This is a genomic window from Pseudobacteriovorax antillogorgiicola, from assembly GCF_900177345.1.
Classification (GTDB): domain Bacteria; phylum Bdellovibrionota_B; class Oligoflexia; order Oligoflexales; family Oligoflexaceae; genus Pseudobacteriovorax; species Pseudobacteriovorax antillogorgiicola.
The window spans coordinates 115,344-346,029 of the sequence record NZ_FWZT01000003.1 but is presented as its reverse complement, the minus strand read 5'-3'; the positions used below and the strand labels follow the sequence as shown (position 1 = coordinate 346,029).

Sequence of the window (230,686 nt, the reverse complement as noted above, 5' to 3'; positions counted from 1 at the left end):
GACCGTAGGTTTTTGATCTCATGGATACCATTAGGAAGAAATTATAGAGTCCTACGATGGTAATGGAGCCATAGAGAAAGCCGAGTAGCAGAAATTCATAGAGTCGATGACGGTCGAAAGAGTCCTCATCCCAAAGAAATAACGGAAACTGTACACCGCTGGTGGTCACAATCTTTGAGTAGAAAACGTTGATTCCTGGCTGAAGTGTTACAGGAAAAACGGCGGAACGATTTTCAACGTTTCGATCTCGATAGTAGGTGTGATCGCCCTGTTGATCGTGGTAAAGAACCTGGCCATCTGCAGAGACATGCCATAAGTCATGGTAGTCTGTCGCAGAGTAACTGCTCGCGATATAGTAGGGTAGACGTTCCTCAGTTTGGTTGTCGATAGTGAAGCGTACCCAGTGGGGGTAGGTTTTAGCGAACCCAAAAGAGGGTACGGTGCCTTTCTTATATTCCTTAAACGCCCCATCCATACGACCGGTAATGATGTCGTTGTCTTCAAATATCGCCTTTGGGTCTGTGAGAACCAGCATCTCGGCACCGAGAGGAATACGGTTGGCATTTGCACTTTGGATTGCAACGGGGGCTGCGACTCCGTTGACCTGCCACATCAGGGAGATGAATGTTAGAAATTTAGCTAGGCTTGTCACGTCCTGTCTCCTTTTCAAGCTGTACCGCCACATTCGGATACACTGGCACCTCGATTTACATTGCAGGATATTTGAGAAAAAAACTTTCGATATCAATCTTCTATCCATGCTCATTAATCACAATTTCGTGACAAAAAGTGGGTTGGGAGTCTAAAAACAGGAGGTTTAGCACAGATAGGTTATATGGCGTGTGACGGCGAATGATAAGGAGCGAGGGCGACCCCCTGGTAGGGAAACTTATACCAGGGGTAACAGTAAAGACTACGGAACGATGTATGTCGCGCTTAGATTGAGATCGAGGTTGGTGTGCATGCAATCCTTACCTTCATCGTTATCACCAGTAGCGATCAAGTCGAGTGCGAGTTGAGTCTTGCCTTTCAAGGCTACTGAGATCGGGGCAATATTGTTTGCTTCAAATTCAAGAGCTATGGGGCCGACCATATCATGGCCAGGAAGAATGCACTTGGAGCCGAGGCAATATTCGCCATCGTCAAAGTTATTGATTTCTGTACCGCGAATCTTTAGGAAATCCCACTGATAAACGTTATCAACGGCATCTAGCCTGCTAGTGATCATTTTGTTAGTGCCAAAGATCACGTGTTTTTCAAGGGTGAAGAACAGAAAGTCATCGTAATGAATCTTTGCGTCTGCCATTGAATTGATCTTTAGATCACATAGCATCGCACCTTCTGGAATTTCGATCATTCTGGTGGTGAATTCCCGTGCTTGGACGAAAGAGTCTTTCGGCTCAAGGTTTGGAGCTACATTCCACTGGCAATCCAAACGCTCTGGGTAGTTTAGTTCCACCATCATGGTTTCTTTAACGACATCTTTGTCTTGGCACTGGTCGATAAGGGCCTTGGTATCATCGATTACAACAACACTATCGTTGGATTCAGTGTCTTTTGTCACTTCAGTAACAACATCGCTATTATCAGGTTGACTTAAAACAGGGGGTGTTTGAACTTCGGGTTCATTTGAGGCACTGGCCTGGTTACCAGCAAAGTTATTATCGTTACAGGAAATTAAACATAGAACTAAAGCGGAGGTCGAGAGTAACTTCATCATTTTGCGCATCCATCAGAGAAAATCAGTACAGCAGCAACGAGCCGGGGCCCTTATCGGCATTTTTCGAAAAATACTTAGCCTTATTGGTAAGTTTTTCTTTAATGTACTGATTTCACTAATGATAATATGAAGAGAAGTCTTACCTGTGGGGTAAGATTTCTCCGACTTAACTACCAGCTGCCAAGCTGCAAGGTAAACGACCCGCTGGCTTGCTTGACGAAGACCTCTAGCTGGCATGCAGCGCTGAGGCCAGCGACCCGTGTGAAGTCACCAGGGGTTTGTCTGATCTCAGCAAGTTGGCCGTCACAGTCTGTGATTGCATAGGTGATGGGATTACCCGAATCCCAAGTTCCCAAGTAGAGTTCACCGCGATCATGTTGATACCGGAAGCAGGAGCCTTGGGTTAACTGGATGGTTGCGCCGTTGGCGAGGACTCTGGAATCCCCAGAGCAGTTCGGATTTGGGGATTCCCCTTGATCATTACCATCCCCTTGACCTGGCTCCCCAATGGGGTCTCCCCCTTGTCCATTCCAATTGAGAACAATATCACGAACAAATGAACCAGATTCGGTTAGCTGCCAATTTTTTAGGGTGTTGGATGTAGGAACCAGTGCCGATGCACCTTCTCGCTTGTCATTGATTGCCCAATTAGCATGGGAAATATGGTTTCTTGCTAGGAAGTCCATCCAGGCTTCGGTTTCTGCATAAGCGACCGCCCCATCGCCATTGGCGTTGACAGTCCCCCACTCAGTGGCAAATAAGGCGATGCCATTTGCAAGAGCTGCCGCAGCTTTATCCCTTAGAGATTGGCCATGGGTTCCAGCGTAGAAGTGAAGAGCATACGCTATGTTTGGGAAGCCTGTAATAGGAGAACGCGATGCGATGTCCACGTCTTGAGACCACGTAGGTGTGCCCACAATAATCAAATTATCGGGATCGATAGCCCTTATAGCTGCTATTACCCTTTCTGCATAAGGTTTTATGACGTTTGTCCATGATACTTTGAGTGGCTCATTATATATCTCATAGATCACATTAGGGTAAGAACCATAACGTCGAGCCATATCCTGGAAGAAAGCGACCGCTTCTTCAGGGTGAGCCTCCGCATGATGCGAGTGCCAATCAATAATCACGTACATATTGTTGGCAATCGCAGCATCAACAACTCGGATGACCTTGTCCTTATTACTTTTTGGAGACTGCAAATAACCACCGTCTAGCTCAACTCCCATAGCTGCGCGAACGAGTTTTGTCTGCCACTGGCTCTTGAGGTAGGACACTGTTTCAGAGTTATAGAATTTTTCCCCCTCCCAACCATCGTTACTCCAAAAAAGGCTGGCCCCTGCATAGCTCTTTATCTGGCCACCAGATAGGATATGCCTACCCTGGACTGTGAGGGGCTCCACAGCCAGTACCGGGAGTGCGTAGCTGCTCGTAATGAGCCCACCCAACAGTAATGTCTTGAATAGATTCGAAATCTTTTTTTTCATGTTTAAATCCCTTTAAATAAAATCTGCGCGGTGCCATTCGTTGGCATTGTCCAGAGCGAGGCTTAGTGCTCTGAACAATCTCGAAGCTAGCAAAGGCTTGGTTTGGCGAGAAGATTAGCAATCTAAGTTTTCTAAAAATTACCATCGAGAATGGCACCAGCTGAAGACTCTTCTTTCCAGTAGGATTAGATTTTGTGCCAATCAGTTTCTAGTCTTGACATCTTTTTTTGTGGTCAATTAAAAAAACTTTACTTCCAGAGGGGCCTTCATCAAGGGGAAGAGTCTAAATGTTGCATTTAAAAAGTAAATGCTGCGTTGAGCCTTGAGATCGCGATAAAAATTTAAATTACGTTAGCTTAAAGAGTTTTGTCAGGAAGTCGTTAAGAATGTCTTTGTAAGACAAATGGGCGGTAACAATTTTTTATCATACAATTATGTGTCAAGTCACTATATTTGAATATGCCTTTATTTAGGCTTAACACTTTCTTCAAAAGCCTTCTGCTGCTGGAGACTTGCCGCCATCGAGCTGAACTTCAAAATGTTTAACCGGAAGGTGAATACGAAACTTAAATGGGACGAAGCCCTGCCGCTCTGAACCAGTAATGATAGCGTCTATACTACCGTCGATGCTTTCTAGCTCCGCTCGAACGGCAGCCATCCCAACACCACGGCCTGATAGCTCTGTAGCTTCTTTCTTCGTTGAAATTCCATCGAGAAAAATAGCTTCTGTGATGGGTGCCCCGGGCTTAAGGGTAATATCACCGGATTCCAGCTTACTCTTTAGAGCTCTTAGGTTGAGGCCTTGACCGTCATCACTTATCTCCAAGCTGATATGTTGCTCATTCAAATCTAGTGCGAGTTCGATGCGACCTGCTTCAGGTTTGCCAGCTTTGATGCGTTCTGAGGGAGGCTCGATCCCGTGGTCGATGGCATTGCGAAATAGGTGGGTCAGACACTTTTTTAGAACGACTCTCACATCTGGATTTTGGACGAAAACGATATCGTTTTTGACTTCGATTTTTGGCGCTGGTTTATTGAGTTTGGATTGTGCGACTTTCCCGATGTTTATGGCGATAGGTTCCACTATCTTGCGGAACGATTTTTTATAGAGTTTTTGTAGGGCGAAGATGAACGACTCTGGAATTTCTTGGGTACCATATTCTTTGATAAAGTTTTCGATAGTTGGAACTTCGATAAACTCCATCTCTAAGCTACGGCCCAAAGTTTCCTCGTTGACCGAAGTATATATTAAAAGCTCCGCTTCTATTGTTCTAATCACAGAGTCAAGTCGTCCGTGTAGTAATCCAAGCTCTTGGGTGTGTCCGCGCAGCTCAGAAAGCTCTTTCTCGCCATGATGGAGAACTTCACTAAAACCAGCAAGATGATAGGTGACTGTTAGTCCCTTGATTGTATGAATATTGCGATAAATAATGGCTAAGGCTAAGCCTGGGTCATTGTCTTCTCGATCAAGTTTATGAACTTCTTTCTTCGCATCATCTATGAGCTGATGCGCGACATAGAGAACCTCTACACTCTCCTCAGCTTTGATACCAAGAAGTTCGATGACAATGCTATTGCGCTTCTCAGCATCCAGACTATGGGCGCGAAGATTAAGGATTTCTGTAACATCCCGAATAACAACAACACAAGCCGTCACGGTGTCTACATCATTTGTAATCGGGCGCCATGTCATTTCACAGGTACGATGGTTTTGATCACTTCCGAAAGGCGAAAGGTTTAGTTTCTGAGGAAGTACGTGGGCATTAACTTGAAACTGGATCACATCTTCATCCAGTGATAGGGAGAGGGTGTTTCTAAGGGTATCCTTTTGGTGGGCGTTGAGGTCGGACCGCCCAAAGAATACCGCCATCGGGTCCTGCTTATAGAGTCTCTCGTCCTTGCCAGAAATAGTCTGAGCGAAGCTAGAATATTCTTTACCAATCGTGAGCTGGCCTTGATGACTTTCAATGGTGAAGATTGCATCTGGAATACTTGAAAGGATGGAGTGGGATCGCCTGGCATTTTCTTGGACCTTCATGGTCAAAATAAAGCCCTTTTTGGTAGTGAAATCTTTATAAATAAAGATAAAAACTCCAACAGCACAAAATGTGAGATACAGGAAACCTCCATGCTTGAAGATGATGTCGAGGAACGGGAGAGGGGACATGATCACGTTGAAGGCCACTACAAGTTGACCAATCCCAAACCATCGGATGTAATAACGAGTTCCCTGATTTTCGAAAAGACCATGACCCACTGGCATTGTGGTAATAGCGAGAAGGTAGAACAAGATTTCGTTTCCAGAAAGGAGTGGAAAGAGAAAGCCAAGGCCTGCGTATCCTGAGATGGATGCCACTCCTCCAGAGTTCTCATTGAGTCGACCTAATCTATATAGACTGTAAACCACAACATTCCAAAGGAATACTCCTATTCTCATCACTAGGAATTTGTCGAGAGTTGCATGGTCTTGCACCACGAATAGATCTACTAAAAACCAAAGGGGAAAAATGATAGCCATGCAGATGAAAACGATAGGGGCGCTGGCTGCCGTCAATTCGTCTTTATGTTTTTTCCATTCTGCATGATACTTATCAATAGTCTCGTTCAGATGACGATAGCTGGATAAGAACTCGATATTTTTGAATCTAGACAAATTTGTCTCGTAAAAAATTTTGACGCCTCTATGAACCCCATCGGTACTTATTCCTAGGACAATCATTTTATATTGGTAAGTTTTACTGAGGATTTCAGCTATTAAGCTTGGAAACAATATGCCTGTTGTTGAGATACGACTGAGTTGTAACACCTCGATGGACTAGCTAAACTAGGACCTTTTGCGAGACAGTTTTCTTGGTTCTGAGGTCCACAAGATTTTTATGGTAGCGAAGCTCTAAGGCTGTATAATCGGGGTTTTATTAAGTGAAGATAGAAATAACTAAGCTTAGGGGAGGATCCTGTGGATCGTAGAACTTTCGTGGCGGGTGCTGGTGCACTAGCTGGCACTGTAGCATCGTCGACGCTCATGGCAAAGAATGATCACCACCATCATCATGGCAAATCTCGGGTATGGACCAAGGCTGAAAAGAACTTAGTCTCAGTGGGTGAATCCTGTGTTTCATCGGGTAAAATATGTACTTCTCACTGTATTGATCAGCTGATGTCTGGTAATACTAAGATGGCAGAATGCCATCAATCTGTCTTAAACATGACGGAAGTGGTGCAGACTATGGTCAATACCATCATTCATGGTGGCGGTTCTAAGAAGAGTCAGAAAGCACTTGCTGAAACCTGCATTCTCTATTGTGAAGACTGTAAAAAGTCCTGTGAAGTTCATGTCAAACATCATAAGGAATGCAAGGACTGCGCTGAGTCCTGCGATGAGTGTATCAAAGCCTGCCAGATGTATTTGAAAGCATGAGAGTTGTAAGTTAGGGGTATCGTCGCTGCTCTGGCTGGAAATTTGCTGAGACTTGATGATCAAGCCTGGTTCTGAGTATATCTGCTAGAATGAATGGAAAGGCTAGAAAACCTTTCCATGGACTTATAGGATACTCAAATCATGCCAATTTACGAGTTTACTTGTAGTGATTGTGGTCACCAAGAGGCGATCCTTAAGAAATTAGGCGATCGAACGGCAACCTGCCCGCAATGTCATAGTCTAAACTTTAAGAAGGTTATAAGTCCCTGTCATGGTCGGGTTGCAGGGATTGGGGCGCCGCGCACCGCGAGCCAAGCTCCAGAAAGGGAGCAAAAAACCGCCCCATCCCAGGGATTTTCTTGTGCGCATGGCCGGGCCTCGAAGCTTATCAAGTCTTACGAGAAGCAATATCGTGTTCCCGAAGTGCACGGCAAGTAGACATTGTTTGCCTTTCCGTGGAGTCCAGGGACTTTAGGAGGCTTCAGGTTCTGCCACCGGATGAGCTTTTCGCTTGAGCACCCAGTAAGCGCTGAGAGGTTCATCTTTACCTTTGACTTCTACCATCCCACGTAATTCACAGTCGAAGGAATTTTGAATTCTGTCGAAGACTGGTTTGGTAACCTGAATCTGTCCTGGTAAGCAGGTCGATTGCATTCGTGAGGCCGTATTAACCGTGTCTCCCCAAAGATCGTAAATAAATTTCTTCTTGCCAATGACTCCGGCAACCACAGGACCTGAATGAATCCCAACCCGTAGCTGAATTTTGATGGGTGAGGTGGTGTTGAAATTTTCGACCGACTCAAGAAGGTCCAAAGCGAAACTAGCGAGTGTTTCAGCGTGGTGAGGGCAGGGTTGAGGTAGTCCGGAAACTACCATATAGGCATCCCCGAGCGTTTTTATTTTTTCTATGGGATAGCCTTCACATAAGTCATCAAAACTAGAGAATAGTTGATTTAGGATTGTTACGAGTTCTTTGGCAGAAAGGGCGGAAGCCAGTCGGGTGAAGCCGACGATGTCCGCAAATAGCACACTGGTATGCTCGTAGTCATCGGCAATGATTTTGGGCTGGCCTTTGAGTCGCTGAGCGACAGGAGCCGGTAAAATGTTTCGCAGTAACTGATCGGAGCGGCTCCGCTCCGATTCTGCTTCTTTCATCGCACGGCCAGCGACAGAGTTGAAGTAGTGGGTCCAGGTAACCACGTTAATGGCGACACCGATGATATTCAGCAAGGCCAGCCATGTCATGACCTGAGAGCTTAGCTGGATTTGTGGTGCTGTTTCTCTCATGAAAAAGAATAGGCTAAGAAGAGCGATCAGGCTGGCGAGTGATAGGATGCTTTTTAAGAGCACTTCGGTATGCAAGGCTAGATAGGGGGCCATCAAGCCAAGAATTAGGAAGTACTGAAAATTGCTCTCTAGCCCGAGTAGGTAAACGGCGTAGACTTGATGTGAAATCAACTCAATACTAGCAAGGCTTATCGTTAGTGAGCGGTAGCCACGCTCATTGACCCACATCAAAAGGAAGAAAAAGCTGGAACTAAAGATGTTAAATAGCGAAAGCTGCCAGATATCAAGAAACCAGAAGAGAAAGATCCACGACCCGTGTATGCTTCCACCGAGAAAGTACGCAACCTTGCAAACCATATAGGAACGATCGTAGTTGCTACGTCGGAAATAGTCGATAAGATCGGACCAAAGATGGTGGGGTTCCGCCTTAGCCTGGTTCATGGTTCCTCAGCTGCTGATAGGGAGATCACCACTCTATTGTAGTTTCTTAATAAGGCTGAGGGCAGGGAAGAACTTGCCTTTACCCGCAAGGAGTAAAGGCAATGCAGCTAGAACATGTAACTCAAATGAGTTCTAACACTACGAGGCTCTACAGGGTGGAAGTGGCGATCGTCTTGAGGTTCTACTTCGCCAGGAAGACGAGATGCATAGTAGTATTCAATATCGTTATCCTTACTATCAAAGATATTAAAAACATCAAGAGTGATACGAAACTGCCCCCATTGATAGCCAGTACGCAAATTTACAAGGCTAGTGGCTGAAGATCGCTGAGAACCGTCTGCTGTAAGCGGGCGTTCTCCGAGGTAGCGCAATCTTAGGCCTGCAAGTAGGCCGTTGCTCATGTTCCCATAAACGCCTCCGCTTACAACCAAGGGAATGTGCCCTTCGACCTCCCGGCCTTCGTTGTCAGGGTCACTGCTGTAGCGAGCATCGGATTGAGCAATTTCTAGATCGTAGGTCCAGTTTGTATTGGGGCGGTAGTATGTGGTCCATTCAATGCCTCGTCGGACGCTTGCTCGGGAAGCCTCAGTGCTACCCTCGTCGCCCACATAGATTAGTTCAGAGTCTGATTCCAACTGCCAAATCCCAACCGATAGATTGATTCGTGACGATGGGCTCCAGGCAAGACCTGTTTCATAACCAAGTGATCGGACAATAGGGTCAGCATCTTCAGCCTCTGGATCGTCCGATATTTCAGTGGCTAAGACTCCTTTGAAATCGTTGCTATGAAAGCCTTGGCCAATAGCCAGGTAGCTTTCAAGGCCTTCGCCAACCCGATAGGCGAAGCTCCCCTTGAGGCTACCCATAGTGACTCGATCCGAGGCGCTTTTCTGATTAACTAGATTGCGCACTTGGTAGTCATAGGAATCGACTCGGTACGATATATTGCTTCGCAGATCAGTGCTCAAGCCTAACTCTGTGGAGGAATAAAGGCTGAGATTCGATATCTGAGCTTCATGTTCTGACTGTGTTTCTATAATGTCTTGTTCTTGTGTTCTGTAAAGGCCAGTCTCCAAGTCTGTATCTACTTGTCCTTCGATTCCGAAACGTTGTTGGATCGGAACTCCGGCAATTTGTAGGTTTTGTTGCCACTCCCCGTTAGCCCCGAATACGCGGCGGCTATCGACTTGGGAAAACTGATCGCCATTTGCCTCATCGATGAAGTAGGTGAAATTATTGATGAGCTTTAGGTCGTAGTCGATAGCGTAGGCATTGAAGCTGATCCTAGCTTGATCCAGCTGTCTTTGCCACTGCATGGCGAGCGAGTTTCGTTTGGTTTCTCCGCCGACCTTGTCATCGATGACTGCCAATCGATTGATAAGACCTGCTTCAACAGCTCGGCTAGGAACCTGTTCGGCTGAGTTCCACCGATTATCATAGGCCATTAGGCTAATGGAGAGGTGATCCCGACCCCACGAAAAGTTCTGCTTGGCAAAGCCATTTAGCTTCTCAACATTCTCATCAATACCTTGCCAAGGCCCATCATATTGCTGGGCTTCAAATGCATAGGTGAAGCTGCGTTGATGATCGCCAATGCTATCCATAATAAGCGTGCGGCCGTAGCCATAGCTACCACCGCCAATAAGGGCTTCGCCATGGCCTAGTCGATCGAATGTTGAGAGCTTTGCATAACCGGCGCTAGAAAAGTCTCCTGAATCTGCGTAGTAAGGACCCTTGCGATACTCAAGGCTTTCAATGACTTCGGGAATAATGAAGTTCGCATCGCTGTAGCCTTGGCCATGGCCATGGGACCTCATATTGATGGGCATTCCATCGATGGACATTCTGAAGTCTGTGCCATGGTCAAGGTTAAAACCTCGGCCAAAATACTGATTCGCCTTACCTGAGCCACTATGCTGGGTGGCAATGAAGCCAGGAACGAATTCGATGATCTCCCCTGTTCGGCTTAAGGGCCGTTGGCTGATCTCCGCCTGGCCCACCTCTCCTTCACCGGCAGTGATCGACTCCCCAATGCGATTGGTGCGACTACCTTTGATTTCCATGGTTTCGAGACGTTCTTCTCCGGTGGGTGGTGGCTCGATTTCGGAAGATTGTCCGTAGCTAAGAGTACTAGCTGAAAGGGGCACAGAAAGAATAAGCAATAGACGTTGCTGGTACATGAAACCTCCTCGGGTCGTACGCTTATAGAGATGGGATCTGGCTTGCTCGTTAGAACTTACAGTTGCGGGACAGCACAGGATTCCCACCTGTTTCACCATCGTTTATAAAATTTCAAGTCGTGTGATATCATCAGTTTACAAAGCACGCAAGGTTATCTTGGAAAGAATGCTAGAAGAGTGCAGGCTTAAGCGAATCAGTCGTCGTCGCGAATCGGGGACGATGGCAATTGAATGTGATCTTCGTCAGCCATCATCTGCCTGAGTTTGCGGCGAATGGTGATTCTATTTTTTGCCTGTTCGAACCGCTGCTTTTCCAATTCGGTCTGCGGCTCCAAGGGAGGGATGGTGCTCGGCCTATGATCGCTTCCCATGGCCACCATGGTTAGATAGGCGCTGGCTGTATGAAACACTTCTCCAGTATTACCATTCTCAGCATCAATGCGGACACCCACTTCACAGCTAGTTTTACCAGCATAGTTAACCATCGCCTTTAGGGTTACGATCCAGCCTAGCCTAACAGGGGAAAGAAAGTGAAGGGTGTCAACGGATGCTGTTACAACGTCTCTACGGCAGTGGCGGGTGGCACAAATTCCAGCTGCAATGTCGACCCAAGACATTATCACTCCTCCAAAAACACTACCGTGAGGATTGGTATGCTGTGGCATAACAACTTCAGTCATCGTTACTGCCGTTTGCTGAGGATAGATAGCCCGCATGGTCCGATTCCTGATCTCCGTTAAAACATAGGAACTTTATCGGTTGTTGATTTCGTTAGTTGAGGTTGGTAGTGTTTGAAGAAACTTGGGTAATGTTAACTATTAAAGAATTGCTTGTGATTTTATTATGTCTTTTTATGGGCGGTATTGAATTGCCAAGTAGGTACAATCATCTTCAATTTTCTGATCGCCCCAAACGCGAACAGTAAGTCCAGTGATAGCATCAATCATACTGCGTGCGTCGGCGGCATCTTCAAGGGTCTTCAGGAGCATCCTGGGGCTGATGGTACTTCCAGCCTGGCTAGCGTTCTCTAGTAATCCATCGGTATACAGAAATAGAGTATCATGGACATTCAATGGAAACTCACAGTAGCCAAAATTAGGTTGCTCAAAAAGTCCTAAAGGAGAACCACCTTTTATAATGGTTCGAACCCCTGATTTATTCTTGAGTGCAATCCCCGTGTGTCCGGCATTGAGATAGTGGCAGCGATGTCTGAGTGTGTCGATACATAAGATGGTCATCGTCATGAGATGGCCAGCACATTTCCCCGTATCGATGACTACCTGATTGAATTTATCAGCAATTTGGTGAAGAAGATTCTTATGATCGTTCTCGTGATCACTGATTACTTCGAGGCCCGCGCGGGAGGCGCCCGCGACGGCACCGGTTACTAATGCAGACGACATGTCGTGACCAGTAACATCGCCGATCATTACCACCAATCGGTTTTTCGTGGTGTCTTCAAAATAGCTGTACCAATCACCACCCATGAAACCAGCAGTCCGATAGCAACTTGTGATGGTGACTCGTGAACGAATCTCGGGATGACGGAGCAATGCTTCTTGAACAGCTTTTGCGGCATCGCGTTCCTTTTTTTGGAGTCGGTGAATCTCCTCGGATCGTTCATCCAACTTTCGGTTGAGATCGGTTTTAGAGTTGCGAACAGCCTCGCCGAGATCACCAAGTAGATCAACCAATCGACTGAATTCAACAAACTTCATTTTTGGCAAACGATAGCTATAGTTGGCATCCTTGTAAGCACTGACTAAATCTCCAATTCTTGCCAATGGTTTGGCGATCAATCGACCTAGGTGGAATGCTAGGGCCAAAGTTAGAAGTGAGATCAATGTGACAAGCACGACGATATCTTGAACGTCCTCAAAAATCTCTCCATACCGGGAAGACTTTGTTTCAGCTGTGATCAGTCGAATATTGATAGGCTGATCTGGTGCAATATCAGCAAGAGCTAGTTGAGTTATGGATTTGATCCAGGTGTCATCTGTGATTCGAGGGGGAGTGTCTAGCAAGGAATTGTACCAAGTTTGTTCCTCTTTTTGTATGTCTAGCACACGATCCTGATTGAAAGCAGGCGTATGCTTCTGAAGCAGAACTTCAATGGGAATCACTAAGACTAAAAACCCCACTCGCCGGCTTTTATCACCGATCACCGGTTTGCCAACCAATATATGAGATGAAGAGCTTAAACTTTTCCTGTCCACGCGATTCAAGCTGGATAGCTCTCTAAGGATTTCAGAAAAGTCGGAGTTAGACATAAGATCGACGAAGATTTCCCTGGACCCTTCAGGGAGACTTGCGAGTGCATTTGTGATGTATTCAGAATCCTCGATGGAAAGAATTTCTGGAATGGTTTCTACTACGTTGGCACTCTCATCGAAAAGATAGATGCCGGTGACCATGGGGTAGCGCTCTTGGTAGCGCTCTAGCACTCGTCGGGCTGCTCCCGAGAATACTAGGCTGCTGACACCAAGCCTTATTTCCTGAGTTATAGCTAGAAACTCAAGGCTATGGGTAATGAGTCGCAAGTCGTGCAAGATCGCATCCGAGATTTTCTGGCCTCGAAGTGAGAGTTCTTCTTCAGCATGATCCCAAACCAAATCGTAGACCACCTTGCCGGTTGGCAGGGATACGATTAGAATCGGCAATAGCGCTGATATTAGAATTGCCGAAAGTATGAGTAGCCGGAAGCTTTTCAACGTTTACCCCAAAATCTGATTAGATGCACCAAATTCTCTGAAGTATTCAAAGGGACAATTATTTTTTTAAACTCCAGATCTAATGTGTCAATCGTTCCTGCTCCATTGCTTCGATAGCAAGTTTCTGCATAAACTCGCTTGCGGTTTTTTCGGGCATGGGTTTTTCTCGGGTCCGCAATGCTTCGTAGCGCAGCCAGCCCTTTCTTAGGGCTTCCCATATATAAACCATGCTAGGAAGGTTCGGCATAGGCTTACTCACTTCAAGTTGCTTCAAGACCATCTTCTTTTGCTGGCTAGCGCTTCGTTTTAGTTTATTGAAGGAGCTACCGACTGCGGGAATCAGGCCATGCTTTATCCAACTTTCTTGGGTACGAGGAGCGCGAAAATATCGAGCAAGCTGGATCAGGGTATTACTCTTCGGCCCACTGAGTGCTTGTTTTGGAAAAAAGAGGCTAATTGTAGAATACATGGCATTTAAACTTTTGCCGTTGAATGTGGGTAAAGGTGAGACTCCGAAGTTTGGACCGAACTTTTTTTGGAACTCGGCAAATGCCCAAACACCATTCACTGAATAAGCAAACTTGCCATCGATGAAATCCTTATGTCCACACTGGTATGTGCAGTCCCGAGCGATGACACTTCCCAATTCGTAGTAAGCGCGCAATGCTTCTTCCATCCTTGGTCCCGATAGATTGGGTTTGCCTTGTTCGGTAACTGGCCACACACCATAAGCTGAAAGAAACGAAAGCAACCAAAATGGCTCTCGGTATTGCCAGCCAATAGTTCCAATGCCTCGGGCACGAAAAGCCTCCTTTTGAGACGCAATTTCGTTGAAGTCTGAGATGGGGGTCTTTACAAACTCCTTGTTATAGTAGAGCACAAGATGGTTCCCGCCCAAGAAGGGAGCGCCGTAGTAGTTAGCACCAATTTTTATTGTTTCATCAAAGGGTTCGATGGTTTTTAGGGGGATAGGTGACAAGTCTAGTGTTTGGTACAAGCCAGCAAAGTCTCCTGCGGCAATAAAAACATCTGGTAACTTGTCTTCCTGTGCAGCGCTAATCAGAGAGGGCTTGATATCAGAGTTTTGAAATTCTCTGGCTTCTACAGTGATTCGATGATCTTCTCCAAATTTTGTCAGCAGGATTTCCAAGTGTCTCGCAACCGTTTGTTCCTGGAATGAATGCCAAAGGACTAAACGGTCTTTAGCCTGGGTGGAGCCAGTAACAAGGCCTACCGCTAGTATAGCAAATAGGGTGTTGCATTTATTTTTCAACATGATCCAATCCCTAGAGATTCCTATTGTATCGTTTATTCGGATTTTGACGATGAATTGTGATAACGGTCGCTAGGCAAAAAGTTCCACACAAAATGAAAGTGCGAGAGCGGGAGAGCTTCTTGATCAGCAAAAATCTGTTTGCTTATCAATAGCCTGCCTGCAATAATTACCCATGTTCAATAGAATCAATTGACGAAACTTTATCTCGCTTGAGGAATGGTTATGCTACAAGCCAACACCTATGGCGCTTTGCTTTCATGCTACCTGATCATTCTGGGAGCTGCTGCTTGCGGCTTTCAGGACTTCGATGACATCGAGGATTTTATCGAAGTGTCAGGTTCCATAGATAAGGATACCACTTGGTCATCAAGTAAAGAGTACCTTCTTATTGGCCAGGCCTTCGTTCAATCTGGAGTCACCTTAACAATCGAGCCGGGAACAACGATTCGCTCGATTGCTTCAGACGTCCAAGGTTTAGCTCCAGCACTGATCATTAAACCTGGGGCAACTATTATAGCCAATGGAACTGCTGAACAACCCATTACGTTTACGTCGTCCACAGATGATGCGAATCTACCAGCACGGGGGTTATGGGGTGGCTTGATCATCTTGGGGCAAGCGCCGGTTAATGCCAGCCTTGAGAAGAGAGTTGTAGAAGGGGTCGCTGGAGTAAGCTACGGTGGAGACGATGCCGAGGATAGCAGTGGTATTCTTCGCTACGTGAGGATTTGGTATGGTGGGCGAAACATCGGTGAAAATAACGAGATCAATGGTCTGACTCTGGCAGGGGTGGGGCGTGGAACGACCATTGAGCATATTGAAGTTGCCTGGAACCAAGATGATGGTGTGGAGTTTTTTGGTGGTACGGTCGATGCCAAGTATGTATCGGTCTTGTTTGTTCGTGATGATGCTATTGATACTGATCTTGGCTATCAAGGACGACTGCAACATATCTTTACCCTTGCTGGCCGTGATTTGGCTGGTAGGGCCTTTGAAATGGACAATGACGGCAGCAACTATGATGCCTCACCCCGATCATTTCCTATTGTTTGCAATGCTACCCTACTAGGCCCTACAAGTTCGATTCCCGAAGCAGATCTTGATGAGGATGGAGACAATGTAACCGATCAGGGGGATCAAATGATCCGTTTGAGAGAAGGTACGGGTGGCGACTTTCGTAACATCGCTATACAGGATGGCAATGGGGTCTGTATGCGCGTGAGCGATTCTAGAACACAAGAAATTTTAAGTCAGGTAGAACCAACTGAAGCTGGTAATACTGACCTACTATATGTGTCATCAAATATTTTTGGCTCAAATTGCGGTGGAAGCACGGTTCATTCAAGTAATGCTGGCGCTCTCACTTTACAGGAACTTGATCCTCTACTAACGACTGTGAATATTGATGCCAATAACCAGGGCAGTCTTGATCCTCGCCCGCAATCTTCCAGTCCCCTTCTAGGTAGTCAGATCGATAGCTGTAGGTCTGATGGCTGGTTTGATGCGACAGAGTATTCAGGAGCTTTTAGTGGCACAGACAACTGGCTATCTGGTTGGTCTTGGCTTTCAGAACATGGCTTTCTTGACTAGATAATAACTGTGATAGGAACTGTTATGGAATTGAGCAAACATACTCTCACTTCTGGGGCTAAGCTCAAGTTGTCCGTCAGGCTGATTGTGCTATTCCTGATGGTTTTGGGAGCCGGGAATGCCTCATCACAGGACGACGATTACCTCGATCTTGATCTGGAAGATCTCCTTGATATAGAAATCATCGAGCTAGTGACGAAAAAGGTGGAACCTTTGATGGATTCATCGTTGCCTGTATCAGTGCTTCAAAGAAAGGATATCATCGCATCGGGTGCTACATCAATCCCAGAGGCATTACGCTTGATGCCAGGGGTGATTGTTAGAGAACAAAGCTCTGGAGTCTATGATGTCCATATCCACGGCTATGATGATGTTTCTACCAATAAGCTCCTACCTTTTCCCAATAGCACGATCATGCTGGTGATGATCGATTATAGAGTGGTTTATAACTACTTTTCCGGAGGGGTGTTTTGGGAAACCTTACCAATTGAGATTCATGATGTGGAGCGGATTGAGCTAATTCGGGGGCCTTCGTCAGCGCTCTACGGCCCCAATGCAGTGACAGGGGTTTTAAATATTGTCACGAGATCCGTCACTCATGGATCGATGACACAATCTGCCTATGTTAATGGCAATGGGGCGGAAAATTACGTGGGTGGAGCGGCTCTGAGCTATCCCATTTCTAAAAACACCAGCCTGCGTCTATCAGTCAACCACAGCCAACGTGAGAGGCCTGATGCAAAGTACTATGATTGGACAGCTGGTGAGTATCGAGACTTCGATCGATTGACCTCAACTTTGAGTCAACCTGATATAGAAAACCTTGATGATCCGGCTTATCGAATTTCAAATCCAGATGAACGTTACCCTGACCCAGAAACGTCGTTAAAAAAAGGCGGAGTAAATTTAGAGCTTCATCACAAATTCTCTAGTCAGTCCTATCTTAAGGTGACAGGTAGTTCTCAAAAATCACTTAGTCAGAAAGTTGCGGTCAATAGCTTCTCAACGCCACTCACTAGCTTTGAATCGGATACCAGCCATCTCGATCTTCGGTTAAAGCTTGAAGACCTTTCTGTCCAGATATCCACAATTCAAGGGGAGCAAGAAAGCCTTGGCTTTTCCGAGTGGAGTTACAAGATGCAGGTTTTAGATGCACTTGTGGATTATACAAGTCAAGTGGCCGGGATCTTGATCCGTCCTGAACTGAGTATTCGGCAGGCCAGCTATGATGGTGACTTTATCGATGGAAAACAGACACTATCTACTACTGCTCTTGCCGTATTCGCCGAGAAGCCGCTCTTCAAAGATCGGCTACGGCTATTGGGGGCAGCTCGCATTGATCAGTACGATAAGCCAAATACCCAATACGGTTCCTATCAGCTCTCAGCACGATATAAGGTGAATCTTGATCATATTTTTCATACATCTGTTTCGAGAGCGAATCGAGCTCCGTTTATGGTTGATAACTTTTTGAGCTATAAAATTTCAACAGATGCAGCCGATATTTTCTATCTAGGGAATGATGAGTTAGAACTCATGACAACCGATTCATTCAGTCTTGGTTATCGCGGACGTTTTTCACGCAGCTTACTATTAGATCTCAACCTATTTTCATCGTCTATCTATAAATTGAGTGATCTTGAATACCTCTCTAGTGAAACAGTAGACGACAAGGCTCAAATAACCTGGAAATATGACAACATCAACCGTAATGCTAAACAGATTGGGACAACCTTAAGCCTCAAAACATCGCCTTTGGATATTCTACAGTTCAATCCCTATTTGACCTTCCAGCAGACTAGTTACTACGATAAGGAAGATGAGGACGAGTCCTTCACTGAATCGACACCTGAGTTGTATGGCGGTTTTACCTTAGAACTGCGACCTGTAGAAAAAGTCGCTATTAACCTGCACGGGTATCATTTAGGGGAACAAACATTTCGTAACTACAATGAAACAGAAACTGATGTGATTAGTGCTGTAACGATTCTTAATGCCAAGGTCTCTTATCAAGTAACCTCGTTAGTTGATATTTTTCTCAATGGCCGGAATTTAACTGCGAGTGATGAAAGCCAATACGGCTATGCGGATAGCTTATCAGCCACCTACTTTATTGGAATCAATAGCCCTGCGCTCTAGTGGAGATTAGAACTTGTTCACAAATACAACTGCGGTTATGAGGTCAGAATGAAATATTTCATGAGATATATCTGGATTCTCCTCATTGGGGTACTCTTTAGAGAACGATTATGGGCAGCCGATGTTCCACCTAAGTTTCAAGGTGTGCTAACAGCTAAGGTGCTGAAGTATGATCGGAATCTAGAAGATCGTGTCAAACAAACTATTGTGATTGGTTTTGTCTTTAGTTCGAAAAATGAGGAGTCGAGATCTCACGAAAATAACTTCTTCGAGCCATTTAGCACGATTCTAGAGAAACAAAAGATTAAGAATATGGAGGTTGAGGTAAAGAAAATCGATCTTGCATCACAAGATCTTGCCAAGGTATTGGAAGATAAGAAGATCTCGAATGTATATATCAGCAAGGGGATTGAGGAGCAGGTCTTAGCTAGCCTGGAAAAGCTGCCAAATAAGAGGGTTTTGTCCTTCGCTGGAATTCGTAGCATGGGGATTTGTGTGTCTTATGAGTTGATACAAGGTAAGCCCAAGATTTTTGTCAATATGGATGCCAGTAAAAAGGCAGGTGCTGAGTTTGATGCCCGATTTCTCCGGGCTGCGGAAAAGATCTGACCCACCACGATCACTTGGGCAATCCTTGCCCGGTTAGCTATGGCGATTCCAAACAGTACCTCGTCTGATACCGAGTAAAAATTGCCCTTAAGGTAATAATCGAACTCCCCGACGAAATCTTTGTAACAAGGATTTCAATGTAGGAGGGGATAAAATGAAACGGTTGTTAAACGTAGCTCTTAGTATAGGTACCGCAAGTCTTTCGCTAGCCTGTGATGAAGGTGTGTTAAAGAATCCTGAATCAGAGCAAAGTCAAGAGTCTACGTCGAATTCCGATTCCAGTGTCTTTGAGGGCGGTGGAGTAGGGGACGCCGATGGAACCGGAGGAGGTACGACAGAAACACAGCCTGAATTGCAAGCTGTCCAGGCTAAGTTAATGGCGTCGCAATGGACTGGGCGCTGTTTTGGGCAAGGCGATGCGATGATCTATCTTTTCGATAGCCAAAGCTTTGCGGAAGGTCGGGTGGCTTTTCAAGATGCCAATTGTCAGACTGAGCCATTATTTATGGTGCAATATGGTGGAATCTACGATTTAGAATCCATCGACGATGCGGGGCTTGTGGCTTGGCAAGGGGAATTGCTGAAGGCTACTGTGACCTTGTATTACGAACCATTGATTGATGATGCAAATAGTACCCAGCTGTACGGCTTTGACGATTGGGTGGCTGGAGAGAGTAAAGATGTCACTGGGCAGGCTGGGCCCGCAGGAGATGTTTTCGAGCCCCGTGAATTCTATTCGACCCTACAGATCACTCAAAGCGGTGAGTTGGCCTTTGGCAGCTTCGGGCTCAGCCCAGATGAACGCTCCAGCGGAGTTGCTTGGAGCGCGAACGGTGGTCCGTATCGGCAACAACCATAATGAGATCGGCTCTGGTGTGGAGCATCTCGCTCCACCCTTCTGTGCTCAATCAAATCGCCTCCACTTGTTAAAGATCACGAATGTTTGATTGACGTTCTTGAACAATATTGCTCAGCATAGCTGACTTGTTTAGGGTCAATATGACGTTTGTAGGAGACTCAAGTATATCTTTTCGAAAGTCACATTTTTTTATCACTCCATATGGTTTCTCTATCCCACCTCAAGAGCCAGCAAACTCACTGATTTTCCCAAAAAAACTTTTAATTGGAGCCACCCTACATAAATTTTTGAAAAAGGGTTCCAGGAATTCTGTGGCGACTCAGTTTGGAAAATTTTCTACATAGTACTGAATTATCGAGGTTTTTGTGCTACATAGGGGGCATATAATACATCTAGGACACCTTAGGGTTTTCTATTGAGGGCAGATGACTATGACAACCGCAAATGATATCGTGAACTCCAATTTCATTTTACAGATTGGTGTGAACAAGAAAGTTTTCCATAGTAGCGAAATTCTCTTTTTCGTGAGTGAGAATCACAAAACCTACCTTGTCACCGATAAGGATCGCTGGGCCTATGATAAGCCACTTCGAGAGATTGAAAAGACGCTACCTAACCTTAACTTCGTGAGGATTCACAGAAATGCGATCGTGAATCTTGATTATGTCAAGCGCTTCTCTAAACGTTCTCCTCTAGTGATCACCATGACCAACGATCAAAATCTAACCGTTTCTCGTAGTCGTCGTCAGGAGGCGTTGAAACGGTATGAGAATTTTATTACTGCGAAGCATTCGCCAGCTCGGATGATTTTTTCCAAAGTTGTGCGCTCCAAAGACTTCGCTTCTGAAAAAATTTGGACGCGCAGAGACAGCAAGGTGCGCTCTGCGATTGAAACGATTCCTAGTCTCGACCTGACGGAAAGACAGAAGCTTCTCTTTCTCGCTCAGCAGCCACAAGCGGTTTGGCTAGGGGAGTGGAATCGCGATATTTATGCAGACTTAAGCCGTTTGATGCGGCAAGCTAATCATTCAGACAGTGTCCCGATATTTGTGATTTACCGACTATTCCTGAGAGAAGAGACTTATGGTAAGGCGATTGAGCTATCGTTTGTGGAAGACTATCTCAATTGGATTCGTACCATTGCTAACGTAGTAGGCTCTTCAAAGGCGATTATCATCCTCGAACCGAATGCATTATGCGGTCTGGCGAACAACGAGGATCAAGATCAAGTCAACCTGCTCATATCGCTGTTAAGAAGTTCTATTGAGATTCTGAAACAATGCCCAAAAATAAAGCTATATATTGATGCAGGCAATCCTAACTGGCTCGATGCTGCTCATATCTCAATATTCCTAGCCCGTGCGGGTGTGGATATAGCCGATGGCTTTGCCTTAAACGTTTCAAACTACATTGAGAATGATCGGAATATTGGCTACGGAGAAGAGATATCACGATATCTAGGAGGCAAGCATTTTGTGATCGACACAGGTCGCAATGGTCGTGGAATTCAAAATCCCGACGAATGGTGCAACCCCGATGGAGTCGGCCTAGGCAGTATTCCAACTTTGGATGTGAAGCATCCTTTAATCGATGGCTATCTTTGGATCAAGCCACCTGGAGAATCCGATGGTGTGGGGCCAGAAGGAGTGGCTCCCCAAGATGGGATGTTTTGGCCTCAGAAAGCGATTGAGCTCATAGATAATTGGCGAAGTTCAAGCAACTAAACTCTAGGCGCAATTGAAGGTTTTTAAATTCGCCAATTTGTATCTTAGTTCAGACAAGTGAGACTTCAGTTAAAGACTATTTCCTGGTTGCTTTTTAAAGGTTACGACTAATCCAAACTTCAGGAGGATTGGTTGTGCTTATGAATGAAAAGCTTAGATCTTTTATCACGTCTTGTATCTTCTTTATGTCAGGTAGCATGTCCATTGCTACCCAGCTCCCAGCAAAAGTAGTCGATGAAGATGCTAGCAAAGAAACCCTAGCCTTGTTTCAAAATCTTAGAGCGATTGCTGCTAGTGATCAGTTTATATTTGGGCAGGAGTTTCCCACCGACTTTAGTCGTGTGGGTGGTCTTAACTCAGATGTCAATGGTTCTGATGTGAAGTCCGTGGTGGGGGATCATCCAGGTTTGCATGGTTCGGATTTTCATTACTTTCTGGATAAAAGTGATGAGGAGAGGGAGATTCACCTTCAAGCTGTTCAGGCAGCGTATAGCCGCGGTGCCGTTGTAACTTTCGATTGGCATATGACTGGGCCCGATGGTACTTCGTTTTACGTGAGTGAAAAAACAAAAGACTTGGTGCCAAGAATACTTGGAAAAGACCCAAAGGCTCTTCCCTGGTTTCTAAGTAAACTCGACGAGATGATCTCCATTGTCAACGAGCTTGGCTTTCCAATTGTGCTCCGCCCATTTCATGAAATGAATGGCGATTGGTTTTGGTGGGGAAATCACATAGGGAATGAGAATTATATTCAGTTCTACAGGCTTTTTGTTGACTACGTGAAACCGCGGGTCAATAACGTTTTGTTTGCTTGGTCGCCAAACATTGATCCAGACTTCACCTACTATCCCGGTGATAACTACGTAGATATTTTAGGCATCGATGGCTATGAACCGGGAAGTGTCTCTTACTTTAGTATTGAGAGGATGCTGGAAAGTTTGGCAATCATAACTGAATATGCGGAGCAAAAGGGCAAACTTGCGGCTTTCACAGAGACAGGACATAGAAATGGGTACCCCCAAGTGGATAGCCGATTCTGGACGGAACATATTTTAAAGCCAATTGTAAGTCACCCCAAGGCGAGGGGAATCGCCTGGGTGTTAACCTGGATCAATAGTACATGGAGTGGGCCTTATGTTCCTCACAAAGGTCTAACAGGAACCACTGCATATCAGGATTTTCAAGAGTTCTTTATGCATCCAGCTACGATCTTTGAAAGGGACTTACCACCCATGTATCAAATAAGATGACCACCCACTATCACCGCTCCAAAATCAATTGATACTCCTGCTGTCAAATGGGCTTTCGCTTATTTTGACAGCAGCCTAGCAACTAGCCTTTATAGATTATCTCATTTCGCAAAAAACTAGACATTTAAACTGAAGTTCTTTATGACTAAATAGACGTGTAATGCAGCGAAAGTTGGCACTTGAGATGGAGGTCTTGAGGGAGAGGACCTTCTAAGTGTAACCTATGCCCTACTGTCAAACAGAGATAGAGCTGAACGCATATTTTCCCGTGTGTTTCGGTTCGCAACGACTTGCATGTTTTTATTAGGGGGGGTAGGTTTGGCATCCTATAAGATTCTTGTTGCCGAAGATTGTGAAGACGTATCGAAAATGCTTCGGCGAGTCATTGAAATTATGGGCGCTGAAGAGCACATGACTTGGCAGTTCTGCTCGAACTTGAAAGATCTGGAAGAACTTCACTTAAGTTTAGAGCCGGATTTGATTTTGAGTGATATTTCATTTCCAGATGGCGATAGTCTAAGTCTTTTGAATCGCTTGTCTCAAGATGGAAAGCTAGATGGCAAGTTGTTGGTAGCCTATACTTCCTACGACTATCGACATATCCCTGAGGCAAAAATTTTTGACAGTTATATCTCGAAGGACACCGATCCGCTACAGGTGATCAATACTTGTATGTCATTGGTGAGAAATCTCTAGTCACGTAGGTATCATATGAGTCGCTCACAGGAAGAGTATATCGTTAGTTTAGACAATTGTGAAGATGAGCCCATTCATAGGCCGGAAGCAATTCAAGACTTTGGGTTGTTGATTGGCTTTCAGGTGCAAACTGGAGATATTTGCTACTACAGTGGAAATATTGATCGACTCTTTAAAGTAAAGCCGGAACTGGGCACAAGTTTTTACCAGTTCCTCGATGGTGGTGATTAGGCGCGTGAGCAGATTGAAACTTTATATGCCAAGTGCTTGCAGAGCCAAAGCCGCCAATTTTTTAGGTTTTGTCTAGATCAATCATATCTTGTGGACCATGCTGCTCGAAAGCTGGCTGGGGTAGCCTATATAAGCAATGATCAAATGGTGATTGAGTTTGATATTGGAACCAAGGGATCTGGACTCAAATCATGGGACCGCAGCGGCGAGAGCTTTGTGATTCCAAAGCTGAATCGTAGCAGTCTTATGGAGCAGGCCCAAGAGGTTGCAACATGGGTGAAGGGTTATACTGGTTACGATCGCGTGATGGTTTATCGCTTCGATCAGGAAAATAATGGCGAAGTTATTGCGGAAGCTAAGGAGCAAATTCTAGAACCATTCTTAGGGCTCAACTATCCAGCAAGCGATATACCAGCACAGGCTAGAGCGCTCTATAAGCTCAATTGGATTCGTATTATTGCTGATGTTGATGGTGAGCAAGCCGGAATTTATCCTGATATCAGGACGGGTCGAAAACATATTGATATGACACATAGTATGAGCCGCAGCGTGTCTCCGATTCACCTGCAATACCTTAGGAACATGGAGGTCAAGGCGTCACTATCGGTTTCCATAGTTATCAATGATAGATTGTGGGGTCTCATTGCTTGCCATCATTATGCGCCCCTCTACCTAAGTATGCAGAAAAGGCTTAATCTTGAGGTTCTCGGGCAAAGCTTCAGCCATCAGCTGGGGTCAAAAGAGGCCGAAGAACGAGCGTCGCGAACCTTTGAAAGGAACGAGGCCCTCCACGAACTGATCCTACGGCTATCAAAGAAGAAAACTCTCCAAGCAGCTCTAGATAAAATGGGCAAAGACTTGCTGAAGCTGCAAGATGCCTGCGGTTTTGTATATTTTTCTCGCGGTAAGTTCATCAAGGTCGGCGATACTCCGACTAATGATCAGATTTCTCGGTTGATCCAAGAGTCAAAACAGGGGGATCTGCAAGCGACCAAGTATAGCCATCGTCAGAAGGACCTTCCGTTTCCATCACAAGATATCGCAGGTTATCTCTTATCTTGGCTAAGCCTTGATAAAGCGGATGTAGGAACTCTTTGGTTTCGAAAGGAAAAGATCCACCAGATAAATTGGGGAGGAAAGCCAAAGGCTCCCAACTTGCCCAAGGCAGAGCGCTTGTCACCCAGGGGGTCTTTTGAGCTTTGGCAAGAAACTGTGAAAGGTGAGTCACAGCGCTGGTCCGAGGCTGATGTCTTGGTATCAGAGAAGTTTAATACCTACTTTGCCTTTCACGTTGTCAATAAACTGCTTGAAGCCGAAGTCACAGTTAAGAAGCTACAAGAGGCTGATAAGGCTAAGGATCAATTTCTTGCTAATATATCCCATGAATTACGAACCCCGCTGAATTCTATTCTGGGCTGGTCGCAAATTGCTTTGAATCGCTCGGCTACCTCGCAGGATAAGGAAGATGCTCTAAGGGTCATCCAGAACAACGCCCAAACCCAGAGCCAGCTGATCAAAGATCTCCTAGACTACTCGCAGATTATTACAGGTAACTTAAAGCTTGATGTGCAGCAGGTATATCTTCCTGATATTGTCAATAGTGTTTGCGAAGGGTTTGCGGCTGCCGCTATCGCTAAGAATATCAAGCTCTGTCGCAGTTCCGAAGGTCATTCCCTATCGGTTATTGGAGATCCCATAAGAGTCAAACAGATTATCTGGAATCTGGTAAGTAACGCCATTAAGTTTTCTCCCCACGATAGCTCTGTTGAAGTCAGGCTCGCTAAAACTGATCGGGCAGTGTCCATTTCCGTGCAAGACTATGGGCGCGGGCTCGATCGTGATGAAATGGATCTAGTATTTGAGCGTTTCAAACAGCTGGATAAGGACCACAAAAAGAAGGGCCTTGGCCTTGGCTTGGCAATTGTAAAGCAGCTCATTGAGCTACATGGTGGAGAGGTTAGCGCCAGTAGTGAAGGGCGAGGGAGGGGCACAATATTTCAGGTGGAGTTCCCTACCGTTCCCGTTGCTTTTGTCGATTCGGAAAGCCCTAAAGTCAGTATCTATGACGAAGATGAGCTGGGTTCGGGAGGAGAGTTTGAAAACTTAAATGTCTTAATTGTTGAGGATGAAACAGACGCGGCAAGTTTCTTGCAGAAAGTTTTAAGTTTGCAAGGTGCGAATGTAAAAACTGCCGGCAACGGCATTGAAGCGCTGAACCTGCTCTCCAGCGATCCGAAACAAAACCTTGTTATCTCTGATATTGGCATGCCCGAGATGGATGGTTATGAGCTGATCAAGTCATTGCGAAGCTCGCCGAGGTCGGAGGTTAGCTCTATCAAAGCTATTGCGCTAACGGCATACTCGTATCCGAAGGATAGGATCAGAGCCTTGGAACATGGATTCAATTCCTATATCTCGAAACCGGTATCCACAGAGGAGCTTTTTGCTGTGATCAAATCAGTGATGCCGAATCAATAGCCATGAGGAGTTGCCTCTGTAGCGGCTGATTTTAAAAGGAATACTTGTGGGACTTATTGACGAGCAGTTGGATAAAAGTACCTTGACATTGCTACGGGAAAAAACGCGATACGACCATGATAAGGTTGATCGCCACCCATTCATCGTTAAGTTGATGAAAGGTGAAGCCAACGAAGCTGAATTGATTGGATTCTCCAATCGGCAAGCCTCTTGGCTTAAGAGCAATTATGAATTCTTGAATCAATACTGCCAGGCTTTTTTGAAGGGATCGAGCTACGATATTGCTGCTAGGGTGGATTGGCTTTTGGAACATGAAGCAGCGCCAAGCCATTTGGTGCTCCAGCCCCATGTGAGCAGGCCGGGAATCGTGGCCTTAGTTTATGTTAGTGAAGGTAGTTTAAAAGGCCTTCAGATGACCACAAGGCTTTTCAAAAGACTGTATCCAGGCTTTGTACCACCCTTGACCCAATCCCCAGCGAGACTGAGTGGCTGGTGGCAAGAGGCTTCTGTTTTCATCAATGGATGGCAGTTGACTCCCTCAGAGATAGAGCTGGCTATCTATCATGCAAAGCAGTGTTTTAGTTCCGCGAAAGAATATCTGGTGGAGGACGGGTGAACGGACTTTTACACAAGTTCGAGCTCTTTGATGATGCATAGTATAAGGTCGTTTGGTTCAATGGGTTTGGCAATGTGATTGTTGAAACCGGCAGCTAGAGCCTCCTGCCGATCTTGAACACTGGCATAAGCGGTTAGCGCGATGGCTGGAATGTCACTGCCTTTTGACTTCGGTAGATTACGAATATCCTTGATGAGATCATAGCCGGTCGCCCCAGGCATGGCAATATCACTGATGAGAATATCGAATTTGCCATGGGAAAAGGCTTCGAAAGCCTCCTTCACTGACGACACTGAGATCACATCTGCACCGCGTTTTTTTAAAATCGCAGCGATCATGTTTCTTGCGCTCTCCTCATCTGTTCGTTAGATAAACGTCGTTATTCTTTCAGCAACATTTGTACCAAGATAATGTTCTAGTTTTGTATTGATTTCGCCCTACGCTGACTGATCTAGCCTACACTCCCTGTAGGGATCAATGAGGGCTGCTCTAATGGCTTATTGTCTTTGGATTTAAGGGGATCATGTGGAGAATCTGCCCCTTGGTATCAGCCAAGTAAATCATCACCTGCTTTAAAGTAAGGCCCTTTATGGCCTCGGTAGGTATCTCAATCATATCTTTCTTAAAGCGTCGAATCTTAAAACTTAATCCTTTCGCGGGGTGCTTGGGTAGCAGGCTGTTTCCTTCGTGATGGATGTCGATTTGGGGAGGATATGATAAATACTGCGATACTCCTTCAGCATTGACCCAACTTGAGACCATCCCAACGAAGCCTCGCTGCACTTTGGGGGGCGATTGGTTGATCACCCGATAGCTGACTTTTAGAGAGTCGGTGCTTGACAGATTTGCTTGTAATTTTACTAGTGACTCTCGTGCAGGTTTTTTTTGCAACTTAGCTTGGTTTGAAGCTACTGCTGGTTCACTTGCCTTTTGGCCTGCAGGTTTCATTGGGTTGCTGGGCTCTATCAAGTCGGTATTTGGGTCAGCGTTATCCTGGGGACCATGGTTCGTGCGAGGGCCCGTATCGGGAATCGCACTTAATAGGCCTTCTAGGGTAGCAGGTAACTCTGGTTCAGTTTTATCGATGGATTGCCGCTGGTATGAACGATCGAATACGTGCTCGTAGCGGGCTTGTAGGTTGAATAGTGTTTCTCGGCTATACTGTAAATCGTCTTGGAGTTCTCCAACTTTGCTATGCAAAGACGTGATAATAAGGCTGCTGCTTAATAGCCAAAGAATGGACAAAACTAAGGCTATGACTGATAATACTAGAAAGCTACCACTTGCAGTAAATGAACGTATTTTGCCCTTACTAACAAAGTAGATAATATTAAAGGTTTGTGATTGGTACTTTCTAATTACTTTCATCGGGTTTAATATAAATTCCATAACATCTCCTACACACCGTTAGACAAGCCGATATTATGGCAACTGTCAGCGCGACATGAATCCCATCATTAAACATTGACATCGAAGACTGTCGATCCAATTCACTAGATAATAGATCCACAGAGGCTTAGAGTCTTAGCAAATGCAAAGTACGTTCCCTTTTAAGCCTGTCTCTGTTTGTATGCAAATAATTTTTCTCGAAGTAGCAAAAAGTGTGGCGCTTAGAGCGTTTTTGCCCCGCTCGGGGGTGAGCGAGGGTCTTGGCTTCGATTCTTTAAAGTTTATGCCACTTTGCGCGTAGCCATTGAAATAAACATCTATTCGTCTATCTCTTCTAATGTCCAATTGTCCTCTCGATCTTCCAGGAGAAGTTTTAGGGACCCATTATGGATGTACATGGTAACAAATCTTTTCTGCTCATATTCGATGGTCTTAACATACTTGTGACTATCATCATAGATTTCTAACTTAACTCCGGAATAGGGATCGTCATGGACCCCGATAGTCAAGCCCTTGTACCAGATGACATCGTAGACGTTCTCATTCCACCATCCTATACTGGCTAGACGATTGTGTTCCATGTCAAATAAAGTATTGTCATAGAAATACAGGGTTCCATCGCCGGAAAACTGTATTGCCCGATTGCTGTTACGGAGATTCTCTATGAAAAGCTTGGGCTCTGAAAAATTAGACGCCGAGAGATCGAGTTCCCTATAGTATACACTTTCGCTCTCTTTGGTGTAGATTCGATTGAGTGCTGGTTGCCAGCCAAAAAACTCACCATTCCACGCAAAGCTTTTCACTGATCGGTAGTTATCGTAAGAGTATAGTCTTGCTGCACCGACGCCATTGATCGCCAAGAAAACCTCGTCATTGATTTTGATGATACGGTCGAGATTCTTGTATCCAGGAATAAAGTCGATCGCTTCTTCCTGATTGTTATCGATATTCAGTTTTGTCAGGCGACCGCTTTTGGAACCAATCAATATCTCGTTAGCTCTGGCACCAACGGCAAGGCTACTAGCAGGAGAGGTTAGGGGGATCTTCTTGATAAATCTTCCTTCTTCTATTGACCAAACGTAGAGGAGGGGCATGCTATATTGGGCGGCAACAATATACTTGCCATCTGCGGAAGGAGTCGACACGTTATTTGTAAAGATGTGTTCAGGGTCGATCAGCCTAGCTTCGTTGAGCTTAGTAAACTGAATGTTTTTCAAGAGTGGTTTGATGGGATTGCTGCCATTGGTGGGATCTTGACGATAGATCCAGCGAATTTCGTGAATTCCGGGCTCTAAATCTATGTAGGTTCTTTTATAGCTGTCTATTGGAAAGGGTTGATTGTCGATCAGAACTTCAAGAATGCCATTTCCGTGAGTCGCATGGAAGCTAAGGGTACCGTGGTCGCTATTTATAGTGAGAGTCAGTGTGCTGGGATTTGAGAAGCCAGCGTCTGGACTTAAACAGATGAAATCAGTTTCTTCAGTGCATTCTACTTCTGACCAGCCGAACTCTCCTTGAGCCGGAGTGTGAACTTTCGTTCCCTTGGAATTTCTAAAAAGATCTTCGCTAGTCTCTACCCATGCAGGTACAGAATTCAAATCGCTAGGATCAGTGCCGAGTAAGTATTCTTCATGATTTGTAAATCCATCAGCATCGGCATCGATACTCCGATCACGAGCATCAAATGGGTTCATTTGATACTTGCTTTCCCATGTGTCGGGAATAAGATCTCCATCATCATCTTCGTCACAGATATCACCAACTCCATCCTGATCGAAGTCACTTTGATTGGAGTTTGCTTGCTGGCTACAGTTGTCGTTGTAGTCATTGATGCCATCGCCATCTTCATCGGAGAGATTGCCAAGATCAATCGTGTTGAACTCAATGTCTCCTGCTTGTTGAGTGATAGCTATGAGTTCATTGCCACGGGACACAAGGGAGATGGGGGTGCCAAAGAGATCGAAGGTGTCTCTGGAGATATTGTTTTTATCCCAGACTTGAATTTGGCTCCTTTGGTTGATCTCTCGTATCGTGAATAGGATACCCTGAAACCAAAGGGCTTCTTGGAATTGATTACTCAATGGAATCAAAATATGAGGCTCGCGATGGACTATAACACCTTGATCGGAAATAATCTTGGATGCGTCGTGATTGAAGAAGAATTGTGATCCTTTCAGATCCCTATCATCAAAGAGCTGTGTTCGCTCCGAAAGCAGGCCGTTTTCCAGATCGATCTGATGTAGGTGAATCTTTTGGCCTGTAAAGGAATAGAGACTGTCATTTCGAAAAGTCCATTCCCAACGGTAACTCCTGAAGTCGAAGGCATCTTCTTGAACTGTGGGAGACTCTATTCCTTCTTTGACCAGAATTCCGTCGGAGCCGTCCGATAAGATAAAGGTCCCTGGCGCCACAGCGATAATCTTGCCATCTTTGAATTGGGGGTAGCTGCCTAAGCTAGTTTTTTCTTTATCATTACCTATATCAATGGTTGAGACGCGACCAGTTTGATGGAGGATATATATTTTCTGCTCGACACTTTCATAGCTCAGAGACCTCAGGGAACTATTAATTGATACGGAATCTAGGTAGCGTTTCTCGCTTTGAGACCAATGAAAAATGGAACGACTCTCCTCATCGTAGAGGAAAATAGCATCAGTTGAACCCTCTCCTAATACCTGAGTGGGGGTATAGGAAAACTCCGTCGGATTGGGTGCATCATTGTAATCATAGGACTTGAAGACGATGCTATTTATCAAGTCTCTGGAGTGGTGGCTTAATGGAAAAGAAAACTTGATTAGATTGAAGCCTTCCTTAAGGTCAATTTCGTGAGCACCATCTGTTACATCGATGGCCTCTACGATCTCGCCATTTATCGATATTTCAGAACCGAAATACCTGCTGACTTGGAAACGCAAGACGCCACTTTCAACATTGAGAGGGAGCTCGAAAACAGCGAAGTCTGCATTGACTTGATCAGTTTTCTCTTTTGGCGACAGGCAAAAATCACTTTGTCTGTCGCATTTCACTACTTCCCAGGCTAGTTGTTCTTCTGAGTCTTGGGAATACCACCTGCGTACGGTATTGCCATCAAAGTCTTCGAAATAGTAAGAGATCTTTTGCGGTATAGATTCTGCGTCTTTGGGGTTTGTTTGCAGTTGGTATTCAACTAGATTGTTGAACCCATCCTGATCACTATCTAGATAGGCATCATCGATACGTCTTGGGTCAAGGCTGTGGGTTTCTTCCCATTGGTTGGGAAGTCCATCCCCGTCAATGTCGTTATCGCAAGCATCGCCGATAAGATCTCCATCCAGGTTCTCCTGTTCCGGGTTAGCAATGTCAACACAATTGTCCCGGTAATCCTTAACACCATCACGATCCGAATCTGCCAACTGACTGAGATCTTGCGCTTTGACTTCAAGAGCATCCCCATCCCCCAAAATAGTGACGAGATGAGTCCCCATAAGAAGAGCTTTTTTGAGGTGCGATTGGTCTTTCTGAATCACGTCGCCAACAAAGCTTTGGTCGTATAGGTAGATGTCAGAGTTGGGGTAGGAGGTCCTTCTAGAGGCTACAAGGGTATCCTGTTTCCAGGCTATGTTTTCTAGGCTTCCTGTCCCCAGGTCGCCAATTTCTCTTGATTCTCCATTCGTTTGCAACTCTAGGACGATATTCTTGCTAGAAATGATCCTCATAGGATTGCTGGGATTGGTAGCTGCAGCTATATGACGAAACTTGGGAAAATTTCTATCTTCGGATATTTTGAAGCTTTCAAAGTCAACTTTGAAGTAATCATATTCGCGATAGTCGATGACATAGAGATAGTCACTATGGGGGTTGAAAAATAAATTGTCGGCTTTTAAATACCCCAGTGCCTTCAGACTCATCATTCTACCATCCCAGGAAACCATGGATGAGTCACTGCCATTTACAAGGAGGAAAAAACCATCTTTTAATGGGACGATATCTTTACCTTCCCATCGATTGTTGAACCAGTACTTCTCTCTAGGCTCTTCTGCATTGAGATCAATATATCGCAACCGTCCTAGAGAATTGAGAATGGCGATTCTCACGTCGTTGCCATTCTTAACAAGATTAACATCGATGGGGTTATCGGCGAGCAATAGAGGTTCCAGCCAGTCGCCTGCGGTCAATGACCAACGATAAATCTTGGATTCGCTGAAGTTGGCGAAATAGATCACCCCTGATAAATCGTCGGAAAGAATGCGATCCCAGCTAGCGGGCTTTTCTACTCCATCATCTGGGTTTTCGACATCCTGAACTGTAAACTTATCAGGGGTGATCATCTCATATGTGAGTGTATCATCTGTAAGCACCTTAAATCCGTAGGCGCGATCCCCATGCTTCACTAGTTTCTCAATTGGTATTTCAGGAGCGTACCGGCCTTTGAGATCGAAGTCTGCGCCATAAAGGGCGAGGCTGTCACCAAGCTTGGTTATGTATCTTGTATCAAAAAATACCAAATCAGAGATTGCTGTGCCAAAGCTACCTAGATAGGGGTTTTCAATCTCATGATCCAGACTCCAAAGCTTGCCATTCGGGGTCGCGGCGATGGTCCCTTCGCTATTGATCCAAAGCTCCCTTTCATCACTTCGGCCTCTGTCGATGTTAAAAGAGTGATTCAACTCTGGTTTGCCAGAATCCTCAAATCCAAAAATTTCTATCTCGTCGTTGTATTTCTCAATGAGTGCGTTGTTGACAACGTGATAGTGCATCCAAATGGGTGACCCGTGACGATCCATTTTCCGGACCAGCTGCCCATTGTGCCGGTATATTTGTAAGCCATCCGAATAGATGATTAGAAAATCACTGTTGACCTGGAGGTTGCGGATGCTCTCCAAGGTATTAAAGAGGTGACGTCCTTGTCGAGTTTCAATGTTATAGCGGTATACCGATCGATCAAACGCAAGATAAATGTGCTCGTCCGTTGAGTCCATAGCGACTATGGCCTCATTCACCTCTACAAAATTTGTTAGTTCACCAGTGTCGACGGAAAATTTTACCAGTTTAGATGGAGATTGAGTTCCCAGAAAGATCTCGTCTCCTTGGATTTCTACATGTGTTATGGACAGTGGCTGACACCCACCATCGTATATCTTACCCTGCTCCTTGCAAAGAGTTTCTGCTGTGGTGCAGTAAGATCTTTCGGGATTCCAGACTCCTCCAAAGGAAATGCAGCTATGGTGCTTGCGGGTGTAGCAGGCATTTTCATACCAGACAAGGCTATCGTCAATGCATTGCTGCTCAGCTGCCGTTTTACAACGGCCATCGGTTGGGTGAGTTGGTTCAGAACCGAATGAGAAGGGGCCTGTATCTCCCTCAATAATCCACTCACCGCCCTCAGTAAGGCATGAGACCTTTTCAGGGAACATGCATTCTCCCTTTTCAATATGCCAACTGTGGCCTTCCTTTAGACATTGCTTTTCGAAAGGCATCTGGCAGCGCTCTTCATCCACCAGCCAATTGCTATTTTCATCGCGGCTGCAATAAAGTTCATCGTATGAGATGCAACGGCTCTCATCTGCTAACCAATGCTTGTTTTCGTCTTCACACTTGGTTTTCAGTCTATCGGCAGTTTGACAGAAGTCAGCCACTCCTTTTGACTCCGGAAACAGAGGGCAATTCTCCTCTGTAAGAGAGATTTCTGATCCTAGTGGATTGCTTTCCATCTTTAAAATTTCCAAGGGGATAAGCGGCGCTAAAGCGGAGATGTTTGTCACTTGATTGCTAGCTAAGTCCAACGAAAAGAGACTGGTCATGTCTTTAATAGAGGTTAGATCAGCAATGTTGTTGTTTGCCACTTGAAGAATCTTAATGTTGGGCAGTTTCTGAAGTGGAGCCAAAGTGGCAATCTGATTATGGCTAAGGTCGAGATCAACTAGTTTTTCGAGTTCCTCAAGTATTGCGATGTCTGACAGTCTGTTATTACTAAGATTCAAATTCGTCAATTGGCTGAAGCTAAGTAGGGGATCTATATTCTTCAGGTTCTTAGCACTGAGGTCTAAGCTGGTGTTGGCTTTTAGCTTTTGATCGGCTTCACTGCAGTCGGTAGAATTGGATTGATCTAGTAGGGCCTTTACAGTGCGATCAATTTCAATACCATTCGCATCACTTTTACAGTAATCGATAAAATCGAAGGGAATACATTGACCTTGGGATACCTTCCAACGGCCTTCTTGCGTACAGAAATCAGAGATCGATTTGTTGTCACTTGATCTGATAATAAGCAATTTGTCCGCGGAGGGAGCTACAGGATAAACATTGATAAAGCTCTTACTGTCGCTAATGACTAGATTACCCTGTTGCTCCTTGGGGAGAGCGACACATCCCTTGCTTGACACGACTAAGTCTTGATAGCTGTCACTGGATTGAAAGCCAATGGATACTGCCGGGGTCGCTTCTGTATAGTTTCGATAGTCTTCAATGAGGTAGCTTGTAGATGGAGTCTCAGCGAAGTTTTCCACAATGCCGCAGGTCGTCCACAATTCGAAATCACTGATGGGGAGAAGATCAATCGTCAACATCTCTTCAGAGTTTGCACCACTGATTGATGATGTTTTGCCAAAGTCCTTCCTAGAATTATGTACGGTGAGAGTCCCGATATCATTGGCCTCTACAATAATGCACCCCCCAGCCGTGGTTTCTCCCCAATGAGCGATTCCATCTTCGCGAAAGAATGAAAATTGAATATCGGTAGCGACTTTCCCCTCGACTTTAGGAAGGAAAACTCGGTGTTCGGGGCTTGCAATGTAGGCGCAGGTTCTTAAGACTTCGGGTCTGTCGATAGGCTGCAATTGGATGTCTACGATTCTATCCAAATCTTGATTTAGCACGTTGAGATCTACCGTTTCTCCTCTATTGAATGTCGCGTTGCCAATAACCACAACACCATTCGATTCCGATCCGATGCCAATGCATCCTCGATCAGAAAAGGAGTCTTGACTGATTCCGTCTTGGTCATCGTGAAGTCTAGCCGAAACGCCGCTTTCGTTTAGGTTGGAGATTCTCAAGACATATGGTTCTCCCCTACCTAGAACCTTGAATCCGCTACCGCAGCCCTCCCAGATTTTGAAACTACCTGAAAACTTCTCCAGTTTGATCTCACTGTAGTGGGGCTTCTCGTCGTCGATTTGAAATATCAAGCCTTCTTGTGCGGCGTCGTCTTCCCATAGAAGTTTTACGGTACCATTCAGTGCTTTCGGGACTTTTAAGCAAGCTTCATTGGTCTTTGAAATACCTTCATCAGCAACATCCTTATTTGCAGATTGAAATTCGACTTTAAGTAGCTTTTGATCAACAGGACCCCCATTGGCATTGTAGACCTTGTAGTAGCGATGGTCATCGAAACTCGGCTCGTTTTGTAAGCCGCAGGTTTCCATTAGCTGGTTGAAGTCGTTGCCTAACTTTGAGCAGGAAAGCATGGAAAAGGATGCCAGGAAGATCATGATAAGAGCCATCGAGTTCGGCATGGGATTCCTCACAGAGTACAGAGGTTGTAGCTTAGACAGACCAATAAGAATTTTCTTCATGGTTTGTCAAATACATTCTTTTTAGCCTAGTCAAAAAGGCATTTCGGGGGCTTATTTCGAGGTTTACTTCTTTTCGCCTCCAGGATGAGTTTCTAGACTACTCTGTGGTCCCTAGGCCGAAATTGTTGCGATTTTTTACAGATCTCTTTAATGGGGCTGAAGCACCCCATAGTTATGCCTGGTTGCCAGTGGAAACATAAACAATCACTGAAAACCGGAGCGACCAAACTAATGACCATATCTGACATGGTGTCTCGATTATTCTACATGAGATACCGATCAGCAAATCGTGCACACGAGGTGTCAATCATTGATCCATATAGAGTAAGCATCTGTGGACTCTGCGTTCGCTTGAAACATATCATCTGAAAGACGTTTGATAGAAATTGGATCGGAAAGATCAAACGCCATGAAATCAAAACTTTCAAGTGCAAACAGCTGCTCATCAGGACGCTCAAATAGGGCTATGTTTTCGAAGAAAAATAGCCCTCTCTTAGTACGACTTGCACGGTACAGTGACTTGCCATAATCCGAATCGAGCAGGCGTCCAATTTGATAGCCAACGTACTTTGGTGTTGTGATTACAAGTTGACTTTTGTTAACGATTTTGAACTCGGTTCCTACCCCTAAATCGACGAGTCCGGCGATGCCTGTAACAGTAAGATCTAGTTTTGAGCCATAGGAGTTAAAAAACTCTAGAGTCATCTTGCCAATACGGAGCGCTTGCACAATGAAACCGAAATCATTCAAAAAGTCTTTGCAAGTCGCCCGCATCTTTTTGTTGTAAAACTCTGAGAGCAGAACAAGGTCAAGGTACTCCACCTCAACATCATCGATTTTTAGATCTACATTCTTTACAAGGTTTGATTCTGCAACGAGCTTGACACCAGGGCCACCTTGGTTGAGCATGTTCCTAAGCACATCAATTGAAAGTCGGCCACCAAAGCTAAGTTCGTAGCTTTCTGAAGAGAGCGTGGTGCGATCGATCTTTCGTAGATCTTTATACCGGCCCCGAAGTGGTTTCGGGGGGAAACAAGTATCAGGTGCGGCGACAATTTTTAACTCTCCGGGTTTGCCACCGACCAAAGTGCCGGTCCCAGCGTGTTCCATGGGAGTTTCATAGGAGATGTAGCCGTAGCCTTGAATCTTATCGCGGAAATATTCGTCAGCATTTCCGCAGCTTATTTGTAAAGTTGATAAAAAAAGCATGATGAAACTAGCATTTTTCATAGTAGACCCCTTGATGTCATTGCAAAATTTTAATTCTAAGGTTTCTACTATTAGATGTAATCTGGTTTAGCAACAGCTATATAGCTTTTGGATCTAATAATAAACGATTCGTTTATTTCTTGTAGGATTCTTTTCAACGATGTGAGGCGAGGTCTCAAAAAAGCGATGGAAGGAGTGTGATAAGGCTTAGTAGCCTTATCAATTCGAGGTCTTTATTTGTCCAGTTGCAGTTGGATGAGATCCCCCGCAACTCGCCAGAGGTAGCTAGCAATTTTTCGACTTCTAGTGAGTCGTTCTAGGAAGGATAGCTCTTTTTCTTTCTCATCTTCGATCACCTCAACTTCGCGATCTTCAATGGGTGGCAGCATTTCAGTGCCATCAAGGCACTCCTCATTGCCATTAATGTCTGAAGGATCGCAAATGAAGAAGATGTTGTCGGTATCGCCAGCAGCTTCGATGACTTCGGGGACAAGGCCCTTATTGTAAGCCGAAGTTCGTCGACCATTGGGATCAATGACTTGGGTGAACTGATAGCGTGAGTAACCATCGCCATCATTTCTACCTGTGAGAGAGCGAAAAATGTTGCAAACGGTTCTGATGGAGGAGCTATCATTGTTATTACAAATTTTGGAACGTCGATGCCAAATGTAATAGTCCCGCTCAGAGTTTTTCGGAATCAGGTACATATCGAAATAAAGAATATCTTCTGGCAGAGGAATCCTTTCTCCTTCTTGCCAAGAGTAGGCATTGATCACAGCATACCGACGGTCCGCTGCGGTGCACCTGATCGGTTTTTCTGATACTTTGAATTTAGCAAACTGCTTTTCCATGTCGGCCATCACTTCATCAGTACAGTCTCGCCACTCAAGCTCGTACTCGGGTTGATAAGATAGCGCCTTGGAGTAAATTCCATGGCCTTTCTCGGTATTGAGCCAAGAGAAGGTTGTTTTATAACTTACAGACCATCGAATCCGGCTTGCGTTTTCATTCATTGGTCGCGCATGCTTTAAGGAAAGTGTCTTATCAGGAAGTGGAGCACCATCTAGAAAGAACAAGCCTTGTAGTTCCGTTGGCAGAATGCGCTCCTGGCTATCGCTAGCGAGGACATCGTTGTCTAAGATATATTCCTGGAAAGTATCGATGGTTTCGTCGGCACTCATAGTAAACGGTTGGTAGTAGTGATCCACCGTTTTTCCCTGAAATTCATTGGTCGCATCAAGGCTGGAGTAGTCAGAACTACAGGCTACTGGGGCTAGCAATAGTGCTAGGCGAGAGAAATGCTTAATCATTATAATCCCTTAGTATTTGTAATTATGTTGAACAATTGTTTAATAAGAGATTATAAACACTTTGACAAGCACTTCTTGGCAATTTCACAATTCTTATGATCCCTAAATCCTGATGAGAAGCCGAACCTTAGCGGCCAATTAGGTACGGAGGCGCACTCAATACTAAAGTTTGAAAAGGTCCCGTCGAGACTTAGAAAGAATCTTTGGGGTTAGTTGGAGGGCAGTCGATGTTAACAAAACCCATCAAGTACACGTGCTTCTTAAGTTTATTTGTCTTCACGAGTTGTGGTGAAGAAGAGGCTGACAAATACGGCCAAGGCATATTCAACTTTGATACCACCGAAATCGTAAGCGAGTCGACACCATCTCAGCTGCAAAGCAGTTCTACTGGGTTGGTGCAGGATACTCCTGATGAAATCACTCAGATCCGAGATCGGCTGTATCTAAGTCAGGCATCCAATTCGATTCCTAACATGATACAAACATTTCAAGATAGAATTGATGAACTAGATACCCGCACCGCAGGCTATGAAGTTGATGCTCTTCCTCTATGTGTGACGGCGACTCCCACAGAAACCACAGTCGTGACTCCTGATGGGCAAAATTTTGCCATGGAGGTCCAATGCTACGAGGAGCTTAGTGATACGAGTTTTATGATCTGGGGTAAGGATGACGATGGAGTGAGTTACATCTACGAACGTAGCTCTGTTTCGGCGTCCATTGTCAAAGTCACGCCTAATGATGATGGCACAAACTCGTTTGATGGCTACCTTTCATTTCTTGCTCAAAGTGCAGACGAAGCCGGAACTGTAGTCCACCTTGTTGCCAATCAATCTGCCAAAACTGTTCAAGCTAACTTGGTGGCACCTCATGAGGTTTGTGGTGTTAACATGTTTGCCAACGAAGAAAAGATCCACTTTCGAGGCAGCATTAGCACAGGCACAGCCAATGCCTGCCCAGCTGAGTCTGACTATGTGTATTCGGCAACTGATTTAACTGAATCAACCGGCTTCGACGCGAGCCTATTATTGGGTGATACCTATTTCATGAAACGCACCGCCGGTAATAAACTGGTGAATGGTTCAACGCAAGCTTACGAGGAATACGCTAATACGAGTGGCTCGGGTAATGTATCTCTGTCTTACGCCACTGATCCAACTTCGAGTACTACTGATGCCAACTTTGGACCATCGTCCGCATCCGAGCTTGGTGGTGCGGCCTATGTAAGCCAGTAGTCACATGTTTGAAGTGTCTAAGGGACCATAGCTCTGCCAGAGCTATGGTCCAGGATGAAGAGAGTGGGGGCCTAGGGGCATGAGCATCCCTGCTAACACCCGTTCTGCGGCTTGCTGCAGATGTTTCGTCCGGCTCCCACAGTGAAACCTGTATTCCGTCAAAGCTTTCCGAATTCCTACCAATATGATCTAAATGATTCTATTAGCAGCCATCAAGGCAGGGAATATCGACTCAGGTTACCCTAGGTTCCTGCGCTTAGAACCAAAGGCCCACATCGGGCTAAGACCTTGTGAAAATTGATATTACATTTAGATTTGCATCCCCGTTCCGGCAAATGGAATATGTTCAAAACAAACTGAATTGGATATTTAACTTACTGGACCGGGAATTCAATTTGGTAGGCCTCAGCAGGCGAACCGGAGCTTGCCAAAGAAATGTAGGCTGTCTAAGTTAGCCATCAAATGATGTGTACAAAATAAATTTGGCAGAAATTTTCGCAAGGAAAAAATAGGGGCACAAGGATGAAGAGAGTCATAAAATTGTTAGCACTCGTTTCCAGTCTGGGCTTTGGGGTGGAAAAACCTACAAGCATTCGCTTCGATGCATTTCCAGACTTCGATAGTCACTTAAAAAATGTGTTGCCAGGTTACCACAAGATTCAAGACGGTATTAAAGTCGACTTCCTAATGAACAACCATGGAGATCATCACACCAAACTCACTAATAATCTAGCCACTGGTTCCGGAGCAGGTGATGTAGTGGCTGTTGATATCAATCGACTCGGGGCGTTTATTGATGCCGGGGGGTTTGTAAATCTGGATCAAGCTCCCTACAATGCCCAGAGTCTCAAGCAGTATTTTCCAGCCTATGCCTGGAGCCAAGGGAAGGGTAGCGATGGCAAGCAGTATGCGATTCCTACAGACCTTGGTCCCGGTGTGATGTACTATCGCCGCGATCACTTGAAAGCTACAAGCAAGTCTATAGAGGCCGTGAACAAGGACTGGGATAGCTTCCTTGCCTGGGGTGAGGAGCTTAAAAAGCGCAAGGTGGCTCTTATTGCAGACGCTAGCGATATTGCCTTACTGATGGTCTATTCAGGGGGGAAGCCAGGCGAAGGAATCTTTTTCGATAGCCAAGGCAAAAGCTTACTCACCAGCTCACGCTTTGTTGAGGCGGTAAATCTTGCGAAAAAAATTCGTCAGAAAGGCCTCGATCTCAATATCACTTCTTGGACTAATGAGTGGTACGAAGCTCTTCGTACAGGAAAAGTGGGAACCCAGTTATCGGGAGCTTGGCTTCTTGGTCACTTGCAAAACTGGATCGCTCCTAAAAGTGCAGGGATGTGGGGCGTGGCTCATCTTCCTAATGGGATCTACGGCAGTTGGGGAGGCTCGTTTCTGTGTATCACCAAACAAAGCAAGCATCCTAACGAAGCTTGGCAGTTTATCAAATTCATGACAACACCAGAAACGCAGATCAGCGGACTACAAAAAATCGCAGCGTTTCCTGCTCGCACGGATACTTATAGCAACGAGATTTTTAAGGAGCCCATCGACTACCTTGCGGGGCAGAAAGCTAGGCTGCTTTTTGCTGAAATCGCCAAGAACGTGACACCTATCAAGCCATTTCGTGGCGATGCCATTGCGCGGACCATATTTCTAAATGCCCTGGAAGAAGCTGTGGATCAAAACCAAGATACCACTAGTGTTCTAAAAAGTGCTAGCCGTATGCTAGAGCGTCGAACCCGTCGGTTTTAGGAGCAGGTCTAAATGAAATCCGCTGATACACTTGAAACGACCCCGCTGCCCGCGGGGCGGTCGCCGAAACTGGAAGGGCGCATTCGAGCTTGGTGCCACAGCCTAGACCGCCGTAAGATGAGTCACTGGCTGTTTCTCATGCCCTATATTCTGATTCTTGGTGTTTTTAGTATCTTTCCAATTCTCTTTTCGATCTATCTATCTTTCCACTCTTGGAATCCTGTTGAAGGCCTCGGGGCTATGCAATTCGTTGGCGTGGAAAACTACAGCTTTGCACTCGAAGATCCTTGGCTTTGGAAATCTCTTAAAAATACCTTTATTATGGCAACAGCCTCCGGCCTACCACAGCATCTCGTAGCTCTGCCTATGGCCTACCTCCTAGTTCAATGTCATAAATGGGTCCGAAGTTTCGCGATGTCAGCCTTCTTTTTCCCCTATATTATTTCTGGGGTTGTGGTGGCGTTGGTCTTCTTCAACATGTTTTCACCGCGAACAGGCATCATTAACCAGGGAATCCTGGCTTTAGCTGAATGGCCATTGCTTCAAACAATGCTGTCTCCACTAGTGGCTGCCATGCCGGTAGATTGGCTGAATGATGTTGACCTCGTGCAGGTTTCGGTTTCATTTGTAGTGTTCTGGAAGTACACAGGCTTTAACATCGTGATTTATACCACAGGTTTGATGACCGTTCCTGAAGAGCTTTATGAAGCAGCAAAAATCGATGGAGCCAATTTTTGGCATCGATTTAGGCACATCTCATTACCACACTTAAAGCCATTCATTATTTTCGGAGCTACACTATCAGTAATCGGCGGCCTGCAGCTATTCGAAGAACCTTTCATCCTAACTGAAGGTAAAGGCGGTCCTTCTCAAGCTGGCCTTACCATCGCAAACTACCTCATGAGGGTCGGTTGGGAATGGCTTGAAATGGGTCAGGCGTCTGCCATTGCTTGGATTCTGTTTATTGTGATTGGTATCTTTTCAGCCATTAACTTTCTCTTGTTGAGGGGGCGTGACTAGTGCAAACATCTGTCCTGAATTCAGCTAGAGTCTGGCGGCGATCTCTACGGGGAGCCCTCCAGGTCACGATCATCAGCTTGACAAGCATTACGATTTTTCCATTTTTTTGGTCAATTGTACTGTCATCCCACAATAGAGAGAGCATATTCTCAAGTGTGATTCCGATGTACTGGGGAGACTTTTTCCAAGAAAACTACCGAACCTTGGTAGAGTTGGTGCCTTATTGGACAGCCATGTACAACAGTATTGTGATCTCTGTACTTGGTACTTTTGTATCTCTTTTGTTTTGCAGTATGGCTGGCTACGCTTTCGCCTTGCAAAAATTCAAGCTCAAGAAGCTTCTATTCTCATTTATGATTGCAACGATGATGGTGCCGCCTGTTGTCAGCTTGGTGCCTTACTATCTGACAATTCAATTTCTTGGTCTACTCAATACCCATCTTGCGGTATGGCTCCCGTTTACGGCAGCGCCAGTGGGTATCTTTTTGGTTCGTCAGTTTATCATCCGCAGTGTACCGCCAGATCTGATCGAAGCCGCTAAGCTAGATGGAGCTTCAGATCTTGACGTTTTCTTTCGAGTGGTGCTGCCTCTAATAAAGCCAGCCTTGGCAACCCTTGGAATCATTCAGTTTGTATTCTTCTGGAATAACTTCCTGACACCGCTCGTAGTATTGAGCGAGCAAGACAAACTGGTGTTACCTTTGGCTTTGCGAAGCCTGCAAAATCACCCTAATGCTCCTTGGGGCGCCGTGATGGTGGGCACGACATTGGCCTTTATTCCTGTCCTTATTGTTTACTTTTTCTTTTCGAGAAAGATTATTGCTGGTCTCACCTCTGGTGCTGTGAAAGGTTAGTTTATGTTTGAATTTAAAGAAAAGTCTCCGCTTTTAAATCGCGATCAATTTCTATTCGGAACGGCTACATCGTCCTTTCAAATCGAAGGTGGGGCTGATCTCGGTGGCAGAACACCATCGATTTGGGATGATTTTTGCCTTGAAAAGGGTCGTGTCAAGGGCGGCGATGATGGTCGCAAGGGGACCAATCACTTCCACTTGTGGAAGGATGATATCGATTTGATTGAACATCTGAATTTTGATGCTTACCGATTCTCTCTGTCATGGTCTAGAATCATCCCCGCTAGGGGACAGATCAATGAGGAAGGGCTTAGATTCTATGAAGATATTATCGATCGTTGCAACGAGCGTGGTATCAAGCCTTTTATAACTTTGTATCATTGGGATCTTCCCACCTACCTTGAGGATCGAGGGGGCTGGATCAATCGTGAGACCGCCTATGATTTTGCGGAATATGCAGCAGTCGTGGCCAAGCGTTTTGGGGACAAGGTGAGTTCGATTGCAACTCTCAACGAGCCTTTCTGTTCAGCCTTCTTAGGCTATCTTTGGGGAGTTCATGCTCCAGGGTATAAGAATCGCCGGATGGCGTTTCAAGCAGCCCATCACTTGATGCTGGCCCATGGGCTGGGGATGACTGAGCTGAAGAAGCATGCTCCACAAACAAAGAATGGTATCGTCCTCAATTTTACCCCTGCTTATCCAGCTAGTTCTTCGGCATCAGATCAATTAGCCACGGCTCGGGCTGACTACGAACACACCTTCTGGTTTTCAGATGCGTTGTTTCGTGGTCGCTATCCCGAAGAACTCATTAACGATGAACCCGACTCAAAGCCCTGCATGATGCCTGGCGATATGGAAGTCATTAGCCAAGATGTGGACTTCTTGGGAGTGAACTTTTATTCGCGACAGCTGGTGTCTTTGAGTACAAACGGTTACAAGGTTCAGCCTGCGCCGGATCCCAAAACTGATATAGGCTGGGAAGTCTTCCCGAAGGCCTTGTTCGATCTGTTCCAGGATAAGTTTTCTCGCTACGATAAGCTGCCTCCAATCTACATCACTGAAAACGGTGCTGCTTATAACGAAGGTGTTGATGCCAATGGAGAGGTGATCGATGCTAAGAGGATTGAGTACTACCAGCAACATCTTAATGAAGTGGAGCGCCTGATCGACGAGGGGTATCCCATCAAAGGTTACTTCGCTTGGAGTTTGATGGATAACTTTGAATGGGCTGAAGGCTACTCTCAAAGGTTTGGCATCGTTCATGTTGACTATGAAACGATGAAGAGAACTCCTAAAGCCAGCGCCAAGATGTTTAAAGACCTCTTGGCCAGTAGATCATGAGGCTTCCCAATGAATTTAGAACTTAAACAAGTCACGAAGAGCTTTGGCACCATCAATGTTGTTCCTCCTATCGATCTTAGTATCAAGCAGGGAGAGTTCATTGTCTTGCTAGGCCCTTCAGGCTGCGGAAAATCGACGATATTGAGAATGATTGCTGGTCTAGAAGATGTGACCAGTGGCAGTATCAGTATTGATGGGCGGGTGGTGAATGATGTTCCGCCTAAAGATCGCGACCTTGCCATGGTCTTTCAATCTTATGCCCTTTACCCCCATATGAGCGTTTTTGATAACATGGGGTTTGGCTTGAAGATGAGGGCGTTTCCTGAAGAGGAGATCAAATCTAGGGTTCTTCAAGCTGCTAAGTATTTAGATTTGGAGAAGCACCTTTATAAAAAACCCAGTGCTTTGTCTGGAGGACAGAGGCAAAGAGTTGCCATGGGACGAGCCCTGGTTCGAAGGCCTAAGATTTTCCTCTTTGATGAGCCCCTTTCGAACTTGGATGCCCAACTAAGGATCGGCTTGCGATCCGAAATCAAGCGACTACACCACGAGGTGAATGCCACGACGATCTATGTTACCCACGATCAGGAAGAGGCTATGTCGTTGGCTGACCGCATCATCATTTTAAGACATGGTCGGGTGGAGCAGCAAGGATCACCCTTGGATATTTTTACTCGGCCAAAGAACCTCTTTGTAGCTGAGTTCCTAGGAAGCCCCAGAATCAACTTGTTGGATAAGGAAGTTCGAGGCCAAAGAGTGGGTATTGGCAAGCTTGAGCTTCCAGTTGATACGGATGGTAGAGTCCGGGTGGGTATCCGGCCCGGAGACATCTCGTTCTATCCTAAAGACCGTTGGGTGGAAGGGGGAGCCTTTAAAGTTCGTTATGCTGAGAACCTTGGCGACTCGACTTTGGTCCATGGCTTATTAGATCAGCAGCCAGTGATTATGCTCACCAACACCAAGAGGGTTCCACAAAGTGGCGAGCACCCTTGTTACATCAACCCCCAAAATGTCGGACTGTTTCACCAAGAGACAGGGCTCCTGCTGAATTAAGATAGAGACCTTTTTTTGCATTTGACCCCGACTCTATAAGAGAAGTCGGGGTCTTTTTCTATTCCATCCAAAATGTTTGCCTGAGTGAAATTAAATACTTGGTCAGCTAGACCCGCCTCAGTTTTAAACCTATACTAAGGTTAATTAACTTCGGAAATCGGCTAAACTAGTGCAGGTTAAGGGCATATAAATCAAAGATCGCGAGTTCTTGACTTTAGGGAGCCTCCACAGTAACGTGTAATATTGATAATGATAATCGATATCATCGAGAGAGGGGAACGGTCATGGGAGTGACAGTTACGTTTGACAGTGAGCGCGACTCAATGTTTCTGAGTCGCTATGCTCGCAGCAAATTAAAAGCAATGGCATTGGGGCTGCCGTCGGATTGCGAAATCAATATTGATATCCGAGGAAGCAGTGATCAGGTGAAAACAGTGTCCTGTCGGGTTATCGGCGGCAACCAGCGCTTCCGCTACCATCAGCGTGTTGATGTTTGCAGCCAACATGCGGTGGATGCAGCCATTCAGGCTATTGGAAACTATCTGCAGAGCCCGCTACAATCTTCTGATGCGTCATAAGATACTTTTATTACGAATGATTTTATGGTGCATCCGCGGAGCCGCTATCGCTAAGATGCTGGAAAATCGTATTTAAATAAAAGAATTACAGATTAGCTAAAGTGTCCCCCCTAACTTGTCGATAACAAAGAGATTGCCTTAGCGTAAATACTTTGTAGTGGGGGACCAACCATGACGGCTGTCTATATTGGAATGAGCTATCTGACCCGTATTGGACGATTCTTTCGCAAGGCGAATGAATTCCAAAGGGCTCTCCTACACTTTCTATCTGTTATCATCTTAAATATGCTGCAAGTTGAGGTTTCAGACTTTCATAGCCAAAAGCCTAGGCCTGGGGAGAGGAACCACGAGGTGATCGCTAATCTGGCAAAGCAAGCCGAAAATCGCAATCGCCCCTCTGGGCGTTTTATGTCGATGAACTGTCCCTACATGACATCGGGTGTTGCTTGAGAAATTCCATAAAAAACTGTTAAAGCTTTAGACACTCTATTTGGCCAAGAGTTAGACATTTTCTAGCCCATGGGCCTTATGGTGCCGCTAATGAATAGGTTGAAACGGCAGGCTCTTCGTTTGCTCCGGTGCTTTCTTACCTTCAGGAATACGCTCAAATCGATTATCAATCAGAAACGACCCTGGGTGAGGTGTGAAAACCTCTGTGGGATTGAGAGCTTTGCTGGCTAAACGCACTTCGAAGTGCAGGTGAGGTCCTGTCACCACACCTGTGGAGCCCACCGTGCCGATCAGCTCTCCAGTTGAGACCTTTTGGCCCCAGCGCACGTAGATTTTATCGAGGTGAGCATAGGTAGACTGAAGGTTAAACGGGTGGTCTAAGATTATCGTATTGCCATAACCCTTTGCCTTGGCTGCCCAATAGACCTTACCCTGAGCAATCGCGTAAACTGGAGTTCCAGGATCTGACGCGATATCAATACCATAATGGAAGCCACCCTTGCGAGTCCCGAAGGGTGATGAGATTGGCCCAAATGATGGCCATTGCATTTCAAGTAGTGGCACACTAGTTTCGATGTTTTCCAGGTCTTCTGATGAGAATCGGGTAGCGCTCAGCTTGGAGGAATAAGAGTTGATAACAGCAACAATCAAGGCCCCGAAAAACATAGGGATAAGAAACTTCATGAATCATCCTCATGGAGTTGCCCGATTATCGACTGAGATCCTGCAAACGCCGCGCCATACCTACCTAGAGTAAGAAAGCACTCTATCTGTATAGTCCGTTTGATTCCTAAGCTAACTTTTTAGCGACGGGTCTGGAGCTACCGTTTTAATTGATTTTCGGTGGCTCTTGCTAAGGTTCTAAAATTAGGCAGGTATCTACTTGGCTTTAAAGTAGCCTAAAAAAGCCACCATAGCGACCGAAGCTTTAACTTATATGCAAAAGCTGAAAATTCTTTGGAGTTGTAACTATGGCTACTTCCGTCGCTAAGACGGTCGCAATCATCGATGCCGACCCTCATTATCAACAGATTCTTAGCCAGTATTGTTTAGATGCTGGGTTCGAAGTCTGCAAATATGAAACTGCTGAAGCTCTATTCAAAGACTTTGCCCTTGAGAAAGAGTTCGATCTTTTTCTCATCGACTGGGATATCAAAGATGGTATCAAGGGTCCTGGTATCACCCATCGGCTTAGACAAGATCCACGGTTTGCTTTGACGCCGATTCTGGTGGTTTCGGGAACGATCGCAGATCGAGACCTGGCATTGGCGGATGAGTTTTTTTGCATGTCGTTCTTAGCAAAGCCTGTGACACAAAACGTTTTCCAAAAAGAGCTGGAGAATATTTTCGATGAGTATGAATGGTATCACACACACTACCAGATGATTCATCAGGCCTTAGACTTGCGGGAAGATTCCCAGTCTTCAATGAAAACTATCATCGATCTGCTGGCGCAAGCCCCTAATCCTGTGCCATTGAGCCTACTGCTTGCGGATATTCTTTGGGAGCGCGGCCATTATCAGGCCTGTGAGTCTCTATTAGTCAAGCTGATGGATGGTGATCATCGTAACGTTCGAATGCTGACCCTCATGGGAAAAATCTGTATGGAGCGCAAGCAGAACGAGGATGCCTATAACTATCTTAAGCTAGCTGATGTGCTGAGCCCAGATAATTTGGAGAGAATTTGTCATTTGGGTCAGCTGGAGCTTCAATCTAAGAAAGCTGATGAAGCCCTTGAGTCCTTTGAACGCGGCCTGAAACTTGACCCTAATAACAAAATCGCCGCTGCGGGCAAGACTGTAGCTCAAAACCTTCAAGATTATATAAGAGAGAAGACGCCTTCCCTGTCAAGAACCTTGGCTTGCTTGATGAACTGTATTGGTATCACGAAGGTTCATGGTGGAGCCATCGATGAAGGCATCACTCACTATAAGTCTGCTCTAAGTTTCATTGTTGATCGCGATGCGAAGACAAAGCTGATGTTTAACATCGGCTATGGCTATTATCGCCAGTCAGATTACAGTATGGCCATAGACTGGTTTAATCGATCTTTCGAAGAAAGTCGCGACACGTTTCAAAAAGCGCGGACGTACGCGAAGCTATTGTCGCGGAAAAGTTACTCTGACGAGGAGACCAACTATATTACCCTGTGCGAGTCTGATGATCTCGACGAACAGAATTTCGAGGCGCGAACCCAGGAATTGCAAGATGTTCTAGGATAGGGTCTTGGCTTTTCTAAAGACGTTCGTGCCTTAGGTAGCATTAAGCTCGATTTGCTGATCAGATTCGATCTTTAGGATGGTTCACACCATCGCCCATCTCGACATTTTTAATCTCATATGAGTTGACACCCTCCAAACAAGCGGTGTTATAGCCATATTCAGTAGGATCAGATCGCCGCTGGTGATGAGTATAGATTCCGCATATTGAGCAAAAGTAGTGCTTTGCTGTCATCGTATTGAATTGATATAGGCTAAGCTTTTCTTTCCCTTTTAGAATTTTAAGGTCCTCAAGCTTGACCGAAGCGACGACCGTTCCCCGTCTCATACATATGGAGCAATTGCATCGCCTTGGCTTATGAATGCCTTGGGGAAGCGTCAACTGGATCTCGACAGCCCCGCAATGGCACGACAGCTTGTGTAGGGGATTTACTTTAACAGACATAATGTGCCTCCTTTAACAGGGTTCGCAAAGCGCAAAATTTGCGGACGCAAATCAGCCTCAGACATATAGTCACTATCATACTCACTTAAAAAATGATGCTAGTTTTAATCAACTCCAAAAGCATTCTATTACGAAAGGAAAAAGTTATGAAGTATGGAACGACAGTAATACTAGCAAAGATCATTCTAGGATCGGCTTTTTTAAGTAGTGCTCCCTTGCACGCCCGAGAGTTGCTAGCTCAATTTAACACTGGAGGAGACGACGTGCGAGGCGGCAGTCGAATCGATATCCGTGTTGACACCCAATCAGGAGTTCAATGGTTTCGAAATATTAATCGAGCCTCATCCTTGCCCAATGGTTCGTTTAAAGAGTTCACGATCAACGTCGCAAATCTAAGCCACCCCTTCGATCTCAACGGCGTCACAATTATCCATCGTTCGGGAAACTGCACGTTTTGCAGTTATGATAACTGGAGCATGTCTAGTTTTAGCTTGGTCACTAAAGATACGAAGTACCCTCTCTTAGGCCATGGCTTTCACCGATTTAGGGGCAATAGCCCCAGTCTCTATATAGAATCACCTGAGTTTTAAGGGATACACTATTCCGGCAAAAGGAGGATGTGCTTGCATCCTCCAACACCCAAACTTAGGCTTACTCACGACCGTCTTAGTTATTTTTTAAGGTCGAGCATCGGGTCATACTGATCCAACAAAACGTAACTCTCAGTCAAAAACCTATTTTTTTTGCTAAAAAACGCAATAATTCGTTGTCATCGCAAATCTTCTTACTTATATCTAGTCGTTCTTAGGAACGTGATAGTTGCTTGCAGTGTTTGTAATCTTTGTGGCTTCGCATGATATGAGTTTCGGTTGAAGTTAAAACTAGACAATTCATTGCAGCAAAAAAATTTTGAGTAACAAGGAGCTGTGTATGTTTAGAAAAGCCTTGATTGTCTCTCTTGCAGGGGTATTGCCTATCGCCTGTCAAAACGATGATTCTGGTGATCATGGTCCAGCGAAAAATCGTGAAGCTGTTTCGGTGCCAGGTGCTGCCTTGGTGAGTACAACCTATGAGACGAATACCTACGATGAGTCTGTCGCTAATCCGATCAGTTTTTCATTGCCTCTTGGTGGAGTTCTTCTAGGCGATCCAGACGTTATCAAAGCAGACTTGAAGAAGATGATCGCTTTTCAGAAGAAAGTAGAATCTGATGGCGAGACGGAAGAGGTGAAGTATAAGACCTTAAGCGATGACTTATTTGAAGTTTCGCTGGATAAGGAAGTTCTTCTAATAAAAATCGCTCGTCAGGATCTGGACTGGAGTGCTGGTGACTATCGTCTAGTGCTAAATGGCACAAAGCTAGGAAGCAAACACTACTATCCGGCGTCTAGTGAAGGTCAAACAGTCGAGTTTAAGGTTGAGGCTTTAGATCGGTATATGCTGAACCTTGAGCCAGTCTCCGAAGAAGTTGCACTGAGCGTCAAGGATGCCATTCTCCTTACAAAAGCAGAGCGCGAGAAGGCCGATGAGGCCCACGAGATCTATGCTGAAGATATGGAAACCAAGAAGACGATCGAGATTCTTGCAAATAAACTTCAGACCAACCAGACTAAGTTAGATGCAGAAGACGATAAGAAGAAAAAGGAAAAGCTTGAGAAGGAGAAGAAAACACTTCTTAGTGAGCTTGCCAACGCTGTCAACCGAGTTTCCAATCTGGCTACCTGTGGTGAAAAAAAGTGTGCTGATCGCAAAAGCGTAGGTTCTGAAGACAAGGATCTACTAACCAAGGCTTTAGAAGCCTTAACTCAAGTGAGAACACTTCTTCGTGAGCAAGAGAAACTGGCTTATCACACAATCAGCTATAAGTTAGCTGACGTTGCACTGGAAGATCAGGATCAAGGACTTCCTCTTCTCAAGTTGGAGGACGGCAAAACTCTCGACTACGAGATCGTCTACATGATTCTCGATAAAATGGCGATGAAGTACCCAAAAGGGGACAAGAGCCTCGTTGTCAATCGCGCGAATATTCTTCCGGACTTCGATCGTGAGACTGGCGACATCCTATTCCACATCAAGAAAACTTGGGCTCATAAGCAATATGAGGCCAACAAAGGTGAAGTCCTTGGCTCAGTACAGGTTAATCTTGATGAGGCATCGAATCTGCTTGATCTCGATCTTGGATTTTCTGTTGGTGAAAACGACACCGTTCTGATTAAAGTTGAAAAATAGGAGATAGCCATGAAATATACATCATTCGCTTTGCTAGGCGTGTTACTAGCTGGTCCCGCACTTGCTGATTTTTCGGTAGACATGGAAGCCGGACGCCGGGAGTCCAGCTTTGATACTGGCAAAGTAAGTGCTAAAAACTATAGCAACGAAGCTCGCTTGAGCCTTGGCTATCAGCTTGAGGGCCTTACTGGACTCCCGCTAACTACAGGTCTATCGTTTAGCACTGCAAAGTACGATAATTTCACAGGTGCCAGCGATCTTACCACTGATGCTGTACATAATAGTGTTTCCTTAGACTTCGGTCTCATCGGTAGCCATGAGAGCCTGCTAACACCGTTTGCTAAGCTTCGCTACACCCTATACTCTAAGGGTGAAAGAGAGTTTGACGGAATCGAAACAGCAACTGGCTATGATGCTCGTGGCACGGAAACGTTTCGTGAGCGGGGTGTGGATGTGAGCGTCGGTACCTATTTCCCATTGATGAGCTTCGTCAAAGGAATGGTGGCGGTTGATATCGGATCGAAAATGCTAGAGATCCGAGAGTCAAAAGTCGACGAATACCAAATCAACCTAGCTGGTGGTCCCGATCGCCTTCAGAGTCTAGGCAAAACTAAAGACAACTCAATCGGGTACAACTCGGTTTCTGTCCTTCTTGGGCTTAGTGCTCAACTTTGATCATTGAGGATGAGGCTAAGACAATCTTAGCCTCATCGTTGCTTGCTAGTGTCAAGTCGATTTGGAGCCTAGGCGTTGTTGACTTTGTCACTCATGCGTTACTGTACCCAGCAGGTACTGTCTCCTCGCTCGCTTCTAGTCGCCTAGCCGAATTCAAATCGACTAGGCACTAGTTATGGCGCTGTGATGTTTGCTCGCGAAGACCAAGCACACGGCAATTCCTATGCTTAAGATACTCCCCCAGAAAAAGAGAGCTGTTGCTCCAAGCATAAAGCTCCGCCCCAAGGGACTCAAGGGTTCTATTAAATATCCCTGAACAAAAGAAGAGAAGCACACTGTTCCCGCAATAGCTCCAAGATATACCAAAGCGATGTTAGGCCAGTCTCCAGACAGTAAAATCTCCGGGTGGAATGCAAATAGGATGGGCATGATATAGAGCATTTTTGCATATCGAAATGCTGTCCAACCTGTTTTCCAAGGATCCGATTTAGCAATGGCGGCACCAGCATAGGCTGCAACGCATACTGGAGGCGTGATATTTGAATCTTGGCTTAGCCAGTAAACGATCATATGAGCAGCAATGGCTGAAACCCCGAGCTCGGTGAAGGCGGGTACTACCAAAACTGCGCTTACAAGATAGGATGCCGTTACCGGCATTCCCATACCGAGTACCAGGGACGAAATAGCAACTAGGATCAAGGTCACCAGAAGTTGGCCATAGCGATTGATTTCCGTTGCCGGAATATCAACCAAGCCTGGGATAAATTGTGATAGTTCGATGCCTTTAGCCACGCTTAGGATCATCTCTGAAATTTGCAGACCAATCCCGGTAAGATCGACAACTCCGACCACCACTCCAATCACCCCGACAGTTGCACCAATAACTAGAGTCGCTTTTGCCCCGTCGATCATGGCTGAAAGTATCTGAGGGATCTTCATCGGCTCTTTACCGATGATCCAACTGACCAGAATGCAAGCCCCGATGCCTAAGACGGCTGAGTAGCCAGCTGACCGACCTAGGATCATACTAATCACAATGACGAGCAAGGGCAGCCCATGCCAGGCGCCTTCTTTTAAAACAACTCTAGTATCAGGTAGCTCTGATGGCGAAAGTCCGGTAACCCCAGATCGTTTGGCTTCAAAATGAATCATAAAGAAAACACCAAGAAAATAAAGGAGGGCGGGGAGGATAGCAATCACCATGATATCAGAGTAACTTCGTTCCACTAGCTCAGCCATAATGAAACCTCCTGCCCCCATTATGGGAGGAAGAAACATACCACCGATCGATGCTGCTGGCTCGATGGCTCCAGCGACTTCAGGCTTAAACCCTGACTTCTTCATCAATGGGATGGTGAACGAGCCGGTAGAAACTGTGTTGGCGATCGCACTTCCTGATATAGAACCGAATAAACCGGATGCAATCACAGAGACTTTTCCGGGACCACCTGCCTTATGACCAGCTAGGGCCAGGGGGAGGTCTATAAAAAATTTAGCGCCTCCCGACTTTTCTAGAAAAGCCCCAAAGAAAATGAAGAGAATCACATAGGTGGCGAGTACATTTGCCATGATACCGAATACACCGCCTGTGGATACAAAGAGGTAATTAGCTATCTCCTCAATTTCGAAGCCTCCATGTTGGATCATCTCTGGCATCCACGGGCCAGCATAGGCAAAGCCAAGCATAAGCAGAGCTATTAGGACGAAACTGAAGCCAAGAACTCGCCGTGAGGCTTCCAGAGCCACGACAATGCCGATACAGGAAACCATAAAGTCCGTGGAGTTTTCAGCACCAGCGCGGAGGTTCAGCGCTTCGTATTGAGTCATCCAGTAGCTCACAGTGCCTGTAGCCGCGACGATCAAGATTACGTCGATAGGCTTCCCAACCCAAGTTCCGAGCTTGCTTGGATAGCTCAGAAAAATCATAACGAGGCTGATTCCCACATAGATACCACGATGATATTGGGGGCCAAGGGGAGCAAACGCTGCGGTATAGACGTAAAAGCTAACCATAGCTACGGAGAGCAAGGCCAAGAGGGTTTGCCTTGGGCCATCGCTCCAAAGCTGCCTAAAGGCTGTCATAGCTGTTCCTTAGTAAGCTCTTGCCCCATCTCCTGCCAAAACTTTTTCGCCCCAGGGTGAAGTGGGACCTTCAGCCCTTGGATTCCTGTGCTTGGCGACATGTATCGCGAAGAAGGAATCACAGACTGCAAATAGGCGAGGCCATCCTTCGAGTAAACTTCTTTGAGAGTCTTATACACATAGGAGTCATCTGTTTTTCGGCCCGCGACCCAGACTGTTGAATCAGCAAAAACCCTCACATCATGGTCTACGCCTTCATAGGTTTTTGCCTTGATAGTAATAGCCTGATAGAAGGGGTATGCTGCCAGGAAGCCTTTTTTGTCGGCTTCTGCTTGCAGATCTAAAAGCCGCACCGACTTCGTTGCTGCCAATTCTATAATGGCACGGGTTGGGAAACCAGAAACCACCCACATGGCATCAAGGTGTCCGTCCTTCATGGCACTCGCGGCCTTGCTGTAACCTAGAAACTGCCGGTCAATGGAATCCCAAAGACCTACGGACCGAAAAAATCGCTCTGCGGTCGCTGCGGCACCTGAGCCTGGGCCTCCTATGCCAATTCGCTTGCCTTTGAGGTCAGCAAGAGACCTAATATCACTTTTTTTTAGGACTACCAGCTGAGCTGCAGAGCGATAGAGAACAGCCATGGCCAGAACATCCTGATAGCTTTTATTGTCTCCTGATAACTTGCCTTGTCTCCCTAAAAAGAGATCCCCTGAATGAACCACACCAAAGTCCACCCGGCCTCGGTTGATCTTACGCAGGTTCTCCGTGGAGCCTGCGGAGGCTTGGTTGGAAACTCGCACCCCGGGTAGTTTCTCTGAGAGCCGGACAGACAGACTGTTGGAAAATAGTTGGAATGTTCCCCCAGTGGGGCCTCCGGTGAATTTTAGGAATTTGGTTTTTGCAGCTAGTTCTAAACTGCAAACAAGACTCATGCAGAATATAAGAGAGTTGAATTTCATCGCGAACCCCGAACAGTCAAAAAATTGAGTTGATTCAGTTATTAGCGACTTGATTCGATCTCTTCAATGCTTATTTGTCTGGCTTAATTCGCGAATCCTCTGTGGAAGGGCCATCATCGGTTCAGATAACGGTTGAGATACCGATGATGGCGGTGGAGGGAACATGCCACTTCGCACTGCAAAAATTCCGATATACCTAACCCTTGTATCTCTTTGTACAACTATCATGTGCATATTCTTTCTAGTGAATCGCTCAGCCTGGGACGCTCATACGAGAGATGCTATCGGGAAGATGACAGAGATCGAAAAGCTGGTGATCGATTTGGAAACTGGGCTACGTGGATACTTACTAACTGGAAAGATAGAGTTTTTGGATCCCTATTTTGCTGCGAAGGTAGTACTGTCTAATAGACTATCAGAACTTCATGACTTCGTTAGCGACAATCAGCCACAGCAAGCAGTGATCTCTCGCATAAATGTACTTATTGATAGCTGGTTCAAAAATGTAGCAGAACCTAAAATAAGGTTTCGGCGGAATGCAGGGGAAAGCTCTCAAATTCCCCCAGAGATCACTCAGATGCTAATTTCAAAGATTGGCAAGAAAACTGTCGATAAAATCAGATTAGAAACAGCTTTCTTCAAGGATCAGGAGCGCCTACTTTTAGTGGAAAGAAAAAGGGCCAAAGATCTAGCTGTGGTCTCTTTAACCCTATCGACAGTGCTCGTTTCGATTTCAGCCATATTTGTCTTGGTTATTAACAGGAGAAAAGAAGTCGAGTGGGCTCGTTCAATTTTAAAGAAGCATCGGGAATTGGAACAAGCAAATTTAGAGGTCAATGCTGCGCTACAAGCAAGGTCGGACTTCATCACGATCATGAGTCATGAATTCAGAACACCCTTGACTACAATTATCGGATATGGGGAGTTGATCACTGAAAACACCAAAGAAAACGATTTTCATATGCTAGCTTCGGACATGGAAGCTATTCTAGATTCAAGTCGCTATCTGCTCGCGATGGTGGAAGACATTCTGGATTATGCACAGATCTCTCACAATGAATACTCCATTGACAAGAAAAATATCAATGTCGATGAGTTCTTCAAAGGTATTTCTAGCACTTGCAAAATGGTGTCTCAAAAGTATGGCAATGAATTTACCTTCGTCAATGATTTAAATCTCTCACAGCTGTTTATAGATCCCATTCGTATAAGGCAGATTATTATAAATATTGTCAATAACGCCAACAGATTCACTGAAAACGGGAAGATCAAGGTAAGCCTGAGTCACCAACGAAACCGATTTGAAATTCTCATATCCGACACGGGCTGTGGAATTGATAGGAATGACCAAGCCAGAATTTTTGAGCCCTTTGTCCAGATCAACCGCGATGATAGCTTGCGTGGCACTGGCTTGGGCTTGACTCTTTGCAAAAAGCTCGCTGAAGCCATGGGCGGCAACATTCGAATTTTAAGTGAAAAGGGTAGGGGATCGACGTTTGTGATATCGTTTCCCCTTGAACTTGTGACAAGTCATAAAAATATGGCAGCGTAACGACTTCAAGGAGGTTGGAGCCAAAACAGACACAATGCCTAGCCTCGGCATTGTTGACTTTGTCTGTCGCTCGTCACCGTATCCAGCACGTACTGCCTCCTCGCTCGCTCCTTGTCACCTAGCTGAGAGTTCAACTTGACTAGGCTAGTTTATTTGTCAGTGGGGCGAATCGATGAATCCAAAGTATTTGATGCACTTTTGATAGAACCTAATTGCTTAGGAACCTTGTATATATTTTCATACTTGCTCAAATCTAAACGGCCATAAACAAGAGGAAACTTGGACTTGAGTGAATGGTGGATGCGGTCAAAGATGACCCAAAAATTTGGGGTGTCCCGAGTTAGCCAGTACTTGCCAAGGATGTTGTAGACGTCTAGTTTTTCCGTGGCCGTTCTCAGCTCCATCACCATGTTTGTAAATGTCTTAGGACTGCCGTGAAAGATCAAATTAGGATAGCTGCCCACCCAGTCTTTCGTCACGATAACCCGGTCGTATTCTGGTTGTCGTCGCTCCTTCTCGTTGAACATGAACGCCATGTTGCTGTGAGAGCTAAGTTTATTGGCAAATAGAATCGTGTCCTTGCCAGACTCGTTATATAGAGAAATCAGCATAGCTTCGGGGAGATGCTGAGCAAAGCCTTGCTGATGGCTTGTAAATGCCTGCATGGCGGTCTCTAGTTCGTTTCGGGGAGTTTTCTTTCTAGCATTCAAAACGCAGCAATGAAATGGATCTTCCTTTGGCGCAACCGCAGAAAGTCTAGATTGCAGAATTTTACTCCAGCTAACTTCAACTATCTTGCGAGGATGGGCTGTCGCGGTAGGCTCTAGCAGCGATTGATAACGGTACGATGCACTGTGCAAAGGATGATCTTCTTGGATAGTTTCCCATGCATCCTTGCCTTCGTACCAATGAGCTCTGACCTTTTCCCTTACAGATTCTGGTAGAAGGTACAGAAAGTTATTTTCCGATTCGACTCTTAAGTTATCCATATAGAGACGGGTCGCGGACTGGTGAAAAACGTTGTCGAACACGTTAAAGCCTGCGACGAGTAGATAGTACATTCTTTCAAAGATCGGATAATCCATGACCCACACAGTTCTTGGGCTACCCCCCCAAGCGCCACGTAGAACACTTGAATTATCGAAATGTCTAAAAACTGTTAGAAGAGCGTCGCGATCGAAGCCATCGCCATCCCACAAGCTATTGGGGGTCAGGGCTAGATGCTTTTTTCGAAACTGATCGGCTCTAAATTTTGCATATTTCCGTTGTTTTTCATTATAGGCAGCGTAGTAGGATTCGAATGGGGAGGACTGCCCGCTGGCGGGCAAAGACAAGTATGAATTAGCAGAGATAAGGAAGTTGGGGTCTTGGATGGATATGTCGCTGTCAGGGTCGACGAAAGCGATCATAAAATGATCTCGGATCACGTTTACAGCCACCTGCCCCTCGCAAACTGGGCCACGAATGTAGCTCTGTGTGAAGTACAAAGCATTTCTGAGTAGGAATCGATAGCGGCCTTCTAAAGGCATATCTTTGAAGGTAAGAAGTGGGTTGGCGGCCTTGTCAGGCTCGTAGGAGGGGAAGGACTTGGGTTCGAATACCCAATTACCGTGGAGCAGGTGGCGATTGTAGAAAGATTTGTTCTCTTCACTTAGCTCGAAAACGATATGATTCTTATGCATAATTTCCCCGCGGACGGGGCGAAATCGATAGTAGAGACGCTCGACTTTGGGATCGTCGAAGGGGCGGACGGACGCAATTTCTTTGATCTCCTGAGGCCAAGGTGTGCTTGATCGTACGATCCTGAAGAATTTATCGTCGTGGTTTTCAAAGTGAATATGAGCCAGAAACCAGTGCTCATACAAATACCGACTCACGATTCGTTGCTTGATTGCAACACCACCCAGCCAGGCTTCCCAGTCTCGGATGGTCTTTTGTAATTTTTGATCCATTCCCTGAATTAAGGTTTGATCTGCGTGGCTCTCTCCTGGAAATCCAGCATTGGCCCAGCTAGTCAAGGCTGATTGCTCTGCTGTTGTCAGTGCTGGAAAGCCAAAAGGCATCCCCCGTTTGACGTGGTCCTTGGCAAATGCCGACCAGGCGTCTTGCTTCGGGCATTGCAGGTTGTTTTTAGCGTCGAATTGATAGTTGCGGTAGTTCAAACCGCGGGATCTTCCCAGTTCTGTTGATTGCGTCAGTAAACTGGAAGTCTTGAGCTTGGGGTTCACTATGGGAAAAAAATTATGTTTTTTCTGCCATTCCTCGGGGGTGTCGGCATCGATGAAGAGTCGCGTAGGGTCTTGTGGGGTCAATCGCATGCCATCGTAAATCGGATCTGCTAGGCCGCCGCGCATGATGCCTTCGTAGCTATTGAGATTGATTTGGCAAGGTGATCCGTAACAGCTATGGCAAGCGATACAACGTTGGTTCAAAACCTTTTGAGCCTTGGGGTAAAGTTGAGATGTAACTTCGCTCGCCTGTGCCAAAGTTCCCCAAAGGATAAGAAACATCATGTTCGATGCGTAAGAAATCCAAACGCTGGGCTTCAATCTTTTCTTGACGGTCATTCTCTAGCCTTCCGTATCATCTAAATCCAAAACTCACAGCTCCGTTAATGCAAAGGCCAAGCCAGGATTAATTGCAGTTAGAGGAGCGGCAAGATCGTGCCAATCAAAGGCGAGAGGCAAGTTTGGGGAAGGTTGCAAGCTACACGTGGTGTATGAAATTTGAGTCAGTCAGGGAGCAGCTGAGCTATTGTCTCGTTTGGCAAGCTTCAGATTGCAGCCATTGGCCACCTATAAAAGCGACCGAAATAGAGGATAGGGAGAGGATGAACAAGCAGAAACCTATCGCTTTTGACTTGGTTATATTGGCTATCTTTATGGCTACGACGCTACCAAATACAAGAGCAGCAGCTCCAGCACTTACTAAGTCGAATGTGCATGATGTCATGTCTTGGGTATCTTTCCTTCAATACGTGATCACGCTGAGCGCTAGAGCTAGTCACGAAGGAGCCATATTCTACGGCACCCGAATCTTTGACAGTGCGCTTAAATTCAGTGTCTTGAAAATTATGACATACTTCTACTGCGCCATACTAGCAATTAACTTATGAATTTCTCATACAAGGTGACGCAATGTGCGACCTGCCCAGAGCGTCAGTATTTGGAGAACCTTTAAGGGTTCCCTAAATGAGAAATAGCCTTATTTGGAAAGATGTTCGCCAGTGATTGAAATCTAAGGTAGAACTTGCGAAGGGGGTTAGAATCGTTCATTCTGGGCCTAGACGTTTGTAATACGTCGTACTGTCTTCGCCAATGTTAGGGAGTTAACTGTGAAGGAACCACGAGTCGGGCTTGATGAGGATTTGGTACCCAAATTCGAAGCCACTGAGCAAAAGAAAAGCGAACCGAGCAATACGGTTGTGATCAAAGAAAAGCGTTCACCACTATGGCTTTTCGTTGTGGTTTTCAGTTTGCCGCTGCCCTTTATAGGTCTATTTGCCGGCTACTACTACGGCGATAAGTTCGGTCGTGAACACGCTCAGTTTAACAACCCAGTTTTGAGAGAACATTATATCGGGCAGTGTTTGAACTATATCGAGCGGGATTTCAAAAAAATGGTCCGAACGTCTTTGGAAACAGTGCAGCGGCCTAGTGCCCCTGGAGCAGCGGTAACGGCTTCTGATCCCCAAGTGACTTTATTATTAAGTGAGATCAAGCAGCAGCTCCAAGACTTAGATCAAAGATTGGACAATATGCCTTCCCAGGCTGTGAAGACCAGCGGTGGGGAGAAAAAGCTGATGCGAGATATGGCCCGCATGATCAAGCTCATGGAACAGAATCGCATTGAGTTAGTGTCTGATCGCTGTCCGTCTAGCTCGGCTATGCCTAAGCAACTTTCACAGCGAAATTAACGATGAAGTATCTTGTTGGGGCCTTAAGCCTTCTTTACTCAGCACTAGCTTGCAGCTTTCCATCAGCTCCCGTGATCGACCGTCAGGTTTGGTTCTGGGAGCAGGTCTTTAAAGACTATCGAAGCCACCAAGTTTTGATTCACGATGCCGATCGACCCCATCTTATTGTAGACGTGATCGATTTGCCAAAGCGAGAACTCAGTCGTAAAGAAGAGCGGGAATTGGTGAAAGGCTATCTGGAACGCTACGAGACCGGAGTCAAGCGGTTCGGTGATCTGGGGCAAAGAGCTTATCTGATGGGGGCCATCGAAAAACGCTTGCTTCAGGTCTACAAGCAGCGACCGGAAGCCCTGAAAGCCCTCATGAAGGGTAATGTCAATCTTCGAAGCCAAAAGGGTTTGGCGGATAAGTTTAAGATCGCTATGAAGCGCTCGCAGACTCTATTACCCCATATGGAGCGAATCTTTAAAAAGCATGGCCTTCCGAGCGATCTCACGCGCATCGCATTTGTGGAATCGATGTTCAACACCAAGGCTATTTCAAAAGTGGGGGCATCGGGGCTCTGGCAGTTTATGCCAGCTACTGGCCGACGCTTTTTGATTATCAATGGTCATATCGATGAAAGAAACTCGCCTCTCAAGGCCACTCGGGCTGCGGCGAGGCTGTTGCGGACCAACTACAAGAAGCTTGGTAATTGGCCCCTTGCGATTACAGCCTATAATCACGGCGCTGCTGGTATGAACCGGGGAGCGCGAAGGTTAAAGACCAAGCGACTCTCTAAGATGATCACTCATTACTCTTCTCCTAGCTTCGGATTTGCTAGCAAGAACTTCTATGCCGAATTTTTAGCAGCCCGCAAGGTTTATAGTAGCCACATGCGTAAGATGAAGCTAAGGCCCAAGCCATTGCCGGTGCAAATGGTTAAGCTAAGGAAAAAGGTACCATTAGATTCACTGATTCGTAATACACCCCTCAGCACTAAGATGATTCGCCAGTACAATCCCTGTATCAAGCCACACGCTTTCCGCCGTAGCAAGCGCGCTTACCTGCCCAGAAACTACGAATTGTACGTGCCCAGGAAACTAGCCATGCGAGTCAATCGTTCATTGGAGCGTCTCTAGGAGCCTCGCGTGCTATTCTGGTAAAGCTGAGAACCGGCTGGTTTTCGCTAAAAAAATGAATCATTCTAGTAGTCTTGGAAAAAAATCTAATCTCCAGTTCCTGAGCTGACGAATCCAAGGGTATTTGGAGGGGGATTGATGCATCTCAAGGGACGGCCGCTAGCGGGGCAAGAGATTTTAGAAGCTCAGCATCTTCTCTATCAGGTCTATTGCGAGCAACTTCAATGGCTTCCGCCAGAAGGAAATAAATCGGCTTGGCATCTTGCGAAAAACCCCTTCGGATCGTCTTTGGCAGATGATTTTGATATGGTCGCTCATTGGTTTGGGGTACGGGATGGCGACCAGCTTGTTGCTGTGGCTAGAGCTATCAAGCCAGTTGATAACCAGTTGGAAGTGGAACGCTACCATAGCATCCCGGGCTTCCTAAGAAAGAGCCCGTCTAAAAATATCGAACTAAATCGCTTTGCCATTGATGAACGTTACCAGGACTCTCAGGCTATTGTGTGGCTGGCGTTGCTATGTTTTGAGTTTATCTCTCGCCAATCAGCGAGCTACGTTATGATTGCACCTACCGTTCCTTCACCAGCGGATTTACTGGCAAGTTTAGGCTTCCAAGAACCAGATGCAGCTTCGAGATTTCGCTACCATCCTGGTGATCAGGATGAGGTTGCCTTGATGTACCTTGATGCTAGTAATGCAGTTTTGATCGAGGCAATGATAGCTAAGTGCCGCGGCCTTTTGAATTTGTAAGATATTGTCTGTTGTCTCTTCATAAGAGTAGCTTCGGCAAGGTCAAAGCCATGGGCTTGCCTTAAGACACTAGCGGACCCTAGGCAATCATGATTAACTCAATAGTTTCAAATTGTAGCCTAGTAGTCTGCCGTACAACTAGCCTATAGTGAGGCGTTTGCACCGTCAAGCTCCATAGATTTCATAAGCTTATGAATCGGTCAGGGAAACAAAGGGCAATTGCAAGCAGAAGTCTTGGATATTTCTTAGTGTCCCCAGACAAGCATTGCCATTCATATCGTTTAGCAACGTTAGGAAAAAAATTCAAAAAGTGTAGTCATTGCGAGCCGGCTCTAAACAGAGCGATGAGCTTCCTCTCGCCTATGTCTATAATGGTAAGGCCTTCAGAAAATTGGCAACGCCTTTGCATCGCTTATTCAAGCGAGAGATGCTTCTGAAGGAGACCCACATGCTGAAATCGATTTTCATACCTCTTATGCTTCTACTCTGGTCTTGCCGACCCGATGCCCCTCTGAGACCATCCTATTTGGAACAGCCGCAGCAATCGTCGTTTAGCCAGGATTCAAATAAGGATACGGATCCTGCTCGGCAAGGCGATCGTGTAACCTGGACCGATGAATTTAGAAACAACGATCCTATTGATGAAAGTCGTCACGGCGAAGGTGATGGCAGTGCTGATTTTGCCACGGAAGACGATATGAGTAACTCCGATCAAGGCGGCCCCGATCAAGGCGGCTCCGATCAAGGAAGCGATGATGATCGAGTCGATGATTCTGATAGCAATCAAGGTGGTGGAAGCCTTGAACCTATGGAGCCCACAAATCCAAGTGCAAAGCTAGCTGATTGCAACAATGCAGAAGTGCCGAGTAATGGTTTTGCCATCTATTGGGGTGAATCGTTTCAAAGTCATACTGAGAAACTGGTTCAATTGCAGAATGGTTGGAAAATCGATGATGTTTGGGGGAACGGAAAAATCTTCCGTTCAAACGATAGTGGCCAACCATCTATTATCTTTGGTAACGAGGTGCGCTACCACGGCTTTAAATTCACACCTCCAAATGCCTCTGGTAGCTCAGATCGTCGACGGTTTACCTTTAAAAGAGCGGAAGTTTATGCGTATCACCAAGGGACTTCAAGTAATGCCCAATGGGGGCTGCGTGTGATCAAGCCTGGCGAGTTCGAAGAGGCAGGAGGGGCTCCGACCACCACTTGGCTTTCTCACTCACCTCAAGGCAATAATACCCGCTTCGGACTTTCTGGTTCTTGTTCTAAAATTTCTATGGATATGCCTCAGAAGTTCTTCAACGAGAACGGTGAAGCCAATCGCTTGATCTGGGAAATGCAAGATAATTGGAATCCCAACGATCGCGTGGTGATCAGGGGGATCGTGCTCGTCGACTTCACATGGCTTTGACAGAGCCTAGGCTTCCAAATCAGGCTTGACCATCTCCAGGGCGGGCCTTTCTTCTTTTCTCCAAAAGCGGTTTGCAAAGGTTCTTCTTCTTGATCCAACTACCTTAATATAAATAGTAGCTTATAGAATACTTGCGGAAAAAGGTGCAAATCCGAAGGCCTCATTCTTACCGAATTGAAAGCAATTCTACGCTAAGTCTTGGAATTCAATGAATAAAATCATTTTTATGTGAGGTTGAGGGACTGCCTTCGATGGGGCCTACGCAGAGCTTAGCGAGCTAAGTTGCCGGAACTAGAAGAAAACATTTTGGAACATCAATTGCAATCCTTTAGGCAGAAGTCACAATAATGAGGCGTGAACGGAGATGCAAATGAAAAAGTTAACTTGGCTGTGGCTCGTGGGCTTTCAATGGATGATAGGTTGCAATAGCAATGATTTGGTCGATGCCATTCAAACCAAAACACCAGCTCAACAGGACTCAGCAGAGAGCCTTGTCGGTGATGATGATGATGAGTCGATAGCTTACCCGGTAAATATCAGCGGTGCCTACCTATACTGTCAGATCGAGCAAGAAGCTGACGAGGTCAGCAATGGCTTGGTGGGTTGTGCCCTTCAAGACATCGAAAGCAACAGAAAGATTAATTATGGGGAGAAAGAGTCTCTTTTTTCTTGGGATGTAAAGGTTAATGATAGCCGGATTTCGATCGAAACGACAAGGCAGGTGAGCAACGCTAGATGGCATGTTCGCCATACAGTTGTGGGTAACGACGTGAATGTTGTTAATAACTCTCTTCGATCGATGATATTTACAGTTCAGGTGCCAGGGCAGCAAGAGATCGAAACGAATGTTAATGAAGCCAATGATAACATTGAACTCGGTAGTATTATGTTTACCCCTCAGCCTTTCCTACATTGGCAAGAGAATTCAGGAGCACCAATGCCAACAAACGCCTTAACGGCAGGAACTGAGCAAGGGCGACAAGTAGAGCTTGCTATATGCCGGTCTTATCACAGTGACGGAATTTTCCCGGGGAAGCTGCGCACTCACTATGTGGACAATAATTATTCAGTTTGCTTTACAGCAGTCAATGGGGTGAGCCACCAGTCTATCGACGATAGTTTACAGGTCGCCCATAAGCATGAAGTATTGGTTGTTGATGCCGGTGACAACTTTCAGTGGGTCGCGGTGAACAACGGTGTCATCCCAGAACAAGCGGTTGTTACCGGTCGCCTTGCTGATGGTGCGGCATTGTACAGTTGCAGGGACTTAGAAGGTGGGCAGCCATCAGATCCTACGCGCCCGGCAAACGATCCTAATGGTGAGTATACACCAGGCTATGTTTCAGTAGACGGTGGACAGTGTATCTATGAATTTTATGGAATGAAGCAGTCTGATAATTTTGAAGTGCTAGTGAAGCTGTAGAAAATTTACGACACCTTGTTGCTGCATTTGGAGAGGAGTATAGACATGAAGATTTTATTAACTGGGGTGCTAAGCACACTATTTCTGTGGAGTTGCCAAGATCAGTCACTTAATGTGACATCTGATAAGGCAGCCCAAAAACAGCTAGAGGCTAAACACACACGCCCGCAAGAGAGTGGAGAAGGCCTTCCCGGCTACCTTTATTGTCAGTCCGAGGACGATGAAGAGTATTCAAGCATCGATTGTCGATTGGAGCAGGCTGACCAAAAAATGGATCTATCGGAAAAAGATCAAACTTGGTCCCTAACTTTTCCGCAACGTGATATTCGCATGGTCAAGAACTTGTTGCCTGATGACGAGCCGTGGCACGTGAACTTTATGCTTTTCGGAGATCGAGACGCTCGGCAAAGGGCCATCACAAGTGCCAGTATAGGACTCACATATGATGGTTACGTTCGTCAGAACTCTCTACCTAAGGTCTTAGATTCCGGGATCGAAGTTGAAGGTGGTGATGAAGCAACAGAACCAGAAAGCGAAGACGAAGCAAACGATCGCCTTGCCCCGTTCCAATTGTTGTTTGGTCCAGCAGCATCCCAAGTTGCAAATGGATGGATGGGTCTTAACCTTACGGGGCAAACCAATACAACTCTAAGCACTAATATGGGAAGTGCAATCGGTAACGTACAAATCGATATCGTGCCACAGGGAGGTCGCTTGCTCATTCCCGAGGGCACGATCCCCGAGAGTGGCAACGGTGTGTGGCGTACTTTGAGTGCTACAGGAATCAGCTCAGCTGGCACTATGACGCTTAATGGTCAGCTACCAGCTGGAGCCTATCGCCTGACACTGTACTTGGGAAGTCTGTTCACAGATCAAGATGCGGGTATCACCCTGACAAGCCCTGGTAACGATCCTATGACGACCACTTTGGCGGCTGGGCGAAACACTGAAGCCAGTGATGCAAGCTTCGTAGTCTACGAGTCGACCCATACTGGTTCGTTCAGCATTCAAATTCAAAGTGCTGAAAAAGTCGTCCTTCATGGGATGACTCTAGAGCCGCTTTGAAATCAAGTGACAATCTAGACCAGAGCTTTTTGAAATAGGCTCCTAGCTTTCGTGTGGGATAATAACCTACGGTTTTACGAGTCATTGAATTTGGGTGGATGAGGTCCTTGCCAAATCTGCCCTCAGCCACCCAATTTTCCACTTAGTTTCGTTATCAATCCTCTCAGCCTTTTGCATCCGATAAATTTCTTGCTTAGGGCTCTTACGTCGCTGTAGAAACAGCAGCAAAGTTACACAAAATCGATCAAAGTAGGAGCTTGCGATGAAATGCACACAACTGCTCAATAAGGCCTGGAGCATGGGACTACATTTGAAAGTCACGTTTTTATTCCTTGGTTTCACCTCGTCACTTGGATTAGCGCAAGACTCGATCTATGAAAGCTTACGGTTCATGACCTTTAATATACGAACTGAGTTGGCTCAAGACCCAGGAGAGCGAGAGTGGGCTGTCCGGCGAGGAGAGGTTGCTCATGGGATTCGTTTTCAGGCCCCTGATGTTTTGGGTTTGCAAGAGACCACTCCCGAGCAATTGGAATACATTCATCAAGAGTTAGGTGATTCTTGGCAAGTGTCTCCTCTGGGGCAGATCTTGTTTCACCGTGATAAGTTCGTGTTTATCGAATCAGGACGAATTGATCTGATAGCCGATCGATGGGGGGATCGCTATTCTGAATGGATTGAATTGGAGCGTGTGGCTTCTGGCAAACGCTTTATCGTACTAAATAACCATTGGGGTGTGGATTCTCTGGCCCAACAAGGATCGGCTGAGATCATGGTCAAACGATTCAGGTTTGTGAGTCAAGACCAGCAAAGACCGACAATCCTTATGGGAGATCTGAACGTGCAACCAGGTAGCCGACCTCTCAATACCTTGCTGGAGAATACTCCCCTTAAAAACTTTTTCTGGGGAGCGACGTTCAATGCCTGGGGTGGGGTTCCTGCAATTCAGTTAGATTATATCATGGGTTTCAAAGTGACCTCAGATTCATGCTATATTGACGGCTATCAGGAGGGGGCCGAAGCACCTTCTGACCACCGAGCTATTGTTTGTAATCTACGATTGGAATAGCCTTCAGAGGATTTTTAATCCCACGATTTGGATGCCAATCGAGCAGGCTTTTTCTTGAAGGGATGTCTCATCTGGTCTATTCTGCGACTTCGGAAGTGATTAGCACTAGAGTGCGCAGGATTGGGATGGAGATGGGAATGATAGTCGACGATAATGTTCAACTACTTGAAAAGCTTTATGAAATTGCAACGGGAGACCTACACATCGTCTCTCGCAAGTACAACATACCAGTAAGCATTATCGAAAGGGTCAGGCAAACCCCAGGCAGCAAAATGGTCGGTAGCAATTATCCATATCAAGGGAAAATGCGCCGAGCTGTCTACGAAGAACGCAAGCGTTTGCTCCAGATTGAGCTAGTCAAGCTGCAACGATGGGTTAAAAAGACAGGTCATAGAATCGCGATCGTATTTGAGGGTCGAGATGCAGCAGGCAAAGGTGGCACTATCAAACGGTTTACAGAGCACCTCAATCCCCGTGGGGCACGAGTCGTGGCTCTGGAGAAGCCGACCGATCGGGAGCGAGGGGAGTGGTACTTTCAGCGCTACATACAACATCTCCCGACTCATGGTGAGATCGTGTTCTTCGATCGCTCCTGGTACAACCGAGCGGGCGTTGAGAAGGTGATGGGGTTCTGTACACCCGAAGAATATCTCCAGTTTGTTGAGCAGGTTTCGTCCTTTGAAAAGATGTTGGTTGAGAGTGATATTACAGTCGTCAAGTTCTGGTTCTCTGTGAGCCGCGAAGAGCAGTTGAGACGCTTTATTCGGCGCATGACTGATCCCCTGAAACAGTGGAAATTAAGCCCCATGGATGTGGCCTCACTCGGTCTTTGGCGAGAGTACACTGAGGCTAAGGAAAGCATGTTTCACTATACCGACAAAGACTTTTCCCCTTGGATCGTGGTTCGCTCTGATGATAAGAAACGAGCCAGACTCAATGCGATGCGCTATGTTTTGAGTCAGTTTCAATATGACAATAAAGATGCTTCTGTAATTCGGCCAATCGATCACTCCATCTTGGGTCGTGCGGAAAGTCTCTACGAAGACGACGAGCTTCACCATCGAGATCTCTTTAAGTCCTCCATGGCGAGCCAGGCCGTAGCTAGCTCTCAGCCAGAGCATTAATGGTTTAAAGCTAGTCAGTTATACGGCTCCTTGCAAAAATCACCTTAGGTAAATGACATGGCAATATTTTTGCCATGAGAAAATTCTTCTATGTTCAGCTCTTCCTTTTTATGACACTGGGTATTCATCTCAAGATGCACAAGTTTTTATCAGCAAAATTCACGAAAGATCGGCTGGAGCGCTCAGAAAAATAGGCTCCTACGACTTTGGTTATATAATTGCGATCAATCCTATAGATGGGCGAGTTGCAAGATTCGTAATTACAAATCATTTATAAGGATTGGTCATCATGCGAATAATTAATATCATGGTTTTGACCGTATGTATCATAGCAGCATCTTGTTCGGGATCTCATTTTGCTGGGCAGAACTCAAATCGAACAGGGCCTGATGATTCCTTTCAGCAAGAAAATGGCAGTATCATTCCACCCGTTGCAGATGTGTCGGACACTGCTGACGATGGAAGCAGTGAGGTTATAAGCCCGGAGTTACCACCAAAGGAAATTATTAAGGCTAACAATCCAGCCCGAGAAGGCGACTTGCTTGGTTACAGCGTGGATATTTCCGGGAAATGGTTGATCTCAGGAGCCTGGGGAGATGATGACGATGATGTTGATGCTGGGGCAGCCTATTTCTATCGATGGGAGGCACGCGGTGATACTGAGACTTGGGTGATGAAGCAAAAGGTAACTCCAGCAAGCTGTGGGGCAACCCAATCTGAAGAATCCCACTTTGGCAAAATGGTTGCCATATCCTCAAACTTTGCCGTTGTGGGAGCGCCACAGGATTTCGATGACTCCTCCGATGTCAACGACGATTTCATGGGCAATATAGGCTCCTCGCTCATTGAAACATCCATCCAGGGCATCGGGTTAAAGGGAGGTATCTTCGTTTTTAAAATGAATAGCGCTGGAGTTTGGAATTGCTTTCAAGAAGCTATAATCCCAGCAGGTTTAGCCAACAACGATGTCTTCGGCATCAGTGTCGATATTTTTGCCGACCCAAACCTTGATCCAAACTCCGGCCTTCCGATCAACGGGATCGATATAATTGTGGGAGCCAAGGGCGATGATGAGGGAGTGGGGCGAGTCTACCTATTTCATTCCGATAGCGTGAATGCTTTTTCAGCTTCCGGAGAAATTACAGCTCCACTAGGGGATCAGCAGGCCGATGCTTTCTTTGGCGAAAGCGTCGCGGTCCATGGCAACCTTGCCATTGTAGGAGCTCCTCTTTATGACGAGACAGATGGGGCAAGTCTAGCGACTCAAGTCGGTGCCGCTTATGTGTATCAGCGCGATATTGCGGGGGTTTGGTCGCTAAAGAGCAAACTTGCACCCAATACCGTTACGGCAGATCTGCATTTTGGAAAAAGTGTTGATATTCAGGGCGGAGATAACAGTGTTGCGGTTGTGGGAGCTTATAAGAGCGATGAGTCAGGAGCTGATGCAGGAGCAGCCTTTGTGTTTCGCCTAGCAAATGGAGTATGGGCGGCTGATGTTATCGCTCCACCTTCGGATTTAGCTGCAAAGGATCATTTCGGGTTTGCTGTGGCCATCTCTGGAAATACAATAATGGTAGGAGCGCCAGGTGATGATCACGCAGATCAAGCTACGATGACAGATGTGGGAAGTGCCTACTTCTATCGCTATGAAAACGGAATTTGGACAATGAGTTATAAGATGGGGAAGCCAAGTGACCTTGAATTAGGCTCTCAGTATAGCTTTAGCTTAGCCATCGATGGGCTCAATGCTGCTATAGGAATTCCTTTTGAAGACGATTCTGATGGGATGAATAAGGGCGCCATTACATTTATCAATATGGCTTCGCCAGTGGCACAGTGAAAAGAGTTGTGGGGCTTAGAGCCCCGGATTCCAGTTTCAGCACAAGGAAGGACACTGGAATCCCAACTTTATTAGGCTTTAGAAGTGGCTCGTTTCTCGGGCATCATCTTTTTGATAGAGGCTCAGTCGAGGTCTACGGTCGGAACCTGAAACGTCACGAGAAGGCATTTTGTCCACGACAACTACAGATAGCTCTTGCTCGTCCTGATCCGCAACACCCTTTAAGGCCCGTTCGATAACCGATAAGTTGTAGTTCTGACCTGCTAGCGAGCGCTTCCACTGATTCGCTCGGTCTTCACCATCCTCTTCACTGTCATTACTTGTGATGATCTCGCTTAAAACAGCCTTGATGGCAATCACCGCCTGCTTGGTCTGGCCAACGCTTTCTGCGAGCTCTTTAACTAAGTTAGTGCTATCGCCAATCATCTTGTCGCAGTGACTTAGCTCGTAGTATTGTTTGGCGAGAAGATGGGACAACTTATCGCAATGAGCCGCGAGATCGGTTGTGTCGTCTGAGATTCTCTTGTTAATGCCACCATAGCCATCAAGCAGGTTCTCCATGCTTTCGATGAGCTGCCCTGCATGGACTCCTAGATCTTCGATTTCTGAAAGCTTCTTGATATGAATGTTGACTTCTTTTAGCAACAGGGAAAGTTCTGAAAGCCCATACTTTGTTGACGACACATTGTTGCGGTAAAGCTCCCCACAAACATTGATCTTCGAAAACGTCTCTTCGCTATGCTTTCCGGCTTCGGCAAGTTTCAGTAACGCGGTATCAACATCGCCCTGGAATTCTCCGCCTATGGAGAAAATCGATCGTGCTGTTGTCTGCAATGATGCTGTCAGCTGATTGATATCGACTCCTTCATCTTCGTCATCCGACTCAAGATGATCGAGGTTTATCGAGTTGATGCGCAAGCTCAACTTTTCCGCTGTTTCAACCAAGCGGTGAACATCGGAAGTGAGAGACTCAGCCTTTTGGGTTAGGCGGCTGATATGCTGATTCGCTGTTGCGATATCCTCTATCGAGGTTCCTACTGTAGCCAGCAATGAGTCATGGGCCCTGTACCCCTGATGAGAGCTGTCTTGCACTTTGCTAAGGTATACTTCCACACGTTGAATCTTCTCTTTGAAGATCGATTCACCCTTCAGTGACTCATCGATTAGTCGCAACGTTGAATCGTGGATTGCGGCAATATTCTTTGAGGTCTCGTTGATCTTATCTTGAGACTGGCGAATGTGCCCAATCTGACCCAACATTGTGTTCTTTTTCCAGTCCAATCTGTTTGCTGCTGAAAAATTCGCACTTTCCCGTGATTGATCGAATAGTCTTTGTAGGCGAGCACCGGCCTTGCGAATCATATCGTTGCAGTTTAGTACCGAGCTATAAACAAGCTTAGAATTGTCATCTAAGCGCTCAGCCTTTTCCAATGCGTGATTAAGATTCGTTATCTCCTTAGGCTCCCCAAGCTGCTTGTCACTTGATAGGTCACTTATGAAATTCTTAAGGTCGTTAAAAGACTTCGCCACATGGCCTCGAAGAGGTGATGGTGAATAAGGCTTTTGCTTATTTGGAGCATCCTTGTTATTGAGGGGTTCGCTAGGGGTTGGTGCCTCAGAGAGAAGCCCAAAACTCAAGAATACAAGTACTAAAACCAATAGCATCAGGACGAGTACTTGTGCTACAGCCCCTGTTTGAAGAACCATAATCATTGCCACCGACTGTAGCACAGCAGCAATTCCGAACAGCGTTCGTTTCAGAAGTTTTTTCCCGTTCATTTTTTACTCACCTCATCCGTTCAAAATTTTTTGCCTTGTGAAGGCGTCTTTTACAGCGACCATTGTTTGCGGTGGTTGACGGTCATTACAAGCAATGGATAAACCATCCACACGAAAATAGAAACATTTCATTCTCTCATATTGAGCCCAGTTCACGAGATTTGTGAATTTCTGTGTAGCAAAAAAGCGAAATTTTGCGAAATTTATAGCTCGTTGTGGCGGACTCTCCTTAGATTAACATCTGTGACGAACAGCAAATTACAGCCTTAAGTTTGCTTTGCTCCCCAGTGGAAATGCAAAAATCAATAGGAACATACTTCAAGAAGAAAAATTATAAAAATGTAGCTGTGGTAAGTAAAATTTTAAAAATAATAGGCATGCATCAAGAGAATTTTTATAAGCCTATGAGCTTTGCTCCATATGAAAACAACCATCTGTGTCGGTTGGAATTGCGACTTTTTCCCATGCGAAAGAGCACAACCCTTACGCGATCCCCTTCATTCCGCCTGCCATCGAATTGGCTTAGATATGGGCTTGCAACGCCTTGATTCTTGCATTCTATGGTGAAAGAGAATACGCGCGAGAAATGTAATCTTTTACATTTGTATACTGACTTTTAGAGCTGCAAAATAAGCTCACCATGAACTTGTATGGTAGTGTCTTTTAGCAGTCATTTGTGGGATATTGCAATTCACCGGTGATTCTCAAGAAGCGACGTTGGACGCCGCCACTTGATTGAATAATCTGTTATGCAAGACCTCTCATGGGAGTCACTCCCTGACCCACCACAGGGCCAAACATATCGTCGGTGACTGTTTTTAAGAAGCTACTGGTAGAGCTGTTGCCTTGTATTCTGCGACCGGTTTGGATTGCGCCACCTAACTCTCCATAGACAATGAAAGGGATATCGCGGGTGGAGTGGTCAGCGATGCCCATTTCACTTAAGTGAACCACAGCCGAATCCTTAAGGACGTCACCGGTTGTCATGGCGAGTCGGTTGGCGAACCCAGCAACTTTTCCTATGTACCAGGAGACAATCTGCTGATAATCGTTACCACGGTTTGTACCGTGAACCAGGCCACCGTGAAACCCAGCATTGCTGTTTACAGGGCTGCCAGGGAAGTTGAATACCATATCCGATTGGGCATTTGACATTTGCAATACTGCGACTTGGGTGCGATTACAAACGATACCCTGGTAGATGATCTCTGACATCACATCAAAGTAGGCATTGTAGTTTTGAGGGGAAGGCCCATTGGGAATCTGAATCTGTGGGTTCGCGCACTGGGTGGCGGGTGGTTCTTGAGTCGCGGCCTCTGCTGCTTCACTTTGCAGAGTGAGTATTTGCTCTTGAAGCTCAATTAGAGCCTGTAAGTTCTCATCGAATAGACTGCCCAGGCTACCAAGGCCAGACTTTATTTTTCTGACATCTTCGAGACAGTGATCGATGATCGATTTTTTTCCTGCATATATATCCTGTCTCATTCCAGGATCTGTAATCACGGCAGCGTCCGAGAATAGATCGTCAAATGCTTTTTGGGGATTGTCGACAATTCTACCCAACTGACCATTAGCGTCTCGGCACATGTTGTCCTGGTTCTGGTTAGGATTGAAGTCGATAGCTAAACGAAGGGTTTTGATACCCATAGCTTGATCGAGATCGATGTCAAAGGACCCACCTTGGTTAGCGTTAAAACGCAAGATGTTCGCCGCTCCACCATGAGAGATACCATTTGTATTGTAGAACATTCCTTCTGATAAAAGAGCGCGACTAGCCATTCCTGTGCCGTTGACTGCAGCCTGGGTGAGGCCCCATGATTTATGGCCATTGGGGTGGCTGAAAATCACAAGGTTTTTACCCGGTACAGCACCTAATGCTTGTTCTGAAATAATCGTTTTACTGAAGGCAGCGGCGATCGCGCCGTTTCGAAGATATTGTGCGAACTGTCGCCTAGTTACTTTCCTAGTCATGTCGTGTCTCCTATTTTCGTTGCATGAAAAGTGGTGAAGTGTAGAGATTCACAAGTATGTCGGAAAACTTGGTTCCCTGATCCCAAGCGAGGATGCGAGACTTAGCGATCGTGCACTTGTCTTCAGTGGACTCAAAGCGACCGTAAGAAAAACGGAAGATTTGAGTTGCCATGCACTGCTGGGCTCGTTCCGAGATACTCAATAAGTCATTCATGCCTTGAGCACCATTAAACTCTATGGTTTCACGATTGGTCTGAACGTAGTTTGAGATTGCATTGACTGGTTTTTGATGGTCGTCCATGGATCGAACTTTGCCGATAGGAGAAAGATTCTCAAGGCCAAAGCCTATGCCGTTGATTGACTCGTGGCAACCGTAGCAGGCGGGAATTTCCGTTTGCTTTTGCAAGCTGTCTCGGGCACTGAGATTCATGTCTGGTAGCAGGCCAGCACTTTGCTCCAAAATTTCAGCGCTCGGTTCAGGTAGTTCTGTACAAAGAACCTTACTAAGGACAAAGTTGCCACGCATTGGAATATTCGAATTATTATTAGTGCTCAGTCCTGAAACGATGCCAGGTAAGCTCATCAGGCCTTTAGCCGAGTCCTGTAGGGCGTACATATCTGAGTTGCGAAACTGAACTCCACTTTCATGGCGGTTAAGGCCATAGATTTGGGCCACTTCAGAGGATGTAAAAGTAAAGTCGACTTTGACAATGTTTTCAAATGTGTCCATGTCATTATCGATTAGATATCGGAACACTAGGAATACGTCTTCTTCGAGCTTACCTTTTAAGTTATTGGTAAAACCGGGGAAGGTCTCTTCAGAATTATTAGTGCGATGGATGCGATCGGTCTCTAGCCATGCCTCCAGGAATCGCTTAAGTCCAATATCGAATCGGTCATCTTTCATCATCTGTCGAACTTTAGCTTCAACCTTCTCTCTAGTATCAAATGCTGTATTAGCAGCCTCTTGGATTAGCTCTTTGTCCGGACCCTGGCCCCACATACTAAAAGCAAGGCTCGATAATAGTTCATAGCTGCTTAACTGTCCCCCGGATCCTAGCTCGCGAATTGTCAGAAAGTTAGGAGACATGATGACTCGTTGAACTAGCAGTTTGAAGGCTGCCTCATTGCTACCGTTCTCCTCGAAGAAGGCGATTAATTCTTCGTAATCCTCAGCTGCGATAGCTTGACGCCAAATCACAGTAAGCTCACTCTTTAGCCATTGATCGACACAGTTTCCAGGGGCCTGGCCACAGTTAAAAACATTAGGGCTCTGCAATATAAACTGCTCAGCCACTAGTTCCGAAGCATCGAGATACTGCTCTAAGCGGCCTCGTGAGATCTGATTCAATTCAGCGATGTTGCGAAAGCCTTTTTCAATTGAGTTGAGAGGTAACTCACTGGCGATATCAACTTCAGCTAAATCGATCGATAGACGTGAAGTTACTGTTGTTAGGTATTCTTCGCGGGTCAGAGTTCGTATCGATGGACTTGATGATGCTTGCTCTTCACACTTGGGGTCGATATTTACACGGTCTATGAGCTTCTGATCCATTTCGGCTATAGTCTCTTCAGAGACGGTCGCCGGGGGAAACTGCTGTTCCTCCGTTTGTGTTGGTTTATTTTCCTTGCGGTTAAGCTCGAACCCAAGTTGGGTACAAGCCACCTGACTAAGCAGGATGGGTAGCGAGAGTATGAGTGACTTTCGAACCATGTCTTTAAGCTCCTTAATAATGAAACGGTGGTTTCTACCAAATTCCGAGGTGTCATAAGAAGAGCTACAGCGGAATCAATACATCGATAACCTGAGTCAATGGTAATCGAGTCTTTGCAAAATGATGCCCAAGGACTAGGAGAAGTGTTTAATAAGCGAAGAAATGCTTGGCATAATCATAGGTAAGCGTGGTTTGGGCGGAGTGTTTAGAGCTGGAAGAATTGCCGGAAAATCCTATTTTTGGTGGTCAGTGATGGCAGAAGAAGCTATTTATTACTGGAACTTAGAGTCAGGTACTACAAGCAGAGTCTATGAAACACACCGTGTACTCCGCCGATATCAAAAAGTTGATGTAAAAATCGGATTGTAGCTCTAGCCTTACCGCTACAGCAAGATCCGCATTGAGTTTGTAACAGGGCAAAAACACCTATTAAGGGGAGCAAAACCTTTGATCCTTCGTTACGCCTAAGAAATACTCGTCACTCATGATTTGTACTATCTCCTAGCATTTTCTTTAACCAAACCTTGTCTCATAGGTTTTACTTCCCTTGATATTTAAGATGCATGTTCCATGTGTGAGGTTAGGGTTATTTCTGAGCTATAGCTCCAATACCAGTACCCAAGCAGGGTTCCACCAAGGATGAAAGTCACCCCTAGCAAATATGAAGCTGTGGCGACTGGCAAATGAAATAGGCTCAAGCCCAGTAATGGCGACATCGTGCGAGCAATGCTATGGATCATCATACTCGTGCCCGATGCAAGGCCTTTACGATCTTCTGGAAAGATGTCGAAGAATACGGCTGAACCTAAGCGGACGGCAATGACTTCACCAAGGGAAAACAAGCACGCGTAGACGAAGAAGATAACTCTGAACTCAACATATGGAATTAAGATAAATGCGCTGCCAATTAAAAGTCCCGAAAGGCAAGCAGAACGTGGACGTCCTAGGTAGTCAACCCAATGCCCGACAACCAATGTTCCTAGGGCTACAATCATGGTATTGAGAAGCATCTGATATGCCGTCAATCTCATGGTGTCGAGACCCTTAAACTCAAAATATAAAGGTAGGATCATAATTGCGAGATGGGTACCAGCGAAGAGTAGCGTAATGCCAATCATAAGAGGAGCATGGTGATAGATGGTTTGGAATACTAGTCTATAGCTAGTGTGATTTGAAGTTCGGCGTATTGTGATAGCATGACGTTTACGAAGTGTTATAAAATAGACTCCGAATACTGCTAAAAGAGTCGTGCATAGATCTAGGATGAACATGATGTCTCGCCATCGCGTTAAGAAAAGTGCTGCAAGAACTGCAGAAATTGCGAGACCAAGATTGACTACTAAAAAGAAGTAGCTGGCACCCGTTTCTCGCAGGGAGCTGGGAATGAGCCCTAAACCGATGATTGAGCTTGTAGTCTGGTAAACACCATACCCGATATTTAAGGCTAAGAGCCCGGCGAGAACCATGATCAGTGAAGAACTTTGAAAGACAAATACCATCAAGCCACAAGCTACGCCACTAACAGAAAGGAGAAAGGGAGCAAGGATTCGGCCCTTTTCCAGAAAGCTCCCAAAGTAGGGCTGAGAAAGCCCTACGATAAGCCCAAGAATCCCGAGTGCGAGAGTGACCTCAGTCGGGCTTGATTTTGTCATTGTCATGATGATCGGAGCTGTCAAAGGGAAAATAAATGATGTCACAGTTGATAAGAATGCGAGTGCCATCATCACAAGATAGTGTCGTGGCAGGCGATGAAGCAAAGGTGACTCCAATCATCGTTAGCGAATCATGCTTTAGATTTGAGATTTGTTCTTTAGTTTATCAATCTTCACTTAAGAAGAGAATTTAAGTTTTTTCGAATCGAGACCAATCTCCAAGATGTAGGACATATTGTGTAACGCCCACGGAAGATCCCACGGGAAATGTAGACTCATCCATGAAAAAACTTCACTTTGGCCCTAAGGGTTTAGCAATACTAAGAACTCGTTGGTTTGCAGTAAAAGATTCTACAGAAAGCTAAGTCTAGCACCCTAAACATTCTGGCTAGTTGGGTCAGTCTGTATTGGGAACGCATCTTGAAATACAGGCCCTATTGCTTGAAGCTGAATCACTTTATGCTTTGATTTAGAGATATCCACAGGTGAGGCGAGATGTGAAAAAAATTGCAGGTGCGGTTCTGATCATGACCCAGGTGCTTATTCTGGTATCCTGTAACAAAAATAAAGTTAACCCTCCCCATCAATCTGCTGCTAGAGCTGAAGAAGTTCCTATCGATCAGACAAAGCTTCTAAACTTTGAGCTAAGAAGAATCACAAGCTCCCAATTTCTTAATAAAGCAAAAACTACATTTGGTATGGATTTTACCATTGATGCAAAGTTGCCTGACGATCTACCCAAGCATAGCCTGATCTCTGTAGGTACAAAAGGTGCAACATTCTCGCTGCGGGACATTGAACTATATTCACAGGCTGCCTGGGAAATAAGCGCAGCCTACGTAGCTTCTCAAGCTTTTGAAAAACACTTTGGTTCATCTTGTGGTTTACTTTCCACTGAACAGTTACTGGCTGGTCTAAAGCCTATTGCAGTCTCTCTATTTCACGGGAAGCAAGAAAATCTCAGTAGCTATGAGCAGCTTTTCTTAGGAGTGAAGAAGGATCTGAAAGGCCAGGATAGTCAACTTTCTCCTGAACGTTTGAACTGCGATGGAATTCAGGCCGCACTAACATCGATGATGCTATCGCCGAAGGCGCTCTACTTCGAGACTCTATCCAAGACAGACGAGCTAGACGATGATCCGAGTGATTCATTCAAAGCCGAGTACAGTCGGGTGATAGCTAATGAATTGGCATATTTTCTTTGGGATAGTCCGGCAAATGATACCCTACTTAAAGCAGCAGAAGAGGGCAAACTATTTGATGAGAGTCAAAGAACGAAAATCATTAAAGACATGATGAAGGATGAGGCTCGATTTCAAAATGGCATGAAAACTCTTTTTGGGGATTGGATGTCCATCGCAAAGCTTCATTCGGTGGCGAACTCTACAAACTCACAGACTGAATTGGCTAAATCTGCTATCAACGAATTTGACTACCTTGTCAATGAGAGTATAAATAGCGACGACTTTATCACTACCTTCTTGAGATCAAACAAAACAAAGCTAGATCAAACCTTAGCCGATACTTATGGGGTTGATGTTTCGGCTTCTATTCTACCTGCTGAGGATCGATCAGGCTTTCTCACTCGATCGTCGTTTTTGATGAGGGGTGGAAGTGGTGCAACATCTCCTACCAAGCGAGGTCACTTTATTTTACAGCATTTGTTGTGCCAAGATATTCCATTGCCACCTCCCGAACTCGATCTTTCTACTGGTTTGCCCGACGATGCAGATAAGTACGAGGTGATCAAAGCTCGCTTGGATAATAGTAATTGTTCGGGATGTCATACACTGCTCGATCCCATAGCGCTCGGCCTAGAAGGTTACGGACAAAACGGAGAGGTTGTAGCTTTTCCTGACTTGGCCAGTTATGAACTTCCTTCCATGGCGAATCAACAAGATTACCAGGGAGGCGTAGAATTAAGTGATATCTTGGCCAGTGACCCTCGGGTAACAGAATGCTTTGCGATTCACGCTTTGCGCATTGCCAAGGGTGAACTTGAAACTCGCGATGCTCGCAATGGGGTTAAGGAAATTGTAGAGCAGTTTCAGAAAGGTAGCGATAAATCAGTAGATGAGCTTCTGTACAGAATACTCAAGAGCGATCTTATTATTGAACCCGTGGAGATAGACAATGATACTAAAGAATAGAAGTTTGGATCGGCGTACGCTGCTCAGAGGGATCGCTAACGGCTCTATGGTGGCTTTGGGGCTTCCTATGCTTGAAATGATGCTGAACAGTAATGGTGATGCCCTAGCGAATGGGGAAGGTCTGCCACAACGATTTGTAATGTTTTATTTTGGCTGCGGAGTTTCCAATAACTTTTTTCCGACTACGACTGGAGCTGGATTTACCTTAACTCCGTCCATGCAAGGGCTCGCTAGTTTTGCGAACCAGTTAAATATCGTCTCTGGTTTGAGTGTCACCAACCCTGGGATCGACCCTCATGCAGCGAAATACTACATGCAGCTATCCGGCAGTAGTCCAAGAACCGAGAAGCACAACTACTCAACCATAGACCAGTATATTGCCGGTAAAATTTCTACCAACCAGACCTATGAATCCATCCAGCTACGGGTCAGCAACTCTGTAGACTCAGATGGAATCGTTCCCAGTTCCGATATATTATCTTACAGAAAGCCCAGTGCTGATATCGACCCTCTCCCTCTCGCAGCCGAAATCGACCCTGCATCCGCGTTCAACCGACTCTTTGGACAGGTGCCAGACAAAAATGAGTACTTAACGAAGATTTCCCTGATGAATGCCTTGAAAGAAGATACCAAGCGTCTAATGAACAAAGTATCGCAGAAGGACAAGCATATCATCGAAGAATACTTCGCGAACGTGAACGATCTTGCCAAGATTATTGATGATAAGCAAAATAAATCTTGTGATCAATTGGCGGTCAATCCAAGCCAAGCCATTGACAATGATGATCTTGATGAGCGAATGAGAGTTATGTCCTCGATCACGAGCAATCTATTCAAGTGTGATATGACAAGGGTCGTTTCGATTCTGCATTCAGCTCCAGCGAGCAATCAGATCTATCCGACAATATCCGACCAGCTTCATCATCATGAGTTGACCCACAGAGAGGATGCTGAACGTCTCAGCGGTATTACAGGCATCATTATGAATCAATTGGGAATGTTAGCAAGTTCCCTCGCTGGAGTAGTCGAAGGTGAGAGCAATCTGCTAGATCAAACCTTGATTTATGGGGTTACCGAAGAAACTTTCCCATCCCATCGCTTCACGAACCTGCCAACCATTCTCCTTGGAGGTGCTGGTAATTCGGCGTACAAAAAAGGGATTCATAACGATGCAGGGGGAGCTAGCCCAGTTCGGTCAGCATTGACCGTTTTTAAGGCTTTGGGAATCGATTCGTCGGACTGGCAGCATGATGATGAGAATGTTCAAAACGATTCTGGTCATTTTACCGAGTTTTTCTAGGCTTGCGATTGTCAGGTAGGTTTCAGCCAAGGGTTCTGGCGTCGTTGCCTGCCAAGCGATTCAGCTCTCGCCTTAGTTGGGCGTAAATGGATTCAAATCCCGCGATAAAACAGAAAAATGATAGAACTCCGTTAATCGCAGCTTGCTGGGGAATTGGTCCCATGTCGGCGACTAATTCTATGGTTGGGTGCCTATATCTTTGTTGGCTAGTGCCATAGGCTGTGCGCCGGTCATCGCCAACCACATATCGCTTCATCGATTGTGCGAGTGGGTGATCGCCCAGACATTGCCCTTGATCGAATAGGCACATGCCCAGTGTGAAGGAAAATGGGTGATCAACGGCAGTTCGAAACAGGGTTTCCATAAGTTGTGTGGTCTCATAAAGCGGCCTATAGGCTTGCTCACCCCTTGCCTGGGCCTTAATAAATTGATGGTAGGCTAGTGATTCTCGGTTTTCACTCTCCTTGATGAAATGGTGGAGTCGCTCACGAATCCGTTTCCATCGAAGTGCTGGAGCCAAAGACGGCAGAATATGGCTTTTAATATAGTAAGCCTGAGATAGGTAGTATACTGATAGCTGTTTGAACTGGTCATGAGATTGCTTTTCCAGTTCCGAAGCGTGGTGGTAAAATCCTTGGGCTCGATCTTGATAGCTAAAGGGTAGTAGCTGAAAAAGAATGGCGAGAGGATCGTAGGATCGGGTGCCGCGAATCTCTGCGTTCTTTAAGATACCCTGGATATTCAACTGATCTAAGTCACCATGTTTTGTTACATAGGGAAAGATACCTTCTTTGGGATAGGCAGGAGCTGTAAACCAATTCTTGGTGTGATCCCAAAAGCTCATGGGCTGATACCTAACCAAGCCTGAGTCTAAAAGGTGAATGGCTAGCTTACTGATCGCCACAGGGTTCATTGTCAAATATTGAGATCGTTCATCTGCTGGAACTTCGATCACTATGCTCCGATCTCCCCTGATGACTTCTAGCAAACCGTAAGGGCCTTCAATGACTTTGCAGTCGTCTTTTAAAGACAGTCTCCCTCGCCAGTTTCGACTCGACATAACTCTCCTCGTATCATTTCATTTTTGCTCCATCGGGGAAGCTGTTCGAACTAATGCAAATAGCGTACCCTGAGCCTAAGTAGCTGGATTAAGTAGGGAGGCGATGTGCGTCGTCTGGCTCAAGAATCGATCGTTTTAAACAGGGATAGCTGGTTCGCTTTAAATGGTGGAAAGCCATTCAATCAATCCGAAGTCTTAGTTAGTTCAATTTTATTTCTTACCTATTGAAAGATGTGATTTCTCGGATGTTTAGGGGGTAGTCATTGCTTGAAGTTTAAGCACAGAGCAACAAGTTAATTTGATGACTTAAAGCGGTCAGAAAATTGCATTTTTAAGTCTATCGAATCATTTTATAGACTGCTTGGTCACTTGAAGACCAGCCCTGAGGGGACATTATGTTATTACGGGGACTATGCGCAATCATTTGCACTGTACTCTTAAGTGCTTGCGGCGGCGATTCTAAAGAACAAAACGGTGATCAGGGGAGTGACGCAGCGATAGAAGCTGAACCAGGAGATTCAGTTGAAAGGCCTGAAGTAGCAGACGATTTGAATAGTGAGTTCACAACTTACTGTCGCGCCCAAGGTGAAAGCAGCGATATGGCTCTGATATCGGAACGAGTCTACGGTAGAAACTGTACGGAAACACAGCTAAACATCGAAGATAGCGAAGTTCTAGATCTTTCGGGGCTGGGTCTTTCAGATCTATCAGCGCTAGCTTACTTTGCCCACCTGACTCACCTGAACCTAGCCGATAACCAAGTGTCAGACTTGACACCCATTTCAAATTTGCCCTTAGTTGAATTGAATTTAAAGTCGGGAGCAATTTCTGATGTTTCCCCACTTGCTACAGTTATTAGTTTGAGGAGTCTCAATTTAGAGGGCAATCAGATTAGCGAGATTTCCGCGCTATCAGCTTTGACAAATCTCGAAGTACTTCTATTAAATGACAATCAGCTCAGTGATCTTTCATCCATCGCTGAGCTATCTGAACTACGAGACCTGCGGTTTTCAGATAATCAAGTCAGCGATCTAGCTCCTTTATCTTCCCTAGTGGCGATAACGAATCTCGAATTCAAGAAAAACTCTGTTGCCGATTTGAGCCCGATTGGTTCGCTGGTAGCTCTTCAGGAAATTCAATTTGACGAGAACCAGGTGGGCGACCTCAGTCCACTAAGTGGCCTGAGCTTACTTCTATTTTTAGAGGCTGATTCTAATCAGATCACCGATCTAAGCCCTCTTCTTAACCTCACGAATCTGGACTACGTATTAGTCGATAATAATGCAATTGAGTCGATTACCTCAGCAAAAGGATTAGAAGTGAGGGCCCTGCTCAGCCTTCGTGACAATCCTCTAGGGTCGACCATAGCCAAGACTGAAGACAACTGCCCCACAGATGCCGAAACATCTAGCGCTGTTGTAGGCTTCTGTGCCTCCTGAATAGCTTGAATTATACCTCCCGTAAGAAAAGACAGTTGCGGTCCTTTACGGATCGCAAGCAGTCTCAAATTAAATAGTCCGCTCTAAACCCCAGTGAACAATTACGAATTCGTCATGATTCAACGGCAAACATTACTTTGTCGAAAAAGCAGGTAGAACAATGCAGGACGTTATTGGGGGGATTATGAAACTAGGTATAATTATCGGAAGCCTACTTCTCGTATTGGGATGTGCCCAAGACGAGGCCATCATGAATGGCGTTCATTCCTCTAAAACCTCAGAAAGCGATCTTTTAGAACAAGGTTCGGACGCTGTGGTGAGAGTGCCAGGCTCTACAGACAATGAAGCAGTGATTTCACCAGAAGTGTCTGTGCCGGTCCAAGAAACTTCTGTAGATGAAGCCATTGTCAATGAGAGTTTAGCACTTACCTGTCTCACAGACAATCAAATCGTTGGCTCGCAGGAAACCATGATGCTTCAGTGGCAGATCACTGAAGAAGACACTGGATTTATGATTTCAGTAGAAGGTGGCCTGATGCTCGGTAGCTACCAGATGGGCTCAAGCCCAGGTTCGATCATGTATCAGGCTCCTGAAATGATCGCAGAAGAGCAGAAAATCAAGTTTATTGGGACAACAGATGATGGTCAGGAAGCCTCGTGTTTAGTCACTCTGAAAGCTGACCAGGATATTGGAGTCGCAGATGATGGTAAAGTCGACGGTTTGGTGGGCCAAGTTTTCGAGCTAGCAGCCCAAACACAGTCGCTCCCGGATTTCGGTTTATACACCGAAAAAGCACGGATCGTTGTCAACAACTTGGATGTCCCTGAACGAGCTTTTGATACCGGCTTTCCAGGCCTTCCCGAGCTGTTTGAATGGTTTGGAATCCAATTTCTTGGTGAGATAGAAATTCCTGAGTCGGGTCAATACTGGTTTCGTCTCACAGCGGATGATGGCTCTAACCTATACATTGGTGATGAGAAGGTTATCGATAATGATGGTGTTCACGCTACTAAAAGCGTCGATGGCTCTATTTATCTAGAAAAAGGCTCTCACCCGATTCGGGTCGATTACTTTCAAGGACCTAGGTATCACATCACTCTTCAGCTGTTATGGAAAGATAGTATGGACGGTGATTTTTCGATTGTTCCCTCAGCTTCGCTGTCACGGCAAAAATAGGCTAGGGGAGCATCTCTTTAAATACCCTAAACTGCATTCGTCTGAGGCGTTCTCATGTTTATGAGAGCGCCTTCTTTCTTTCCTTATAGTGGGAGAGTGTGTTGTTTACAGCCTTTACCGAAGGGTTTTATTGCGTGTTCCTTCATATCGTGCTAACTCAGGGGACAAACCCTAGATGAGGAGCCAGAGATGTTTCAAGTTGACCGTATATTGACCCGTAAACCATCTGTTAGTTTTCAGAACTGCATTCGTCATGATGCCTCTAGCCCAATTGACTTAGATCTCATGAATCATCAGCACCTGGCCTACGTAAAATGCTTAAGTCAAATTGTTTCAGACCACAACCAACTTGATGATGATCCTGCTCTACCAGACTGCGTGTTTATTGAGGACACTTGCGTTGTCCTTGATCATGAAACTGTATTGATTACCAATCCTGGTGCCCCGTCTAGGCGTGCTGAGGTGCAAGCTGTCCAAGAGTATTTGACAGGCGAACTACGTGTCCACACGATGGTTGATCCAGCCACCCTGGATGGAGGGGACGTATTAAGGGTGGGACAGACTCTAATTGCCGGGCGATCTGAGAGAAGCAATGAAGCTGGTATTCAGCTGCTCAGGGACCTTGCAAAGCCCCTGGGCATCGAAACTCGATCAACCCCATTGCCTAAGGGTCTACACTTCAAATCTGCCTGTAGCTTGGCCAGTCCAGAAGTCTTGCTTTATGACCCAAGTGTTGGGATTGATTTATCCGTCTTCGAAGGGCTGAGCTTGGACCTGATAGCAGTTCCTGAGAAAGATGGTGCAAATGTCTTGGCTCTGCCCCAACAGCGGGTTATCGTGAGCCAGGCAGCCCCTAGAACAGCTCGCATATTGGAGCAGCGTGGCTTGGATGTGACTATATTGAACATATCAGAAATGCACAAAGCCGATGGAGCTTTAACATGCCCTTCGGTGAGACTGCCAGCCAAGGGACATTGGTGTACCTAATCTGAGCGAATCGCAGCCAGGGACTTTTCCCCTGGCAACCCACTGCAAATTTACTGAAAAAAGCTTGAGAATATTTATCTAAGAGCCTTTGATCACCTATCGAAGAACATCCCCAACTGCTTCTACCACGTATCCAAGAGGTGACGATTTGCAGAATACGAAGTCTGCACCAAGCTTGATTGCAATATGTTCCATATCAGCAGGTTTATTGGTAAAAGCGAAAACTGGAGTTTCAAATCCCTGCTTTCGAATCTTCGAAAGTGTATGAAAACCCCCTGCAGATGGAGTATCGATATCAGTTATGATCAAGTCAAACTCATGGAGATTCACTAGATCGAGAGCGTTGATACCGCAATTTGTTGTGACGCAGTTAATCGTATCATTGGCGATGGCTTCTGCAAGTGAGCTTGTAACAACAGAACACTGATCCACAATCAGAATCTTCACTGACTTTCCTCCGATGAATTTAGTAGCAGTTGCTATATACAGGATCGGTGCTTTAAACTAGGGACTCAAAACTATGTGATAAGTGGCTTAAGTTAGGAAGATAAAAAGGATCATTTCCGATGGTAAGAATTGTACCCTAATAAACTTACAATGTTAGAGAGCTTTTTACCGGCTGAATGATGCTAAATTTAGCTCTTCTAAATAGAAAATCACAGTTTTGAGACTGGCGAGCTAAGTCTCTGAGTTAAGAAAAACAAACTGTTATTGCTTCCGAAATCCACTGATTTGTTTGTGTCTTTATGGTTTTTACTAAGCGGAATTTCCTAGTCGACGGTTAATTAATGTAAGGATTGGCGAGTTTTCTTTCACTTTTATTGATTTAGAATGTAATTCTTATAGAAGACCAAACCAATAAAAATGAGGTGTAGCTTATGAACTACCATCCCAGGAGAATTCTAAAAAAGGATTCGAACCAACTTATGGTAACAGTGAAAGAGGTGATGAGCAGGCGTTTCGTATCGGTTGATCCCGATGAGTGTATCGATGATGCTATTCAAAAGATCGTCCGCTCTCATCAAACAGGAGCTCCCGTCTTGAACCAAAGGCGCAATCCAGTTGGATTTCTATCTCAAAAGGATTGCCTAAAGCTTGTAACGAATCTAAGATACTTCAATGGCTTTCCGGGAACTGTTGAGGACTACATGACGAGCAATGTGAAAGTCCTTCAAGCAAATTGTAGCCTATTCGATGCTGTGCAGGCCTTTATCGACAACTGGTATCATGCCTACCCGGTGGTAAATGAGAGTAGCGCGGTCATCGGCCTCCTGACTCGGCGAAGAGTGCTAGACTATGTGAATTCAATCAACCAAACCAGTTGGTTTGATATGAATAGTGCTGTGGATGGAAGCTACTAAAATCATCCATCATATCCTTGGGTAGACCGATGAATCCCAAAAGTTTAAGGGCATGGAGATCCAGTAACGGTTCAGGATTCCGATGCCATAGATTCTTGAATGCTGTCAGCTGATTGAGGAGTAAAGTTTGTGAGACTGCCGACTAGGGTAATCTCGACGATCTGTTTAACCCAGTGGAGTCGATACTTAGGGTCATGAATGTCTTTGCCATGATACTGAAGTTCAAATTTACTAAATCTAAGAACATTCATGACCTGACCCCAGACTAGTTTTGCGAGACAGTCTACATCTATATCCGCCTTTATAAAACCGTTTCTCTGACCTTCTTTTAAAAACTGAAAAAGATGCTTGTTTTCCATAAAGGTTTCAAAGATATCCTGCGTTTCCTGGCTAAGCATTTCCGCTTCTCGAAGAATTAAAGTCGTGGTTTCTATTTCGTTGAGGCACCGATCTAAAAACTGCTCTAGGAATAGGGTATATCGAAAACGGAATTCTTCAGCGCTATCACAGGATTTAAGGAGACTATCGAGCAGCTGGCCACTACCTTTGAGAAATGATGAGAGGATTTCCCGATAGAGATCAAGTTTGCTATTAAAGTAGTAGTTAACTGAGCTGATATTCGCTCCTGCTAGCTCACAGATCTGTTTTGTAGTGGTCCTGCCGTAGCCATGAGCAGCGAAAAGCTTGGTCGCGGCAATGCGAACTCGGGAACGGCTATCTCCTTCGATTTTCATAGTCATATTATTTCCCTTTCTGATGTGCACCCGAACAGCAGGGGCCAGAGGCCCCTTGGTCTTGCTACGATCGACTTGTCAGTTTCTTAACACCTTGACCCAGCTTCTCAAAGTAGTAGAAAAGCGCAGGCGTCATGATAAATGTGAATAGAATCGAGCCGAGCATACCACCGATCAACACAGCCCCCATCGACGACTTGGTTCCTTCTATCGCGCTCAACTGAGGCAGGGCACCAGCAATAATCGCGATTGATGTCATCATAATTGCTTTAAATTTATCTTCCACAGCCAGCCATAGGGCTTCTTTGATGGGTACCCCCTCCTCGATTTTAGACATTGTGAATTCGAGAAGTAGAATCGCATTGTTCACCACCAGGCCAACCAACATGATCATGGCCAACATCGAAGCGATATTGATCGATTCTTCTAGGAAGAAAAGCAGTACAAAAACTCCAGAGAACGATGTGAGTATCGAGGTTGCGATGGTAAATGGGTGGAGCATGCTATTCATAATCCCAGCCAAAACCATGTAGGTTAGAATCGTTGCGAGAAGGAAAGACTTGGCAATCTCTCTTTGAGACTCAGCCTGGGTTTCAGCGTTACCAGCATAGTAGAATCCGTAACCTGCTGGCCATTGGACTGCTGCTAGCTTATCGGCAACAAGATTTTGTACTTCCCCAGCCGTTCCCTTCGATAGATAGCCCTCGATCGCAATGATTCTGTTGCGGTCACGGCGCTTGAGGCTTGTCACTGTAGGCAAGCGCTTGATCGTACCCAGTTTCGAAATGGGTATCATACCCTTCTTGGAGGTAATGAAAATAGACTCCAGGGCTTTCTGGTTGTCCTTAAATCGACGACTCAGTTCAATAAGTACATCATATTCTTCCCCACCGTCTTTGAACTTATTAGAGTCGTCTCCATAGATGGATGCCCTGATGGTTTGAGCTAGCTGAATGTTGGAAACGCCATAGAATCGGAGCTTCTCCTGATCTGGAATAAAGCGAAATTCTCTTTTGGGTTGGCGGTAGCTTGATTTAAGAGTTCGAAAGTAGCCGGTGCCTTGAAGGATCTCTTCAACCTTCTTCGAAAGGTCAACCATCTTGTCGTACTGGTAGCCGGTAACATTGATAACAATATCAGCCTGAAGAGCGCTACTACCGCGTTTGAGTTCAAACTCCGCGTCAGGTATGCGAGCGAGTAGCGGTATCCATTCGTTGATGAGATCCATATCTGACTTCTGTCTTTCGGCAGAAGGCTTGAGGTTCACGATCACATCGGCGTTTTCAGTCCCGTTTTCACCAAGCTTAGAAACCACGGATTCGATTTCTATCTTGCCGTTTAACACCTGCTCAACTTCTGCAACAACAGACTCGGTTTTTTCAAAGGTCGAGCCGCTGGGGGTTTGAAGCTTGATCTGAATTCGGTCCAAGTCAGAGCCTGGGATAAATTCGTTCCCGATGTAGGGAACCAACTTTAACGAACCAAAAAGAAGGCCGATGGAAATTAGGATGAATGCCCAGGGGGCTTTCATGATGCCTTCAAAGAGAAATTTATATTCACGGAGGAGAAACTCGATTAGCTTATCACTCACCTGTAGGATGAAGCTTTTCTTACCAGACTTCTTATCGGAAAGAAGAACCCCAGCGAGCATCGGCGTCAATGTGAAAGATGCAAAGATAGAGAAAATAGTTAGGAATACTACAGTGAGTCCGAACTGAATCATGAATTGACCGACGATACCACCCATGAAAGCGATGGGTGTAAATACGACTAAGTTCGTACCACTAGCTGCGACGATTGCCGCAGCAACTTGCTTGGTGCCATCGATAGCTGCTTGTTTGGAGTCTTTACCGTCATCGATGTTTTTGAGGATACTTTCAAGGATAACGATGGCGTTCGCAATCAAAGTCCCTAGGGCAGTTGCAATCGCCAAGAGGGTCATCGAGTTAATTGAGAACTGTGAGGCGTCAACAAGAAAAATGGAAGATACAATGGAAGCGGGTATCACCAACGAAGCGATCAATGTAAGCGAAAAGTTGCCTGTGAAAAATAGAAGTACTAAAACGGTGAGGCCGATACCAACCAAAATATTGACGATGGTTTCGTCCGTTTGCCGGATAATAGCCGATGTGGTTTCAGATGCTACTGTAAGACCCATGCCTTCTTCTAGAACTTCCTCAAGATTTGGCCAGAGCTGCTCAATTTGATTGGTAATCTCTACCGCGTTACCGTCGGTTGTCTTCCGAAGTGACATCAGAACAACCTTATCGCCGTTGAAGCGGGAGTCCTCGACTACTTTTTTATAGCTATCCTCGACCCGTGCTACGTCTGAGAGCTTGAACTGCTCACCTTCTCGGGTGGTTAGGACCATGGATCGGATTTCATCAACAGTTTCAAATTCGCCAAAGAAACGAACGTTATAGTAACTGTCTTTCTCGTCTACGGAACCACCAGGGAAGTTAACGTTGTAACGTTTCATTGAATTAATGACATCAGTGATTGTAATAAACCGTTCAATCATCAACTCAGCATCAAGACGCACTGAAATCTCTCTTTGACGGCCGCCCCTAATATCGAGGCCCGCTAGACCTTTCACTGAGGTAAGCATACCGCGCAATCGGTTGTCAGCGAAGTCATATAGCTCCAGCCCTGAATGCTTACTACTGGTAAGAGCGATCTCCATTACCGGCTGCGAGAAAGGGTTGACCTTCTCGATAATGGGTTTTTCGATGGCGGAAGGTAGATCATTTAAAATAGCTTCGACCTTATCCTTCACTTCGATTGACTTGGTATCTAGATTCACACCCAAGTTGAACTCAACGATCACCACTCCGAAGCTTTCATAAGCTTGGCTCTCGATCTTTTTGATTTCGGATACTTCGACGACTGAATCCTCGATCTTCTTGAGAACTTGCTCTTCCACGTCTTCAGGAGAGGCTCCAGGATAGATGACTCGGACACTCACAATGGGAAAATCGATACTAGGATCTTTTTCAATATTAAGATTAAAGTAAGACACAATTCCAATTAGAACAAAGAACATCACGCTCATGAGCGTGGAAACGGGTCGCCGTACGAAAAATTCTATCATGCCTTATTCTCCTGTAGCTTGGGCGATACGTACACGAACATCATCAGACAGGAGTTCGGTTTTACTCTTGATAAGAATATCTCCAGCGATCACCCCCGACTTCACCACTGCTTGATAGCCATCTGAATAACCAAGTTCAACATCAGACCGCTTGGCCTGACCATTCTCGATGCGCCATACATATGGCTTCTTGTCTACAGACCAAACAATCTCAATGGGTATCACGATCTCTTTTTTCTCGAATGGGATTTCAAGATCAGCTTCAAACCAGGCCCAATCGGATTGGATCTCATCATTTGATTTTATTCTGATGGGATATAAACCTGTAGCTAGGTCGAGAGTATTACTCACCCGAGAAACTTGACCTCGATAGATTCGGTCACCATTATAGACTTTTACCTTGCGGCCTATTTCGGTGACTTTAAGGGTTTCGCGATCCACTAGAGCCTCGAAGCCACGTTTGCCACTTGGGGTGACCGTCAGTTTCTTCTGAAAGGTGACATTTTGCTTTTCTACATTAAAGGTCTCGACAGGGACTCCATGATCTTGGTACTGCCCTGTGAAACTAGGAATAGCCTTGCTTCTTTTGGCAACAATTACATCTTTCTGGTAGTTGATAGCTGCCAAAGCACCGATCGTAACCACCACATAGCTCACACCATGGACAAGGGTTCGGACATTCATTAGATAGCCACTCCTGTAAGTTTTTCAATGGTTACATAGGCCTTGTTAAGTTTAAGCAAAGCATCGAGGCGTGTTTCTTTGAGCTGAGTCAGACTCCGTTCAACATCATTAAGCTCTAAAGGCGTGGTTTGACCAACTCGAAATCGCTTTAGTGAAATCTTATAAGATCGATCTGCTAGGGTGAGAGCCTGGTCGATTTCGGCAAGAATTTCTTTTAAAGTGTTAACCGATGCTAAGGCTCTATTCAGACCGAGTTTCAGCTGTCTTGAGCTTAGTTTCAACTCTTGCTCAGCCTTTTTGGATTCGATCATCTGCTGCTGTTTTTGGGATGAATTGGTACCACCGTCGTAGAGCTTGAAGTTCAACTGTAGGCCGATGGCTGAAACTGTCTGCAAGTTATCTGCATTGATATCTTCTGATTGTGCATTGACAGTGAGGTTGCCGAATGCTGCGAGAGTCGGGTTAAAACTAGCCTCGGTAGCAGCTGCAGACGCTCGAAAAAGATCAGCTTTTTGTTGTAGTGCCTTCAATTTTGGTTGGTTCGCAATCATCTTACTTTCTAGTTCAGATGAGGTGGGAACTTTTCTGGAGACTTGTAGCTTCTCACTTAGCTTGAGCGGCTCATCTTTTTTGGCTCCAATAAGAAACCGGAGGTAGTCATAGGCTAAGTCTCGTTGTAGTTTCTTTTGCGTCACTGCAGGTCGGCGAATCTGGATATCGGAACGAATTCGAATCAGATCTGATTGCGAAGACCGTCCGCCGCGAACCCCTTGGCTCAGCAAAGCCTCGCTCTCTTTAGCATTTTTTAGTGAGTCTCGGGCGATTTGCAGGGCTCTATCTGCCGCTAGAGCATCAAAGTAGGCGTTCTTGATCGCCTCGCGAAGATCGTCTTGCGCAGACTCTTCTACAGTCTTGCCGAGATTAATGCTTTGACGAGCAGCTTCAATCCCTTTTGATATCGCACCAAAAGTATAAATCACTTGCTGTACGGTAAGGGAGGCTTCACCCGCATAATCCTGGGCAATGGGAATCTCATCGGGAACTGAAAATGGTAACTCGGCGGGTAGGGTGCCTTCGGGAATCGTTATGACTGGCTTTTCCAGATAGTGCATGAATTGGGCGCTACCGCTGATCTTGGGGTACAGGGTGCTTTGGATCTCGCTGAGGTTTTCCTTATAGAGATCAATTTCTAGCTTCCTTATGGTAAGGTCTTCACTAGTGGCAAGACCCTTCTGCACGGCCTCGTCGAGGGTCAAAGAGAAACCGTGGGAGCCGTAGCTCAACACGACCAACAATCCGAAAAAATACTTCATCAATAACTCCTAGGCTCCGGATCAAACGTTTGTTTGAATTAATCAACCGTTCGAAAATATAAATCATATGTTCGACAAAATCCAAGAAATATTTAGTTGCAGACACAAGTAATTGATAATACGAATGATATATCTTCAAAATCGAAAGGGGAAGGCCTTGAATACTTACCTTGAGGTAGTTATTATAGACTATATGGAACGGAATTCCTTGGGGTTAGAGGGCCTCAGCTTTTGAGCCTAAATCAAAAATATTTGATCTTTTTCGACTCCGCATCAAAAATGAACCCTTTGATAAGGGGTTTCGGAAAAAAGCAGGAGCCTGAACTGGCCCCTGCTTTCATGAAGGGTTTCAAAATACTTGATACTATTCCATGAGTGACGGGCCTAGACTAGGGCATTTTGCCCCATACGAGCTGCTCACCATCGAACAGGACAATCTTTTCCGCGTTCTTATACTGGCTGCCATAGGCATCCCAGGATGGATCTTGATCATTGCTCCATTCTGGAGTGTTCGTGTTACTGGGTAAGGATAGGCGGAACTGTACCTCTTTTTTAGACTCAGATTGGCCTCCAGGGAAAATGTTGACGCCTTCAAAAGATATCTCGATATAATAGATGCCTTTGCCTACTAGAGTTAGTGGCGAAACGGATGTGGCCTGGCTATAGGCGGTTGAAACCTTAATGTCAGAAGGCTTGTAGCCCAAGGCCAGCTCCTCAGTAAGGTCTACGTAGTAGCGTAGAGCTAGATTTTTGGCGTTTCGTGCAGGCCAGGCACTACGATTGTGAACACGAGCGGCGATTTCAATGTATCGAGGTCCCTGTGAGTTAACCTTAGCTTCGACAAAGAACTCTAAATCTTTTTCTTCTTTTGGTGGGAATTGTTTCTCGGGAATTGGATCGCCGCCGAAATCAAGATAAAGCCGTGCTAAGGCAGAGGTAAAGCCGGCATTGTAATCGGTTGCGACCTCATTAAGGATATAGTCACCACGATCATCTTCGTAACCATCGTTGCGGTTGGGACCACCCACCAGAGCGCCGACCAATAGATGTCGAGACTGCTCGGGTTGCTGAAGGTTATTAGTCCAAGCGCCATGGGCGGTACGATGATGGGGGTTCTTAGGGTAGTTGTCACCGAGGCCGATCTGAAAGGAGATATTTGCTGGGTTCTTACCCAGTATGTATTCCATCTGGCTCACAGCAAAATCATAATAGCGAGTAGCTTTTTCCTGATCGGCTTTGGCATTTTTAAGATAGTCAGAATAAATAAGAGCTAAAAACGCAGTATTCGCTGCATATCGTGTCGGTCCCCATGTATCCAGGTAAGCTAGGCCACCTGGAGTGTATGCAATACGATTGCCTTCAAAACCCACTGTCCAATAATCAAGCCACCGTTCAGCGTCCTCTTGATACTTAGCACCGTTGCTTAGCTTTGCCATCAGAACATAAGATCCATAGGACTTGTCATCCCAGGCTTGAGTCCATTTATAAGACTTGAGTTCACTTTGATTTTCGGTATTCAGATTTTCATAATCCTCTTGGGCTCGTTTGAGATAAAACTTATCTCCTGTCGCTCGATAAAGCCACAACGCAGACCAAACTAGCTCATCCTCGTAGCCGCTCCAAGAGTTGTAATATCCTTGGGCATCGGTAATACAGTCGCTATACTTGCCTCGATAATCGTAAGCGAAGCTATATAGCTCCTTACTATGTTGCAAAAGTGTAGCAGCGTAGTCTGGATCATCTTTGCGGAAGATCATAGACAACGAGGCCATGGCAGCAGAGGTTTCTCCTGCTAGCTCAGAACCAGGGCAGGAAGCATCAATCTTATAAGATGGTCGCTCCATCGGCATCACTTCAGCAGGTCCCCACCAGGCGTGGTCTTTGCTACCGTTGCCGACTTGACCCCAAAGAACATTGGGTTCGGGATGGGCTTTGATGAAATAATCACCAACGAAACGAAGATTGTTTTTCAGGTGGGTTTCCTGCTGGCTCCTTTGGTAAGCTTCCGGATATTCAATATATCCCCAGGCAAGCATGGTGGTGGATGCTGCCATGGGCAAGCCGAATTTCACATGGTCTCCAGCATCAAACCATCCTCCTGTGAGATCAATACCTACGTCTTGGCCATCGCTGAGGGCTGAATCTCCACGCCACTCCACGCGGTTCCAATCGGGAAGTACACCAGATTGCTGAGCTTCGTAAAAGTAAATGGATTTTTGTAGCGCTTCGCCATAGTTTGCGCCAATAGCTACCGGTGACATGATAAGAAAACTTAGTCCTACAAGTTTGTTACGATCGAGCGTCATGACTCCTCCTTTAGTGTCGGGCCTGCCTGATACGAAAGATACTCCCCCGTTGGGCGTAGCAGTCCCTTTACCTAGATTTATTAGGTTCATTACATCGAATTTATTTTTGACCAGAGCGAGCATAAGGTTTTTCACGAGGCGATGTCGATACGCGGAGGGGGAATCTTGTACCAAATGGCTACAAAATTAACCCAAAGCAAGAAATCGCTAGCTGGTCTTGAGCATATCTAAATTACGGGTATGAAAGATAGGAAACCGCCCCTCTCTATTGGAAAAGGGGCGGTGGAAGGTGCTTTGGCTTTGTTTTTAGGGGGCCGCGACTAGTTCGCATTTTCCAGGAGTCGATACCTCACTGGTTTGCCACCCATCAGTAGTTCTCACATAACTGTGGCCACTTGGGGCCGTCTTAACGTGTGGTTCAGGAGCCGTCCCTGATTCGTCTACTAGATTGTTGCTGTTAGTCTTCCCATAGATTAGAGCATCAAGGACTGGAGTGTCTTCTTTGATGTCATTGGCTTTGGTATTGAAGAGTGCGATGCCATCGGCTTTATCACCACCGTTTTGGATATCCGGCTTGAAATCTTGGGCAAGAGCAAAGCTTGGGTTGCCATTGGCATCAACACTGCCTGGACCGCCAACAACTATACAGCCACCTGCTGGGATCACTCCTCGCAGCTGATACCGTCCGTATAAATAGTTGGTACCACCGTGACCGAGGCTGTAATTCTGCAAGTCGATATCTCGGCTTCCCATGTTATATAATTCGACCCACTCGCGGTCCAAGTCGTTACCTTCAGGATTATTGAAGACTTCAGTAATCAGAAGGTCGCGGCCAGTCACCGTTACGGTCAACTGAATTTCACTGCCATTCAAACCAAGGGTTAGTTGATACTGACCTTCCTGTGCCGCTTGAAGCTTTAGAGTAGTTTCATTGTTGCCAGGTGCAATCATCAAACTGTCAGGATCGGCGACGAGCCCAGCATTATCGGGGTTAATCCCTAAGCTGACAGCCTCACCACCGCGGCCCAAAGAGCTAGGAAGGTCGGTTTTAAGGGGAATTTCCAGCGTGCTACCTCTCAAGGCGCTCCATAGATTGGTATCAGGGGTCAACAAAACAGGCATTAACTCTTTGACCACCAAAATGTCTGTCGTGATCTCTTGGTTGCCCAAGGTTGCAATAAGTTGAATCGGCTCTGTAACAGCTTTCAGACCCTTAAGAGGAACGAAGACCTCGTCTGCATTGGCAGGGATCGTCAGGAACTCATCAAATTCAATTACATTTGCGTCGGAAGCTCGAAGTTGAACTGTCACGGGGTCGAGACTAGGGCGATCCAACCGAATCTTAAGTATGGATTCAGCTTCAGGGTAGTCAGTTTCGAGATAAATTAGACTCGCATTGAAGCTGTCTAGTGACGATGGTGCTTGGCTTACCACACTCAGATCATCAGAGTCCCGAGGATCTAGCTGCAATCTGCCAAATGACATGCGAGCGATCCCTGCAACTCGCACAATATCTCCTTCGAAAGGAATATCGTAATCACCTAAATCACGGCTTACAGGGATCACACCATTGAGGAAAAAGCCCTCGAACGGTCTTTCGCTATCCTCTGGGTCCTTAATAGTTACTTCACCCTCGTCGGCGATTTTAATCAGCATACCTTCGATTTTATTACTAATAACAGGATCAACGAATTCAGCAGCTGAAACTGAGGTTGGCTCGACGATGACGCCTTCGCCAACAAGTTCAGTCTTAGAAATTTGGCTTAGTTGGAGCTGCTCAAAGAATTGTCCAAACTCACCCTCTAGCTTTAAAACCTGGCCCGCTTCAGGTTTAGCGTCCTTATTCACATAAACAAAGATACCTGCTGACTCTAAGGGCTCACGATTTTCGTCAGGGAGGTCCTGAATGTAATAGCCGATGTCAGAAACTCCTGTAACGACACCCTGAAGAGATACCTTAGCGCCAATACTGATTTCGTTTTGCGGGAGCTGAGCATTGTAGTTTTTCAAAGTTCGAATGCTTCCTACAGGGCAGGCGGTGCCGTCGCTATTAGGAAAGCTAAGGCACAGATCGCAGCTATCACCAAACCCATCTTTGTCTCCATCACCTTGATCTGGGTTTGATTTGAGAGAGCAGTTGTCAACAAGATCGACAACTTTATCTAGGTCTCGGTCAAGTGGGTTTCCTGATGGACAGGCCTGATTGTTGCCTGCTGCCATGGGGCAAACGTCACAAGCATCGCCAAAGCCATCACCGTCGTGATCACCCTGCTTGTCACCTTCGAAGGGGCGAATCGGATTAAAGACGTTCGGGCAATTATCTACATCATCGTTGACGCCGTCTTGGTCCAGATCAAGGTCGGATTTAGCTTCACCATACTCACCTTCGCGAAGGGGGTCACAGCTCGGTTCCTTGTCTGGAACACCACAGAAAAACATGGGATACTTTTCAGCAACGTCTTCCATGAACTTCGAAAGGTTGGTGAGTTCCTTCTCACTTTGGAGAACTGACGCTTCTTGGCTGTAGCAAAGCCGTTTGGCGACTCCACACACGTCTCCCGGAATCGTTTCGCAGCTATCGCCCTGCAAGGCAGCGAGTAAAGCAGCATCGCCATAAAGCATATTACCTGCACGCAGCACTGCAATCGTCTTGCTAGCATCGCTATCGATCACAGAGCGATAGGGGTTGCTATCGGGTAGAGCTTTGAATATAGCGATATCAGCCCATTGACCCTTGTGCAGTCGGCCGATTTCCTTTTCCATCTTGAGAGCTGAAGCCCCATTAGCAGTGGCCATCAGCCACAGCTCGTAGTCGTTGAAAGACTTATTAAAAAAGTTTTCATTGAGGTGATCAGCACATTGGAGTTCCCGCAGCATATGAGCCGAGCCACTGGGAGTCCAATCAGTACCCAAGGCGATATTGACTCCCAGGTTCTTATACATGGTGACGGGCGCGGTATTACCATAAAGGGCGATGTTGGATCTCGGCGACCATACCGCAGACGTTCCGTCCCGAGCCAACGCTTCGGCATCGGGGGCATTCAAAGCGATCGCGTGAACGTATGAGTTGTTAGGTGCAGTGACATCTCGTCCACCTTTGTCAGCAGAGCTTAAGCAAAGGTATTCGTTCCGCGCTGCGTCGTCGATCCCCTCGCCAACGTGCATCAGGTGGGTACCAAGTTCGTAACGATTCAGCGAGTCTGCCTTTGAATAGGAACAGTCGTCAGTTACGAAGGCGTAGTCGCCACCGCTTTCTAGTGGAAATGTTTGGTAGGCGATAGGAGCTGAAGTTAAACCTTCCATATAGCGAAAATCATCAGCATTTCTAACGAAACCAGGAGCGGAACCGGAGCCAGCCATGGTTACTGTTCCAGTCATCAGCTGCCGGATCTCGCCAAGACTTTTATCTACGATACCGCCGCTACCAGGAACGCGCACTTTGTTATGGCCGCGTTTACCACCTCGCCAGTCGTTACGGTGTTCAAAGCGTTCGGTCCCCCAGTCTCCAGGTTCTGCTTGAGCCCAAGAAAGGTGGTCGTGGGCATTGATCAGGGCAGGGGAAATAACCCCGCTAGGGCATGAGATACGGCTGATATCCAAGTCGATTGCTGCCTGGCGACAGTCACACCCAACGCAGGAAACTTTACCGTCTTCGGTGCTTAATACCCCGCCATTCTCGATGGGGTTTTCGTAGCTGAGTACCATTCCCTCAATATAGATGCCCTTCCCTTTTCCCTGGTAGACAAGCTCGCAGGTATCACTCGTCTTGGATTCAAGTTCTTGAGCACAAGTAATCGTTTTAGGAAGCAATGATAGGGAGGGAGGTTCGACAACTGGCGGTTCGACAACGGGTGGTCCGACGACCGGAGGTGGTTGATCTTTGCCAGAATCTTTCTTACAACCAGTACCAATGCCAATCGTGCCGAACATAAGTAGCATCAGCCATATGCGCTTAATATTTTTCACTGAAAACCCCTGTGACGAAATAATTAACGCGCAATTTTTAGCATAGTTGGTTTTAAAATGTTAATTCTTTATATGAGAACAATATAAATTTTATATTAATAAACATGCTAAAAAGACATGTTTTTATAATGAATTCTTTAAAAATGATAATGAACAAACTCTTCACACCATTGATAACCAATATTCTGGTAGATTTTATTGCTAGTAAGATTTTCTAATTGTGTGAAGAGGCAACAGAACTGATAGCCCTCGTTTAGGATTCTTTGGCTTAAGTCTGCCACCAGGTGGCTTGCATAACCACAGCCTCGGTGTTCAGGAGGGGTATAGACAAAACCAACGCTCCGGCCTGTTTTCAAAATACGGCCTGCGATCGCGCTACTCACTGGCACATTGCCAACGCGAGCAAGATAGATTTCTTGGTGGGCGATTCGATCGATAGCCCAACTTTTTGCTTCTTCGTCTGGGAGCGAGATCAATTGGCAGTCTTGGTCAAACGCATGGCGCCACCGTAGAACAAGGTCAAGGTCAGACTCCACAGCCGGGCCTATCACGGCTTGACTTGGCCTTGGTGGCACGACTTTGTCTAGACGATAAGCGCCCATTCGTTCTGTTCGTGTAATCTTAGGTTTCAATTCAGGCCATTCCTCTAAGAACCTTTCGATACAGTCCTTTGGTCCGCTGATTCCCGAAAGTTGAGGGTTTTCTTGGCGAATCGCTTTTGCGAAAGCTGTAATTGCTGGCTGCGTTGCCGCGGCAAGTGCCAGTGGGTGAGGAGGTGTCCAATGGCCATAGGCTAGGGTTCGATCATCGTCATCGATAAGAGAGTAGAGCTTGAAACCCTGGTACGCTTTGGGGTTGTTTCGCAATCGATTTAGGATTCCAAGGGGAATGTTGTTGGAAAGCTCGTTTGCTTCCAAAAAACTTTGGGTTGAGTTTGGTAGGTCTTTTGGGTCTTCGGCGATGCACAGCTTCATGGTCTATCCTTTCAGAGGTGGCGTTAAAATCTTACGCTCCCTTCAGGACTCGAAACAAGTCTCTGTTATTGCATGCGAAACCATCCTAAGAATCACCGTCTTCCCGGCTATTATTGTGCATGTCTACCAACTTGTTGAAAATCTTAACAAAAGGGAGCGGAAATCGCGAGTCCCTGGAGGTCCCTGAAGCTTTCCAAAAAAAATTCTCTTATGCCAATTAAGGAGAACCGCTCTGGTTTTATTTTTTTGGGTTGAGACAACCTAATTGTTACCGAAGCACAGAAAGACATAAAGAGAGGGGACGCTCAATGAATATTTTAAAACCGCTATCCATTAGTCTAGCCATTTCCTTACTGGGAACATCGTGCACCACACTTAAATCTTTCGATCAGGTACTTGTTGACCTGGGTATTACAGAATCGTCACCGTTTGATCCAAACGAGCTGACGCGAGCGATTCTGTCGATGAAAACCCATCTCAACGATAGTATCGAACGCACTAAAAAGCTCCAAGCAAATAATGTGACTCTGCAAAACTCACAGAAAATTCTGGTTTCACTGGACCAGGCTTTGATGAAAGTCAGCAAGGGAACGCCTCAACAGCAAAAACTCCTCGACGAGTTTCATTTCGTTATGGAGCGCCGCCGGACTATGAGAGATCTCAACTCTGAAGACTACGATCGGGTTGAAAAAGCCGTTCGCTGGGCAAAAAAGCAGCGGCAGCTGATGCTTCGCAAAGTGAATCGCGCTCTGCCGAGCTATCGGAACGATCGCCTTTTGCGGGAGAAGTTGGTGAAGCAAAGGGATACCTTGCAGAAGCTCGGTAGTGTTATTGTGCAACTTGATCGGTGGCATGAGACGACGAAAAAGAATTTTAACTACCTTGCGGAATTTACACATCGATACGACATGAATCATCCTCGATCTGCAAATCGTCAGGCACTTGCCTATGATGGTCTCGCCTTCGAGGAGGAGTTTGTTGCCGAAGACTTTTAGTAAACCAGGTTTTATAAGACTGGCTTGGCCTCAATGCGAGACAAGCCAGTCATGTAAGCAGAAACGTAGATCGCTGACATGATGAGCGACGGCATGATGGTTTGTAGGGCTGTGTCGGGATTGATGAAGCTATGGATTGTGAAAGCGATGCTCTGCATGATGCACCACGTGATTACACAAGCTGTTGGAATACGAAGCTTGAGGTTTTTGATACGACTGGTCAAGCTCCAGATTGCCTCTGTTAGCATGTTGCCGATAAGGGTAAAGGTAAATGCTCGCGAGCCTTCAATGATGCCGGATAGCAACTGGTGATCGGTGTCGCGGTTCACGTAAGCAGCCCAGTTACCATAGACGATCAGGCCAAACGTTGCTGGCACCAAGACCCTTACGGATCGTCTTTGCAATAAAGATCGTACTTTCACTGCTAAGTATCTCCTAGCCGGGAATGATGACGTTGGTAGCGAGTTTATGGAATAAGTGTTACAGGAATCGCGGCGAGGTGCAAGCCTCAGTCGCAACTGAGGCAAGGGAGTTAGTTGGCAAAAAGCCAGATCTTAGTAGATCCCGATGGGCAGAACGAAGCTGGTATACTGGTACCCAATCTCATCGCGACTGGTTTCCAAAAGCCATTCCATGTCGAAGCGGGTGTAGCCATCAGTGAGACCACGGCCTGGGCGGTTGGTGCCCCAGCTGTTTTTCGCTTTTAAGTAGACTAGTTCGCCCTCTAGAGCCTTCTGTTTGATCGAGTCGTCCATGTCTCCTTCACCTATGATTCCGAGTTCAGGGTGATCGACCACATAGTCTTCTAACACCACCATATGTCCACCATCACCGTCGCTCGATGGATCGTAGATGCTACCTTGAAAGGTTGCAGTCTCGGTGTTGAGGTAGCGGAAATCCACCCACATGGACATGACCACAGGCTGACCATCATTGAGGGCACGCTTAACATACCGTAGCACAGACTCATCTTGGTAGCGGGATAAAGAATACTGCCGCCAGTTGTTCATGATTTCAGAAACCACCGTTACTTGATCGAGGTCTCGGCCAGTGGCAACTTGAAAGTTATAGATACTCGTAGCAAGGGCTTGCTTTTCATCCATATTTACGCTGAAGGCAGCATTGAGCACGGCTTTGATATTTTGTGGAGTGCGATCTGCAATATTTGCTAGGGCACCACTTGCCAAAGCAGTATCTACATAATTCTGAGCGTAGCCTTGCACAACAGACATTTCTCGACCCTGATCGTAGCGAATGAAATCTCCTTCAGCGAGGATTCCATACCGACGAAGCAGAGATTGAGCTGTGTACCAGTTGCCACCGGTTTGAATCTCTTGGATGTTGCGACCACGATTGGCAGCATTTAAGATCTGCTCATACCAGTGCCAGTAGGTCCAATAGCTTTCGGAAGCGTCAAAAGACTGACCGGTCGCCGTTTGATGAAGGGACTCTAGCCATGAAGCTTGGGCATATAGCCAGCAATTGCCGATGGCTTGCCTCTTCACCTCTGTGTGGTCCACATCTGTGACAAGGGGTAGCGATACTTCAGCACTTGGCTTTTGGCCACAGGCTGACAAGGAAATGGCACCGACTGCTAGAAGCGTGCGTCCTAGCAATCTCGGATCGAAGCGTCTCATAGACTCCTCCTGGTAGGGTTAGTTCCCTAAATTGCCTTGATGACATGGCATACGGGAAAGTTTTACTTATGGAAGAAAGCATACTTTGGCATGTCAAAGTTTTCAAGCTGACTTCACCGGATTGCCAATATCTTAACTCGAATTTTTCATTACATATATCAGTAAGAGTGGTTAAAGTATCTGGCAGTAAAAGCCCTTCCCCAATTAATTGTAGGATTGTCAATTGATCGTTTGTCAGGTACAGCCAGATAGATTGCAGGGGAGGCCTTCGGTTGGAACACTATGATGTTGTTGTCATCGGCTCCGGAGCAGGAGGTGGAACCATGGGCGCAGCCCTTGCCCAGCGGGGTATGAAAGTCGCGATCCTCGAAGCTAGCGACCACATGCCCGACTCTCTTGCGGGTCGTAGCGAACAAGACATGATTCTACATAAGGCTGCTGCACCCGATCCGATCCATTTTAATGGCGAACAGGTGCGACCACTACTTGGTGCTCTGGTGGGCGGGTCTACAGGCCTTTATGGTGCAGCTTTGCTGAGACCGAGTCCCTCAGACTGGGACTTGGAGCCCTTCTATGGCAAATATCAAGCCAAGGAATTGATCCAGTGGCCATGGCCTTTGGAAGACCTATCTGCCTATTTAGAAAAAGCCGAAGATCTATTCCGCGTCGCAGGACATCATCACATGACGATGCCGTTCCTCTCGTCACGGCAGAGTCCCTATACCCATCAAGCAATGCCCTTAGCTCCATTCAATCGTGATCTTATGGACAAGTTTAACTACCAAGGCCTGAAACCCTTTCATATGCCCATTGCAGTAGATTCGAATGTTTGCGTGCGATGTGCTCAGTGTCCAGGCTTTGTTTGCCCTGCTGATGCTCGGGCCTCTAGCTATAATCGTGCGATCCAGCCTCAGTTAAAGCAAGGCGGTCTCACCTTGCTACCAGGCCACCGTGTTTTAAAACTCGATTATCGGGGCCGCCAAATTACTAAAGTCGAACTAATTTACAAGGGACGCATACGATCAATTGCAGCCGACGCCTTTGTCCTAGCTGCGGGGGCGATATACACGCCCTATATTTTGCAGTCGTCACAGATTCCTGATCCCCACGATTTGGTAGGTCGCTACTATATGTTTCATCTGGGAGTTGTCTGCCTTTCCATATCTCGTGAGGTCTACCCAGGAAGTTCTACGTTTCATAAGCAGATAGCCTTAAGTGATTTTTACCAAGGCTTTACCGACTTTAAACATAAGCTTGGGCTAGTACAGAACATTCCTATTACGGGGCCACGGACGATTGCTTCTAAAAGTCCCGTTCCTTTACCACCTTTTTTAAGCCGTTGGCTCTATCGCCATACTATGGCTACGGCCATGGTGGTTGAAGATCTTCCGGTTGCTAGCAATCGGGTTCGATGGACCAAGCGCGGCCTTGATATTAGCCACCGATTCCATCCCTACGATTTGTATCGGGGCCACGAAGCTGGGCAAAGGCTTAAGAAGCTGATGAAACGAGTCTTACCGAAATCCTGGCATGTGGTTCGTATGGGAGCTTTAGAAAATGCTCACTTGGCTCATCAAGTGGGAACTTGTCGCATGGGGCGAGATCCCCGCTATTCAGTGGTAGATCCTATGGGACGTCACCACCAGTTGGACAACTTGTTTATCGCCGATGGCTCTGTGTTGCCCACCTCTTTGGGCGTAGGGCCGGCTCTAACCATTATTGCGAATGCGCTTCGTACGGCAGACCAACTAAGAAAGGATGCATGACATGAAAGTGATGATTACAGGAGCAAGTGGAACGCTGGGTCAGGGGCTGTGCCGCCGCTACAAAGAGAGAGGTGCGACGGTCATTGCGGTGTCGCGCCGTGAAGTAGTGGAAGGGCCTTGGGATCACTTGCTTGTTTCTGCGCAAGCAAGTTATGAGGATGCAGTTTCACTCGTGGACGCCCAACCAGACATTATTATTCTAAATGCAGGGGCGATTGAAACCGAGATCGACGAGCTGGGGATGCCGCTTCCGGAGTCTTTAGAATCTCTCAACCAAGTGAACTACGTATTCCCAGCCCAAGTGATGATGGCTGCCAGTAAAAGGGCCACGCAAGCCATGCAGGTGATCGGGGTCGGCTCCATCGCTGATGGTAGCCCATCTTGCTTTGGGCCTCTTTATCATGCCTCGAAAGCGAGTCTTCACTACTTTGTTAGCTCGGTCGCCCCCATTGCAAAAAGCACGAATCCTCATGTAAGTATTCGTCTCTACAGACCAGGTGTGATCAAAGGGCCCCTGTCATGGGCACCGGTAAATCGTCTCAATGATAAGGGCTACAAGGTACGAGCCAAGCGCTGTGAGTCAGCTCCAGACGCTGATGTGGTCGCGGAACGAATGGTGCGGTGGATCGAATCGTCCTCACCGATAGGCTCCGATCCAGAACCGATCTCATTTAGATTCTTAAAATTCTTCTTTGCCGGCTTTCCTTCACTTTATTATAAGCTTCAGTGTCTGGCATGGCGTAAGGCAAGCCGTTTTACTCCGCAGAATTATGGTCAAGTTGAAAATTCCGCGACCTCTTGAGGATGGTGGCTATTAAGGGAAGGACTCCAAGGAGTGCGATCGAGAGGATCATCTTTGGAGTCCAGATGTCTGCTACCACTTTGATTTCTGCAATTTTAGTTCCCGCATTGATAAAAACAGCATGAACAGGCAACATTCCCACTAGGGTTGTAAGAAAGAAGCGGCTTGAGCTCACGGTAGTCAAACCAGAGACCAAGTTTACGATGTAGTAGGGTATGATCGTGAACAGCCGAACGGTTATCAGTACGGGCGTACCATGGCTTTCGAGCATGTGATTGATTTGCATGAGCCAGTGGCCCCAGTTCCTTAAAACTGCGGCTCGAAACCAGTATCGCGACATATAGAAGGCGACGAGGGACCCCAGAGTCGCTGAAAGTGCCGTATAGCTCAGCCCTGGCCAGCCGAAAGTAGCTCCGCACAAGACTGTGAGCAAAAACATTCCTGGAACCGAACAGGTTACTAGAATGATATAGAGAAGCCCATAGGCGAGCACTGATAGAATTGGCCATTGCTGAGTCAGTAGCTGAACTTGATTGGCTTTTAAAATTACCAGATCTAAAAGAACTTGCTTATCGGCAAAGATTGCAAAGCCAAGTGCTAGAACTGTTGAAAGTCCGAGTACCGCAATAAAGATGATAATTCTATTTCTCATATCTAAATTTATAGGGTTTCCCGCATATCGCTGTAAAGACATTCTTTCACAAAATCTGCTATGATCGTCGAAACCAGAGATAATTCGGGCTTTGGACTTTTTATTAGCGGGATGCTTAGAAGTAAGACACAGTAGAATACAAAACCGGAGTGTATACCAATACATGAGGATCTTATTTTACGAGGCATTGTAGTTTTCGTTAGATTTGTCCCACGGACTTTTATTAAATATTTTTTCTTTCTTTAATTGCATCAGACTTACAAAAGTCATTATTTCCTATGAAAAATGCGCACGTAAATTTCTGTTGAGAGGGACTATGAGCCTTAAAATTGCGATTTTTACAGAAGTTTTTCTCCCTAAAATTGATGGGATTACGAACCGTCTGATGAACACCATTAGAGAATTAAAGCGGATGGGGCACGATGTTGTTGTTTTTGCTCCAGATAATGCTGTTGATGAGTTTGAAGGCTCTCCTGTTGTGAAGACCAAGAGCTTTCACTTTAGGCCCTACCCAGGGGTAAAACTTACCTATCCAAGCCCTAGGATTCTGAAGCAATTAAGACAGCATAAGCCTGATTTGGTGCATGTGGTTGGGCCGGCAGTAACAGGTTTGTGGGGAACGCTCTGCGCGCGCTTCTTGGGTGTTCCGATCGTTTCGTCATATCACACCGATTTTCCTAATTATGCCCAGAAATACGGCCTTGGATTTATCAAGCCTTTGGTCTGGATGCTGGTTCGTCGAATTCATAACCTCGCTCAGATTAACTTGTGTCCCTCTTCGGCAACGAGTAAGGAACTAACGGAAAACCGAATCAAAGACGTTCGTATTTGGCGAGGTGGTGTGGATGCAAGACTGTTTCATCCGAGTAGATGCTGCAACAATATGCGTTTCAAACTTACTGGGGGCAAAACCGAAGGACCTTTAGCCGTTTACGTTGGGCGTTTGGGTCACGAGAAGGGCCTTGATGCGATTGAGCCACTGCTACAAGCCGTTCCAGACCTTCGCTTTGCAATTATTGGTGACGGTCCGGCTCGCAGGCGTTTGGAATCACGTTTGCCTTCTGATCGCGTTACGTTTATGGGGTTCCTGCGTGGCGAAGAACTAGCGAAAGCCTATGCGTCAGCAGACTTCTTTTTTATGCCATCGCAGACGGAAACATTAGGTTTCGTAACGATGGAAGCGATCTGTTCAGGCCTTCCAGTTGTTGCTGCCGATGCTGGTGGAACCCAAGGAATTATTGATCACGGTCGCAATGGGTTCCTCTATCAACCGAACAGAGTTGATGAGGCTGCATCCTACTTTCGGCAACTGATCGATGACCCCGATTTGCGGACGAAGATTAAAAAATATGGTTTGTCTCAAGCCCAAGGGTTTTCGTGGGCCCAAGAAACGATGAGCCTTTTGAGTCAGTATGCTGAAATCTTGCAGAGGAGTTCGCAGCCAGCAATAAAGAAGAAAGTCAAACAGCTCAAGCTACCTCTGGCCTCTTATCATGTGCCATCAATGTACCATCATCCCTAAAGCAAGGACCTTAGCCTAAGCCTCTTGTTTTTTTAGTAAAGCCTTCCAGTGGAGCCGAAGATGTAAAACTTCCTCGGCTTTAACTGATCTCTATCAAATAATCGTTGATCTCGCTGGGCGTTGCGCTCGTAGTCTTGCAGCACGGCTGTGATATCTTTGCGAAGGTGGAAAAATGTTTCATCGGTACAGTAGAGGTATCGCAGTATAAATAGCTTATCGACACTTGAGTCGATATGAGAAGCCTCGTCATGAATTCGTTGGGCAAAACGCTTCTTGAATGTAAGGATGAACTCATCGCTACCAGCTAGCAAACCGCCCAACTCACCCTTCACGACAATGCGATCGTTGGACTGCCACTCGATTAAGCGGAAGTCATCGAGCTGCTTCAGGTAGCGGTAGATTTCAGCCTTGCTCAGTTTTAAGCGCTTCTGCAGGTCATCAACTCTGGCCTTGTCATAGAGTATGCAAAAATACACCAGAAAGGCTGATGGCTCTTGAAGAAAGTAGTCCTGCACCAACGGGTTTAGTTGGATATTCTGGGCTTGCTGGCTCTCCGTTACCGATAGCAAGTCGCTGACGCTAATGTTCAGAAACTCTGCTACTTGGCTGAGGCGATTATAAGAGCAGTCCTCACCGTTTAGAAGTTTCTTCACTCCTGACTCGGAAAGGCCTAGATGAGCTGCCAGCTGCTTGTAAGTGTAGTCTTTGCCTTTGAGTAAGCGCTTGACCGCTAAAGCGACTGATCTAAATTCCATCGGTTACTCCTAGGTGTCTATTGTGGTGTATGTAGTACCGAAATAAGGTACCTTAAAGGATGGCATTTACACAGCAGAAAATATATGAAAACTAGAGATTAATAATCCGCGATTGGATTACTAAGGTCCTGAAATAAGGGCTGAATGTGATCCAGACTGATTCTGTTTGGTGACCAACTCCCGTGACCAGACAAGGCAAGAATTGGGTTCTGATTCTATCGCACCCCAAAATTGTCATTCCCTACCATGGTGAGCTGTTGGCTTAGTCTCAACGGCTCACCACCCTTTTTCCTCCTGATCTCAATATGCTATGATGGCTCTATTGCAAATCTTGGGAGGCTCCATAGTGAACGTCGAAGAACTCTATCCTAGCCGAACTCTAGAAGAAGACGAATTGCGGCGCGCTCTGGCATTCACGTTCCATATGCTTCCGGAAGAGGTTGCGGTCGTGGAAGAATTTAGTGGAGATGAGGACTTCAACGTCTTGAAACTTGTCTGTCAGTTTGAAGAGATTCAAGGTAGCTACAAGATGAAGCTTCAAATTTTTGGCTTAAACCTGAAAGACCAAGAGCTATTTACCGATCTCGTGAAGAAGTTTGCAAAACACATAAAATCGGAATGCCTCATCCCAGACGGCGATTCTCTTAGCCCCTTCGATATGATTCGCATCACCCCTGAAGGTGAGTTACGCGAGGTTCGCTTATCGGTAAAAGCTTTCGAAAACGAAAGCTTTGAATTAGAGGCAGGCTAGTGCTTAGTCACATTGAATCCTCGGCGTTGTTGTCTTCGTCTCTCAATCGTCGCTGTACGGGAGTACTATCTCCTCAATCATTCCTCGACGCCTAGCCGAGAATCCAATGTGACTAAGCACTAGTGAAACTATTTCCTGTGGTTTTACCTGGAAAATATAAACAAATGGCCAGATGAAAGTGAAAACCCGTCCTCGTTTTGCTCCAAAGCCTAGAAAATTAAGTATTTTTATTAGTTTAGATCTATTACACGAGGACTAAATTCGAATTCTCATCGCCGCCTCACTTTTTTGCTGAAATTAATCCCTATCTCAAAAGCACTAAAATTAAAATCGAAATTAGAAACGACTTAACCTCAGGGCTCTTGTTTCGATAGGAGGTTGTCATCGAAAAAAAAGGGTCATCGGCTAGGTTCTCTATGAGCAACTTAGCGTCGGCGTAGCAAGGGGACAAGACATGAGACTCGTCAATATCTGCGTGATTGAACTAAACCCATCCGGCTTTCACCAACTCACTAGGTGCTAGCCTAAAGATCAAAACACAATTTATCGATTTAACCGCGGGCTCAAGCTAGGCCGTGTCGTGCTTAGTATTGACTCCGTACTTTTGCAAGGGGACGATTTATGAAAGTCAAATTAATTGGATGTGTCGCTGCGTTCACACTGGTTGGATGTCAGGACATTAGTGAAGATCCCAACCAGTTTCGAACGACGCTAGTGGAAGTAAGCTTAGAGGAAACCGATGCTTCACTGGCGTTATCGGGATCTGGAAGAGATGAAAAGGTCTTGGTAAAAACAGCAGAACTTTGGTGTAATGACGAGTTAAAATCGGAATTGAGCTTTGATCGTGGCCAGAAAATTGAAATCTTTTCTAGGATCGAAGATTGCAAACTGAAACTAACTTCTTTTCTGATTAAAGACCGAAGGTTTCAAATCGATAGCGCCTACCAAGAGGTGGATGGAGCCTACTACTTTAGCCATAATAGTGGGGGAGGGGTTGAAGATCAGAGGATTGTTCGAGCTTGGCAACCAATCGATCTAGCCTTGTTCACTGGCTGCGAGGCCGACTACTGTGATTTTTATCGGTCAAGAGTTGGATTTAAGTACAGTGTCCTAGACTTCGAGCATGTCACCCTGGAAAATGATGTTTACTACAACAAGCTTCATGTGAAGATGGAGCAAGAGCCAGCGCCCACTTGCGATGATATTCAGGTTTCATTTGTAGAAGGCGACGATCCTTACCTCGATCCCACAAGTGTTGAGATCTTGCTCAAAGGTTGTGTTACTACCATCGCTAGCGCGAACAATCTTGAATTTGGCCTAGCCATCCGTTCGATTCCTGATTTCAGATACTGGAAGAATGATTTTACTATCGAAGATGCACAGGAAATCGTTAGTAACCTTAGTGTATATCCTGAACAGAATGGTAACGACTATCGTATCAGACTGTCTTTAAGTGATATCATGACTGGTCTTTCGAAGTCAGGTAGCTCATTGGGAACGCCCAGTGTAGTAATTGCCTTGCTGGCGGATTTCGTTGTGGCTGTTCGTAATGAAGGTGGCATCTCAGCATTGGTGTATGGAATTGAAAACAAATGTAAGCCTCCTTACTCTCAATCATAACCCTGTGGAATCCTCGTTTGTCGAGAATTCGTTCTAGCATTAGTGATACCCGTGAGGCAGCAATCTTTTAGGTTGCTGCCTTTTTCGTTGTCGTTTCTATGGATTGATTAAAAACAATAGCTTGATACTCAGTTTTTTTGTTATCCCTAGCATAGACGATGTGAGCTGGCCTCATGAATTTCTTAAATAAAATAATATTGCTGGGAGTCAATATGAGAGTTTCTTACCTTCTTCCCCTTCTAATCTGTTCCTGCGTCCATCAAGAAAAGGCCCAAACATTTTCCTGTCTCTATCAAAACGAGGCCCGCGAACAATCCCATGAAAGCCAGTGTGGAACTATCGATCGCAACGGTAAAATAAGTCTAAATAAAGCAAACCTTGAGAAGGTCCGCTTTCAAGACGGGCTCACTTGCTTGTGGGTTAAAAAGCGTCAAAAGTGGAGCAACTACTACCTTAATGAGGCTGGACAAATGAAGGAAGTCTACAGCTATGATAATGGCTGTGATTACTTTCAAGAAGGTCTGGCGCGAACCCATGTCAATGGCAAACTAGCCTATATGAACCGCGATCTTGATATCAAGCTTGAAACAGCCTACGACTGGGGAGCTCCATTCTCATCAGGAGCCGCCAAAGTTTGTAACGATGTGGTGTGGGAAACTAAAGGCGAGCACAAGAGCATGACGAGCGCCAATTGTGTCATGATTGATAAAAACGGTCGCCTCAGTTCTGCTGCTAAATGACAAAGGGGGGTGCCCCCCTTCTCAAATCTTTTCTTTTATTCCCAGACAAATACGTTGGTAGACTCAGATGTATAGTCTGAGTACTTCGCAGAGCTGCCGTTCCAGATATCAAAGTGACCGTTAGCATCGTTCCAGCCTTCACGATCGAATAGAATGATTCCCTTGCGACCGATCGCAGCCGCCGCAGATCTTACCTGAGGTCGACCATACTTGGCCAGCATGTATTGAGCCATTTCGACAACTCTGAAACCATAGCGTTTGCCATCCCCACCTCGGATCGTATTCATGCCATTATATGGCTCGAAATTAAGAGGAATTTCAAAGGCAGAACCAGAATAGTTAAGAGCCCGGCTGGTTCGCACGACGCAGGTGTTTGTAATCCAATCAGCATCGACATTGCCGCCAATGTCTTCCTTCACCTGGGAACTGCTGCCACTGGGATAGTTTGTCCAAAGACTGCTAAAAACATGATTGAAGTTTTTCGAGCCAGAGCTAGCCTTAACAACATAACCTGCACAGCTGCCGCCCTTGAGACAAGTGACCAAGTCGCGGGGAATGCTATCCAAGTCAGAATCGTCTTCGTGACCACAACCCCCAAGTAAGGCCGAAGCTCCCACGATCATCCCGAGTAAAATCCTTTTCATGTGATCTCCCTAATTCAAATCATAAAATTTGATTAGTAAGAGAGCTGTGGTGCATATTTATTGCTCTTGCAAGAAACTTTTTCGTTCGCGTTCCAGCCCCTGCTATTTTCCTCTGCTGAGAATTATGAAAATCCTGCTTTTGTCTCTTATATTTAATCTCTATTTAAGAAAACCTGCCGCCGATCGCTTTTGCGAGAATCGAGGTTGGAATGAGTCCTATGCCTATGCCATTGATCCTGATATTGGCCGAACGCGACTGCTAACTGGTGCGGTTTGCGAAGGAAGCTATTGTGATGGATTTGCTTACATTCGCTGTCGTGATTAGAGGGCGGTAGAGATCTTAAAACTGCTCAACTGACTGCCTTAGGCCTTGTCATCTCATTTGAGCTGACACTGGCCATGGCAGGCAGAGTCAGATAGGTCTTGAATCTATAGTAGGTCTGTTCTTCGTCAATGGGATCTTCGACATGGATTTCCACCGAGCCTTTGATCCCCTCCATAAATTGAAGCACAGCTCCCATTCCTACACCCCGGCCTGAAACTATGGATAGGGTTTCCGCAGTAGAGAAGCCAGTTTCGAAAACAGTATTGGCGATGTCATCAATCTTGGCCCCTTCGCTAATGAGACCTTTATGAGATGCCTTTTGTCTTAGCTTGTCAATGGCTAGGCCACGACCGTCATCCCAGAACTGAATGCGAATCGTATCGTGATCGACCCGAGCATGGATGTGGATGTTGCCGTAACTAGGCTTGCGTTTAGCAGTTCGAATGCTAGGGGCTTCGATACCGTGATCTAAAGCGTTTCTGAGTAAGTGAACGAAGCTATTCTTCAAAGCCATCTCTTGATCATAGGTAAGCAAGGCGTCTTCAATCTCAGTATGAATTTTTGGTGCATCCTTACCCAGGTCTCGGGCAATCTTCTCGGCCTGACTCATGATATCGGTGATGATCGACGGAAGAGACATAAATATGGCTTGGGTTAGTTCGTCTCGGTTGCGGTGAATGATATCCTTGAGGTCATATGATAGAGAATCTAAGTCTACGAGTTGACTTAGCAACTTGACATTCTCTTGGAGAAATTCTCGGTCCACAGGCACCTTGGTGTGATCGGGTTTTCGATCGAGGACTTCGATATTGGCATTTTCATAGCGGGTATAGCATGATAAGGCCTGTTTAAACTCGATTCGTAATCTGTCTTGGTCGGGCGTTTCCTTTTCCTTCAGGATCTTTGCGTAATATGCTTCGATGTTGTGGAACTCATTGGCAAGTTCCTTGAGACGCAGTGATCGCGCGGCGCCTTTTAGGGTATGAGCATTGACGAAGAGTATTTTGAGTGTATCCTCACTATGATCGCCAGATTCAATCAGACGACTGATCTCCTCCAGCAGCAAACGCCCCGAGGCGAAGAACTGGATCGATTTTTTAGCCCCCAGTTCCACAAGCTGCCTGATAATTTCAAATTCTTGGTTTTTACGTTCCAATTCCTGTTGGGCTGCAACTTCATTACTGACATCCAGCATGGTAACAAGGATATGTCGCACGTCACCATTGGCGGTGGTTTCGACATTCCAGGTGAGACGCAGAAACTTCCGAAAACCCTCACGATGATATAGAATCTGTTCGGGTAATTTATCTCGATTGACATGAAAATTCAGCTCGTCCTCATCCATAGATGCAAGGATGGATTGCCAAGCTTGGTCTCGCTCATCCAGACTCAGTCCCGTATGATCGAGAATGAGATCTTTGAATGGTCTTCCGGCGATTTCTTTATGGCCTAGAATTTCTGGAAGCTTGGCTGAATAATTAGAGTCGACGATCCCTTCCCGACCCATCGATAAGATACCTTGAGGAATGTGTTGCAAGAGCGATTGGATTTCAGACGTTCTTTCTTTCACCTTCTCTTCAAGGCCGGTATTTAGCTCCTTGATCTTGAGCATATTTTGCTTGCGACGGAAATTGATCCGTGCGCCTAGAGCTAATGACAAGATCGCTACCTCAAAGGCACCACCTGTAAATTGGCCCCAACGTGCGAAGTTATCCGTAGGATAGATAGCCAGCAAATTACTCAATGTGCCAGTGACACCTATGAGATAACATGCCCAAGCAGCAAGGTAAAATTTTGCGGGTAGGTATCCTTGGCGAGCTACTAAAAAACCCGAGCTAATAAGAAGTATCGTCGCGATCGAGGCTGTTACAAAGACCATGATATTGCCCCAATAGAGGCTAACGAAGCTTGTAATTGACATATTAATCAGGGAAAGAACTTGTGCGGCCTTAAAAACTTTTACAAACGACGGAAGGCGTTTTGGTAAGTTCAAGAACCTTTCGCTAAACAAAAGGCTAGTAATTGCCACAAGATCGACGCTTAAGATCAAAAGGACATTCGAAGCAGTGCTAGGGCCTCCCAGTAAAGCTCCCACTTGTTGGAAAAGGCCTACATAGTTCACTTGATATAGCAAGTTACTCGCCACGTAGAGAACATAAAAGAGATAGGTGCGATCCCTTAGAGACGTGTAGAGAAATAGATTGTAAAGGCAAACAACTACATGAAAACCAACTAGGATACCTATGTACGCATATTCAAGAGCGTTGCGATTATAGAACTCATCTGGAGTCCAAATATGCAGTGGAATTTGCTTGGTACCTATGGAAGATGACTTTCCGAAGAAAACGTGTGTTCCAGGTTGCAAAAAATATTGAAACACGGGAAGGCGATTTTTTATATCTCGTTTGCTAATGTCATATTGATCGCCATCGCTTTTCTCATACCAGGTGCCATCCGGCATTTGATGGTAAAGTGTAAATGAGTCTGTAAGACTGATTGCGTGCTCAATCAAGACTTCTTGTTTCGATTCTCCTGAATTATGAAGTTCAAAGCGCACCCATTGAGTTGCGGGATTCATGCCGAAGTTTGGAATCTTTTCTGTAGACTTTACAAATCGACCCTCCTCATAGAGGCTGCGAATCTGTTCGAAGGTAAAGCTGTGGTTTTTATCACTCAGAATTTCCATGTGTAAGCCGATGGCTGCGCCATCCATGACAGGTTTAAGCTGATACGCACTTGGTTTCTGGCCCTCTTTGCTGAGCGCCAAAGAGGCGATCGCTAGCCAAGCAACTCCTAAAAAGTACGTACTCATGCGCGCTGTCATCTTAGTCTCCAGTGAATCGACTCTTTCAGTTCTCGGTGGCAGGCCCGAATTCCTGAGCTATTTCAAGGGTGAGAAATGAAGGTCGATATAGATTCAATATGAGGACTTGGAGAATCTATTGAATACTAGTCTATTTGTGATGATTCCTTGCTAAAATATCAAATCGTAGAGTCCTATTTAGAACTGATATCCAGCGAAGGGGCTCGATGGATACGGGCACTTGATACTCTGCCACGAACTCTGCATTCGCTTCGCTTCATGGAGATGGTATGATGAAGGCTGATGACTTTACGACCTTCGTTTACCAGAGCTTCTGAGTAAAAGGGCTTAGCCCTTTTACTCCATTCATCACTCACAGGGGCTCTGAGGTAGAGTTAGAGCACTGGCCCAGTCGTTAGTAGAACCGTCCGCGCCGAATAGCAAACCCCGGAAGTTTTCAAGGCCTGTTAATCCACAGAGAACAGTGGGGCCGCCGATGATATTCATGCCCAGTTCGTCGTTACCCACTTGGGTTAATCCCACACTTTTGAGGTTCTCTAGGCCTTTAAATGATGTGACGCTGGGATTATTTTGGATGGTGAGGGACCCTCCGATACTTGTCACCTGTCCTAGGAAGCTTAAATCCTGAAGGTTCTGTTGATCCGTGATCGTGACGTGTCCGGGGATATTGGTGATGTTTCGAAAAAAACCACGAAGGCCTTCCATAGCTCCTTGTCCCTGAAGTTTAAAACCCCCAAGGAGTTTCTTAGGACTTATGGTACTCAAATCTGAAATACCGCTTGCGGAAAAAATAGCAATGTCGCCGACCTCTTCCACATTGGATAGGGCGATCATATCGTTGTTATCGATGGCAGTGCCAGCTTCGATTTGCAAGTCACCCAGGTAGCTAAGCTTACTTAAAGGGGTTAGGTCGTTGATTTTGGTATTGCCATCACCGCCTAGTTTGAACTCATCCACCTCTAAGCGCAGTAGTTCTTCAAGGCCTCCAAGAGATTCGATTTTCGGACTGATTCTTGTGATCTTAAGGCGAGTCAGGTTCTCAAGCCCTAGAAATCCAGTGATCGATGCATCATCTGCTAATTCCAGCTGGCCGATGTCTTGCAGTGAGGCTAACTGGAGAAAGCTACTGGGCCCATTCAAAACCTCAATCCGAAAGCGACCACCAATACGTTCCAAAGACTGCAAGCCAGCAAAGCTTGTAAGCTGAAGGTTGTCTTTGGAAATCACGAGATCCCCTTTAATCTCTTTTAAACTCATAAGAGATGAAAAGTCTTCAAGTTCCGATTCCTGCAATTCGAGACTACCGGTGATGGTGTGAATCTTGCTCAAACCATCTAAAGAGGTGATGGCACCATCAACGACGATATCACCTTCGAATCGCCCTAAGCATTGGCCTAACTCTTCTACATCAGCCGCCGATCGCACGATAAGATTCGCTTGGCAAAGCTGCGGTGGTGCCTGGCAGTCTAGCAAAGAGTCGACAAGTTCCTCGTCCTGGAGAACACCGTCGAAGGGTTCTAAATCTTGTCCCCATACTAGCTTTTCACCCCCGTAGGTGCACTCGCTATCGGGCCCAGATGCTAGTGGTCTCACTTCCATAAGAGTTCGCTCAGCATCTTCACCATTGCATATGTACTGCAAAAGTTCGTTGCCTTTAAAAACTCCCACACCACCCTCGGGGCAATTGGCTCCTGCGGCTTCTGGTATAATTTGCAAGTCACCCTGGTTGCCACCATCAACGCCATTGCAAACAGGAAATGTTTCGGTAACCTCGTTGATCTCGTCAGTTTCGTCTAGCCTACGATTCTGGTTTTTATCGACCCCCATTTTGATGACAGTTCCCCCCTGAGGGCAGATATCTCCAGGTGGCACAATAGCTGCGCTCATCAAGGGTTCTCCAAGGACTAAATCTTGGGATAATCCAACGGGGCCACCACCACTATCGTCCCCCTGGCAGCTTGCAAGTAGAAGTATCATCGCTATGACTCCTACACGTCCGTTTCTGTTCATGTCCCCTCCTTCGCTTCTTACAATTTTGTAAGTATTGAATAATACGGAAGAAAATACCGTCCCTCCGGCTGTTATTGCATGCAAGGCTCAGGCCCTCCCTAAGTGGCGAATAGTTTTACCGACAAGTCAGGCTTGCCCGACTAAGATTTAAACGAGGCGCAAAGGAATCCAACATGGGTAATTTTTGATGTCTCGGTCCAACACGATGGTAAAAGCACGCTAGAAAGGTGGCATGCATCTCGATTGGTTCGTGGACAATAGTGGGGAAGTTCTCTAGATTGAGTTTGCCATTTGGTCTCATGCTGTCATTAAGGAGGTGTCTATTGGCTCCCATTAGCTCTGAAAAATTCGAGCAGGATCTATCTTATCTGATCTCGTGCTTTCATGAAGTCCTGTCCAGTTTAGGGCAAGAGCAGCTTGCCTACTATTTACCCTGGCACCCTGATTCTAAGTTGGGGGAGCAGCATGAACCGGAATCATATCCATCCATCGACAAGTTGACTCAACTTCTTTCCATATCCTTTCAGCTCCTTAACATGGTGGAAGAGAATGTCATGGTTCAAATGCGGCGAAGTGCTCAAGACGATGACGGATTACAAGCTGAAAAGGGGCTTTGGCCGGATCGGCTGCAACGACTGAAGAAGCAGGGCGTATCTCATGGGGCAGTAACGGATATGATGCGCCGCCTTCACACTGAGATTGTGCTCACGGCTCATCCGACGGAGGCGAAGCGAGCTACAGTTTTGGAGCACCATCGCGATTTATATCTGCTCTTGGTTAAGCGGGAAAATCAAATGTGGTCGTCGATGGAACAGGCCTGGCTCCGCGACGAAATTAAAGCGGTTTTAGAGCGTCTCTGGCGAACCGGAGAGATTGTGATGGAACGGCCCGATGTAGCATCTGAGCGTCGAAACATGATGCATTACTTAAAGAACGTCTTCCCTGAGATATTGCCGCGACTGGATCGTCGCTATGAAACTGCCTGGCAGCTAGCAGGGTTCCAATCAAGCCCCAGCGTTCTTGCCAAGGACTTTCCATCCTTATCACTTGGAACATGGGTCGGTGGAGATCGTGATGGTCATCCATTTGTCACTTCGCAAGTCAGTCAGCAGTCCCTGGTTGATCTTCGACTCAATGCCTTGATTGTGATTCGTCATCGGTTGGTAGATTTAGCTAAGAAGGCGAGTTTAGCAGATTCGATCCAGAAAGTACCTTCAGTTTTGCAGGATCGTTTGGCTAGCTATCGCGAAACGCTACCTGAAGAAAGCCAGCTGGCCGAGCAGCGAAATCCTGGCGAAAGCTGGCGTATCTTGGTAAGCCTTATGATCGAGCGTTTGCCAATACAGGTGATCCGAAATCATGCGACACAGTTAGACGATCGACCCCATTCATATCGCAATGTGAGTGAGTTGCTGGAAGATCTCGGAGTCCTTGCAGAAAGCCTCGATGAGATCAATGCTCATCAGATTATCAATCACGAATTGCGGAATGCAATTCGTGCAGCTCAGATCTATGGCTTTCATTCCGCTAAACTTGATGTGAGGCAAAACTCAAGTGTTTACCAGAAGGCCTTGCTTCAGCTGCTAGAACTATCTGGTAGGAATGGTTTTCAATCAGAGCCATCACCAGAACTCTTAGCTCAGACCATTCAAGGGGAACTTGATATCAAACGGCCCTTTGCCATATCTACCCAGGAGCACAGCGCCCCTTTGAACGAGGTTTTGAACACCTTTAGGGTTTTGCAAGATCACCAGGAACGGTATGGGATCGACGGCCTGGGCTCACTGATTGTCAGTATGACGAGAAATGCCGGTGATCTGTTTACCGTTTATCTCTTAGCCCGTGAATCAGGGCTTGCAAAGCTGGAAGGCGGCCAGTTGGTGTGCCCACTTCAGGTGGTGCCGCTGTTTGAAACCATTGACGATCTTAAAGCCAGCCCAGAGATCATGGAGGACTTTTTAGCCCATCCCATGACCCAGGCTAGCCTGCGCTACCAACAAAAACAAAGGGGACTGGTACAACCCCAACAGCAGGTCATGGTCGGCTACAGTGATAGCAGCAAGGATGGAGGGATTCTAGCGAGCCAGTGGCACCTTTACCAGGCTCAGGAAAGCCTTGCTAAAGTAGCTAAAAAGCAAGGCATTGCCCTTTGCTTTTTCCATGGCCGAGGAGGCACAGTGAGCCGCGGTGCTGGCCCCATTAATCGCTTTTTTAGAGCCTTGCCACCGAGCACCATCAATGGCCAGTTTAGGATGACGGAGCAGGGAGAAACCATCTCTCGCAAGTACGCAAACTTTGCAACAGCGGTATACAATGTGGAGCTTTTGCAGGCGAGCTTCGCCTATGAAAGCCTTACCGCAGGGTCTCGTCAGCCGCTACCGGCAGAGTTTCGAGAGTTTATGAGCTCCTTATCAGAGATTAGTAACAAAACATATCGCGAACTGGTCACCCATAAGGACTTTCCAGTATTTTTCAGGCAAGCGACACCTATTGATGTGCTAGAGCAATCGAGGATTGGCAGCCGGCCACCGAAACGAACTGGGCAAGCGACGATCGAAGATCTGCGGGCGATCCCCTGGGTGTTTTCATGGAATCAAGCTCGCTTCTACCTTCCTAGTTGGTATGGTGTAGGAACGGCATTGGAAACATTGAAAAAGAGAATGCCAGAGCAGTTTGACCTTGTTAAGAATAAACTCGGCGAATTTGATCTGCTTAACTATGTCATGCATAATGTGGAAACAACCGTGGCATCTGCGAACGAAGAGATCATGGCTCGCTATGGGGCTCTTGTCACAGATCAAGGGATAAGAGACTACTTCATGGGCTTGGTGACCCAAGAGTTCCGGCGGACAAATTTTATGCTCAAGGAGCTATTTGGAAGCGATATTGAAAGTCGTCGCCCGTACGTGGTTCGAACGATCGCTTTACGGGACCATGGTTTGCGCTTTCTCCACGATCGGCAGTTGGATCAGTTGGCTCGCTGGCGACGTGACGACCTTAGCAAGGATGAGGCTAGCGCCTTGCTAGAAAATCTTCTTGTCACAATCAATGCAATTGCAAGTGGCTTGAGAAACACTGGATGATGTTTATGACAGCAGGAGCAAATTTTCGGCATAGTCTAGGAAAGCAGCATCGATGCCAATAATCGCAGTGGCTCCTCTATTCTTTCTGCTATTGATGCCCCACCGCCTTGTTGCTGAAAGTGCCGTGAAACACCTTACTATAGGCGCTTTCAGCTACCTTCCCTATGTGGATGAAACAGCTTCCGACTTTGGCTCCTTGGCAGCGATCACCAAGCTCGCGTTTGAAGTCACTGGAATCGAAGTCCACTATAAGTTTTTCCCCTTAAAACGGGCCTTAAGGGAAGCCGAGGAAGGGCAGGTCGATGGGCTGATAGGCTGCTTTTTTAGTGAAGAGCGGAGCCACTATCTCGACTATTCGATACCAATGGAAAACGTGCCTGTGAACTTTTTTGCTCTTAGGGAGAAACATCTTCGTTGGGATATGGAGATGCTAAAGGCATACTACGTTGGAGTTCAGAACGGTACTTCATTGGCCACCGACTTGCGAAAGCTTGGGATTCCCGTGGAGGAGTCTCAAAACAATGGGATGAACCTGAAGAAGCTATTGGCAAATCGCATAGATCTGTTCGTGGGAAGTACAGCTTGGATTCAGCACGAATTACAGCACAAATTTTCGGTAGCGGAAAGGAGGCGCATTGAAGTTCTTGATCCGCCGTTTCAAGTGCAGAAGCTTTATTTCGCGGCCTCAAAACAGCATAAGAATCACCAATTCATCATCGAACGCTTCAATCGTGGCCTTGAAGTCATCAGAAAAGACGGAAGATATCGAAAGCTCCAGCGGCGATATCAAAAATTGTGAGATCTCACTTTTTCTCGCCATCGTGCTCGAAGTAGAACCCCCGCCACTCAACACGGATACGGCTGACATCGATTTTTTGCTTGACGGTTTTTAATGCCATTTCGTCTGCCTTGGACTTCTCCCAGGCGACTGCTTCCTTTTTTCCTTTAAACGGCTGAGTCACCTTCCAATTGCGAGCATTGTGGAACTCTCGCTCGATCTGCCACTTTGTAGTCTCGATATCCGGTGTCACTCCAATCCGTGCAGCCATGTCTCATTCTCCTAGAAAGTTCGCGGTCTATTTAAGACTTAGCACGATCAAGGCCTTTGTGCGACGGCTCTTTGCTTGGCACAAAAAGTAGGTCAAAAAATGTCGATTCTATGGCCTTAGAGTACCCGCTTCACTTCCTCGGCTAGGTAAGACTGCACCTGAGGGCCTTCGCTTGATATTTGATCGATCGTGACCTGGCTCAGCTGAGAATCCTTCTCCATACAAGATGCTTCGAGTTTTTGGCATAGTGAGACCAGCTGCCGAGCTCCAACGATCCCGCAGGACGTCTTGAACTTATGGGCTGATTCCTTGAGCGCTGTAAAGTCTTGGCTTTTGAGGTAGCGGTCAAATTCTGGCTGGACTTGCGTCAGAGCATTGTTGAACTGCTCCACCTGCTTTTCAAGAAAGTGTGGGTTCTTATCCGTGCAAAGGGAGCGAAGCATCGCGATCGCTTTAAGATCGAGATGATCACTGGCGAGGGGAGGTAGGTCTTTCTTTTCTTGAACCTCAGCTGTCAAGCTACCAGCAGCTGATGTTTCAGGTCCGTAGTTTGCTATAACTCCTCGGATAGTGTCGATCGTGACTGGTTTAGAGACATAGTCGTTCATACCAATGTCAATGCATCGCTGCCTGTCCTTCGCTAAGGCATTGGCGGTTAGAGCGATGATTGGCACAGGATCGCGGTTTGCATCGATCTCGTAGCTTCTTATTTTGTCCGCACTGGTAAAGCCATCCATGACCGGCATCTGGCAATCCATAAAGACCAGATCGTAGGAAGATTCCTTAAACTTCTCTGTCGCTACCAAACCATTTTCTGCAAAATCTGCTTCATGGCCAAGACTGTCCAGCAGACTTGCCATGAGATCTTGGTTCATCTCGTTATCTTCAACGACGAGGATACGCAAGGGAGCGGTCGCCTCTTCACGACGAACGTCTTCTACTGGCGGAGCCTCCCCTTTCAGCACTGTGATGGCAAAAGAAAAGTTAGAACCCACTTTATGGGCGCTTGAGACCGTTAGCTCCCCCCCTAGAAACGAAACGATCTCTTTGCAGATGGAAAGGCCTAAGCCCGTGCCTCCAAAGCGTCGAGTGGTGGAGATGTCAGCTTGGGAGAACGGTTTAAAAAGCTGCTCAAGTTTGGCGGTTGGTATACCTATTCCTGTGTCTCGAACTGAGACTTCGAAGGTGATCGACGTGGCATCCTGCTTCAAAGTTTTGCTGTGAACTTCAATGAAACCACGGGAGGTGAATTTCAGGGCATTGCTCAGCAGATTGTTCACCACTTGCCTGAGACGATACATATCTGACACCACAAAACAATCGAGGCTTTCATGAACCTTGACCTTATAATCGAGTCCTTTTGATTGGATGCTTTCTTTATAGATGGAGGCAGTATCTTCAAGCAGAGACTTGATATTGAAATTGGTCTTGTCCAGGGTGAATTCGCCGGCCTCAATCTTGCTGAAGTCCAGGATGTCGTTGACTTGAGCAAGAAGTGCCTGGCTCGACATCTCTATCTTATGGATCTTATCGCCCTCATAGGAGGCTTCGTTCTTGATCAAGCTAGTCAAACCGATAATTGAGTTGAGCGGGGTTCTGATTTCGTGGCTTAAGTTGGCAAGAAAAAGGCTTTTCGCCTGATTGGCTTTGTCAGCTTTGGCCATTTGTACCTTTAAATCTGTTACCGTATGTCGCAAGCTGCGAGACATGTAGTTAAAGGCTTGCGCTGTTTCAGACAGTTCGTCATGCCCTCGCTCGGAAATATGGATATCCCAATTTCCTTGAGCTATAGAACGAGATGCTTCGCGGATATCTTTCAGTCGGCCTGTCAGTATAGTGCCTAGCAGGAACGAAAACAGAGCCGATAGACTAAGGCCCATAACCGCAATACTGATAGCTTGATTCTTGGCTTCAGTGTAGCGCTGCTCAAAGGCAGCCATGGATATCCCCAACTCAACCACACCAAAAGTCTTTTTTCCTTGATGAATGACAGCTTTAACATCAAAAACACCATCCTGAACACTTTCAAAGGAGCTATCTTCCTGGAAGGTTTTGTCGAGCTGTTGGCGTTGGCCCCACTGAGCTAAAACTCCCTGCGAACTGTGGATGCGGGCGTATAGAACATCGTCATTGATCGTAATCTGCTCAACGTAATCCTGAAGAGTAGCTAGATCGTACGATATGACAGCATCTTTGGCAATGGTGGTAAATAGCTTGGCGATAGTATGGGCGCGATCGGTAAGTTCCTGTTCACCTTGTTCTCGAAGGTTAAAGAGATTCTTACCCACTAAGATGACAACCAAGACGAACTCGATGGTGGCGATTCCGAGGATTGTTTTAAATCGAAACGACATAAAGTTTACCTACTGCTTGATTTCGGTGATGGCAAGTGCTCGCACATCATCCCAGTCTTCATTGTGTGCTACTTCGAAGCCCTTGATGCTTATGCTACTGAGAGCATCGCGGCCTTTTGGGGACGTATCTAAGGCTTGAAGTGCGTTTTGGAGCTTCGTTCTAACGGAATCACTCATATCTGGCCTTACTGCGATAGCATGAGGGGTGTATGGCTTGGTGGTCCAGACGATTCTTAAATGCTCGCGGATTGTAGGGTCTATAGTATTGAACGTTCGTATGACGCCGCCCCCAGCCGGAAACAAGCCTTTGGCAACTGCTCGATAGACAGAGTCGTGGGAGCTAACGTAGTGGGGAGAAAATGAAATTTTCTGCTGCGCTAGTTCCGATCGAGGCAGAATACTAGCGGCAAATGCGGCAGGTGATGGGAATGCTAGCCGCGCCCCTTGAAGATCCGTGAGAGAATGAACATGACTGCTTTTCCGGGTTACCAAAATTCCCTTGATTCGCTTGGCCTTGGCCTTGGCTAAGGCCTGATATCCGGGGGTCTTGTGGAAGGTCACGAAGTGATATGGATTCATGTAGGCCAAGTCATAGGCACCTTCTGCTAATCGACGCTCGAATGTTGGAATGTCGGGCGCAGTCTTGAATGTTATGGCAAGGCCAGTTTGCTCACTTAAAATTTTACAGATAGGGAGCCACTTTTCAGCTAATGTGGAGGCCGACTGTTGAGGAACAATTCCAAAACTAATCGTTCGAGACTCTGCGGAAAAGTTGAAACCCAATATGGCGAGAACGAAAATCAGCCTCATGTTAATCCTCCAATGGCACTTGTTTGACGGTTTCCTCACGGATCATCTGTGCGAAGTTTTCCGAAATCCCGACAAAATTTACATCGACGTTGTAACTCTGTTTTTGTTTTTTGCAATGTGTGATCTCGCAGGTGAATAAGCAGCCTTCGCCCTTTTTGCGGGAGAAGTATGGTAGTTCAAGATCGAAAACCGCAGACTTTTCAAATTCGATTGGTGAGGTCAACTTCAATCCTCCTTCCGAGATCTTGTGAACGTGCAACTCCAACTTGAAGGGAAATCCTTGGGGAATGGCGACAAGGGAGGCGTCGCACCAAACAAATTGACTGGATGAGTTGTTTTTGACAAAGCGATTGAGTTTTTCGATTACAGAAAGAGGGTCAATTGGCTTGATGAGGTAGTCATTACCCCCTTCTGATAGTGCTTTTAGCACGTACTGCTTCTCACGATGACCGCTGATGAAGCAAATTTTCGTATCAGCCAACTCGGGCTCGGCACGGATACGCTTGCATAAACTGAAGCCAGATTCACCTTCAAGGTTGATATCAAGAAAGATCAAGGAGATGTCATCGACATCTTGAAGGAATTGGAGTGCCTTCCGGCTATTGCTAACCCCATGGCCTTTAATGCCCTGGGTTTCTGCAATTTGAATCACCAATTCCTGCATTTGAACAACATCATCAACGACTAAAATTTTAGACATGGGGCACCTCCTCATGAAAGATTGCGCCCTCTACCGCTCCTTTGCTCTATGAGTCCAAGATCGACAATCAGTCACCGCGCCCTAAAGCCGCGAACGATTACCTTACGGAAAGTAGAAAAGATCTGACAGATCGACAACTTTCCGTCCACTGTGGGTTCCTGATCACTTGAAATGGAGAGTTGTATTGGCACTTCTACCGAGGTGCAAACAATGCTCCCACCTATTTGTACTAGAAAATGACTTAAAAAAAATCCATAGCTTAGCCAAGCTATGGACCCTATGACGTCTTGCTAAGGAAACCCATCATTTTTCGATCTACCAATTGAGGAGTCAAACCCAGATCTTGAAATGAATGAGGTTCCTATTCGAATTTCATTCTGTCAAACCTGAACGGCGCAAAAGAGCCTATTGGGGGCACCGCAGTTTGAGAGCTGCGAGGTACCTTCACTTATAAAGCTAGGATAAATCTAAATCTTTGGCTAGAGCTAACAGATCAAGTTGTTCTGTAAGCTAGATTTTGAGGAAACACGGGCTTAGGCAGATAATTTCAGGGCATGACGTACCACCGAGATCACTTCATCCCGATGAAATGGCTTTACCATCCAGCCAGTAGCTCCTGCAGCACGTGCTTTCTGGACGAACTCATCCCGTCGCTCCTGAGTGAGGACGACGATAGGTTTATTAAATCCCTGAGACACTATTTTTTGAGTCATCTCGATACCATCAAGCTTGGGCATATGAACATCCGTGATAACCATATCGATGCCGTGATCTTTCGCGACATGACTGACACCTTCTTCGCCATCCGCTGCGGCGACGACATCAAAGTCGAAGCTTTCTAAGGTTTGGACGAGGTTTTTTCGAATCGTGGGGGAATCATCGACAATCAGGATTCTTAGTTTCCCATCCGAGCTTGGCATAATTGCTCCTATTGATCGAAGGTCAGCCTTGTTTTTTGCCTTACCTAGCCGTTGTCGGTGTTTTACAGGCAAACTTTACGAAATCGTTAGTCTTCTACCATTCTGAAATAATACAGTTTTTAGGCTAAGCTAGCGAAACCATGACAACCTAGATCGAAATTGGTGATGAACTACCATAGCTAACCGACAGGAAAGCTATCGGCGTGCTGCTAAAGGGCTCCCACGGAAAAAATCTTTGTAGCCATTATAACCGTTATGTTAACGGGTTAGATCTGCGGCTACCGACGACAAAGGCTAGCCAAAAGAGACGATACCATTGAGGCGATGATATTTTTGAACGGCATAACAACAATCTGGTACATGGAATTCTAGGTGCAGAGTAGACGAATCCAAAAGCGAATAAGCTCACACTTAAGTCTCCTGGTTTCAGCTTCCTTGCTGATCACGCTGTTTATGGCTTCTGTTCTAATTTTTCACATCAAAGATACTGAAATCAATAGATCGATTCGGGAAAAAAACCTGATCCAAACGGTCATTCTTGAAAATCGCATTCATCAGGCTCTTGATATTGTTGACAGTGATGCACGATCACCGCAAGTAGAAAGGATGCTTACAAACCCTAGTAGGTTAGAGGCCTATCAGGTCAGTCTCCCCCTTAGTGTGATGGATATCGAAGGAATTCAGGCCGTTGAAGTTGTCGATTACCGTGGGCGATCCATCTATCGTTTCGATCAGCACGAAGGAGTGCCTTTAGGGCGAAGCTACATCAATCAAGGTATCAGCCTAGATAGGCAGTTGCTCAGTATCGAAAAAAATGGGCTAGAATCCGTCATCGTATTTCAACCTGTGCGATCGGATGGAATACTTCGTGGGGGGCTTGTTGTCGAAATCAAACTAGCACCCTATTTTAACTCTGCCACACCTATCGGTGATGGCTTTCACTATGAGTACCTCCACAACGGGCGACGTTTGGCAGTGGGACCAAGTGCCGATGACAAATGGATGCTTCGCCACGAACTTGAATTGGAAGGAGATGGCCTCTTAAGTCAACTCAATCTCACGGTCGTCGGTTTGGTGCCCCTAGAGGTTTACATCGAGCCAGTTGCCAAACTCATCTTAGTTGTTCTTTGTTCTGGTGTGCTGATTCTCGTGGTTACCCTACTGGTGGCACGCAGACTAGCAGAAAGTATTTCAAAGCCAATCAGGGATCTATACAAAAAAGTTGTGGCGGGTGAACATGACTTGCAAGAGAGCCCTCAACATGATGAGATTGGCCATCTTGTGGATGCTTTTGAAGCACGAGACAAAAAGCTAGAGCTTTATTTGGAACAGATTCACGCGTCACACAACCGTGCATTGCGGGCAAACGATGCGAAAACCCTGTTTCTAGCCAATATGAGCCATGAGATCCGCACTCCATTAAATGGCATCATAGGAATGTCTCACTTACTACTTGAAACCGAGCTGAGCGATGAGCAGCGCCGATTGGCATCAACTGTGGTGAACTGTAGCGATTCTTTGATGGTGCTGATCAATGATATCCTGGATCTCTCTAAAATTGAGGCTGGAAAACTTGAGATTGTGGTTCGGCCCTTTCGATTCAAATCGATGCTTGTCTCGATCACGGAAATGTTTCGCGGACCTCTTGAAGAAAAAGGTTTGCAGTTCGTGGTTGATTTGGATTCAAGCATACCTGATGTTTTAGAGGGGGACGACAGCCGTATCAAACAGATCCTCATGAACTTTATGGGTAATGCCTTAAAATTTACCCGAGCAGGCTTTGTGAAGCTATCCGTAACAAAGATGTATGTAGATGGTGAAACGGTGGGCTTGCATTTTTCCGTAGCCGATTCAGGGATCGGCATGAGCGATGAAGAACAAAAAATGCTTTTCAAGCCATTTTCACAAGGAAATCGTCATATTAGCCGTGACTATGGGGGCACCGGCCTGGGCCTGGTGATTTCCCAACGTCTTGCTGAATTAATGGGCGCGGAGATTAGCTGTCAAAGCGTGCAAGGGCAGGGCAGTAGCTTTCAGTTCAGCCTCAACCTGAAGGTTCTTTCAGACAAGGCCCAATCCTTGGAAAGCCGGAGGCCACTGAATGCGAAGCAGGAGGCTAGAGTTTTGGTGGTTGAAGATAATGAAGCCAATTATCAGCTGATTAGCCTTATATTGGATAAAGAAAAACTGGCCTTTGACCTGGCGAAAAATGGCTTAGAGGCACTGTCATACATCGAAAAGGCTCGATACGATCTTGTCTTGATGGATATGCAAATGCCAAAGATGAACGGTATCGAGGCAACTCGTAGGATCATTGGCATGCTAGGGGATCAGGCACCACCAATCGTAGCTATGACAGCGAATGCATTTGAGTCTGACAAGCAGCAGTGCCTGGATGCAGGTATGTCTGGCTTTCTTGCAAAGCCTCTCAGTCGTAAGAAGCTCAAAGAGGTCTTGCTTGAATATTGCTTCGTTGAAGAAGGGGAACACGCATCTGCAAGCTAAACGTGTTGTTTATGTCTAAGGTTTAGTATTTGTAGGAATTAATAGCTTCCAAAAACTTACCATCGAATCTTTCGACTTCTTGCCAAAAGCTTAAAATCCCAAATAAAACTGGTCCGCACTGACATCCAGTTCCCGTTAAAAACTTCACTAAGGCCTGGCTACAGGCTCCAATTACAAATGCTTGATAAGGTAAAATGCCTTGTGATAATAGGGAGCTACATCGTATATGAAAACTATTGAATGCGGGGGTGAGGGGCGGCATTTGAATTGCAATACTTATGCTGGCAAACAACACACTAGTGGAGCACTGAATGAAACGATTGATTGACCTGATGCTGCTAGCCTTGCTGATAAGTTCATGTATGGCATCTCCCGATATGATTCGTCCGCGAATCTTTGAGTCGAACGAAGCTTCAAACCCTTCCGAGGTCGCCGATGAGGGCCCGCGAAACAAGAGTGATGAGCTTAGTGGTGAGAAAGATACTACTGAGGAACCGGCTAATGACCCAAGTAGCAATGACCAAACTCAAGAGCCCAGTATAGGAGTGAGTCTCGACAAGCAAGTTCTCATGGTCGACGGCAAGCCCTTTGATATCAAAGCGATCTGCTGGAATCCTGTAAAAAAAGGCTATCGTCATCCTGAGGGGGTAGCGTTTCGTCGAGGAGGTCCCGCATTTGACTTAGCCTATATAGAACGTGACATTAAATTGATTTCAGAAGCTGGCTTCAATACGGTTCGACCCTATGATGCGATTGTCGACCCAGAGGTGCTCGATCTTATCGATCAGTACGGGATTAAAATCATTGTGCCGGCTTTCAATTATTTTGGAACCAGTGATGATGATATCCGCGCTAGGATTGCAGCGACAAAGGATCATCCGACCACTCTTTTTTGGGAGATTGGCAATGAGTGGAACTACAACAACTTCTACAACAACAATGGCAATCTTGATAGTTCGATCGCTCGGGTTAAAGAAGTTATTGAGGTGATCCGTGCCGAAGATAAAACACATCCCATTTCTACAGACTATGGTGAGATTCCGGAAGCAAGTTTGATCGCGGATTTAGATGTCGATTTGTGGGGGTTGAATATCTATCGTTCAGCATCTTTCGACGATGTCTTTGATATTTGGAAAACGCTCACTAATAAACCAGTTTACATTGGTGAATACGGTGCTGATGCCATTGATGATCGCGATAATGCTGGTCGTTATGCTCCCATGGATCAAAGTTTTGCAGCTGTCGAGCTAACCAAGCAGATCATGGCGCAATACTCGTCCCAGGGTAAGGGGCCTGTCTTAGGAGGAGCGATGTTCGAATTTAGCGACGAATGGTGGAAGGATGGCAATGGGTCCGCAGACACTCACGATATCGGCGGGATTGCTCCAGGTGGGGGACCCTATCCTGATCGAACCTTTAATGAAGAATGGTGGGGCATTGTGGATATAGATCGCAAGCCGCGACCGGCTTACGAAGCGATGAAAGCCTTGTACAAACCATAATCAAAGTTGGTGTTCCAACGACCGAATTTCGCTGCTGCTGAAAGGAAAAACGGATGAGACCAAGCAACCTATTGGTGAATACCTTGAGACTCATGAGCATGATATGCCTCGCCATAGCTCTGAATCAGTGCTCACAAAAAGATTTTGATATTTTAGGTCGTGCTTCTAACGATGACCAGAAGTCTGAAACTCCTCCTCCAAGATCTCAACCTAAGCCCGATATGATTAGCAGCGAAGGTGCAATGATTCGACCGCTGTACGGGCCGAATACCGAAAAGCAGGGTGAGATCGCCTTTATCCAAAATGATGTGGCCTATACTTACTTTGGTTCTCGGGTCCGAGCAAGGCATGCTCGAGAAGATGGTGAAGCCTTTCGGCTGTATCGAAGTTTCCCGGCCTTCTACTTCGAAAAACGAACGTTTGAAGTTGAAATTATTGATAAGACAGCCGCTGGTATTCCAGAAGTGACAGTCAACATTACCACGATTCACCCTATGGATGGTGATACACCCGCGAGGCCAACGGGGCGATTCTTCTTCTCAGGGCTTAGCAGTGTTGCTGATTATTATTATGGGATTCTATTTGATGACGTTACGGCCGAGTACAACGATGATAAGTTTCACTATCGCCATACTATGACGGCAGTTTCCACCGCTGGTACTCCGATCAAACTAGAGCCAGGTCAAGACATGGAATTCGAATTTACCTTTAATCTTCGTCGTGTCGATGGTGTTGGAGGCGTTGAAGATCCAACCACGATGCGAGGAGATGCAAATTACTATTCACGGACTTGGTTGCTGACTCTGGGAAAACCTGGATTGGTAACCTGGGACGCAACGGGAGGCCTACCTGAGCCTACATCACTGGCAGAAACGTCTGCACCGTTGGCCGAGAAAGCTCTTGCGGGGGGGATTCTAACCATATCTCCGGACCTCTCGGCAGAACCTCAACGAATGCTAAGTCAAATGGCTTACCAGATAGCCCCTTCCCACGCACAGACTTTTGTAGAAGGACGTCGGATCTTTCACACAAGCTTTACCGATGGGCTACACTCTGACCCCAGAAACAGGGAATTCACCGATATGGTTGGTCTTGCTGGACCTTATCTCAACCGCGAGTCTTGCATCTCGTGTCACATAAATAACGGCAGGAGTTTAGCTCCGAACGAAGGTGAAGCGATTCATGACCTGATAGTTAAAGTTGGTGCTATTGATGATGGGCAAGTTACGGACCACCCGAGCTTTGGTGGACAGCTGCAAACCCAAGGGCTGACAGGTAATGGTGAAGGTACTGTAACCATCAGCTATGAAACAATTGCGGGTGAGTTTCTCGATGGAACTCCATTTGAACTTCGCAAGCCAACTGTAAATATAGACTCGAAAGAGCCAGTTGAGCATTTTTCAATCCGAACCGCTCCGCCATTGATTGGCTTGGGACTGCTTGAGGCTATCGATGAAAGTGATATCTTGGCCTATGAGGATGTGGATGATCGGGATAATAATGGCATCTCAGGCCGGGCCAGTGTCGTTAAAGATCTTGTCAATGGTGAGCCTCGGCTAGGACGTTTTGGATGGAAGGCAGGAAGAGCGAGTCTGCGGCAGCAGGCGGCACTTGCTTTAAAGGAAGATATGAATGTTAGTTCAACAATCCTGCCTGAAAGTGATGGACGCTATGAGATCGATGATGGTGTGTTGGACCGACTGGAAACTTACCTTTCCACCCTTGGAGTGCCGCCGCGTCGAGACACGGCAAGTCCATCTGTGCAAGGTGGCGAAGCATTGTTTCAAATGATCGGTTGCGCCGATTGTCATAGACCACAGATCAAAACTGGTGAAAACCACCCGTTTGCTGAGCTTCGACAACAGAACATCCAACTCTATAGCGATCTCCTATTGCATGACATGGGTGAGAATCTGAGTAGTAGCCTACCGGGTGAATCAGCCGCAGCTTCAGAGTGGAGAACTCCTCCTTTGTGGGGAATAGGACTTACAGAGGCGACGACTGGTGGTATGGCCTCCTATCTTCATGATGGCCGAGCAAGAACTCTTATGGAAGCAATTTTATGGCACGGAGGTGAAGCTGGCAAAGCTAAGGCAGCGGTCCTTGGCCTCAGTAAAGCAGAGAGAGATCAGCTTGTGGCCTTTCTAAAGTCTCTGTAAGGTTTTGACTAAAGCAAACTAAGTTAGTCTTCATTAACCTTGTCTTTGCAAAGTTTTAAATTATAGAGCCCCTTACCGCAGTCATTGGTGGTCAAGGGGTCTTTGCATTGCCACCCACTGTCTGCGAACAGCATTCTAGTTTTTAGGCGAAGAATCCTTTGAAAAAGCCAGGGATAAGCGGTAATAAAAGCCCACCATTTCCAAATGAAGTGATCAAAGGAGCCATCATGGGCATTAACCGACGTGATTTATGCAGGCTATTCGGATTTTCTTTGCTTACACCTTATACTCGCATTCAAGGTAGCCCGTTTGGACCCAAAACTTCAGGATTGAATTCAACCGCGACGGCTACCATATTTCCACTTTCAGTGGCGTCTGGTGATCCTGCTCCTCATGGGGTCGTTATTTGGACAAAACTCGATGCAAGTGGAGTGAAAGACGGCCTATCTCTCTATTTTGAAGTCTCGCTGAGCCCTATGTTTGACAAGCTCGTATATGTTGGTGAAGTAGAATCCGAGCATCTAATACCAGATCGTGACTATACTGTATCGATCGATTTAAATGCCGAAGCTGCCAGTTTCTTAGAATCCGATCAAAGGTACTTCTATCGTTTTATTTATGATGGCGTCGTGAGTCGGACGGGGCGTTTTCGCACTCTTCCTGAGCCAGGTAAAGCGGTTAACGCTTGCCAGTTTGCTCTGCTAACCTGTCAAGACTTCTCCTCAGGCTATTTCTATGCGCTGCGCCATCTGGCAGCTGAGGAGATCGACTTTGTGATTCACTTGGGTGACTTTATTTATGAATATGCTGCTTATCCAGGGCAAGACAATCACGTCCGCACTGTTGACCTTGATGGTCGTTCGGTAGCTGAATCACTGGAAGACTTTCGCGCTATCTATCGAACCTACCGACGGGACCCCAACTTACAACTGGCGATGGAAAATCATACGTGGATCGTCACGTGGGACGATCATGAGACCGCGAATAACGCTTATTGGGACTACGGAAAAGACACCCTAGGGCTTGAAAAAGACCACCCCTTAAGTCTGGCAAGTTCTGAAACTAAGCGAAGGTTCAAACGGGCCTCGCAACAAGCGTGGCTGGAATATATACCGGCAAGGGTTCATATTGATCATGGGGCAGAACACCCTCATCAATTTCTGCGAATATACCGCAACTTCCGCTACGGTGATCTCATGGATCTATTTATGATGGATACCCGCACATATCGGACTGAGCAACCATGTATAGGTAAAAATATTACATGTAAAGATTATGCGAAGCCAATTGACGATGATCAGCTCGAACACTCGATGCTGGGGAGTATGCAAAGGCAGTGGCTGATCGATGGTGTTACAGAATCAGAATGTCGTTGGCAGCTCGTTGGTAACCAAACCTTGTTTTCCCAGTTCGGCCTGACAGGGCCATGGTCAGGGCATACCTATGCTTATCTAGCCGGCTACGATGGTTGGGATGGATATCAAAGTGAACGAGATACTATTATAGATGCGGTTAAAAACGCTGGCCTTGAGCGATTTGTGGTATTGACTGGAGATTTTCATACTTACTTAGCATCGTTTATAAAGTTGGATTTTAGCCAGAGTAAGATTGAAGACACCGAAGTTATCGGGCTTGAGCTAATGACACCGTCGGTAACTTCGGCTAACTTTGCGACGACCCTTGCAAAGACATCAGGCGATAAACCTCAATCTGAATGGAACTTTTGGGATCGCGCGTCCAGAGCTTTAGGCTTAGCATACTCAAAAACAAAAGTTATTGATAAGGTTGTAGAGCATAAGATTCGAACTTGGAATGATCATTTTCAGGACTTTGGCGGTAACCTGAATGGCTATGCCTTGCTTAAGGTCGAGAGGGATTCCCTACGTTGGTCCATCTTTCATATCGACCCAGGAGCGGATAGCTTTGAAGAGGCACCAAAGTTGGAGGTCCGCGCCAAGCGCTATCATCCTAATACGAACTTACTGCAAGATATCAACTGATGAGTTGCTTACTTCACTATATAAGGGCTTTTCTCTCCAGCTACTAGCTTTTCAAAGAATAGCCCCGTAAACTTGCCATTTGGGTCCCATGCTTTTTTAAACTCCATGAAAGCTTCAAATTCTGGATACAGACCTTGGATCACAGGGTTGTTGTAAAATTGCTTGCCCCATTGAGGGCGAGCTTGGTACTGCATCAAAATTTTTTCAGCCTCTTCAAAAAAAGTCTGCCAGTTGGGGTAGGAAAGGTGGGATGATAGATTGATGTAGCAAATAGGCTCAGTAGAAAGACTGGGACTTAAGAAAGAGCCTTGATCTCCCTTAACGAATCGGTATTGAACGGGGAGGTTTGCGAAAAACGTTTCACTCTTGGCAAGGCTAGCCGTTAACTGATCGAGAGCTTGCTGGATCTCAGCTTCGAGGCCAAGCTTTACAGCGTATTCTGCTTGAAAAAACCGAACGGTCCGTGGTCCTGGTTGGTTTTTCCAAGACATAGAAACTTTTCTTTCGTTAGGAATCATCCCTGCTAGGAACTTAACAAAAGCTGGAGTGCGCTTCAGATTCAGATTGGCATTGCAACGATTCAAGCCATCCACTGTCCAGTTCTTTAGAAAAATATCATGGTAGAAATCTATAATAGGATGAGGCTTTGGGGTTTTGCTGGTGCGGTTTCGCATGGTCACTTCGGTAGTGTCTGTAAAAGGAAAGACGAGATATTCAAAGTGATCATTCTTTAGGTAGTGGCCCTGATCCTGAGCTTCTTCCAGGGATAGTGGTTTGGATCTAAGTTCTAGGCAACGAGATTCTTCAAGCTTAAATGTGATCGCATAAATGATACCTAGTACTCCTAGGTTGACTCTAGCGGCCATCAGCCCTTCACGATCAGATGGGCGATCGGCACGGAGTTCAAGCACAGAGCCGTCGTCTTGAATCAATTCCATCCCAAAAATCGAAGATTCATCACTAAGGGTTCCCCACTTCAACCCAGAGCCGTGGGTTGCGGTGGAACACGCTCCAGCTAGGCTTTGTTTGTCGATACCTCCAAGCGATGGTAGTACCATTCCATAAGACTCGATTTCTTTATTAAAGTCGTGAAGGCTCTTGCCTGCCTCGACGCGGATGCGGCGATTGTCACGGTCTACATCAAGAATTCGATTCAGGTGCTTGAGAGAGATCATCGTTTGGTCCGTATACGCCTGACAATTAAAGCTGTGGCCCGAGCCGACGGCTTTAATCTTCGAGCTTCTCGCTACCAAGGACTGGAGTTCATCCAGTGTTTTTGGTTCGTAGTATTCGCGGGGTTGAACTCGAATATTATGAGACCAATTTTCAAAGATCTTTTTCTTCGATTGGACTGGGGTGTTATTCGATTCTGAAACCAGGCTCAGATTTGAGGAAGTGACTTCTTGTTTACCTTTTGAATACTCGGGCTCTGGAGTTTCTGGTTTAGCTTCTTGCGCAGTTTGTGCCATGACTTACCAGCTCCTTGCTCTAAAAATTGACTAGTCAACACTGAGGGGTTCGGACTTTCAGCTCAAGAGTTTAGTTAAAAACGACTTAATTCCATGATCAAAAGGATAGAAGAAGGAAATTTAATGAAAATACCTAAGTGAGGTTTCAATTCCGTAAATTAAGTAGCCGTAGTTGCACTGTGTCAGGGAATAACAGAAGGGTATTTGTCCATGACTTATATTCTCAGTATTAATAGGGGCATTATTAGAAAAATCTAATGATTACCAACCTTAATCCTTTCAGATTGCTATCTGCAATTGGCGAAAACATACCTAAGCGTATCGAAGTCGACACCAACCGTTAATTTTCCTAAACGATCTGGTCTTGAAATCTGAGTTCGCAGATGAGAAAAACCTATGAAACTTGGCCAAACGGCCAGGAACTACCCTATCAACGTTCAGAAATAAGGAAATTAGACATGATCATGAATTCAGCATGGAAGGCAGCCGTCATAGCCTCGGCGTTAGTTCTCGGTGCATGTGGAAGTGAGCAGCAGAATAGCGGATTGGATATTATTAACGGGAGCATTCCTAGTGATGATGGTCTTATCGAGCAATCTACCGTCGCTCTGGTTAGCAGCAACGGCAGTGTATTTTGCACAGGAACCTTAGTTAGTTCCCGCCATGTGATCTCTGCTGCTCATTGTCTGCAAGGATTCGGTGGAACTCTCTATATTGGTTTCGGCCGCAATTCCAGTGAGTTTACATATGTAAGAGCTAGCGACTACACCACCAACCCCAATTATACTGGCTCGTTTGCGAAAAGTGTTCCAGGAGATATTTCCATTGTAGAGCTGTCTGAGTCAGCTCCAAGCAAGTATAATCCTGTAAGCATCTACAAGGGGTCGATTTCAGGGCAGACCGTTTATCTTGCGGGATTTGGTCAAACCGAATCTGGCGGTAGCGGTCAGCTATACTACACCTCTGTGGGTGTTTCCAGTACCACGAGCAACGAGCTTACAGTATACGAAAACGGCACTGGTGCTTGCTATGGCGATTCTGGAGGCCCGGCTTATGTCTATACTAATGGTGAGCTTCAGGTCGTCGGTGCAACCTCGCGCGGACAAACGGGATGTCGTGGGTCTTCAGTTTATACCTACATCCCTTACTTTTTATCTTGGATTGAAGGCTGGACTGGCTTGAATCTTTAATCAACGGTTCTACTCTGCCTTAGGTTAAGTACTTGAGGCAGAGTCTTCAGTCTATGATGGGGAGTAAAACCTATGATACTTCGTTGCCTGCAAAAAAAATAATGGCCTTTGTACGATTTGTGCTTTCTTCTCACAATTTTTAGGCCAAGCCTTGTCTCATAGGTTTTGCTCCTGTTAACACCAATCAATTAGTTTATAAACTTAAAGCATCATCGAGTGAAAAGTCATCGATATAGAAGCTAACTCCTGGCCATCCGCCTTGATTTGAAAAATTGCTCATCTCTGCTTGTTGAAGACCTTGCCAAACATAGTCCCATACAATGGCAAGCCGGTCAGCAGTGTCTTGAACTCCCCCTCTAGCATCAAAATAGTTTTGGCTTCCCCATGGCATCTTAAATTTGTAGTAAAGATAGGTAAAGGGTGCTCCTATCGGCTCGGCAACCATGCCTAGCTTGAGTGTCTTTGCTCCACGGTTAATCTCACTTTCGCTGACTTCGAGGCCCAGGCGACGATAGGTCTCGATCAGAATATCGTTGGGCTGATCGATCCTGGGATAGTCGAAAGCTCGCTTGTAATCCAAGATGGCCAGAAAATCGCAGCCAGGGTCGGTATGTTCTTGAGCCTTCCCAATATCACCATCAAAGTCCTGCCGAGCAGTTTCTGTTACAAAATACTTGTCGAAATTGATATCGCCAACCGTATGGGATAGGCTACCGAAAAAATGACTCCAAGCAGCCTGGCAGTCCTCGCTTTTCAAGGGATCTGGGCAGGCTTCCATAAGAACTTTTTGGTACTGATTGAGGAAGTCGCTCCAATGAGACAGCTCACCATAACTATGATTGATGGCATAGCCTGTATCGGGGTAGACAGCGCCCATACGGTAGGCGTCGCGATGCCTCTCCAGCATAGATTGTAGTTCTTGCGAACTTAGCTGTTCCAAGGCTTCGTCTGCAATAAACATGTGAACAGCCATTCCACTTGCTAGTCCTTGTGACCCAGAGGCGATTGCTAGCCCCGCTAGGAAAATATTTACTTTCATTTTAGCTCCCAAATTTTTGCTGGAGTCTAGCATTGGCAACCGTGTTCGCCATCGGAAGAAGCGCGTAGTCGCATGTTCGTAATTAGCTTGTGCGGTCAATCTTGGCTAGGCTGGACGATTTTTTTGATAGGCAGCGAGTAGGGGAAAGCACAGGATAAAACGGGTGTTCGGGTGATGGTCATCGATTTCAAGAACACCGTTATGATCCTCGACGATTCCTTTACTGATACTGAGACCAAGTCCAGTACCTTTACCGATTTCTTTAGTGGTAAAAAATGGATCGAAGACTCGCTTTCGGATATCTTCTGGTATACCTAGGCCTGAATCTGTGATAACCAGTTGGGCCATATTGTTTGAGCTTCCGATTTGGATATCTATCCAGCGGACTTCTTTCGGGGCTATGGCATCGATAGAGTTATTGACTAGATTTAAAATTACTTGCGAAATCTGCTCGGCCCGGCAGGAAATATCGAGCTGCTGATCGCTCTCTTGGTATCTTAGATCGATTCGAGTATCAGTGATTCTCTCTTTCGCAATTGCCACCACATCGTCGATGATTTCTCCTAAGTTATGTGGAGCAAAAGGATCTTCCTCACCATTCCTCGCGTAGACACGCAAACCGCGAATGATTTTCGTAATCCTTTTCGTTGTTAGCTGGATCCTCGAAGCCATCGGACCAATAACGGTTTGATCGGCCTCTGGGCGACTGATACGCTTTTCGATGTTCTCTGCGTAACCAGAAATTATTGCCAAGGGGTTATTGATTTCGTGAGCAATACCAGCAGCCATAAGTCCTAGGCTGGACATCTTTTCTGATTGAATCAAGAGTTCCTGTTGATCTTTAATTTTTTCTTTCGCTTCTTGGTGAAGTCTAATCTCTTTCTCAAGCTCGCTGTTACGCTCCTCAAGTTCTGCCGTTCTCTGTTTTACTTTAACTTGAAGATCTTTACGACTCTCTTCAAGATCATGAAACAGGCTTGTTATTTTTGTTCGGACCCGATATCCCATGGCGAATGACATAAAAAGCATCTCGATAGCGACACCAAAAATAGCGGCACTGGCACCGATAAAGTCATTGTTAATATAGCCAGCAGCATAAAGATCTTTGATAAGAACTCCGATCGACACAGAACCAAATCCAAAGAGATATATCAGTGCTGATCTGTCGCCTCGAAACGCTTTGACTCCCGTACAGTAAATCATATAGATAATCGCTATAGGGCTTATATGCACCAGCACAGAAAAAGTTTTTAGTTCAAGAAACGGATAGCTTAGAATCACAAAGCATTCAGCAGCGAATAGTATTTTAAATAGAAGATTGCGTTTTGGGCCTAGGCTTTTGAGATCCAAATAGTAGTAGACAAAAACCATTGCTACGATAGTAACGAAGGACTGTAGCAGTCTAATGATACCTGGTATAGGGCCGATGGCTTCGCTTATGTAAAACTCTAGGGGAGAAGCTGCAAGGGCGATGGAAACGCTGCTGGTGACAACGAAAAGCTCATACATCATAAACGTCTTGTCTTTAAAACTTAGGTAGAAGAATAGGTTGTAGGCGAATAGAACGAAGGCGATGCCACAGAATAGGCCTATGATTAGGCGCTCTTCCTCAAGTTTGTCAGACAATCCAGCATGATCGACGATAATAAAGTTATTGAGGGAGGCTGCATTACCAAAGCTGAGTCCCATGTAGGCTACAATTCCATCGGAAGGCACAGAAAGGGCAACACCATGGCGCCGAGATCGGATACTCCTATTTGCGGGGGGGATAGCATTCCCTGATTCCTCTTTGACCCACTGACCTTGGTGATCTTGATAGTATAAGATCACATGATCTAGGTAGCGCTTTGTCAAAATAAACCATTCAGACCCCTGGCTCTCGCTTTTGATGCGAAGCTTGAACCAAAGGTAATCGCTGCTGAAGCTTCTGACTCGAAATTCACCTAAGCCTTCTCCTTGTTGAATCTCACTGGCTGTTAAAGGCCTACTAGAGATGCCAAGTGGCTCAGACTTGAGCGGGTTGATGGATGCACGCAAGATCGTTTCCTGGCCTATGCTGTAGTCGGCAATAGATGCGATTGCGAGAATTAATATGTACCTAAATACACCCAAGGGTCGCGGGTTCCTTTTGTTCGGTATGCTGATCCTTTACTTTCGGCTATTTAGCTAGGATTGTGAGCCGTCTATCACCATTCTTGATTGAGTTACAGAAACTATGTCCACGAAGTAAGATGTGTCGAGTTTGGAAGGTAGCTTTGGGCTTGAAAGATGCCAAAGCTGGCCCTAAATCAATTAGGCAAGTTTGCTAAAACCCGAGATCCCGCAGGCACCGAGTCGGTGATCCAGGCGCTGCCGCCGACGATGGTGCCATCGCCGATATGGGTATCTCCTCCTAGAATGGTTGCATTGGCATACAAAACAACCTGATTTCCAATGGTCGGATGCCGCTTCTTGCCTCTCAGATTCCTTTTGACAGAGGGAGCTCCAAGTGTCACGCCTTGGAAAATCTTCACGTGATGGCCGACAATCGCAGTCTCGCCGATCACAATACCTGTCCCATGGTCGATAAACAGGGGGCAGTCGACTTGCGCGCCTGGGTGAATATCAATCCCCGTTTTTTCGTGGGCAAACTCGGATAGGACCCTTGGTAGGAGAGGTACGTTCATCTCATAAAGTTTATGTGCAACTCGATGGATAGCCAAGGCATAGAAACCTGGGTAACAGAGCACCACCTCCTGCACTGAATTCGCTGCAGGGTCTTGCTCTAAGAAAAACTGAGCGTCTTGATCGAGCTGATGCTTACAGCTTGGAAGATAAGAAAAAAACGCTTCACATGTGGAGTCCCAAGTGTCCTGGGTCTGCCAGTCAAGATCCTGAAGGATACTATGCAATCTTTCGTCGAGATCTTGAAAACGAGTCTGCCACGCATCTAGTGAACATATTGGCTTTTCACACCGACTGGGAAAAAGGCTATCGATAAGCGTCATGGTCCAAGAAAATATGGATGCTCTGCACAGGGTTGGTGGTGTACGTTGATTCAGATCAAACATTGCTTGAGAAACATTTGCAATCCACGGTTTCATGGGAAGCCCTACCTAGTATTGTCTGCGAGCCCTATCAGTTGTTAGCTCTCTGATCATAGGTAAATCTTATCATGGAGTCAACGTCTCGGCTCTTCCGAGTGTGGTCAATCTTCTCCAGGAGTCCAGGAAAGCTTTGAGGGGCTATGACAAAGGTTGTCTGTGGCCATTTCTATGAGAGTCGTGACGGGTATTGTCCGGGAGCTTGCAAACGATATGGTGCCAGTGAAGGGCAGTCGAGTGGTGAAGCTTCGATCCCCCCAGTTTCGATATTTGCCGCGAAAAAAGACCCGACCCATGGCTGCAAAGGCACTGTCTTCATCTGTGTCAGGCATAACGATCATAAATTTCTGCTTATCAACCCTGCAGATAATATCGGTGGTTCTCATGTTGCGGGTAAAGTGGTGAGCTACTTGATTAATAATAGTTTCCATGGAATCTGCGGCTAGCTCGATCTGATCTTCGGGGGAGGAGAAGCTTAGAAGTGTCACCGTGAGTGGCTGGCTGGTTTGCTTGAATTTTTCTAGGGCAGAGTCCAGATGAAATTCAATAAAATTCCGATTATAAAGCCCAGTTTCCGCATCGCGAATTGTCAGCCTTGAGAACTGTCTTTGGAGCCGAATATACTGGGAGACGGCACGGAACGCCGATGAGACTCTTTCGGCCGAGGAAAGGTCATCACTCAGGACGTCAAATAGGGAGCAATCGGAATTCTGATCCCAACGAAAATTTTTCGCATCTCTTGCGATTAGTATGGTGGTTGGGGTGAATGGTGATCCCAGGCGTTCTCTTTGAAGGAGTGACTGTCGATCTCGATCCGATAAGTCCTCTGATATCACCAAGAGATCGGTATCGTAAAGCTCAAGGGCGCGTTCAACAGCCGAACTGCTACTACAAAGAATCTGTCGATCGAAAAACTTACTCCCATGGGATAATAGGGTTGCCTCCTGATTGGAGCAAGCAGTTGCGATGCAAACGGTTAGAATTTCATTGTCAGTAGTCAGATTCAAAGTCTTACTCCATCAAGCCTTCCTTTTATCGCCTAAAAAAAAATCCTTCTTTAGGACTACTTGACAACCAAAAATTACTTTTCCTGGGGAACAATAAATCAATCATGGTGGAAAACCCTGGGAGGCATTGGTGTCATGATGAAGTCGTTCCAGGACCTTGAACAACAAGCTCAGGAATATCGGGCAACGAAACAAGGCGGCCTTTCAACAATGACTTGTCTGGGAAAAAGTTAGATCTCTGGCTGTCACTAAACTAGGCGCTTCGAGTAGCCGAAACTTGGCTGGTGGAGGCTAGCATGGATGTTTTTGTTATCGAAGACAGCGAAGATGATCTGTTCGCGATCAAGCGATGTCTGCGTGGTGGTGAATTTGACTTTCATCATTGTACATCTCTGCGGGGTTTTCGCGAACAATGGGCTGCCACACCTTGCGACGTGATTCTTTGTGACCTCAATATCGATGAAAGCTACGGGATAGCAACTTTTTTGGCTGTTAAAGAGATTTCAACCGGCACGCCAATCATCGTCCTCTCCGGCCATGAGGAAGATGATCTCGCAATCGAAGCGATCCAAAAAGGGGCGCAGGACTATCTAAACAAAAATCGAATTGACAAGAAGAGACTAAAAGTAACCATCGAGTTTGCAATAGAGCGTCAGCGCAGTAGGGAGGAGCTAACAAAAGCTCGGGAAAGGATAGAGCAAGAGCTTGCGTTTCGATCAAATTTTTTAGCGCATTTCAGCCATTCCATTCGCACACCACTGCACGGCCTTGGATCGATGTTGGATCTGATGAATTACAATCCAGGGGCCTTCAAGTCTTCTGAGATACTAGATAACCTCTACTACTCCTATGCGAGACTAAGACAAACAGTTGAAGACCTTTTGGATTTCGAGGCTAGTTTTGGACAAGGCTTCTGCCTCGATAAGACGAAGTCCACGCCTCGTGAACTTGTTCATCTATCCCTAAATTTCTTGCGACCATTGCTGGTGGGAGGGTTTCGTGTGTTCGGTTCGGCTCCGGATCACACGACCCTGAACATTGATATTCAGAAAGTAAGCAAGGCTATCTGCCGTGTAGTGTTAAATAGTGTCAAGCACTCGGGATCTTGCCATGCTACGTTGAGTTGCTATTTAGACAACCAAGCTCTCAAAATTCATATCAGAGATAACGGTAAAGGTCTTCCAAAAGATTGGGGAGATGGTCAAAGCCCTTTCTCTCGTGGTGATTTTTCTACTGTAAGCCAAGGTGCAGGTTTAGGCCTGTATCTAGTTCATGAAAGCCTGAGTTTGATGGGGGCAGGCTTCTGACTGAGCAGTGCAAACAGGGTGCGCACTTCATCATTGAAGTGCCCGTAAACGAAAAAATTGAGAAGCCCAAGATCAAGGCTAAGCAGCGTTTGCGAGCCCGTGTTCAAAATGATTTTATCGCCAGCTTCCTAGAGAAAGAACTCATACGGTATGGCTATATTTTTGAGCGGATAATTGAAATTTTTACCTCAGCGAAATAAGCACTCTTAGCTATTGTGTTTGCAGTATCGCTCGGCTCTGCTACCTGACCTCAGGTCGTAGAGGCGACACCGTATCAAAAAATAGCTAGTTCTTTCTTAACCTTGACCAAAGTCACGGCCAAAAAATGTTATCAAAATACTTCTTGTCTTTTAAACATGCCTGCCGATAAAATTCCCATCAGAGCCAACGGAGGTTATCTATGTTGCGACAATATCTAATCATTTGCTTAGGATTTTTGGGAATCAGTCTTTCGAGTGCTGGATTCGCTATCGACTGTGAGAAAGAGCAGGCTAAACAGGCTGTTCTCGATATTTGCAGCAAGATAGAATCAAACGGTAAGAGCGCTCTCAAGGATGTTGCTAAGTTTCGCTACTGCGGTTCCAATTACGTTTGGGTCCAGGATAGTAACGTTAAGATGGTGCTACACCCTATTAAACCGAGACTCAATGGCCGTGATTTAACAAAAAACAAAGATGAAAAAGGCAAACTACTCTTTGTTGAATTCGATAAAGCAGCCAAGTCCAATGCTGGAGGCGACTGGGTCAACTATGTATGGGCCAAGCCAGGTGCAGAAAAAGCCACTCCGAAAGTGTCATTTGTCAAACGCTGCGGTGGTGATCTGGGGTGGGTCGCTGGCTCAGGAATCTGGAAATAAAGCTGTTATGACTTCTTCTGAAAAGGCCTCGAACTCAAAATGAACAAGAAACTACGCGCCCTAAGCTTAAACTCCCGCTTGCTCCTATTTGCCATTGGTTTATCCTGGATTTTTGTCTCGATTTCTATCGTCGTTGGCAAGTTGGTCGTGGAGTCCACTGTAGAATCCATCGCCGAAAAAAGTCTTGAGTCAGGGGCCGATCTACTAACCAGTGAAATCGAAAGCTCCATCGAACGATATGCTCAGTTTTCCCGTAAATTGAGCCAAGATCGACTGATCGAAGGCCTGTTTCTCGCCTATGAGAGTGCTTTTTACGGTAGTGCTTTTTTTGTGGGAGAAGACCATAACATATATACCGAAGCCTACAAGAAGCTCGATCAGCGTTACCTTGAGCGAGTTGAAGCTTTCCGAGTTGATAATCGAGTTCAAGACATCTTCCTCATCTCTAGGGAAGGTCAGGTGATCATGGCAACGCTCAAACCTGAAAGCAACCCGAACTTAGGTAAAAATTTGAGAGAGGGAAGTCTTAAGGGAAGTCCGCTTGCATCGTGTTTTGAAAAGGCTTTGACAAACTCTCCGGGCACCTTGTGCAACACGGGCTTCTTCCTCGATCGTGCTAGCAATCAGATCAAAGCCTTTCAGCTTACCCGTTCAGACGCGGAATTTGAGCACCTTTCTGAGGGGATATCAAGAGGTGATGTCATGGGCGTGGTGGCTATCGAGCTAAACACTGAGTTCTTACAGAAGGTTACTGATTTTTCTCAAAAGTTCGGTGAAACGACCCAAGCCTTCGTAATTAATGACGAGCAAAAACTTCTGACGGATGTAATTGAGGAGAACCAAAAGCTTGAAAGTCTAAAATCGTTTCAAGGTGATGTGTCTCTGAAGCACAGTTATATCAAGAATATCAAGGATGATCGCAGCCTTTACGGCCAGTTCGAAGATCACTTTGGAAACGATGTTTTTGTGATTGGTAGGCCTATCGCTGGATTTAACGGGCCGTGGTACTTTGCTTTCGAAAAAGCTGCCCGTGAGGTATACCAACCGATCAACCAGCTCTTAATTTCCTTGATCTTGGCCTTTGGGTTGGCTTTACTCGGCATTCTATATTTAGCAAAGATCTTTGCCAAGCAAATCACGGATCCATTGATGGGCGCAAACCGTTCCGTTGGTGCTCTGGCGAATAATCTCGGGCACGATTCGGAAACGGTTTCCCAAGAGGCCTTGAAGATGTCTGAAGGCGCTCAGGACGTTGCCGCTTCCGTCCAAGAAACTGTAAGTTCCATGTCTGAAATAAATAGCATGGTAAGTTCAACCCTGGAAAAAACCTCCCTTTCCACCCAGTCCGCCGCCGAAATTGAAACTCAAGTTGATACGGGGGCCCGGCAGATGAGTGAGTTAGTCGATGCAATGAGAGAGATTGATCAGTCCAATAACCAATTGGAGAATATCAAGCGATTCATGTCGGATATTGAGAAACAGACGGGTCTGATCAACGATATCGTCTTCAAGACCCAGCTGCTATCGGTGAATGCATCCATCGAATCAGCGAAGGCTGGCGAGCATGGCAAGGGCTTTTCAGTTGTTGCCAATGAAGTCAGCAAACTAGCAGATACCAGTGGTGTCGCTGCTGGGGCAATTTCAGACCTGATCGATAGTATCAAGAACCAGGTTACGGAGCTGCTCGAAGCAAATAAAGCAAAGATAGCAGTAGGTCAGCAAAAAACCGAATCAGTTATGACACTCTTTAGCACGATACGTAAAGAAGTTGAGCATATCAAGACACGGGTGGAAGACGTGAGCATGGCCGCCAAGGAGCAGAGTGTGGGCATTAACGAAATTACTACAGCAGTTGGCAATATTGAGCACGCAACGCAGTTGAGCCTAGAAGGTGTAACAAATCTCGAACGACTTACAGCGAGCCTTGCATCCCATTCAAGAGGCTTGACCCAGATTTCTGGCAAACTGGAGTCGATTACCTTGGGTCAGAAAGTGTCCTCAGATCAAGGTCCCAAGGAGCGAGAAAACTCGACTCCGGTGAACTCGGGTCGTGAAGATTCTGCACCCCGTCTTCGCTCACTCGGATCTGCAGGAGATGTTTCCGCCGATGACGACTCATTCAAGAGTGCTGGTTGAATTTAGTTCTGTTATCGCTAGAATCCAGTTTGAACTCCAAGTGCAACCACCTGAGCGACGTTTTCTTTTTTGTCGCTCACGATTGGCTCATCCGCACTGATTGACATTTGGGCTATGGTTAGTTTAAGTGCAGTTTTAGCGGTGATCATATTCTTATATCCCAGTCCTATTTGTTGCTGGCTAGCCTCTTTGTAGTTGGCGCTAATGGTTTCATCGAGAGCTACGATGTAGTCTTGATCTCCTAGGGTCGCGTTGCCATAGGTTAGGCTATAGGTATTTTCGTCTTTCTGGTAGCTAAACGAAGCAAAGATACGAGTGACTATAATTTCCTCCATGTCCCCATTCTCGTCTGTGCCGTGGCCGATCGTCTGCAAGCCATAATTAAAGCCAGCAGCAAGACCACCTGCTGTTTTTATATTGGCAGCTAGTCCGATGCTAGGTAGCTTCATATCAGCGTCACAGCTTTCGCAGTCTGCATAGAGCAAGCCAACGTTGAGAGTGTCGCGGGTGTATTGAAGGAAGTGCTCCACATTCCTCTGAACCCCATCGTAGTCGTGGGGGCCATTGGTATCGTAGCTTAGCTTATAAGTCAGGCCGTTCCAGGTTGGGCTTGCGTAGCGAATCTGATCGCGAAACGCTCTGAAGTTGTAGCCCAAGCCCTGCAATGATCCGTAGCCGAGGCCTCCAACGACATAGGACGTATCCAGGTTGTAGTTTTGAGCTACCGTTGCGGCAAGGCCATCCATCTTGATATAGAAAAGCGCAGATGGCATCCAATCTTGGCCAATGGTGATCACGCCGTAGCCTTTAGTATCTAGATCGACCTTGAAAATCCTTGGCCTAATTCGGTAATCCGATGAGGCATCCCGTCCTGAGTTAACACCCACTTCAGCGACATAGCTAATCTTAAAGTCACCATCCTGCGAACCTTTAACCCCAATGCGACTCTCAAAGCCGTCCACATCAGTGACTGCGACGCTAGACTCTTTACCAGCATCCTCGCTTTGGGCGACGTAGCGTAACTCTTTATTGATAAGACCATAGATCGTAAGTGTATCTTCCGTTTGTGAATAGGACTCAGGTGCAATACCAGCTGTGACAAAGGCGAGGCCAGCTATAGACGCTCTGAATCTACTGTTGAGCATACGAACTCCTTTCGTTCCATTGCAGCGAAAAAATGAATTATGGGACCATTCTATGTCTCATTTTAGCTGGTTTTGAGTACTATTGGAAAGCCTAGCCATTAGTTTAGCTTTTTTAGAAAAGACCATGGGGTACGTTCTGATGGGAAATTTGGTAGGAATATGAGAGTTCTTTCAGCCAAAAAAGTTAGAAACTGGCAGCCATACCAAACAAAATTGTGTTTCGACGTCCATCCAGATTGTCTTCCTTGGTCAAAGCAGAGTGAAACCGAAACCGCGACTTTTGCGGGTAGTATTCAGTTGCGAGTGATATACGGTTTAGTGACTTGCTTTCCCCTTCCTGCTGAATGTCATCTTGACTGATTTTGGCAATGTAATCAATTTTTGGCTTTTTTGTTTTGTATCGTCCCTGAAGGATCAAAGTTTGGACTTGCCGAGAGGGATTGACTTGCGTCGGTTCGGGGTCAGATGCGGCTGCAAAGGTTCGGTATTCCGGATTTGAGATATATAGAAATTCGGTATCGATTTCAAACGACTTCAAGCTTGCTTTATTTCCAATGGCTATCTTGCTTGAGGAAACCTTATCTGAGCGTACCCCTTCCAAATTTTCCTGTGGAACTCTAGGAAAGACTCCCATGGTCACCAAAGGCTTGAGCCAATCGACCTTTGATTTTCCATACCAAGCCAAAGCCACGAGAAAGTCACCGGCTGTTGGAGATGGAGTTGCGGCCCCTTCTAATGGGGCGGCTTGAAATGGAGTATTTGCGAGCTGAAAGCCAAAAGTTTGGTTCCAAAGATGAGCTTCAAAGATCGCCCCAGTACCAAATCCAGAGTACTCATTCTCCCCCGCATAGGACACATGGTAGATATCTGCTGTGTTGTAATCATTCTCATATGACCCTTCGAACAAATAGATTTTGCCAAGGATCAAAGAATATTTTTTCGAGAAATTGTATCGCATGAAAAAATAGTCGGCACTATCGGAGACATTAGCAACTGGGTCGTTATTTGCTGGGCCGCGATCAAAACGGAAGCGGATGAGAAACGAACTCTTCTTGGTTATTTTTCCAGAAAGCGTCACCCGGTTTCGAATGCTCGTAAAACTGTGCTGATCGTCATCCCCTTCATTTTGGGAGAAGCTAAGATCAAATCGGCTCTCAAGACCTATTTTAACCTTTGGCCTCTTTTTAGCGTACAAGCTGGGGCAACCAACACTTAGCGCAGCGCAGCTGACAGCGATAGCAAATCTTAAATTAACGGATATCATGTTGTTCTCGAATGATCGTTTTACAGTGTAATTGCAAAAGCCGGACCATAGTTAACAGTCTGAAAGTATTGTTGATATGTACTGGCTATATGGCCAAGGCTTTGCCAGGCTAGAGATCGGGGCCGATTCGTCTTAACGGACTTCTTGCCGATGCCGAGCCTCATCGCGATCTTTGTCAGAGGTCCCATGTGTATGGCATGATATGCTTTTCTTGTGATCCATTAACGGTGGAGCTGAAATGACATTTAAAATAGCAAACCGGGCGTCGGAGCTGATCGGGGGGACATCGATCCTCAAGATCGAAAGTCTGAGCAAGCTTGCAGGCTCCGATATCTTTGTGAAGTGCGAGTATGAAAACCCTGGGGGATCGATTAAGGATCGCGCTGCTCTGCAGATGACAGAGGATGCTTTGGCTTGCGGTGCCCTTAAAGAGGGGATGACCATCGTAGAAGGTACTGCTGGCAATACAGGAATTGGCCTGGCCGTCGTGGGTAAATCTCTAGGTTTTCCTGTATTGGTGGTCATGCCGCGGGGCCAAGCTCATGAGAAAGAGCGTATGATAGGCTTGTTTGGTGCCGAACTTCGCTTGGTCGATCCCTGCCCCTTCAAAGACCCTAATCACTTTTATCATACGGCAAAAAGGATCGCGGACGAGGAAAGTAATCGCTATTGGTGGGCCAATCAATTTGAGAATACCAGTAACTACAAGGCTCACTATCAAAACACGGGCCCCGAGATCTGGCAGCAGCTGCCAAAGCTTGACTGCCTAGTTTCCGTTGCAGGGACTGGGGGCACGATTTCAGGAACAAGTCAGTTCCTCAAGGAAAAAAAACCGCGAATCCAGGTGGTGTTGGTTGATCCAGATGGGTCAGGTCTCAAATCATACGTTGATACAGGAGCCTTTGCATCTTCGGGAAGCTCCTTTACCGAGGGGATTGGCATTATGCGGCTGACCCAAAACTTTGCTGCGGCGAAGGTGGACCAGGCTGTGAATTTCTCGGATCAAGATATTCTCACAATTTCTCGTTTTGTTCGCGATGAAGATGGCATTGTCTTAGGCAGCAGCAGTGCTCTTAACGTCTGTGCCGCTTTCCACAACGCTTATAAGGGGCAAAAGTCACGCTGCATCCTAACGTTCGCATGTGACTTAGGGGAGCGTAGCTACTCGAAGCTTTATGATGGTGATTTTCTAAAGTCGAAAGGCCTCGATGAAAACCGGAATATGGATCAGATGCTAGGGTCTTGGTAGACCCTAGGCATGCTGTCCCTGTGAAAGTGGGCGATAGAGCTATGACTCTGGTTCCCCATTCTCTCGCTTTGCAATCACTTTGTTTAGGCTGAATAAGAGTGTTTGCGACTCCTGGGCCTTATCGTTGATATCGGGATCACGGCTAACTGTCAGTAGGTAATCAAGGCTCGCCCATTCCACAAGGTGGAAGGAGCTTTTTAAAGAAATATCAATGACCCGCTTGTCAAAAGTAGAGCGATCCTCTGTGTCGATGGACTCATAGACCGGAAACAGGACATTGGCCTTGAGCTGGTAGCTAAACTTTTCATCCGAGGTGTGCCCTTTCACCTCGGTACCAAACTCATAACCGTACTTATCAAAGCTTTGAATTTCCTGAACTTCGATTTCAGTGGTACTGTCATCGTCAGAGATAACAAATTGTCCATCTGCCATGACTTGTCGAAAACCTACACCGGCCTTGATATCCCAATTGAATATTTTGTAACTGTAAGGGCTGGCGATAACACCGAGAGACTCGCGAATCTTCAGGGGATTATAAGAGTCTGTCAGCTTGAGGCGTTTGGCTTCGATAACTTCCACTTCGTCGTCGAGACCAATCTTGCGGTACGTAACCATTTCAGCGCGGGTATCATAGCCGTCGAACAACGCTGTGCTGATGTTGCCTTGAACGAATAGACCAAGCCAGGAGACCGATTCAAGGTAGCGTTTATAGATAGAATCCAGTTCGAAGGAATCTTCAGCCTTGATGTATTCTGGAATCACAGGGCTACGTGAGTACGAAATAAGGATATCAATGCTATTTAGCCACTGACTGAGACCCGAACCGTAGTCGATCCCGCCTTTGACCTTAAGGCCTAGAGTTGTTGATTGGCCATCATCTTTGCCGACGACGTTCTTGCTTTCATTGATCGTTCCTGAGAGCCCGAGGGTCAGGTAATCGTCCCAACCTTGGTATGCTGTTTTCGCATCTTCGATGCCAATGGGAACAAAGTTCTGCTCGTCATCTTCCCCTACGGCAAAGGTACTTATGGTTGAAACGGCCAGTGGTAGGGCCATTTTTGCAAGAAATTCGCGCATCTTAGTCTCCTGAATTGCTGGTGCGGTCTCAGTGACTAACACGGTAACCTGGGAAAAGGCAAGGCTTGCAAAGTAGCGTTAGCAGCCCATTGAGAGGCAGGGCCAACTCTATCCGGCCTTGCGCGTTGACAGAGGGTTTGTCTTGGGGCAAGACATTAGAAACGAATCTAAGGAGAAAATATGAAGATTTTCGGTCTATTAAGCATCCTTCTCAGCAGCCAGTTTCTAGCATGCGCCACTACCAACAGCGGAAAATTAAGCAGCGACGATCGCGTCGAACTTAAAAAGGCCGTAGAAAGTGACAGCCGCACCAACCGCCATATGGCTCGTGATATTTATCGCAACCCTCAAAAAACTTTAGAGTTCTTTGGTATTAAGCCAGGTATGACTGTGGTCGAAATTTGGCCTGGTAGCGGCTATTATGCAGAGATTCTTGCGCCCTACTTGAAGGTTGAAGGTCGGTACATAGCGGCTGGATTTAATAGCGAGTCAGAAGTGTCTTATTACCGCAACGGTAGCCAGAAGTTTAAAGACTTGGTTGCCAGCCGCAGTGACGACTTCGGTTCCCGGGTCACCATCAATGACTTTGAGCCACCTGTTAAAAACCAAATCGCCGAGCCGAATTCAGTAGATGCCGTGTTGACCTTCCGTAACGTTCACAATTGGATGGGGCGAGATGGGTTGGACGCAGCGTTTGAAGCTTTCTATACAGCCCTAAAACCTGGTGGTGTTTTAGGAGTAGTGGAGCATCGCGCCTCTTCTGAAAAGGCTCAAGATCCGAAAGCTAAGAGTGGCTATGTTCGCGAAGACTTTGTGATTGAAGTGGCTAAGAAGGCAGGCTTTAAGCTTGAAGCGTCTTCGGAAGTGAATGCCAATCCAAAGGATGTGCGGGACTATCCCAAAGGTGTCTGGACACTGCCACCTTCCCTGGCTTTACGGGACGAAGATCGGCAGAAATACGTCGCGATCGGTGAGAGCGACCGTATGACGTTGAAGTTTGTAAAGCCGAAATCGTAAGAAAGGCTTGTCTGATGGGTCTTGCGTTCTTCTGCAAGGTCTGAAGAAAATCAGCACGGAAAAGCGATTCATGACAAAATAGTTTCATGACTGCAATTCTTTTTGGAGACTTTTGGCATGGATCGCTTCGTGGCCTTTATTATGCTGGTCTTGGCAACCTCGACGTTGGCAGAACCCAAGTTCCGCATCTGTTTCGACGATCAAAGTGACCTTAAGCTCTTTGGTCAAGGACATACCTCGAAAGAATCTTCTAGTTTCTATACTGACATCATTGCTAGGCTTGAAGCCTCCCAAAAGATCACAGTTCGCATCGAACGAATGCCAACCGTTCGTTGTCTTGGCTTGATGAAGGCGGGGCACATGGATGCCATGGTCCTGAGTTACAGTCGTAAACGGGATAGGGATATCTGTGAGTATCCTCCAAAAACAGGTGGCCATCCCGACTCCAAATTTGCATTTGTTGATGATTCTTACTACCTCATGACCTTACCAGGGAGTTCTGTGACGTGGGACGGCTCCTATGAAAGCATCCGTCAGTTAAATATTGGAGCCATTCGAAGCTACTCGATTGTCCAGGTCCTACGTAAAAAGGGTATCGAGGTTGACGAAAGCCGCGATGCCGATACCTTACTCAGGAAGCTCACCCTGGGGCGCTTGCAAGCTCTTGCCTTAAGTGCCGGTAGTCCGATCTTTCACCAGCTTAAAATGCATAGCCCAGCATTGACTCATCGCTACTATTATTTGGTTTTTAGCAAAGGCTTCTTCAAGGGAAACACCGCGCTTGTCAAAGCCATCTGGCAAGATATAGCTCAATTGAAAGCATCAGGGGAGCTTCGCGAGATTGGAGAACAGCACGGCTTGATTTCGTCTCAGTTCCTGTAGACCGCCTCCCATTTTAAACGAAAAGCTTAGGCAGGCTGAGCAGCGCCTTGCTAAGACAGTTTCGTTAAGCTGCGAATTTCTATCCTATTAATTTTTTACCCTAGCTTGCGTCTTGCCTCTGTAATATACGCAATAAAGGCATGGGTCGCCGTTCGGCATCATGTCTGCCGATTCTGAAACTAGTGGTAAGCACCTAGAATCAAACGCGGCCATGGATCTTGTCTATAAGGTTCTGTTGCTAGCCTGCAACAATCACGGTGCCAATTATAGGTTGCCCACAAATTAGAATCGCCAAATCTTGATACTTGCTCTAGCAGAATTCTTATTGCTGAATGTGTTGATGTGGAGTTGTTTATGAAACGTTTTTTTACCAACCATAGGCTTTCTAGCCTGTGTCTTTGCTTAACCCTAGCGATGGCGTGTGCTCCTGATCGCAATCTTGAAGATCCCAACTCTCGGCTTGCCACTGTAGATATTGGCTCTTTTCCAGAGAGTATCGAGCAAATGCAGATCGTCATCCATGCCCGCGAAGGGGAGGCCGATAAGCCTGTGGTCGATCAGCTATATGAGGAGCGCCAGCTGAAGGGCCATCAATTCTCTCTTGAACCAGGTCTTTATAACTTTCGGGTAAGGCTATTTAAGGACAATCGCTTGAGCTATGATTCAAGCGCTTGTCAGAATCCAGACTATCTGGCTCTCCAGAGTCCACCTGCCTTGGTGTCAGGTCGCAATCAAATCAAGCTCGTGGTTTGCTCTGTGGATGATAGCGATGAGCTTGTCGTCATTGAGCCACCTACGGAAGATGCAGAGCTTGAACTTGAAATCGTTCCAGAAGATCAACCAGCCAAGAATATGGCTGGAATCGCGATCGATGGACGGCAGCTTTTAGTGAATGGCAAATCGTATCGGATTAAGGGAGTCTGCTGGAATCCTGTGCCACTTGGAGAGAGGCATCCCCGTGTAATGTTCAATGAACCTGCACGGTATCAGAGCGAACTAGCCCACGATATAAAGTTGATGACAGAAGCTGGGATAAACACCGTTCGTACCTACGTACCCATAACGGACAAAGGAGTTCTGGATAATCTTCACCAGGCAGGAATTCGAGTGATCGTGCCGTTTTTTGGCAATCAGTCGAGCAACGAAGCCATTGCAACTGTTCACCTTGTCAAAGATCACCCGGCGATTCTGATGTATGAGGTGGGAAACGAGTGGAACTACAACCATCTTTACTCGGGCCTTAATTTCGATGAGGCTCTGGAAAAAGTCGGAGAGTTAGCGAGGGCGATCAAAGGCGCAGATCCTAGCCGACCTGTTGCAACATCTTTTGGAGAGCTACCTGAGCCTCATGTGCTTGATGGGCTGCCAGATATCGATATTTGGGGGTTGAATGTATACGCGGGCAAAAGCTTTGCGGATCGATTTGCCCGTTGGCAAGCATTAAGCCAGAAGCCTATGTACTTCTCTGAGTTTGGTGCTGACGCCTACGATAGTGTTCAAGGAGCTGCGAATCCGATGGCACAGGCAGAAGCCACCGAGGCATTGCTGATTGAGATTCGAAGCCACGGTGCTTATGGGGCTGCCCAACCGGCGACAATTGGTGGTACCATTTTCGAATGGAACGACGAATGGTGGAAAAATGACAACCCAGATCAGCAGGATCTTGGTGGGGTGGCGCCAGGTGGCGGCCCATGGCCCGATTTCACCTTCAACGAGGAATGGTGGGGCCTAGTAACCTTAGATCGTAAGACTAGGCCAGCTTACGACAGGCTTAAAAAGATTTATCGATCCTGGGAATAATTTTAACGCTTCTTAATGCGCTCCACAGGCTTCTTAAGTGGTGGAGTGGGTGTGATCTCGGGCCTCTTCTCGATCCAGGTAGGCACGTAGATCACACTGTCTAAGTCGATTTCAATGTCGATGATGATGTCTTTTTCAGGCTTCTTCTTTGGTTGATCGAACAGCCAGTCTCTCATTTTTGGTCCCCCCAAACACTTATCTCTTCCTAAAGACAAACTAGAGATCGGAGGGGCATCAATATTTGTTTAGAGTTTTGGAAAAAATCGATAATTTCCCTTTAATCAGTACTACAAGCTTGAAAATGAGCTAAAGTCCCAAAGCTCGATCAGCTCGAATCTGAAAATTTATCGTCAATAAAGACAAGTGAATATCATTTTTGATCTGAATATCATTCCAGTGACCCTGACAATGTCAGGGAATACGTGATTCTGATTTTAAGATTGAAGATGGCTTCAAGGACCGCTTGTTGTCCCATGAGGAGGCTCCCCAGTTTTTTGGGGAGTCGTAAGAAGCATGAGAAACTACATGTGTCCTTGGGAGCTTGACAGCTGGTGTGAGTGGTTTAGCCCGCCTTCGATTGCAGCTGGTGCTGGTTCCATCGTGTAGGCGAGCAGTCGGGATAGAAGGTGGGCTTTCGAGCTGACCCCGACCTTGGCGTTTATGTTTTTCAAATGGATGCGAACGGTATTCGGTGAAATCTCAAGGGACTCAGCGATCCCTCGGCCCGTACAGGTTCCTAGCGTCATCACCCGCAGGATATCCCTCTCCCGTCCACTGAGCTTGTACAGATTAGAAAAGCCTTCGATAGCATCACTAAGTCCTGTATTCATCTTGGTCCTCGCGTTTGAACAGAGCAAAACAACTTTCTGAAACCCTTAATACATTAATAAAAATTAATCTAGGAAAATCCTAAGCCTACGACAATGTGGAAGGTGTGGGGTCGGGTTTAAAAAAGTAAAAAAAGTAATGAAAAACTAAACGAAGTTAACATGTGCATTCGCCCGGATATATCTATTTTATTGAAAAGTGCGTCGAAAAATATCTTCAGATTTTTGGATTAATTGGCCTGGGTTATTTAAGTCAAGGTGTCAGGAGGGGAAGTTCTTCCTGCTCAAACGCAGGAAGATTGAAGTGCCGCTACGGTTTCCCGTTAAGCTGCTTTCTTGATCGCTTTACGAAGATTTTTGATTTTCTTCTTTTGCTTAGCAACTTTGCTCTTACGAGCTTTCAACTGCTTGTTAAGAACTTTCAGTTTCTTCTTTGAAGATTTCTTAGCTTGTTTTTTCTTCGCTTTGTCATTCTTCTTTTTTGCTTTAGCCATGATAATTCCCTTCGGTATGCTGTTATCGAAACTTGTGTTTCGTTTGACTTCAAAAATGTATATACATTCGATATACATAGTCGTCAAGGTTTGTTCACTAGAAAAAACAAAAAATCCAAAAACATTTTTTGAGAAAGTAGACATCATATGAAAAGGGTACAGCTACTGAGACACGCAAAATCTTCCTGGGATGATCCTCATCTTGAAGACTGGCAAAGGCCTTTAAATCCTCGGGGTAAAAAATCTTGCCAGCTCATGGCGCCAGCTTTAATAAAGGCTGAATGTGATTTTCAAAATATTTTTGTTAGCAGCGCGAAGCGCGCAAAAAGTACGATCAAGCGGATCGAAAAAGCTCTAGAAAAGAAGATCGCTTGGCAAGTTGATCGCGAGCTCTATACTTTTGATGGGGAAGACTTACTATGTTGGTTGATGAAATGTGATGACACAATGAAGTCGGTTCTCGTTGTTGGTCACAATCCCGCGTTAGAAGAATTGCTGCTCTGGCTCACAGGTGGCGAACGAGAGATGCCTACCTGCGCCTTTGTATCACTGGATATTAAAGTGGAAAAATGGGGCGATTTAAAGCCAGGGGTGGCTCAAGAATCCGTCTATCTCTACCCGAAAGGACTTCCTACTTGGAATCAAGATGCTCATCCAAGAAGTGACGGATAAATCGTCGGATTTCCCGAGCGGCAGTGGTATCCAAGTCTTCACAGAGCGATACAAACTGATCCCGCTCATCTGAGTTGATCCGGATGATCAGTTGGCTATCTTTCTTTTTGCTCGACTTCTTTTTTTTACTCACAATGGCCCCTCACAGTTTGAAGCGGTCGAAAATAGCTGGCTTTACTAAGGTGGGTCAAGGCGAATTTTGAATAGAGACAGTCGCAAACCTACCTTTCAGCTAACCAATCGACGTCTATATGGAAATTTCAAAGAGTGAGGTTTAGCATGATAAAATGGCGTGATCTGTTATCGACATTATTCTGTTATTTGGCTGCATGGGGATCGTTCCGGAAGTGATCGCGATGGTTCATCCAGATGATATTGTTGCAATTCTACTTACAGGGATGGGAGAAGATGGCGCCCAAGGCCTTAAGAAGCTTCGAGATCATGGAGTGCTAACGATTGCCCAAGACGAGTCATCATCTACAGTATTTTGAATGCCTAAGGCAGCTATTGATGGGGGAGCTGCTGAGCTGGTGCTGCCCTTGCATAAAATAGGACCATTCCTAAAGAACCTTGTGGCCTCCCATTCGCAAAAAAAATCAGCTTAGAGGCTTTATTAACACCATGGCACACAAAGCTTACCATGGGAGCAGACCTATGAGACAAGGTTTGGCTAAAAAATGCGAGGAGATCGTACACATCGTACAGTGACGAGTACTTATTAGGCGTGACGAATTACCATAGGTTTTGCTCCTCTAATATTGGTTCTTGCCTTTACAGTTTCGATACTCGTCCTGAAGGAGCGCTAGCCGGGTGGTAGCATCCGACTTCTTGAAGCTTTGTTTAGCCCGTCGGTAGGCAGATTCGGCTTCTGCATGGTTTTCCGCCGAAAACTCAGTATGCATCAACTCTGTGAGGAACATGCCTTTTTCTATGGGGTAGTGCCGGCCCATCTGAATGGCTTCACTAAGTAAATCTCTCGCCTTTGAGAACTGGTCGAGGCTTCGATAGATACGCGCCCCGTAATAGTAGTAAAGGTGGTCATCTTGTATGGTGCGAAGGACTTTGTGAGCAGCTTCGTAAGTCACTGCGAGGGCCTCATTGGGGGAGAACTGTGACTCTAGATTCGCTCTTAATATCTTCGTGTAGTGGATGCCTTTGCTAAATCGTGCCCTTTCGCTAAACTCTGCTGCTTTATCATAAGACTCTTTAGCTCGGTCGTAATGTTTACAATCGGCAAGGTGCGAACCATTGGCAAGGTAGGAGATCGCCCAAGAAATCTCGTCGACTTGGCTATCCTTACGACTTTGAAAATCCTGAATCTTAGCTTCTGAAACTGCAAGGGCCTCTTCGAACTCACCGGCATACATGAGCGCTCCAGACAGGTTGCTCAGGTTTTTCCATTCGCGACTACTTTCGGGATCTTCATTCAAGCAACGTTTGTAGTATTCGATGGCTTTTTTAATGTTGCCAAAGCAAGTTTCTGTCATGGCTTTTACAGCCATAGCATCCCAGTAGAGTAGCTCGTGATCGAGTTGTCGGGCGATATTTAGGCATTTGTCTACATACTCAGCGCTTTCCTTGATCTTGTTTTGGAAAAAGAATGCCTGAGCGAGATCCAAATAGAGGGCACCGATCAAGTCTTGTGGCAGCTCTTCCGTCATACTCGTTTTGATGACATACTCAAGCAGTTGCCAGTTATAAGTGCTCCGGACCATGGACTTCATATCTTTGCTGCTAATTAGTTCAGCAGCCTTTTTATAGTCAGCAGCTGATGCCTTCAAGTTGGCCTCAGACTTCAAGCTGATGTCATTAACATCCAGCTCTAAGATTTCAGCGAGAGCCTCCAGGTTTTCAACCTTAACCCACTTCACTTGGCCGTTAAGCCAGCGGCTTACTGTCTTGCGATCAACCCGAATCTGCTCCGCAATCCACCACTTCTTTAAGTCTAATTCTGCGATACGAGCTTTGACGGCTTCGGGGTCAATTATCGCGGTCGAGGGTTTTAGATCCATCGTATTCGGTTCCATAGCGCTGATGATCAAGGTGGGGATATTAGCAAGTTCTTGGCTGATGACAAGATGAATTCATACCTTAAGCTTTTCAAAAGTGTGCTTCTGCCTTGAAGGATTCCGTATGAGTGAGCTTCGATCTAAACTTTGATTGCTATTTAACATGCTGAAAATAATACAATTAATGCTTTTGGTGAGTCAATTTAATGGTGTTCAGGGGTTAACGTCACCTATGTTCATTGAACCATGAGTATTTTTACTTGAGCTGCTTTCGAGTCGAGAGAAAAATACCGATCACCGTGTCTGTAATTAGCTAGAATTGAGTGAGAAACCGCGTCTATTTTTTAAATATAAAGTTACTATACGCAAAATCCGATAAAAGGCCGTACGACTATACATTAGTTTAGAGGGGACTACCATGCGACAAGTATTAGTCTGGGCCTTTGCCCTAGGGGCTTTATGGGCCTGCGAAGAAAAGAATCCATATGCCAACCGGGTGGCGACAGCAGAGCAGAGTGCAGCTACTCCCGAGGGACAAGTTTCCTCTGGGAATCAAACTGGTGCTACTCCTGAGGAACAAACCCAGGAAGCCGAAAATTTATCTGAAGAAGCTCTCACAGTCACACAGCTTATCTGTCAGAGCAACGAATTCAGTGGCGTCCAAGCTGCGTTCGATGCAGCCTGTGTAAATGGTCAGGCCTCTGTTGCCCTAGCGACTGCTTTAGAGCAGCCTTACGATGGCGCGGGCGATCCTGTCATCAATCTTCTTCAATCAGATGATGTCAATGGGGTAAGTCAGTTTTTGGTGATCACCTCATTAAAAGTGGCTGTTTCGCCAGCGGATGTGCTGGCACAAGCCAATGCGCTCAACGAAGCTGATTTTAGCGAAGGCAATGCCACGGTAACCCAAACCGAGATAAGCTCGGTCGCAGGCGATGGCGCTCCGATCATGCTCAGTACGGAAATTCAGTTTGACCTAAACGTTTCGGTAGGCATTATCAATGTTAACGATGTCCGAATCTTGAGCAAGGAGTTTTTGGTGCTTGATTCCGAGACACAGTTGATGGGCTACAGAAGTGTCCTCAAGGCTGGTGAACCTGATAATGAAGATAATATACTGGCAAATCAGATTTCATTTTGGGTGCCTCAAGAAGATGGTAGCACAGTGCTCATTACGATTTCACAGCAGCATGCAGATAATCGAGGCCAGCACGCCACAGCCGAAACCACATTCCAAGGTGTGGCTCGAAGGTCGCTGCTAGATACATACGCTCTATTTGGTGGGCAGTGAGTTTGTCATGAAACTTCCACTTCCACATCTTGCCCTTGTTTTCCTCTCTGTATGGAGTGGTCCTAGCTTTGGATTTGATATTTTCGATTACCAAGGTGCCTCAGCCAAGCTCTATGGAGGGGCTGGTATTACGGAGAGTCGTAACGGCGAGGCGATTTTTTATAATCCAGCCAACCTTTGCGACACTAAGGGAAGTGAATACCACTTCGATCTTTCACCTTCGAGTTTGAGCTATCAATTCACTCCCGCGGAACCAAGCGTCCCCCAGGGAAATATAGACGTTCCATTGCTGCCTCTACTTTCTGCTGGGGGTGCGATGAGGGCTAAGGGTAGCCCTCTGGCAGTTGGTCTTATTTTTGTACCGACGGGGGCGAATACTAAGACAGAGGTGAAGGACTTTCCTATTGCCGTCGGCGGTCAGTACCAGGTTGCTGCACTAGAGAACACTCGTAAAGGATATAAGCTTGGTTTTGGAGTCGGTTACAAACCCCTTAAAAATCTTCAATTGGGTGCAAGTCTGATTTATGACTACTTTGATAGTGAATCAAAAATTTTCCTTGCTGGGCAGGAGTTTTTAGCTGTTAGCAATCAGAATCGGATCCTGCTCCCGCGGCTTGGAGTGAATTACCGATTTAAAGGCCTCGGTAAACTAGGAGTCGAGTGGCAGCCCAGCGTAAAAAGCTGGTACTCCCTTTCAGCCAACGTGAGCGGGGCAGATCCTGTTGCCGTCTATCGCCAGACCTACCGCCCTCAAGTGTACGGCATCGGTGTCAGATCTGAATTTTCGGGCCGTAATCAGGTGTTTGGTCAATATCGTTTTGAAGACTGGGTGAACGGCACCTTTGCTGAGCAAAATCCCACCCAAACTATCCTTGGCGATGCCCCAGTTGAATTCCTCAATGCTCATAGCTTTGTGTTGGGAGCCGAGCGTCGGATGAAGTCCCTTGGCAAGGCAGTAGGCTCGTTCTCATTTTTTGGTCCGAACAAAGGTGGTGGAGTCTATGATGAGAGTGGGAACATTGCCTTCAATGGTCGCGGAGTTCAGGACTTTGAAAGCTTGAAACGCTATCATGTTACAACTGGTCTGGAGCGAGCGTTTCGCGGTGACCTAGCATCGATCTATGGCAGCTACATCCGAGCCACTGCAGTAAGCGATGAAGATACGCCATCGGCAGGCTTTTATGAGATGACCATCTACATGCTCGGCTATGGGCACCGTTTTAGATAGGCTCCAACCCACTGAGCTAAAGTTATCTTTAGAGTCGCCGACACCGAAGACACCAACATTCAATATCTTTTCGGGAGTTGGTGGCATTGGCCCTGCGACTGGTAACCATAGTTATCTTACATATGCTCATGACAAATCAAGTTTTTGCCAAGAGCCCAAGTTCCGTGTTTGTCGGCTGGCGCCAGCCTGATTTGGGGCTAGAGGTCGATGATGAAGGGCTGGATAATAAAGATGGGGATGTCCATCGCCTGATCTATGAGCCTAAACTACCCAATATCCTTGTCTTAGGCTTCTCCTGGCGAGGTCTTACTGTAAGTGGATCACTTGATGTTCAGCTAGAGGATGATGATAAGTCTGTAGATTACACTGACTACAAACTTGGCTGGTATGAATCATGGTTTGGGATCGACGGTTCTTACACGAGCTTCGAGCGGTTTCGAATTACCGAGACTTCAGGTTTTAATACCGAGCTTTCAGACGACGATCTATTTAAGAGAGATCTGGTAGCCACATTCATCGCCGCAAGTTTATACGCTTTCCCCCTGGCATGGCGCTATGATTTCGAAGCTGCATTTGACCCCTCCAAAGAAAAGCAGACCGGCATCGGCCTAGGTCTTATCGGCTCTTGGAACAGCATCGATATTGAATCCATGTCGGGCTTAGTTCCCAGCGATTGGCAAGCTGCTTTTGGGGGAGATGGTGGGTTCACTAACGGAACTCTTACGGGATATAATCTACAGTTGGCCCTAGGAGGCACTCTGGCTTGGCAGGGACTTTTTTTAACAGCCCTATATGCCAGTGGAGAAGGTCAGCACGAATTTACCTATACCGTTGGTCCCGATGAGCGCGATGGGGACGGCGACTTGAATAAGCTAACAGAGCGCTTTGCTGCAGGATATTCCGGTAAATTTTGGTACTTGGTCTTTAGCCTGGAGCAGGAGTCGCCGACCTATGCCCTTCGATTTATGTCTTTGACTCCTAGCCGACGGGATATGAGTTTGGTTTTTGGTATCAAGTGGAATTAGTGATTGTGAGTTAGTTGACGCGAATCACAAAGCACTGACGATCAGCTAATATCCTATAGCAGCACCATCTTTACGGCTTTCCGATGCTCCATAGTAAACTCCATTATCATCACGCATGATCGCTTGGTAACCCCCAAAGGAGCCAACATTCCATTGCAACTGATGACCCCGCTTACTAAGTTCTCGTCGTGTTTCAGCTGAAAAACCGCTTTCTAAGCTAACCACGCCACCGTCATCCATCCTTTCACCAGTGGGTTGCGATGATCCTCGGTGGAGGATTCTTGGAAAATCTCCAGCTTCCTGAAGGTTCGCGCCAAAGTGAATCATGTTCATCATGATCTGAACATGCGCCTGCGGCTGTGTGGCTCCTCCCATAACTCCATAAGCCATAAAAGGTTTATTGTTTTTTGTGATAAATGCCGGAATGATAGTATGAAAAGGTCGTTTGCCAGGAGCATAGGTATTGGCTTCGCCCTCGTTCAAGCTAAATAGTTCCCCTCGGTCTTGAAGGATAAAGCCCAAGCCTGTCGGTGTCATACCGGAGCCCATTCCCCGATAGTTCGATTGAATCAAGGACACCATGTTGCCATCACGATCCGCAGTGCTCAAGTAAATGGTATCTCCTTCCTCAAGAACTTTGGGATCAGGCTTGAAGCTTTTTGCAGCGCGGTTCGGGTCGATTAGCTTAGCCCGACGTTTAGCATAGGATTCTGAAATTAGGGTTTTGACCGGCGTTTTATAGAAATCTAAGTCCGCGTAGTATCGAGCCCGATCCTCGAAAGCCAGTTTCTTGGCCTCCACAAAGGTATGAATATAATTGGGGTCATCTAGGCTCCAGTCCTTGCTATCAAATTGCTTGAGTATTTGAAGGATCTGAAGAGCGGCAATACCTTGACCATTGGGAGGAAGCTCCCAAAGACGGAAACCTCGATATTCGACGGAAACGGGTTCCACCCAATCAGAGCTATGGTTTGCTAGATCGTCGTAACTCAAATACCCATCTTGCTCTTTCATATAGCGGGCAATGATCTTTGCGATGCCGCCTTTGTAGAACTCATCACGGCCTTTCTTGGCAATCAGGTCTAAGGTTTTCGCGAGATCTGGATTCTTAAAAATCTCACCTTTTCTGGGTGTACGACCTTCAGGCATGAATGTTTCTTTGAAATTAGGGTAGGGTTTAAGGTACCTGGCATTGCGTTCCCAGTAGTAAGCGATAAGCTCGCTTACCGGGAAGCCTTGGCGAGCGTAGTCAATGGCTGGTGCTAGGACATCTTTCATAGGGAGGCGTCCAAACTTCTTATGCAGCTCGAACCAGCCGTCCACAGCTCCTGGAACGGAAACAGGTAGCGGGCCGAAAGAGGGAATCTTCGTCAAGCCCTGCTTTTTTAGCTCTGTCAGGGTTAAAGATTTTGGGGAACGCCCAGATGCATTTAGGCCATGAAGTTTACGGGACTTTTGGTCCCATACAATGGCATAAAGGTCACCCCCTAGACCGCAGCCTGTTGGTTCTACGAGAGCCAAGACAGCGTTAGCTGCGATGGCAGCGTCCACCGCCGAGCCGCCTTTTTTCAGGATATCGATGGCTACCTGGCTTGCTATAGGTTGGGAGGTGGCTGCCATGCCTTGGGTGGCAATCACTTCAGAGCGGCTGGCAAAGGGGCTGCCAGTGATTCGGTCAAAGGCCAATGCCATGGTTGAGGACCAGCTGGCCAATATGATGAATAGTTTAGTAAGTTGATTTGGTAGGGAAAGCATAAGTGACCTTTATTTTTATTATGAAGTTTGCGTTTTAAACGATTTTGAGACCATAGCCCAGTAAATGATCGTTACAAAGCGGAAGTGACGTTTGAAGGTCATTAGAACTGGCAAAGATTCCATTGGTAAAGCCAAATCTTCTGGCCTACTAGCAAGCATTAGCAGCGATTAGGCGTTTGTCCATTCTACCAATGAGCGAGACCCGAATGAAACCTTCAATTTAACCGGATCTCGAAAGCCTCATGAATCGGGGCATAAAACGAAAGTCAAAGTTAGTATTGATGGTTTCAGTCTTCAGGGAGAGCCGAGGAGTGATTACAGATAGGTAAAAGGGTTGTAAATAAACAAATCCACTATTTACATAGCCATAATGACAGTGCTATAAAGTGCGAGTCTTATCCTCCCTTTCGTTCAAAGGAATATTATGAAACTCTATAGCCCTTTCTTATTTGCCCTAGTGATTTCTGCATGTAACTCAGGACCTAGTAAGTCTGATGATGGCACAGCGCCTCCAAGTAGCCCAAAAGAAGATGTTCTCAAACCAGAAGAAGGAACTAAAGCTCAAGGCTTACCTGAAGCTGTTCCAACAGCCCCTGAAGTCGTTGGTGAGCAAGGCAAGAGGGAAATAGAGCCGGGTTCGAACGACCAGAGTTCAGCAACCGAACTAAACAAACCTTTAGTTAAAAAACCAGAAGTTAAAAAAACAGAAGTTAAAAAACCAGAAGTTGAAAAACCAGAAGTTGAAAAACCAGAAGTTGTAACACCTGTGGTTGAAACACCTGTAGTTGAAAAACCAGAAGTTGCAACACCTGTGGTTAAAAAACCTGAAGTTGAACCTAATTTGGAAACAAGGGTAATATTTGCGCCGTCACGGGACAAAGAAATTGAAAAGACAATCATCGAGTCGATCAAGGCTGCAAAAAATGAGATCAAGATCGCGATGTATAGCTTTAGTAACAGAGAGATAAAGGCTGCTCTAAAAGAAAAAGCTAGTGACGATAGTGTTAAGATTAGAGTTCTGATCAATAACGACACTAAATATACTCTTTTGAAGGGAAAGACTATATGCAGTATCTGTACTGACTTTGAAAATGCAGGCATCGAAGTAAGGTACAACATAACAAAGATGCACCATAAATTTGCTGTGATCGATAATAATATTCTCCTTTCAGGATCAGCCAACTGGAGTAGCACGACTTTAGATGAAAATGACTCTAAACCGTATGACGAAGATTTTTTCAAAACTCGTAAGGCTGAACTTGTCGGCGGTTTTTCTTCAGAGTTCACCTATATTTGGAACAACGCAGCTCACTGGAACAATGAGCTTAGCAACGGGACTGATGTGACTTTTATAAATATTGTCGAGACTGAATACCAACCAAGTGATTTGGTGAGATTTACTTCAAGTAACTTTAAGAAGAGTAAGACTACTGAAGGAAGATGGTCTAAAGTAGGCAGTGCTGTAGCAAGTGCATGGCTTATCGAAGCTATAGACAGTGCAAGATCAGAAATCAAAATAGCAACCACTCACTATAATAGACCCGATATTCATCAGGCGATTATTCAAGCATTTGAACGTGGTGTTAAGGTTCAGTTAGTAACCGATGGCGGTGAATATGCGTTTAGAACATCAGCAAACTCCAATGTAGACCGTGACTTAGCCCTGATTCTGGGAGATGATAATGTCCGTTTTAAAAGAAACTACCGATTTCATTCTCACAAAATTGCCCAGCAGATGCATTCAAAGTATATGGTTGTAGACAACTCAGCGGTGTACACCGGGAGCTATAATTGGTCTGAAACAGCTGAAACAGGTAAATTCGAAAACTTAGTGAAGTTCACACATCCAGCGATCGTTAAAAGCTACAGTGAAAACTTCAACAAGATTTTCAACTATAATCGAGGGGACGCACTGGAGGAGTTTAAAAAAGATATTATGAGTCAACAAGGATCAGATGATAGTGCAAACTGGGAGCTTTGTCGATTCTCTGTGCCATTTACTCTAAGTAGCACAGAACTTACTCAACTTTTTGATCTCTTTCGCGATAGCAATTACAGATGTAAGCCGTAGTCTTGACTATGACTTGAAATTCCTTGAACGAAGGATTTAGTGGGGGAAGTGCTGAAACACTTCCCCCTTTCTGTATCTAAACGATAAAGCTATGTTTGAGCTCTTGAACTTCGTGTCAAACTTATACACTCGATGGCAAGGAACTCTTAGCCTATTTCCTATCTTCTCAGTATAATCATAAGATTAAATAGGCATCACGCCTCCCTCAGAAGGTTCCCAAGATCGGTATGATTGTTGCTCTACGAAAGAAGCCAAGTCACTGGCAAACATGATTATAGAGTTATATTTGGAGTTATGATGAAAAAACTACTTGCTGTGTCCGGAATTGTTTTTGCTGTTGCCACGAGTGCCTGTCTTCCCCAAAAAAAAGATAAGCGTACAGATCCAGTTGACACTCCCAGTTTAGAGAACGTGGATAAAAAAACTGAAGAGAATAACACAGTGGGCCAGGTTCTTCCCCCTCAAGTTGTCGACACAGAAACCAAGGTTCCACCTACCCAACCAGTAGAGTCTGTTGAAACGAAGAAAGAAGAAGAACTAAAGATCTACGTTTCCATGGCAGACGTAAAGTGTCCCGAAGGAACCAAACTTCCCCAATTCAGTTACTTTTCTGATAGATTAGCCGAGCTTCAAAAAGAACTATTTGCAGCGGATGGAGAAAACATCTACAAAGTCCAGTCAAGCGACGTAAAAGTTTTAGCTGGGGACTACTTATTCTGGTATATGTCTAATTCTGAAAAGGCCCCTCGAATCTTGCGCCTTACAGCTACTGAAGACGGTACTTTAGTAAAGAAAGCTTATCTAGAAGGCCACAAAGAAAATATCGCTGTTATTGAGCTAGAAAACTATACCCCTGAAGCAAACCTTATGTGTGTTGAGGATGCTCCAGCCGAGTAATAGCCGTGTATGTAAGATCCGGCCTATTATTCCGGATCTTACTTAATTTAATTATCGCCCTCCTCTTGAGAGTTAATATCATCGTCTGTTCCTGCTAGGGTGTCGGGACCAGCTGATATAATCGCAAAGCTATTACCCTCAATTTCATAGCTTAATGGTGTCCCCCAAGGATCAAGCAATTGGTTTTCGTTAAGATAGGGTCCCCGCCATCGCTTAATCCCCGGGTTCTTGATTAGCGCATCTAGTCCCTGTTCAGAGGTGGGCAGCTTGAACGTATGAAGCCGATATCGAGCAAGCGAGGAGTTGATCTTACTCATCTGCAAACGGGTTGTTTGAATTCTTGCATCGGTGCCCACCTCCATGAGACCATCAGCCAAAATTGCCATCAAGCCTCCCATAATTGAAATGACTATTAGTATTTCGATTAACGACATTCCAGACTGGGTTCCTTGTTGTTCTTGCGCTTTACGGAAGTTTTTGATGTAGAGCGAGAGATTTATTTGTTTCATTTCGATCGTCTCCAATTGTAACAAGTAATAGAATCGCTGAGCCAAGCAGCAAGGAGATTATCGTGAAAGGTTGTTGCCATTAGGTGGGAGAAAGGTTCAAAATCGTTATCGACATAAAGCTCGGCTGTGATTAGATCATGCTAGCACCTATAAGAAGGGGGCATGCAAACTGTTACATACCCATTGCCTGATCAAATAAATAGAATCAGTAACGCTAGGAACTTGAGTCAGCCAAAACATCACCCCCAACGAAAGCTAGTCATCGCAAAAAACCCATAGTGATAGGAATGGTGAATACATCGAGCCAGATCACCCGAGCCTGCACCCATCGCCACAATCAGGGGGAGAAAGTGATCGGGGCTTGGGTGATTGAAATAGCCGTAAGGGGCAGCCTTTTTGTAATTTAGAATCACCTCATGGTCGTTGATGTTACCTCGGAGCCAATCTGAGAACGCTTGAACCCTTGGGTCAGGGGCTGCATGGAGCTGAGGAACGCCGCCGGGCCCAAAGAAGGCTCCCAAATTGTGAGTTGCTGTTCCACTGCCTACCACCAAATACCCCAGTTCTCGGAGAGGTTTGAGAGCTTGCCCAAGCTGGTAGTGCTCCTTTGCGGAGCCACGGAGTTTGATGGATAAGCTAATCACGGGCAATTCACCTTGAGGATACATCAAGCCTATGGGAATCCACACTCCATGATCCATGCCTCGTGTGGGGTCTTCGCGGATATCGAGCCCTTGGGATTTTAATACCCCGATCAGTTCCAATGCTCCATCTTTAGACCCTGACGACTGATATTGAACATCATAATATTGGGGTGGAAAACCACCAAAATCATGAATAGTAGCAGGTGATTCCGCACTCGAAACAGAGAACTGTGGTTCTTGCCAGTGAGCTGATACCACTATTAAGCCTTTAGGTTTACGCTCTAAATCGCTAGCAAGGTTGCAAAGAAATTCTCTGGCTGGCGACGGAGTATCCCAAAGCAGTGGCGATTCGTGAGACAGAAACAGAGTTGGCATGATCTTGCTCATAGCTGTTTTCCTTTCGGGATAGTTAGGACGATCCGTGAACTTGGCATTTCATGCTGCTTAGCAACGTGTCTACTCTCGGTGAATTAATGCGACTCGAAAATCCCTTAGTTGGGAACTCATTGTTTGCTATTTCGAACAGTTCTCTTAAGTAACTGATATTAAATGATAATATGTATGTTATGGCCTCCGACTAGGAAGGGCGCGAACCTTTTTTGATTGAATAAACAGCGACAGATTAATAAAGCTTTGGTTCCAAAATTCCGAATAGTGGTCTATCAAGTTCAGATGAAAGCACTTCTTGATTCCGAGGACAGGGACTGCTATAACTAAATCGAATCAATTCACTTTTCCAGAAGGAGGATAGTATGATTGTAGGAAAAACGGCGAAGGGATTCTTTTAGCAACAGACAAGAGCACCAATAGACCGCTCATGTTCTGGACCCACCCTCTCGCCTCCTAAGTTTAGTATTTTTAAGAAAAATTGAATGAAAAATCGCTGTAATGTACCAGTGCGTGCATCTTGCGAAAAATCTATTTACGAGGACTACTGTGAATCTACATTCATTGGGTTTTGGGCAGTTTTTTATGAGCCAAATTGAAGACTATGAGCAGGAGATTGATAAGATTGCTCGGGTTTTAGCGGTGCACAAGGGAGTTTTAGAAGTTCACAATGGCGAAATCTCGGCGCAAGCTCGGCTGCCGGAGAGTATTAACATGCAACCAACAGTGGGTGATTTTGTTTTGCTCGACGGCTTGCTCGACTCTGATTCTTTGGCTGTGAAGCAGGTATACGAGCGCAAGAGTCTACTGCAACGGATGGCTGCTGGCAATCGCAGCCAGGTGCAGCCCATCGCTGCTAATGTCGATTATGCCTTGATCGTGACATCGATGAACGATGAATTTAATCTGAGTCGCTTAGAGCGATACTTGCTCGCAATCCAAGAAAGCGGAGCAACACCGGTGGTTGTTTTGAGTAAGCAGGATCTATGTGACAATCCAGACGACTACATTGAGCAGGTGGAGCGGATTGCACGTGGAGTTCAGATCATTCCGATCAGTGCTCCCAAGAAGCTTGGTCTAGATAAGCTTCTTAGCCTGTTAAGCCCAGGTGCGACGCTGGTCGCTATTGGATCATCTGGTGTAGGGAAAAGTACCCTGGTCAATTATATCTGTGGCGAGGATATGCAGAAAACCCAAGCGATCAGCTTCTTCGATAAGGGCAGTCATACGACTACGTCCCGGCAGATGCTGCAAGCGGCGAATGGGTCTTTGGTCATTGATACTCCCGGAATGCGGGAGTTCCAGCCGATTGTTCAAGCTGAAACTATCAGTGAGGCCTTTGATGATATCGAGTCGAAAATGCCTCACTGTCGCTACAGAAATTGCTCTCACACTGTCGAAGACGGTTGCGCAATTCTAAAGGCCATTGAAGCTGGCGATATTGATGATAGACGTTGGAAAAACTATCAAAAGATGCAGCGAGAGCAGGATCGTCGAAATCAAGCTTTCAAGCAAAACAGCAAGCTGCGTTGGAAGAAGGTTCATCTCGATATGCGTCAAAGGAAGAAGATGGAAGACCGTTCCTGACCTCCATAGTTAGAGTCTGCCTGAACCAGCTCAGGCAGACTCTTAGGCGCCTTTCATCATGAAAGGTGCTATCTTGAAGGAAAACTCAGTTCTGTAGCTATGGATTAGATGACGAAGATTCTAGCTATGGAGAACGCATTTTCCTCATGATAAGGAGATTAAAACGTGTTGAAACATTCTGTACTTCTACTTGTAATCCTATTGTCCAGCCAAACATTTGGAGCAGTCTCAGAGATTGAGTCCAAAGTCCTTCAGGTGTCTGGTCATGGAAAAGTTAGCCTACCAGCGAGTATTGCTCAGATCTCGGTAGCTATTTCGATTCTAGATAAAAATGCAGCCAAGGTGCAAGGTGAGCTAAGGACCAAGACTAATCGTCTCACCAAAGCTTTAAAAGGCGATAAGGTTGAGAAACTAAGTACAGATCAATACCAGATCCAAACAAGGTCTCGCTACCAAGGGGGCAAAAAGCAAGATCTTGGTTTTGAAGGCCTAGCGATTCTTAGCTTTGAAGTGCCCGTTGATCGGGCTGGTGAAATGCTGGATCGAGTCATTAAGCATGGCGCTAACGAAATTCGTCATATTCGCTTTACCGCGACTGAGCAAGAGCTAAGCCATGCTCGCAATAAGGCACTTGCCATGGGTGCGCAAAAAGCACTTAAGGAGGGACAACAGATTTTGGGCAGCCTAGGACTCGACTATCAGGAGATTGCTCAAGTGATAGTCGGCCCCCAGGGCGGAGGCCCTAGAGATATGAGTCGCTTGCAATTTGCTCGCAGTAGTGCTGATGAATCGGTAGCGATCGAAGCGGGAGATGTGGATGTAGGTGCTCAGGTAATGCTGATTCTTAAGTATAAGTAGGGACATCCACATTCCCTAGAGGCAGTTGAATGCCACTAGGGCCTAGTCGATTTGAAGTCTCGGTGTTGTTGACTTTGTCACTCGCTTGTCACCATACCCAGCACCTACTGTCTCCTTGTCGCCTAGCCGAGAATTCAACTTGCCTAGGCTAGGGAGCCAGAAAATCTCTAGGGAGTGAAGTAGGTCGCTGCTCCAGGCCCCACAGGCAATCCAAATACAAACACCCAAAGATAAAACCAAGTAGCCCAACCAATAAGAAACACAATGGAGTAGGGTAGCATCGTACTGATGATGGTCCCCATACCCAGGCGTTTATCGAAGCGATGGGCAAACGCTAGAATTAGCCCGAAGTAGGACATCATAGGTGTGATGATATTCGTTGTCGAATCACCAATGCGGTAAGCAGCTTGAATCAACTCTGGGCTATATCCCAGCAACATCAACATAGGCACGAATACCGGTGCGGTGACAGCCCACTGGGCGGATGCTGATCCTAAGGAGAGATTGATCAGAGCACACATTAAGATGAATGGAATAAAAACCCCTATTCCAGTTAGGCCGATGCTCTGTAGGAAATCAGCGCCTTTGACTGCTGTAATAAAGCCTAAGTTGGTCCACTTAAAATAAGCGATGAACTGGGCCGCGAAGAAGACTAGGACAATGTAAAGGCCCAAGGTTCTCATGGCCTGGCTCATCCCTTCGATAACGTCGTCCACAGACTTAAAGGCACCTACCGCATAGCCATAAACCGTGGATGGAATCAAGAAGAAGAGGAATAGAAACGTTACGATTCCCTTTAGGAATGCAGACTTGAGAATTGTGGGATCTGATGGGTTGCGTAGTACGGCTCCCTCGGGAAGTAACAAGACTAACGTGATCGCTGTTAAAACTAAGAGGCTTAGGCCACTGTAGAGTAGGCCTTTTTTTTCTTTAGTCGTAAGTGCTTCGAGATATTGTTTTTCAGCACCATCTTCGAAATCACCATGGCCTGCCTCATAAGCTCCAAGTGTGGGTTCTACAATCTTCACAGAAATCCACCAGCCTAGGATTGTAACAATCATACAACTCGATGCCATGAAGTACCAGTTTACGGCGGCATGGACGCTGTATTCGGGGGCGATCAAGCGAGCAGCCTCTTGAGTGATTCCAGATAAGAGAGGATCAACTGTGGAGATCAATAAATTCGAACTGTATCCACCGGAGACTCCAGCAAATACTGCTGCCATTCCAGCAAGCGGGTGCCGACCAAGAGCTAGGTAGATGAAGCCGCCCATAGGAACCAGCACCACGTAACCCATTTCTGAGGCTACATTGGAGATGACTCCAGCGAAGACAAGTACAGGAGTGATCAAATGAGCTGGTGCCTTCAGAACCAAGGCACGAATCACAGTTGCCAATAGCCCTGACTTTTCAGCAACCCCGACTCCCAGCATGGCTACTAGAACGGTTCCAAGGGGAGCAAAGTCTGTGAAATTTCTGACACAGCTAAGAACCATCCAACGAATTCCTTCAGCGCTCAGAAGGCTCTTCGCAAGAATGACGCCATCCATGGTGCGTCCCTTTGCGCCCTCAGGACGAGGATCGGGGACCTGCAGCCCAAGTTGCTCGCACAGAAAACTCAGAATCACCACACCTGCGGCGAAGATTGCGAACAGAGCGACGGGGTGGGGTAGAAGGTTTCCCGCCCATTCTACGAAGCGAAGAAACTTTGAAAACCAACCTTTTTTTGTTGGGGCATGGCTTGTCATACGGTCTCCATCAGATACTTGTGTGCTATTATAGCTGACTAATTTACTTCAGCAGCCTATCTTGTAGCCCAGTTAGCACTGGCTCGAAAGCCAAATATGAATTTTATGAATCATGGCAAGGCCGGTGGTGCCAGCTTGTACGGGTCCCTTGGCCGGTGCTTTACTAAGGGTTCATGGTGTGTTTATTCAGGGTCGGCATACTTTGTTGAAGCATAAGTTTGGTGAAAAATTCAGGTGAATCCGGGTAGCTGCCTTGAAACTTCGCTGCAAGTATGTTGGTATCTTAATAATATACATTGCAAAATCACTTTGATCTGAACACGGAGCCTATCTTGTATCACGAACCTTCTATTCAAGATTTCGATGAGATTATCAGCCAAGGTCCAATTCCTATTAGATTTCCACGGAAGTCAGACCTCGATCAAGATGAGGAGTGGTGTGAAATCAAAATGGATGGCGAGTGGCGGAAAATTCGCTTTCACGACTATGACGAGATTTATAAGATCCCTGGCCTCTACGAAACCATCTTCTATCGAACCCTGCGCTGTAATTCCCCTTGGAAAGTTGCTGATCTTTTGCGGGATGTGATCCTAGAGGAAAAGATCAACCCTGAAGAAATGAGGGTTTTTGATCTCGGTGCTGGCAATGGGATGATGGGCGAGGCCCTACAAAATCTTGGCATCCGATCTATCACAGGTTGCGATATTCTTGATGCTGCAAAAGCGGCGACCATCAGGGATCGGTCGTGGGCCTACAACGAATACTTTGCTATGGATCTAACGAATTGTGACGAATCGATTATGACCCATCTCAAAGAGCAGAGGTTTAACCTAGTTACGACTGTCGCAGCTCTAGGGTTTGGTGATATCCCACCTGCTGTATTCTCGGTTGCTTATAACCTGCTAGATGTTGGTGGATTGGTGGCCTTTAACATCAAAGAAGACTTCCTCAGTAAAGAGGATCAAGGTGGATTCTCGGGTTTGATCAACAACCTCACCAAGTCTGGCCAACTGCGGATCGAATACTATCGAAGATACTGCCATCGTTTTAGTATCAATGGTGATCCCTTATTCTACATTGGTATCGTTGCACAGAAAACCACAGACGCAGACATATAGATCTTATATTTCACAGAGCTAGAATTGTAGAGAAGCGTTCTGGTTGGCTCAATGGTTGCCAGTCTTGATCGTAAGCATCACGGTACTGGCAAGCAAATTCTGTGCAAGGATCATTGCCACAAACTCCAATACGGAAATTTCGACACTCCTGTTCGATGTCTCCGCAGGGCACTCGAATTCGATAAGGGTCATCAGCATGGTGTACACCATGCTTTGTGTAGACCAATCGAATATGCCCCCCTTTAATGGCTCCATCACAGATAGGGTCCGTGACTAAGGGTATCTCTAGGCGGGCGCGATTCGCGACCCTAAGAGATTTATTTTTAACGGTGACGTGGCTTTCAACGAGTAGATCAAGCCAGCGTCTACTGTTATGTTCTTTATAGCGTTCCACTGAGACCTTTGCAGATCCGGTGCTCAGGCTCGGGCTGGATGAAAGAAACAACTGTTCCAGTGTGCTTGAGTCTTTGGCTATGACTGGTCTCACCATTAACGCCCGACCTGACGGAGAGATGCGCACGTTCTTGGTTCCAACTCCTATGAAGCTCCCCTGATGATAATCTATGGGCGAGGCAATATTGAAGTCCTTGCTATGGAAGGCTGCTTTCACCAACGATAGTGCTGATAGATTGAGATCTTGACCATCGCTCTGTAGTTGCGATCGGGAGGCTTGAGTTTGCAAGATATTGACTCCTAGCCATTGCTGCTTTACGTGCATCAAAGCAGAGATTCCAGAGAAAAAAAGGATCAGTAAGCTTACCTGCCCTGATTCATGATAGCGTATCATTAGCCCCCCTTAGGCGATGTTCGGCCATGCTATCGGCGTGAGGCTAAAGGCGGTTGAATGGTTGGAAGAGGTTCTTTAACCGTTCAGGAACTAGAGCAGCTTGCTTGGTTTGCATCGCAGGTAGGCGGGTGGACTTAACTAAAAGATGATAACTGAGCAAATCAATTTCATTTGCAGTTCGCCCAAATCATCCGGTCGATGTCAGGAGTCTTTCATCGGTGTAAGGAACGTGACCTGCCAACAGGTCACGCTTTTGCTTTTAGTTTAAGTAGGGAAATGGCGTTACGATGCGATCAAAGCTGTTGCCGGTACATTGATACTGGCCCAACTGAGCCCGGTCTAGGTAGTACTGACTGGGGTGTGGAGCCATACACATGTTGCTTCCATGCCCAACTTTAATAGCTGTAAACTCAGGATTAGCTGTTCCAGGGAAAGTAAATCGCGTGATCTGCCAAAGTTGATTACTGGTTCCTGTGCATCGGTAAGCGATGATGCGAGACCCTGGTTGCATTGACGAAGATTCCAGGTCTAAACAAAGTTCTGGATTGGCAGCACTTTGGATGAGGCTCCAGCCATTGCCTCGTGCTACGAAATTCCATCGCTGAGTTGCGCGGCCATCACAGGTTCGTTGCACCACAGCTTGACCCGAACGTGCTACTCCACCGATGATATCGACACATTTATTGTGGGTGAATTTGATTTGAAACCCTGGTTTCATATCATCCGTGGGAGGCTCAGGTTGTGGTCCTGGCTCGGGAGGTGTGACTCCTCCATTGATAGATGCTTGATAGAGCTTTCTTAGTTCACTCCATTCCGCGCCGAAGTCGGGAATCGTTTGCTTCCATAGGAAGTCTGGCCGTGTTTCAGTGTTCCACTTACCGCCAAGAATGTCTCCCCAAGCATCGAGCTCTAGCCAGTAGTCGTAGGTTACCCGGTAGGTAGCGGGACGAAAGGTTCCTGGCCCTTTGATTGTATCCCCAGCCCAGCGAGACGGAACTTCTACAGTATAGGCCATGGTAGTTTTAACGCGGACGATAGTTTCAGTACCTTGGGCCATATTTCGATAGCCTTGCTCCACAGGCCGACGTTCTACAACTTGGACAGAGTAGCCTTCGATCGCCTGATTCCATACTTCCGCGTCACGGGTCACATCCACAACAAAGCTTTCATCTGCTATTCCGATCTGATTGCTGATAACCACATGGAAAGCGCCTGCATTTACATCACGGCAGGCTGAGCTTTCTTTGGCTTTTTTCAGCGCTTCGCCGCTGAGGTTTTCAAATGACTCATTGCACCGCCGACCCAAGAACTGGGTGCGAGCCGAAGATTGTTTTTGATGCATGAAGTAGGTGATCAACGCCTTGATATCTGATGACCCAAAAGGCACTTCGATACCTTCGGGGCTTCTCATCGTGACTGGTTGAGGCTCTTCGAAGCTATAAGTTGCAGGTGCCCAAGCATGGCATAGTCCTTCCCAAGTTGGGATTTTATAGCCTGGGATGTACTCCGGTCGCCCAGGAATGGATTGTAAAACTCGGGTCCGACGGCGCTCGCTTTGCGTCAGAGGGTAGTCTCGCCGCCCTCGAAGAATATCGTATTTCTCTGCAGGAGAAAGCTGCCGCAGTTGATTTTGCGATAAGTTGTAATAGGGTTTCGGATCGTAGCGATAACGATCAATTTCTGCTACCGATGCATTCCAACGATAGCTGATACCCCCGCGATAACTAGCCCAGTAGTCACCACTCCAAGGCTGTTTGCTAAGATTTGCAGAGCGGGGTAAGTTAGCGAAATTTTTCTCATAATTGCGACTGGTGTCCATAATGATCGGATCGTTTCGCGTATCCCAAGCCTCGTCTAAAGACGAAGGATTTTGAGAAGCCCCACATCCTGCAAGGATGAGGGCGATGGCTGGTGTCCATAGCTTCATGACTGAATCTCCCAAGTAAAAAATTTTTCCCTAGTTTGGATTTTGTAATGGAAACCGTGGTAGAGATCAACCGAACTTCGTTAAACTTGTATTAAGATACCTAAGGTGGGAATTTCTCTTTTTCTCAGGGTTGATTTCAAAGAAACGACCTTTTTACCAGACGGTATAGATCTATTGAATTCATTAAGCGATCGTTTGATAGTGATGAATGGGTCTTTGTTAGTAAGCCGTTTCTATAGGTGTGCCTTAATAGTACTAAGAAAGATTCTTATTAGTTATACCATTTCGTAATGAGGCTTCAGGAAAAACCTAACTCCAGAGCTGGTAACGAGATTTATTCTTGAGTTAATGCGAGTCAGGATTCCTAGCTAGTTCATCTAGGTGATCGAATCCATAGCCTAAATTTTCCTTTATTTATATTTTTTCTGATTCCCTAAAATATTTGGCAAAGACGTCGAGAACTTTGAAGGATAATAAAGATTCCTTAAGGAGGATAGGAGCGTGATTCTAAAGAAGAGCAAGGGCTTTACCAAAACGTTCGTCTTGGTAAGCTTTCTAGCAGCAGCCATAAGTTGTAGCACTGATGACGATGAGGATAGCGATGCAAGTTCTGATGATGGTGAGGTCGACACCGTTGAAGAACTAGAGGCAGAGAACCCTCTCACAGCCGCCTATCCATCGGCCCTAGCGCTGTCCGTATTTCCTAACGAAACAACCACGACACTAGCTCTCCAGGATGCGGGAACGACGTCAAAGGAGAAGCCGCCGGAAGAGAAAATCGAGGCTCGCCAGGAAATATTGCAGGGTGGAGCCGATTCTGAATGCTTCGCCACGGGTTTGTTCAATGACCGATCGAAGGAGACTGTCACTTGCTACGAGTTTGATAACGATATGAATCCTTTTAATAATGGCCCATCCGGTAGCGGCGGTACCACCGATGGCAAGCACAGCGACGGTGAAGCTTGTATGGTTGCATTTGCAAGGCAAGAGGTCCTCGATGCCACCCAGTTGGTTGACCGTGCCTTGGATACCGTGGCAGGGATTCTTTGCTCAGTGAAGAAAGCTGGTGGTGACACTGAGTTACCCGCAGATGGTGAGACCAAGGATTTCCTAGCGTCCGTGGAGGATGCGGACCTCGGTTTCGAAGTTGCTACCATGGAAAATCTGGGCGACGGTCTCTACAAGACTGAGATTTCCGCGGCACCGGGTGGCAAAGCGTTCAATATGACCCTTGTCTACAAAAAAGGTGAAACAGAGGGCGAGTCCAGCGGGGTGATCAGTTTCAAAGAGCGCCCTTCGACAACAACAACCAAGCTCCAAGAGGGCGGTAATGACCCCAATAATACCGCAAACATGAATAAGTACGTGAGCGTGAAGTTCGCTCAGGAGTACGATACAGACAGCAATCTGAGGAATCGGTTCGAAGTTCGGATTGCATCAATAGAAAAAACTCTCGATGGTCTGGATAGCCAAGGGATCGTCGACTACGATGTGATCCCCGATTCAGGCGAAAACAGCACGTCGAACAACTTCAAGTACGTTCAGTTTGATATCGATGCAGAGACAGCGGAAGGAAATATCAGCTACTGGCGAAACCCAGGTGGTCGCCTCAACGAGCCAGCCCGTGGCTTTGTATTTAACATTACTGCAGACGACACCACGGGCGTCCTTTCCGGCTGCGGAACATCAGGTGCTGCGAACGTGAGTATCCGAGGCACGTTAGCCAGTGATGGTGAAGGCTCCGGTGAACTTCTTCCGAAACGTTATTGGCATCCGTTTGCTGGTAACAACACCTCCGCTGACAAGGATGATCGCTACACAGGTAACGGTGAAGGACCACTGGTCACAGCTCAGTGTTTCACTCAGAATACGAGCACTGGCATTTACGATATCGATTACGATGCGACAAAGGCTTTAAGTACCAGTACAGTCGACTCAGAAGTTGATACTCATGGCTACGATGTGGTGCCACAAGCAGATGGTAATGCTCAAGTTTTACCACCGACACCGCCGAGTGCTGTGCCAACAGGCGACTTTAAGCCTCGCGATGAAACTTAGCAGCTAGCATTCCTAGACCTATCATAAAGGGGGCGGAAAAGCCCCCTTTTATGTTCCCTGCCGAGCTACCGCTTCGATATTTTGTTTGATTAGATCAAATTTTACCGGTTTGTGCAGAAGAGCGAAAAGCCCCTGGCGATGCATCTTGAGCATCCTCTCGTCCTCTGTGTTGCCTGTAATCACAATAAACTTAGAGCTGGGTCGAGCCTCGCGAATCTCTTCCATCAGGGCAATGCCGTTGGTGTCGCCAAGGTAATAATCAGTAAGCACCACATCCGGTTTGTAGCCAGCAGAGATGGTTTCTTTCGCGCATGAACCAGATAAGCAGAATTTGACTTTGAAGTCTGTGGAAACTCGAAACAAAGTTCGCCAAATGCGCACCAATTCGTGTGAGTCTTCCACCACTAGTAACTTGAGTGAACTCATACTTTCCTCATAATGATAAGGCTGCCATGGCACTAGAGGCTGTTTGATTCAATTAATTTAGTAATAAAACCTTCATATCATGAGGGTGTGGAAACTACAATTCTATCTATTCTGTATGGATGGGCAAGGAGACCACGAATCGGGTGTTACTACAAGTCTTATCGACATAGAGGTCCCCTTGATGGGCTTTCAGGATATTCCGCGAAAGACTTAGACCCAAGCCAGTTCCATCTTTTTTAGTGGTAAAAAATGGAGTCAAGATCTGACTGGCGATGGAATCAGGTATTCCGGTTCCACTATCGGTGACCTGTAATAAAATTGTAGAATCTTGCTGCTTCAGTCCGATTTCGACCCATCGTTCTTGCAAAAGGGAAATCGCATCCACCGAGTTGTTAATCAGGTTGATCAAGACCTGGCTTATTTGAGTCGGTTGGCAGGTCACCTTCAAGTCAGCCTCTATCAGATTCCGAAACTCGACCCCTTTGTTTTTAAGGTGGTACTCACATATTTTCGCAACTTCGGCAACGATAGACTTAAGGTTACAAGTCTTGCTTTTTTCTCCCTCTCGATTCCTTGAAATTGACTTGAGGCCAACGATGATTTCAGAAATCCTAGAAACAGTATCTTCAATATTGCTCATGGCATCACTGATGGTTTCGTCAACATCTCGATGGCGAGAGTACTCATGAACGAGATCTACATAGCCCTGGATAGTATTGAGCGGAGTCTTTAATTCGTGAGCGATCCCTGCAGCCATTTCACCCAGAGAGGCTAGGCGCGATGCCCTGAGAAGGTCTTCTTGCTGCTGCTGAACTAAGCGGCTATTTTCCCGTTCCTCTGTAATGTCGACAATTGTGATTAGGAGTTGGGTGTGATCGCTCTCGTTGACTTTGGCGGACTTAGCCTTGAAGAAGCGAATTTGGTCCTTCTTGGTTTGAAACTCAAAAGTGAACTCATAGGTGTCGTGAGAGCTTAGATCCCGAGCCAGTTGTTCTAAGTCCTGCTGACTTTGGAGATTGGCAATAGAGCTGAGAACTGTAAAGATCGAAGCATTGCGAAAGGTTTCTTGTTCGTAGCCAAATAACTGGGCCACCAGCTCATCGCCAAAAACGAGCTGGGAGTGCTGGTCTTGGCAGTCGAACGCTAAGAAGAGATCGTTCGAATAGCGAGCAAAGCGCTGGAAATTTCTGATCTGGCGCTCAGTGAAATCTCGATGGGTGATATCGAAGGCAACCGAGCAAATAGAAACCAGTTGCTCTCCCGAGATTTCGAGGGGAAGTGAGGCTGTCTGGTAGACTCTCCTAGTGCCATCATCGGCGATTAAAACATCATCTTCAAGTACGGTGCTCTTTGTTTTGAGTACTTCAAAGTCACGGTTTCGTCGCCTTGTGCCGATTGAGGCACCAAAGATCTCTTCGTCGGATTTATTGATGATGTCATTAGCGTGACGTTGCATCGCCTGACAGAAGAACGGATTGACGTAAGTGTAGTGACCTATGGTATTTTTTACAGAGATGAGGGCAGGAATATTATTCAATATGGAGTAAAGCTGTCCCTCGACTTGGTGGGCCCGCTGGAGTGCAGTGGTTAGTTCAGTGTTCTCAAGAAAAGTTACAACCACGCCACTGATCTCGTCAGCTGTATTCATCAGGGGGTGGCTAAACACATCAAAACTGCGCCCCACGTCTTTCAGGCTTATGCTCGCTGCTTTTTGATACTTGACGCTAAACTCGATGGTTTCAAATATAGTGCTAAGATTGATTCCCGTTTCGATAAGCCGAAAATTGGACCCGACCATGGTTGAATTGAGGTTTAGGGTTGCCTTCGCTGCATAGTTGAATTTCTTGAGATGAAATTCATGGTCGATGACGACGATGGGGTTGGGAATGGCATCTTGAATCGTGGTGAGGTACTGGAATAGGTCTGCTAATTGTACAGACTTGGTATTGAGTTCCTCATTAACAGTAGTCAACTCTTCATTGGTCGATTGTAGCTCTTCATTGGATGTCTCCAGTTCTTCATTGGTTGATTGTAACTCTTCGTTGGCTGATTGCAGCTCTTCATTGAGTGCTTGCAGCTCTTCATTGGCAGTCTCTTGCTCTTCAATCACAGTCTGAAGGTGTTCGCGAGTTGCTGTAAGTTCCTGTTCCAATTCCTTGATTTCAATCGGTTCGACGCTGCTCTCAGAGCTGATCACGTGAACTTTTTCGGCAAATGATAGGACCACCCGTTTGCTATCGAGCACCGTTAGTGGAAAGGCCCGGATTGTAACGACCCTTTCTTCCCTGCTATCGTGATCAGGGATCGTAGCGCTGATTTCAGTGATATCCATCGATCGGGAACAGCGATGAACAACTGTCATAACTTTATTGCGAAGCGGCAATTCCAACAGCTGTTCAAGTTCCATGGTGAACTCTCCCTCAGGGAAGTTCAGGAAGCCGCGGGCTTTGCCAAAGATTGCGAGCACTCGAAATTTTTCATCCAGCATAAGGCTGTGTGGTGCCATGCTTTGAATGATGTCTCGTGTGATGCTGTCTTGCTCGTTCTTTTTTCTCATAACTTGATACTTCGGTATTTGCCCATCATGGGTTGGAAAACTGCCGAAAACAAAACTTGGATCAGCTGGGATGTTGGCCCGCTCGAAGATCTTAGCCTGAGAGTCCAAGACCTGAAATAGGTCTTTTCCCGCGTTTATGGATTCACTCTTGCCTAAGAAAAGAAGACCCGTTGGTACTAATGCGTAGTGAAACATCCGAAGAATGCGTTCCTGAACGTCCTGATCGAAGTAAATAAATACGTTTCGACAGGTTATTAGGTCCATACGCATGAAGGGTGGGTCTATAGTTAAATCATGGCGGGCGAAAAGGACAAGGTCCCGCACATCTTTCTTAATTTGATAGTTGGTATCGTTTTGTTCAAAGTATCGATCGATCAATTCATCGCTGAGGCCTTCGAGGGACACTTTGGAAAAGCTACCGCGGCGTGCCTCCTGCATGGTGTGCTCATGGATGTCGGTAGCAAAGATCTGCAACGTCGGCGGGTTGCTAAGGTTCAGCTTGCGCATGCCCTCAAGGGCAAGGATGGCCAGACTGTAGGGTTCTTCTCCGCTGGAGCAGCCTGCGCTCCAGATTCGGATCGATTCCTTGCTCCTGTGTCGATCGATATAGGCAGAAAATCGATCGGTCAGCGTCGTAAACTGCTGGTAGTCGCGAAAGAAACTCGTTACCGAGATAAGAATATCGTGAAACAAGTAGCGCCACTCTTCATCATCAGAAGCTAGGTAACGGGCGTACGATTCAAGGTTCGACGAGGTTGCAAGCAGGCGACGATTCAATCGCCTTTCGAAAGTATTCATCTTATAGACGCTAAAGTCCACCTTAGTCTTGCGCCTCAGAATTTCATAAACTTTTTCATATTCGCTTGGGTTCTCCCCTCGAGCTTGAAGGGGTGTTTCTTCTTGGGTTCGGTGAACCATTAATTCTTCGAGGCGATCCAACTCCTCGGATATTTTATCGGGGCTCCAGGTGAAATCCACATCCCCCGTAGCCAGGGCAGACCGTGGCATTCCATCGTAGCGGGCTGTATGGGGTTTTTGCGCAACGGTCAGCCCGCCAGCGGCTTTGATCGCTTTAGTCCCAAAAGCGCCATCGCTACCAGTGCCACTTAAAACAATACTGACGCAGTTTTCCTTCCACTCCTTGGCAATAGAGCAGAACAATGCGTCGATGGATGGCTTGGGGCCGATTCTCTGCTCGGGGAGGATCAGGCGCAGTCGCTTGTTTACCACAGTCATGTCATAAACTGGAGTCGAAACATAGATCTTGCCAGCCTCTAACTCGATGCCGTCTTCAGCCCGCACCACATCAAGTGCTGTATCCCTAGCAAGTATGTCGGTCAGCATGCTTCGGGACTGTGGCGACATATGCTGGGCGACAATCACTGAATTGTGGCTGGACTGGGTGAGTCGCGACACTAAAAAGCGCAAAACTTCGAGGCCTCCCGCTGAGCAGCCAATGCCTACAAGGACTTTGGGGTGCATCGTCCATCCCTCACTTAAGGTCTGTGTGAATAAGTCTATTTTAAACCAGGGAAAAGTACACCGCTTAGACTATTCATTCAATGAATTTCTCTTAACCCTCTGCCCCGCGGATAGAGTGTAAGATTTCAGTCTATAGTGATTTTTCGAATAGCCAGCGCCATATTTCGTTTCGATGGTAGGTGGATGACCAACAATCGTGCCCTTGATTAGGAAAAACCGTGCACTTTACTTCTGCTGATCTTTCAATAAGCTCCGACATGACTCTGTGGATTCGGCTGGAAGACGTAGCCAGGTCCAGGCCTCCGTGGGTAACCCAAACGGGTGTTTTCAGCTGAGATAAATTGATGCCACCAAGGGGAGTACTGGCTGCGATGACAGCACCTGCAAAAACATCGGAATAAGTCCTGATAAGCTTCCAGCTGGCGAGTCCCCCGGAGCTAAGGCCAGTAAGGTAGATTCGCTTGATATCGATGGGATAAGAAAGGCTAATCCGGTTTAGAATCGTCATCACTTGCCGAACATCCCACGGGCCTCTTTGTCGTTTGATCATAGTTAAAAGGTAGAACGGAGGTGCTTGATCGAGCAGTTGACCAGTCGCTACTAATCGAGGAGGGGCTTGAAGACGGAATAGGTGCTCCTGCTGAGCCTCACCGTGTAAAAATAATATCAGGGGTACCCTATCGAATCGATCCACATCTCCATGTGCCGTTACAATATGGTCAGCAGGCAATTGGGCGCTTAAGCAGTCGGGGCAAATGCGTTCGCCCATAGGGGGTGGCGCGTTTTCTATAAATATCAGGTAATCCTTCGCAAAGGACTCAAGGTCTAACCAAACATGGCCTGAAAGAGATGCTCGCTGGCAGATCGCGCATACCAGAAAACGTTGCGGAGGTATCCTTGTCTCGTCGGTGATAGGGAGGCTCTCTCTTTTGATTTCTTGAAGCACTGTGCTGCTAATATCGAGAGCCTTGGCCTGCTGCCGTACAGGTTCGATGCGTAATTTCATCAGCCGTTTGAATTGTTTGCTATCGCAGCGAAACGGGACTTCGTAAACTTTTTCAGTTCGCCGAACATAGTCGAAAAGCTGCGAGTAAAGTGAGATCAGCTCCGTGCCTCGAAAGAAAGTCCAAATATTACGTCCCAAAACAGTCTCTGGCCTCACCTTGCCCTGGTTACCATTGGCTTGAAGCCAGGGACCTGCGATACGTTCAATTATATTTTTACTGTTGAGGCGATACTGGATCATGGAAATTCTCGTCCTAGTGCCTAGCCAAGTTGAAGCCTCGGCGTTGTTGACTTCGTCATTCGCTCGTCACCGTACCCAGCACGTACTCTCCTCGCTCGCTCCTTGTCGCTTAGCCGAGAATTCAGCTTGACTAGGCACTAGTTTGAGTTAGCGATGCTCTCACCAGCCCTACCTTCCGACGCAATAAAGCGAGTTTAAGCTCTATTGAATCATCTTAGAAATTAATTTTTGGAGGCAGTTTTTGAGACCACCTCTAGACACGTTCACTTGGCATAAGTCGACAAGGGTAGGTGATTTTACATTGCCACTGACTGAGTAGCTCCTTATGATGGAGGCTTAAAACTGATTTAGGAACTTTATGGCCACCCCTACTGCAACTTACCGGATCAACCAAATACTTGATCTTACCTTGGCGGGTACGAGCCTCACGGCTCTCATCTTGATTATTGCTCGCTTTGGTTTTTTCCTGACTCCCGAAATCAAGAGTATCGTCGGTCAGCTCACAGAATTGGCCTTAGCTATTTTTGTTGGTCAGGTTATCTTGCGAGCGACCTTTGGTGATCGCAATTTGCTGGCCTATATTCGTCATCAGCCCCTGGAACTGGTCATGTTGCTGGTTTCTGTTCTGTACTTTGCTGACTTGCCATTAGTGAATCGGGCCCTAGCTTGGCTTGTTCCAGGAATTCGCCTGGATCAAGTTGGCTTGCTCTATCTGGCTGTGATTCAGGTCATGCTGATTGTGGTAACCCTTGTTAGTCAGGCCAAGAAGTATCAGTGGTTTCGCCGGGCCTCACTTGATCCAGGGATGATCATGATCCTGAGCTTTCTCTTAGCCGGAGGTTTGGGTACTGGCTTACTACTATTGCCAAAGGCAACGGTTCATTCGATTTCCGTAACTGATGCTCTCTTCACTGCAGTCAGTGCTATCTGTGTTACGGGGCTGTTGCCTTTTAATTTGGCTGAAACATTTACTCCGTTGGGTCAATTTTTTATCTTAATTCTGATCCAGGCAGGAGGGCTTGGCATCATGACCCTGACCATGATGTTTATGACTCTGTTTCCCGGCAGTCTTTCTGTAAAGGAAAAGATCCTTCTGGCAAAGCTGATCAGTGAAGATAACATCGGCTTGGTTAGAGATCTGCTTCGCAAAATTATCGTCGTTACTATCAGTATCGAGGCCATTGGAGCTGTAGCTCTTTACATTGCCGCGCGAGGATTTGATCAGCCTATAGACATGAACGTTTTCTATCATTGTATTTTTCATTCAATATCAGCATTTTGTAACGCTGGGATGACTTTATTCCAGGGAAGTTACGATCACATGGGTGCCAATGCTTTTTCCGCAATCTTGATGGTTTTGATCATCTGCGGTGGCTTAGGCTTTCCTGTTATTTCGGAAATCGTGACTCAGGCCCGTAGTCGCTACCCCATGAGGATTTATAATGTATCCGTAGCTACGAAACTTGTCCTGGTATCCTCAGTATGTCTGCTATCGGTAGGGACTGTTGTGGTAGCCTTACTAGAAGGACGAGAGTCCCTGTCTCATCTGCCGTTCGGGGAACAGCTATTTCACGCCAGCTTTTTCTCTGTTACCACGCGCACGGCAGGTTTTTCATCGTGGTCGTTGGCTGAAGTGAGTGCTCCGACTCTGATCTTTCTTATGATGCTGATGTGGATTGGCGCTTCGCCCGGCTCCACAGGTGGTGGTATTAAAACCCTTAATTTTGCAGTGGTATTGCTGAGCTTGCGCCAGCATATCAAGGGTCATCAGGGCTTGAATGTCTTTAGGCGGCGGATTAGCCCAGAATCTGTACTACGCTCCTTTAATATTGTGACCCTCACCATGATGATGTCGGCGGCATCTATGGCTCTGCTCTTTTTTATCGAGCCCCAACTAGAAGCCTTGCCTTTGGCATTTGAAATTGTCTCTGCAATCGGTACCGTGGGCTTGTCAGTGGGAGTTACCGAGCAGCTCTCTGATCTGGGCAAGTATTTGATCGTTCTTCTGATGTTTGTCGGACGCATTGGTCCATACACCCTACTTGTGGGCCTATATATGGAGCATTACAAACAGCGACATCGCTATCTTGAAGAAGATTTACAACTTTTTTAGAAAGATGAATACCGTATGAAAGTCAATAAAGTTGCGATTATCGGTCTGGGGCATTTCGGAGCTAGTCTTTGTGAGAAGCTCAGTGAAGCTGGAATCGAGATCCTGGCGGTGGATGCCGATGAGGATCGCGTTCGCGCCGTTGAACCCTTTTCGGCCCACCCTGTGGTATTGGATGGTCGAGACAAGCAGGGCCTGGCAAACTTGGGGCTTCAGGACATGGATGTGGTGATTGTTGCTATCGGAGAAGATTTCGAAAGTTCTGTACTCACTACGGCCCACTGTCAGGAGCTGGGAGTGAAGAGGCTCATCTCTCGAACGATGAATCCGGTACAGGAGCGGGTTATCTCTCTTATGGGAATCAAAGAACAGATTCTTCCAGAGCGGGATTCAGCCTTCAATCTAGCCTATCGCTTGGGCCTTGGCACCTGCCTTTCATTTATTGATATGGGAGACGGCTACGGTTTCTTTGAAGTGGAAGTGCCAGAGATCTTCGTCGACAAGAGCCTGGCAGACATCAAGCTTCGAGAGGAACATCAACTCAACTTGGTGACCTTAAAGCGACCGGATGCGTCTGGGGATGCGAAAGTCATCGGGGTGCCTGTGGTGGATGCTCCCCTGAGAGAGGGCGATATCCTTGTGCTCTTTGGCCATGGCAAAGACATCAAGAAGCTGATGTAGGCAAGGACCAGGGTGCGGTTATTCCTGGTCGATGATGCCGTGGCGCTTGCGGAAGATGTAAGTGCCAATAAACCCAACAATAAATCCTACGATATGAGCGCTCCAGGCAACCCCAGCCTGCTTGAAAACCACAAAATTGACCACATTCATGCCGAACCAGAACAAAATATAAAATAGTGATGAGATCGGAATTACAATCACAAGAAAAAAGCGGAGCAGGAACTTTGCTTTGGGAAATAGCAGGAGGTACGCGGCCATGATACCTGCCACCGCTCCGCTTGCTCCCACATGGGGAACGCCTGCTGGACCAGAGATCTCTGATGCGACAAAACCTAGAAAGCCAGCAAGAAAATATATCAAGAGGAAGTTGGCTGGCCCCATTAAGTCTTCCACATTATCGCCCATGATCCATAAAAAGTACATATTGCCTAAAAGGTGAAGAAATCCTCCGTGTAGAAACATGGAGTAAAGAATATTAGGGAAGGCAGGTGATTGCCCAGGAATAAAAGCCCAGGATTGAAACACTTCACCCAAGCCTGTGTTGTAGCTTAGCGCGAAAATCATGATATTAATGGCTATCAATGCAAACACGGTGACAGGGGTTTTGATCGGTCGTAAATTTCGCTCCAGTGGCAGGCTCGATAAGATTTGAAAAAGGATTTCTAGTTTGCTTGGATCACTCCGATCACCTGGGGTATTGAGATAACGTTTATAGAGAGTCTGAACCGCAGATTCTTGTAATCTCTTTTTGACATCGAGATAGCGCTGGGGGCGCTTTAACCTTTGCTTGATGTAGCGTTCAAGGTGTGGAATCTCTCCATAGTCAAACCATATGCCTTGGCAAGATAGACAGATATCGAGATGAAGCTCGTCACTTTGGTGCTCGATCTCTAGCATTTTGGATTGGCAATGAGGGCAGGTTTTTTGCTGCTCAACAGATCTCTTACGAAACATCTCACCTAAATTATGATACAGACTTTGACCGAGTCCTTCGCGCTTGTGAAAGCTTCCGTGGCAGCTTGAACAGCTATAGATATGATCGAAATATGAGAGAGGCGATTTATCATTGGGGCATTGCATCTGTTCATCCTAGTCACGAGCCAATCAGATTTTCCGGGCCTACTATACCTCAAGAAATTGCTTTTTTCTGGGAAAATAGTTCACGATGGACAAGTCTTGTCCATCGTGAATGAAGGAAGTTTGATGTCTTTAGGTATTATGAGAGCACCCGAAACGAGTGTTTCCTCTAAAGCCCCAAGGGGATTCGTAAGCAGGTTCTCCAAGCTCCAATAACATTCTCTTCGACAGTTTGGCGATGGCGGCAGAGATATTTCAAATAGGGGCCATTTTCCGGCGGTTTAGCTACTAGTATTTTTTTGAAACTGTGGCTACAAGTGGCTACATATAATAACTAGTAGATAATATTAGGGAAAAAATACGCTATTTTTGTGTATGGGCTGAATTCTTACCGAGAGGGAAGCCCGATGGCTAAGTTGGATGGCGGATAGGGAGTATATACGGTTAAGTGTTATATTGACGCCATCAAAAAGGCATGGTAAAAGTGGTGCTTTCCAGATCCTGGCTTACTTTAACACCTTCGCCTATGGGGAGGATTCATGCGATCCATACAAATTGTTGTAATTATGGGACTAATGTCTTCTTGCGGAGGCAGCAAGGGCGATAATGCGCGAAAATCTGAGCCACCTGTTCGAACTCCAAAGTATATTCCTGTTCAGGAGCCAGATAGTCAGGCACCAGCCCAGGATGCAGCCAATAATGGTGGGAAAACGGGCTCAGAAAACGATCAAGCTGTTATCGAAGAAACCACTTATACTTTGGTATACAGCCGAGAGGAACTCAAGAAAGTACTCGATACGCCACGGCCTCTTAGGAAGATCTCAATTCAATTTTCCGATCTTTCGTCCCTTTACAAAGACATAATCGAACCATTGGACCAAGACTTTGATCGGATCAATGTCTCTCAATGGGATGTTTCGAAAGTCGTTGATATGAACAGTGCATTTCAAGGGGCATCGACGTTCAATCAGCCCCTAGAAAATTGGGACGTATCTCATGTCGTTGATATGGACAGCATGTTTTTCTACGCGACGAGCTTTAACCAAGCTCTTGGCACTTGGAACACCTCAAACGTAACAGATATGAGCCTGATGTTCACCGGAGCAGAGGAGTTTAATCAGCCTTTGAATGATTGGGATGTTGCTGCTGTGATCGACATGAATGGTATCTTCCAAAACGCGAGCGCATTTAGTCAGTCACTTGAAAGGTGGGAGGTTTCCATCGGTGCAACGAGTCCCAACATGTTCGAAAACTCTGGTATGAATAAACTTCCAAGTTGGTTTCTCGATCAGTAAGCAGAGATCAAAGATTCATCCCAATTTGTTTCAGGGTCCAAAGAGGACCCCTTAATAGCTTGGTGACTAGCAAGCGCGATACTCGTAGTTGATACTAGAAATCTGAGATTGTGCTGCATCTTGGAAGAACAAGGCGTTAAACGCTTTGACTTCAATTCTTGTTTTAAATTGAATCGACTTAGAGCACGAAGAGCGGCTTAGGGACTTCTGAGTCACTCGCAACGCATCATCTTTCCGCGTATGATCTCTTCTGGGAAATATCCAGTCACCACTAGTCTTATGCTTGAGTGCTAGGCTCGCAAAACCAGCGCGTTTTTTGATATCGGCAAAGCCCTCCACCTGGAATTGATTGATCACAATATAGTAGCCGCGACGCATGGGGATATTAACTGTAATATCGCAGGTCTTTGATTGAAAGATCTTCCACTTGTCGACATCAATATTGAGATTGAAGAACTCAATATCACCCTCTTGAGCATCGAACTGGCCGTGTCGACAATCCTTGTCAAAGTTGACTCGAAATCCTCCTGCAAAGGCTGAAGAGGAAAGCATTCCTGCACATATAAAACTAAGTAGTATAGATTTTGTCATTGGTTTCACCTTTCAGGGCAAATTTGGTAGTTAAGGGGCTGCGGACTAATTGTATTAACAGTGATGGCAGCGACATCGTTGTTCTGCGGGTTGGTCCGTCTGACCACAATTGTGAACGTTGCGCTCAGACGAGACGGTGGCACACAGCCAAGCTCATCAGTTTGGTATGCAGCCGGCCAGTCCCAAGAAAAGTCACCATGAGAAAACAGGGTGGTTTCCATGCTTGGTTGAGCACCACTGCCAAAGTATCGGTATTGCCAGCGTACCTTTGCTTCAAAGTCTGGAGAGCTTTCTAGCCTGCCAGATATTTTTAAGCTACCTCCCTGGACATCGCGTAGATATGGAAGGAGGGGTAGCCAAGAAAGCCGACATTTAATGAGGAGTAGGTCTTGGTCTTTGTCTAGCTTCCAGGTCTGTGGAAAACTGACGGTGTCTGCAATGGGCTCAGGGCTATCGTTTGAATCGGGCCACGGTTGGCACCAGCTTTTCTCTGGATTGAGAGAAAACGAGGTGTTTTCCGCCTGACTCGCTGTACTTAACAACAATATTAAGAATAAAAAGCTAGGTTTCTGCATCTCATTTCCTCTCTCATCAATAGATTTTAATCGTGGGCCTAGCGGCAGCGAACATAGCGAATTTTGTAACGAACAGTGTTGGACTGCGCGCTGTCTTGGAAAAGGTCCGCATTGCGAGCTGTGGTAGTTAGTTTGGTGCGAAGAACGACTTTGCTATCACACTTGGAAACACCAATGGCTCTTTGTGCAACCAGAAGATTGCCGGTTTTGTTGGTGAAATCTCGAACTCCGCGAACTGTTTGGCCGTTGAATCGATGATTGACAAACATGCTAGCGAAGCCGCTGCCTTCAACCTGAGCGAAACCCTCTGCTTTAAAGTCGCTAACATTGATGGTAAAGCCGCGCTTCGCTGGGATCGTTGTTGTGATCACGCACTCGGCTTTGTTTTCACCAAATAGATCAAGACCTAATCCGAAGTACTCGACATCGGCTCCCTGGGCATCGAAGTCTCCTTGATCGGCGCAAGAGCCTGAGAAGCGGACATCGACTCCCGCCATAAGGTTGCTAGCCAAAAGAAGTGATGCAACAGTTCCAAGTAATTTCATAATAACTCCCATGAAGTAAATAATGTTTCTCTTACGCCTCCTAGACTACGGGGAGTGAAACCGAATGTCGTCTTCATCTATCTGATATTTGATGATGGGATTTGAAGTTATAACTATCGCCTCATGATCTGCAATGAGCCAAGGGTGTCTTAAAGCTGGGAAGCTTATGCTGTCAATAAGTTTAAAAGAGAGATTCTTACCAAAAATCAAAGAATTAAATTTGTAACTGACCGATTCCTACTTAGAATTCGAAAGGAAAAATGTCATGACGCTGAAGAAAAAAATACTTTTGGGGCTTGTATGTGCTGTCACAGTTCCCGTGGTCACAACATCTATCATCGTTTATTGGCAGTCTCGGGATTCCATAACATCACTAGCTGAGCAATCCCTGGAAGCGGTTAAAACTAATAAGGCCACCGCAGTTAAGGACTACTTTCAGACCATTCAGTATCAGGTCCAGTCACTAGCGGAGAATGATGCGGTGGTAGCAGCGACACTATCTTTTAAGAAAAGTTTTAATAATTATATAAAAGATAATAAGTTTTCAGAAAAAGATATTGAAAAACAACGCACCGAGCTAAGTCGATATTACGAGGGTGATTTCAGTGAGCAGTATGCTGCGAAGAATCGTGGCGAGAACCTGAATTCTCAAGCGCTTTGGGAGAACTTATCGGCGCGGGCAGTGGCTTTGCAATACCAGTACATATATAAAAACAGCCACCCCCTAGGGTCGAAGCACCTTCTTGATGCTGCTGAGGGAGATCAGTCGGCGTACGCTAAAACTCATCGCTCGGTTCATCCAGAAATCCGCAATTTCCTAGAACGTTTTGGATATTACGACATCTTTATCGCAGATCGGGATACGGGGCATATCATCTACTCGGTATTCAAGGAGCTTGACTATGCCACATCGCTGCTTGATGGTCCCTACAAAGATACTGGGATAGCGCAAGTGTTTCGAAAGGCGAGAAACTTCTCTACAAAGGGCCAAACTACACTTACCGACTACCGATCGTACTTGCCGTCTTATCGAGACCCAGCCAGCTTTATCGCATCGCCGATCATCTCAAACGGGGAAACCGTAGCTGTGCTCATCTTTCAAATGCCAATCGATCGCCTTAATAGAATCATGTCTGATCGGGCGGGCTTGGGTGAGACTGGGGAAGCCTATCTTGTGGGGAGCGACGGTCTACCCCGTAGCAACAGTTTTCATAATGAGCAACGGAGCCTCAGCCGTGCTTTCCGCGATCCAGAAAGTTCTCGAATCGAATCTGAATCTATCCGAGAGGGAATTTCCGGCAACCAAGGAGTTCAACTCGGAGTTAACTATGAAGGCCAGAAGGTGATCAGTGCCTACGTTCCTGTTGATGTCCTTAACCACCGATGGGTTTTGATGGCAGAAATCACCCAAGGTGAGGCCTTTCAAAGTATCAGCGAGCTTGTAACAGCCATCGTGATTGCCGCCTTGCTGCTCATTGGCATCACCCTGCTGGTTGGATCTTTCCTCGTTACAAAGCTTGTTCAGCTTATTACTTTATCCGTCGATAGTCTTTATCATCAAACGCAAAACTTAGAGCATTCAGCTTCTTCGATGAAAGAAGAAACAACGAAACTGTCTCAAAATGTTTTGAGAAGCGCAGCTGCGGTACAAGAAAACGCCAGTTCCGTTTCAGAGATCAATAGCACCCTTTCCACCAATTCAGCTTTGGTAGATCGCGTCGTCGATCGGTCCAATGAAGTTCTGGAGCAGCTCTCTACAGCGGACCAACAGCTAGAAACCATGAACCATTCTTTTAATCGCATCGGTGAGGGTGTTGCAAAAAATAACGAGATTATCAAACTTGTAGAAGAAATTTCAACTAAGACAAAAATGATTAACGAAATTGTATTCAAAACGCAACTTTTGGCAGTGAACGCCTCCATCGAGGCAGCTCGTGCGGGGGAACAGGGCCGTGGCTTTACAGTTGTCGCTGAGGAAGTTACTAAACTTGCCTCGGTGAGTGGTGAAGCTGCGGAGCAAATCGATCGCTTGATTATCCATTCCCGAGAGATTATTACCGGCTTGATCAAAGAAAGCCAAGGAGTTGTTGGTCAATCAGAGACCAACGTTCAAAATTTCCGATCGGTGTTTGCGACAGTCACCCAAAATATTCGCCAGGTTTTAGAGTCTACCAAAGATATTGCCTCGGCCATTCGTGAGCAGCGGCAAGGGGTTGTGCAGGTAACAAGTGCGATGGAAGAAATTGATCGATCGGTGCAGGCGAATCAACAGCAAGCCCAGCAATCGCAGTTGCTGGCAGACGGTCTTCATGTTACAGCCGATAAGCTCGGAGAAATTCGCGATCAGTTCCTCTCGATTACTATGGGGCAAGGCCTCAAGCGACGCTCCCCAAGCCGAGCTCTCGCAGCTCCGATAAGTGCCACTCATAAGAATCAGCAGCCAAGCCGCGAAGTGGAAGAAGAATCCCTTGCAGATGATGATAGCTTCACTCCAGCTGCATAAAACCTAATTCCTTATCCGTAATTGCCAATGCTGAGCCACGCCTGCCGTGTTCGGATGCGTCGGGGTGTCATTGATATCCTGCCTAGGGCCTAATCTCATTTATATAATTAGGTATTTTCGAAAATATCTAAACCTGAGATCAATAATACCGATCCCTTGGTCGTTAACAGTGACGCTTACAGGGAACGGAATCTTGGGATCTTACGAGTTTTCTAGGGAAGCAGACACCCCAAAATATTTATCTCCTAATGCCTGACTGCCAGTGGAGTATCGATGACTAGCAAAAAAGAAACATCAAATTTGGATCTTGGGATCATTGGTAATTGCCAATTCAGTGCCCTTGTCAGCAGATCGGGGAATATTGAGTGGTTGTGTTGGCCTCGATTCGATTCGAACTTCATATTTGGGAGTTTGTTAGACCGTGACCGTGGCGGAAGCTTTCAAATCTGTTCCGAAGAGGGTGGTGCAGGGCGGCAGGAGTATATGGGCAATACCAATGTCCTACGTACGGTATTCGAGTGCCAAAATGGTTCCTTCGAACTGATCGACTTCGCCCCGAGATTTCAGCAGTACAACCGTTACTTTAAGCCCAAGACTCTGATACGCATTGTCAGGCCCCTTCAAGGGCGACCGCGTTGCAAGGTTCAGATCGATGCCAAGCTTAACTACGGCGAAAAAAGTAGCCCTCAGACTTTGGGGTCGAATCATATAGCATTTGCAGGTTATGAATATCCCATGCGCTTAACCAGCAATGCACCTTTAACCTATATTTCTTGCCAGAAGAGTTTTGTCGTGGATCGGCCATTTTATTTCGCTCTGACCTTCGGTCAACCCATTGAGGCCGATCTCGAAGAAGTTTGCCTCCATTTCATGGAAAAAACTTGTCATTACTGGGAAACCTGGGTGAAGCACTGCCATCTGCCCACCAAGTTTCAAGCTGAAGTGATACGCTCGGCTCTCGTGCTCAAGCTCCATCAGTTCGAAGATACTGGCGCGATCATCGCTGCAACCACCACAAGTATTCCCGAGGCGGAAGGAACTGAAAGAAATTGGGACTACCGATTCTGTTGGATTCGGGATGCGATGTTTTCACTTGCGGCGTTGAGGCGCTTGACTCATTTTGAAGAGTTGGAAAAATTCGTGCTCTACCTGCAAAACTTAGTGGAAGACTCTCGTCAGAAAGACTATTTCATCCAACCTGTTTATGCCATCGATGGCAATGGTTTCCTGATCGAGAATATCATCAAGCATCTCGATGGCTACTTGGGCAATCCTCCTGTTCGAGTTGGCAATCAGGCTTATGAGCATCTTCAATATGATGTTTACGGTGAGATTTTGCTGGCTATTAGCCCAATCTTTCTCGATAAACGGTTTTCATTAGAAAAAGAAATTGTTTCCCTGGATGTGGTTGATAAAATTATCGATCAGATCGAACGCTACCTGATATCTCCTGACGCCGGCCTATGGGAGTTTCGTGGCAAGGCTCAGATTCATACATTTACCTTACTTATGAATTGGGCTGGTCTTTTCGTAGGAGAAAGAATATTTGCTGATGCTAAGCAAAATGACCGGAAAAGTCGTTGCTCGAATCTCAGGCGAAAGATCGAATCCTTTATTGAAGAAAATGCTTGGAATGAAACTGTAGGTTCCTATACCCAGGCAGTCGGTGGCGACGACTTTGATGCTTCGTTGCTGATGATGATCAACATGGGTTATCTGAAGAAAGAGGATCCTAAGTCTCATCAGTTAGTAGACAAGATTCGCGAGAATTTATCTCACCCTTGCGGCTTGCTCCATCGCTACGTCGCAGCGGATGATTTTGGCAAAACGGATAACGCGTTTCTCATCTGTTCATTCTGGTTGGTCGAAGCACTGGCTCACCTTGATCGGCGGCAGGAAGCGATCGAGCTATTGGAGACACTCCTTCAGCATAATAATCACCTTGGTTTGTACAGTGAAGATGTGAATCCCAAGACAGGTACTCTGTGGGGTAATTTTCCACAGACATACTCTCACGTAGGCTTGATTAATGCTGTGTTTACCCTTTTCCCTAATCGAGGAATCTTATACTTAGAGGATGAGCCTAGCGATGACTAAACCCAAAAGGCAAATTTTAGTATCCAATCGCCTTCCTGTTTCGATCCGACAGGGGGACGATGACCAGGAACCAACCTTGCAAAGAAGCAGTGGCGGCTTGGTAAGGGGTCTCAATGTGATCCATCACGAAGCTGACTCTCTCTGGGTTGGGCACTTGGGGCAGATTGAAAATGGGGATCAGGAACTCACAAAGAAACTTCTCGATGAAGGCTTTGTCAATGTTGAATTAGATCCTAATATCTATGATCGTTATTATAGTGGCTATGCCAATGACACACTCTGGCCTCTGTTTCATAACTTCCTCGCGTCGATGAGTATTTCAGACAATCATTGGGATTCCTATCAGAAGGTTAACCAACAGTTTGCGGAAAAAATCATCGAAATACTACAACCAGACGATTGGATCTGGATTCATGACTATCAATTGATGCTTTTACCACAGATTTTGAGAGAGCATGATAGCAAGTTGAAGATCTCCTACTTCCACCATATTCCATTCCCATCAAGCGAGATTTTTAGTGCGATTCCTAGAAGACAGGAGTTGATGTGTGGTCTCCTCGGAGCCGACTATATAGGATTCCATACCAACGACTATGTCCGGCACTTCATGGCAACGGTGAAGCGAGTCCTAGGAGCAAAAACCAAGATCAACGAAATCAATCACGACGATCGATCGATCAAAGTCAGCGCCCATCCTTTGGGAGTTGATTTCGGTGCCTTTAGCAAACCCCATCCGCAGGAGACACCACCTCCCGCTAAGCTGAGTGATAAGGAAAGGGTTACTTTTTTAGGAATTGACCGCTTGGACTACACTAAAGGTATTCCTGAGCGATTGACTTCCTTCGCACGGTTTCTAGACCTTTATCCTGAATATATCGGCAAAGCACGGCTCACACAAATTTGTGTTCCCAGCCGCCAAGATGTTGATTCCTATGCAGAGATACGGAATCAAGTTGAACGCCTTGTGGGCAATATCAACGGTAAAGTCTCAAGTACCGACTATATACCAGTAGAGTATATCTTTCGGTCCATTCCTACTGCTGAGGTTATCGATCTCTATCAGAAAGCAGATGTTATGGTGGTAACGCCCCTACGAGATGGATTGAATCTTGTTTGCAAAGAGTATGTTGTATCGCGAACGGATTCAGACGGCTGCTTGGTGCTAAGTGAGTTTGCTGGTTCAGCCAGCGAGATGGGAGAAGCCTTGCAGGTGAATCCCTACGATATAGAAAATGTTGCTCATACCTTCAATAAGGCCCTACAGATGGGGCGTGAGGAACGTCAGGAAAGAATGACAGCCCTCCGAAAAAGAATGGAGGAGCATGATAATCGCTATTGGGCTCAGAATTACCTAGAGGCATGGTCACAACACGAAGATGGGGCCCGATCCAAATCGATCTATCTTAACCAAAGAAATCGTGAAGACTTAATCGATAAGCTAAGTTCAAAGCAGAAAATTCATCTATTTCTTGACTATGACGGAACTCTTGCTCCTATCCAAGATAGACCAGAGATGGCAGTACCCGATCAAAGACTTGACCGCTTTATGGGGCGACTGGCGGCTAGCAGCATGTTTGATGTTGCCATCGTCACTGGAAGACCTAAGGATTTTTGCGATGAATACCTCACCTCTTATAAAGTTCCTATTGCCGCCGAACACGGCTCTTTTATTCGCTTTCCAGAAGATGGAACTTGGGAAAAATCTATTGCGTTCTCAGGTGGTGATATTAAATCTCTCCAAGCTGAGATTCTAGATCTGCTAGAGTCGTGCCAGAAGGTTGTTCCTAGAAGTCACATCGAAGCTAAGGAAACTTGCATCGTCTGGCACTACAGAGAATCAGAACCTGATTTTGCTGATCAACAAGCTCATATTCTCGCTGACAGCCTAGAGCAAATGCTCAACAAGACGTCTTGGTCCGTTTATCATGGTAATAAGACTGTCGAGATAAGACCAAGCCTGGTTCATAAGGGCTTTGCCGTTGAATTCCTTCTCAAGAGCTTGGAGTGGTCGTCAGAAAAAGACAGCTTCTTGACTATTGGTGATGATACCACCGATGAAGATATGCATCGGGTCCATATCGATCATAATATTTCAATTCATATTGGTTCCGAGAATCCGTTTTCGAAATACTATCTGAAGTCGCCAGACGATCTCTATGAATTTCTGAACGACCTTCTGGACAAGTTTGAAGAAAGCCCCTCTCAGGCCAGTTAGTTCATGGTGGGGCTATAGCAGCTGGTATCCTCAAAACAGGGACTTAGGACGATCCTGGGAAAAGCGCGTATATTTGAGGTCACAAAACTGTGTCGATCTATATAACATATCGTAAAAATTACTAATTATGGGCTCTGGCTGTGAACCAGATACCAATTCTTACCATCTGGCCCTCCCGCCTATCACATTATAAATAACTGATATTATGGGAATAAAAAATCTGCCTTGGGGGTAAAACTTGGGTGTGACGTTTGCATAGTCACGGTGTTGTCTGTGTAGCAAACATAACGGAGTGGATACGAATGGCTCTCAATAGATTTCTTATAAACGCACTTATGATTGGTTTGGGAATGGGCGCTCTCAATCAATCCTGCTCTCAAAGACCAGGCGCTTTTCTTACTAGGAATAGTGATGATAAGCCATCTGGAGCAAAGGTGGGCAATCAAGAGTTCGAAGAGGTTTCTACCAAGGAGGCTGAAAGCTTTGACGCCGAGATGCAGAACGGCATCTTTGGTATGATCCTAAACGATATTAGCAAGGATAGCTGCACTGAGTCTCAAGGCAGGCCAGAGGTTCGTTTGATTACGGCTCAGGAATACATTAGCGGTGCAGAGGATGCCTTTGGAATCGATCTTGATGATGAAATCCTCATGCTTAACCTGCCAACTGACACCGTGGAAGTCTTAGGCTTTGATCATTTTAGCCAATTCAACAAACTTTCGAAAGAACGCCTGGAGCGATACCTCGATGTTAATGGTCGGGTTGCCAAGCAGGTGAGAGAGGAACTTGCCGCTAATGTGATCAACTGTGGCAAGGATGCTAAGGCTTGTATCCAAGACTGGCTAGAAGAAAATCTGCCAAAACTTTGGCGGATGAAAATCGACGGGGAGACCATTCAACGAGAGATGGCTAACGTTAATACCTTCGGCGCAGATGCTGACGGCTTTGCGATTCTTGCTGAACGGCTCTTGCTATCCCATAACTTTCTTTATCGAAAGCAACTTGGCCTTGACGGTACGCTCGATAGCTGGGAAGTGGCTTCGATCCTTGCTGATAGCCTTTGGGCTGGGCCCCCATCTGCTGAGTTAGTGAGTCTGGCCAATAATGGACGCTTGAACTCTGCTAATTCAATTCGCTCTCAGGCTGAAGCTATGATTGCAGATCCAATGTTCTATGATGGAGTGAAGCGATTCACTGAAGCATGGCTTACCACTAAGAAAATTGATCGCAAAGACTTTGCTGCTGCTGGAAACATGGATATCACTGATGATGTGAAGGCGAGCTTGAAAGAGGAGTCCGCGGGCTTCCTATACTATCTTGTCCGTTCTGGTCAAAATAAGTTCTCGGATATCTTCGATGCTGATTTTACTGTTGGTAATCAGGCCTTTGCTAACGTTTATAACCTAAGCCCCAGCAGCTCTAATGTAGATGGTCTGCCCAATGGGATGATGCCACTTCAGTTCCCCGCAGATCGAAAAGGTCTGGCGTCCCAGCCGAGCGTTGCTGTGGTATCTAGTAACTTGGAAACCACTAACCCACCGAAGCGCGGTAAGGAAATCATGGAGAAGTTTCTGTGTCAAACCCTAGAAACACCAGAGAATATTGCGGATGTGGTTGCGAATACGAAGTTTGATAAAGAGAAAAGCGTTATTGATGCTTTCGATGAAGCGACAAACTTTGGCACCTGTGCCGGTTGCCATTCCGTAGTCAACGGGCCAGGTTTTGGTATGGAAAACGTTGGATCTGACGGACGCATCAGAACCCAGGATGATCACGGCTTCGCTGTGATGGCCAACCTTCCAGGAAGTCTTTTGGTTTCTATGGAAAGTAAGAACGGAAAGCCTTTTTCCGGAGTGGCTGGTCTCAGTGAAACGTTAAAAGATACGAAGGAGGTCGAGGTTTGCTTGGCTGTTCAGGCCTTCAGAATGGTTTATGGACGTTTAGAGAAGGAGCAGGACACCTGTACGATTGCGAACGCCTACAAGCGATCCATCAGTACGGAACTGGAATTTGACAAGCTGTTTGTTGAGCTGATTGTACAACGTTCATTGCACACTAAATAATCGGGAGCCTGATCATGACAAAATTATCGCGACGACACTTTTTTAATTACGCTAGCCACACTTTAGTAGCAGCAGCCTTATGGCGAACCTTCCAGTCAACCAGAGCATTTGGTGCGGAAGGACGAAAGAAAATATTAATCTGTACCAATCCTAACGGTCATCACAACTCGCAGGATACTGCGGCAGCCCTACAAATGGGATTAGGCTCTAAAGCTAAAGCGCAAACGGCAATCTTGCAAGGTCTCGACTTTGAAGTGACCAGGGCTCATGGTGATTGGCATGCTGGTGAGATGTCCCTTTTGAGTTTCTCAAAAGACCAGAAGAGCCGGGTTCCATCGTTCTTTACCAGCCTTGGACTTTCCAATAACGATATTAAATACCTTGGTATCGATGTTGGCAACCGCCACTACGCTATCGACTCAGCTGGTAACCCCATCAATGCGATCGAAGATCCTTCGTTAGCAATGAGATCGTTCTTTGGGCGCTCCTTGCAGAGTGTTAACAGCTATGATCTAGCATTGATTGAGTCTGGCCGTAAGAATATGCTTGACCCTTGTCTCGATGATGTGAAGCGTTTGAGGAGTCTTCTAGGCCAAGATAAGGAGCTTTTCGATAACTACCTGCACCACTTGCAGAATCATTATGCCGAAATTGTAAAGCAAGAAGAAGCGAAGAATGGCAATAATGGTAGCGATGGTGGCGGTAATGATGGCGGTGGCAACCCTTCCGATCCGGGTAACTCCAACGGCGGTGGTGGTGCTGGAGAGCCAGGAAGCAGATTTGAAGCGGCTACCTGTAATAAAAATGCTCCACTCAGCGGTGGTAGCTCCGTGGAAGCAAAGCATGAAGACATGCTTGAAGTTGCCTATCAACTGATGGCTTGTGATATGGCTCAGGTTGTTGTGGTTTCCTTTTTAAATAACAACACCGATCCTCAGCATAACTTAATCCACGGTAATGGTGGACAAGATGGTGGCGCCTCCTTTAAGGCCTTTACTTCAGGAGTTCAAAGCCGTGTTGCCAAGCTTGCGAATCGCTTGTCGGAAGGTGACTACAACATCCTTGATCGCTCAGCTGTGGTCTATATGAGTGAGGGTGGTGCTCATGCAGATAGCCCTAGTGGTGGATTCAGCACGGGTCACCCTACCGCTAACATCCCTTGTGCGGTTTATGGTAGTCTTGGTGGCGCGATTTCAAAAAGTGGCATTATCAATGTCAATGGTCAAACCAATCGCAATTTGTGGCGTCAGCTAGCTGATGGCATGTCAGCTTCTGGAAAAGCAGACCTTTCTGCGATCGGTGGTGACGGAATCTCGCCTATAGGCATCTAAGTTCGAGGCGCAAAAATTAAAAACCCCCTGCGGAATCGATCCGCAGGGGGTTTTTGCATGAAAAGTTAGAAATTAGTGGCTGTCGATGAAGCCACGGTCTCGCATCAAAGACTCTGCTTTAGGGTCTTTACCGCGGAAGAGACGGTAGGCTTCGTTAGGATCTATGGCGTTGCGTGGAGCAAAAAGGTACTTCACCAATCGTTGACCAAGATCTTTGTCATAGAAACCACCTGGGGCAGCTTGGAACGCTTCTGCTGCATCTGAGGTAAGTACCTCAGCCCAAAGGTAACCGTAATAGCCAGCAGCATAGCCTTCGCCGGAGAAGACGTGGCCAAAGTGTGGTGTACGATGGCGCATCACCAATTCTTCGGGCATTCCTAACCCTGCCAAAGTTTCCTTTTCGAATTTGCGAGGGTCGATACCTTCTGGGTCAGTAGTGTGGAGTTTTAAGTCGATAATAGCGGATGCTAAATATTCAGTTGTTCCAAACCCCTGGTTGAAGTTCGAAGCCTGTTTGATCTTTTTAATCAGACTAGCTGGCATTGGCTTGCCAGTTTTATAGTGTTTCAAATAGCGATTGATGACTTCATCAGTCAACAGCCATCGCTCTAGGAGTTGCGATTGAAACTCGGTATAGTCACGGACACCGCCATTGAGTGTTGGGTACTTAACGTTGGATGCTAAGAAGTGCAGGGCATGACCAAACTCATGGAAGAATGTATTGGCATCATCCCATGACACCAGAATGGGTTCACCCGGCGCTGCTTTAACAAAGTTTGAGTTATTTGAAGACAGCACATTGGTAGCTTTGCCATCCATATTGGTGTGGCTTCGGTAGCTGGTCGCCCAAGCACCAGAACGTTTGCCTGGCCTTGCATAGGGATCGAGGTACCATAAGCCAACGTGTTCGTCAGTGGAAATCTTTGTCACTTCCCAGACGTTCACATCGGGATGGAATACCGGCACACTTCCTTCTTTCACTGGGGTGAAACGGAAATCGAAAAGGCGGCCAGCAACATAGAACATAGCGTCAGTCAAGTTATCAAGCTGGAGGTACTTCTTCACTTCATTAGAATCGATATCGTACTTTTTCAGGCGCACTTTTTCAGCGTAGAAGCGATAGTCCCATGGCTTTATCTTGATATTCGCTTTTTCTGCATCTGCGATGGCTTGCATGTCTCGAACTTCTTCCTCGACACGATTGATCGCTGCTGGCCATACTTTTAAGAGCAATGCTTCCGCTTGCTCTGGAGTCTTCGCCATACGATTCTCTAAGCGCCAGCTAGCGAAGTTTTTGTAACCCAAAAGCTGGACCCGCTCGTGACGAAGCTTCAAGATCTGAGAGATGATCTGATTGTTGTCATTTTCGTCGTTGTTATCGCCGCGGTTATAGTAGTTATTCCAGACTTTTTCCCGCAGGGCACGCTCTGTGGAGAAGCGTAGAAAAGGGTCCATGGATGAACGGGTGTTGGTAATCGCGTAAAGTCCAGGCTTGCCATTCTTCTCTGCGATTGCGGATGCACTCTTTACAAAAGACTCTGGCAATCCAGAAAGCTGATCTTTCTTAAGATAAAGAATATAGTTTTCTTCGTCAGCGAGAATGTTATTGCCAAATTGTACGTAGAGTTCTGCGAGTTGGCGATTGATTGCTGCAAAACGCTCTTTGTCCTTGCTATTCAGCGTAGCGCCATTGCGAGCAAATCGATCGTAAACCAGGGATACAAGGCGCTGCTCTTCTTGACCCATTTGCTTGACAGCTTTGCTTTCGTGAACTGCTTTAACGCGATCAAACAGCTTCTGGTTTTGAGTGATTTTAGAATTGTAAGCAGAAAGTTTAGGTACTAGCTGCCGTTGAATGTTACGGAATTCTGGGGACGACTTATTAGCTGCCCAGATTCCGTAGTAGGTAAAAAGCCGACCCATATCCCGATCAGCCTTCTCAAGAGCCACAATGGTGTTTTCAAAAGTTGGGGCTTTGGAGTTACTAGCGATCATATCAATTCGTTCTAGGTGCTGCGCAGTAAGATAGTCAAACGCTGGCATCAGATCATCGAGATTCATCTTATCGAAGGCTGGTACGCCTTGGTAGGGGCCTTGCCATTCTTGAATCAGAGTGTTTTGAGCAATCTGCTCACTACCCGTTGCCGGGATGACTTGTTTTTCTGTGGTAGCGCATGAGCTTAAGTAGGTGGCTGCAGCAATTGCAAGCCAGTGTTTTTTGCGTTGCACGGTGATGTCCTTTCCATGATTGACTCGACATGGTGCCAAATTGCCTATGGATGGCAAAATGAGCTGGACATAGTCATACGATATTGTTTGAAAAATGCCTATGAAAGATTGGAACTATTTGATTGTTTTACAATAATTTCTTTCAGAGCCGAACTTTTGTGTGTACTAATGGCGTGAATTAGGTAAAAAAATAGCCGCGAGGCTATTCTCGCAGCTATTTTCTAAGATCGTTATGCTCCGGAGACCTAACTTGGATTGCTTCCGTCTCGCCTTGCAGCTTGTGCCATGTCATTTGCAGCAATAAAACCAAAGGTCATGGCCGGGCCGATCGTTGATCCAGCACCAGCATAACTCCGTCCCATAACAGAGCTACTCGCATTCCCAGCAGCATATAATCCTGAGATAGGAGACCCATTGGGTCGTAACACCCGTGATCGTTCGTCGGTTCGTAAGCCTCCCTTAGTGCCTAAGTCTCCTGGCACCACACGGAAAGCATAGAACGGCGGTAGGCAGATGCCCCCTAGGCTTGGGTTCGGGCTTACACCGGGATCAGCATAATAGCGATCGTAGGCGTTCTCGCCGCGGCCAAACTCGGGATCAACTCCTTCTTTTGCGTAGTTGTTGAACCTATCAACTGTTGCTTCAAGTGCTTCAGGAGATAGTTTGATTTTTTTTGCTAAACCTTTAAGGGTCCATGATCGGGTGACTGCTCCACTTTCATACCATTCTTTCGGAAAGGGAAGGGCTGGGAGAACGTCACGGAACAGGTAGCGATTGCGATAGTTCTGATCGGTAATCATCCAGATGGGGAGCTCGCCATCAATAACGTCTTGTTCGTACATTGCATTGACAACGTCGTGGTAGGGGCTCGACTCATTGACAAACCGCTGAGCGCTACCGTTAATAATGATGCTTCCAGGTAAAGAACGCTCTGAAAGGCAAAAGTAAGGTTCATCTTTTGTAAGAGGAATCGTTGGTCCCCACCAGGCATCGTCCATGAGTTCGAGGTCAGCGCCGATTTGTTCACCAGCAAGGATGCCTTCACCCTCATTAGCCCGGCTACCCAAAGTCCAATCGATACCAATAGGGCCTTTTTGATATTCCTTACGCATAGCTTGATTTCGTTCAAATCCACCAGTAGCTAGGATGACTCCCGACTTAGCCTTTAGTAAGGTATTCACGCCCTTATGAGCAACGACGACTCCGTTCACATGGCCTTTTTCATCTAGGCTTAGGTCTAAGAGCGGAGTCTCAAGCCACACTGGGACTGCCTTTTGCTTTAGTCCAACGCGAAGCCCAGCTGCTAGTGCCTGGCCCATGGTGAGTGGATCGACTCCCTGTGCTTTGGCCTTAACAAAACGACCAATCGCCTTGGCTCCTGTAGCGATGCCGGTGCCGGTCACGGTTGCTAGAGTTAGCCACTTGTAATCTCCACCAAATACAACGACTCCAGGAGGTGTGGGAATATAGGGTGGTTCGAGGAGGTCTCGATCCTCACCTAACATGCATCCATCGAAAATCTCTGGTTCGATGGAAGCTCCCTCTGGCTTGGCACCATAGAAATTGGGATAATAGTCAGAATAATCCTTCATCCAACGAAAATCGAGAGGAGTCGTTTGCCGGACAAACGAAATCATTTCTGGCCCTGCTTGAAGAAAAGCTGCCTGCTTAGCCTGAGGAACATCATCACCTACAACTGCGGCTAGGTATGCAGAAGCTTCTTCGGGAGTATCTTGCACCCCCACCTCATCGAGGATTTCGTTATTTCGAATCCATATACCACCCCCAGACCGAGCGGTCGAGCCTCCAAACTTAGAAGATTTCTCTATTAAGACCACGCGCAATCCTTCGTGGGCAGCTTTTAGAGCAGCTGTCATTCCAGCAGCTCCAGAGCCAACGACAACGACATCGAACTCCTGCTCTGCTGCAAAGGCGGTGAAGCCTTCGAGCTTGATGATCCCTGAAGAAGCAATCAGACCACTGGCCATAGCATTCTTTATAAATCGACGTCGGCTAGCAGTCGTCGTTTCGTTTGGAAAGTCTGTCATTAAATATCCCCGTCTTTATCGTTGATCCAAATGCAATAAGTTTTCAAAAATAAAAATCTGGATCTTTGATACGATAATTCAAACTTTGATGCATCCAAATACCGGCCTGTTAAACAGAAGATAAGCAATCTTAACTTTCGTTTGCTGGCTTGCCTAAATCTTCACATTCGATTTTAATTTTAAAATCGATTTAGGAGCTGATTTGATTTCGACTTGATGATTGGTCCAGAATCTTCAAAAGTTTTAGTATGGGGCCAATCATTGGGATCGAGCCGTTTTCCATCAGCTTAACAAGCTGTATCGCATTTTCACCATGAATACCCAGTATGCGGGCCATATCCTCGTAAGATAAATTGAGGCGTTTGCGAACATGCTTGAGAATTAACGAATCGTGGAAGTCGGCACTGAAATAGCTCTCGATATTTGCGTCAACTTCCTTCTCGATGAGAATTTGAGTCTGCAAATAGAGTGATAGCGGCATCTCCTCTTTGTTGTTCAAGAAATCTTCGATCCTATCATTTGATGTGTCGAGATATCTTGAAAGGGCCTTCGTGGACCCGATAAGATTTAAAGCGATTTCTATCACCTCTTGTTGGCTGATCAACCCATGTCTCCTCGAAAGTTTACGTTCGCATTGTGTGTGAAATATCTCGCCAAAGAAATCACAAAATGCCTTTTAGAAAAAGGGAAACCAAAGATTCAAAATAATTCTGTCCCTGCTTCTAAGTAAAATCGATCGCATTACGTTTGACAATAATTATGTGTTTTTGATCTTGAAATAAATTTCAAAAAACAAAAGACTAAGCTCATCGTTTTTAAAACAGAAAAAACACCACATGGGATAAAGGATCTGATATGGAGCTTCAAGTTCTTATAAAAGAAGGCATAGACCAATGGCTAAGCAAGAAACCAAAGCAAAGATCTATTCACTCACTCGCAAAGAAAGCTGGTGTTAAATATTCGACATTGATTTCGGTTTACAACAATGTCATCAATCCGCAGATTGAGAAACTTGTGCCGGTTTTGCTGATGGTTTTCGGAAGTCATCGCACTCGACAAATTCTTGCGACCTACCAACCTTCATTACTAGAAGTGTTTACTCAAGTTCTGGGAGCGGATAGATCCAATCAAGATGATGGTGACGATACCCTTTACGAACTTTTAGAAAAAACAGAATATTTTGTAGTGTATCTATTATGCATCACAACTGGGGTTAGCCGTGAAAATATCGCTCGCTTATATGGAAAAACACACCTTAAGGCATTAAAAGACTTGTATGATTTAAATTTCGTGGAGTATGATAACGGCAGATATCTCGCCAAGAAATCTTTTGTTAGCTTTCCATCGGTTCGAAAAATAATGTCCTTCGTACCACATCTTGTTTCGATGTTTGATGACGACAATATTGGTAAAGGAGGAAATGCTTTTATGTTTGCGGAAAATATTTCCGAGAACGATCTTCAGAGAATTCGAGACTTAATGGAACGATATAATCGAGACCTGAAGAAAATTTTAGATAGCTCTGATGCAAGCGGTGAGCTTTGCTGGTATGGCGTGAACTTTACAAACTATGTAAATCCCAATCGAATAGAGGACATTGATATATGAAGCTTTCATTCAAAAAAATATCTCTTCTTGTTGTTCTGTCTGAGCCTTTGTTTGCTGGGGGAATGAGTGGTGGCGGATTTATGCGGCGCTTAACTCCAATGGTAACTGAGCATACTTACGAATTACGATCCAATGATCAAGATGAGAGGCATCTCTCTCAACTGATTATCATTGGTGAATATATAGATTTAGACGACAAGCATATGTTGATTTATCAAGATCCTGAAAATGGTTTGATCTACGTACTCGAGAAGGCTGAGTAGACCTCTCCTACGTTCTATGATGTCCTTCGTCACCGCGTGATTGCCATGTTTGGCCTTAGGGCTGTGTAAGCGGCGCTTGCACAGCCCCCTTTTCGTTTATTACAATTACAAAGACATGATTTCGTAGTAGCGTGCGATCTTCTTGGCAGCTAGTGCATATGCTGCTGTTCTAAGATCAGGCATATCGCGGCTAGCTTTTAGCTGAATAATCTCGTTAAGGGCATTCTTCATCGTGTCTTCAAGTCCGGAGTTAATCACTTCTAGTTCATCAGCACCGAAGTTAAACTTTTGTGCGATCTCAGAAGGTATCGGCTTATCAAGAAGTTTTTCAAATAGCTGTAAAACTCTTTTGCCGCGCATATCTTCGAGCTTTCGATCCATGCGGCCGAACCGAATGTGAGATAGGTTTTTAATCCATTCAAAATAGGAAACTGTGACCCCGCCTGCATTTAGGTAGACATCTGGCAAAACTAAGATACCCTTTTCGTTTAAGATTTTATCACCGGCTGTGCTGACCGGGCCATTGGCAGCCTCTGCTATAAGCTTAGCTTTGATGCGAGGAGCATTTTCTTCGGTAATCTGGCCTTCTAGTGCGGCTGGTATCAGAATATCACAAGGGTGTTCCAGTCCTTTCTTAGAATCTTGATAGTAGTCTACATCTGGGATATCCCGCACAGAACGGGTTTTTAGAAACTGCTTATGAATCTCTTCGACGTTGAATCCGCTCTCGCGAAGAATGAATCCATCACGTTCAGCAATGCCGATAATCTTTGCGCCTGCTTCCTCTAGAAATTTAGCCGAGTGATAACCGACATTGCCAAAACCTTGGATAACGACAGTCTTGCCTTTAATTCCAGGCTTTATTCCAAATGGTTTAATAAATTCGTCTTGGTTGAGTAGTTCCTCAAGACCGAAAAAAACTCCGCGTCCAGTGGCTTCCGTACGGCCACGTATTCCTCCTTGTTCAACCGGCTTTCCAGTGACACAGCCTAGAGCATTGATGTCTTGGGGCCTGAGACTTCGGTACTCATCAGCTATCCAAGCCATGGTTCGAGCATTGGTGCCCATGTCTGGAGCAGGAACGTTTTCTGCCGGGCTGATGAAAGATCGCTTTGTCATCTCGCGAGTGAAGGCGCGGGTGATTTTTTCGAGCTGTTGATCGTTATAGCGACTTGGATCGATGCAAAGACCACCTTTAGCACCTCCAAATGGAACATCAACGATCGCACATTTATAGGACATCAATGCGGAAAGAGCTTCGACCTCATCTTGATTGACTTCGAGGGCATAGCGGATACCTCCTTTGACCGGCAGTCGGTGCTCACTATGGACTGCCCGCCATCCAGTAAAAACGTCAAGTGAGCCATTGAGGCGAACAGGAAACTTTACTTGGATCACACTGTTACAGAACTTGATCTGATCGATCACATCCTGGGAGATGTTCATCAGCTTGGCTGAAGCAACAAAGATATCATTCACATTTTGACTAAAGGAATACGTTTCACTCATCTCTACCACCTTTAATTCTGCCGTACAAGTTTACGGGGATGCAAATTCGCACCCCTATTACTGCTAGCGATTCTAGCACAGAAAATCAAGGTACAGCAGATACTGAAGGTATTCTGAAACAGCAATGGTTGGTTTATGTAGGTAGACTCATACAGGTTGCTAGCAGAATAGCGGGATTCTCCCTATCGAATAGCATTGAATACCCTCTAGCGACGGCTTTCCTTGGTGGTGCTACCTCTGGAGGCAGTTGCCGGCACGGGCCTTGCTTCGAAGGTTTTTAGGGAGAGCGATTCAACTTTTGGTAAAGGAACCCTTTTTATGAAGTTTACAGATATGAACAATTTAGAAGTCATTGAAGCGACGATGGATCAGGAAAATTTACTCGTTTCCCTATTTTTACCTTTCGGTATTCCTGGGCACGACGAAGACGAATTAAAAATTGAGCGAAAGAACACCTTAGCAGCGGCCAAAGAGAGGTTGAGCGACGATCCAGATCCATTTTGGGCGGAGGCCCTCAAAGCAGCGACAAACGATCTAGAGGCCCTGATTGCAGGAAAACTTGAAGCGAGTCCACTACCTGCCCCATTTACCGTTGCTTATTACTTTAATAAATCAACAGCGATTCGAACCTTTATCGCTGATAGCATGACATCTTATGTGTCATTTGCTCCTTTTGCCGAACTTGAACCTCTGGTCTATAACGAATGGGCGGCCGAGCCATATATTGTTTTACAACTCGACCCAGAAAATCCCAGTTTCCTCGAAGGGCAGGGAACTCGGCTAGAGGGGATGAAAATATCGATTCCCGACAGCCTTAGAACAAGCGTTGGCGATAGCCTTGAAGACTTTCATTTTAAAAAACTTATGGACACTACAGATCGCAATCGGAGCGGAGCGCCAGATATCGAGAAAAGATCACAATCTGACGTTTTTGGTTATGGATCTCGTCAGAATTCCCAGCAAGACAACAACCGAAGTTACTGGCTGAAGATCATCAGTCTGCTGATTCGATCAAATATCGACGCGGAGAGGCATGTCTTTATGCAGGGAGATGAACGCCTGTGTCTAGAGTTTATTCATCAGAACAGCGACCTTCGCATCTCGAAGGATAACTACTTAGGTATGCCCAAAGAGAGAGAAAGCAACCGTGATCTCGGACAAAAGATTCTTGAAATTATCGTCGACAGAAAATTGAATGATGCCGAGTCTAGCATGGCAAGTAAACGCTTAGAAAAAGACGGCTATCAAGTCTTGGACCTGGTGCGAACAGGCCAAACTCGTGATCTCTTTATTCAGCAGCTGGATTGGTTCCACGATCATAACCACCCCAGCGATCGCTACCAGTATGAAAATCCACGGTCGGCGATTATTGCTCGGGCATTAAAATATCAGACAAAGATTCACTATATTCGAAATGGAATACCCAACAAACATCATATGGCAGCAGTAGCATACTAGGGCATGGGGAAAGACGTTTCCCCTCTTTTCTCGTCAGCTGCATTCTGGCGGATTCTTCTTTGGAGTCGCCAGAAAACTATTAAAATACAATAGTTTAATCCTCCCAATTGCGACTCGGTAGATCTTACCTATTTAACGCTCAATAGATCTATAATTGTACCGAACTAGATTTCATCGATTGGGAGGAGGGCTCGATGTCAAAAGCTTTGATAATGTTCACAATATGCATCGGTATCGTATTCGGATGCGATTCGACTGATGATACTTCCGATTCCGAAGCTGCTGAAGCCTATGATACGCGGACAAGTTTCGATACAAGGTGCGAAGCTGTAACTGCTTCAGTAGACGATGCGGGGTTCACTAGCGTTGCGGTTACTTGCGATGATAATTATGCATATATTACTTCCGATACCTATCCCGACCACGATTTGATGAATGGTATCACTGGAACAAACGAACAGATCCCAGTTCCGGCTAAGGACTATAGTGCACCCATAAAACTTAGTCCTGAAGGCACAAGCAATCTCACCACCATTGATGCGGCTTTAGGAGTCGCCGTCAATGGAGTTCCTATCTATGACTATTCTGCTGCTGGAGAACTCGATGTAGAAACCTACGACGAAGCCGTTGATACAACACTTCTAGGGCAACTCGATAATTGTGGAGGGCACGCTGGGCGAGGGGATGATTACCATTATCACGCGAGTCCAACTTGTATGATTGAGAACATGTCCAATTCTGGGGATAGTGCTGTTATAGGTTGGGCCTACGATGGTTACCCCATTTACGGCAACAATAACCCAGATGGTTCGACGATAACAACAGGAGAGCTAGATACTTGTAATGGTAAGTCAGACGAGATCTATGGCTATCGCTATCACACGTCGGAAGTGGCTCCTTATATACTTCAGTGTCTTCGGGGAGAGATCGATGATTCTGTGTTACCAAGAGTAGCTCCCATGCAAGGGCGCACGGATGGTCGTCCTCCGGAAGGTGGAGTTACCAATCTCACTCATACCATCAGCAATGGGGGCACTCGTTTGGAATATACCTATCAGAATCAAACATATTATCTGCAGTATAGCGAGAGTGATACCGCTAATTGCTATGATTTTGAAACCAGAACTGTAACCAATAATGGTGAAGTCGTTGTGGGGGAGTACTGCCGTGAATAGTCGCTTATATTACCAGAAATCGCTCGCGGCTTTGATCTTGCTCCTTGCTAGCTATGGAACCTACGCTCATACAGTAAAGGAAAATTCCGCGAAAATCACCGCTCGGCATGGGGCATTAGAGTTAGAGCTACGAATCCATGAAAATCAGTGGACAAATAAGTTCGCTGTCGGGAAATTAGATGACAAGATTCTGGAATCGACCAAGCTAGTTATCAATGAGAAAAAGGTTCTTTTAAAGCCTAGGCTGATCGAAAAGAAAGGCAGTCACTATTATATCAGGTACTTTGCGACGAATGCTGTGGCCAATCAGGTCCTCAGTGCAGAGCTAGACCTACCTTCGGAGTTAGGTCCTATGATCGTGACTTTTATCAGAGCGAATACTAAAACCATTGGTAAGCAGGCAACCGTCAGCTTTAAGTTTTAATTGAGCAGAGTCTGGGAAAAGGAGTTAAACTTGATTGGTAATTTTTTTAGAATATTAATCTTGCTTGGGTATGTGTCTCTAGGCCTTGGAGTTGCGTCTTGTGGTGACGACTCTTCAGATGATGACTCCACATCCAGCACGGAGGACGATGATTCTGATGAAACGTCTACGTTCACTTTAACTAGTTCTGCTTTCACAGGTGGAACACTGCCAGACGAGCTAAAGTGTACTCGGGATGGTGGAAGTGGCATTTCAGCACCTCTCTCCTGGACAGGATCTCCGTCGACGGCTGTCGAGTTCGCCTTGATGATGTATCACTATCCTGATAATTCCAATGAAGAAACAGATGATCCAAGCACATATTGGTTGCTTTGGAATATCCCCTCGGACACTAGCTCTCTGTCTGAAGGAAATACAGAAGGCGTAGGAACTCTAGGTAGCGATAAGGATAACGTCGAAGCAGCTTACACTGCTCCCTGTTCTCCAGGAGATGCAACCCATGAGTATACGATTCGCCTCTATGCCTTAAGTACGGCGGCCGATCTACCGGATTCCGATAGCGTTAGCGTACAATATACGGAGTTTATAGCTGGAATCGACGGAAAAGTGGTTGAATCTGCCGACCTAGAGTTTACCAATTGATGACAAGGTGTTTGGCAGGTAGGTTCCAAAATGTCTATGGAACTGCCTAAAAAGTAATGTTTTCTGGCGTGGGGAAGACGATAGGAGAGGAAACGAAGAGGTTTAACCTGTGTCTGAACTGAGCTTTGCCAAACGACTCATCGATCATACAGAGATCCCATCGGCGATTGTCGATCGGGTTACCTTGAGCCTTATCTGTTGCAATCAGAACTTTCAAGAGTTTGTCTCTCGAAGAAATCTTCCTCTTAAGTTCGGTCGTTTGGATCGAACAAGACTTGGCTGGCGAGAACATCCAGAGATCAAGCTAACAGAGCACAAGGGCAACGGTTTTTGCTTGATTCAACTCGATGTGCAGCTGAAAGAAGAGCTAGAGCAAGCCCAAAGGCAGATTAAACTTGATCAGATGATCGAAGAAGCATACAAGATACAGCTGGAAAATCATGACTTTCTACACAAAGTATTTAACACTGTTGCCACAACCCTAATCGTTGTTTCTACTGAGGGGCATATCGTACATATCAATCGTCACGCAGAGAAGCTCCTCGGGTGGGATGCCGCAAATTGCCTCGGTCTATCGTTCTTCGATGTTATCGAAGATTCCAACGGTATTCCGCAAACGTTTGATAGCTTTAAGTCCTTAGAATCAACTGAAATTGATTTTGCAGTTGGTAACTCCAGGGTCACGATGCTGGTATTCACCAACCCATTCTACACCAAGAGCGGCAATCTAAGTGGTTTCGTGTGCAGCGCCAGCGATATTACCAGACTCAAACAAGTGACCGAGGAATTGATCGAGGCCCGCGATCGAGCTCAGGTCGCAAGTCGAGCAAAAAGCGTGTTCTTGTCGAATATGAGCCATGAGTTGCGAACTCCGCTCAATGCCATCATTGGCTATGCGGAGCTAGCTGAAGAAGATATCTTGGATGGTGAATTTGATGGTCTCAATGAAGCTATCAATGTGATGAAAAAGTCGGGATACTATCTGTTAGAGCTTGTTAATGGTGTGCTCGATCTGGCAAAAATAGAAGATGGTCGAGCTGAGGTCAACGCCACAGACTTTTCCTTAGAAGGCCTAGCTAAACAGATTCAAACGATGGTAGAGCCATTGGCGATTAAAAAGTCCAATAGATTTCAAATTTCACTTTCGGGGGATCAACCTCAAATTTGGAGTGATCAGCAAAAATTGAAGCAAGTCCTCATTAACCTCATTGGGAATGCTTGCAAGTTTACCGAGAACGGCGTGATCGAGCTTTGTATCAGTGAAGAAAGTGATGGAGTTCGCTTTGCAGTTCGAGATACCGGTAGGGGTATTCCTCCTGAAAAGAAAAAGCTAGTGTTCGAGCGATTTGGTCAAGCTCATGATGTAAATAGCCAAAAACTTGCTGGCACCGGGCTAGGGTTGACCATAAGTCAATCTCTGGTAAAACTTCTTGGAAGTCAGGGGATTGAACTGAAAAGTGAGTTAGGGAAGGGGAGTGAATTCTCCTTTTTGATTCCACGGGTGAAGATGACAGACGAGGCCATGGATGCCTTTAAGGTACTTATCGTGGACGATGAAGCTGCAATTCGTGAATATTTGATCGACTGCATCGGCGATGGGAGTATCAAGTATTTTGAAGCCGAGAATGGTGATCAAGGTTTAAGTCTATTTATGACGAAAAAGCCTGACCTAGTACTCACGGATCTTCATCTCCCTCATAAAAGTGGTATCGAGTTCATTGAAGAGATCTCACCGACGGAGACTCCCATTTATGTAATCTCCGGAACGTCGATCGATTCTCTCAAGGATAAGTGTCAACAGCTTTCGGTGAAAGGGTTTATTGAAAAACCGTTTTCACCGGATGAGATTCGGGATATCGTCAGAGACCTGCGTTCACGGGATGTGGCTTAAATTGGGAGTGACTATGGATTTGGTGAACCAAGTTTGTTTTGAAAAACGACATCAATCTCAGTGTTTTTGTTATTGTTGTTGATCTTAAGCTCACCACCGTGCAGATCGATGATTTTTCGGCAGAGTCCAAGGCCAATACCGGTTCCGCCTTTGTCTCGCTTGGTTGTGAAGAATGAGTCGAACATGTGCTCTTGCACCTCTTTGGGTATGCCGTGACCTGAGTCGATGACGCGGATGAATGTGTATTTTCCGATGTCGATGGCCTCAATTTGTATCCATTTCTCTCCAAGGTTTTCGATGGCCTCAATGGAGTTTTTTAAGAGGTTGGTCATAACTTGCATGAGCAGGTTGCGATTGCCGACGATATGAAAACTGGACCTTACATCGTTTTCAATGGTAACGTTTGCTTTTTCTCGGATCGGGTCAACTAAGGCGACCGATTCATTGATGATGTCTTTAAGGTCAACGGTAGTAAGCTCCAGCTCATCCACCAAGATACTTCTCATATCGTTGAAAATACTTTTAATACGTTCGACATTTTCATCGATTTTTTCTGCAATATTATTAATCAATTTGCTAGGATCTTCCTGGGTGGATGCTTGACGGAGGAGGTATTCCGTCGATTGGATCACGGCGAGCGGGTTCATGACATCATGCATAATCTGCGCTGACGCCTCGCCGATGGCAAGCAACCTTGAGTTCTTTAGGTTGATCTCTTCCTGTTCTTTTTCTTGCGTGATGTCATGGCGGATGGAAAGGTATTTTCGGATCTGCCCCTTGCTATTTTTAACAGGGTGAATGAGTGTATCAACCCAATAATATGTACCATCCTTTGCCTTATTCTTAATTTTTCCTCGCCAATCCCGACCCGAGCCTATGGTCTTCCATAGGTTTTTAAAAAACTCACGAGAATGAAAGCCAGAGTTAAGGATATTGTGATTCTGACCAATGAGTTCATCTTCATCAAACTTGGAGATTTCGCAAAATTTTTGATTTACATGGGTAATGATGCCTCTGGTATTGGTTTCCGCGACGATTGCGGTTTTATCAAGAAGGCTAGAAAACTCATGAGCCTTTTTGGTGGCGTTCTCCACTCGCTTTTCAAGTTTGACGAGAAGCGTAATGTCTTGAATGATCCCTTCGATACAGTAGGAGCCGTTGGGTTTTAAGACCCTTCGGCCCATGGTTCTCACGACTTTTTCGGTTCCTTTGCTATCGACGATGGCTAATTGCAGATCGTAGTCTTTGCCCGACTCAATGCACTCTTGGATCGATTGGCGAATCACGTCCCGATCAGATTCACGATAGTATGCCATAGCTTGCTCAACATCGATCTCGGAGTCTCGTGGAATATTGTGGATGTCATAAGTCTGAGGCGACCAGGCCAGAATTTGCTGGGTTGGGCAGTACTCCCAGCTACCGACTTTAAGTAAATCAAAGGCCCAGTCTTCATTCGGGTAATTAGATATTTTCAGTGCAGTTGTCATAAACCCTCAACACGACTTTGAATTCACAATCTTTGGCTCAGACTTTCTCCTATCGTATCGGATAACACCCGACCTTAATTAACCAGACAACATTTTCCGGGGCAAAGCCCACTACCGCAGAGTGGGCCTTAAACTGGCGATAGGAATATCCTGATAGTGCCCTTCAGGATCACATAGTACTTCAGGATCGCGGTAGATCCTTGGAGTTGAGTAGAGCAAGCGCAGGGCCTGGCCATGGGATGGAGCAGTATAGTCTTCGGGGTAATTCTTCTGTAGCCAACGACGAATTTTAGGAAACTGACTCCAGTTTACGCTAGGGAAAAGATGGTGTTCGATGTGGTGGCTGAAGTTGAAGTGAATGATATCGAAAAAGCGCGAGGTGTTAATGCCCATAGAATTCTTTAGTGGGTGTGGGTCTTGAGGCATCAAGAAGTGATTGGTGGCAATGTAGGACATGATTGTGAAGTTGCCTAGAACCATTGGAATGAGGATTACAAAAATACTCTTGTAAGCGCCAGCAGAGAGACCAAGAGCCACCCAAAAGGCTAGCATGAGGCTGGTATCGACAAAGGCTCGCTTTCGATTCGTACCCTTGAAATCATGGAGAAATTTACTCTGAATCCAAAGAACCACCTGACCGTGAAATGTAAACCAATAAAATAGGAAGAGGTAACTTAACCAGGATCGCCCTCCAGGTGCAAGCTGGGTCACAAAACGGGTAGAGCGGACTCGTTCGTAGCGATCGATGGTACCAAAGCTGTCTGGATCTCTGTTACCCTGATTGGTATGGCCGTGATGATTCTTGTTATGCCAAACTCTCCAGAGATGGGGTGACACAAGAAACAGTGTAAATCCCAAGTAACCCATAATTTCCTGACCAATGGCATTGCGAACAATGCTGCCATGCATGGCCTCATGAGCCAAGAATACGGCTGCCCCATAAAACATCGCGAGCAGAACCGAAAGCGCGAGATTGAGCTGCCATACAAAGTCATTTTGGATAACGACAGCGGTTATTGTGGCAATTCCTCCAACTATTGGCAGATACAGCAAGGCTTGCCAAGGGTGTGATCGTAAGGTTCGTTGACCAAGTTCATTGATGATCGCTCGTTTGATTTGTTTTGCTGGGGGAAGGGCCGCTGAATGTGTCATCTTTCTACCTCTACAATGTTTGACTACGAACATCTTAAGCAAAAAAGAGGCCAAATGACTTTAAAGGCAAATCTGGTTCAAATGGATTTCCAACAGGTCACCCACTTCCTGCTTGACCCTCCATAACGTTTAGGCCATGGACCTTGGGGAGAATGAGGGATGCAATGGCACCTTGATCTCTGCCAATATTTTTTAGGGTCACTTTACCACCAATTTGACTTATATAGGTTGATACATCATGAAGACCGACTCCGGTGCCATGGTCCTTTGTGGTGAAGCCAAAATTGAAAATCTTGTCAATGTTCTCATCCGCGATACCAAGGCCAGAGTCGACAATGTTAATGTAGGTCCATTGGCTATCTTCGGATAATTGGATCAGGATCGTTTTCGACGATTTTTTTGCTTCATGAATTGCATCGATAGAATTGTTGAGCAATGTTAGCAACGCGTGAAAAAATTTGTGTTCCTCGCCAACTACAAAAATATGGTCTGGCAGCTCAGTCGACACTTGGATACCAGCTTGATCCAGTCGAGGTTTGAGAGAGTTCAAGGCGTCATCAACAATCGAAGCCAGGTTTATTTGATGAGTGCTAGGTTCTTGCTGGTTGGAGTATCTTGATTGATAGACCAAAGATTTCTTGACCAAGTCGATTGAGTTGCTCATACGAGATCGATGGAGACTCATCCGATTGACCACATCACTTTGTATCTTAGCAATCTTGCGAATTCCTGCTTGAACTTCGTCTTGGCGACCTTGCTTCATCAGTTGCACGAAGTTTTCTTCAAGGCTTTCCAGTGCTTGTCCAATCCGCTGAAAGTCCAACTGAATAGCTTCCGACATTTCATTCTCGATGGTGATAGAATTGATCGAATTCCCGATGGTGTGAAGGGTAAGGTTCGACATCTCAGCCATACCGCTAATGCGAGCGGCTTGGGTTTCTCGTTTCTTACTCAGTTGCAGCTCTTCTGAAATGACTTGCAGCTCGCTATTCACAGATTCAAGTCGCTTTTTTTCCATTTTCAGCTTTTGAGTTTGCTCATCGACTTTTAGGGCTAATTGTTCATTGATATTCCGTAAGGTCGTTTCACTGAGTTCCCGCTCGTATTCAACTGCGACCCGGCCAGCTAGGAATTCAGTAAATACCGATAAAACGCTTGGATCACTCATAGGCTTTATATCAAGCAATACAACAAGGCCCATAATCTGCCCTGCCCAATCAATCATAGGCGCTCCCGCATAGGATTTGACAGACATCTTTTCGAGGAGAATATCATCAGGGAAAAGCTCAGCGGCCTTCTTGGGATGAATGCATACCCTTTGACCTGTGAGGACTTGCTTACAAGGAGTGCCATCGAGGTGGTATTCGATATTGTCTTGCAGTTCACCCCCGCTAATACAAATATCCGTTTTGATGATATCTGGCGAATCATGTTTGGGGCGACCGATCAGAACGTACTTGATATCGAGTTCTTTTGAAACCTTTTGGGCCACTCGTTTGATGTACGCTATTCCAAAAGATTCCTGGCTATGGTTAAAGATCCGATCCATGGTTTCAAAGAGCTTGTTGACGTCCATAAAACACCTTAGGAGAGGATGATAAGCTTATTTTCGGGAGGTTTAAAATGGCCAAATTAGGTTCCCATCATAGCATAAATTGCCCAAATTCCTAGTCCTGCTTACGACGTTCTCAGCGGTACCAACTTCACCGCTAAAAATTGCTAAACCATGGCTTTCTTTGTTCCGAACTTTCTCGTGGTGAACAACATGAAAGAGGTAAATCTATGCAAAATAAAGAAATGGGTCGAGCCGTTCAAAAAATGATCAATCTTATGGGGCGACACCGAGATCCAGAAAGTAAAGCTCTCAAAAAGAATCTCTTGCTTCTAAAGCAAAACTTACATCATGGGAAGCACCGCGGCCTCAGTGAGCAGACAAAAGAAGCTATCAACCAGTACGACAAGTTAAAGCCCAATCAACGAAGCCGCCAGCTCAAGGACAAGTTCATTCATATCTATCATCAAATTCAGGAGCTAGAACGTCTGTCTTAAGAGGCCAAAAAGTCGTTATTGGCCAGGGAGAGCGCGTTTTCTGGACGCCATGCGAGTCTCAAAGAGCACAGGTGAAGCGGATCAATGGCCTGGCTTTGCTTGTAAGTGTCTGAAAATACGTTATCATCTCCGGCCTCCTTTTTGCTCTTAGCCTACTGAGAGAAAAAAGGAGCTTTTAGATGATGACAAACGTTTTGAAACCAATGGCTGCCCTGATGAGTTTATGTGTCGCGAGCACGAGCCTCGCTGGATCTATAGGCGCAGTTAAAAAGGATCTAGATAAGACAGAAAAGAGATCCCAATCCCAGCCCAAAAAGCAAACTACTGTGGTTGTGGAAAGCCACCACCATGATCATGGTCACCACCATGACCACGATGATGATAGTGCGTCGGCGACTCTTTTTTTCTATGGAGTCGCCGCTGTCGGATATGGAGCCTATATGCTATTTATAGGGCCTGAAGACGCCTATGACACTGCCTTGGCTCCCTATCCCTATAGTGAGGCTCATGGTCGCTACCAACTAGGCAGTGATTCGGGGGTTGGTATCCAATCGCAAGTAAGTTTGGGAGTGGTGGAAAGTCATGGCGGAGAGTCAAGCCTTGGGTTCCAAGGGGAAATCCGTCCTAGTAAGCGGCTGAGCCTAGGCTTGCAACATCATGTGATCAAGGATCAGAGTGGCGAGTCACTTAACAGCTCCCGTTTGATGCTTAGCTCAAATCGGGTTCGACTCCCACAGATCGAGTTTCAATGGCATTTAGGGGCTCATATCGTTGATGGTCACGTCGGTCTCGCCTATGGAGCTGGTCTGAGCCTTTTCCCAGGTCAGCAGCTCGGCATTGAAGTCGACTTCATTCGTAGCAACATCAATGATTATTACAACATCAATGAGCTTGATGCCAAGCTTGTCTATCACATTCAGCAGTTCGGGGTTTTTGCTGGATATCGAGTTCAAGACTACAATGGAATCGATCTATCTGGTTATACTGTGGGCGTGACGGCATACATATATTGAGGGTTGTTAAAGGCCACCTCATGTGGCCTAGTTATGGAATTAGTCTTCGGCTAATTTCCTTGACTGAAATCGAATCAAACAATGTTCCTGATAAAGGGTCCCTACCAATTTCCATCACAGAAAATGTGGTTTGATCGGTCTGAGCCACAAAATCTAACTCGACAGACTGCCACGAACGGGGGGTAACTTGGTTCACGTTGGAATCAAATAAAGCCTCGTCGTTTACCTCGATGCGAAAGTCGATTGCATTAGAGTTGCGCATCAAGTAGCGAAAGCTGAGCCTATAACTGCTTCCAGCTGTTGTTGCGATCGATTGTGTTAGCTTGAGGTTTGAGCCACCAGCAGGTGGGGTTGTGCCCACAGCACAAGATCCTGCTAAATCTAGCCACTGCTGGCCGATATTGTTTCTTTGGACTTCAACTCGGACTGGGTTATTGCATGTCGAGTTATTCCACTCAGCCTGCCAGCCGATGACAACGGAAGGGTCGTAGTGGCTCCAGCCAGTCGATCCATCAGTAAATTGAGGGTTAATCACCTGTGGCTCTGAGAAGCTACCGTTCATCAGTAGCTCTGGACCAAGGCGCAGAGCCTCATCAGCATTTGCAGCTTCGAGTTCGCTGATAGCCTGCTGCGGCGGTGTATAGTCACCCATGTCGATTTCTGTTTCAAACTCCTGGTTATTACCAAGCTTAGCTAGCATTAGCCAGGGTCGGCTAAAGGTTGTCATTGCTAAGATCCAAATGCTCCCCTGGTCTTCGATTCGTTCGAGCTGCTCAACCATAACAAGGTCACCATTGGGATTATAGGTGGAAAAATCAATATTAATCCCTTCGGGAAGGCTCATGGCCTGGCCATCGTCTTCCGCGATTTGGCAGGCGACCACGGCAATTGTAGATTCATTCAGATACTTTTGGTACGCCTCATCAGGAGAAACACCACAGCTGAGAAAGGCGCCTCCAACACTTATAGGTTCGTTGATGGCAGTCGCTTCAGGAGTGCTATCATCATCGTTTGTAGCGGGACGTGAAGACTCATTTAGTTCCCCTATGAGATGAGCCTTAACTCCGCAGGATGTTAAGGTGATGCTAATCAGCAAGCACCCTAGCATGCTTCTCGTGAGCATAAATTACCTCGTTGCATACTGGTCGTCTAATAACCTATCGGAGGCCCTGTCGAAAGAGGTGAGATGTGTTGATAAGATCAATAAAAACAATATTATAGAGCGAGTAATTTTTGCGAATTTGACAGTAAAAACGTAGCACATAGTCTAACAAAGTTTAATGACTCTCCGTAATAGTTCGGTCGGACTGACAAGGGGGTGGGGGGAAGGCCTTGAGTGGCCTTCTTCTAACGCTTCTTAACAAACACAAAGTTACGATTGCTAGCTGGCTCCCGGTACATGGCAATGGCGACCGCAGTCGGTCTCATTTTATAGGTGAAGGTGTAGTTGAATGCCACTTCTAGGCTGTTTGCTTGAACACCATTTTTAAAACGTCCCAAGAAAAGTTTGTTATTGGTGCAGGGAGCGACATCGGTGAAAAAGTTCTTGCCGATAGTTGTGCCAGGTTGTATTCCAGCAAGTTGGCATTCGTATTGATTGTAGATCTTGATAACGCCCTGATCATCGACTTCAACAAGACCAAAGTCGAGGCCATCGGCTGTGGCTTGATCCATCTGTGGAAGACTGCTCATCACGTTGCCTGGTACGAAGGAAAAGTCTTCAACAGTTCCACTTGCCTTTGCTTGAGCGAGCTTCTCCTTGGCACTGACAGCCCACTCTAAAACCGATCGCATGGACTGATTTGGAAAGTGCTCTGCTGCGAATGCCTGGTCTGAGTAAAAATCATTGAGCTGTTCTTCTAGGCTAGCGACTAGGTCATCAGCATCACCGGCTGGAGCAGGGGCAGTATTGCCTTGCGGCGCCTCGTTGGAAACAACCTGCTGTAGTTTCGAAAGGGTTGAACTCATATTAAATATCCTTCGTTGATTTCGTTATTAGTGATGAACCCTTCGGATCGAAACAACAAAGTTTGATAGGTAGAATCACCCTTTACGAATGCGACCCTTAAGAAGTGTGCTATAATTAGTTCCAAGGAACTCCAGTTTACTGAGGAAAAATAGAATCATGAGTGCTTATCTCGACATTGATGATCTTGGCCAAGCTGATGTTTGTATTGAATCTATCAGCCATTTTTCACGTGATCTCCCGTGCAATATAAGCAAGGAACGCTTATCTCATTGTTTGGCAAGTTACGAGACATTAGTCAGGATTGCAGGTCAGACTGATAAACCCTGTTATGGCTTGCACACGAGTTATGGCCACAATGTGAAAGATGCGAGGAACGCGGGAGAGTTTGAGTTCTGGCAACGTGATCTTCTTCATTACCTGCAAGTTGGTGTTGGTTCGCCTTTACCGGTTCCCGTTGTTCGACTTGGTCTTAGGCTTCAAGCTTTTAAAGCATCTCGTGGAGTATCCGGCATTCACCCTGAAACTATTAGTGATTTGCTTGCATTAAGCAATGAGGAGAGCCTTCCCCTGGTGCCACGATACGGCAGCCTGGGTGCGAGTGGTGATCTCATTCCGATGGCTCACGCTTTGGTACCGCTATTTTCCCATGAAATTCGCGGGCCTAGAGATGTTATTGGCCTAGTCAATACAAATGCTATGATGGCGTCTTGGTTGGTGCTCCAGCTACAAATTGTCGAGCAGCTCTGGTTTCGTGCTGCCGAGATTACAGCCATCAATGCTCTCGTCCTAGACAGCCCCGAGGAACACTTTCAAGGCCTTGGGTTCGAAATTAACTCTCACCTAAAGGGGAATTGCTTTGCCGCTTCTCAGCTCGCCCAGGCACTTCAGAATTGGCGAGAAACGCTACTGATTGAGTCCAAGCAAACAAAGGTTCAAAGCAAGTATTCCATCCGATGTAGCCCTCAAATTCTTGGTAATTGCTACGATCTTTTGGAATTTGCAAAGTGTAAAGCGGTTTCGGAAGCACTAGCGGTAGCGGACAACCCGATCATACCCCATGATGGTGATAGCCCTTGGCATGGAGGCCTATTCTATGCATCAGGTTTGGCAACAGGCTCTGACTTAGCTATCGATATTGTTGCCAAGCTCTGTGAGCTTTTAGATCGTCAGGTCCTTTTAATGATGGATGGCAACGAAACAGGCCTCGCCGATAATCTTTGGAATGGTCACGACCATCTAAAGGGCTTGCACCAACTTCTATCAAGTCTTTATCAAAAAGTTAGAACCCAAACTCCAAGGTCGATTCAAGCGAGTTTTTCTAGCGAAAGTCACAATCAGGATTTAGTCCCGGCGGGTATGACCATGCTTGTTCACCTTGATGAACTGATGGCTCTTGCGCGAGATGTCTTCCGTGGGGCTAGCTTTATAGCTCTGCGCGGAGGGGTTCAGAAGTCGGGTCGAGCAGTGCCTCCTGCATTGAGTTTAATCCAATGGCAGAATTGGAACCTCCCTGAGAAGGGTGACCTGTTAAGCCGCTTCCACCATCTCACGGATTCGTGAATTCAATATGGTGGTAATTTCCTGAGTTGCCTGGTCGTTAAGATAGGGCTCAACCTGAGCGAGGAGAGCTGTAATGATTGAGGCCTTAAACATATCAATTTGATCCGGATCTTCACCCGTCGCCATGATTTTATAGTTTAATTGACAGTTCATTAGAGTCCATTCGCATTTCAGTAACATATAGTTGATCGCAATCATGTACTGTATTTCATCAGTGTCATCCACATTCTCTACAGAATTGGTGATCTTATCAATACCTTCCGCGGCAAACTCCATCAGATCGCGATGAAGCTCTTTGGGAACTTCGGTCATCAGTTCGGCATAAGTCGTCTTGAAGTCGTTTGAATCAAAGAGGGTACGCACCTTGTCAGCCGTAATCTTCGGGCCTTCGAGCTTTTGAAAGTTACGAATGCTTTTCTTGAGATCTGAAACATCCATCGGGAATCCTCTTTACCATGATTTCTATCAATGAGCTGCCGTTCGGATTGCCGGGAGCCAAGCTTTAGAACTCCTTCATAACCCAAGCTTGTAGAGCGTCGCGAATGGACTTTGCTTTTTTAAGCTGTGACTCCACGAAAAGCTCATCTAGGCTTTGGTGGATATGAATGCTCACCTGGCTGCTGAGCGATTGCTCCAGATGTTTGCGGAGCATATTTACCTTCATGATATCATTAGGATCTTTTTTAAGGACAGATGCTTGAAAACACCCATTGGATTTACGAAATATTGCACACTCTCTGAGCTTGAACCTAGTTATGATTCTTTCTTCCAGGCTGGCTAAAGTTATCCACTTCCCATGGCTATTCTTGATCAAGTTGCCTTTGCGACCAACTACTTTCAGTTTGCCATTAGTCAGCCATTTTCCAAGGTCTCCAGTGGCAAGATATCCTTCTTTAAATCGTTGTTGACTGGGGTCCATAGTTCCAAGAGATGGGCTGCATACTAAGATCTCGCCAATGTCCCCCCTATCAGTGGAATCAACGCGAACTTTGCAGCCTACGGGCTCCCCCAGCATCGTCACTCCTGGGCCTAATTCAGTTAGGCCGTAACCTTCAATGATGCGAACGCCCAGCTCACTGGCCTTTGCTAGCAAGGACTCACGAAGGGGCGCTCCTCCCGTGTGAATAGTGATATCAAAACGTTGCTGCTGAGCCTCTAAAGAATGCAAAAAAATTTCAAGTTGCCTGGGAACCATAGCTGAAACAAATTCTTGGCCGATGCTCATGAACTGATATAGATTTCGAATTCCAAGGCTTTTATGAGCAAGAAGGAATAGCGACTGACCGATCCATAGCCCAAGTAACTGATCAAGAATCAATCCGAATGCATGGGTGTTTGGCAGCAAAGATAGCCTCAGGGCACCCCGTTGTTCGCTGAAGAATCCCTCGTGACTCTGAAGCTGATGAAGAATGCCGTGATCGTTGTAACCAACCCACTTCTTGGTACCACTGGTACCACTAGTTTGAAGCCAGATTCTTTCAATACTGGCGGAGTCTAAGGATACTTCTGAGTGCGTTGTCCCTTGGAGCTGACCGTTAGAATTTATCCAGATCTGCCGCTTTGAAAGACGGTGAAGACTGGCTAGCCCCTCAGGATCAAGATTTTCGGTGAAAGCAAGAGCGAAGCCGCCATTGAGGGCTGCAAAAAAGTCAATAATTCTCTCATGGCTACTTCCTGTGCAGGCAATGAGAGCTCCAGCAGGAACACCTTGACTTCGCCAGTCGTGTCTTCGCCTCAGGCTTACATTCCACAAGGCACTCGCACTGAGCACATTCTCTTCGCCACCTGCAATCCATTGGATTGTCGGTTCTGATCGCTCTTTCAGTCGTGATCGAAAGTTTTCTATGAATTGTCGATTCATAGTTGGTCCTCAACCGTTTAGCTGGTATGTCCACGTAAGGTCTTGACCATCATACCACAAAGTAACTTAAACAAGATCCAAAGTGACCACTGAACAAGTCTGGAGGTTCTTATGATTTTACTGGTGGACGACGAAGCTGGTATCAGGCAAATCCTGAACCTATTAGTTTCGGAGATAGAGGAACAGGCTATTGAAGCAGACAACGGGAAGGCTGCGCTGGCGAGCCTCCAAGCTCACCTCGATAAAGTGGAGCTTGTTATATCTGATATTAAGATGCCGCATATGGGTGGTGTTGAATTTCTCCAGGCAGCACGGCGTCTAGGCTATCAGAAACCCTTCGTATTTCTCACAGCGTTCGCAGAGAAGGAACACACCATTGAAGCGATTCGTCAAGGAGCCTATGATTTTTTAGAAAAGCCATTTCAAACTGAAGATGTTGTTTCGAAGATGAAGCAGGCTCTAAAGTTCTCGCGGAATCTTACAGAAACTGTGAAGGTGCTGGAAGGTGATTTTTCTGATACCCACGTAGCTCTCACCAATATTGCTGCTAGGCTAGCCGGAATGAATAGCACTGAAGATCAGGGTGAATCAGAATTTCTATATAAGCTTGTCAATGTCCTCACGTTTCTGAAAGGTCAAACGGAGCTAGTCCTCTTGCATCTAGAGTCAAATCAAAGCCTGGATCGCGACAAATTGTTGAGCCTTCAAAAGCGCTTAGCCGTTGGCTTGAATTCAGCGATGGAAATCACGTTCGATGAGCAGCTTCGCGTTTTAGGTGACCCCCTTACTGATGCCGATGAAGACGATGATAGTGATGGCAATCACGGCAAGAAATTAGCGGGTTTCGGCATTTTTTAGATCCTTTTGGGTGGGGAGTTTAGGCTGATAATGATAAAGGACTTGCAAGAACTAGAGTTACATCGTGAGTTTTTAGGTGAGCAGTATGAGGAGATGCTTCAGAACTTTCAGTCAGAAGTCTACGACTTAATTAAAGACCTCCAAATGATGTTCTTTGAAAAGGACCATTATCCATCGACAGAGGATCTCAATCTGGCTATGAGAATCCTACACACCTTAAAAGGGACAACAGCTCAATTCAAGCTCAAGAAGACATCAAAGTTCATTCATTCCATCGAAGACATCTTCTGTGCCATTCGTGATCAAAAGCAGGAATTTAACTCTGGAACCTATCAAACTCTTGTCCCATTTTTGAACTGTCTTCGAACACTGGTTGAAGTGATGGGTCCCGATATTTTAAAAGCTGAAGCCTTTCAATCCCAACTCCGGGCTTTGGCCTTCTATCATCAAGCTTTTCTGAGGCTTTATGATAAAGAGCATCAGGCCTACTCTCCGAAAGGAAAGCCCAAAAATCGGACCAACTATCGCGGTTTATTGGATTTCGTTGAGAAGGCGGACTTAAGTTCGAATAAAAGAGATCAAGGCAATCGCAAGCAGCACACCTATGGCATCCGAGAACAGGATTTGGATAGCTTGACTAGCAACCTTTGTCAGGCTCTTTTTACCCTAACTGATAGGCGGTCGGGCCACCGGCACCAGGTTTTGCAGCTCCTTGAACAATCCATTGTCACTCTCCAATCCAGCCGGCAGGTTAGCCTAGCGCCGCTTGCGACCAAATCAGAAAGCCTTCTCGTTGATCTAGCCAACCGATTGCGGAAGAAGGTGTGTACCAAAGTATCTGGTATGAGCGAAGTTAACATTGATATCACTTGGTTTCAAATCCTCTCGGATTGCATGACTCACCTCTGTCGCAATGCCATTGATCACGGTATCGAAATGCCAGAAGATCGGCTTGAGAAGGGCAAACCAGAAACAGGTGCGGTTCGTATCGCAGTTGAGCAACGAAGTGGCAGGATCGTGGTCACTTTTGAAGAAGACGGTAAGGGTTTGCATGGCAATCAGATTGCAGCTCGGGCGGTTGAGAAAGGGGTCATCAGCCAAACCGAATTAGAACAGCTGAATTTTTATGAGCGACAGGCTTTAATTTTTCATCCAGGATTTTCATCGAATGACACCGTCACAGATCTTTCCGGGCGCGGAGTCGGTATGGATGTGGTGCGATCGCAGGTGGAAAACGCCGGTGGTAGCGTGTACTTTGACTCAGAAGTCGACCAATATACTCGATTTGAGATCAATATCCCCATTGCCTTCTTTGAAGAGGAAGCGGTATTATTCCGCTATGGTCAGCAAGTCTATAGCCTGTCGAAGGCGTGTATCGTCGATTGCTACTACCCCGATCGCAGTCGCGTTGATATGGGCGCTTTAGAAACGGATAACGGTGATATCTATACCTTACTTCATTTGAAAGACATCGATCATTCCACAGCGATGTTTGAGAAACAGTGCTATCTCGCGTTGGACCTCGGTGGAACCCCTGTTGCAATCGGAGTTGATGAGCTGCTGGGAACCTTTGATCTGTTTTTCTTCCCGATGGAGGAGTTACAAAGAAAGATACCTTACTTAGGATCAGTGGCATATTCGAAGGACTATGGTGCGGTTTTGGCAATTGATCGGTTTTACCTTCATCAAGGACTTAATAACTTTCTATTTGATGATGATGATATGCGTGGCAACCAGTCCGAGTTCGAAAGTCATCAAAAAGCAGGTGAAATGAGCCAGGTGCCAATTGCAAGATTGGAGGAGAGTTTTCAGGACCAAGATTACCTGAATCATATTCTGGCTGAGGCTCGAAAAGCCTGCCCAGAGCTTCCAGTTTCACAGCTCATTGTGCCTCTTTCGGAAACCATCGACGAGATGCTCGCCAAGCTAGCACATTTTGGTACTCAAACAGTGGATCTGGCGACTTGGAACTCATGGAAGTCCGGTCACTTAGAAGATTTGTCATCCGTTCACGCCAAGCTCTTCAATGTGATCGAGGACGACCTTATGAATCAGATTAGCTCCTCAAAGGCAGCTGCCTGAAGATCCCTGTAGTCGGTAGGTCACGGTTTGGGGCAATATTATCTTTCCGAGATCTTGAGTTCACTGTAACCTAAGAGCAAGACGTTCGTATTCGCATTGGTGAGTTTCTTTGTCATGAGTCTGGAAACTGGATGCTACGTCACTAAGGAATAAAAACATTTATGAGGTAATCGTTATGCAAGCACTCCGTCGCCTGTTCAGTATTGGGCTTCTTCTTGTCTCGGGTTCTTTACTCGCTCAGCCAGGTCTTTCCAAAGGAGATATGTTTCCCCATTTTGCGACCAAGGATATAAATGGCCAAGCTGTGGATACCAAGCAATTGGTGAAAGATGGGCCTTTGGTCGTTCTGTTCTATCGAGGTGGGTGGTGTCCCTACTGCAATCGTCAGCTTCAGGCTGTTAATCAAGAGGTTCTGCCAGTTTTAAAGAAAACCAAGGGAAAGATCGTCGCCATCAGCGTTGATAAGCCAGCCGAGGGAATTAAGACCAAGGGGAACTTAAAAGATGATTGGCACATAGTCAGTGATAACGGAGCTAAAATCGTTAAGACGATGAAACTGGAGTATAAGGTTCCAGAAGATCTTGTGAAAACTTACAAAGAAAAATACCAAATAGATCTCGAAGCGGCTTCGGGCAAGCGACATCATATTGTGCCCATACCAGCCGTTTATGTTGTTGGTAAAGATGGCAAGATCGTCTACGCCTATGCAAATCAAGACTACAAGGTACGGGCAGCAAATAAGGAAGTCAATCAGGCATTGACAGCACTAGCCAACGCTTCTTAGAGCCTATCTGCCCAGCTCTAATGCTCCCAGAGAAGGCGCAATAAAAGCGATCGCTTCCCAAACGGCAAGGGAGCTACGGGATATTCTGCCTTGTAGGGTTGGGCAATTGAGACATCTTGATTGCCCAAGTTTTGGATGCCAAGTGAGCCTTCAAAGCCCGTTATACCGATTAGGTTTTGATAGCGAAGATTGACATTGACAAGGCCTTGGGGGGCCAAAGTCTGTAGCTCTGGGTCGGCACGTTGCTCATCACCGCTGTCATCCACCCCTGTAACGGCCCCTTGCTCTGTGTAAGCGAATGTTTCGCCAAGATAGACCACAGAAGGATTGATTGACAAGTTTTTCGCAACAGGTAGGGAAAGAACCCAGTTTAACTTATGACGAGACTGCCCCAGCGATTCCTTAGGGTGGTCTGGTGCCAAGGAATCATCAGTATCATTTTCAGTCACTTCATAATATGCATAGGTGAAGATGCTTGATATCCGACTTTTGATATAGCGGAAGTCCAATTCAAAGCCTCGGGTGCCGATAGGGTCTTCGTTCCGGTAACTTCCAATGCCGCTATCACCAGGACTATAGCGGATCGGATCGGAAATAATATGATCAAAAAGGTTGACTGCAACCCAAGTGTGCTTGCCAAACTGATAGCCTAGCTCAAGTTCGTTGTTAAGAGTCGTTTCGGGATCGATTTCAAACTTGTTGGCGTCTTCGACTCGATTAGGAATAATGCCTCCCGGTACACGAAAGCTCTGAGCAGTCATAAACTTGATGTGCAGGTTGGACCAGACCTTGGTCAAACCAACTCTTGGAGCAAAAAAGCTCCCATGAATATCGGTCTTATCATATCGGGCTCCCAGTGTGATATTAGCAAGAGAATGGCTGTAAACCATCTGAGCAAAAACGGAATCATTTCGATAGCTGATTCGGTCTATGGCAGGGTCATTCCTAAGAACTTCTTCGTTGACTGCTAGGTTTAGGTTTTCAGCGCGGTAGATAGTATGAATAAATCCTTGGTAGCCTCCAAGTATACTCAATGGCCCTTTACGATAGGAAACGTTGAAACCAGCCATGGTTCGGTCAACTTTGTTTCGAAACCAGTAGGGCCCTTGGTCAATCCAATAAGGATACTGCAATTTGTAGTTGGCATAGGGGGTTATGCTAAGAGCTTCGGAAGCCTCAATACTATGTCCGATTTCAACTTGATAGGTATCCCAGCGTTCTCTGATGTGCTGCCACGGAGCTTCATTAGGTTCATCAAAGTAGTAGGCTGGAGCACGATAAAGGT

175 protein-coding genes, 2 pseudogenes and 1 riboswitch (2 of these 178 only partly in view) are annotated in these 230,686 nt (G+C 46.1%); of the genes and pseudogenes, 95 read left to right on the top strand and 82 right to left on the bottom strand.

Translation table 11 applies throughout. From position 1 onward, the window contains the following. The 4 genes from B9N89_RS05870 to B9N89_RS05855 all read right to left on the bottom strand — a co-directional run. On the bottom strand, positions 1 to 652 hold the beginning of the coding sequence (locus B9N89_RS05870; RefSeq protein WP_159455174.1) for a 7TM diverse intracellular signaling domain-containing protein. It extends 2,135 nt beyond the left edge of the window; 652 of the gene's 2,787 nt are visible here — the first part of the coding sequence; the start codon lies at positions 650 to 652; its stop codon lies off the left edge, out of view. Positions 653 to 913: 261 nt separating this feature from the next. Next, entirely contained in the window at positions 914 to 1,720 is an 807-nt protein-coding gene (locus tag B9N89_RS05865) for a hypothetical protein (protein ID WP_132315887.1), read from the bottom strand. Positions 1,721 to 1,890: 170 nt separating this feature from the next. Beyond that, positions 1,891 to 3,210, bottom strand: coding sequence for a glycoside hydrolase family 5 protein (locus B9N89_RS05860; protein WP_132315889.1), 1,320 nt, complete (start codon positions 3,208 to 3,210; stop codon positions 1,891 to 1,893). A gap of 487 nt (positions 3,211 to 3,697) precedes the next feature. Beyond that, the gene (locus B9N89_RS05855) at positions 3,698 to 5,863 is read right to left on the bottom strand and encodes an ATP-binding protein (RefSeq protein ID WP_159455173.1); all 2,166 of its coding nucleotides are present in this window, start codon (positions 5,861 to 5,863) and stop codon (positions 3,698 to 3,700) included. A gap of 303 nt (positions 5,864 to 6,166) precedes the next feature. On the opposite strand from B9N89_RS05855, the gene B9N89_RS05850 reads away from it, so the two are divergent. Both B9N89_RS05850 and B9N89_RS05845 read left to right on the top strand, forming a co-directional pair. Next, positions 6,167 to 6,628, top strand: coding sequence for a Csp1 family four helix bundle copper storage protein (locus tag B9N89_RS05850; protein WP_132315893.1), 462 nt, complete (start codon positions 6,167 to 6,169; stop codon positions 6,626 to 6,628). A 141-nt stretch (positions 6,629 to 6,769) separates the two neighbouring features. Further along, positions 6,770 to 7,066, top strand: coding sequence for an FmdB family zinc ribbon protein (locus B9N89_RS05845; protein WP_132315895.1), 297 nt, complete (start codon positions 6,770 to 6,772; stop codon positions 7,064 to 7,066). A 33-nt stretch (positions 7,067 to 7,099) separates the two neighbouring features. Here the strand turns inward: B9N89_RS05845 and B9N89_RS05840 are convergent, their stop codons facing one another. The 5 genes from B9N89_RS05840 to B9N89_RS05820 form a co-directional block, all read right to left on the bottom strand. Continuing rightward, complete coding sequence (locus B9N89_RS05840; protein WP_132315897.1) at positions 7,100 to 8,356, bottom strand: adenylate/guanylate cyclase domain-containing protein; 1,257 nt, start codon at positions 8,354 to 8,356, stop codon at positions 7,100 to 7,102. Positions 8,357 to 8,463: 107 nt separating this feature from the next. Continuing rightward, positions 8,464 to 10,536, bottom strand: coding sequence for a TonB-dependent receptor (locus B9N89_RS05835; protein ID WP_132315899.1), 2,073 nt, complete (start codon positions 10,534 to 10,536; stop codon positions 8,464 to 8,466). A 12-nt stretch (positions 10,537 to 10,548) separates the two neighbouring features. Further along, positions 10,549 to 10,666: riboswitch (cobalamin riboswitch) on the bottom strand. A gap of 64 nt (positions 10,667 to 10,730) precedes the next feature. Continuing rightward, positions 10,731 to 11,252, bottom strand: a complete 522-nt coding sequence (locus tag B9N89_RS05830; protein WP_200820674.1) for an acyl-CoA thioesterase — start codon at positions 11,250 to 11,252, stop codon at positions 10,731 to 10,733. Between the two features lie 135 nt (positions 11,253 to 11,387). After that, positions 11,388 to 13,247, bottom strand: coding sequence for a PP2C family protein-serine/threonine phosphatase (locus tag B9N89_RS05825; RefSeq protein ID WP_132315901.1), 1,860 nt, complete (start codon positions 13,245 to 13,247; stop codon positions 11,388 to 11,390). Between the two features lie 79 nt (positions 13,248 to 13,326). Beyond that, positions 13,327 to 14,523 carry a sugar ABC transporter substrate-binding protein gene (locus B9N89_RS05820; RefSeq protein WP_132315903.1) on the bottom strand — a complete coding sequence of 399 codons (1,197 nt, stop codon included), beginning with the start codon at positions 14,521 to 14,523 and terminating at the stop codon, positions 13,327 to 13,329. Positions 14,524 to 14,745: 222 nt separating this feature from the next. Here B9N89_RS05820 and B9N89_RS05815 point away from each other — a divergent pair, with 222 nt between their 5' ends. From B9N89_RS05815 to B9N89_RS05770, 10 genes are all read left to right on the top strand, one after another. Beyond that, positions 14,746 to 16,113, top strand: a complete 1,368-nt coding sequence (locus B9N89_RS05815) for a hypothetical protein (RefSeq protein ID WP_132315905.1) — start codon at positions 14,746 to 14,748, stop codon at positions 16,111 to 16,113. A gap of 24 nt (positions 16,114 to 16,137) precedes the next feature. After that, entirely contained in the window at positions 16,138 to 18,252 is a 2,115-nt protein-coding gene (locus B9N89_RS05810) for a TonB-dependent receptor plug domain-containing protein (RefSeq protein ID WP_132315907.1), read from the top strand. Positions 18,253 to 18,312: 60 nt separating this feature from the next. Continuing rightward, the gene (locus B9N89_RS05805; RefSeq protein WP_234996070.1) at positions 18,313 to 18,861 is read left to right on the top strand and encodes a YfiR family protein; all 549 of its coding nucleotides are present in this window, start codon (positions 18,313 to 18,315) and stop codon (positions 18,859 to 18,861) included. Between the two features lie 154 nt (positions 18,862 to 19,015). Beyond that, positions 19,016 to 19,720 (top strand): hypothetical protein, encoded by a 705-nt coding sequence (locus B9N89_RS05800; RefSeq protein ID WP_132315911.1) that lies wholly within the window; start codon positions 19,016 to 19,018, stop codon positions 19,718 to 19,720. Positions 19,721 to 20,145: 425 nt separating this feature from the next. Next, positions 20,146 to 21,444, top strand: coding sequence for a glycoside hydrolase family 6 protein (locus B9N89_RS05795; protein ID WP_132315913.1), 1,299 nt, complete (start codon positions 20,146 to 20,148; stop codon positions 21,442 to 21,444). Positions 21,445 to 21,584: 140 nt separating this feature from the next. Further along, the gene (locus tag B9N89_RS05790) at positions 21,585 to 22,694 is read left to right on the top strand and encodes a glycoside hydrolase family 26 protein (RefSeq protein WP_234996072.1); all 1,110 of its coding nucleotides are present in this window, start codon (positions 21,585 to 21,587) and stop codon (positions 22,692 to 22,694) included. A gap of 318 nt (positions 22,695 to 23,012) precedes the next feature. Then, positions 23,013 to 23,390, top strand: a complete 378-nt coding sequence (locus B9N89_RS05785; protein WP_159455171.1) for a response regulator — start codon at positions 23,013 to 23,015, stop codon at positions 23,388 to 23,390. A 15-nt stretch (positions 23,391 to 23,405) separates the two neighbouring features. Further along, positions 23,406 to 23,621, top strand: a complete 216-nt coding sequence (locus B9N89_RS05780) for a phytochrome family protein (protein ID WP_132315919.1) — start codon at positions 23,406 to 23,408, stop codon at positions 23,619 to 23,621. 90 nt (positions 23,622 to 23,711) lie between these two features. Continuing rightward, positions 23,712 to 26,099 carry an ATP-binding protein gene (locus B9N89_RS05775; RefSeq protein ID WP_143478123.1) on the top strand — a complete coding sequence of 796 codons (2,388 nt, stop codon included), beginning with the start codon at positions 23,712 to 23,714 and terminating at the stop codon, positions 26,097 to 26,099. A 46-nt stretch (positions 26,100 to 26,145) separates the two neighbouring features. Next, complete coding sequence (locus B9N89_RS05770) at positions 26,146 to 26,715, top strand: heme oxygenase-like domain-containing protein (protein ID WP_132315923.1); 570 nt, start codon at positions 26,146 to 26,148, stop codon at positions 26,713 to 26,715. 8 nt (positions 26,716 to 26,723) lie between these two features. Here B9N89_RS05770 and B9N89_RS05765 read toward each other — a convergent pair. The 5 genes and pseudogenes from B9N89_RS05765 to B9N89_RS05745 form a co-directional block, all read right to left on the bottom strand. Continuing rightward, positions 26,724 to 27,062: pseudogene (locus B9N89_RS05765) on the bottom strand (response regulator); the annotation flags it as partial. Between the two features lie 142 nt (positions 27,063 to 27,204). Beyond that, complete coding sequence (locus B9N89_RS05760; protein WP_132315927.1) at positions 27,205 to 28,104, bottom strand: hypothetical protein; 900 nt, start codon at positions 28,102 to 28,104, stop codon at positions 27,205 to 27,207. Positions 28,105 to 28,421: 317 nt separating this feature from the next. Beyond that, a complete protein-coding gene (locus tag B9N89_RS32385; RefSeq protein WP_159455170.1) occupies positions 28,422 to 35,594 on the bottom strand; it encodes a thrombospondin type 3 repeat-containing protein in 7,173 nt (2,390 codons plus the stop codon). A gap of 363 nt (positions 35,595 to 35,957) precedes the next feature. After that, complete coding sequence (locus B9N89_RS05750; protein ID WP_143478122.1) at positions 35,958 to 36,884, bottom strand: hypothetical protein; 927 nt, start codon at positions 36,882 to 36,884, stop codon at positions 35,958 to 35,960. 212 nt (positions 36,885 to 37,096) lie between these two features. Further along, positions 37,097 to 38,173 carry a hypothetical protein gene (locus tag B9N89_RS05745; RefSeq protein ID WP_132315933.1) on the bottom strand — a complete coding sequence of 359 codons (1,077 nt, stop codon included), beginning with the start codon at positions 38,171 to 38,173 and terminating at the stop codon, positions 37,097 to 37,099. Between the two features lie 227 nt (positions 38,174 to 38,400). Here B9N89_RS05745 and B9N89_RS05740 point away from each other — a divergent pair, with 227 nt between their 5' ends. The 8 genes from B9N89_RS05740 (at position 38,401) to B9N89_RS05705 (ending at position 46,462) form a co-directional block, all read left to right on the top strand. After that, positions 38,401 to 39,408 carry a hypothetical protein gene (locus B9N89_RS05740; RefSeq protein WP_132315935.1) on the top strand — a complete coding sequence of 336 codons (1,008 nt, stop codon included), beginning with the start codon at positions 38,401 to 38,403 and terminating at the stop codon, positions 39,406 to 39,408. A 522-nt stretch (positions 39,409 to 39,930) separates the two neighbouring features. Further along, positions 39,931 to 41,166 (top strand): ABC transporter substrate-binding protein, encoded by a 1,236-nt coding sequence (locus B9N89_RS05735; RefSeq protein WP_132315937.1) that lies wholly within the window; start codon positions 39,931 to 39,933, stop codon positions 41,164 to 41,166. 117 nt (positions 41,167 to 41,283) lie between these two features. Next, on the top strand, positions 41,284 to 42,186 hold the full coding sequence (locus B9N89_RS05730; protein WP_412535400.1) for a carbohydrate ABC transporter permease: 903 nt from the start codon (positions 41,284 to 41,286) through the stop codon (positions 42,184 to 42,186). Continuing rightward, positions 42,186 to 43,040: a carbohydrate ABC transporter permease gene (locus B9N89_RS05725; protein ID WP_132315939.1), complete on the top strand. Its 855-nt coding sequence runs from the start codon at positions 42,186 to 42,188 to the stop codon at positions 43,038 to 43,040. Before B9N89_RS05730 ends, B9N89_RS05725 begins: the two co-directional genes overlap by 1 nt. A gap of 3 nt (positions 43,041 to 43,043) precedes the next feature. Next, positions 43,044 to 44,381 carry a GH1 family beta-glucosidase gene (locus B9N89_RS05720; RefSeq protein WP_132315941.1) on the top strand — a complete coding sequence of 446 codons (1,338 nt, stop codon included), beginning with the start codon at positions 43,044 to 43,046 and terminating at the stop codon, positions 44,379 to 44,381. Between the two features lie 9 nt (positions 44,382 to 44,390). Beyond that, complete coding sequence (locus B9N89_RS05715) at positions 44,391 to 45,434, top strand: ABC transporter ATP-binding protein (protein ID WP_132315943.1); 1,044 nt, start codon at positions 44,391 to 44,393, stop codon at positions 45,432 to 45,434. Between the two features lie 284 nt (positions 45,435 to 45,718). Then, positions 45,719 to 46,012 carry a hypothetical protein gene (locus tag B9N89_RS05710; RefSeq protein ID WP_132315945.1) on the top strand — a complete coding sequence of 98 codons (294 nt, stop codon included), beginning with the start codon at positions 45,719 to 45,721 and terminating at the stop codon, positions 46,010 to 46,012. A 171-nt stretch (positions 46,013 to 46,183) separates the two neighbouring features. Beyond that, a complete protein-coding gene (locus tag B9N89_RS05705; RefSeq protein WP_132315947.1) occupies positions 46,184 to 46,462 on the top strand; it encodes a hypothetical protein in 279 nt (92 codons plus the stop codon). An 87-nt stretch (positions 46,463 to 46,549) separates the two neighbouring features. Here B9N89_RS05705 and B9N89_RS05700 read toward each other — a convergent pair whose 3' ends face one another. Then, complete coding sequence (locus tag B9N89_RS05700; protein ID WP_132315949.1) at positions 46,550 to 47,146, bottom strand: M23 family metallopeptidase; 597 nt, start codon at positions 47,144 to 47,146, stop codon at positions 46,550 to 46,552. Between the two features lie 287 nt (positions 47,147 to 47,433). On the opposite strand from B9N89_RS05700, the gene B9N89_RS05695 reads away from it, so the two are divergent. Continuing rightward, on the top strand, positions 47,434 to 48,684 hold the full coding sequence (locus B9N89_RS05695; RefSeq protein WP_132315951.1) for a response regulator: 1,251 nt from the start codon (positions 47,434 to 47,436) through the stop codon (positions 48,682 to 48,684). Between the two features lie 58 nt (positions 48,685 to 48,742). Here B9N89_RS05695 and B9N89_RS05690 read toward each other — a convergent pair whose 3' ends face one another. Next, a complete protein-coding gene (locus B9N89_RS05690; protein ID WP_132315953.1) occupies positions 48,743 to 49,126 on the bottom strand; it encodes a GFA family protein in 384 nt (127 codons plus the stop codon). A gap of 146 nt (positions 49,127 to 49,272) precedes the next feature. On the opposite strand from B9N89_RS05690, the gene B9N89_RS05685 reads away from it, so the two are divergent. From B9N89_RS05685 to B9N89_RS05675, 3 genes are all read left to right on the top strand, one after another. Then, complete coding sequence (locus B9N89_RS05685; protein WP_132315955.1) at positions 49,273 to 49,716, top strand: hypothetical protein; 444 nt, start codon at positions 49,273 to 49,275, stop codon at positions 49,714 to 49,716. A 340-nt stretch (positions 49,717 to 50,056) separates the two neighbouring features. Further along, positions 50,057 to 51,355 carry a hypothetical protein gene (locus tag B9N89_RS05680; RefSeq protein WP_132315957.1) on the top strand — a complete coding sequence of 433 codons (1,299 nt, stop codon included), beginning with the start codon at positions 50,057 to 50,059 and terminating at the stop codon, positions 51,353 to 51,355. A gap of 9 nt (positions 51,356 to 51,364) precedes the next feature. Continuing rightward, positions 51,365 to 52,030 carry a hypothetical protein gene (locus B9N89_RS05675; RefSeq protein ID WP_132315959.1) on the top strand — a complete coding sequence of 222 codons (666 nt, stop codon included), beginning with the start codon at positions 51,365 to 51,367 and terminating at the stop codon, positions 52,028 to 52,030. Positions 52,031 to 52,192: 162 nt separating this feature from the next. Here the strand turns inward: B9N89_RS05675 and B9N89_RS05670 are convergent, their stop codons facing one another. Next, a complete protein-coding gene (locus B9N89_RS05670) occupies positions 52,193 to 54,112 on the bottom strand; it encodes a TRAP transporter permease (protein WP_132315961.1) in 1,920 nt (639 codons plus the stop codon). Next, on the bottom strand, positions 54,109 to 55,074 hold the full coding sequence (locus B9N89_RS05665; RefSeq protein WP_132315963.1) for a TAXI family TRAP transporter solute-binding subunit: 966 nt from the start codon (positions 55,072 to 55,074) through the stop codon (positions 54,109 to 54,111). Before B9N89_RS05665 ends, B9N89_RS05670 begins: the two co-directional genes overlap by 4 nt. A gap of 163 nt (positions 55,075 to 55,237) precedes the next feature. Between B9N89_RS05665 and B9N89_RS05660 the strand changes: the two genes are divergently transcribed. Then, entirely contained in the window at positions 55,238 to 56,626 is a 1,389-nt protein-coding gene (locus B9N89_RS05660) for a sensor histidine kinase (RefSeq protein WP_132315965.1), read from the top strand. Between the two features lie 149 nt (positions 56,627 to 56,775). On the opposite strand, the gene B9N89_RS05655 is transcribed toward B9N89_RS05660, so the two are convergent. Beyond that, a complete protein-coding gene (locus B9N89_RS05655; protein ID WP_132315967.1) occupies positions 56,776 to 59,193 on the bottom strand; it encodes a fatty acid cis/trans isomerase in 2,418 nt (805 codons plus the stop codon). A 263-nt stretch (positions 59,194 to 59,456) separates the two neighbouring features. Here B9N89_RS05655 and B9N89_RS05650 point away from each other — a divergent pair, with 263 nt between their 5' ends. The 10 genes from B9N89_RS05650 (at position 59,457) to B9N89_RS05605 (ending at position 70,348) form a co-directional block, all read left to right on the top strand. After that, a complete protein-coding gene (locus B9N89_RS05650; protein ID WP_132315969.1) occupies positions 59,457 to 59,741 on the top strand; it encodes a hypothetical protein in 285 nt (94 codons plus the stop codon). 219 nt (positions 59,742 to 59,960) lie between these two features. Next, positions 59,961 to 60,542 carry a hypothetical protein gene (locus B9N89_RS05645; protein WP_132315971.1) on the top strand — a complete coding sequence of 194 codons (582 nt, stop codon included), beginning with the start codon at positions 59,961 to 59,963 and terminating at the stop codon, positions 60,540 to 60,542. A 2-nt stretch (positions 60,543 to 60,544) separates the two neighbouring features. After that, positions 60,545 to 61,663, top strand: coding sequence for a lytic transglycosylase domain-containing protein (locus B9N89_RS05640; protein ID WP_132315973.1), 1,119 nt, complete (start codon positions 60,545 to 60,547; stop codon positions 61,661 to 61,663). A gap of 138 nt (positions 61,664 to 61,801) precedes the next feature. After that, positions 61,802 to 62,413 carry a GNAT family N-acyltransferase gene (locus tag B9N89_RS05635; RefSeq protein ID WP_132315975.1) on the top strand — a complete coding sequence of 204 codons (612 nt, stop codon included), beginning with the start codon at positions 61,802 to 61,804 and terminating at the stop codon, positions 62,411 to 62,413. 448 nt (positions 62,414 to 62,861) lie between these two features. Then, on the top strand, positions 62,862 to 63,827 hold the full coding sequence (locus B9N89_RS05630; RefSeq protein WP_132315977.1) for a hypothetical protein: 966 nt from the start codon (positions 62,862 to 62,864) through the stop codon (positions 63,825 to 63,827). A 370-nt stretch (positions 63,828 to 64,197) separates the two neighbouring features. Then, entirely contained in the window at positions 64,198 to 65,250 is a 1,053-nt protein-coding gene (locus tag B9N89_RS05625; RefSeq protein WP_159455169.1) for a DM9 repeat-containing protein, read from the top strand. 45 nt (positions 65,251 to 65,295) lie between these two features. After that, positions 65,296 to 66,315 carry a hypothetical protein gene (locus tag B9N89_RS05620; protein ID WP_132315981.1) on the top strand — a complete coding sequence of 340 codons (1,020 nt, stop codon included), beginning with the start codon at positions 65,296 to 65,298 and terminating at the stop codon, positions 66,313 to 66,315. A gap of 262 nt (positions 66,316 to 66,577) precedes the next feature. Beyond that, the gene (locus tag B9N89_RS05615) at positions 66,578 to 67,384 is read left to right on the top strand and encodes an endonuclease/exonuclease/phosphatase family protein (RefSeq protein ID WP_132315983.1); all 807 of its coding nucleotides are present in this window, start codon (positions 66,578 to 66,580) and stop codon (positions 67,382 to 67,384) included. 137 nt (positions 67,385 to 67,521) lie between these two features. Continuing rightward, on the top strand, positions 67,522 to 68,508 hold the full coding sequence (gene ppk2, locus B9N89_RS05610; protein WP_132315985.1) for a polyphosphate kinase 2: 987 nt from the start codon (positions 67,522 to 67,524) through the stop codon (positions 68,506 to 68,508). A gap of 289 nt (positions 68,509 to 68,797) precedes the next feature. Further along, a complete protein-coding gene (locus tag B9N89_RS05605; RefSeq protein ID WP_132315987.1) occupies positions 68,798 to 70,348 on the top strand; it encodes an FG-GAP repeat protein in 1,551 nt (516 codons plus the stop codon). Positions 70,349 to 70,426: 78 nt separating this feature from the next. Here B9N89_RS05605 and B9N89_RS05600 read toward each other — a convergent pair whose 3' ends face one another. The 4 genes from B9N89_RS05600 to B9N89_RS05585 form a co-directional block, all read right to left on the bottom strand. Further along, on the bottom strand, positions 70,427 to 72,127 hold the full coding sequence (locus tag B9N89_RS05600) for a hypothetical protein (RefSeq protein ID WP_132315989.1): 1,701 nt from the start codon (positions 72,125 to 72,127) through the stop codon (positions 70,427 to 70,429). 747 nt (positions 72,128 to 72,874) lie between these two features. Continuing rightward, positions 72,875 to 74,098 carry a DUF1552 domain-containing protein gene (locus B9N89_RS05595; protein WP_132315991.1) on the bottom strand — a complete coding sequence of 408 codons (1,224 nt, stop codon included), beginning with the start codon at positions 74,096 to 74,098 and terminating at the stop codon, positions 72,875 to 72,877. Between the two features lie 10 nt (positions 74,099 to 74,108). Next, positions 74,109 to 75,812, bottom strand: a complete 1,704-nt coding sequence (locus B9N89_RS05590) for a DUF1592 domain-containing protein (protein WP_132315993.1) — start codon at positions 75,810 to 75,812, stop codon at positions 74,109 to 74,111. Positions 75,813 to 76,367: 555 nt separating this feature from the next. Continuing rightward, positions 76,368 to 77,570, bottom strand: a complete 1,203-nt coding sequence (locus B9N89_RS05585; protein ID WP_132315995.1) for an MFS transporter — start codon at positions 77,568 to 77,570, stop codon at positions 76,368 to 76,370. A 392-nt stretch (positions 77,571 to 77,962) separates the two neighbouring features. Between B9N89_RS05585 and B9N89_RS05580 the strand changes: the two genes are divergently transcribed. Together B9N89_RS05580 and B9N89_RS05575 are read left to right on the top strand one after the other, a co-directional pair. Then, a complete protein-coding gene (locus tag B9N89_RS05580; RefSeq protein ID WP_132315997.1) occupies positions 77,963 to 79,615 on the top strand; it encodes a DUF1592 domain-containing protein in 1,653 nt (550 codons plus the stop codon). Beyond that, positions 79,599 to 80,915: a DUF1552 domain-containing protein gene (locus tag B9N89_RS05575; RefSeq protein ID WP_132315999.1), complete on the top strand. Its 1,317-nt coding sequence runs from the start codon at positions 79,599 to 79,601 to the stop codon at positions 80,913 to 80,915. Before B9N89_RS05580 ends, B9N89_RS05575 begins: the two co-directional genes overlap by 17 nt. Before the next feature lie 22 nt (positions 80,916 to 80,937). Here B9N89_RS05575 and B9N89_RS05570 read toward each other — a convergent pair whose 3' ends face one another. Beyond that, a complete protein-coding gene (locus tag B9N89_RS05570; protein WP_132316001.1) occupies positions 80,938 to 81,975 on the bottom strand; it encodes a hypothetical protein in 1,038 nt (345 codons plus the stop codon). 395 nt (positions 81,976 to 82,370) lie between these two features. Here B9N89_RS05570 and B9N89_RS05565 point away from each other — a divergent pair, with 395 nt between their 5' ends. The 3 genes from B9N89_RS05565 to B9N89_RS05555 all read left to right on the top strand — a co-directional run bounded on the left by B9N89_RS05565 (position 82,371) and on the right by B9N89_RS05555 (position 85,578). Further along, a complete protein-coding gene (locus tag B9N89_RS05565) occupies positions 82,371 to 83,414 on the top strand; it encodes a leucine-rich repeat domain-containing protein (RefSeq protein ID WP_132316003.1) in 1,044 nt (347 codons plus the stop codon). Positions 83,415 to 83,598: 184 nt separating this feature from the next. Next, positions 83,599 to 84,591, top strand: a complete 993-nt coding sequence (locus B9N89_RS05560) for a PA14 domain-containing protein (RefSeq protein WP_159455168.1) — start codon at positions 83,599 to 83,601, stop codon at positions 84,589 to 84,591. Between the two features lie 189 nt (positions 84,592 to 84,780). Further along, positions 84,781 to 85,578 (top strand): dimethylarginine dimethylaminohydrolase family protein, encoded by a 798-nt coding sequence (locus B9N89_RS05555; protein WP_132316007.1) that lies wholly within the window; start codon positions 84,781 to 84,783, stop codon positions 85,576 to 85,578. 96 nt (positions 85,579 to 85,674) lie between these two features. Here B9N89_RS05555 and B9N89_RS05550 read toward each other — a convergent pair whose 3' ends face one another. Next, complete coding sequence (locus B9N89_RS05550; RefSeq protein ID WP_159455167.1) at positions 85,675 to 86,025, bottom strand: response regulator; 351 nt, start codon at positions 86,023 to 86,025, stop codon at positions 85,675 to 85,677. Positions 86,026 to 86,456: 431 nt separating this feature from the next. Between B9N89_RS05550 and B9N89_RS05545 the strand changes: the two genes are divergently transcribed. Next, on the top strand, positions 86,457 to 86,939 hold the full coding sequence (locus B9N89_RS05545; protein ID WP_132316011.1) for a CBS domain-containing protein: 483 nt from the start codon (positions 86,457 to 86,459) through the stop codon (positions 86,937 to 86,939). A 71-nt stretch (positions 86,940 to 87,010) separates the two neighbouring features. Here B9N89_RS05545 and B9N89_RS05540 read toward each other — a convergent pair whose 3' ends face one another. The 7 genes from B9N89_RS05540 to B9N89_RS05510 all read right to left on the bottom strand — a co-directional run bounded on the left by B9N89_RS05540 (position 87,011) and on the right by B9N89_RS05510 (position 100,007). After that, positions 87,011 to 87,679 (bottom strand): TetR/AcrR family transcriptional regulator, encoded by a 669-nt coding sequence (locus B9N89_RS05540; RefSeq protein ID WP_132316013.1) that lies wholly within the window; start codon positions 87,677 to 87,679, stop codon positions 87,011 to 87,013. A gap of 58 nt (positions 87,680 to 87,737) precedes the next feature. Next, the gene (locus B9N89_RS05535; RefSeq protein ID WP_132316015.1) at positions 87,738 to 90,764 is read right to left on the bottom strand and encodes an efflux RND transporter permease subunit; all 3,027 of its coding nucleotides are present in this window, start codon (positions 90,762 to 90,764) and stop codon (positions 87,738 to 87,740) included. Between the two features lie 3 nt (positions 90,765 to 90,767). Beyond that, positions 90,768 to 91,448, bottom strand: coding sequence for an efflux RND transporter periplasmic adaptor subunit (locus tag B9N89_RS05530; RefSeq protein WP_132316017.1), 681 nt, complete (start codon positions 91,446 to 91,448; stop codon positions 90,768 to 90,770). After that, positions 91,448 to 92,761 (bottom strand): TolC family protein, encoded by a 1,314-nt coding sequence (locus tag B9N89_RS05525; protein WP_132316019.1) that lies wholly within the window; start codon positions 92,759 to 92,761, stop codon positions 91,448 to 91,450. Before B9N89_RS05525 ends, B9N89_RS05530 begins: the two co-directional genes overlap by 1 nt. Positions 92,762 to 93,150: 389 nt before the next feature. After that, positions 93,151 to 95,067 (bottom strand): glycoside hydrolase family 9 protein, encoded by a 1,917-nt coding sequence (locus B9N89_RS05520; protein ID WP_132316021.1) that lies wholly within the window; start codon positions 95,065 to 95,067, stop codon positions 93,151 to 93,153. Between the two features lie 306 nt (positions 95,068 to 95,373). Beyond that, positions 95,374 to 99,033 (bottom strand): lamin tail domain-containing protein, encoded by a 3,660-nt coding sequence (locus B9N89_RS05515; RefSeq protein WP_132316023.1) that lies wholly within the window; start codon positions 99,031 to 99,033, stop codon positions 95,374 to 95,376. Between the two features lie 137 nt (positions 99,034 to 99,170). Continuing rightward, positions 99,171 to 100,007: a GNAT family N-acetyltransferase gene (locus B9N89_RS05510; protein ID WP_132316025.1), complete on the bottom strand. Its 837-nt coding sequence runs from the start codon at positions 100,005 to 100,007 to the stop codon at positions 99,171 to 99,173. 308 nt (positions 100,008 to 100,315) lie between these two features. On the opposite strand from B9N89_RS05510, the gene B9N89_RS05505 reads away from it, so the two are divergent. Next, positions 100,316 to 101,002 carry a hypothetical protein gene (locus tag B9N89_RS05505; protein WP_132316027.1) on the top strand — a complete coding sequence of 229 codons (687 nt, stop codon included), beginning with the start codon at positions 100,316 to 100,318 and terminating at the stop codon, positions 101,000 to 101,002. Positions 101,003 to 101,013: 11 nt separating this feature from the next. On the opposite strand, the gene B9N89_RS05500 is transcribed toward B9N89_RS05505, so the two are convergent. Further along, positions 101,014 to 101,424 carry a hypothetical protein gene (locus B9N89_RS05500; RefSeq protein WP_132316029.1) on the bottom strand — a complete coding sequence of 137 codons (411 nt, stop codon included), beginning with the start codon at positions 101,422 to 101,424 and terminating at the stop codon, positions 101,014 to 101,016. Positions 101,425 to 101,556: 132 nt separating this feature from the next. Further along, on the bottom strand, positions 101,557 to 102,639 hold the full coding sequence (locus B9N89_RS05495) for a C1 family peptidase (RefSeq protein ID WP_132316031.1): 1,083 nt from the start codon (positions 102,637 to 102,639) through the stop codon (positions 101,557 to 101,559). 272 nt (positions 102,640 to 102,911) lie between these two features. On the opposite strand from B9N89_RS05495, the gene B9N89_RS05490 reads away from it, so the two are divergent. Both B9N89_RS05490 and B9N89_RS05485 read left to right on the top strand, forming a co-directional pair. Next, the gene (locus B9N89_RS05490) at positions 102,912 to 104,405 is read left to right on the top strand and encodes a GMC oxidoreductase (protein WP_132316033.1); all 1,494 of its coding nucleotides are present in this window, start codon (positions 102,912 to 102,914) and stop codon (positions 104,403 to 104,405) included. A 1-nt stretch (position 104,406) separates the two neighbouring features. Continuing rightward, on the top strand, positions 104,407 to 105,207 hold the full coding sequence (locus B9N89_RS05485) for an SDR family NAD(P)-dependent oxidoreductase (protein WP_132316035.1): 801 nt from the start codon (positions 104,407 to 104,409) through the stop codon (positions 105,205 to 105,207). Here B9N89_RS05485 and B9N89_RS05480 read toward each other — a convergent pair. Beyond that, entirely contained in the window at positions 105,161 to 105,859 is a 699-nt protein-coding gene (locus B9N89_RS05480; RefSeq protein WP_159455166.1) for a TVP38/TMEM64 family protein, read from the bottom strand. The two genes, B9N89_RS05485 and B9N89_RS05480, sit on opposite strands and share 47 nt — an antisense overlap. A 316-nt stretch (positions 105,860 to 106,175) precedes the next feature. Here B9N89_RS05480 and B9N89_RS05475 point away from each other — a divergent pair, with 316 nt between their 5' ends. Further along, positions 106,176 to 107,381, top strand: a complete 1,206-nt coding sequence (locus tag B9N89_RS05475; protein WP_132316039.1) for a glycosyltransferase — start codon at positions 106,176 to 106,178, stop codon at positions 107,379 to 107,381. 32 nt (positions 107,382 to 107,413) lie between these two features. On the opposite strand, the gene B9N89_RS05470 is transcribed toward B9N89_RS05475, so the two are convergent. Further along, entirely contained in the window at positions 107,414 to 108,136 is a 723-nt protein-coding gene (locus B9N89_RS05470) for a helix-turn-helix domain-containing protein (protein WP_132316041.1), read from the bottom strand. Positions 108,137 to 108,482: 346 nt separating this feature from the next. Between B9N89_RS05470 and B9N89_RS05465 the strand changes: the two genes are divergently transcribed. The 3 genes from B9N89_RS05465 to B9N89_RS05455 all read left to right on the top strand — a co-directional run bounded on the left by B9N89_RS05465 (position 108,483) and on the right by B9N89_RS05455 (position 111,247). After that, positions 108,483 to 108,887, top strand: a complete 405-nt coding sequence (locus B9N89_RS05465) for a hypothetical protein (protein ID WP_132316043.1) — start codon at positions 108,483 to 108,485, stop codon at positions 108,885 to 108,887. A gap of 621 nt (positions 108,888 to 109,508) precedes the next feature. Further along, positions 109,509 to 110,507 carry a hypothetical protein gene (locus tag B9N89_RS05460; protein WP_132316045.1) on the top strand — a complete coding sequence of 333 codons (999 nt, stop codon included), beginning with the start codon at positions 109,509 to 109,511 and terminating at the stop codon, positions 110,505 to 110,507. Positions 110,508 to 110,719: 212 nt separating this feature from the next. Beyond that, positions 110,720 to 111,247 (top strand): WG repeat-containing protein, encoded by a 528-nt coding sequence (locus tag B9N89_RS05455; protein WP_132316047.1) that lies wholly within the window; start codon positions 110,720 to 110,722, stop codon positions 111,245 to 111,247. A 35-nt stretch (positions 111,248 to 111,282) separates the two neighbouring features. Here the strand turns inward: B9N89_RS05455 and B9N89_RS05450 are convergent, their stop codons facing one another. Then, entirely contained in the window at positions 111,283 to 111,891 is a 609-nt protein-coding gene (locus B9N89_RS05450; RefSeq protein ID WP_132316049.1) for a T6SS effector amidase Tae4 family protein, read from the bottom strand. 124 nt (positions 111,892 to 112,015) lie between these two features. Between B9N89_RS05450 and B9N89_RS05445 the strand changes: the two genes are divergently transcribed. Then, the gene (locus B9N89_RS05445; protein ID WP_132316051.1) at positions 112,016 to 112,216 is read left to right on the top strand and encodes a hypothetical protein; all 201 of its coding nucleotides are present in this window, start codon (positions 112,016 to 112,018) and stop codon (positions 112,214 to 112,216) included. A 25-nt stretch (positions 112,217 to 112,241) separates the two neighbouring features. On the opposite strand, the gene B9N89_RS05440 is transcribed toward B9N89_RS05445, so the two are convergent. Together B9N89_RS05440 and B9N89_RS05435 are read right to left on the bottom strand one after the other, a co-directional pair. Next, positions 112,242 to 115,040 carry a 7TM diverse intracellular signaling domain-containing protein gene (locus tag B9N89_RS05440; RefSeq protein WP_132316052.1) on the bottom strand — a complete coding sequence of 933 codons (2,799 nt, stop codon included), beginning with the start codon at positions 115,038 to 115,040 and terminating at the stop codon, positions 112,242 to 112,244. A gap of 348 nt (positions 115,041 to 115,388) precedes the next feature. Then, on the bottom strand, positions 115,389 to 117,050 hold the full coding sequence (locus tag B9N89_RS05435; protein WP_132316053.1) for a DUF7151 family protein: 1,662 nt from the start codon (positions 117,048 to 117,050) through the stop codon (positions 115,389 to 115,391). Between the two features lie 323 nt (positions 117,051 to 117,373). On the opposite strand from B9N89_RS05435, the gene B9N89_RS05430 reads away from it, so the two are divergent. Next, positions 117,374 to 120,133 (top strand): phosphoenolpyruvate carboxylase, encoded by a 2,760-nt coding sequence (locus B9N89_RS05430; protein ID WP_159455165.1) that lies wholly within the window; start codon positions 117,374 to 117,376, stop codon positions 120,131 to 120,133. Positions 120,134 to 120,185: 52 nt separating this feature from the next. Beyond that, positions 120,186 to 120,932: a transporter substrate-binding domain-containing protein gene (locus tag B9N89_RS05425; protein ID WP_132316055.1), complete on the top strand. Its 747-nt coding sequence runs from the start codon at positions 120,186 to 120,188 to the stop codon at positions 120,930 to 120,932. A gap of 4 nt (positions 120,933 to 120,936) precedes the next feature. Here B9N89_RS05425 and B9N89_RS05420 read toward each other — a convergent pair whose 3' ends face one another. The 5 genes from B9N89_RS05420 to B9N89_RS05400 form a co-directional block, all read right to left on the bottom strand. Beyond that, positions 120,937 to 121,182, bottom strand: coding sequence for a hypothetical protein (locus B9N89_RS05420; protein WP_132316056.1), 246 nt, complete (start codon positions 121,180 to 121,182; stop codon positions 120,937 to 120,939). Between the two features lie 116 nt (positions 121,183 to 121,298). Next, positions 121,299 to 123,536, bottom strand: a complete 2,238-nt coding sequence (locus B9N89_RS05415; protein ID WP_132316057.1) for an ATP-binding protein — start codon at positions 123,534 to 123,536, stop codon at positions 121,299 to 121,301. A gap of 9 nt (positions 123,537 to 123,545) precedes the next feature. Beyond that, entirely contained in the window at positions 123,546 to 124,346 is an 801-nt protein-coding gene (locus B9N89_RS05410; RefSeq protein WP_132316058.1) for a phosphate/phosphite/phosphonate ABC transporter substrate-binding protein, read from the bottom strand. A gap of 1 nt (position 124,347) precedes the next feature. Continuing rightward, positions 124,348 to 125,046 carry a response regulator gene (locus tag B9N89_RS05405; RefSeq protein WP_159455164.1) on the bottom strand — a complete coding sequence of 233 codons (699 nt, stop codon included), beginning with the start codon at positions 125,044 to 125,046 and terminating at the stop codon, positions 124,348 to 124,350. Positions 125,047 to 125,579: 533 nt separating this feature from the next. Next, on the bottom strand, positions 125,580 to 125,966 hold the full coding sequence (locus B9N89_RS05400; RefSeq protein WP_132316060.1) for a response regulator: 387 nt from the start codon (positions 125,964 to 125,966) through the stop codon (positions 125,580 to 125,582). Between the two features lie 453 nt (positions 125,967 to 126,419). On the opposite strand from B9N89_RS05400, the gene B9N89_RS05395 reads away from it, so the two are divergent. The 4 genes from B9N89_RS05395 to B9N89_RS05380 all read left to right on the top strand — a co-directional run bounded on the left by B9N89_RS05395 (position 126,420) and on the right by B9N89_RS05380 (position 134,132). Further along, positions 126,420 to 128,471: a response regulator gene (locus tag B9N89_RS05395; protein ID WP_132316061.1), complete on the top strand. Its 2,052-nt coding sequence runs from the start codon at positions 126,420 to 126,422 to the stop codon at positions 128,469 to 128,471. Positions 128,472 to 128,782: 311 nt separating this feature from the next. Then, entirely contained in the window at positions 128,783 to 129,973 is a 1,191-nt protein-coding gene (locus tag B9N89_RS05390; RefSeq protein WP_132316063.1) for a glycoside hydrolase family 2 TIM barrel-domain containing protein, read from the top strand. 53 nt (positions 129,974 to 130,026) lie between these two features. After that, positions 130,027 to 132,132: a di-heme oxidoreductase family protein gene (locus B9N89_RS05385; protein ID WP_132316065.1), complete on the top strand. Its 2,106-nt coding sequence runs from the start codon at positions 130,027 to 130,029 to the stop codon at positions 132,130 to 132,132. Positions 132,133 to 132,359: 227 nt separating this feature from the next. Further along, the gene (locus tag B9N89_RS05380) at positions 132,360 to 134,132 is read left to right on the top strand and encodes an alkaline phosphatase D family protein (RefSeq protein WP_132316067.1); all 1,773 of its coding nucleotides are present in this window, start codon (positions 132,360 to 132,362) and stop codon (positions 134,130 to 134,132) included. A gap of 8 nt (positions 134,133 to 134,140) precedes the next feature. Here B9N89_RS05380 and B9N89_RS05375 read toward each other — a convergent pair whose 3' ends face one another. Then, positions 134,141 to 135,601: a D-arabinono-1,4-lactone oxidase gene (locus B9N89_RS05375; RefSeq protein WP_132316069.1), complete on the bottom strand. Its 1,461-nt coding sequence runs from the start codon at positions 135,599 to 135,601 to the stop codon at positions 134,141 to 134,143. A gap of 458 nt (positions 135,602 to 136,059) precedes the next feature. On the opposite strand from B9N89_RS05375, the gene B9N89_RS05370 reads away from it, so the two are divergent. After that, positions 136,060 to 136,791 (top strand): S1 family peptidase, encoded by a 732-nt coding sequence (locus B9N89_RS05370; RefSeq protein WP_159455163.1) that lies wholly within the window; start codon positions 136,060 to 136,062, stop codon positions 136,789 to 136,791. Positions 136,792 to 136,984: 193 nt separating this feature from the next. Here B9N89_RS05370 and B9N89_RS05365 read toward each other — a convergent pair whose 3' ends face one another. The 4 genes from B9N89_RS05365 to B9N89_RS05350 form a co-directional block, all read right to left on the bottom strand. Continuing rightward, complete coding sequence (locus B9N89_RS05365) at positions 136,985 to 137,830, bottom strand: zinc dependent phospholipase C family protein (protein WP_159455162.1); 846 nt, start codon at positions 137,828 to 137,830, stop codon at positions 136,985 to 136,987. A 105-nt stretch (positions 137,831 to 137,935) separates the two neighbouring features. Further along, the gene (locus B9N89_RS05360; protein ID WP_132316075.1) at positions 137,936 to 139,942 is read right to left on the bottom strand and encodes a sensor histidine kinase; all 2,007 of its coding nucleotides are present in this window, start codon (positions 139,940 to 139,942) and stop codon (positions 137,936 to 137,938) included. A gap of 176 nt (positions 139,943 to 140,118) precedes the next feature. Then, a complete protein-coding gene (locus B9N89_RS05355; protein WP_132316077.1) occupies positions 140,119 to 140,913 on the bottom strand; it encodes a serine O-acetyltransferase in 795 nt (264 codons plus the stop codon). 104 nt (positions 140,914 to 141,017) lie between these two features. Further along, on the bottom strand, positions 141,018 to 141,920 hold the full coding sequence (locus tag B9N89_RS05350) for a GGDEF domain-containing protein (protein ID WP_132316079.1): 903 nt from the start codon (positions 141,918 to 141,920) through the stop codon (positions 141,018 to 141,020). Positions 141,921 to 142,216: 296 nt separating this feature from the next. Between B9N89_RS05350 and B9N89_RS05345 the strand changes: the two genes are divergently transcribed. The 3 genes from B9N89_RS05345 to B9N89_RS05335 all read left to right on the top strand — a co-directional run bounded on the left by B9N89_RS05345 (position 142,217) and on the right by B9N89_RS05335 (position 146,219). After that, positions 142,217 to 143,227 (top strand): hybrid sensor histidine kinase/response regulator, encoded by a 1,011-nt coding sequence (locus B9N89_RS05345; RefSeq protein WP_132316081.1) that lies wholly within the window; start codon positions 142,217 to 142,219, stop codon positions 143,225 to 143,227. 400 nt (positions 143,228 to 143,627) lie between these two features. Next, the gene (locus B9N89_RS05340) at positions 143,628 to 144,083 is read left to right on the top strand and encodes a cache domain-containing protein (protein ID WP_132316083.1); all 456 of its coding nucleotides are present in this window, start codon (positions 143,628 to 143,630) and stop codon (positions 144,081 to 144,083) included. Between the two features lie 39 nt (positions 144,084 to 144,122). Then, entirely contained in the window at positions 144,123 to 146,219 is a 2,097-nt protein-coding gene (locus B9N89_RS05335; RefSeq protein WP_132316085.1) for a methyl-accepting chemotaxis protein, read from the top strand. Between the two features lie 17 nt (positions 146,220 to 146,236). Here the strand turns inward: B9N89_RS05335 and B9N89_RS05330 are convergent, their stop codons facing one another. Both B9N89_RS05330 and B9N89_RS05325 read right to left on the bottom strand, forming a co-directional pair. Further along, complete coding sequence (locus tag B9N89_RS05330; protein WP_132316087.1) at positions 146,237 to 147,364, bottom strand: porin; 1,128 nt, start codon at positions 147,362 to 147,364, stop codon at positions 146,237 to 146,239. Between the two features lie 184 nt (positions 147,365 to 147,548). Continuing rightward, positions 147,549 to 148,628, bottom strand: a complete 1,080-nt coding sequence (locus tag B9N89_RS05325) for a porin (protein ID WP_132316089.1) — start codon at positions 148,626 to 148,628, stop codon at positions 147,549 to 147,551. 238 nt (positions 148,629 to 148,866) lie between these two features. Between B9N89_RS05325 and B9N89_RS05320 the strand changes: the two genes are divergently transcribed. Then, entirely contained in the window at positions 148,867 to 149,877 is a 1,011-nt protein-coding gene (locus tag B9N89_RS05320) for a cysteine synthase A (RefSeq protein ID WP_132316091.1), read from the top strand. Between the two features lie 39 nt (positions 149,878 to 149,916). Here B9N89_RS05320 and B9N89_RS05315 read toward each other — a convergent pair whose 3' ends face one another. Further along, positions 149,917 to 150,954: a hypothetical protein gene (locus B9N89_RS05315; RefSeq protein WP_132316093.1), complete on the bottom strand. Its 1,038-nt coding sequence runs from the start codon at positions 150,952 to 150,954 to the stop codon at positions 149,917 to 149,919. Positions 150,955 to 151,134: 180 nt separating this feature from the next. Here B9N89_RS05315 and B9N89_RS05310 point away from each other — a divergent pair, with 180 nt between their 5' ends. The 3 genes from B9N89_RS05310 (at position 151,135) to B9N89_RS05300 (ending at position 154,653) form a co-directional block, all read left to right on the top strand. Beyond that, positions 151,135 to 151,971 carry a class I SAM-dependent methyltransferase gene (locus tag B9N89_RS05310; protein ID WP_132316095.1) on the top strand — a complete coding sequence of 279 codons (837 nt, stop codon included), beginning with the start codon at positions 151,135 to 151,137 and terminating at the stop codon, positions 151,969 to 151,971. A 117-nt stretch (positions 151,972 to 152,088) separates the two neighbouring features. Then, complete coding sequence (locus B9N89_RS05305; protein ID WP_132316097.1) at positions 152,089 to 152,853, top strand: substrate-binding periplasmic protein; 765 nt, start codon at positions 152,089 to 152,091, stop codon at positions 152,851 to 152,853. Between the two features lie 354 nt (positions 152,854 to 153,207). Continuing rightward, positions 153,208 to 154,653: a glycoside hydrolase family 2 TIM barrel-domain containing protein gene (locus B9N89_RS05300; protein WP_132316099.1), complete on the top strand. Its 1,446-nt coding sequence runs from the start codon at positions 153,208 to 153,210 to the stop codon at positions 154,651 to 154,653. Positions 154,654 to 154,655: 2 nt separating this feature from the next. Here B9N89_RS05300 and B9N89_RS31250 read toward each other — a convergent pair whose 3' ends face one another. The 3 genes from B9N89_RS31250 to B9N89_RS31685 all read right to left on the bottom strand — a co-directional run bounded on the left by B9N89_RS31250 (position 154,656) and on the right by B9N89_RS31685 (position 155,974). Continuing rightward, positions 154,656 to 154,829, bottom strand: a complete 174-nt coding sequence (locus tag B9N89_RS31250; protein ID WP_159455161.1) for a hypothetical protein — start codon at positions 154,827 to 154,829, stop codon at positions 154,656 to 154,658. A 345-nt stretch (positions 154,830 to 155,174) separates the two neighbouring features. Continuing rightward, positions 155,175 to 155,483, bottom strand: coding sequence for a helix-turn-helix domain-containing protein (locus B9N89_RS05295; RefSeq protein ID WP_132316101.1), 309 nt, complete (start codon positions 155,481 to 155,483; stop codon positions 155,175 to 155,177). A 320-nt stretch (positions 155,484 to 155,803) separates the two neighbouring features. After that, positions 155,804 to 155,974, bottom strand: coding sequence for a hypothetical protein (locus B9N89_RS31685; protein ID WP_165931691.1), 171 nt, complete (start codon positions 155,972 to 155,974; stop codon positions 155,804 to 155,806). A 147-nt stretch (positions 155,975 to 156,121) separates the two neighbouring features. Here B9N89_RS31685 and B9N89_RS05290 point away from each other — a divergent pair, with 147 nt between their 5' ends. Continuing rightward, the gene (locus B9N89_RS05290; RefSeq protein WP_132316103.1) at positions 156,122 to 156,646 is read left to right on the top strand and encodes a SixA phosphatase family protein; all 525 of its coding nucleotides are present in this window, start codon (positions 156,122 to 156,124) and stop codon (positions 156,644 to 156,646) included. Here B9N89_RS05290 and B9N89_RS31245 read toward each other — a convergent pair. After that, the gene (locus tag B9N89_RS31245; RefSeq protein WP_159455160.1) at positions 156,606 to 156,779 is read right to left on the bottom strand and encodes a hypothetical protein; all 174 of its coding nucleotides are present in this window, start codon (positions 156,777 to 156,779) and stop codon (positions 156,606 to 156,608) included. The genes B9N89_RS05290 and B9N89_RS31245 overlap by 41 nt on opposite strands. Before the next feature lie 214 nt (positions 156,780 to 156,993). Here B9N89_RS31245 and B9N89_RS32380 point away from each other — a divergent pair. Beyond that, a pseudogene (locus B9N89_RS32380) lies at positions 156,994 to 157,251 on the top strand (chemotaxis protein CheB). Positions 157,252 to 157,398: 147 nt separating this feature from the next. On the opposite strand, the gene B9N89_RS05280 reads toward B9N89_RS32380, so the two are convergent. Next, on the bottom strand, positions 157,399 to 158,658 hold the full coding sequence (locus tag B9N89_RS05280) for a helix-turn-helix domain-containing protein (protein WP_159455159.1): 1,260 nt from the start codon (positions 158,656 to 158,658) through the stop codon (positions 157,399 to 157,401). A gap of 415 nt (positions 158,659 to 159,073) precedes the next feature. On the opposite strand from B9N89_RS05280, the gene B9N89_RS05275 reads away from it, so the two are divergent. The 3 genes from B9N89_RS05275 to B9N89_RS05265 all read left to right on the top strand — a co-directional run bounded on the left by B9N89_RS05275 (position 159,074) and on the right by B9N89_RS05265 (position 162,199). Further along, the gene (locus B9N89_RS05275) at positions 159,074 to 159,946 is read left to right on the top strand and encodes a hypothetical protein (RefSeq protein WP_132316109.1); all 873 of its coding nucleotides are present in this window, start codon (positions 159,074 to 159,076) and stop codon (positions 159,944 to 159,946) included. 7 nt (positions 159,947 to 159,953) lie between these two features. Beyond that, positions 159,954 to 161,174, top strand: a complete 1,221-nt coding sequence (locus B9N89_RS05270) for a hypothetical protein (RefSeq protein ID WP_132316111.1) — start codon at positions 159,954 to 159,956, stop codon at positions 161,172 to 161,174. Between the two features lie 128 nt (positions 161,175 to 161,302). After that, positions 161,303 to 162,199, top strand: a complete 897-nt coding sequence (locus B9N89_RS05265; RefSeq protein ID WP_159455158.1) for a DUF4421 family protein — start codon at positions 161,303 to 161,305, stop codon at positions 162,197 to 162,199. Between the two features lie 45 nt (positions 162,200 to 162,244). Here B9N89_RS05265 and ggt read toward each other — a convergent pair whose 3' ends face one another. Continuing rightward, positions 162,245 to 163,891 (bottom strand): gamma-glutamyltransferase, encoded by a 1,647-nt coding sequence (gene ggt, locus B9N89_RS05260; RefSeq protein WP_200820672.1) that lies wholly within the window; start codon positions 163,889 to 163,891, stop codon positions 162,245 to 162,247. A 487-nt stretch (positions 163,892 to 164,378) separates the two neighbouring features. Here ggt and B9N89_RS05255 point away from each other — a divergent pair, with 487 nt between their 5' ends. Together B9N89_RS05255 and B9N89_RS05250 are read left to right on the top strand one after the other, a co-directional pair. Further along, a complete protein-coding gene (locus B9N89_RS05255) occupies positions 164,379 to 166,025 on the top strand; it encodes a phospholipase D-like domain-containing protein (RefSeq protein ID WP_132316117.1) in 1,647 nt (548 codons plus the stop codon). A gap of 297 nt (positions 166,026 to 166,322) precedes the next feature. Next, positions 166,323 to 166,922: a hypothetical protein gene (locus B9N89_RS05250; RefSeq protein ID WP_132316119.1), complete on the top strand. Its 600-nt coding sequence runs from the start codon at positions 166,323 to 166,325 to the stop codon at positions 166,920 to 166,922. 47 nt (positions 166,923 to 166,969) lie between these two features. On the opposite strand, the gene B9N89_RS05245 is transcribed toward B9N89_RS05250, so the two are convergent. Next, entirely contained in the window at positions 166,970 to 167,431 is a 462-nt protein-coding gene (locus B9N89_RS05245; RefSeq protein ID WP_132316121.1) for a type II secretion system protein GspG, read from the bottom strand. Positions 167,432 to 167,670: 239 nt separating this feature from the next. Further along, positions 167,671 to 168,462 carry a DODA-type extradiol aromatic ring-opening family dioxygenase gene (locus tag B9N89_RS05240; RefSeq protein ID WP_132316123.1) on the bottom strand — a complete coding sequence of 264 codons (792 nt, stop codon included), beginning with the start codon at positions 168,460 to 168,462 and terminating at the stop codon, positions 167,671 to 167,673. Between the two features lie 549 nt (positions 168,463 to 169,011). Between B9N89_RS05240 and rsgA the strand changes: the two genes are divergently transcribed. Continuing rightward, the gene (gene rsgA / locus B9N89_RS05235; protein ID WP_159455157.1) at positions 169,012 to 170,049 is read left to right on the top strand and encodes a ribosome small subunit-dependent GTPase A; all 1,038 of its coding nucleotides are present in this window, start codon (positions 169,012 to 169,014) and stop codon (positions 170,047 to 170,049) included. Between the two features lie 165 nt (positions 170,050 to 170,214). Continuing rightward, positions 170,215 to 170,907, top strand: coding sequence for an SIMPL domain-containing protein (locus B9N89_RS05230; RefSeq protein WP_132316127.1), 693 nt, complete (start codon positions 170,215 to 170,217; stop codon positions 170,905 to 170,907). 167 nt (positions 170,908 to 171,074) lie between these two features. Here B9N89_RS05230 and B9N89_RS05225 read toward each other — a convergent pair whose 3' ends face one another. After that, complete coding sequence (locus tag B9N89_RS05225; protein ID WP_132316129.1) at positions 171,075 to 172,655, bottom strand: AbgT family transporter; 1,581 nt, start codon at positions 172,653 to 172,655, stop codon at positions 171,075 to 171,077. Between the two features lie 332 nt (positions 172,656 to 172,987). On the opposite strand from B9N89_RS05225, the gene B9N89_RS05220 reads away from it, so the two are divergent. After that, positions 172,988 to 173,773 carry a class I SAM-dependent DNA methyltransferase gene (locus B9N89_RS05220; RefSeq protein WP_132316131.1) on the top strand — a complete coding sequence of 262 codons (786 nt, stop codon included), beginning with the start codon at positions 172,988 to 172,990 and terminating at the stop codon, positions 173,771 to 173,773. Positions 173,774 to 173,783: 10 nt separating this feature from the next. Here B9N89_RS05220 and B9N89_RS05215 read toward each other — a convergent pair whose 3' ends face one another. Both B9N89_RS05215 and B9N89_RS05210 read right to left on the bottom strand, forming a co-directional pair. Continuing rightward, positions 173,784 to 174,560 carry a hypothetical protein gene (locus tag B9N89_RS05215; protein WP_132316133.1) on the bottom strand — a complete coding sequence of 259 codons (777 nt, stop codon included), beginning with the start codon at positions 174,558 to 174,560 and terminating at the stop codon, positions 173,784 to 173,786. A 259-nt stretch (positions 174,561 to 174,819) separates the two neighbouring features. Continuing rightward, complete coding sequence (locus tag B9N89_RS05210) at positions 174,820 to 176,487, bottom strand: RICIN domain-containing protein (RefSeq protein WP_132316135.1); 1,668 nt, start codon at positions 176,485 to 176,487, stop codon at positions 174,820 to 174,822. Positions 176,488 to 176,988: 501 nt separating this feature from the next. Between B9N89_RS05210 and B9N89_RS05205 the strand changes: the two genes are divergently transcribed. Beyond that, positions 176,989 to 178,545: a hypothetical protein gene (locus B9N89_RS05205; RefSeq protein WP_132316137.1), complete on the top strand. Its 1,557-nt coding sequence runs from the start codon at positions 176,989 to 176,991 to the stop codon at positions 178,543 to 178,545. A gap of 48 nt (positions 178,546 to 178,593) precedes the next feature. Here the strand turns inward: B9N89_RS05205 and B9N89_RS05200 are convergent, their stop codons facing one another. The 3 genes from B9N89_RS05200 to B9N89_RS05190 form a co-directional block, all read right to left on the bottom strand. Then, on the bottom strand, positions 178,594 to 178,971 hold the full coding sequence (locus tag B9N89_RS05200) for a response regulator (protein WP_132316139.1): 378 nt from the start codon (positions 178,969 to 178,971) through the stop codon (positions 178,594 to 178,596). A gap of 106 nt (positions 178,972 to 179,077) precedes the next feature. After that, positions 179,078 to 183,010 carry a CheR family methyltransferase gene (locus B9N89_RS05195; protein WP_132316141.1) on the bottom strand — a complete coding sequence of 1,311 codons (3,933 nt, stop codon included), beginning with the start codon at positions 183,008 to 183,010 and terminating at the stop codon, positions 179,078 to 179,080. Between the two features lie 130 nt (positions 183,011 to 183,140). Beyond that, the gene (locus tag B9N89_RS05190) at positions 183,141 to 184,256 is read right to left on the bottom strand and encodes a carboxylesterase family protein (protein ID WP_132316143.1); all 1,116 of its coding nucleotides are present in this window, start codon (positions 184,254 to 184,256) and stop codon (positions 183,141 to 183,143) included. 358 nt (positions 184,257 to 184,614) lie between these two features. On the opposite strand from B9N89_RS05190, the gene B9N89_RS05185 reads away from it, so the two are divergent. Together B9N89_RS05185 and B9N89_RS05180 are read left to right on the top strand one after the other, a co-directional pair. Then, positions 184,615 to 186,369 (top strand): TrkH family potassium uptake protein, encoded by a 1,755-nt coding sequence (locus B9N89_RS05185; RefSeq protein ID WP_132316145.1) that lies wholly within the window; start codon positions 184,615 to 184,617, stop codon positions 186,367 to 186,369. Positions 186,370 to 186,384: 15 nt separating this feature from the next. Next, positions 186,385 to 187,047 (top strand): potassium channel family protein, encoded by a 663-nt coding sequence (locus B9N89_RS05180; protein ID WP_132316147.1) that lies wholly within the window; start codon positions 186,385 to 186,387, stop codon positions 187,045 to 187,047. 18 nt (positions 187,048 to 187,065) lie between these two features. Here the strand turns inward: B9N89_RS05180 and B9N89_RS05175 are convergent, their stop codons facing one another. Next, positions 187,066 to 188,127 (bottom strand): rhomboid family intramembrane serine protease, encoded by a 1,062-nt coding sequence (locus B9N89_RS05175; RefSeq protein ID WP_132316149.1) that lies wholly within the window; start codon positions 188,125 to 188,127, stop codon positions 187,066 to 187,068. 536 nt (positions 188,128 to 188,663) lie between these two features. On the opposite strand from B9N89_RS05175, the gene B9N89_RS05170 reads away from it, so the two are divergent. Further along, the gene (locus B9N89_RS05170; RefSeq protein ID WP_132316151.1) at positions 188,664 to 189,419 is read left to right on the top strand and encodes a BspA family leucine-rich repeat surface protein; all 756 of its coding nucleotides are present in this window, start codon (positions 188,664 to 188,666) and stop codon (positions 189,417 to 189,419) included. A 66-nt stretch (positions 189,420 to 189,485) separates the two neighbouring features. Here B9N89_RS05170 and B9N89_RS05165 read toward each other — a convergent pair whose 3' ends face one another. From B9N89_RS05165 to B9N89_RS05155, 3 genes are read right to left on the bottom strand one after another with little or no spacing between them, the layout of a single operon-like run. Further along, complete coding sequence (locus tag B9N89_RS05165; protein ID WP_132316153.1) at positions 189,486 to 190,010, bottom strand: hypothetical protein; 525 nt, start codon at positions 190,008 to 190,010, stop codon at positions 189,486 to 189,488. 5 nt (positions 190,011 to 190,015) lie between these two features. Further along, positions 190,016 to 190,585 (bottom strand): hypothetical protein, encoded by a 570-nt coding sequence (locus tag B9N89_RS05160; RefSeq protein ID WP_132316155.1) that lies wholly within the window; start codon positions 190,583 to 190,585, stop codon positions 190,016 to 190,018. Positions 190,586 to 190,623: 38 nt separating this feature from the next. Further along, positions 190,624 to 191,130 (bottom strand): hypothetical protein, encoded by a 507-nt coding sequence (locus B9N89_RS05155; protein WP_132316157.1) that lies wholly within the window; start codon positions 191,128 to 191,130, stop codon positions 190,624 to 190,626. A 265-nt stretch (positions 191,131 to 191,395) separates the two neighbouring features. Here B9N89_RS05155 and B9N89_RS05150 point away from each other — a divergent pair, with 265 nt between their 5' ends. The 5 genes from B9N89_RS05150 (at position 191,396) to B9N89_RS05130 (ending at position 201,339) form a co-directional block, all read left to right on the top strand. Then, a complete protein-coding gene (locus B9N89_RS05150) occupies positions 191,396 to 193,633 on the top strand; it encodes a methyl-accepting chemotaxis protein (protein ID WP_132316159.1) in 2,238 nt (745 codons plus the stop codon). Positions 193,634 to 193,906: 273 nt separating this feature from the next. After that, positions 193,907 to 195,730, top strand: coding sequence for a glycoside hydrolase family 15 protein (locus tag B9N89_RS05145; RefSeq protein WP_132316161.1), 1,824 nt, complete (start codon positions 193,907 to 193,909; stop codon positions 195,728 to 195,730). Continuing rightward, positions 195,723 to 197,945, top strand: coding sequence for a bifunctional alpha,alpha-trehalose-phosphate synthase (UDP-forming)/trehalose-phosphatase (locus B9N89_RS05140; protein ID WP_159455156.1), 2,223 nt, complete (start codon positions 195,723 to 195,725; stop codon positions 197,943 to 197,945). Before B9N89_RS05145 ends, B9N89_RS05140 begins: the two co-directional genes overlap by 8 nt. Positions 197,946 to 198,247: 302 nt before the next feature. Continuing rightward, entirely contained in the window at positions 198,248 to 200,008 is a 1,761-nt protein-coding gene (locus B9N89_RS05135; RefSeq protein ID WP_132316165.1) for a DUF1592 domain-containing protein, read from the top strand. Between the two features lie 14 nt (positions 200,009 to 200,022). Further along, the gene (locus B9N89_RS05130; RefSeq protein WP_200820671.1) at positions 200,023 to 201,339 is read left to right on the top strand and encodes a DUF1552 domain-containing protein; all 1,317 of its coding nucleotides are present in this window, start codon (positions 200,023 to 200,025) and stop codon (positions 201,337 to 201,339) included. 72 nt (positions 201,340 to 201,411) lie between these two features. Here B9N89_RS05130 and B9N89_RS05125 read toward each other — a convergent pair whose 3' ends face one another. The 3 genes from B9N89_RS05125 to B9N89_RS05115 form a co-directional block, all read right to left on the bottom strand. Continuing rightward, on the bottom strand, positions 201,412 to 203,490 hold the full coding sequence (locus B9N89_RS05125; protein ID WP_412535399.1) for a M3 family metallopeptidase: 2,079 nt from the start codon (positions 203,488 to 203,490) through the stop codon (positions 201,412 to 201,414). Positions 203,491 to 203,813: 323 nt separating this feature from the next. Then, positions 203,814 to 205,616, bottom strand: a complete 1,803-nt coding sequence (kstD, locus tag B9N89_RS05120) for a 3-oxosteroid 1-dehydrogenase (protein ID WP_200820669.1) — start codon at positions 205,614 to 205,616, stop codon at positions 203,814 to 203,816. 190 nt (positions 205,617 to 205,806) lie between these two features. Further along, positions 205,807 to 206,220 carry a hypothetical protein gene (locus tag B9N89_RS05115; protein WP_132316167.1) on the bottom strand — a complete coding sequence of 138 codons (414 nt, stop codon included), beginning with the start codon at positions 206,218 to 206,220 and terminating at the stop codon, positions 205,807 to 205,809. A gap of 251 nt (positions 206,221 to 206,471) precedes the next feature. Between B9N89_RS05115 and B9N89_RS05110 the strand changes: the two genes are divergently transcribed. Continuing rightward, positions 206,472 to 207,224 (top strand): hypothetical protein, encoded by a 753-nt coding sequence (locus B9N89_RS05110; RefSeq protein WP_132316169.1) that lies wholly within the window; start codon positions 206,472 to 206,474, stop codon positions 207,222 to 207,224. Next, positions 207,221 to 207,487, top strand: a complete 267-nt coding sequence (locus B9N89_RS05105) for a hypothetical protein (RefSeq protein WP_132316171.1) — start codon at positions 207,221 to 207,223, stop codon at positions 207,485 to 207,487. The genes B9N89_RS05110 and B9N89_RS05105 overlap by 4 nt, the downstream gene beginning before the upstream one ends. 105 nt (positions 207,488 to 207,592) lie before the next feature. Here B9N89_RS05105 and B9N89_RS05100 read toward each other — a convergent pair whose 3' ends face one another. Beyond that, on the bottom strand, positions 207,593 to 208,996 hold the full coding sequence (locus tag B9N89_RS05100) for a Glu/Leu/Phe/Val family dehydrogenase (protein ID WP_132316173.1): 1,404 nt from the start codon (positions 208,994 to 208,996) through the stop codon (positions 207,593 to 207,595). A 318-nt stretch (positions 208,997 to 209,314) separates the two neighbouring features. Between B9N89_RS05100 and B9N89_RS05095 the strand changes: the two genes are divergently transcribed. The 5 genes from B9N89_RS05095 to B9N89_RS05075 all read left to right on the top strand — a co-directional run bounded on the left by B9N89_RS05095 (position 209,315) and on the right by B9N89_RS05075 (position 214,586). Beyond that, entirely contained in the window at positions 209,315 to 210,454 is a 1,140-nt protein-coding gene (locus tag B9N89_RS05095) for a hypothetical protein (protein ID WP_132316175.1), read from the top strand. 194 nt (positions 210,455 to 210,648) lie between these two features. Beyond that, positions 210,649 to 211,629: a YHYH protein gene (locus tag B9N89_RS05090; RefSeq protein WP_132316177.1), complete on the top strand. Its 981-nt coding sequence runs from the start codon at positions 210,649 to 210,651 to the stop codon at positions 211,627 to 211,629. Further along, the gene (locus tag B9N89_RS05085; protein ID WP_132316179.1) at positions 211,622 to 212,053 is read left to right on the top strand and encodes a hypothetical protein; all 432 of its coding nucleotides are present in this window, start codon (positions 211,622 to 211,624) and stop codon (positions 212,051 to 212,053) included. The genes B9N89_RS05090 and B9N89_RS05085 overlap by 8 nt, the downstream gene beginning before the upstream one ends. 30 nt (positions 212,054 to 212,083) lie before the next feature. Further along, complete coding sequence (locus B9N89_RS05080; protein WP_159455154.1) at positions 212,084 to 212,695, top strand: YbhB/YbcL family Raf kinase inhibitor-like protein; 612 nt, start codon at positions 212,084 to 212,086, stop codon at positions 212,693 to 212,695. Positions 212,696 to 212,804: 109 nt separating this feature from the next. Continuing rightward, entirely contained in the window at positions 212,805 to 214,586 is a 1,782-nt protein-coding gene (locus B9N89_RS05075; protein WP_132316183.1) for an ATP-binding response regulator, read from the top strand. An 11-nt stretch (positions 214,587 to 214,597) separates the two neighbouring features. On the opposite strand, the gene B9N89_RS05070 is transcribed toward B9N89_RS05075, so the two are convergent. The 3 genes from B9N89_RS05070 to B9N89_RS05060 form a co-directional block, all read right to left on the bottom strand. Next, entirely contained in the window at positions 214,598 to 216,073 is a 1,476-nt protein-coding gene (locus B9N89_RS05070) for a sensor histidine kinase (RefSeq protein ID WP_132316185.1), read from the bottom strand. A gap of 111 nt (positions 216,074 to 216,184) precedes the next feature. Further along, complete coding sequence (locus tag B9N89_RS05065; RefSeq protein WP_159455153.1) at positions 216,185 to 217,225, bottom strand: fatty acid desaturase family protein; 1,041 nt, start codon at positions 217,223 to 217,225, stop codon at positions 216,185 to 216,187. A gap of 97 nt (positions 217,226 to 217,322) precedes the next feature. Next, a complete protein-coding gene (locus B9N89_RS05060; RefSeq protein ID WP_132316189.1) occupies positions 217,323 to 218,801 on the bottom strand; it encodes a GAF domain-containing sensor histidine kinase in 1,479 nt (492 codons plus the stop codon). 206 nt (positions 218,802 to 219,007) lie between these two features. Between B9N89_RS05060 and B9N89_RS05055 the strand changes: the two genes are divergently transcribed. Beyond that, positions 219,008 to 219,274 (top strand): hypothetical protein, encoded by a 267-nt coding sequence (locus B9N89_RS05055; protein ID WP_132316191.1) that lies wholly within the window; start codon positions 219,008 to 219,010, stop codon positions 219,272 to 219,274. 179 nt (positions 219,275 to 219,453) lie between these two features. Next, complete coding sequence (locus tag B9N89_RS05050; RefSeq protein WP_132316193.1) at positions 219,454 to 220,287, top strand: hypothetical protein; 834 nt, start codon at positions 219,454 to 219,456, stop codon at positions 220,285 to 220,287. Positions 220,288 to 220,318: 31 nt separating this feature from the next. Here the strand turns inward: B9N89_RS05050 and B9N89_RS05045 are convergent, their stop codons facing one another. Both B9N89_RS05045 and B9N89_RS05040 read right to left on the bottom strand, forming a co-directional pair. Further along, entirely contained in the window at positions 220,319 to 221,410 is a 1,092-nt protein-coding gene (locus tag B9N89_RS05045) for a hypothetical protein (protein ID WP_132316195.1), read from the bottom strand. A gap of 224 nt (positions 221,411 to 221,634) precedes the next feature. Next, positions 221,635 to 222,255, bottom strand: coding sequence for a PAS domain-containing protein (locus tag B9N89_RS05040; protein ID WP_200820668.1), 621 nt, complete (start codon positions 222,253 to 222,255; stop codon positions 221,635 to 221,637). Between the two features lie 157 nt (positions 222,256 to 222,412). On the opposite strand from B9N89_RS05040, the gene B9N89_RS05035 reads away from it, so the two are divergent. Then, positions 222,413 to 223,816: an aromatic amino acid lyase gene (locus B9N89_RS05035; protein WP_132316197.1), complete on the top strand. Its 1,404-nt coding sequence runs from the start codon at positions 222,413 to 222,415 to the stop codon at positions 223,814 to 223,816. Here the strand turns inward: B9N89_RS05035 and B9N89_RS05030 are convergent. Further along, on the bottom strand, positions 223,784 to 224,254 hold the full coding sequence (locus B9N89_RS05030; RefSeq protein WP_132316199.1) for a hypothetical protein: 471 nt from the start codon (positions 224,252 to 224,254) through the stop codon (positions 223,784 to 223,786). The genes B9N89_RS05035 and B9N89_RS05030 overlap by 33 nt on opposite strands. Before the next feature lie 64 nt (positions 224,255 to 224,318). Beyond that, positions 224,319 to 225,677, bottom strand: coding sequence for an AMP-binding protein (locus B9N89_RS05025; RefSeq protein WP_132316201.1), 1,359 nt, complete (start codon positions 225,675 to 225,677; stop codon positions 224,319 to 224,321). 111 nt (positions 225,678 to 225,788) lie between these two features. Here B9N89_RS05025 and B9N89_RS05020 point away from each other — a divergent pair, with 111 nt between their 5' ends. The 3 genes from B9N89_RS05020 to B9N89_RS05010 all read left to right on the top strand — a co-directional run bounded on the left by B9N89_RS05020 (position 225,789) and on the right by B9N89_RS05010 (position 229,401). Further along, positions 225,789 to 226,535 (top strand): response regulator, encoded by a 747-nt coding sequence (locus tag B9N89_RS05020; RefSeq protein WP_132316203.1) that lies wholly within the window; start codon positions 225,789 to 225,791, stop codon positions 226,533 to 226,535. A gap of 30 nt (positions 226,536 to 226,565) precedes the next feature. Further along, a complete protein-coding gene (locus tag B9N89_RS05015; protein WP_132316205.1) occupies positions 226,566 to 228,617 on the top strand; it encodes a chemotaxis protein CheA in 2,052 nt (683 codons plus the stop codon). A gap of 175 nt (positions 228,618 to 228,792) precedes the next feature. Then, the gene (locus B9N89_RS05010) at positions 228,793 to 229,401 is read left to right on the top strand and encodes a redoxin domain-containing protein (protein WP_132316207.1); all 609 of its coding nucleotides are present in this window, start codon (positions 228,793 to 228,795) and stop codon (positions 229,399 to 229,401) included. Positions 229,402 to 229,418: 17 nt separating this feature from the next. Here B9N89_RS05010 and B9N89_RS05005 read toward each other — a convergent pair whose 3' ends face one another. Further along, positions 229,419 to 230,686, bottom strand: partial view of a TonB-dependent receptor plug domain-containing protein gene (locus B9N89_RS05005; protein ID WP_132316209.1) — the 3' portion only. Its footprint extends 781 nt past the window's final position; 1,268 of the gene's 2,049 nt are visible here — the last part of the coding sequence; its start codon lies beyond the right edge, outside the window; the stop codon is at positions 229,419 to 229,421.

Bases quoted from the DNA above. Each gene is read 5' to 3' on its own strand.
- B9N89_RS05025 (WP_132316201.1), bottom strand. From the start codon at position 225,677: ATGAATCGACAATTCATAGAAAACTTTCGATCACGACTGAAAGAGCGA.
- B9N89_RS05240 (WP_132316123.1), bottom strand. From the start codon at position 168,462: ATGAGCAAGATCATGCCAACTCTGTTTCTGTCTCACGAATCGCCACTG.
- B9N89_RS05795 (WP_132315913.1), top strand. From the start codon at position 20,146: ATGACTATGACAACCGCAAATGATATCGTGAACTCCAATTTCATTTTA.
- B9N89_RS05015 (WP_132316205.1), top strand. From the start codon at position 226,566: ATGATAAAGGACTTGCAAGAACTAGAGTTACATCGTGAGTTTTTAGGT.
- B9N89_RS05790 (WP_234996072.1), top strand. From the start codon at position 21,585: ATGAATGAAAAGCTTAGATCTTTTATCACGTCTTGTATCTTCTTTATG.
- B9N89_RS05265 (WP_159455158.1), top strand. From the start codon at position 161,303: ATGACAAATCAAGTTTTTGCCAAGAGCCCAAGTTCCGTGTTTGTCGGC.
- B9N89_RS05375 (WP_132316069.1), bottom strand. From the start codon at position 135,601: ATGGCACAAACTGCGCAAGAAGCTAAACCAGAAACTCCAGAGCCCGAG.
- B9N89_RS05845 (WP_132315895.1), top strand. From the start codon at position 6,770: ATGCCAATTTACGAGTTTACTTGTAGTGATTGTGGTCACCAAGAGGCG.
- B9N89_RS05710 (WP_132315945.1), top strand. From the start codon at position 45,719: ATGGGAGTGACAGTTACGTTTGACAGTGAGCGCGACTCAATGTTTCTG.
- B9N89_RS05390 (WP_132316063.1), top strand. From the start codon at position 128,783: ATGAAACGATTGATTGACCTGATGCTGCTAGCCTTGCTGATAAGTTCA.
- B9N89_RS05380 (WP_132316067.1), top strand. From the start codon at position 132,360: ATGGGCATTAACCGACGTGATTTATGCAGGCTATTCGGATTTTCTTTG.
- B9N89_RS05605 (WP_132315987.1), top strand. From the start codon at position 68,798: ATGCGAATAATTAATATCATGGTTTTGACCGTATGTATCATAGCAGCA.
- B9N89_RS05150 (WP_132316159.1), top strand. From the start codon at position 191,396: ATGACGCTGAAGAAAAAAATACTTTTGGGGCTTGTATGTGCTGTCACA.
- B9N89_RS05425 (WP_132316055.1), top strand. From the start codon at position 120,186: ATGCCAATAATCGCAGTGGCTCCTCTATTCTTTCTGCTATTGATGCCC.
- B9N89_RS05110 (WP_132316169.1), top strand. From the start codon at position 206,472: ATGGAGCTTCAAGTTCTTATAAAAGAAGGCATAGACCAATGGCTAAGC.
- B9N89_RS05660 (WP_132315965.1), top strand. From the start codon at position 55,238: ATGCCACTTCGCACTGCAAAAATTCCGATATACCTAACCCTTGTATCT.
- B9N89_RS05620 (WP_132315981.1), top strand. From the start codon at position 65,296: ATGAAGATTTTATTAACTGGGGTGCTAAGCACACTATTTCTGTGGAGT.
- B9N89_RS05055 (WP_132316191.1), top strand. From the start codon at position 219,008: ATGCAAAATAAAGAAATGGGTCGAGCCGTTCAAAAAATGATCAATCTT.
- B9N89_RS05640 (WP_132315973.1), top strand. From the start codon at position 60,545: ATGAAGTATCTTGTTGGGGCCTTAAGCCTTCTTTACTCAGCACTAGCT.
- B9N89_RS31685 (WP_165931691.1), bottom strand. From the start codon at position 155,974: ATGGCTAAAGCAAAAAAGAAGAATGACAAAGCGAAGAAAAAACAAGCT.
- B9N89_RS31250 (WP_159455161.1), bottom strand. From the start codon at position 154,829: ATGAGAGACTGGCTGTTCGATCAACCAAAGAAGAAGCCTGAAAAAGAC.
- B9N89_RS05665 (WP_132315963.1), bottom strand. From the start codon at position 55,074: ATGAAATTCAACTCTCTTATATTCTGCATGAGTCTTGTTTGCAGTTTA.
- B9N89_RS05135 (WP_132316165.1), top strand. From the start codon at position 198,248: ATGGCTCTCAATAGATTTCTTATAAACGCACTTATGATTGGTTTGGGA.
- B9N89_RS05345 (WP_132316081.1), top strand. From the start codon at position 142,217: ATGGATGTTTTTGTTATCGAAGACAGCGAAGATGATCTGTTCGCGATC.
- B9N89_RS05145 (WP_132316161.1), top strand. From the start codon at position 193,907: ATGACTAGCAAAAAAGAAACATCAAATTTGGATCTTGGGATCATTGGT.
- B9N89_RS05155 (WP_132316157.1), bottom strand. From the start codon at position 191,130: ATGAAATTACTTGGAACTGTTGCATCACTTCTTTTGGCTAGCAACCTT.
- B9N89_RS05525 (WP_132316019.1), bottom strand. From the start codon at position 92,761: ATGAAGTATTTTTTCGGATTGTTGGTCGTGTTGAGCTACGGCTCCCAC.
- B9N89_RS05630 (WP_132315977.1), top strand. From the start codon at position 62,862: ATGCTGAAATCGATTTTCATACCTCTTATGCTTCTACTCTGGTCTTGC.
- B9N89_RS05695 (WP_132315951.1), top strand. From the start codon at position 47,434: ATGGCTACTTCCGTCGCTAAGACGGTCGCAATCATCGATGCCGACCCT.
- B9N89_RS05290 (WP_132316103.1), top strand. From the start codon at position 156,122: ATGAAAAGGGTACAGCTACTGAGACACGCAAAATCTTCCTGGGATGAT.
- B9N89_RS05810 (WP_132315907.1), top strand. From the start codon at position 16,138: ATGGAATTGAGCAAACATACTCTCACTTCTGGGGCTAAGCTCAAGTTG.
- B9N89_RS05415 (WP_132316057.1), bottom strand. From the start codon at position 123,536: ATGTCGTTTCGATTTAAAACAATCCTCGGAATCGCCACCATCGAGTTC.
- B9N89_RS05090 (WP_132316177.1), top strand. From the start codon at position 210,649: ATGTCAAAAGCTTTGATAATGTTCACAATATGCATCGGTATCGTATTC.
- B9N89_RS05505 (WP_132316027.1), top strand. From the start codon at position 100,316: ATGAATATTTTAAAACCGCTATCCATTAGTCTAGCCATTTCCTTACTG.
- B9N89_RS05060 (WP_132316189.1), bottom strand. From the start codon at position 218,801: ATGGACGTCAACAAGCTCTTTGAAACCATGGATCGGATCTTTAACCAT.
- B9N89_RS05560 (WP_159455168.1), top strand. From the start codon at position 83,599: ATGAAACTAGGTATAATTATCGGAAGCCTACTTCTCGTATTGGGATGT.
- B9N89_RS05510 (WP_132316025.1), bottom strand. From the start codon at position 100,007: ATGAAGCTGTGCATCGCCGAAGACCCAAAAGACCTACCAAACTCAACC.
- ggt (WP_200820672.1), bottom strand. From the start codon at position 163,891: ATGGCATTGGCCTTTGACCGAATCACTGGCAGCCCCTTTGCCAGCCGC.
- B9N89_RS05750 (WP_143478122.1), bottom strand. From the start codon at position 36,884: ATGAAAAATGCTAGTTTCATCATGCTTTTTTTATCAACTTTACAAATA.
- B9N89_RS05625 (WP_159455169.1), top strand. From the start codon at position 64,198: ATGAAAAAGTTAACTTGGCTGTGGCTCGTGGGCTTTCAATGGATGATA.
- B9N89_RS05565 (WP_132316003.1), top strand. From the start codon at position 82,371: ATGTTATTACGGGGACTATGCGCAATCATTTGCACTGTACTCTTAAGT.
- B9N89_RS05735 (WP_132315937.1), top strand. From the start codon at position 39,931: ATGAAGAGAGTCATAAAATTGTTAGCACTCGTTTCCAGTCTGGGCTTT.
- B9N89_RS05760 (WP_132315927.1), bottom strand. From the start codon at position 28,104: ATGGAATTTATATTAAACCCGATGAAAGTAATTAGAAAGTACCAATCA.
- B9N89_RS05255 (WP_132316117.1), top strand. From the start codon at position 164,379: ATGAAACTCTATAGCCCTTTCTTATTTGCCCTAGTGATTTCTGCATGT.
- B9N89_RS05400 (WP_132316060.1), bottom strand. From the start codon at position 125,966: ATGCCAAGCTCGGATGGGAAACTAAGAATCCTGATTGTCGATGATTCC.
- B9N89_RS05745 (WP_132315933.1), bottom strand. From the start codon at position 38,173: ATGATTAAGCATTTCTCTCGCCTAGCACTATTGCTAGCCCCAGTAGCC.
- B9N89_RS05520 (WP_132316021.1), bottom strand. From the start codon at position 95,067: ATGACGCTCGATCGTAACAAACTTGTAGGACTAAGTTTTCTTATCATG.
- B9N89_RS05405 (WP_159455164.1), bottom strand. From the start codon at position 125,046: ATGTCTAAAATTTTAGTCGTTGATGATGTTGTTCAAATGCAGGAATTG.
- B9N89_RS05830 (WP_200820674.1), bottom strand. From the start codon at position 11,252: ATGCGGGCTATCTATCCTCAGCAAACGGCAGTAACGATGACTGAAGTT.
- B9N89_RS05535 (WP_132316015.1), bottom strand. From the start codon at position 90,764: ATGATAGAATTTTTCGTACGGCGACCCGTTTCCACGCTCATGAGCGTG.
- B9N89_RS05595 (WP_132315991.1), bottom strand. From the start codon at position 74,098: ATGACTAGGAAAGTAACTAGGCGACAGTTCGCACAATATCTTCGAAAC.
- B9N89_RS05615 (WP_132315983.1), top strand. From the start codon at position 66,578: ATGAAATGCACACAACTGCTCAATAAGGCCTGGAGCATGGGACTACAT.
- B9N89_RS05600 (WP_132315989.1), bottom strand. From the start codon at position 72,127: ATGAACGGGAAAAAACTTCTGAAACGAACGCTGTTCGGAATTGCTGCT.
- kstD (WP_200820669.1), bottom strand. From the start codon at position 205,616: ATGACAGACTTTCCAAACGAAACGACGACTGCTAGCCGACGTCGATTT.
- B9N89_RS05300 (WP_132316099.1), top strand. From the start codon at position 153,208: ATGAAACGTTTTTTTACCAACCATAGGCTTTCTAGCCTGTGTCTTTGC.
- B9N89_RS05165 (WP_132316153.1), bottom strand. From the start codon at position 190,010: ATGACAAAATCTATACTACTTAGTTTTATATGTGCAGGAATGCTTTCC.
- B9N89_RS05200 (WP_132316139.1), bottom strand. From the start codon at position 178,971: ATGAGTTCACTCAAGTTACTAGTGGTGGAAGACTCACACGAATTGGTG.
- B9N89_RS05480 (WP_159455166.1), bottom strand. From the start codon at position 105,859: ATGAGAAATAGAATTATCATCTTTATTGCGGTACTCGGACTTTCAACA.
- B9N89_RS05045 (WP_132316195.1), bottom strand. From the start codon at position 221,410: ATGCTCACGAGAAGCATGCTAGGGTGCTTGCTGATTAGCATCACCTTA.
- B9N89_RS05705 (WP_132315947.1), top strand. From the start codon at position 46,184: ATGACGGCTGTCTATATTGGAATGAGCTATCTGACCCGTATTGGACGA.
- B9N89_RS05715 (WP_132315943.1), top strand. From the start codon at position 44,391: ATGAATTTAGAACTTAAACAAGTCACGAAGAGCTTTGGCACCATCAAT.
- B9N89_RS05495 (WP_132316031.1), bottom strand. From the start codon at position 102,639: ATGAGACGCTTCGATCCGAGATTGCTAGGACGCACGCTTCTAGCAGTC.
- B9N89_RS05485 (WP_132316035.1), top strand. From the start codon at position 104,407: ATGAAAGTGATGATTACAGGAGCAAGTGGAACGCTGGGTCAGGGGCTG.
- B9N89_RS05835 (WP_132315899.1), bottom strand. From the start codon at position 10,536: ATGTACCAGCAACGTCTATTGCTTATTCTTTCTGTGCCCCTTTCAGCT.
- B9N89_RS32385 (WP_159455170.1), bottom strand. From the start codon at position 35,594: ATGCCGAACTCGATGGCTCTTATCATGATCTTCCTGGCATCCTTTTCC.
- B9N89_RS05445 (WP_132316051.1), top strand. From the start codon at position 112,016: ATGAAAATCCTGCTTTTGTCTCTTATATTTAATCTCTATTTAAGAAAA.
- B9N89_RS05590 (WP_132315993.1), bottom strand. From the start codon at position 75,812: ATGGTTCGAAAGTCACTCATACTCTCGCTACCCATCCTGCTTAGTCAG.
- ppk2 (WP_132315985.1), top strand. From the start codon at position 67,522: ATGATAGTCGACGATAATGTTCAACTACTTGAAAAGCTTTATGAAATT.
- B9N89_RS05185 (WP_132316145.1), top strand. From the start codon at position 184,615: ATGGCCACCCCTACTGCAACTTACCGGATCAACCAAATACTTGATCTT.
- B9N89_RS05040 (WP_200820668.1), bottom strand. From the start codon at position 222,255: ATGAGTTCAACCCTTTCGAAACTACAGCAGGTTGTTTCCAACGAGGCG.
- B9N89_RS05270 (WP_132316111.1), top strand. From the start codon at position 159,954: ATGAAACTTCCACTTCCACATCTTGCCCTTGTTTTCCTCTCTGTATGG.
- B9N89_RS05815 (WP_132315905.1), top strand. From the start codon at position 14,746: ATGCTACAAGCCAACACCTATGGCGCTTTGCTTTCATGCTACCTGATC.
- B9N89_RS05100 (WP_132316173.1), bottom strand. From the start codon at position 208,996: ATGAGTGAAACGTATTCCTTTAGTCAAAATGTGAATGATATCTTTGTT.
- B9N89_RS05475 (WP_132316039.1), top strand. From the start codon at position 106,176: ATGAGCCTTAAAATTGCGATTTTTACAGAAGTTTTTCTCCCTAAAATT.
- B9N89_RS05035 (WP_132316197.1), top strand. From the start codon at position 222,413: ATGAGTGCTTATCTCGACATTGATGATCTTGGCCAAGCTGATGTTTGT.
- B9N89_RS05540 (WP_132316013.1), bottom strand. From the start codon at position 87,679: ATGACTATGAAAATCGAAGGAGATAGCCGTTCCCGAGTTCGCATTGCC.
- B9N89_RS05780 (WP_132315919.1), top strand. From the start codon at position 23,406: ATGAGTCGCTCACAGGAAGAGTATATCGTTAGTTTAGACAATTGTGAA.
- B9N89_RS05680 (WP_132315957.1), top strand. From the start codon at position 50,057: ATGTTTAGAAAAGCCTTGATTGTCTCTCTTGCAGGGGTATTGCCTATC.
- B9N89_RS05245 (WP_132316121.1), bottom strand. From the start codon at position 167,431: ATGAAACAAATAAATCTCTCGCTCTACATCAAAAACTTCCGTAAAGCG.
- B9N89_RS05320 (WP_132316091.1), top strand. From the start codon at position 148,867: ATGACATTTAAAATAGCAAACCGGGCGTCGGAGCTGATCGGGGGGACA.
- B9N89_RS05215 (WP_132316133.1), bottom strand. From the start codon at position 174,560: ATGATACGCTATCATGAATCAGGGCAGGTAAGCTTACTGATCCTTTTT.
- B9N89_RS05690 (WP_132315953.1), bottom strand. From the start codon at position 49,126: ATGTCTGTTAAAGTAAATCCCCTACACAAGCTGTCGTGCCATTGCGGG.
- B9N89_RS05095 (WP_132316175.1), top strand. From the start codon at position 209,315: ATGAAGTTTACAGATATGAACAATTTAGAAGTCATTGAAGCGACGATG.
- B9N89_RS05310 (WP_132316095.1), top strand. From the start codon at position 151,135: ATGAAGATTTTCGGTCTATTAAGCATCCTTCTCAGCAGCCAGTTTCTA.
- B9N89_RS05335 (WP_132316085.1), top strand. From the start codon at position 144,123: ATGAACAAGAAACTACGCGCCCTAAGCTTAAACTCCCGCTTGCTCCTA.
- B9N89_RS05130 (WP_200820671.1), top strand. From the start codon at position 200,023: ATGACAAAATTATCGCGACGACACTTTTTTAATTACGCTAGCCACACT.
- B9N89_RS05210 (WP_132316135.1), bottom strand. From the start codon at position 176,487: ATGAAGCTATGGACACCAGCCATCGCCCTCATCCTTGCAGGATGTGGG.
- B9N89_RS05730 (WP_412535400.1), top strand. From the start codon at position 41,284: ATGAGTCACTGGCTGTTTCTCATGCCCTATATTCTGATTCTTGGTGTT.
- B9N89_RS05460 (WP_132316045.1), top strand. From the start codon at position 109,509: ATGAAAGTCAAATTAATTGGATGTGTCGCTGCGTTCACACTGGTTGGA.
- B9N89_RS05670 (WP_132315961.1), bottom strand. From the start codon at position 54,112: ATGACAGCCTTTAGGCAGCTTTGGAGCGATGGCCCAAGGCAAACCCTC.
- B9N89_RS05030 (WP_132316199.1), bottom strand. From the start codon at position 224,254: ATGGATGTTTCAGATCTCAAGAAAAGCATTCGTAACTTTCAAAAGCTC.
- B9N89_RS05700 (WP_132315949.1), bottom strand. From the start codon at position 47,146: ATGAAGTTTCTTATCCCTATGTTTTTCGGGGCCTTGATTGTTGCTGTT.
- B9N89_RS05720 (WP_132315941.1), top strand. From the start codon at position 43,044: ATGTTTGAATTTAAAGAAAAGTCTCCGCTTTTAAATCGCGATCAATTT.
- B9N89_RS05370 (WP_159455163.1), top strand. From the start codon at position 136,060: ATGATCATGAATTCAGCATGGAAGGCAGCCGTCATAGCCTCGGCGTTA.
- B9N89_RS05330 (WP_132316087.1), bottom strand. From the start codon at position 147,364: ATGCTCAACAGTAGATTCAGAGCGTCTATAGCTGGCCTCGCCTTTGTC.
- B9N89_RS05225 (WP_132316129.1), bottom strand. From the start codon at position 172,655: ATGACAAGCCATGCCCCAACAAAAAAAGGTTGGTTTTCAAAGTTTCTT.
- B9N89_RS05685 (WP_132315955.1), top strand. From the start codon at position 49,273: ATGAAGTATGGAACGACAGTAATACTAGCAAAGATCATTCTAGGATCG.
- B9N89_RS05355 (WP_132316077.1), bottom strand. From the start codon at position 140,913: ATGAAACCGTGGATTGCAAATGTTTCTCAAGCAATGTTTGATCTGAAT.
- B9N89_RS05105 (WP_132316171.1), top strand. From the start codon at position 207,221: ATGAAGCTTTCATTCAAAAAAATATCTCTTCTTGTTGTTCTGTCTGAG.
- B9N89_RS05435 (WP_132316053.1), bottom strand. From the start codon at position 117,050: ATGAACAGAAACGGACGTGTAGGAGTCATAGCGATGATACTTCTACTT.
- B9N89_RS05280 (WP_159455159.1), bottom strand. From the start codon at position 158,658: ATGGATCTAAAACCCTCGACCGCGATAATTGACCCCGAAGCCGTCAAA.
- B9N89_RS05805 (WP_234996070.1), top strand. From the start codon at position 18,313: ATGAGATATATCTGGATTCTCCTCATTGGGGTACTCTTTAGAGAACGA.
- B9N89_RS05160 (WP_132316155.1), bottom strand. From the start codon at position 190,585: ATGCAGAAACCTAGCTTTTTATTCTTAATATTGTTGTTAAGTACAGCG.
- B9N89_RS05675 (WP_132315959.1), top strand. From the start codon at position 51,365: ATGAAATATACATCATTCGCTTTGCTAGGCGTGTTACTAGCTGGTCCC.
- B9N89_RS05455 (WP_132316047.1), top strand. From the start codon at position 110,720: ATGAGAGTTTCTTACCTTCTTCCCCTTCTAATCTGTTCCTGCGTCCAT.
- B9N89_RS05140 (WP_159455156.1), top strand. From the start codon at position 195,723: ATGACTAAACCCAAAAGGCAAATTTTAGTATCCAATCGCCTTCCTGTT.
- B9N89_RS05650 (WP_132315969.1), top strand. From the start codon at position 59,457: ATGAACAAGCAGAAACCTATCGCTTTTGACTTGGTTATATTGGCTATC.
- B9N89_RS05020 (WP_132316203.1), top strand. From the start codon at position 225,789: ATGATTTTACTGGTGGACGACGAAGCTGGTATCAGGCAAATCCTGAAC.
- B9N89_RS05410 (WP_132316058.1), bottom strand. From the start codon at position 124,346: ATGAGGCTGATTTTCGTTCTCGCCATATTGGGTTTCAACTTTTCCGCA.
- B9N89_RS05420 (WP_132316056.1), bottom strand. From the start codon at position 121,182: ATGGCTGCACGGATTGGAGTGACACCGGATATCGAGACTACAAAGTGG.
- B9N89_RS05470 (WP_132316041.1), bottom strand. From the start codon at position 108,136: ATGGAATTTAGATCAGTCGCTTTAGCGGTCAAGCGCTTACTCAAAGGC.
- B9N89_RS05800 (WP_132315911.1), top strand. From the start codon at position 19,016: ATGAAACGGTTGTTAAACGTAGCTCTTAGTATAGGTACCGCAAGTCTT.
- B9N89_RS05820 (WP_132315903.1), bottom strand. From the start codon at position 14,523: ATGTTGAAAAATAAATGCAACACCCTATTTGCTATACTAGCGGTAGGC.
- B9N89_RS05340 (WP_132316083.1), top strand. From the start codon at position 143,628: ATGTTGCGACAATATCTAATCATTTGCTTAGGATTTTTGGGAATCAGT.
- B9N89_RS05365 (WP_159455162.1), bottom strand. From the start codon at position 137,830: ATGAAAGTAAATATTTTCCTAGCGGGGCTAGCAATCGCCTCTGGGTCA.
- B9N89_RS05385 (WP_132316065.1), top strand. From the start codon at position 130,027: ATGAGACCAAGCAACCTATTGGTGAATACCTTGAGACTCATGAGCATG.
- B9N89_RS05635 (WP_132315975.1), top strand. From the start codon at position 61,802: ATGCATCTCAAGGGACGGCCGCTAGCGGGGCAAGAGATTTTAGAAGCT.
- B9N89_RS05865 (WP_132315887.1), bottom strand. From the start codon at position 1,720: ATGATGAAGTTACTCTCGACCTCCGCTTTAGTTCTATGTTTAATTTCC.
- B9N89_RS05440 (WP_132316052.1), bottom strand. From the start codon at position 115,040: ATGACAGCGCGCATGAGTACGTACTTTTTAGGAGTTGCTTGGCTAGCG.
- B9N89_RS05275 (WP_132316109.1), top strand. From the start codon at position 159,074: ATGCGACAAGTATTAGTCTGGGCCTTTGCCCTAGGGGCTTTATGGGCC.
- B9N89_RS05180 (WP_132316147.1), top strand. From the start codon at position 186,385: ATGAAAGTCAATAAAGTTGCGATTATCGGTCTGGGGCATTTCGGAGCT.
- B9N89_RS05070 (WP_132316185.1), bottom strand. From the start codon at position 216,073: ATGACAACTGCACTGAAAATATCTAATTACCCGAATGAAGACTGGGCC.
- B9N89_RS05395 (WP_132316061.1), top strand. From the start codon at position 126,420: ATGGCTTCTGTTCTAATTTTTCACATCAAAGATACTGAAATCAATAGA.
- B9N89_RS05530 (WP_132316017.1), bottom strand. From the start codon at position 91,448: ATGAATGTCCGAACCCTTGTCCATGGTGTGAGCTATGTGGTGGTTACG.
- B9N89_RS05570 (WP_132316001.1), bottom strand. From the start codon at position 81,975: ATGTCGAGTCGAAACTGGCGAGGGAGACTGTCTTTAAAAGACGACTGC.
- B9N89_RS05170 (WP_132316151.1), top strand. From the start codon at position 188,664: ATGCGATCCATACAAATTGTTGTAATTATGGGACTAATGTCTTCTTGC.
- B9N89_RS05190 (WP_132316143.1), bottom strand. From the start codon at position 184,256: ATGATCCAGTATCGCCTCAACAGTAAAAATATAATTGAACGTATCGCA.
- B9N89_RS05295 (WP_132316101.1), bottom strand. From the start codon at position 155,483: ATGAATACAGGACTTAGTGATGCTATCGAAGGCTTTTCTAATCTGTAC.
- B9N89_RS05450 (WP_132316049.1), bottom strand. From the start codon at position 111,891: ATGAAAAGGATTTTACTCGGGATGATCGTGGGAGCTTCGGCCTTACTT.
- B9N89_RS05860 (WP_132315889.1), bottom strand. From the start codon at position 3,210: ATGAAAAAAAAGATTTCGAATCTATTCAAGACATTACTGTTGGGTGGG.
- B9N89_RS05315 (WP_132316093.1), bottom strand. From the start codon at position 150,954: ATGCGCGAATTTCTTGCAAAAATGGCCCTACCACTGGCCGTTTCAACC.
- B9N89_RS05740 (WP_132315935.1), top strand. From the start codon at position 38,401: ATGTTAACAAAACCCATCAAGTACACGTGCTTCTTAAGTTTATTTGTC.
- B9N89_RS05195 (WP_132316141.1), bottom strand. From the start codon at position 183,010: ATGCACCCCAAAGTCCTTGTAGGCATTGGCTGCTCAGCGGGAGGCCTC.
- B9N89_RS05305 (WP_132316097.1), top strand. From the start codon at position 152,089: ATGGATCGCTTCGTGGCCTTTATTATGCTGGTCTTGGCAACCTCGACG.
- B9N89_RS05655 (WP_132315967.1), bottom strand. From the start codon at position 59,193: ATGACCGTCAAGAAAAGATTGAAGCCCAGCGTTTGGATTTCTTACGCA.
- B9N89_RS05840 (WP_132315897.1), bottom strand. From the start codon at position 8,356: ATGAACCAGGCTAAGGCGGAACCCCACCATCTTTGGTCCGATCTTATC.
- B9N89_RS05050 (WP_132316193.1), top strand. From the start codon at position 219,454: ATGATGACAAACGTTTTGAAACCAATGGCTGCCCTGATGAGTTTATGT.
- B9N89_RS05575 (WP_132315999.1), top strand. From the start codon at position 79,599: ATGATACTAAAGAATAGAAGTTTGGATCGGCGTACGCTGCTCAGAGGG.
- B9N89_RS05545 (WP_132316011.1), top strand. From the start codon at position 86,457: ATGAACTACCATCCCAGGAGAATTCTAAAAAAGGATTCGAACCAACTT.
- B9N89_RS05325 (WP_132316089.1), bottom strand. From the start codon at position 148,628: ATGATATCCGTTAATTTAAGATTTGCTATCGCTGTCAGCTGCGCTGCG.
- B9N89_RS05555 (WP_132316007.1), top strand. From the start codon at position 84,781: ATGTTTCAAGTTGACCGTATATTGACCCGTAAACCATCTGTTAGTTTT.
- B9N89_RS05250 (WP_132316119.1), top strand. From the start codon at position 166,323: ATGAAAAAACTACTTGCTGTGTCCGGAATTGTTTTTGCTGTTGCCACG.
- B9N89_RS05065 (WP_159455153.1), bottom strand. From the start codon at position 217,225: ATGACACATTCAGCGGCCCTTCCCCCAGCAAAACAAATCAAACGAGCG.
- B9N89_RS05010 (WP_132316207.1), top strand. From the start codon at position 228,793: ATGCAAGCACTCCGTCGCCTGTTCAGTATTGGGCTTCTTCTTGTCTCG.
- B9N89_RS05175 (WP_132316149.1), bottom strand. From the start codon at position 188,127: ATGCAATGCCCCAATGATAAATCGCCTCTCTCATATTTCGATCATATC.